The 227,782-nt window shown below is 69.3% G+C and carries 203 protein-coding genes, 1 tRNA gene and 2 pseudogenes (2 of these 206 running past the window's edge); 108 read left to right on the top strand and 98 right to left on the bottom strand.

Translation table 11 applies throughout. The features are described 5' to 3' along the window. The 3 genes in view from ACGFJ2_RS26990 to ACGFJ2_RS26980 are tightly spaced (at most 2 nt apart) and all read left to right on the top strand, a layout consistent with a single transcriptional unit that may run on beyond the window. Positions 1–104, top strand: partial view of a serine/threonine protein kinase gene (locus ACGFJ2_RS26990; protein ID WP_393472681.1) — the 3' portion only. It extends 1,465 nt beyond the left edge of the window; the window shows 104 of its 1,569 coding nt (coding positions 1,466–1,569); its start codon lies beyond the left edge, outside the window; the stop codon is at positions 102–104. A 2-nt stretch (positions 105–106) separates the two neighbouring features. Next, complete coding sequence (locus ACGFJ2_RS26985) at positions 107–1,714, top strand: serine/threonine protein kinase (RefSeq protein WP_393472678.1); 1,608 nt, start codon at positions 107–109, stop codon at positions 1,712–1,714. Continuing rightward, positions 1,714–1,854, top strand: coding sequence for a hypothetical protein (locus ACGFJ2_RS26980; protein ID WP_357946057.1), 141 nt, complete (start codon positions 1,714–1,716; stop codon positions 1,852–1,854). The genes ACGFJ2_RS26985 and ACGFJ2_RS26980 overlap by 1 nt, the downstream gene beginning before the upstream one ends. Positions 1,855–1,861: 7 nt before the next feature. Here ACGFJ2_RS26980 and scpA read toward each other — a convergent pair whose 3' ends face one another. The 5 genes from scpA to ACGFJ2_RS26955 all read right to left on the bottom strand — a co-directional run bounded on the left by scpA (position 1,862) and on the right by ACGFJ2_RS26955 (position 9,532). Then, positions 1,862–4,030: a methylmalonyl-CoA mutase gene (scpA, locus tag ACGFJ2_RS26975; RefSeq protein ID WP_393472675.1), complete on the bottom strand. Its 2,169-nt coding sequence runs from the start codon at positions 4,028–4,030 to the stop codon at positions 1,862–1,864. Beyond that, positions 4,027–5,754 carry a methylmalonyl-CoA mutase family protein gene (locus ACGFJ2_RS26970; RefSeq protein WP_393472672.1) on the bottom strand — a complete coding sequence of 576 codons (1,728 nt, stop codon included), beginning with the start codon at positions 5,752–5,754 and terminating at the stop codon, positions 4,027–4,029. The genes scpA and ACGFJ2_RS26970 overlap by 4 nt, the downstream gene beginning before the upstream one ends. Positions 5,755–5,820: 66 nt before the next feature. Then, positions 5,821–6,594, bottom strand: coding sequence for an N-acetylmuramoyl-L-alanine amidase (locus ACGFJ2_RS26965; RefSeq protein WP_393472669.1), 774 nt, complete (start codon positions 6,592–6,594; stop codon positions 5,821–5,823). An 88-nt stretch (positions 6,595–6,682) separates the two neighbouring features. Beyond that, complete coding sequence (gene mtnA / locus ACGFJ2_RS26960) at positions 6,683–7,621, bottom strand: S-methyl-5-thioribose-1-phosphate isomerase (protein WP_358180721.1); 939 nt, start codon at positions 7,619–7,621, stop codon at positions 6,683–6,685. A gap of 45 nt (positions 7,622–7,666) precedes the next feature. Then, positions 7,667–9,532, bottom strand: coding sequence for a potassium transporter TrkA (locus tag ACGFJ2_RS26955; protein WP_393472666.1), 1,866 nt, complete (start codon positions 9,530–9,532; stop codon positions 7,667–7,669). 108 nt (positions 9,533–9,640) lie between these two features. On the opposite strand from ACGFJ2_RS26955, the gene ACGFJ2_RS26950 reads away from it, so the two are divergent. Both ACGFJ2_RS26950 and ACGFJ2_RS26945 read left to right on the top strand, forming a co-directional pair. Continuing rightward, on the top strand, positions 9,641–11,101 hold the full coding sequence (locus ACGFJ2_RS26950; RefSeq protein WP_393472663.1) for a serine/threonine-protein kinase: 1,461 nt from the start codon (positions 9,641–9,643) through the stop codon (positions 11,099–11,101). A gap of 80 nt (positions 11,102–11,181) precedes the next feature. Further along, positions 11,182–12,291: a DUF5925 domain-containing protein gene (locus ACGFJ2_RS26945; protein WP_357946036.1), complete on the top strand. Its 1,110-nt coding sequence runs from the start codon at positions 11,182–11,184 to the stop codon at positions 12,289–12,291. A 114-nt stretch (positions 12,292–12,405) separates the two neighbouring features. Here the strand turns inward: ACGFJ2_RS26945 and ACGFJ2_RS26940 are convergent, their stop codons facing one another. Then, on the bottom strand, positions 12,406–14,538 hold the full coding sequence (locus tag ACGFJ2_RS26940) for a DUF6493 family protein (protein ID WP_393472660.1): 2,133 nt from the start codon (positions 14,536–14,538) through the stop codon (positions 12,406–12,408). Between the two features lie 235 nt (positions 14,539–14,773). Here ACGFJ2_RS26940 and ACGFJ2_RS26935 point away from each other — a divergent pair, with 235 nt between their 5' ends. The 3 genes from ACGFJ2_RS26935 to ACGFJ2_RS26925 are packed head-to-tail and all read left to right on the top strand — an operon-like array spanning position 14,774 to position 18,987. Continuing rightward, complete coding sequence (locus ACGFJ2_RS26935) at positions 14,774–15,826, top strand: C39 family peptidase (protein WP_393472747.1); 1,053 nt, start codon at positions 14,774–14,776, stop codon at positions 15,824–15,826. 3 nt (positions 15,827–15,829) lie between these two features. Beyond that, entirely contained in the window at positions 15,830–17,728 is a 1,899-nt protein-coding gene (locus tag ACGFJ2_RS26930; protein ID WP_393472657.1) for a prolyl oligopeptidase family serine peptidase, read from the top strand. Continuing rightward, entirely contained in the window at positions 17,725–18,987 is a 1,263-nt protein-coding gene (locus ACGFJ2_RS26925; RefSeq protein WP_357946028.1) for a M20/M25/M40 family metallo-hydrolase, read from the top strand. Before ACGFJ2_RS26930 ends, ACGFJ2_RS26925 begins: the two co-directional genes overlap by 4 nt. Here the strand turns inward: ACGFJ2_RS26925 and ACGFJ2_RS26920 are convergent. Further along, positions 18,984–20,486: an FAD-dependent monooxygenase gene (locus ACGFJ2_RS26920; protein WP_357946025.1), complete on the bottom strand. Its 1,503-nt coding sequence runs from the start codon at positions 20,484–20,486 to the stop codon at positions 18,984–18,986. The genes ACGFJ2_RS26925 and ACGFJ2_RS26920 overlap by 4 nt on opposite strands. Positions 20,487–20,581: 95 nt before the next feature. On the opposite strand from ACGFJ2_RS26920, the gene ACGFJ2_RS26915 reads away from it, so the two are divergent. Then, a complete protein-coding gene (locus ACGFJ2_RS26915; protein ID WP_357946022.1) occupies positions 20,582–21,232 on the top strand; it encodes a TetR/AcrR family transcriptional regulator C-terminal domain-containing protein in 651 nt (216 codons plus the stop codon). Between the two features lie 40 nt (positions 21,233–21,272). Further along, entirely contained in the window at positions 21,273–21,869 is a 597-nt protein-coding gene (locus ACGFJ2_RS26910) for a TIGR03086 family metal-binding protein (protein WP_358180745.1), read from the top strand. Between the two features lie 27 nt (positions 21,870–21,896). Here the strand turns inward: ACGFJ2_RS26910 and ACGFJ2_RS26905 are convergent, their stop codons facing one another. The 5 genes from ACGFJ2_RS26905 to ACGFJ2_RS26885 form a co-directional block, all read right to left on the bottom strand. Beyond that, complete coding sequence (locus ACGFJ2_RS26905) at positions 21,897–23,498, bottom strand: polyketide antibiotic transporter (RefSeq protein ID WP_357946018.1); 1,602 nt, start codon at positions 23,496–23,498, stop codon at positions 21,897–21,899. Beyond that, positions 23,495–24,400 carry an ABC transporter ATP-binding protein gene (locus ACGFJ2_RS26900; protein WP_358181209.1) on the bottom strand — a complete coding sequence of 302 codons (906 nt, stop codon included), beginning with the start codon at positions 24,398–24,400 and terminating at the stop codon, positions 23,495–23,497. Before ACGFJ2_RS26900 ends, ACGFJ2_RS26905 begins: the two co-directional genes overlap by 4 nt. A gap of 206 nt (positions 24,401–24,606) precedes the next feature. Then, entirely contained in the window at positions 24,607–25,350 is a 744-nt protein-coding gene (locus ACGFJ2_RS26895; RefSeq protein WP_358180748.1) for a DUF427 domain-containing protein, read from the bottom strand. 49 nt (positions 25,351–25,399) lie between these two features. Next, on the bottom strand, positions 25,400–25,987 hold the full coding sequence (locus ACGFJ2_RS26890) for a hypothetical protein (protein WP_358180751.1): 588 nt from the start codon (positions 25,985–25,987) through the stop codon (positions 25,400–25,402). An 82-nt stretch (positions 25,988–26,069) separates the two neighbouring features. Next, a complete protein-coding gene (locus tag ACGFJ2_RS26885; RefSeq protein WP_357946010.1) occupies positions 26,070–26,537 on the bottom strand; it encodes an adenylyltransferase/cytidyltransferase family protein in 468 nt (155 codons plus the stop codon). Positions 26,538–26,696: 159 nt separating this feature from the next. Between ACGFJ2_RS26885 and ACGFJ2_RS26880 the strand changes: the two genes are divergently transcribed. Together ACGFJ2_RS26880 and bla are read left to right on the top strand one after the other, a co-directional pair. Then, the gene (locus ACGFJ2_RS26880; RefSeq protein WP_357946008.1) at positions 26,697–27,161 is read left to right on the top strand and encodes an ATP-binding protein; all 465 of its coding nucleotides are present in this window, start codon (positions 26,697–26,699) and stop codon (positions 27,159–27,161) included. Between the two features lie 142 nt (positions 27,162–27,303). Then, the gene (gene bla / locus ACGFJ2_RS26875; RefSeq protein ID WP_393472744.1) at positions 27,304–28,215 is read left to right on the top strand and encodes a class A beta-lactamase; all 912 of its coding nucleotides are present in this window, start codon (positions 27,304–27,306) and stop codon (positions 28,213–28,215) included. 4 nt (positions 28,216–28,219) lie between these two features. Here bla and ACGFJ2_RS26870 read toward each other — a convergent pair whose 3' ends face one another. Further along, positions 28,220–29,197: a LuxR C-terminal-related transcriptional regulator gene (locus ACGFJ2_RS26870; RefSeq protein WP_357946004.1), complete on the bottom strand. Its 978-nt coding sequence runs from the start codon at positions 29,195–29,197 to the stop codon at positions 28,220–28,222. Positions 29,198–29,425: 228 nt separating this feature from the next. Between ACGFJ2_RS26870 and ACGFJ2_RS26865 the strand changes: the two genes are divergently transcribed. Genes ACGFJ2_RS26865 through ACGFJ2_RS26855 form a run of 3 tightly spaced genes read left to right on the top strand, consistent with a single transcriptional unit; the run spans position 29,426 to position 32,879 of the window. Then, positions 29,426–31,402: a TRAP transporter permease gene (locus ACGFJ2_RS26865; protein ID WP_393472647.1), complete on the top strand. Its 1,977-nt coding sequence runs from the start codon at positions 29,426–29,428 to the stop codon at positions 31,400–31,402. Next, positions 31,399–32,346, top strand: coding sequence for a TAXI family TRAP transporter solute-binding subunit (locus ACGFJ2_RS26860; RefSeq protein ID WP_393472644.1), 948 nt, complete (start codon positions 31,399–31,401; stop codon positions 32,344–32,346). Before ACGFJ2_RS26865 ends, ACGFJ2_RS26860 begins: the two co-directional genes overlap by 4 nt. A 20-nt stretch (positions 32,347–32,366) precedes the next feature. Further along, positions 32,367–32,879: a DUF1850 domain-containing protein gene (locus ACGFJ2_RS26855; RefSeq protein ID WP_393472641.1), complete on the top strand. Its 513-nt coding sequence runs from the start codon at positions 32,367–32,369 to the stop codon at positions 32,877–32,879. Here the strand turns inward: ACGFJ2_RS26855 and ACGFJ2_RS26850 are convergent. The 4 genes from ACGFJ2_RS26850 to ACGFJ2_RS26835 all read right to left on the bottom strand — a co-directional run bounded on the left by ACGFJ2_RS26850 (position 32,789) and on the right by ACGFJ2_RS26835 (position 36,636). Beyond that, complete coding sequence (locus tag ACGFJ2_RS26850) at positions 32,789–33,757, bottom strand: magnesium transporter CorA family protein (protein WP_393472638.1); 969 nt, start codon at positions 33,755–33,757, stop codon at positions 32,789–32,791. The two genes, ACGFJ2_RS26855 and ACGFJ2_RS26850, sit on opposite strands and share 91 nt — an antisense overlap. Next, positions 33,757–34,470 carry a DUF72 domain-containing protein gene (locus ACGFJ2_RS26845; RefSeq protein ID WP_393472635.1) on the bottom strand — a complete coding sequence of 238 codons (714 nt, stop codon included), beginning with the start codon at positions 34,468–34,470 and terminating at the stop codon, positions 33,757–33,759. Before ACGFJ2_RS26845 ends, ACGFJ2_RS26850 begins: the two co-directional genes overlap by 1 nt. Positions 34,471–34,544: 74 nt before the next feature. Continuing rightward, positions 34,545–35,405, bottom strand: a complete 861-nt coding sequence (locus ACGFJ2_RS26840; RefSeq protein ID WP_357945988.1) for an NAD(+)/NADH kinase — start codon at positions 35,403–35,405, stop codon at positions 34,545–34,547. A gap of 67 nt (positions 35,406–35,472) precedes the next feature. Further along, positions 35,473–36,636: an NAD(P)/FAD-dependent oxidoreductase gene (locus ACGFJ2_RS26835; RefSeq protein WP_393472632.1), complete on the bottom strand. Its 1,164-nt coding sequence runs from the start codon at positions 36,634–36,636 to the stop codon at positions 35,473–35,475. Positions 36,637–37,015: 379 nt separating this feature from the next. On the opposite strand from ACGFJ2_RS26835, the gene ACGFJ2_RS26830 reads away from it, so the two are divergent. Next, positions 37,016–37,879: an SDR family oxidoreductase gene (locus tag ACGFJ2_RS26830; RefSeq protein ID WP_393472629.1), complete on the top strand. Its 864-nt coding sequence runs from the start codon at positions 37,016–37,018 to the stop codon at positions 37,877–37,879. 68 nt (positions 37,880–37,947) lie between these two features. Here ACGFJ2_RS26830 and ACGFJ2_RS26825 read toward each other — a convergent pair whose 3' ends face one another. Together ACGFJ2_RS26825 and ACGFJ2_RS26820 are read right to left on the bottom strand one after the other, a co-directional pair. Next, the gene (locus tag ACGFJ2_RS26825) at positions 37,948–38,487 is read right to left on the bottom strand and encodes a hypothetical protein (protein ID WP_357945980.1); all 540 of its coding nucleotides are present in this window, start codon (positions 38,485–38,487) and stop codon (positions 37,948–37,950) included. Between the two features lie 39 nt (positions 38,488–38,526). Further along, positions 38,527–38,952 (bottom strand): nucleoside deaminase, encoded by a 426-nt coding sequence (locus tag ACGFJ2_RS26820; RefSeq protein ID WP_357945977.1) that lies wholly within the window; start codon positions 38,950–38,952, stop codon positions 38,527–38,529. 105 nt (positions 38,953–39,057) lie between these two features. Between ACGFJ2_RS26820 and ACGFJ2_RS26815 the strand changes: the two genes are divergently transcribed. After that, the gene (locus tag ACGFJ2_RS26815; protein WP_393472626.1) at positions 39,058–40,221 is read left to right on the top strand and encodes a hypothetical protein; all 1,164 of its coding nucleotides are present in this window, start codon (positions 39,058–39,060) and stop codon (positions 40,219–40,221) included. A 70-nt stretch (positions 40,222–40,291) separates the two neighbouring features. Further along, a complete protein-coding gene (locus ACGFJ2_RS26810) occupies positions 40,292–41,518 on the top strand; it encodes an MFS transporter (RefSeq protein WP_393472623.1) in 1,227 nt (408 codons plus the stop codon). A 4-nt stretch (positions 41,519–41,522) separates the two neighbouring features. Here ACGFJ2_RS26810 and ACGFJ2_RS26805 read toward each other — a convergent pair whose 3' ends face one another. Beyond that, a complete protein-coding gene (locus ACGFJ2_RS26805; protein WP_393472621.1) occupies positions 41,523–42,320 on the bottom strand; it encodes an MFS transporter in 798 nt (265 codons plus the stop codon). Positions 42,321–42,605: 285 nt separating this feature from the next. Continuing rightward, positions 42,606–43,430, bottom strand: coding sequence for an SAM-dependent methyltransferase (locus ACGFJ2_RS26800; RefSeq protein ID WP_393472618.1), 825 nt, complete (start codon positions 43,428–43,430; stop codon positions 42,606–42,608). A gap of 286 nt (positions 43,431–43,716) precedes the next feature. On the opposite strand from ACGFJ2_RS26800, the gene ACGFJ2_RS26795 reads away from it, so the two are divergent. Then, positions 43,717–44,622 carry a helix-turn-helix domain-containing protein gene (locus ACGFJ2_RS26795; RefSeq protein ID WP_393472615.1) on the top strand — a complete coding sequence of 302 codons (906 nt, stop codon included), beginning with the start codon at positions 43,717–43,719 and terminating at the stop codon, positions 44,620–44,622. Between the two features lie 250 nt (positions 44,623–44,872). Beyond that, positions 44,873–45,892 carry a LacI family DNA-binding transcriptional regulator gene (locus ACGFJ2_RS26790; protein WP_393472612.1) on the top strand — a complete coding sequence of 340 codons (1,020 nt, stop codon included), beginning with the start codon at positions 44,873–44,875 and terminating at the stop codon, positions 45,890–45,892. Here the strand turns inward: ACGFJ2_RS26790 and ACGFJ2_RS26785 are convergent, their stop codons facing one another. Beyond that, positions 45,893–47,512, bottom strand: a complete 1,620-nt coding sequence (locus ACGFJ2_RS26785) for a glycoside hydrolase family 43 protein (protein ID WP_393472609.1) — start codon at positions 47,510–47,512, stop codon at positions 45,893–45,895. Between the two features lie 137 nt (positions 47,513–47,649). Here ACGFJ2_RS26785 and ACGFJ2_RS26780 point away from each other — a divergent pair, with 137 nt between their 5' ends. From ACGFJ2_RS26780 to ACGFJ2_RS26760, 5 genes are read left to right on the top strand one after another with little or no spacing between them, the layout of a single operon-like run. Continuing rightward, positions 47,650–49,008, top strand: a complete 1,359-nt coding sequence (locus tag ACGFJ2_RS26780; RefSeq protein ID WP_393472606.1) for an ABC transporter substrate-binding protein — start codon at positions 47,650–47,652, stop codon at positions 49,006–49,008. Between the two features lie 51 nt (positions 49,009–49,059). After that, positions 49,060–49,992 (top strand): carbohydrate ABC transporter permease, encoded by a 933-nt coding sequence (locus ACGFJ2_RS26775; protein WP_393472603.1) that lies wholly within the window; start codon positions 49,060–49,062, stop codon positions 49,990–49,992. Beyond that, a complete protein-coding gene (locus ACGFJ2_RS26770; RefSeq protein WP_393472600.1) occupies positions 49,989–50,879 on the top strand; it encodes a carbohydrate ABC transporter permease in 891 nt (296 codons plus the stop codon). The genes ACGFJ2_RS26775 and ACGFJ2_RS26770 overlap by 4 nt, the downstream gene beginning before the upstream one ends. A gap of 7 nt (positions 50,880–50,886) precedes the next feature. After that, on the top strand, positions 50,887–53,118 hold the full coding sequence (yicI, locus tag ACGFJ2_RS26765) for an alpha-xylosidase (protein WP_393472597.1): 2,232 nt from the start codon (positions 50,887–50,889) through the stop codon (positions 53,116–53,118). Positions 53,119–53,143: 25 nt separating this feature from the next. Beyond that, entirely contained in the window at positions 53,144–54,586 is a 1,443-nt protein-coding gene (locus ACGFJ2_RS26760) for a GH1 family beta-glucosidase (protein ID WP_393472595.1), read from the top strand. Between the two features lie 42 nt (positions 54,587–54,628). Here the strand turns inward: ACGFJ2_RS26760 and ACGFJ2_RS26755 are convergent, their stop codons facing one another. Beyond that, a complete protein-coding gene (locus ACGFJ2_RS26755) occupies positions 54,629–55,519 on the bottom strand; it encodes a helix-turn-helix transcriptional regulator (RefSeq protein WP_393472592.1) in 891 nt (296 codons plus the stop codon). 138 nt (positions 55,520–55,657) lie between these two features. Here ACGFJ2_RS26755 and ACGFJ2_RS26750 point away from each other — a divergent pair, with 138 nt between their 5' ends. Continuing rightward, positions 55,658–56,680, top strand: a complete 1,023-nt coding sequence (locus ACGFJ2_RS26750) for a zinc-dependent alcohol dehydrogenase family protein (RefSeq protein WP_393472589.1) — start codon at positions 55,658–55,660, stop codon at positions 56,678–56,680. Positions 56,681–56,742: 62 nt separating this feature from the next. Here ACGFJ2_RS26750 and ACGFJ2_RS26745 read toward each other — a convergent pair whose 3' ends face one another. Then, positions 56,743–56,976 (bottom strand): cation transporter, encoded by a 234-nt coding sequence (locus ACGFJ2_RS26745; protein ID WP_357945936.1) that lies wholly within the window; start codon positions 56,974–56,976, stop codon positions 56,743–56,745. Between the two features lie 183 nt (positions 56,977–57,159). Here ACGFJ2_RS26745 and ACGFJ2_RS26740 point away from each other — a divergent pair, with 183 nt between their 5' ends. Further along, a complete protein-coding gene (locus tag ACGFJ2_RS26740; RefSeq protein WP_393472586.1) occupies positions 57,160–58,143 on the top strand; it encodes a LuxR C-terminal-related transcriptional regulator in 984 nt (327 codons plus the stop codon). A 68-nt stretch (positions 58,144–58,211) separates the two neighbouring features. On the opposite strand, the gene ACGFJ2_RS26735 is transcribed toward ACGFJ2_RS26740, so the two are convergent. Next, on the bottom strand, positions 58,212–58,988 hold the full coding sequence (locus ACGFJ2_RS26735) for a hypothetical protein (RefSeq protein WP_393472583.1): 777 nt from the start codon (positions 58,986–58,988) through the stop codon (positions 58,212–58,214). A gap of 112 nt (positions 58,989–59,100) precedes the next feature. Between ACGFJ2_RS26735 and ACGFJ2_RS26730 the strand changes: the two genes are divergently transcribed. Next, positions 59,101–59,316: a hypothetical protein gene (locus tag ACGFJ2_RS26730; protein WP_393472580.1), complete on the top strand. Its 216-nt coding sequence runs from the start codon at positions 59,101–59,103 to the stop codon at positions 59,314–59,316. 39 nt (positions 59,317–59,355) lie between these two features. Here the strand turns inward: ACGFJ2_RS26730 and ACGFJ2_RS26725 are convergent, their stop codons facing one another. After that, entirely contained in the window at positions 59,356–60,201 is an 846-nt protein-coding gene (locus ACGFJ2_RS26725) for an alpha/beta fold hydrolase (RefSeq protein WP_393472578.1), read from the bottom strand. A gap of 163 nt (positions 60,202–60,364) precedes the next feature. Continuing rightward, a complete protein-coding gene (locus ACGFJ2_RS26720; protein WP_357945921.1) occupies positions 60,365–60,967 on the bottom strand; it encodes a CGNR zinc finger domain-containing protein in 603 nt (200 codons plus the stop codon). Between the two features lie 109 nt (positions 60,968–61,076). On the opposite strand from ACGFJ2_RS26720, the gene ACGFJ2_RS26715 reads away from it, so the two are divergent. The 4 genes from ACGFJ2_RS26715 (at position 61,077) to ACGFJ2_RS26700 (ending at position 63,186) form a co-directional block, all read left to right on the top strand. Then, the gene (locus ACGFJ2_RS26715; protein WP_357945918.1) at positions 61,077–61,529 is read left to right on the top strand and encodes a VOC family protein; all 453 of its coding nucleotides are present in this window, start codon (positions 61,077–61,079) and stop codon (positions 61,527–61,529) included. Positions 61,530–61,632: 103 nt separating this feature from the next. Next, positions 61,633–62,445: a pyridoxamine 5'-phosphate oxidase family protein gene (locus ACGFJ2_RS26710; RefSeq protein ID WP_393472573.1), complete on the top strand. Its 813-nt coding sequence runs from the start codon at positions 61,633–61,635 to the stop codon at positions 62,443–62,445. A gap of 24 nt (positions 62,446–62,469) precedes the next feature. Next, the gene (locus ACGFJ2_RS26705) at positions 62,470–62,661 is read left to right on the top strand and encodes a ferredoxin (RefSeq protein ID WP_393472570.1); all 192 of its coding nucleotides are present in this window, start codon (positions 62,470–62,472) and stop codon (positions 62,659–62,661) included. A gap of 69 nt (positions 62,662–62,730) precedes the next feature. Beyond that, complete coding sequence (locus ACGFJ2_RS26700; RefSeq protein WP_393472567.1) at positions 62,731–63,186, top strand: nuclear transport factor 2 family protein; 456 nt, start codon at positions 62,731–62,733, stop codon at positions 63,184–63,186. A gap of 20 nt (positions 63,187–63,206) precedes the next feature. Here the strand turns inward: ACGFJ2_RS26700 and ACGFJ2_RS26695 are convergent, their stop codons facing one another. Together ACGFJ2_RS26695 and ACGFJ2_RS26690 are read right to left on the bottom strand one after the other, a co-directional pair. Next, positions 63,207–65,891, bottom strand: a complete 2,685-nt coding sequence (locus tag ACGFJ2_RS26695; RefSeq protein WP_393472564.1) for a LuxR C-terminal-related transcriptional regulator — start codon at positions 65,889–65,891, stop codon at positions 63,207–63,209. Between the two features lie 78 nt (positions 65,892–65,969). After that, entirely contained in the window at positions 65,970–66,497 is a 528-nt protein-coding gene (locus ACGFJ2_RS26690; RefSeq protein WP_393472561.1) for a carboxymuconolactone decarboxylase family protein, read from the bottom strand. A gap of 57 nt (positions 66,498–66,554) precedes the next feature. Here ACGFJ2_RS26690 and ACGFJ2_RS26685 point away from each other — a divergent pair, with 57 nt between their 5' ends. The 4 genes from ACGFJ2_RS26685 (at position 66,555) to ACGFJ2_RS26670 (ending at position 69,177) form a co-directional block, all read left to right on the top strand. Next, positions 66,555–67,229: a GNAT family N-acetyltransferase gene (locus tag ACGFJ2_RS26685; RefSeq protein ID WP_393472558.1), complete on the top strand. Its 675-nt coding sequence runs from the start codon at positions 66,555–66,557 to the stop codon at positions 67,227–67,229. 43 nt (positions 67,230–67,272) lie between these two features. Next, positions 67,273–67,647 carry a BlaI/MecI/CopY family transcriptional regulator gene (locus ACGFJ2_RS26680; RefSeq protein WP_357945898.1) on the top strand — a complete coding sequence of 125 codons (375 nt, stop codon included), beginning with the start codon at positions 67,273–67,275 and terminating at the stop codon, positions 67,645–67,647. Continuing rightward, on the top strand, positions 67,644–68,594 hold the full coding sequence (locus tag ACGFJ2_RS26675) for a M56 family metallopeptidase (RefSeq protein ID WP_357945895.1): 951 nt from the start codon (positions 67,644–67,646) through the stop codon (positions 68,592–68,594). Before ACGFJ2_RS26680 ends, ACGFJ2_RS26675 begins: the two co-directional genes overlap by 4 nt. A 67-nt stretch (positions 68,595–68,661) precedes the next feature. Then, positions 68,662–69,177: a DUF4396 domain-containing protein gene (locus ACGFJ2_RS26670; RefSeq protein ID WP_393472555.1), complete on the top strand. Its 516-nt coding sequence runs from the start codon at positions 68,662–68,664 to the stop codon at positions 69,175–69,177. A 14-nt stretch (positions 69,178–69,191) separates the two neighbouring features. Here the strand turns inward: ACGFJ2_RS26670 and ACGFJ2_RS26665 are convergent, their stop codons facing one another. Then, on the bottom strand, positions 69,192–70,589 hold the full coding sequence (locus ACGFJ2_RS26665; RefSeq protein WP_393472552.1) for an MFS transporter: 1,398 nt from the start codon (positions 70,587–70,589) through the stop codon (positions 69,192–69,194). A gap of 78 nt (positions 70,590–70,667) precedes the next feature. Between ACGFJ2_RS26665 and ACGFJ2_RS26660 the strand changes: the two genes are divergently transcribed. Then, positions 70,668–71,249 (top strand): TetR family transcriptional regulator, encoded by a 582-nt coding sequence (locus ACGFJ2_RS26660; RefSeq protein WP_357945886.1) that lies wholly within the window; start codon positions 70,668–70,670, stop codon positions 71,247–71,249. 135 nt (positions 71,250–71,384) lie between these two features. On the opposite strand, the gene ACGFJ2_RS26655 is transcribed toward ACGFJ2_RS26660, so the two are convergent. The 3 genes from ACGFJ2_RS26655 to ACGFJ2_RS26645 form a co-directional block, all read right to left on the bottom strand. Further along, positions 71,385–72,002, bottom strand: coding sequence for a DUF305 domain-containing protein (locus tag ACGFJ2_RS26655; protein WP_393472550.1), 618 nt, complete (start codon positions 72,000–72,002; stop codon positions 71,385–71,387). 139 nt (positions 72,003–72,141) lie between these two features. Continuing rightward, on the bottom strand, positions 72,142–72,792 hold the full coding sequence (locus ACGFJ2_RS26650) for a DUF305 domain-containing protein (RefSeq protein ID WP_393472548.1): 651 nt from the start codon (positions 72,790–72,792) through the stop codon (positions 72,142–72,144). A gap of 83 nt (positions 72,793–72,875) precedes the next feature. Then, positions 72,876–73,316, bottom strand: coding sequence for a hypothetical protein (locus ACGFJ2_RS26645; RefSeq protein WP_393472546.1), 441 nt, complete (start codon positions 73,314–73,316; stop codon positions 72,876–72,878). Positions 73,317–73,585: 269 nt separating this feature from the next. Here ACGFJ2_RS26645 and ACGFJ2_RS26640 point away from each other — a divergent pair, with 269 nt between their 5' ends. Then, the gene (locus ACGFJ2_RS26640; protein ID WP_393472544.1) at positions 73,586–75,004 is read left to right on the top strand and encodes an MFS transporter; all 1,419 of its coding nucleotides are present in this window, start codon (positions 73,586–73,588) and stop codon (positions 75,002–75,004) included. A gap of 235 nt (positions 75,005–75,239) precedes the next feature. After that, positions 75,240–76,214 carry a C40 family peptidase gene (locus ACGFJ2_RS26635; protein WP_393472542.1) on the top strand — a complete coding sequence of 325 codons (975 nt, stop codon included), beginning with the start codon at positions 75,240–75,242 and terminating at the stop codon, positions 76,212–76,214. Between the two features lie 105 nt (positions 76,215–76,319). Here ACGFJ2_RS26635 and ACGFJ2_RS26630 read toward each other — a convergent pair whose 3' ends face one another. Further along, a complete protein-coding gene (locus ACGFJ2_RS26630; protein WP_393472540.1) occupies positions 76,320–76,946 on the bottom strand; it encodes a TetR/AcrR family transcriptional regulator in 627 nt (208 codons plus the stop codon). A gap of 101 nt (positions 76,947–77,047) precedes the next feature. On the opposite strand from ACGFJ2_RS26630, the gene ACGFJ2_RS26625 reads away from it, so the two are divergent. Together ACGFJ2_RS26625 and mca are read left to right on the top strand one after the other, a co-directional pair. Beyond that, positions 77,048–77,917, top strand: coding sequence for an alpha/beta fold hydrolase (locus ACGFJ2_RS26625; RefSeq protein WP_393472538.1), 870 nt, complete (start codon positions 77,048–77,050; stop codon positions 77,915–77,917). Next, complete coding sequence (mca, locus tag ACGFJ2_RS26620; RefSeq protein ID WP_393472535.1) at positions 77,914–78,870, top strand: mycothiol conjugate amidase Mca; 957 nt, start codon at positions 77,914–77,916, stop codon at positions 78,868–78,870. The genes ACGFJ2_RS26625 and mca overlap by 4 nt, the downstream gene beginning before the upstream one ends. 382 nt (positions 78,871–79,252) lie before the next feature. Here mca and ACGFJ2_RS26615 read toward each other — a convergent pair whose 3' ends face one another. Beyond that, on the bottom strand, positions 79,253–80,323 hold the full coding sequence (locus tag ACGFJ2_RS26615; RefSeq protein ID WP_393472532.1) for a LacI family DNA-binding transcriptional regulator: 1,071 nt from the start codon (positions 80,321–80,323) through the stop codon (positions 79,253–79,255). Between the two features lie 499 nt (positions 80,324–80,822). Here ACGFJ2_RS26615 and ACGFJ2_RS26610 point away from each other — a divergent pair, with 499 nt between their 5' ends. From ACGFJ2_RS26610 to ACGFJ2_RS26585, 6 genes are all read left to right on the top strand, one after another. Then, positions 80,823–82,091: a sugar ABC transporter substrate-binding protein gene (locus ACGFJ2_RS26610; RefSeq protein WP_393472529.1), complete on the top strand. Its 1,269-nt coding sequence runs from the start codon at positions 80,823–80,825 to the stop codon at positions 82,089–82,091. 8 nt (positions 82,092–82,099) lie between these two features. Next, a complete protein-coding gene (locus ACGFJ2_RS26605; protein ID WP_393472526.1) occupies positions 82,100–83,041 on the top strand; it encodes a carbohydrate ABC transporter permease in 942 nt (313 codons plus the stop codon). Next, positions 83,038–83,865: a carbohydrate ABC transporter permease gene (locus ACGFJ2_RS26600; RefSeq protein WP_357945856.1), complete on the top strand. Its 828-nt coding sequence runs from the start codon at positions 83,038–83,040 to the stop codon at positions 83,863–83,865. Before ACGFJ2_RS26605 ends, ACGFJ2_RS26600 begins: the two co-directional genes overlap by 4 nt. A 41-nt stretch (positions 83,866–83,906) precedes the next feature. Continuing rightward, complete coding sequence (locus ACGFJ2_RS26595) at positions 83,907–85,370, top strand: family 43 glycosylhydrolase (protein ID WP_393472522.1); 1,464 nt, start codon at positions 83,907–83,909, stop codon at positions 85,368–85,370. Between the two features lie 33 nt (positions 85,371–85,403). Next, positions 85,404–86,786: a GH1 family beta-glucosidase gene (locus ACGFJ2_RS26590; RefSeq protein WP_393472519.1), complete on the top strand. Its 1,383-nt coding sequence runs from the start codon at positions 85,404–85,406 to the stop codon at positions 86,784–86,786. 72 nt (positions 86,787–86,858) lie between these two features. Next, on the top strand, positions 86,859–87,281 hold the full coding sequence (locus ACGFJ2_RS26585; RefSeq protein WP_357945849.1) for a tyrosine-type recombinase/integrase: 423 nt from the start codon (positions 86,859–86,861) through the stop codon (positions 87,279–87,281). A 55-nt stretch (positions 87,282–87,336) separates the two neighbouring features. Here ACGFJ2_RS26585 and ACGFJ2_RS26580 read toward each other — a convergent pair whose 3' ends face one another. Continuing rightward, on the bottom strand, positions 87,337–88,143 hold the full coding sequence (locus tag ACGFJ2_RS26580; protein WP_393472515.1) for a UTRA domain-containing protein: 807 nt from the start codon (positions 88,141–88,143) through the stop codon (positions 87,337–87,339). Between the two features lie 197 nt (positions 88,144–88,340). On the opposite strand from ACGFJ2_RS26580, the gene ACGFJ2_RS26575 reads away from it, so the two are divergent. Both ACGFJ2_RS26575 and ACGFJ2_RS26570 read left to right on the top strand, forming a co-directional pair. Beyond that, positions 88,341–88,718, top strand: a complete 378-nt coding sequence (locus tag ACGFJ2_RS26575) for a hypothetical protein (RefSeq protein WP_393472512.1) — start codon at positions 88,341–88,343, stop codon at positions 88,716–88,718. Between the two features lie 963 nt (positions 88,719–89,681). Further along, positions 89,682–90,641: an ankyrin repeat domain-containing protein gene (locus tag ACGFJ2_RS26570; protein WP_393472509.1), complete on the top strand. Its 960-nt coding sequence runs from the start codon at positions 89,682–89,684 to the stop codon at positions 90,639–90,641. Between the two features lie 368 nt (positions 90,642–91,009). On the opposite strand, the gene ACGFJ2_RS26565 is transcribed toward ACGFJ2_RS26570, so the two are convergent. Next, positions 91,010–91,681 (bottom strand): hypothetical protein, encoded by a 672-nt coding sequence (locus ACGFJ2_RS26565; RefSeq protein WP_393472506.1) that lies wholly within the window; start codon positions 91,679–91,681, stop codon positions 91,010–91,012. 528 nt (positions 91,682–92,209) lie between these two features. Here ACGFJ2_RS26565 and ACGFJ2_RS26560 point away from each other — a divergent pair. Both ACGFJ2_RS26560 and ACGFJ2_RS26555 read left to right on the top strand, forming a co-directional pair. Then, positions 92,210–92,785 (top strand): hypothetical protein, encoded by a 576-nt coding sequence (locus tag ACGFJ2_RS26560; protein ID WP_393472503.1) that lies wholly within the window; start codon positions 92,210–92,212, stop codon positions 92,783–92,785. 255 nt (positions 92,786–93,040) lie between these two features. Then, positions 93,041–93,658, top strand: coding sequence for a hypothetical protein (locus ACGFJ2_RS26555; protein ID WP_393472500.1), 618 nt, complete (start codon positions 93,041–93,043; stop codon positions 93,656–93,658). 799 nt (positions 93,659–94,457) lie between these two features. On the opposite strand, the gene ACGFJ2_RS26550 is transcribed toward ACGFJ2_RS26555, so the two are convergent. The 3 genes and pseudogenes from ACGFJ2_RS26550 to ACGFJ2_RS26540 form a co-directional block, all read right to left on the bottom strand. After that, positions 94,458–97,139, bottom strand: a complete 2,682-nt coding sequence (locus ACGFJ2_RS26550; RefSeq protein ID WP_393472753.1) for a hypothetical protein — start codon at positions 97,137–97,139, stop codon at positions 94,458–94,460. A gap of 3 nt (positions 97,140–97,142) precedes the next feature. After that, positions 97,143–97,343: pseudogene (locus ACGFJ2_RS26545) on the bottom strand (HNH endonuclease); the annotation flags it as partial. A gap of 276 nt (positions 97,344–97,619) precedes the next feature. After that, entirely contained in the window at positions 97,620–97,958 is a 339-nt protein-coding gene (locus ACGFJ2_RS26540) for a hypothetical protein (RefSeq protein WP_393472497.1), read from the bottom strand. 365 nt (positions 97,959–98,323) lie between these two features. On the opposite strand from ACGFJ2_RS26540, the gene ACGFJ2_RS26535 reads away from it, so the two are divergent. The 3 genes from ACGFJ2_RS26535 (at position 98,324) to ACGFJ2_RS26525 (ending at position 101,233) form a co-directional block, all read left to right on the top strand. Then, the gene (locus ACGFJ2_RS26535) at positions 98,324–99,490 is read left to right on the top strand and encodes an ISAs1 family transposase (protein ID WP_393472494.1); all 1,167 of its coding nucleotides are present in this window, start codon (positions 98,324–98,326) and stop codon (positions 99,488–99,490) included. A gap of 111 nt (positions 99,491–99,601) precedes the next feature. After that, positions 99,602–100,609, top strand: coding sequence for an IS630 family transposase (locus tag ACGFJ2_RS26530; RefSeq protein ID WP_393472491.1), 1,008 nt, complete (start codon positions 99,602–99,604; stop codon positions 100,607–100,609). A 111-nt stretch (positions 100,610–100,720) separates the two neighbouring features. Beyond that, the gene (locus ACGFJ2_RS26525) at positions 100,721–101,233 is read left to right on the top strand and encodes a signal peptidase II (RefSeq protein ID WP_393472489.1); all 513 of its coding nucleotides are present in this window, start codon (positions 100,721–100,723) and stop codon (positions 101,231–101,233) included. A 155-nt stretch (positions 101,234–101,388) separates the two neighbouring features. Here ACGFJ2_RS26525 and ACGFJ2_RS26520 read toward each other — a convergent pair. Then, positions 101,389–101,550, bottom strand: a pseudogene (locus tag ACGFJ2_RS26520) (IS1380 family transposase); the annotation flags it as partial. Positions 101,551–101,613: 63 nt separating this feature from the next. Then, positions 101,614–102,483, bottom strand: a complete 870-nt coding sequence (locus ACGFJ2_RS26515) for a GntR family transcriptional regulator (protein WP_393472486.1) — start codon at positions 102,481–102,483, stop codon at positions 101,614–101,616. 111 nt (positions 102,484–102,594) lie between these two features. On the opposite strand from ACGFJ2_RS26515, the gene ACGFJ2_RS26510 reads away from it, so the two are divergent. From ACGFJ2_RS26510 to ACGFJ2_RS26500, 3 genes are read left to right on the top strand one after another with little or no spacing between them, the layout of a single operon-like run. After that, a complete protein-coding gene (locus ACGFJ2_RS26510) occupies positions 102,595–104,076 on the top strand; it encodes a replication initiator (RefSeq protein ID WP_393472483.1) in 1,482 nt (493 codons plus the stop codon). After that, entirely contained in the window at positions 104,073–104,273 is a 201-nt protein-coding gene (locus ACGFJ2_RS26505) for a helix-turn-helix domain-containing protein (RefSeq protein ID WP_393472479.1), read from the top strand. The genes ACGFJ2_RS26510 and ACGFJ2_RS26505 overlap by 4 nt, the downstream gene beginning before the upstream one ends. After that, complete coding sequence (locus tag ACGFJ2_RS26500) at positions 104,270–105,499, top strand: tyrosine-type recombinase/integrase (protein WP_393472476.1); 1,230 nt, start codon at positions 104,270–104,272, stop codon at positions 105,497–105,499. Before ACGFJ2_RS26505 ends, ACGFJ2_RS26500 begins: the two co-directional genes overlap by 4 nt. Here the strand turns inward: ACGFJ2_RS26500 and ACGFJ2_RS26495 are convergent. Next, positions 105,478–105,554: transfer RNA gene (locus ACGFJ2_RS26495), tRNA-Pro, on the bottom strand. The two genes, ACGFJ2_RS26500 and ACGFJ2_RS26495, sit on opposite strands and share 22 nt — an antisense overlap. A gap of 84 nt (positions 105,555–105,638) precedes the next feature. On the opposite strand from ACGFJ2_RS26495, the gene ACGFJ2_RS26490 reads away from it, so the two are divergent. From ACGFJ2_RS26490 to ACGFJ2_RS26475, 4 genes are all read left to right on the top strand, one after another. Further along, positions 105,639–106,064 (top strand): hypothetical protein, encoded by a 426-nt coding sequence (locus ACGFJ2_RS26490; protein ID WP_357945841.1) that lies wholly within the window; start codon positions 105,639–105,641, stop codon positions 106,062–106,064. A 69-nt stretch (positions 106,065–106,133) separates the two neighbouring features. Next, positions 106,134–106,679, top strand: a complete 546-nt coding sequence (locus ACGFJ2_RS26485) for a hypothetical protein (protein ID WP_357945838.1) — start codon at positions 106,134–106,136, stop codon at positions 106,677–106,679. 5 nt (positions 106,680–106,684) lie between these two features. Then, a complete protein-coding gene (locus tag ACGFJ2_RS26480) occupies positions 106,685–107,392 on the top strand; it encodes a hypothetical protein (protein ID WP_393472472.1) in 708 nt (235 codons plus the stop codon). A gap of 6 nt (positions 107,393–107,398) precedes the next feature. Continuing rightward, positions 107,399–107,593, top strand: coding sequence for a hypothetical protein (locus ACGFJ2_RS26475; protein ID WP_219538302.1), 195 nt, complete (start codon positions 107,399–107,401; stop codon positions 107,591–107,593). 105 nt (positions 107,594–107,698) lie between these two features. Here the strand turns inward: ACGFJ2_RS26475 and ACGFJ2_RS26470 are convergent, their stop codons facing one another. Continuing rightward, a complete protein-coding gene (locus tag ACGFJ2_RS26470; RefSeq protein ID WP_357945833.1) occupies positions 107,699–108,112 on the bottom strand; it encodes an ATP-binding protein in 414 nt (137 codons plus the stop codon). 16 nt (positions 108,113–108,128) lie between these two features. Then, a complete protein-coding gene (locus tag ACGFJ2_RS26465) occupies positions 108,129–108,899 on the bottom strand; it encodes a SigB/SigF/SigG family RNA polymerase sigma factor (RefSeq protein ID WP_358180840.1) in 771 nt (256 codons plus the stop codon). 176 nt (positions 108,900–109,075) lie between these two features. Between ACGFJ2_RS26465 and ACGFJ2_RS26460 the strand changes: the two genes are divergently transcribed. After that, complete coding sequence (locus tag ACGFJ2_RS26460; protein ID WP_357946367.1) at positions 109,076–109,432, top strand: STAS domain-containing protein; 357 nt, start codon at positions 109,076–109,078, stop codon at positions 109,430–109,432. A 19-nt stretch (positions 109,433–109,451) separates the two neighbouring features. Here the strand turns inward: ACGFJ2_RS26460 and ACGFJ2_RS26455 are convergent, their stop codons facing one another. Further along, positions 109,452–110,153 carry an ANTAR domain-containing protein gene (locus ACGFJ2_RS26455; protein WP_393472467.1) on the bottom strand — a complete coding sequence of 234 codons (702 nt, stop codon included), beginning with the start codon at positions 110,151–110,153 and terminating at the stop codon, positions 109,452–109,454. Positions 110,154–110,226: 73 nt separating this feature from the next. Between ACGFJ2_RS26455 and ACGFJ2_RS26450 the strand changes: the two genes are divergently transcribed. The 3 genes from ACGFJ2_RS26450 to ACGFJ2_RS26440 all read left to right on the top strand — a co-directional run bounded on the left by ACGFJ2_RS26450 (position 110,227) and on the right by ACGFJ2_RS26440 (position 113,881). Beyond that, positions 110,227–112,059, top strand: a complete 1,833-nt coding sequence (locus tag ACGFJ2_RS26450; protein ID WP_357945825.1) for a SpoIIE family protein phosphatase — start codon at positions 110,227–110,229, stop codon at positions 112,057–112,059. A gap of 117 nt (positions 112,060–112,176) precedes the next feature. Then, positions 112,177–113,280, top strand: coding sequence for a glycosyltransferase (locus tag ACGFJ2_RS26445; RefSeq protein WP_357945823.1), 1,104 nt, complete (start codon positions 112,177–112,179; stop codon positions 113,278–113,280). 10 nt (positions 113,281–113,290) lie between these two features. Further along, positions 113,291–113,881: an FMN-binding negative transcriptional regulator gene (locus tag ACGFJ2_RS26440; RefSeq protein WP_393472463.1), complete on the top strand. Its 591-nt coding sequence runs from the start codon at positions 113,291–113,293 to the stop codon at positions 113,879–113,881. Positions 113,882–113,891: 10 nt separating this feature from the next. On the opposite strand, the gene ACGFJ2_RS26435 is transcribed toward ACGFJ2_RS26440, so the two are convergent. Beyond that, positions 113,892–114,950, bottom strand: coding sequence for a helix-turn-helix domain-containing protein (locus ACGFJ2_RS26435; protein WP_357945817.1), 1,059 nt, complete (start codon positions 114,948–114,950; stop codon positions 113,892–113,894). A gap of 76 nt (positions 114,951–115,026) precedes the next feature. On the opposite strand from ACGFJ2_RS26435, the gene ACGFJ2_RS26430 reads away from it, so the two are divergent. Both ACGFJ2_RS26430 and pruA read left to right on the top strand, forming a co-directional pair. Then, positions 115,027–115,944 (top strand): proline dehydrogenase family protein, encoded by a 918-nt coding sequence (locus tag ACGFJ2_RS26430; RefSeq protein WP_393472460.1) that lies wholly within the window; start codon positions 115,027–115,029, stop codon positions 115,942–115,944. Next, the gene (gene pruA / locus ACGFJ2_RS26425; RefSeq protein WP_357945813.1) at positions 115,945–117,618 is read left to right on the top strand and encodes an L-glutamate gamma-semialdehyde dehydrogenase; all 1,674 of its coding nucleotides are present in this window, start codon (positions 115,945–115,947) and stop codon (positions 117,616–117,618) included. A gap of 120 nt (positions 117,619–117,738) precedes the next feature. Here the strand turns inward: pruA and ACGFJ2_RS26420 are convergent, their stop codons facing one another. Further along, positions 117,739–118,143: a hypothetical protein gene (locus ACGFJ2_RS26420; protein ID WP_393472457.1), complete on the bottom strand. Its 405-nt coding sequence runs from the start codon at positions 118,141–118,143 to the stop codon at positions 117,739–117,741. A 29-nt stretch (positions 118,144–118,172) separates the two neighbouring features. Then, the gene (locus tag ACGFJ2_RS26415) at positions 118,173–118,415 is read right to left on the bottom strand and encodes a hypothetical protein (protein ID WP_393472455.1); all 243 of its coding nucleotides are present in this window, start codon (positions 118,413–118,415) and stop codon (positions 118,173–118,175) included. Between the two features lie 285 nt (positions 118,416–118,700). On the opposite strand from ACGFJ2_RS26415, the gene ACGFJ2_RS26410 reads away from it, so the two are divergent. After that, positions 118,701–120,542 (top strand): BTAD domain-containing putative transcriptional regulator, encoded by a 1,842-nt coding sequence (locus ACGFJ2_RS26410; protein ID WP_393472452.1) that lies wholly within the window; start codon positions 118,701–118,703, stop codon positions 120,540–120,542. Positions 120,543–120,756: 214 nt separating this feature from the next. Here the strand turns inward: ACGFJ2_RS26410 and ACGFJ2_RS26405 are convergent, their stop codons facing one another. From ACGFJ2_RS26405 to ACGFJ2_RS26375, 7 genes are all read right to left on the bottom strand, one after another. Beyond that, positions 120,757–121,272, bottom strand: a complete 516-nt coding sequence (locus ACGFJ2_RS26405; RefSeq protein ID WP_357945807.1) for an RICIN domain-containing protein — start codon at positions 121,270–121,272, stop codon at positions 120,757–120,759. A gap of 217 nt (positions 121,273–121,489) precedes the next feature. Beyond that, positions 121,490–121,783, bottom strand: coding sequence for a hypothetical protein (locus ACGFJ2_RS26400; RefSeq protein WP_357945804.1), 294 nt, complete (start codon positions 121,781–121,783; stop codon positions 121,490–121,492). Between the two features lie 33 nt (positions 121,784–121,816). Beyond that, a complete protein-coding gene (locus ACGFJ2_RS26395; RefSeq protein ID WP_393472448.1) occupies positions 121,817–128,809 on the bottom strand; it encodes a polymorphic toxin-type HINT domain-containing protein in 6,993 nt (2,330 codons plus the stop codon). A 14-nt stretch (positions 128,810–128,823) separates the two neighbouring features. Next, on the bottom strand, positions 128,824–132,897 hold the full coding sequence (locus ACGFJ2_RS26390) for a LamG-like jellyroll fold domain-containing protein (RefSeq protein WP_393472445.1): 4,074 nt from the start codon (positions 132,895–132,897) through the stop codon (positions 128,824–128,826). 295 nt (positions 132,898–133,192) lie between these two features. Then, a complete protein-coding gene (locus tag ACGFJ2_RS26385; protein ID WP_393472442.1) occupies positions 133,193–133,714 on the bottom strand; it encodes a snapalysin family zinc-dependent metalloprotease in 522 nt (173 codons plus the stop codon). Between the two features lie 141 nt (positions 133,715–133,855). Further along, positions 133,856–134,743 carry an alpha/beta fold hydrolase gene (locus tag ACGFJ2_RS26380; RefSeq protein ID WP_393472439.1) on the bottom strand — a complete coding sequence of 296 codons (888 nt, stop codon included), beginning with the start codon at positions 134,741–134,743 and terminating at the stop codon, positions 133,856–133,858. A gap of 354 nt (positions 134,744–135,097) precedes the next feature. After that, a complete protein-coding gene (locus tag ACGFJ2_RS26375) occupies positions 135,098–135,835 on the bottom strand; it encodes a tyrosine-protein phosphatase (RefSeq protein ID WP_393472436.1) in 738 nt (245 codons plus the stop codon). Positions 135,836–135,928: 93 nt separating this feature from the next. On the opposite strand from ACGFJ2_RS26375, the gene ACGFJ2_RS26370 reads away from it, so the two are divergent. Then, positions 135,929–137,641, top strand: coding sequence for a S8 family serine peptidase (locus ACGFJ2_RS26370; RefSeq protein ID WP_393472433.1), 1,713 nt, complete (start codon positions 135,929–135,931; stop codon positions 137,639–137,641). A 76-nt stretch (positions 137,642–137,717) separates the two neighbouring features. Here the strand turns inward: ACGFJ2_RS26370 and ACGFJ2_RS26365 are convergent, their stop codons facing one another. The 5 genes from ACGFJ2_RS26365 to ACGFJ2_RS26345 form a co-directional block, all read right to left on the bottom strand. Next, positions 137,718–138,746, bottom strand: coding sequence for a FecCD family ABC transporter permease (locus ACGFJ2_RS26365; RefSeq protein WP_393472430.1), 1,029 nt, complete (start codon positions 138,744–138,746; stop codon positions 137,718–137,720). Next, positions 138,746–139,756 (bottom strand): FecCD family ABC transporter permease, encoded by a 1,011-nt coding sequence (locus tag ACGFJ2_RS26360; protein ID WP_393472427.1) that lies wholly within the window; start codon positions 139,754–139,756, stop codon positions 138,746–138,748. The genes ACGFJ2_RS26365 and ACGFJ2_RS26360 overlap by 1 nt, the downstream gene beginning before the upstream one ends. Then, a complete protein-coding gene (locus ACGFJ2_RS26355; protein WP_393472424.1) occupies positions 139,753–140,769 on the bottom strand; it encodes an iron-siderophore ABC transporter substrate-binding protein in 1,017 nt (338 codons plus the stop codon). Before ACGFJ2_RS26355 ends, ACGFJ2_RS26360 begins: the two co-directional genes overlap by 4 nt. Before the next feature lie 14 nt (positions 140,770–140,783). Next, entirely contained in the window at positions 140,784–141,677 is an 894-nt protein-coding gene (locus ACGFJ2_RS26350; RefSeq protein WP_393472422.1) for a siderophore-interacting protein, read from the bottom strand. 300 nt (positions 141,678–141,977) lie between these two features. Further along, positions 141,978–142,601 carry an ArsR/SmtB family transcription factor gene (locus tag ACGFJ2_RS26345; protein ID WP_393472419.1) on the bottom strand — a complete coding sequence of 208 codons (624 nt, stop codon included), beginning with the start codon at positions 142,599–142,601 and terminating at the stop codon, positions 141,978–141,980. A gap of 68 nt (positions 142,602–142,669) precedes the next feature. Here ACGFJ2_RS26345 and ACGFJ2_RS26340 point away from each other — a divergent pair, with 68 nt between their 5' ends. Both ACGFJ2_RS26340 and ACGFJ2_RS26335 read left to right on the top strand, forming a co-directional pair. Further along, positions 142,670–143,920 carry an MFS transporter gene (locus tag ACGFJ2_RS26340; protein ID WP_393472416.1) on the top strand — a complete coding sequence of 417 codons (1,251 nt, stop codon included), beginning with the start codon at positions 142,670–142,672 and terminating at the stop codon, positions 143,918–143,920. A gap of 56 nt (positions 143,921–143,976) precedes the next feature. Next, complete coding sequence (locus ACGFJ2_RS26335) at positions 143,977–144,783, top strand: serine/threonine-protein kinase (protein WP_357945775.1); 807 nt, start codon at positions 143,977–143,979, stop codon at positions 144,781–144,783. A 7-nt stretch (positions 144,784–144,790) separates the two neighbouring features. On the opposite strand, the gene ACGFJ2_RS26330 is transcribed toward ACGFJ2_RS26335, so the two are convergent. After that, positions 144,791–145,546: a lysophospholipid acyltransferase family protein gene (locus ACGFJ2_RS26330; RefSeq protein ID WP_357945772.1), complete on the bottom strand. Its 756-nt coding sequence runs from the start codon at positions 145,544–145,546 to the stop codon at positions 144,791–144,793. Between the two features lie 117 nt (positions 145,547–145,663). On the opposite strand from ACGFJ2_RS26330, the gene dhaK reads away from it, so the two are divergent. The 3 genes from dhaK to ACGFJ2_RS26315 are packed head-to-tail and all read left to right on the top strand — an operon-like array spanning position 145,664 to position 147,698. Continuing rightward, positions 145,664–146,644, top strand: a complete 981-nt coding sequence (dhaK, locus tag ACGFJ2_RS26325) for a dihydroxyacetone kinase subunit DhaK (protein ID WP_358180868.1) — start codon at positions 145,664–145,666, stop codon at positions 146,642–146,644. Continuing rightward, positions 146,644–147,315: a dihydroxyacetone kinase subunit DhaL gene (dhaL, locus tag ACGFJ2_RS26320; RefSeq protein ID WP_393472412.1), complete on the top strand. Its 672-nt coding sequence runs from the start codon at positions 146,644–146,646 to the stop codon at positions 147,313–147,315. The genes dhaK and dhaL overlap by 1 nt, the downstream gene beginning before the upstream one ends. Further along, positions 147,315–147,698: a PTS-dependent dihydroxyacetone kinase phosphotransferase subunit DhaM gene (locus ACGFJ2_RS26315; protein WP_393472741.1), complete on the top strand. Its 384-nt coding sequence runs from the start codon at positions 147,315–147,317 to the stop codon at positions 147,696–147,698. The genes dhaL and ACGFJ2_RS26315 overlap by 1 nt, the downstream gene beginning before the upstream one ends. 142 nt (positions 147,699–147,840) lie before the next feature. On the opposite strand, the gene ACGFJ2_RS26310 is transcribed toward ACGFJ2_RS26315, so the two are convergent. From ACGFJ2_RS26310 to ACGFJ2_RS26295, 4 genes are all read right to left on the bottom strand, one after another. Then, a complete protein-coding gene (locus tag ACGFJ2_RS26310) occupies positions 147,841–149,577 on the bottom strand; it encodes a thiamine pyrophosphate-binding protein (RefSeq protein ID WP_393472409.1) in 1,737 nt (578 codons plus the stop codon). Continuing rightward, a complete protein-coding gene (locus tag ACGFJ2_RS26305; protein ID WP_393472406.1) occupies positions 149,574–150,419 on the bottom strand; it encodes a cyclase family protein in 846 nt (281 codons plus the stop codon). The genes ACGFJ2_RS26310 and ACGFJ2_RS26305 overlap by 4 nt, the downstream gene beginning before the upstream one ends. A gap of 61 nt (positions 150,420–150,480) precedes the next feature. Continuing rightward, entirely contained in the window at positions 150,481–151,014 is a 534-nt protein-coding gene (locus ACGFJ2_RS26300; protein WP_393472403.1) for a hypothetical protein, read from the bottom strand. Positions 151,015–151,111: 97 nt separating this feature from the next. Further along, positions 151,112–151,540: a CBS domain-containing protein gene (locus ACGFJ2_RS26295; protein WP_357639239.1), complete on the bottom strand. Its 429-nt coding sequence runs from the start codon at positions 151,538–151,540 to the stop codon at positions 151,112–151,114. A 149-nt stretch (positions 151,541–151,689) separates the two neighbouring features. Here ACGFJ2_RS26295 and ACGFJ2_RS26290 point away from each other — a divergent pair, with 149 nt between their 5' ends. The 10 genes from ACGFJ2_RS26290 (at position 151,690) to ACGFJ2_RS26245 (ending at position 162,127) form a co-directional block, all read left to right on the top strand. After that, positions 151,690–153,078, top strand: coding sequence for an aminopeptidase P family protein (locus ACGFJ2_RS26290; RefSeq protein WP_357945752.1), 1,389 nt, complete (start codon positions 151,690–151,692; stop codon positions 153,076–153,078). Between the two features lie 156 nt (positions 153,079–153,234). After that, a complete protein-coding gene (locus ACGFJ2_RS26285; RefSeq protein ID WP_393472399.1) occupies positions 153,235–154,020 on the top strand; it encodes an MlaE family ABC transporter permease in 786 nt (261 codons plus the stop codon). Next, entirely contained in the window at positions 154,020–154,874 is an 855-nt protein-coding gene (locus tag ACGFJ2_RS26280; RefSeq protein ID WP_357945750.1) for an ABC transporter permease, read from the top strand. Before ACGFJ2_RS26285 ends, ACGFJ2_RS26280 begins: the two co-directional genes overlap by 1 nt. Before the next feature lie 3 nt (positions 154,875–154,877). Beyond that, on the top strand, positions 154,878–155,897 hold the full coding sequence (locus ACGFJ2_RS26275) for an MlaD family protein (RefSeq protein WP_393472395.1): 1,020 nt from the start codon (positions 154,878–154,880) through the stop codon (positions 155,895–155,897). Position 155,898: 1 nt separating this feature from the next. Next, positions 155,899–156,957 (top strand): MCE family protein, encoded by a 1,059-nt coding sequence (locus ACGFJ2_RS26270; protein WP_393472392.1) that lies wholly within the window; start codon positions 155,899–155,901, stop codon positions 156,955–156,957. Beyond that, on the top strand, positions 156,957–157,982 hold the full coding sequence (locus ACGFJ2_RS26265; protein ID WP_358555666.1) for an MlaD family protein: 1,026 nt from the start codon (positions 156,957–156,959) through the stop codon (positions 157,980–157,982). Before ACGFJ2_RS26270 ends, ACGFJ2_RS26265 begins: the two co-directional genes overlap by 1 nt. Then, entirely contained in the window at positions 157,979–159,010 is a 1,032-nt protein-coding gene (locus tag ACGFJ2_RS26260; protein WP_357945742.1) for an MCE family protein, read from the top strand. Before ACGFJ2_RS26265 ends, ACGFJ2_RS26260 begins: the two co-directional genes overlap by 4 nt. After that, a complete protein-coding gene (locus tag ACGFJ2_RS26255) occupies positions 159,007–160,053 on the top strand; it encodes an MlaD family protein (RefSeq protein WP_357945739.1) in 1,047 nt (348 codons plus the stop codon). The genes ACGFJ2_RS26260 and ACGFJ2_RS26255 overlap by 4 nt, the downstream gene beginning before the upstream one ends. Next, positions 160,050–161,387 (top strand): MlaD family protein, encoded by a 1,338-nt coding sequence (locus ACGFJ2_RS26250; protein WP_393472388.1) that lies wholly within the window; start codon positions 160,050–160,052, stop codon positions 161,385–161,387. Before ACGFJ2_RS26255 ends, ACGFJ2_RS26250 begins: the two co-directional genes overlap by 4 nt. Continuing rightward, entirely contained in the window at positions 161,387–162,127 is a 741-nt protein-coding gene (locus tag ACGFJ2_RS26245; protein ID WP_393472385.1) for a hypothetical protein, read from the top strand. Before ACGFJ2_RS26250 ends, ACGFJ2_RS26245 begins: the two co-directional genes overlap by 1 nt. A gap of 21 nt (positions 162,128–162,148) precedes the next feature. Here the strand turns inward: ACGFJ2_RS26245 and ACGFJ2_RS26240 are convergent, their stop codons facing one another. Beyond that, complete coding sequence (locus ACGFJ2_RS26240) at positions 162,149–163,201, bottom strand: transposase (RefSeq protein ID WP_357945731.1); 1,053 nt, start codon at positions 163,199–163,201, stop codon at positions 162,149–162,151. A gap of 247 nt (positions 163,202–163,448) precedes the next feature. Between ACGFJ2_RS26240 and ACGFJ2_RS26235 the strand changes: the two genes are divergently transcribed. Together ACGFJ2_RS26235 and ACGFJ2_RS26230 are read left to right on the top strand one after the other, a co-directional pair. Continuing rightward, the gene (locus ACGFJ2_RS26235) at positions 163,449–164,036 is read left to right on the top strand and encodes a 4'-phosphopantetheinyl transferase family protein (protein ID WP_393472738.1); all 588 of its coding nucleotides are present in this window, start codon (positions 163,449–163,451) and stop codon (positions 164,034–164,036) included. A 9-nt stretch (positions 164,037–164,045) separates the two neighbouring features. Next, positions 164,046–164,222, top strand: coding sequence for a hypothetical protein (locus tag ACGFJ2_RS26230; RefSeq protein ID WP_225291654.1), 177 nt, complete (start codon positions 164,046–164,048; stop codon positions 164,220–164,222). Here the strand turns inward: ACGFJ2_RS26230 and ACGFJ2_RS26225 are convergent. After that, complete coding sequence (locus ACGFJ2_RS26225; RefSeq protein WP_393472382.1) at positions 164,219–165,145, bottom strand: cation diffusion facilitator family transporter; 927 nt, start codon at positions 165,143–165,145, stop codon at positions 164,219–164,221. The two genes, ACGFJ2_RS26230 and ACGFJ2_RS26225, sit on opposite strands and share 4 nt — an antisense overlap. 217 nt (positions 165,146–165,362) lie before the next feature. Between ACGFJ2_RS26225 and ACGFJ2_RS26220 the strand changes: the two genes are divergently transcribed. The 3 genes from ACGFJ2_RS26220 (at position 165,363) to ACGFJ2_RS26210 (ending at position 168,073) form a co-directional block, all read left to right on the top strand. Next, positions 165,363–165,821 (top strand): MarR family transcriptional regulator, encoded by a 459-nt coding sequence (locus ACGFJ2_RS26220; RefSeq protein WP_357945726.1) that lies wholly within the window; start codon positions 165,363–165,365, stop codon positions 165,819–165,821. Between the two features lie 72 nt (positions 165,822–165,893). Beyond that, positions 165,894–166,544 (top strand): LppX_LprAFG lipoprotein, encoded by a 651-nt coding sequence (locus ACGFJ2_RS26215; RefSeq protein ID WP_393472378.1) that lies wholly within the window; start codon positions 165,894–165,896, stop codon positions 166,542–166,544. Next, positions 166,541–168,073 carry an MFS transporter gene (locus ACGFJ2_RS26210; RefSeq protein WP_393472375.1) on the top strand — a complete coding sequence of 511 codons (1,533 nt, stop codon included), beginning with the start codon at positions 166,541–166,543 and terminating at the stop codon, positions 168,071–168,073. The genes ACGFJ2_RS26215 and ACGFJ2_RS26210 overlap by 4 nt, the downstream gene beginning before the upstream one ends. Positions 168,074–168,379: 306 nt before the next feature. On the opposite strand, the gene aspS is transcribed toward ACGFJ2_RS26210, so the two are convergent. Next, on the bottom strand, positions 168,380–169,660 hold the full coding sequence (gene aspS, locus ACGFJ2_RS26205; RefSeq protein WP_393472372.1) for an aspartate--tRNA(Asn) ligase: 1,281 nt from the start codon (positions 169,658–169,660) through the stop codon (positions 168,380–168,382). 529 nt (positions 169,661–170,189) lie between these two features. After that, entirely contained in the window at positions 170,190–170,579 is a 390-nt protein-coding gene (locus tag ACGFJ2_RS26200; protein WP_393472369.1) for a pentapeptide repeat-containing protein, read from the bottom strand. Positions 170,580–170,861: 282 nt separating this feature from the next. Here ACGFJ2_RS26200 and ACGFJ2_RS26195 point away from each other — a divergent pair, with 282 nt between their 5' ends. After that, entirely contained in the window at positions 170,862–171,311 is a 450-nt protein-coding gene (locus tag ACGFJ2_RS26195; protein ID WP_393472366.1) for a DUF6220 domain-containing protein, read from the top strand. A gap of 9 nt (positions 171,312–171,320) precedes the next feature. Here the strand turns inward: ACGFJ2_RS26195 and der are convergent, their stop codons facing one another. From der to ACGFJ2_RS26175, 4 genes are all read right to left on the bottom strand, one after another. Further along, the gene (gene der / locus ACGFJ2_RS26190; protein WP_358555631.1) at positions 171,321–172,727 is read right to left on the bottom strand and encodes a ribosome biogenesis GTPase Der; all 1,407 of its coding nucleotides are present in this window, start codon (positions 172,725–172,727) and stop codon (positions 171,321–171,323) included. Between the two features lie 33 nt (positions 172,728–172,760). Continuing rightward, the gene (cmk, locus tag ACGFJ2_RS26185) at positions 172,761–173,417 is read right to left on the bottom strand and encodes a (d)CMP kinase (RefSeq protein WP_357945698.1); all 657 of its coding nucleotides are present in this window, start codon (positions 173,415–173,417) and stop codon (positions 172,761–172,763) included. Between the two features lie 248 nt (positions 173,418–173,665). Continuing rightward, positions 173,666–174,829, bottom strand: coding sequence for an NAD(P)/FAD-dependent oxidoreductase (locus ACGFJ2_RS26180; RefSeq protein WP_393472361.1), 1,164 nt, complete (start codon positions 174,827–174,829; stop codon positions 173,666–173,668). A gap of 273 nt (positions 174,830–175,102) precedes the next feature. Next, the gene (locus ACGFJ2_RS26175) at positions 175,103–175,678 is read right to left on the bottom strand and encodes a WHG domain-containing protein (protein ID WP_393472358.1); all 576 of its coding nucleotides are present in this window, start codon (positions 175,676–175,678) and stop codon (positions 175,103–175,105) included. A 68-nt stretch (positions 175,679–175,746) separates the two neighbouring features. Here ACGFJ2_RS26175 and ACGFJ2_RS26170 point away from each other — a divergent pair, with 68 nt between their 5' ends. Next, positions 175,747–177,075 carry an alpha/beta fold hydrolase gene (locus tag ACGFJ2_RS26170; RefSeq protein ID WP_393472356.1) on the top strand — a complete coding sequence of 443 codons (1,329 nt, stop codon included), beginning with the start codon at positions 175,747–175,749 and terminating at the stop codon, positions 177,073–177,075. Positions 177,076–177,663: 588 nt separating this feature from the next. Here ACGFJ2_RS26170 and ACGFJ2_RS26165 read toward each other — a convergent pair. From ACGFJ2_RS26165 to ACGFJ2_RS26125, 9 genes are all read right to left on the bottom strand, one after another. Beyond that, entirely contained in the window at positions 177,664–178,818 is a 1,155-nt protein-coding gene (locus ACGFJ2_RS26165) for a prephenate dehydrogenase (protein WP_393472353.1), read from the bottom strand. A 68-nt stretch (positions 178,819–178,886) separates the two neighbouring features. Then, entirely contained in the window at positions 178,887–179,246 is a 360-nt protein-coding gene (gene aroH, locus ACGFJ2_RS26160) for a chorismate mutase (protein WP_357639298.1), read from the bottom strand. 83 nt (positions 179,247–179,329) lie between these two features. Then, entirely contained in the window at positions 179,330–181,372 is a 2,043-nt protein-coding gene (locus tag ACGFJ2_RS26155) for a pseudouridine synthase (RefSeq protein WP_393472349.1), read from the bottom strand. Next, positions 181,369–181,959 (bottom strand): SMC-Scp complex subunit ScpB, encoded by a 591-nt coding sequence (scpB, locus tag ACGFJ2_RS26150; RefSeq protein ID WP_263655092.1) that lies wholly within the window; start codon positions 181,957–181,959, stop codon positions 181,369–181,371. Before scpB ends, ACGFJ2_RS26155 begins: the two co-directional genes overlap by 4 nt. A gap of 367 nt (positions 181,960–182,326) precedes the next feature. Then, positions 182,327–183,139, bottom strand: a complete 813-nt coding sequence (locus ACGFJ2_RS26145) for a segregation/condensation protein A (RefSeq protein WP_357945681.1) — start codon at positions 183,137–183,139, stop codon at positions 182,327–182,329. Then, entirely contained in the window at positions 183,136–184,077 is a 942-nt protein-coding gene (locus ACGFJ2_RS26140) for a ParA family protein (protein WP_357945679.1), read from the bottom strand. Before ACGFJ2_RS26140 ends, ACGFJ2_RS26145 begins: the two co-directional genes overlap by 4 nt. Before the next feature lie 116 nt (positions 184,078–184,193). Continuing rightward, entirely contained in the window at positions 184,194–185,099 is a 906-nt protein-coding gene (locus tag ACGFJ2_RS26135; RefSeq protein ID WP_357945676.1) for a site-specific tyrosine recombinase XerD, read from the bottom strand. Positions 185,100–185,114: 15 nt separating this feature from the next. Then, positions 185,115–185,726 carry an NUDIX hydrolase gene (locus ACGFJ2_RS26130; RefSeq protein WP_357945674.1) on the bottom strand — a complete coding sequence of 204 codons (612 nt, stop codon included), beginning with the start codon at positions 185,724–185,726 and terminating at the stop codon, positions 185,115–185,117. Further along, the gene (locus ACGFJ2_RS26125; RefSeq protein WP_357945671.1) at positions 185,723–187,387 is read right to left on the bottom strand and encodes a CTP synthase; all 1,665 of its coding nucleotides are present in this window, start codon (positions 187,385–187,387) and stop codon (positions 185,723–185,725) included. The genes ACGFJ2_RS26130 and ACGFJ2_RS26125 overlap by 4 nt, the downstream gene beginning before the upstream one ends. Positions 187,388–187,497: 110 nt before the next feature. Between ACGFJ2_RS26125 and ACGFJ2_RS26120 the strand changes: the two genes are divergently transcribed. The 3 genes from ACGFJ2_RS26120 to ACGFJ2_RS26110 all read left to right on the top strand — a co-directional run bounded on the left by ACGFJ2_RS26120 (position 187,498) and on the right by ACGFJ2_RS26110 (position 190,216). Then, positions 187,498–188,160 carry an acyltransferase gene (locus ACGFJ2_RS26120; RefSeq protein ID WP_357945669.1) on the top strand — a complete coding sequence of 221 codons (663 nt, stop codon included), beginning with the start codon at positions 187,498–187,500 and terminating at the stop codon, positions 188,158–188,160. Positions 188,161–188,244: 84 nt separating this feature from the next. Continuing rightward, the gene (locus tag ACGFJ2_RS26115) at positions 188,245–189,378 is read left to right on the top strand and encodes a nitronate monooxygenase family protein (RefSeq protein WP_358180922.1); all 1,134 of its coding nucleotides are present in this window, start codon (positions 188,245–188,247) and stop codon (positions 189,376–189,378) included. 34 nt (positions 189,379–189,412) lie between these two features. Further along, positions 189,413–190,216 (top strand): GntR family transcriptional regulator, encoded by an 804-nt coding sequence (locus tag ACGFJ2_RS26110; RefSeq protein WP_357945664.1) that lies wholly within the window; start codon positions 189,413–189,415, stop codon positions 190,214–190,216. Here the strand turns inward: ACGFJ2_RS26110 and ACGFJ2_RS26105 are convergent. Beyond that, positions 190,173–192,554 (bottom strand): FAD-dependent oxidoreductase, encoded by a 2,382-nt coding sequence (locus ACGFJ2_RS26105; RefSeq protein ID WP_393472341.1) that lies wholly within the window; start codon positions 192,552–192,554, stop codon positions 190,173–190,175. The two genes, ACGFJ2_RS26110 and ACGFJ2_RS26105, sit on opposite strands and share 44 nt — an antisense overlap. Before the next feature lie 61 nt (positions 192,555–192,615). On the opposite strand from ACGFJ2_RS26105, the gene ACGFJ2_RS26100 reads away from it, so the two are divergent. Then, entirely contained in the window at positions 192,616–193,515 is a 900-nt protein-coding gene (locus ACGFJ2_RS26100; protein WP_393472337.1) for a phosphotransferase, read from the top strand. 4 nt (positions 193,516–193,519) lie between these two features. Continuing rightward, a complete protein-coding gene (locus tag ACGFJ2_RS26095) occupies positions 193,520–194,125 on the top strand; it encodes a DUF4126 domain-containing protein (protein ID WP_393472333.1) in 606 nt (201 codons plus the stop codon). A 68-nt stretch (positions 194,126–194,193) separates the two neighbouring features. Here ACGFJ2_RS26095 and ACGFJ2_RS26090 read toward each other — a convergent pair whose 3' ends face one another. The 4 genes from ACGFJ2_RS26090 to ACGFJ2_RS26075 are packed head-to-tail and all read right to left on the bottom strand — an operon-like array spanning position 194,194 to position 197,166. Continuing rightward, on the bottom strand, positions 194,194–194,991 hold the full coding sequence (locus ACGFJ2_RS26090; RefSeq protein WP_358180932.1) for an alpha/beta hydrolase: 798 nt from the start codon (positions 194,989–194,991) through the stop codon (positions 194,194–194,196). A gap of 3 nt (positions 194,992–194,994) precedes the next feature. Continuing rightward, on the bottom strand, positions 194,995–195,915 hold the full coding sequence (locus ACGFJ2_RS26085; RefSeq protein ID WP_357945651.1) for an alpha/beta hydrolase: 921 nt from the start codon (positions 195,913–195,915) through the stop codon (positions 194,995–194,997). Positions 195,916–195,922: 7 nt separating this feature from the next. Further along, entirely contained in the window at positions 195,923–196,708 is a 786-nt protein-coding gene (locus ACGFJ2_RS26080; RefSeq protein ID WP_393472329.1) for a glucose 1-dehydrogenase, read from the bottom strand. A 50-nt stretch (positions 196,709–196,758) separates the two neighbouring features. Next, positions 196,759–197,166 carry a hypothetical protein gene (locus ACGFJ2_RS26075; RefSeq protein WP_393472326.1) on the bottom strand — a complete coding sequence of 136 codons (408 nt, stop codon included), beginning with the start codon at positions 197,164–197,166 and terminating at the stop codon, positions 196,759–196,761. Positions 197,167–197,320: 154 nt separating this feature from the next. On the opposite strand from ACGFJ2_RS26075, the gene ACGFJ2_RS26070 reads away from it, so the two are divergent. The 4 genes from ACGFJ2_RS26070 to ACGFJ2_RS26055 all read left to right on the top strand — a co-directional run bounded on the left by ACGFJ2_RS26070 (position 197,321) and on the right by ACGFJ2_RS26055 (position 201,755). Further along, entirely contained in the window at positions 197,321–198,913 is a 1,593-nt protein-coding gene (locus tag ACGFJ2_RS26070) for a serine/threonine-protein kinase (RefSeq protein WP_393472323.1), read from the top strand. A gap of 418 nt (positions 198,914–199,331) precedes the next feature. Further along, a complete protein-coding gene (locus ACGFJ2_RS26065; RefSeq protein ID WP_393472320.1) occupies positions 199,332–199,937 on the top strand; it encodes a hypothetical protein in 606 nt (201 codons plus the stop codon). Positions 199,938–200,057: 120 nt separating this feature from the next. Continuing rightward, the gene (locus tag ACGFJ2_RS26060; RefSeq protein ID WP_393472317.1) at positions 200,058–200,588 is read left to right on the top strand and encodes a Uma2 family endonuclease; all 531 of its coding nucleotides are present in this window, start codon (positions 200,058–200,060) and stop codon (positions 200,586–200,588) included. A gap of 297 nt (positions 200,589–200,885) precedes the next feature. Continuing rightward, entirely contained in the window at positions 200,886–201,755 is an 870-nt protein-coding gene (locus ACGFJ2_RS26055) for a serine protein kinase RIO (protein WP_393472314.1), read from the top strand. Between the two features lie 401 nt (positions 201,756–202,156). Here the strand turns inward: ACGFJ2_RS26055 and uvrB are convergent, their stop codons facing one another. After that, complete coding sequence (gene uvrB / locus ACGFJ2_RS26050) at positions 202,157–204,265, bottom strand: excinuclease ABC subunit UvrB (RefSeq protein ID WP_357946355.1); 2,109 nt, start codon at positions 204,263–204,265, stop codon at positions 202,157–202,159. Positions 204,266–204,458: 193 nt separating this feature from the next. Between uvrB and ACGFJ2_RS26045 the strand changes: the two genes are divergently transcribed. The 4 genes from ACGFJ2_RS26045 to ACGFJ2_RS26030 all read left to right on the top strand — a co-directional run bounded on the left by ACGFJ2_RS26045 (position 204,459) and on the right by ACGFJ2_RS26030 (position 208,716). Further along, positions 204,459–205,001 carry a hypothetical protein gene (locus ACGFJ2_RS26045; protein ID WP_393472311.1) on the top strand — a complete coding sequence of 181 codons (543 nt, stop codon included), beginning with the start codon at positions 204,459–204,461 and terminating at the stop codon, positions 204,999–205,001. Between the two features lie 131 nt (positions 205,002–205,132). Continuing rightward, positions 205,133–206,710, top strand: coding sequence for an SPFH domain-containing protein (locus ACGFJ2_RS26040; RefSeq protein ID WP_393472308.1), 1,578 nt, complete (start codon positions 205,133–205,135; stop codon positions 206,708–206,710). Beyond that, the gene (locus tag ACGFJ2_RS26035; protein ID WP_357945627.1) at positions 206,707–207,936 is read left to right on the top strand and encodes an SPFH domain-containing protein; all 1,230 of its coding nucleotides are present in this window, start codon (positions 206,707–206,709) and stop codon (positions 207,934–207,936) included. The genes ACGFJ2_RS26040 and ACGFJ2_RS26035 overlap by 4 nt, the downstream gene beginning before the upstream one ends. Positions 207,937–207,945: 9 nt before the next feature. Then, positions 207,946–208,716 (top strand): sporulation protein, encoded by a 771-nt coding sequence (locus tag ACGFJ2_RS26030; RefSeq protein ID WP_357945624.1) that lies wholly within the window; start codon positions 207,946–207,948, stop codon positions 208,714–208,716. Positions 208,717–208,760: 44 nt separating this feature from the next. Here ACGFJ2_RS26030 and ACGFJ2_RS26025 read toward each other — a convergent pair whose 3' ends face one another. Beyond that, a complete protein-coding gene (locus tag ACGFJ2_RS26025; protein ID WP_393472303.1) occupies positions 208,761–209,636 on the bottom strand; it encodes a PIG-L family deacetylase in 876 nt (291 codons plus the stop codon). 188 nt (positions 209,637–209,824) lie between these two features. Between ACGFJ2_RS26025 and ACGFJ2_RS26020 the strand changes: the two genes are divergently transcribed. From ACGFJ2_RS26020 to ACGFJ2_RS26010, 3 genes are read left to right on the top strand one after another with little or no spacing between them, the layout of a single operon-like run. Beyond that, positions 209,825–210,865, top strand: coding sequence for a hypothetical protein (locus ACGFJ2_RS26020; RefSeq protein ID WP_357945619.1), 1,041 nt, complete (start codon positions 209,825–209,827; stop codon positions 210,863–210,865). After that, positions 210,862–211,479, top strand: a complete 618-nt coding sequence (locus tag ACGFJ2_RS26015; RefSeq protein ID WP_357945617.1) for a hypothetical protein — start codon at positions 210,862–210,864, stop codon at positions 211,477–211,479. The genes ACGFJ2_RS26020 and ACGFJ2_RS26015 overlap by 4 nt, the downstream gene beginning before the upstream one ends. A 10-nt stretch (positions 211,480–211,489) precedes the next feature. After that, positions 211,490–212,305, top strand: coding sequence for an inositol monophosphatase family protein (locus ACGFJ2_RS26010; RefSeq protein ID WP_393472299.1), 816 nt, complete (start codon positions 211,490–211,492; stop codon positions 212,303–212,305). On the opposite strand, the gene ACGFJ2_RS26005 is transcribed toward ACGFJ2_RS26010, so the two are convergent. Beyond that, the gene (locus ACGFJ2_RS26005; RefSeq protein ID WP_393472297.1) at positions 212,298–212,738 is read right to left on the bottom strand and encodes a hypothetical protein; all 441 of its coding nucleotides are present in this window, start codon (positions 212,736–212,738) and stop codon (positions 212,298–212,300) included. The genes ACGFJ2_RS26010 and ACGFJ2_RS26005 overlap by 8 nt on opposite strands. Before the next feature lie 31 nt (positions 212,739–212,769). Beyond that, complete coding sequence (locus ACGFJ2_RS26000; RefSeq protein WP_393472294.1) at positions 212,770–213,942, bottom strand: SLC13 family permease; 1,173 nt, start codon at positions 213,940–213,942, stop codon at positions 212,770–212,772. Positions 213,943–213,996: 54 nt separating this feature from the next. Between ACGFJ2_RS26000 and ACGFJ2_RS25995 the strand changes: the two genes are divergently transcribed. Further along, positions 213,997–219,564 (top strand): TIR domain-containing protein, encoded by a 5,568-nt coding sequence (locus ACGFJ2_RS25995; protein ID WP_393472291.1) that lies wholly within the window; start codon positions 213,997–213,999, stop codon positions 219,562–219,564. A gap of 91 nt (positions 219,565–219,655) precedes the next feature. Here ACGFJ2_RS25995 and coaE read toward each other — a convergent pair whose 3' ends face one another. From coaE to polA, 6 genes are all read right to left on the bottom strand, one after another. After that, positions 219,656–220,258: a dephospho-CoA kinase gene (gene coaE / locus ACGFJ2_RS25990; protein WP_358180966.1), complete on the bottom strand. Its 603-nt coding sequence runs from the start codon at positions 220,256–220,258 to the stop codon at positions 219,656–219,658. A 26-nt stretch (positions 220,259–220,284) separates the two neighbouring features. Further along, positions 220,285–220,731 (bottom strand): GNAT family N-acetyltransferase, encoded by a 447-nt coding sequence (locus ACGFJ2_RS25985; RefSeq protein ID WP_357945601.1) that lies wholly within the window; start codon positions 220,729–220,731, stop codon positions 220,285–220,287. A gap of 95 nt (positions 220,732–220,826) precedes the next feature. Next, complete coding sequence (locus ACGFJ2_RS25980; RefSeq protein WP_358180969.1) at positions 220,827–222,020, bottom strand: epoxide hydrolase family protein; 1,194 nt, start codon at positions 222,018–222,020, stop codon at positions 220,827–220,829. A gap of 107 nt (positions 222,021–222,127) precedes the next feature. Beyond that, positions 222,128–223,615: a 30S ribosomal protein S1 gene (gene rpsA, locus ACGFJ2_RS25975; RefSeq protein WP_225291707.1), complete on the bottom strand. Its 1,488-nt coding sequence runs from the start codon at positions 223,613–223,615 to the stop codon at positions 222,128–222,130. A 201-nt stretch (positions 223,616–223,816) separates the two neighbouring features. Next, positions 223,817–224,872 carry a polysaccharide deacetylase family protein gene (locus tag ACGFJ2_RS25970; protein WP_393472735.1) on the bottom strand — a complete coding sequence of 352 codons (1,056 nt, stop codon included), beginning with the start codon at positions 224,870–224,872 and terminating at the stop codon, positions 223,817–223,819. 285 nt (positions 224,873–225,157) lie between these two features. Beyond that, a protein-coding gene (gene polA / locus ACGFJ2_RS25965) for a DNA polymerase I (RefSeq protein WP_357945592.1) crosses the window boundary here: on the bottom strand, positions 225,158–227,782 show its 3' portion. Its footprint extends 66 nt past the window's final position; only the last 2,625 of its 2,691 coding nucleotides appear in the window; its start codon lies beyond the right edge, outside the window; the stop codon is at positions 225,158–225,160.

Raw genomic sequence — 227,782 nt, 5'->3', positions numbered from 1 at the left:
TCAAGGGCGCCGGAAGCACCCACCTCGCGACCCTGCGGATCACCTCGCCCGTGGCCAGGCAGCGGAGCGTCTCCGTCACGCTGTGCCCGGGTGAGACGAACTGACGATGGCCGCGGAACCGCTCCTGCCGGAGGACCCCGGCGCTGTCGGCCCGTACCGGCTGGTCGGGCGGCTGGGCGAGGGCGGCCAGGGCGTGGTCTACCTGGCGCAGGCGCCGAACGGTGGGCCGGTCGCGGTCAAGGTGCTGCTGGACGGGCTGGTCGGGGACGACCGCTTCGCCAAGGAGGTCGCGGCGGCGCGGCGGGTGGAGCCGTTCTGCATCGCGCAGGTGCTGGACGCCTCGCTGGGCGCCCGGCCGTACATCGTGACCGAGTACGTCGAAGGCCCCTCGCTCCAGCAGGCGGGCCGGCACAGCGGCGGCGACCTGCAGCGACTGGCCGTGGCGACCGCCACGGCGCTGGCGGCCATCCACGCGGCCGGCATCGTGCACCGCGACTTCAAACCGGCGAACGTGCTGCTCGGACGGGACGGCCCGCGCGTCATCGACTTCGGCATCGCCCGCGCGACGGACTCCGCGCTCACGGTCACCAGCGGCATCGTCGGCACGCCCGCCTACATGGCGCCGGAACAGCTGGCCGGGGCGCCCGCCGGGCCGGCGGCGGACGTGTTCGCGTGGGGGTCGGTGATCGTGTACGCGGCCGGCGGGGAGCCGCCGTTCGGGCAGGACTCGCTGCCCGCCGTCATCAGCCGCATCCTCAACAACGAACCCCAGCTGGGGGACCTGCCGCGGTCGCTGCAGGCGATCGTGTACGCGTGCCTGTCCAAGGACCCGGCCCGCCGCCCGACCATGCAGGACGTCCTGCTGCGGCTCCTCGGCGGCCAGTCGTCCGGTACGCCGGTCGCCGGGCCCGGCTTCCCAGCGACCGGGGCCCACGGGGCCGTGCCCGGCGCGCACGGCTCGATGGGCGCCGGGCACGGCCCGCAGCCCACGGGACCGATCGGGCCCGGCCAAGGCATGGAGCAGGGACAGGCGGCGGGGCGTGGGCGGGTGCTCATCCCGCTGTTAGCCGGGGGCGGGAGTGTGGCGATCATGGCGTCCATCGCCACCACCGTGACGCTCGCGTTCCCGCCGGGCACGGGGACCCAGCCGCCCGCGGCCGCCTCCTCGCCCAAGACAGGCGTCCAAACCGCGGACACCACCCCGTCGAAGAGTCCCCGGCCGCGCAAGACCACCACCCGCAAGCCCACGCGAAAACCCAGCGTGAGCCCCACCGTGAAACCCACGACAAAGCTCACCGCGGAGCCCACGACCAAGCCCACGTCCTCCCCCGAACGCTCGACGCCCGCCCCCACCCGCACCACGAAGAAGCCCGCCGTCACCAAGGGCAACCTCTCGATCCTCGCCATCCGCGCCATGGGCGCCCACCCCACGAACGGCTGCCTCATGCCGCCGGTCAACTTCGACACCAACGTGGAGACGGACAAGACCCCGCCGGGCGAGTACGACGTGCTGAAGTACAACTTCGCCTGGCTCATCGACGGCAAGACCGTCATGCGGCGCGGGGGCCTGATCGGCCATGGGGAGTACACCGGCTGGGAAGGGTCGCAGGGCTACATGGTGAAGGAAGGCACGCACACGGTCACGTTCAAGTTGACGTCGCCGGTCGTCAAGAGCAGATCCACGACGTTCTCCGTCTGCTCCATCGAAGACTGATGACGGAGCGGGACCCTACCGAGATCGGCCCGTACCGGCTGACCAGGCGGCTGGGCGCGGGCGGTCAGGGCGTGGTCTACCTGGGGTACGCCCCGGACGGCACGCAGGTCGCCGTCAAGGTGCTGGACCGGCTGGACTGAGCCCGGGTCAGTGCCCCAGGCGGGACGCGAGCTCCTCCAGCAGGTCCAGGGCGGCGTCGGCGATCACCGTACCGGGCGGGAAGATCGCCGAGGCGCCGGCCGCGCGCAGTTCGTCGAAGTCGCCCGGCGGGACGACGCCGCCGACCACGATCATCACGTCGTCCGCGCCCAGCGCCGCCAGTGCCTGCCTGAGCGCGGGCACCAGGGTCAGGTGCCCGGCCGCCAGCGAGGACACGCCGACGATGTGCACGTCCGCCTCGACGGCCTGCCGCGCCACCTCCTCCGGCGTCTGGAACAGCGGGCCGACGTCCACGTCGAACCCCAGGTCGGCGAACGCGGTGGCGATCACCTTCTGGCCGCGGTCGTGGCCGTCCTGGCCCATCTTGGCCACCAGGATGCGCGGGCGACGGCCTTCGGCGCGCTCGAAGTCGGCGCTCGCCCGGCGTACCCGCTCGATGTTGGCGGCCGGGCCCGCCTCGTCGCGATACACGCCGGAGATGGTACGGACCTGCTCCGCGTGGCGCCCGAAGACCCGCTCCAGCGCGTCGGAGATCTCGCCCACGGTCGCCTTGGCGCGGGCGGCGTCGACCGCCAGTTTGAGCAGGTTGTGCTCGAGACCGGGAGTGGGCTCGCCGGCGGCCTTCGTCAAGGCGTCGAGCGCGCGGGCCACGGCGCCGCCGTCGCGTTCGGCCCGCAACCTGCGCAGCTTGTCGAGCTGCTGCGCCCGCACGGCGCTGTTGTCGACCTTGAGCACCTCGATCGGTTCGTCGGCGTCGGTGCGGTACTTGTTCACGCCGATCACGGGCTGGCGGCCCGAGTCGATGCGGGCCTGGGCGCGGGCCGCGGCCTCCTCGATGCGGAGCTTGGGCAGCCCGGCCTCGATGGCGCGGGCCATGCCACCGGCGGCCTCGACCTCCTGGATGTGGGCCCAGGCGCGTTCGGCGAGATCGTGGGTGAGGCGTTCGACGTAGTAGGAGCCGCCCCACGGGTCGATCACCTTGGTGGTGCCCGACTCCTGCTGGAGGAGGAGCTGGGTGTTGCGGGCGATGCGGGCGGAGAAGTCGGTGGGCAGCGCGAGCGCCTCGTCGAGGGCGTTGGTGTGCAGGGACTGGGTGTGGCCCTGGGTGGCGGCCATGGCCTCGACGCACGTACGGGCGACGTTGTTGAACGGGTCCTGCGCGGTGAGGGACCAGCCGGAGGTCTGGGAGTGGGTACGGAGGCTCAGCGATTTCGGATTTTTCGCATTAAATCCGGAAACGAGGTTCGCCCACAGGAGGCGGGCGGCCCGGAGTTTGGCGACCTCCATGAAAAAGTTCATGCCGATGCACCAGAAGAACGACAGCCTGGGCGCGAACCTGTCGACGTCCATCCCGGCGGCGACGCCTGCCCGCAGGTATTCGACCCCGTCGGCCAGCGTGTAGGCGAGTTCGAGGTCACAGGTGGCCCCGGCCTCCTGGATGTGATAGCCGGAGATACTGATGGAATTAAACTTCGGCATCTTTTCACTGGTAAACGCGAAAATATCCGAAATTATGCGCATCGATGGGCCTGGGGGATAAATGTAGGTGTTGCGGACCATGAACTCTTTGAGGATGTCGTTCTGGATGGTCCCGGCCAGCTGCTCGGGCGCCACCCCCTGCTCCTCGGCCGCCACGATGTAGAGCGCCAGTACGGGCAGGACCGCGCCGTTCATGGTCATCGACACCGACATCCGGTCGAGCGGGATCCCGTCGAACAACTGCCGCATGTCATAGATCGAGTCGATCGCCACCCCGGCCATGCCCACGTCACCGGCCACCCGCGGATGGTCGGAGTCGTAGCCCCGGTGCGTGGCCAGGTCGAACGCCACCGACAGACCTTTCTGCCCGGCGGCCAGGTTGCGGCGGTAGAAGGCGTTGGAGTCCTCGGCCGTGGAGAAGCCCGCGTACTGGCGGATCGTCCAGGGCTGGTTGACGTACATGGTCGGATAGGGGCCGCGCAGGTACGGCGCGGCACCCGGATAGGTCCGCAGGAAGTCGAGCCCGTCGAGGTCGTCGGCCGTGTAGACCGGCTTGACCCCGATCCCCTCGGGCGTATCCCAGACCTCGGCGGCCTCTACGGCGGCATCTACGGCGGGCTGAGCGGGCTCGGTGGGGGTCGGGTCGGTCAGTGGGATGGCCGAGAAGTCCGGGATCATCGCGTCACCTCCAGGTCGTCGAAGGTCGTGCGGAGCACGGCGAGCGCGTCGCACCCGGCGTAGAGGCGGCCGTCGACGCCTTCGTAGCTCCCCTTCCCCGCCAGCCAGATCTTTTTCGCGCCCGCCCGTCTCAGCGCGGCGGCGACCGCCTCGGCGTGCAGGCCGTACATCTTGTCGCTGGAGCACAGGCAGGCCACGTCGCTGCCGCTGACGGCGAAGGCGGTGGCGATCTGGTCGGGGTCGGTCCCCGGCCCGGCGGTCTGGGTGGCCAGGCCGCCCGCCTGGAACAGGTTCGCGGCGAACGCGGCGCGGGCCGTGTGGGCGGCGACGGGTCCGAAGGTGGCCAGGAACACCACGGGCCGCTCCGGCTGCGCGTCAGCGAGATCCCGCAGCTCCTCGAACTCCCGCGCGTACCGGATCCGCGGCAACCCCTCCCCCGCGAGTGCGCCCCCGTCACCGGGGCTCCGGCGGACCGGTTTCTCGTCGAGGTGGGGGAATTCGCTCACGCCGGTGATCGGGAAGCGCCGGTGGGCGATGTCGTCGGCACGGCGTTCCCTGGTCTCCGCGATCCGCTCGGCGACCAGGCCGGAGGCCGCCGTGATCCCCCCTGCGGCCTCGATCTCCTGGAACCAGGCCCAGGCGCGGTCGGCCAGGTCGGCGGTGCGGCGCTCGACGTACCAGGAGCCGGCCGCCGGGTCGGCCACCCGGCCGGCCCCGGCCTCCTCCAGCAGCAGCGCCTGCGTGTTGCGCGCCATCCGCCGGGCGAACGCGTCCGGCACCCCCAGGCACGCGTCGAACGGCTGCACGGTCACCGCGTCCGCGCCCCCCACTCCGGCGGCGAAGCAGGCGATGGTGGTGCGGAGCAGGTTCACCCAGGGGTCGCGGGCGGTCATCATGGCGGAACTCGTCACCGCGTGCTGCAGCTGCCCGCCGTCCGGCGCCCCGCACACCTCGGCCACCCGCGCCCAGAGCGTACGGGCGGCCCGCAGCTTGGCGATGGCGGCGAACTGGTCGTCGGTGACGGCGTAACGGAACTCCAGCTGCCCGAACGCCTGCTCGACCGGGAGCCCCGCACCGGTGAGCGCACGCAGGTGCTCGACGCCCAGCGCGATCGAGCAGCCGAGCTCGTCGGCGTCGCTCCCGCCCGCGTCGTGGTACGGTGTGGCGTCCAGCAGGACGGCCCGCATCCCCGGGAAGCCTTCCGCGCACCGCGCCGCCAGCTCGGCCGTCATGTCCCGGCCGGCCGTACCGATCGAGGCGCCCAGGTTGCCCGTCGGCGAGACGCCGCGCTCCGCCGCCAGCCCGAACAGGGTCTCGGCGGCCTCCCGTACCTCGGGCCCGGCCTCCAGGACGATCGGCGCGAGGTCCAGAAGGACCTCCCGCAGCAGGTCGGCGAGCCGCTCGACCGGGATCGCGCCGGCACCCAGGACCAGCCAGAGCGAGGTGACACCGTGCTCCAGATCGGCCAGTACGGCCTCCGCGTCGGCCACGGCGTGCCGCTGCCGCACATCCCACCCGGCGCGCGCCCCAGGGGCGCCCTTCCTCAGGGTCTTGGGGAGATCGGCGGCGTCGTAGAGCGGCGCGAGCGTCACCCCGTCGTACGTGATGCTGGACAGCGCCTCTTCGGGCGACTCCGCTTCGACACCCGTCTTACGCAGGACCTCAAGCGCCAGCGCCCGCCAGTCATCCCGATTGGTGGGGGGAAAACCCGCTACCAGATGCATGTTCGGATAGTAGGCGTTGCCCTGTTAGGCGAGGAACCCCGGGTTCGCCCCTGACCGACCCCACTGTCAGGGCAGCGGTGCCTCCCAGCTCAGCCGCCAGGTGGTCGGACCGACGATGCCGTCATCCTCGATGCTCACGCTGCGCTGGAAACGACGGCACACGTCGCGCGAGCCACTGCCGTAGGCGCCGTCGACCTCGATCTCCCAGCCGCGTACCTTCATCTGCTGCTGCCACGTACGCACGTCCTCGCCCTGCATCACGGGCGGGTACTTGAGCAGCCGCCCGGGGAACGGCGGCGCCGTCGGCACCTCGGGCCCACCGCCGCCGCCACCCGGCCGGGGCGCGCCGCGCTTGACCCACGCGTAGAGGGGCTCGCCCGGGCAGTCGGTCGAGTAGCCGTCCCGGTGCCCCTTGATCTCCTTGCCCGCCTTGCCGCGTTCCCGGACGTACTCGACCGCGTCCAGGATGCCGTTGAGCAGGCCGTCGGGCGGCTCCACCAGCCCGGCGTTGCCGACCAGGCCGAGCACGGCGTAATGGCCCGAGTTGAGCCCGGCCCCGTTGGCCGCCGGTAAGTGGTGCAGCCCTCGCCCCTCGAACACCTTCCGATGCGGACAGGCGACGAACGAATAACCGATGTCGATCCAGCCGTTGCCGTCCATGTGGTAGCCCTGAACGGACTGCACCAGCGACACACAGCCCGCGTGGTCGGCGAGGATGCCCGGTTCGACCCGGCCGCCCGTGTAGTGGACCTTTACTCCTTTGGTGGAGTCGAGCTGTGTGTAGTCACCGTGCGGGGCACGGGCGTGCCAGTCACGCCGTAACACGAGGTCGATGGCCACCTTGTGTCTCCGGGGGTAGGGGAATGTGACCACTGAGCGTAGCCCGGAGTGCGCGGAAAGGTCGGTAGATCTGGATTTTTTATGGTTCTTACGGTCTGATCACCCTTTTGTCGGTGACGATCGCGGTGATGAGGTCGTGCGGGGTCACGTCGAACGCCGGGTTCAGCGCCCGCGTGCCCTCGGGCGCCACCCGCATGCCCCTGATGGAGACGATCTCGTCGGCGCCTCTGTCCTCGATCTCGATCTGCCGGCCCGAGGGGGTGGCCTGGTCGATGGTGGTCTCGGGCGCGACGACGATGAACGGCACCCCGGCCCGTTCCGCGCCGAGCGCCAGCGCGTACGAGCCGATCTTGTTGGCGGTGTCGCCGTTGGCGGCGATGCGGTCGGCGCCGATGAGCACCGCGTCGATGTCCCCCTTGGCCAGCAGGTACGGCCCGGCGGAGTCGGCGACGAGCCGGTGCGGCGCGCCCATCCTGCCGAGCTCCCACGTGGTGAGCCGGGCCCCCTGCAGCAGCGGACGGGTCTCCAGGGCGAGCACTTCGGCCAGCCGGCCGCGCTCGTGCAGCGTCTGGACGACGCCGAGCGCGGTGCCCCGTTCGACGGCCGCCAGACCGCCGGTGTTGCACACGGTCATGATGCGCAGCCGGTCGCCTTCGAGCAGGTCGGCACCGCGCCGGCCCATCGCCTCGCACGCGGCGATGTCGTCGTCGCGGATCCGCAGCGCGGCCTTGAGCACGGCCTGCGGCCCCTTGGGCAGGTGCGTGGCGGCCTGGTCGACGCCCCAGGCGAGGTTCACGGCGGTGGGCCGGGCCGCGCGCAGCCTGGCTATGGCGTCCTGGTCGCCGGCCGCCAGCACGACGCCGAGCGCCCCGGCCACGCCGAGCGCGGGCGCCCCGCGTACGGCCAGCCGCCGGATGGCGTCGATCAGGTCCGCGACGGTCTCGATCCGCACCATGACGCACTCGTCCGGCAGGCGCGTCTGATCCACCAGCTCGACCGCGCCGTCTACCCAGTCAATCGTCCTCACGCCCAAACCGTAGCCTTCCGGGCAAGTCCGCGCCGTCGCCCGGGTTCAGCGCTCGGCCAGGACGATCACCGCGTCCTGCCGGTTCAGCACGATGGGCTGGGACTTCGGTGGGTTGAGGACGATGCCGTAGTGCGGCGGGACGTTGAGCGCCGAGCTGTCGCGGTAGCCGATGGCCGTCTCGCCTCTGCGGCGCGCCGCCTCTATGACCGTCGAGAAGGTGAACTGCGTACCTGAGGCCACGTACGAGCCGGCGGGGCGCGGGTAGATCTCCGAACCGCGCGAGTCGAACAGGTAGCCGAACACGTCCGCCAGGTGGCGGTTCTCCGCCAGCTGGGCCAGCAGGAGGCCGATCACCGTGTCGCTGATCACGATGTCGTCGGCCTCGGTCACCTCCGCGAGCGCGCGGTTGTGCTCGTCGTGCATCTCGCTGACGATCGAGTAGTGCTCGCCCATCGCGCTCTGCATGTCGCGCAGCTGCAGCAGCGTCATGAGCGTGCGGGTGTCGGCGTGGTGCGGCTTGAAGCGGTCGTCCGACAGGACGATGACGTGCTGGAAGAGGCCGACGCCGAGGGATTCGAGCGCGTACCGGTCCGTGGTGTCGCATTCCTTGACGTTCACGGTGAGGTTGACCAGGTCCGCCAGGCCGGTCCCGGCCTTGGGGTGGTCGGCGGCGATCTCCAGGACGGAGCCGGGGGCGACGTAGGCGTCGAGGTAGTGGACGATCTGGTCGGCCCGGCCGTTCCAGTTGAGCAGGAGCGTGCGTTCGGGTTCGAGCGGGGAGCCGCCGGCGACGGCGATCGCGCTCTGCTCGAGGGCGGGCGCGCCGGTGGCGAGCCGGATGGCGGAGTCGTCGTGGGCGATGACGATGATCTGGTCGGCGGCCTCGATGACGGTGTCCATGGGCGGGTTCAGGATGACTCCGGTGGGCCGGCGCAGGCCGATGACCGTGGCCGTCTCGTAGGCGTGCAGCGCGTCGCCGTACGTGCTGCCCGCCAGCTCCGTCCCGGCGCGCAGGTAGATCTCGCCGCCGTCGAAGTTCAGCAGGTCCATGCAGACGACGGACATGCCCGACTGCCGCGAGGACTGGACGATGAGCCGGGCGGCGGTGTCGTCGGAGTCGACCAGGTGCACGTCCTTGCCGCCGGCCAGGCGGGCCGCGGCGATGTTGCGGCTGGCGGCGATGGCGGCGACCACCGGCGGGCGGGTGCCCTGGCGCTTGGCCAGGGCGAGCAGGATCTTGATGACATGCGCGTCGGGGTCCTCGCCGTCGGGTGAGAGCACGACGACGGACCGGGCGGCGGCCAGGTTCATCAGGTTGAGGTCACGCGACTCGGTGGGCCGTCCCGTACGGCAGACCAGGCGGGTCCTGCCCAGGTCGCCGATGTTCTCGCGGATGTCCTCCTCCATGGCCAGCTTGTCGCGTTCGGCCAGTACGGCGATGACCGAGCCCGGCTGGCTGGCATGCGCCTTGGCCAGCTCGGCGACGATCGTGAACACCTGGTCCGACCAGCCGAGCACCACCGTGTGCCCGGACTCGACGATGCGGGAGCGGCCCCTGCGCAGCCGGTCGACCTTCTGCTTGAGGCCGTTGGACAGCAGGCCGACGAGCATGCTGACGACGAAGATGCCGCCGAGCGACCCGGCGAACATCACCGCCATATAGGCGACCGACCCCTTGTCGCTGGCGACCTTGCTCGGGGTGAGCGCGTGCATGAGCGCGATCCACATCACGTGGCCGGCGCCGCCGACGCCCTCGGGCTCCTCTGGAGCCAGCCAGAGAGTGAGCCCGGCGACCACCACGATGAGCCCGACCGACACCACGGCCAGCCAGCCGATCAGTGAGGCCGTGCCCTTCGACATGGTGTTGTCGAACCAGTACCGCGCCCGCTCGCGGAACGTCACCCTCGCCACCCCAGAAACCCCCACGTACGCAGTGATTCGATCAAGGACACTTTCGATCGAGGACACAAGGTACCGGGCTATCTCTACGGATGCATGGCGAGCGGTAACGTATCCGCCATGGCGACCCCCCTGACCCCGGACGACCCGGCGTCGCTGGGCGCGTACCGGCTGGCCGGGCGGCTCGGCAAGGGCGGGCAGGGCGTCGTCTACCTGGCGCACTCCCGCGACGGCGAGGCGGTCGCGATCAAGCTGCTCAGCACCGGTGACGAGGAGACCCGCGCGCGGCTGGCGCGGGAGCTCGACGCGCTGGAGAGCATCGCCTCCTTCTGTACGGCGCGCGTGCTGGACGCCTCGATCGACGGGCCGCGGCCCTACGTCGTGAGCGAATTCGTGGAGGGGTTGTCGCTGGCGGAGCGCGCCCGCGAACGCGGCCCGCTGCGCGGCGGCGAGCTGGAACGCCTGGTGGTCGGCACGGCCACGGCCCTGGCCGCCATCCACGCGGCGGGCATCGTGCACCGCGACTTCAAGCCGGCCAACGTCCTGCTCGGCCCGGACGGGCCCCGCGTGGTGGACTTCGGCATCGCCAGGGCGGAGGGCGCGGCGACGCTGACCTCGGGACTGATCGGGACGCCCGCCTACCTGTCGCCCGAGCAGATCGCCGGCTCGCCCGCCTCCCCGGCGTCGGACGTGTTCGCGTGGGCGGCGACGATGGTGTTCGCGGCGACCGGTCGCAGCCCGTTCGGCGCGGACACGGTGCCCGCGGTGCTGCACCGGGTCCTGCACGCCGACCCGGACCTGTCGGAGTTGCCGCCCCGGCTGCGCGGGCTGATGGCGTCGTGCCTGGCGAAGGACCCCGCGCACCGACCCACGGCCCGCGACCTGATGGTCTCCCTGGTCAATCCGATGTCGACCCCACCCGCCCCCGCGCCGGGCATCCCTGCCGGCCAGGCCACCGAGAGGCCGGGCGTTCCCAATACAAGCGCGGGAGAACGTACGGGACCGCGAGCCGCGGCGCTCACCACGGACGTCTCCAAGCGGAACCGCCCGCACGGCCTGCTGATCGGCGCGGCGGTGGCTGTGCTCGCCCTGGTGGCGGCGGGAGAGACCATCCGGTGGGCCAGCCCCGCCCCGGGCGACACCACGGCCCAGACGTCCTCGAGCACCACCCAGGAACCCACGAGCACCCCTCAGGCGACCGCCAACGAGAAGAACGTCACCAAGCAGAAGCCGCAAAGCGGTTCGCTGAAGATCCCCGGCACGTTCGCCGGCAAGTGGTCCGGCCGCACCACCTCCACGAACCCGATCGACTCCGACGGCGCCACCGTCACGATCGACCTGAAGACCGGGCAGTCCACCGCCGGGTGGGCCGAGAAGGACAGCGCCACCAGCTGCACCGGCAAGATCACCCTGACGCGGGTGGCCGGGACGAAGCTCACCTTCTCCCTCCAGCCCGACACCATCGACTGCATCGCCGGCACGGTCTGGCTCACGCTCGACGGCGGCAAGCTCACCTACATGTGGCGCGACGTACCGGGGCCCGGCATCGTCGAGGAGACCGGGGACCTGAGCAAGGGCTGACACCCGGAACGCCAGCAATACCTCTGGAATTGCGCAAATGCCGTCGACAGACCGGGCCGCGAACCTGGATCATTACTGTTATGTCTGTGATTAAGGAGGTGCCGTTCCCCAGCCCGGACTCCCCTGAGCTCCCGATGAACATCTGGATCGACGACGCCGACTCCGCCATCGACGTCATCGACGCTCTGGCCCTGTCGCCGTTCGCGACCGGCGTCCAGCCCTGGTCCCGCCTGGCCAACCTGGAGCGCGTACGCCCCGACGCCGCGCTCCGCCCCGAGCAGGGCCGGACCGTACGCACCGCGCAGGTACAGGACGGCTCCGTGTCGAGCCTGATCTGCGGCGACGGCTGGACCCTGCGGGTCATCCGGCACCGCAACCGCACCGCGACCGTCAGCGTCACGGCGGTCAGCGACGAGCTGGCCCGCTCCGTGCTGAAGGAGTGCACCGAGGGCGCCGAGGAGCCGGAGCCCGACACCGACCACGTCGAGATGGGCTTCTGGTGGCGTGGCGCGCACGGCGGCACCCGCTCCGAGAAGCCGATCACCGCTTCGCCCTGGGACGAGATCAGCGGCAACTACTCCGCCCGCGTACGCGGCTCGCTCGACGGCCTGATGGCGGTCACCCCGGCCGACATCGGCGGCCGCCTCGTCCTGCTGCACGGGCCGCCGGGCACGGGCAAGACCACGCTGCTGCGCTCGCTGGCCAAGCAGTGGCAGGACTGGTGCCAGGTGGACTGCGTACTCGATCCGGAGCGCCTGTTCAACGAGCCGGGCTACCTGATGGAGGTGGCGGTCGGCTACGACACCGACGAGGAGGCGCAGCGGTGGCGGCTGCTCGTGCTGGAGGACTGCGACGAGCTGATCAGCTCCTCCGCCAAGGCCCAGACGGGCCAGGGGCTGTCGCGGCTGCTGAACCTCACCGACGGCCTGCTGGGACAGGGCCGTGACGTGCTGGTGGCGATCACCACGAACGAGGACCTGACCCGGCTGCACCCCGCCGTCGTACGTCCGGGCCGGTGCCTGGCCCAGATCGAGATCGGCCCGCTGACCAGGAACGAGGCGGTCGGCTGGCTCGGCTCGTCCGAGGGCGTCGGCCCGTCGGGCGCGACGCTGGCGGAGCTGTACGCGCTCCGCTCGGGCCGCGCGATCTCCCCACCCACCGAGGGCGAATCCACCGGTCTGTACCTCTGACCTCCCACCCGCGCCACCGGCCGAGGCGACATGCCCCGGCCGGGCAGGCGGGCGGCCGGATCAGGCGAGCCCGACGTCGAGCCGATTCTGGCGAGCCGGTTCTGGCGAGCCGGTTCAGGTGAGCCGGGCGTGGAGGCGGCGTGCTTCGCGGACGATGCCGCTGCTCCCCTTGCGTCGCGCGATCTCCGCGACACACGGCAGCTCACCCCGCGCCCCCGCCCACGACGCGGCCCGTACGGCGAAGCCGAGCGCCTGCGTGTGGGCGGTGCGCGCCCGCTCCCCGGGCCCGGGCAGATAGACCGTCAGAAACGCGGCCACCACCTCCCAAACCTCCCGATGCGCCCCATACCGAGCCGCGCTCTCCAGCGACTCGACCACCGCGCTCAGCTTGTACCAGGCCCTGCGCAACAGCAGCGCGAGCTGCCGCCCCACCTCGGCGGCGGGAAGATCGCCCCGCCCGGCCATCTCGACCAGCACCCGGACCCCCTCATTGGGCTGCTTCCCGCCCGCCCAGGAGTCCCGTTCGACCAGGAAGTACGCCAGGAGCAGCGCGACCCCCTCACCCGCCGGCCCACCAGCTCGGGCCAGCGCCCACAGCATGTCGGGCTCCACCCCGGGCGCGTTCCAGTGGTAGAGCAGGAACGGCAGGCAGTGCACCGCCACCGCCTCCCGGTCCGACGGCAGAACGGCGGGCCACCACGACAGGTAGACGCCGTGACCGTCCCGGCGCGACGCGTCCGGATCGTCGAACAGATCACGGAGCGGCCCGAACCCGCCGTACAAGGAAGGGAGCGGACCGGACTCGCCGTGCGCGAGACCGGGCAGACCCGACTCACCACGTGAGAGACCAAGCGGCCCCGACTCGCCGCACGGGAGGGCGATCCTGGGCACGAGGTCGGGATGCTTCCCGCCGGCGGGCTCGTGGTCGCCCGTGTAGGTGGTGGAGCCGCGGGTCCACTCGACGGCGGTCACCGGCACGGGCCGGCCGCCGCTCATCCAGCGTGCGGCCGTGACGCCCGCCGCGGACGTCAGCCCGCCCGCCCGCGCCGCCACCTCGGGCGCGACCGAGCGGGGCAGCCGCAGGAGCGCCTGCCACAGGTCGGCGTCCATGACCTTGGCACCAGTACGTTCGTAGCCTTCCAGCCGGTCGACCAGCACGCCGGGATCCAGGTGCCCGGTGCCGCTCGTGGGGGTCGCCAGCAGGTACGGCGGCAGCGCACCCGCCCGCAGCGCCGCGTGGACCTCGGCCCAGCGCCGCAGCAGGAACAGGTGCGGCGGCGACACCCGCACGGGCGACGGCAGCAGCGACGACGACCGGCCGAGCCAGGTCTCGGGCGTGACGATCTGCCTGGCCATCGCCTCGGACCACTGGTCCAGGTAGCGCCACTCCGGCTGCACGTCCAGGCGCGTCGGCCAGCTCGTCCAGCGGGCCAGGACCGAGCGGAGCAGGTCACGGTCGTCAGTGCAGAACCGGACGAACCCCTCCAGCCACCGCTCGGCGCCCTGCCAGTCCTCGCGCTCGGGGAAGGCGCCCAGTTCCCGGATGTCACCGATCAGCGGGAAACGGGCGTCCTCCTGGGGAGACGCGGGCAGCGGCATGGGCATGAAGCAGGCGTCGTCCTCGTCGGCCGCCACCTCACCGCCGAACACCGTCACGAGTTGTTCGCCGAGGTCCGGCGGCAGCAACCCGAGCGCGTCACGGATCACCTCGGCGCCCGTGGGAGTGAAGCGGGCGGCGTGCTTGAGCGCCAGCCGTACGGCCCGCTCCTGGAGGTCGGGGGCGTCGCACGCGAAGGCGTACGCCAGGGCCGGCGCGTAGTCGTCGGCATCGTCAGCGGCGTCGCGGGCGGCCTGGTCGAGCCAGCTCAGCCCGATCGACACCAGCTTGCGCTCGGGCCTGAACAGCAGCGCCTGCAGGGCCTCGGCCACGTCGGCGGGGTCGAGCGTGTCGAGGCGGCGCAGGTGCCGCAGCGCCAGCTCGGCGACCACAGGTGGCGCGGCGGGCAGCAACCGCAGGTAGTCGTGGGCCCGCGCCGCGACCTCGGCGGGGGCGGGCTCGACGAGCTCGTGCAGCCGGGCGAAGAAGCGCAGGTCAGCGGCCTGGCCGCCACGCAGGAAGCGGCGGACGCAGCCGTCGAGCAGCAGCTCCCGGTCGATCACGCCCGCGCGCACGGTCTCCGCGATCTCCGCGATCTTGACCGCGTCACGGGTGGCGATGGCCTCCTCGACGACCTCCCAACCGCTCACGCCCTGTCCTCGAACCTGAGCCGGCCGCTGAAGATTCCGGGATCGGTCCGGGAGCCGGATAACGCCGTCCCACCGGAGGTCGAGAGAGCGGGTCTGCCATCGGTGAGCAGGGAGGGTCCGGCGTAGGAATACGCCTGCACTGCTTGAGTCATGGCCGGAACATTAGAGATCACCACCGACAAGATCACCGCAGTACGTAAACCTTCCGATGCGCGACAACCGGTGCGAAACCACAATGGGTCCGGTGCTCACCGTGGACCCGGCCCGCGTCGCCTTCGCCCGCTTCGCCGTGCCCGCCACCCCGTTGACCTCGTGGACCAGCCCGGAACACCCGATCGGCTTCACCGCGACCCAGCTCGTCCCCTCGTGGACCGCGCGGACCCCGCCGGGCACGTGGATCGAGGTGGAGCTGCAGGTCAGGCTCGCGACGGGCGAGCAGTCGAAGTGGTACGTCATGGGCCACTGGGCCGAGCACGACGAGATCCGCACCTCCTTTCCCGGTCAGGGTGACGAGGACGGCGACGTGGCCGTCGACACGTTCGTGGCGCGCCGGCCGGTCACGGCCTACCGGGTGCGGGTCACGCCGCACGGCGCGGGCGCGCGTGTGGACTGCCTGGGCGTGATGGCCTCCGCGCTCCCCCAGGGTCCCCCTGTCCCGAGCCTTCCGGGTACGGCCGGAGCCGTCGAGCTGGTGGTGCCCCGGCACTCTCAGTACACGCACACCGGTCACCATCCGGAGCTGGACGGCGGCGGCGCCAACTGGTGCAGCCCCGCCTCGGTGGCGATGGTCCTCGGGTTCTGGGGTCGCGGTCCCGGTCCCGAGGAGCTGGCCTGGGTGGTGGCCGGCGACCCGAGTCCCGTGGTCGATCACGCGGCGCGCGGCACGTTCGACCACAGTTACCAGGGGACCGGCAACTGGCCGTTCAACGTGGCCTACGCGGGCCGTTTCGGGCTGGCCGGGTTCGTGACCCGTCTGCGGTCGGCCGCCGAGCTGGACCTGTTCGTGCGGGCGGGGATCCCGGTGATCGTGTCGCTGTCGTTCAAGGCGCACGAGCTGCCGGGGTCCGGCTACTCCTCGGGCGGGCACATCATGGTCGTCACCGGTTTCACCGCCGAGGGCGACGTCGTCGTCAACGACCCGGCCGCGCCGAGCGACGCCGACGTGCGCCGGGTCTATCCGCGGGCCGCGTTCGAGAACGTCTGGCTCCGGAGCTCGGGTAGCGGCGGCATCGTGTACGTCCTCCACCCGCCCGAGCGTTCCTTGCCCCCTTCCGATGGCAATTGGTGAGATATGAGCAGCATTCGACCGATCGACGTGGCCCGTACCGACGGCGGCCCCCAGTGGGTGGAGGCCGTCGCCACGCCCGCCGGACTGGAGGTCTGGTGGGACGAGCCACGCCCGCACGAGGGCGGCCGGCGCTGCGTGGTGCGCCGCCTGCCGGACGGCTCCCTGGTCGACGCTCTGCCCGAGGGGTGGAACGCGCGCAACCGCGTGGTCGAGTACGGCGGGCGATCCTGGCGCCCGCTGCCCGGCGGCGGCCTGGTCTTCACCAACTGGTCCGACCAGTGCGTCTACCGCCTGGACGGCCCACCAACGACCGGCGAACCCGCGGCCGGGGAGCCCGTAGTCGGGGAGCCCGTGGCGCTCACGCCTGAGGGGACGGCGCGCTACGCCGACCTCTATCTGCCGCCCGGCCGGGACGAGGTGTGGGCCGTACGCGAGCAGGACAATGTGCGCGACCTGGTCGCGGTGCCACTCGGCGGCGGCCCGCTCAGAGTGATCACCAAAGCCCAACATTTCCTGATGAACCCCCGTATTTCCCCCGGCGGCGGATATGTCGCCTGGATCGGCTGGGACCACCCGAACATGCCCTGGGACGGCACCGAGCTCTGCGTAGCCCCCCTCGACGAGGACGGAACCGCCGGGCCGTACCAGGTGATCGCGGGCGGCCCGGCGGAGTCCGTGATCCAGGCGGAGTGGCGCGACGAGCGCACCCTGTACGCGGTCGCCGACCCGACCGGCTGGTGGAACATCCACCTCGTCGCCCGCGACGGCTCCGGCGCCCGCAACCTCACCCCGATGGCCTCCGAGGTCGGCACCGCGCCCTGGAAGCCGGGCAGCACCTACTTCGCGATCGCCGGCGACCGCCTGGTGCTCGTGCACGGCACCCCCGACCGCCGCCTGCTGAGCGTCCTGGATCTGGAGAGCGGCGACCTGCGCGAGATCGGCGGCGCGGCGACGTACTGGGCGCCGACGATCTCGGCGGCAGAGGGCAAGGCGGTGGCGGTGTCCGCCACTCCGTACACGCCCACCCGCGTGACCGTGGTCGACCTCGACGGCGGCGCGCACGAGGCGGTGTCGGCGCCGAAGCCGCTGCCCGACCGGGCGCTGCTGCCGACGCCCGAGACGGTGACGATCGAGGGCGTGCACGCGCACCTGTACCACCCGACCGGGGTTCAGGGTCCCGCGCCGTACGTCGTCTTCGCGCACGGCGGGCCCACCGGCAACTTCACGATGACCCTCGACCTGGAGGTCTCCTACTTCACCAGCCGGGGCCTCGGCGTCGCCGAGGTGAACTACGGCGGCTCCACCGGCTACGGCCGGGCCTACCGCGAGCGGCTGCGGCACCAGTGGGGCGTGGTCGACGTGGCCGACTGCGCGAAGGTGGCGCGCGGGCTGGTCGAGCTGGGCCGGGCCGACGCCGCCAAGATCGCGATTCGCGGCGGCAGCGCCGGTGGCTGGACCACGGTCGCTGCACTGGTGCACAGTGACGTGTTCGCGGGCGGCGTCGCGCACTACGCGATCACCGACCCGGAGAGCTGGGCGGCCGAGACGCACGACTTCGAGTCGCGCTACCTCGACGGCCTGATCGGGCCGCTGCCCGAGACCCGCCAGCGCTACACCGACCGCTCGCCGCTGCTGCATGCCGCGCGGGCGTCCGGACCGTGCCTGATGCTGCACGGCCTGGAGGACGCGATCGTGGACGTGGGCCAGGCCGAGCGGTTCGTCGCCGAGCTGGACCGGCACGGCAAACAGTGGGCCCTGCTCACCTTCGCCGGCGAGCAGCACGGCTGGCGCCGGGAGGAGACCATCGTCGCGGTGCTGGAGGCCGAATTGGCCTTCTATGGACTGATCTTCGGGTTCGAGACGCCCGAGGTGGCACCGCTCAAGCTGAAGGGACGGTCGTGAAGAGCGTCGGCGAGATCTGCTCGGACCTGATCAGGTTCGACACCTCCAACCCGGGGTCGGGCGAACGCCCGGCGGCCGAGTACGTGGCCACGCTGCTGGCCGACGCCGGGCTGGAGCCGGTGGTGTTCGAGTCGGCGCCGAAGCGGACGACCGTGGTCGCCAGGATCGACGGCGACTCTCGCGACGCGCTGCTCGTCCACGGCCACCTCGACGTGGTGCCCGCCGACCCGGCCGAGTGGCGGATGCACCCGTTCTCGGGCGAGATCGTCGACGGCTGCGTCTACGGCAGGGGCGCGGTCGACATGAAGGGGTCGTGCGCGATGACGCTCTCGGCCGTGCTCGGCATGGCGGCGCGCGGCCTGCGTCCCAAGCGCGACCTGGTGCTGGCGTTCCTGGCCGACGAGGAGGCGACGGGCGACTACGGCTCGCGGCACGCCGTCACCGAGCACCGGGAGCTGTTCGACGGCGTGACGGAGGCGATCAGCGAGTCCGGCGGCTTCAGCGTCGCCGCCGGCGACCACCGCGTCTACCCGATCGCCGTGGGCGAGCGCGGCACCGCCTGGATGAAGCTCACCGCCCACGGCGTGGCCGGCCACGGCTCCCGGCCCGCGGTGGACAACCCGGTCGCGACGCTGGTGCACGCCCTGTCGCGGGTGGCCGCCCACCAGTGGCCGGTACGCCTGACGCCGTCGGTCTCGGCGCTGCTCCAGAGCCTGTCGGAGATCACCGGCCAGCCGATCGACCTCGACCGCCTCGACGAGGAGGCGACCCGGCTGGGCGCGCTCGGCCACCTGTTCAGGGCACAGATCCGCAACTCGGCCAACCCGACGATGCTCGACGCGGGCTACAAGGTGAACGTCGTGCCGTCCACAGCCCACGCGCACGTGGACGGCCGCTACCTGCCCGGCCTCCAGGAGGAGTTCCTGGCGACCATGGACGACCTGCTCGGGCCGAAGATCACCAGGGAGTTCGTCAATCTGGAGGACGCGCCGGACGCGCCGTACCCCTCGTCGTTCTTCGACTCGCTCGCGGGCTCGCTCGTGGCCGAGGACCCGCTCGCCCGGCCGGTGCCGTACGTGATGAGCGGCGGCACCGACGCCAAGTCGTTCGCCACGATCGGCATCAAGGGGTACGGTTTCGCGCCGCTCATGCTGCGGCCCGATCTGGACTACTTCGGGATGTTCCACGGGAAGGACGAGCGGGTGCCGGTGGAGGGGCTGGAGTTCGGCACCCGTGTGCTGACCCGGCTGCTGACCTAACCGACCCCGAACCAGGCGTCGAGGGCCTCGGCGAGACCGGCTTCGCCGGAACCGGCCCAGGCGACATAACCGTCAGGGCGTACCAGCACGGCGGCCGCGTCGGCTTGATCCACGGTTCCGCCCACCACGCGGACGCGGTCGTCGCGGCCTTTCGCGGCCGCGCGGGTCTCCGGTGCGCCCGCCAGGTCCAGCAGCAGGCCGCGGCCGTCCCCCAGCGACTCCCTGACCCACCCCACGCCCTCGATCTCCCAATCCGGTACGAACCGCCCGACCAGCGACCGCGACGCGTCCGGCGCGTAGTCGATGTCCGTACCGTTGGCCATGGCGATGAAGTGCCCCCTGGTCTCGGGGAGCTCCAGCGCCTCGGAGATCACCTCACGCAGCGCGTCGACCTGCGGTCCCGGACGCATCAGCGCGACCTGGGCCCTGGTGTTGCGCAGGACGCGGGCCGCCACCGGGTGCCGCTCGGCGGTGTAGGTGTCCAGGAGCCGTTCGGGCGCCTGTCCGCGGACCACCAGGGCGAGCTTCCAGCCCAGGTTGGCCGCGTCCTGGAGGCCGAGGTTGAGCCCCTGGCCGCCGATCGGCGAGTGGACGTGCGCCGCGTCCCCGGCGAGCAGGATGCGCCCCTGGCGGTATGTCTCGGCGTGGCGGGTGTTGTCGCTGTAGCGGATGCCGGCCTCCAGGCTGAGGACGACCGCGTCGGTGCCGCTCGCCCGCCGGATGCTCGCCTGCATCTCCTCGGCGGTGACCGGCGCGTCCCGCTCGGTGGGACCGCCGTCGAACTCGATGGTGGCGACCTCCCCCGGCACCAGCGACAGGTTCACCAGGCCGCCGGGGGCGCGCAGGGACGAGGTGAGCGCGCCGGGGTCGGCCAGCTCGGCCACGGCGGTGCGCCCCGTCATGGTCGCGGACGTGCCGGTGAACGGGATGCCGGACTGCTTGCGCACGAGGCTCCGGCCGCCGTCACACCCCACCAGGTACCCGGCCCGTACGACCCGGCCGTCCGCGAGTGTGGCGACCACGCCGTCGCCCTCGTCGGCGATCTCGGTGACCCGGCACCCGGACCGGACCTCGACGCCGAGCCCGGCCGCGTGCTCGGCCAGAACCCGCTCCAACTGGTGCTGCTTGAGCATGAGCATCTCGGGAACCCGGTTACCGGCCTCGCCGATCAGCGGCAGGCCGCTGAAGTGGCCGCCGCTCATGCCCTCCCTGAGCATGTACACCAGCCCGTCGACGATGTCCCCCTCGGCGGGCTCGCGACCGGCTCTCAGTTCGTCGAACAGCGCCCACTGCGCCTCGGCCAGCGGCTCCACCAGCCCGCGCAGGCCCAGCGTGTGGAGGGTGCGCGCGTTGAGCGAGCGCATCCCGAGGCTGCGCGTGATCCGTTCCTGGCCGGTGGCCGCCTCCAGCACCAGCGGGTCCACCCCCGCCAGCTTCAGCTCGCAGGCCAGCAGCAGGCCGACCGGCCCGCCACCGACGATCAGTACGTCCGCGTTCACGGAATCTCCCTACTTACGGTGTATGCTTACGCCGTAAGTACATACATACACCGTAAGCTCTGTCAACCGGAGTTCTACGGCAGGAGGAGTGGCGAATGGCCCGGCGCGAGCCGCTGAACAGGGAGAAGGTTCTGGACGCGGCCCTGGAATTGGCCATGGAAGAGGGCCTCGAAGGGCTGTCCATGCGGCGGCTGGCGAAGTCGCTCGGCGTCGAGGCGATGTCGCTCTACAACCATGTCTCCAACAAGGCCGACATCCTGGACGGCCTGGCGGAGCGGGCCTTCGACCAGGTCGAGCTACCCGACCCGGCGCTGCCCTGGCCGCAACGGCTCCGGGCGGTGGCGCTGAGCATGTACGAGGTGTTCGCCCGCTCTCCGGTGGTGCCGATGGCATTGCTGACCGACCAGTCCAACCCGACCTCCGTGCGGGCGCTGGCTCCGATCGACAGCGTGGTCGGCGCCCTGTACGAGGCCGGCTTCGACGACGCGGCCGTGTGGCGCGCGCTCGGCGCGGTGAACAGCCTGATCTTCGGGTCACTGCTGCTGTCCACCGGAGGGTTCAACGTCGACACCGGCGAGCACGCGGGACGAAAGCAGGTCGGCGTCTACATCCAGGAGATGGACCCGGCCCAGCTCCCGCATTTCAGCAGGCTGCTACGGAACATCCCGCCGACCGACCCCGCCACCGACTTCGAGCGCGCGCTGGATATGCTCATCCTCGGACTGGAACAAAGCATTCCGTTCTGATAGTGTGGAGACACAGCGGAACGAACGGAAGGAACCCCCCATGAGCGACAACATGCCGACCGGCTGGGACGTACTCGACGACGCGCACCAGGCGCTCCGCCAGGCCGTGGCCGGCGTCCCCGCCGACGGCTGGAAACTCCCCACCCCCTGCGCGAAGTGGAACGTCACTCAGGTGCTCCAGCACGCCGCGGGCGACCAGGTGGGCTTCGCCGCCTTCCTGACCGGCGAGCCGGGTCCCGCCGAGAACCCGTTCGAGCCGACGGGCGAGCTGGCCGAGGACCCCCGGACGTACGCGGAGGCCGCGATGGAGCGCTCGGCCAGGGCCTGGGCCGGTGTCGACAAGAACGCCGAGCAGGTGCCCGTCCCGGTGCCGCCGAACACGATGGCACCGGCGCTCGGCGCGGGCGCCTGCGCGCTCGACGCGGCGGTGCACGCCTGGGACATCGCCGTGGCCACCGGACAGTCCTCGCCGCTGACCCCGGAGCTGGCCGGGGAGCTGCTGCCGGTGGCGAAGGCCATCGTCGAGCCGCTGCGCCAGTGGGGCGCCTACGCCGCGGTGGTGCCCGCCGAGCCGGGCGACGACCAGGTCGCGGATCTCCTCCGCTACCTGGGCCGCAACCCGGCCTGGACCGCCTGAGCGACCGGCCCGAAGTCCGGAGCGGGCTCAGCCGAAGTCGCGGTGGCGGAGGGCGAATAGGCCGCCACCGAGCAGCAGCGCCGACAGCGCGACCATGGTGAGGGCGGGCACCGGGTCGAAGGGGGCTCCGGCGACGGTGTTGGGGATGTAGTGGAACGGCTCGAAGGGGGTCCCGCCCCAGAGTCCGTACAGTGGGCCGGCGGCCCGTCCCATGACCGCCACCGCGACCCAGGTGATCCAGCCGATCGTCACGGAGGCTCTCGGGACCAGGCCGTAGGCGAGCATGCAGACCGCCCCGACCAGCCAGGCGCCGGGAATGGTGCCCAGGGTGCCGGTGAGGATGCGGACGATGTCCGAGGCGGGATCGCCGACGAGGAAGGCGTAGAACGTACCGAAGACGACTCCGGCGACGGCGAGCAGGGCCGCCGTGCCAAGACCGGCCACCACCAGTTGCCCGGCGGCCCAGCGCAGCCGGGTCATCGGGGTGGCCTGTACGGCTTCCGCGCGCCCGGTGGTCTCGTCGGCGCGCAGCCGCTGGACCATGAGGACCGGGTAGAGCGCGATGACGTGGGCGAAGATCAGGATGATGGCCCACAGCGCGAAGTCGACCGCCCCGCCCCCCGAACTGCCGCCGAAAGCCTTCAGCAGGTTGTCGACGGTGACGCCGGGCGCCTCGGTGAACTGGTACGCCAGGGTGCTGACGCCCCCGGCCGCCGCCGCGAAGGACGCGATTCCGGCGGCCCAGCTGATCAGCAGACCGCGGTGGAGCCGCCAGGACAGGCTGATCGGGCCACGCAGGCCGGGGGCGGTCACGGGCCCGCGACGCTCCTGGATCACTCCGGCGCCGAGGTCACGACGGCCGGCCAGACGGTAGGCGATGGCCGTCAGGGCCGCGGTCACCGCCGCCGGAATCGCCAGCAGCCACCACCGATTACTCCAGTACGGCTCGACCAGATGGCTCCAGCCGATCGGGGAGATGTACTTCATCCAGTACTGCCCGGAGGCGTCGCCGGCGTAGCGCAGGATGTAGGCGATGCCGAGCACCGACAGGGCGATGGCTCTGGCCATACGGGCGGTCTGCGCGAGCTGGGCGGCCACGGCGGCGATGGCGCCGAACACCCACCCGGCCATGGTGATGGCCGCGCCGTAGTCGATCGACCCGGCCGGATCCAGCCCGATCCCGATCAGCGCGATCGTGGTCACCGCGCCACCGGCGAAGCTGACCCCGCCCGCCACCAGCAGGGCCCCGGTCAGGGGAGCCTTGCGGCCGAGCACACCCGCGCGCAGCAGCTCGATCCGGCCGGCCTCCTCGTCGGCGCGGGTGTAGCGGACGACGGCCATCAGGGCGGCCAGCCCGTTCAGCACGTAGAGGAACCCGCCGCTGCGCCAGGCCTGCATATAGCCCAGGTCAGGCACGACGAAGCCGCCGCCGAGCGCCCGGAAGAAGCTGTTGCGGTTGATCATCGTGGTGTAGGTCGCCATCACCTCGGGGGTGGGCATGTTCCGGTTGATGTAGGAGACCAGTGCCAGGGCCAAGGCGACGAGCAGAATGATCCACCACGGCGCGATGCGTCTTTCGCGGCGCAGCGCCAGCCGTGCCGACCGAGCCGTCCCGGTGAGCGCGTTCATCGGCCCGCCTCCGCGCGCGTCCTGTCGTAGTACCGCAGGAACATCTGCTCGAGCGTGGGCGGTTGGCTGACGAGACCACGGACGCCGAGCGAGGCGAGGCACCGCAGCACCGGGCCGAGCGCGTCGGCTTCGACGTCGAAGCGCACCAGACCGTTCTCCGTCCGCAGGTCGTGCACTCCGGGCAGCTCGGCGAGCTCACCGGGAGAGGCGGAGAGCTCGGCCTGGATGGAGGTGCGGGTCAGGTGCCGCAGGTCGGGCAGGCTGCCGGTGTCGATCGTCCGGCCGTCGCGGATGATGGTGACCCGGTCACACAGCTCCTCGACCTCGGTGAGGATGTGGCTGGACAGCAGTACGGTACGGTCGCCGCGCTGCCGCGTCTCGCGAATGACGTCGCGGAACACCTCCTCCATCAACGGGTCCAGGCCCGCGGTGGGCTCATCGAGGATCAGCAGCTCGACGTCGGAGGCGAGCGCGGCGATCAGCGCCACCTTCTGCCGGTTGCCCTTGGAGTAGGCGCGGGCCTTCACCCCGGGGTCCAGGTCGAAGCGTTCGATCAGCTCTTGGCGCCGGGCACGGTCGGCGCCGCCACGCGACTGCATGAGCAGGTCGATGACCTCGCCGCCGGACAGGCCAGGCCAGAGCGTGACGTCTCCGGGCACGTAGGCCAGCCGGGAATGCAGTCCGGTCGCGTCGTCCCACGGGTCACCGCCGAGCAGCCGGGCGGTGCCCGCGTCGGCGCGCAGTAAGCCGAGCAGGATCCGGATCGTGGTGCTCTTGCCGGCACCGTTCGGTCCGAGAAAACCGTGCACCTCGCCGGTGTTCACGGTCAGGTCGAGCCCGTCCAGCGCCCTGGTGCGGCCGAACGTCTTGACCAGACCGCTCACTGAGATGGGGGCAGTCATCATGAGCCTTTCTCGTGGGCGCCGACCCTTTGTTCGCGGCGCCGCGTCCCGGATCCGAGCGTCTGCGGCCCGATCAAGAAGACCGAGCTCCGACGCCTATCCGCGCGTATATATGACTACGCGATGAGAAAGCCTACTACACGCACGTGTAGTCGCTCAGACAGCCCTCCTGGCAGGCTTGGTGACAAATGCCGATCCCCGGCGCGTCAGGCGAACTTGCTCTTCGGCCGCTCCTGGAGCTCGCCGTCGAGATAGATGTCGAGCTTCTCGTTGTAGAACGCGATCAGCCCCGCGACCCGCTGGCTCTCCGGCAGCGGCGTCCGGTACGACCAGGCGAGGTCCTTGACGCCGTTGACCGTCCAGTACTCCGCCGTCCCCTTGTACGGGCAGTTGGTAGCGGTGTCGGTGTGTTCGAGCAGGTCGAGCCGTACATCCGTCTTGGGCAGGTAGTAGCGGGCGGGCAGCCCCGTCTCGAACAGGATGCGGGGGCTGTGCGAGTCGGCCACCGTCACACCGTCGACCTCGACGCGTACGTGCCGCGAGCTCGGCAGGATGTCGACCCTGGTGTACGGGTCGCGCGGGTGGAAGAAGACCTCCTCGTCCTCCTCGAACCAGGCGTCCATGGCGTCCCACTCGAAGCGGATGTGCCCGCGGATGTCGGCCAGCGGAGACTCCGGGTAGGCCAGCCCCGCCTCCGGGGCCTCCGCGCTTCCCGAGGTGACGGTGTAGACGACGCCCTCTCCCCTGCTGGGCGAGTGCTTCGTCGCGCCCGTCTGCTTGAGCGCCGACTCGTCGACGTCCGCGAGCGGGAAGTAGTACGTCGGGTAGTAGGGCGCTTCCCACACCAGGAGGGCGTGGCTGGTGTCGGCCACCGCCCGGCCGCCGAGGTAGGTCCTGACGCGCTTGGCGGAGTGCTCGACACGCACCCGGCCGCGGTTCGTGGCTTCCATGCTCGCGGCAACCCCCGTGGAGTCACCACTATTCCCCACAAATCCGGCTCTACCGGATGCCGAAGGCCGCCAGGGTCGTCCACGTCGCCGCCACGCCCACCAGCGCCCCGGCCACCACCTGCGCCCACGTGTGGTGCGCCAGCCGTACCCGGGCCCAGCACACCAGCGCCACCACGGCCGCCCCCACCAGGCCGGTCGGCACGGCGGGCAGGACGTGGGCGAGCACCACCACGGTGCCCGCGCAGACGGCGGCGTGGAAGGAGATCTTCCAGCGCATCGTGACCGGCACGGTGACGGCCAGCGCGACGAGCATCGCGGTCACCGTGGCCACCAGCAGCGTCGGCGCGCCCAGCGCGACGAGGAGCACCAGGGCGACCAGTACGGCGGCGACGGCGGCCAGCAGGGGCCCGGTGCGGCGGGTCCGGTCGACGATGTGGTGGGAGTCCAGCCGCCCCGAGCGGACGCCCAGCGCGATCACCCCGGCGGGCACACCGCCGCACAGCGCCGAGGCCGCCAGGCCCCACGCGGCGCCGCTCCAGCCGTGGGCGATCAGCCCCACGGCCGGTGGCATGGTGATCACCAGCACCTGCGGGGCCAGCAGGTCCGTCACCCGCTTGGCTACCAGATCGACCGTCATGGCAGCAAAGCCTACGCGATCTTGAAAGGGCCGGCCTTCAATGACTGCGCGATCTTGAAAGGACCAGCCCGCCAGAAGGCGGTCAGCCCTTGCCCGCCGCGTTGACGATCCTGGTGGTCGAGCGATTGGGGATGGCCTCCAGCTCCCAGCATTCGGCGCCCAGCAGCGCGGCCGCCGCGCATCGGCCGCCCGCGTGCGGGTCGCCCGCGGTGTGCGCCAGCGCGCCGGGCCGCATGGGGGCGAGCAGGTCGATGTAGTCCTCCGGGCCGTGCGCCGCCGAGGGCCCGGTCACGATGAACACCCCACTCACGAAGCGGAGCGCGGCCAGCACCTCGGCGCGCTCCGCCGCCGGGTTGAACGGGCGCGTCGGCCCCTTCCACGCGCGCACGCGCGGGTCGTCCTCCACGCCGACGACCAGCGGCAGCCCGCGCCCGGCGACGGCACCCAGGTAACGCACGTGTCCGACGTGCAGGATGTCGAAGACTCCGGTCACGAACACTGCCCCCGGGTGATCGTACGGCTGCACCCAGACGGCCTCCAGGCTGCTCACGCAGGCACCCCTCCTAGTCGACTCGTCGATCGCAGCGTACTCGGTCCGCCCGGACGATCGCGCGGGCGGCCATGGGAAAGGGCATTCCTACCTTTTAGCGATAATCTCCCGCACCCCTCTGACGCGTCTCATGACGTCGCCGTAATCGGGGAGGTCGCCGTGGCACCGCCGGACTTTCACCAGTTGGAGCAAGGGGGCGAGGAGCCCGGCAACGATGCTCTCGTCGTACGGTTCCCGGGGACTCCGTCCCAGGTGGCCAGGGCCAGGGGGCTGGTGACGGCGGCGCTCGGGCGTGATCATCCGCTGTACGACGACTGCGTGCTGCTCACCAGCGAGCTGGCCACGAACGCGATCCTGCACTCCCGCTCGGGTGAGGGCGGGTCGTTCACGGTGTCGGTGCTCGCCGCGGGGTCCCTGGTGCGGGTGCTCGTCAGGGACGGGGGTTCGAGCGGGCCGCCGTGCGCGTGCCGTACCGAGACGCAGGCGACCAGCGGACGCGGCCTGCCGTTGATCGAGACGCTCAGCCACCGGTGGGGGTTCGTCCGCGAGAACGGCGCGACGTCCGTGTGGTTCGAGTTGCGGCAGGTGATGATCCCCGCGCAGCGGTCGGCGGAGGCCGTCTGACCTGCGATCATTTGTCAGCCGATATAGATCCCTTCTCCATATCGATATTGGACACCATCTGATCCGATCTGCTGTGCTCCTCTCCTCTGACGGACGAGAGCAAGGACATGGCATGCGACACCCTCGCCGCCTCACGGCCGCACTGCAAGCGACCGCGCTGACGGTATCCCTCCTGGCGGGCGGCGCCTATGGAGCGGGCACCGCCTCGGCCGCGACCGCACCGTCTCAGGTGGTGAGCGACGGTCAGGCAGCCGCGAAGAAGGAGTTGCGCGCGCTGGAGGCGTCCTACAAGGGCCGCATCGGCGCGTACGCCCTGGACACGGCCACGGGGAAGACGATCGCCTACCGGGCGGGCGAGCGTTTCCCGCTGCTGTCCACCTTCAAGGCGATGGTCTCCGCCGCCGCGCTGCACAAGGCCCGCACCTCCGACCCGGGACTGATGGAGCGGGTCGTCCACTGGACGGCCGACGACCTGAAGCCGAACTCGCCGGTCACCGAGAAGCATGTCAAGGACGGGCTGACCGTCGCCGAGCTGTGCAAGGCGGCGATCACCTACAGCGACAACACCGCCGGCAACATGGTGCTGAAGCAGATCGGCGGACCGGCGGGCCTGACCCGCTACTTCCGTACGCTGAAGGACCCGATCTCCCGCCTGGACCGCTGGGAGACCGAGCTCAACGACTGGACTCCCAAGGACAAGCGGGACACCACCACGCCCGCCTCAGTGGCCCGCGACCTCGGTAAGGTCACGACCGGCGACGCGCTCACCGCCAAGGACCGGGAGACGCTCAACGGCTGGCTGATCGCCAACACGACCGGTGACGCCCGCATCCGCGCCGGCCTGCCCAAGACCTGGACGGTCGGCGACAAGACCGGCACCGGCCCGTCGTACGGGACGGCCAATGACATCGCCATCGCCTGGCCCAAGAAGGGTGCCGCCCCCATCATCCTGGCGATCTACACCAACCGCCCGGCCGCCGATGCCGCCAACGACGAGAAGGTCATCGCCGATACCGCCACCGTCCTCGCCCGCGGTTTGGGCAAGATCTCCTAGCCGGCTAGACGTCGAGGCGGCATAGCCCCTCGGCGAGCGCCTTGGTGGTGAGGCGGGTGCGGCTGTCGCAGCCCAGCTTGGCGAAGATGTGCTCCAGGTGGGTCGTCACGGTGCGGACACTGAGCACCAGGGCGGCGGCGATCTGCGGGTTGGAGTCGCCGGCGGCCACCCGGGTGAGCACGTCCACCTCCCTGCCGGTCAGCTCGTACGGCAGGGAGCACGGGCGTTCGGCCACCACCGCGCCCTGGAGCGAGCCCTGGAACCCGACGCCGGCCCGCAGCACCCGCACCTCGTGCCAGCGGCCGTCGCGGTCGAGCCAGAGACCGCGGCGGCTCAGCTCGCGCGAGTCGATGAAGGCGCGGGCGAGCCCCGCGATGGCCGGTTCGTCCCACAAGGCCGCGGATCTGGCGACGCCGGGGACCTCACGGCGGACGCCCAGCCGGTCGAAGGCGGCCGCGAGAAACCCGGCCGGTAAGCCCACAGGGTCGATCACGCATCGGGTCAGGTCCGTGACATGCGCCAGCATGGGCGCCACGGCCGCGACCAGCGAGCCGGTGAGCTCGGGGAAAGCCTCTCTGGCCGCCAGGTGCAGCAGGCCCGTGTAGCGGCCCTCGGCCAGGAACAGCGGCGCGGTCAGCCCGGCGCGCCACCCGTAAGGGGCGAGATGGCGGCGGAAATAGCGCTCGGTGCCCGGCTCGGGCATCGGCACCGGCGCCCGCGTGGCCATCGCCGTGCGGTAGGCCTCCAGCCCGATGTATTCCTCTGCGGCGTCGCCGTCGATGCGCCGGTGGCCGTCGGAGACGACGCTGTGATGCCGCCCGCTGGCCGGGTCGAACGCGACGAACTCGTAGGCGTCGACCGGGACCACCCGGCGCAGCGCGGCCATCGCACCGCGCGCGCCACCACCCCCGCCGCCCGCCGCCTGGTAGCCGATTTCGGCGAACGCCTGCAGCTGGCGGACGTTCAGGGTGATCTCGGCCACGGTTCTTTATATCAGTGCGTGCGTGCACGCACCGAGGTCTCCGGCCGCAGTGTGTGCACGCACACACTGCGGTTTCCGGCTGCGGCCTGCCATTCCGGAACACCGGCCAAGCGTCGCGGCCGAATTGCCCGCCGATCGCCGCCGTCCAGATTCCTGTACCGAACTGGGCCTTCCTCATTGCGTAAAGGACTCGTAAAGTCCCTTCAAACGCCCTGTCAGGGAGGACACTTGACCGAGCTGAGCGACCGCGACGCGGAGCTGGTGTCGGCCCACGAGCAGGAGCGTCCGGCCCGGCGGTTGACCGGGACGCTGCGGCTCGGCGTGTGGATCGTCGGCGGGCTGCTGTCCGCGTACTCACTGGTGGTGGTGTTCAGGCCGGTCGAGGCGCTGGAGCATCGGCTGACGTTCCTGGCGGTGGCGCTGCCGCTGGTGTTCCTCTGCTATCGCTCGGGGATCTCGTCGGCGCTCCGGCGGGTACGCGGCGCGGCGCCCCCGTCGCAGGAGGAGGCGCGCCGTGACGTGGTCGATCGGCCCGGGGTGGGTGACTGGCTGCTGGCGGCGGCCGCGCTCGCGGTGCTCGTCTACCCGCTGCTCGACATCGACGCGTTCCGTGACCGGGGCTCGGGCGCGGCGCTGACCGGGCTCGACATCGCGGCCGGCCTGGTGCTGACCGTGCTGCTGCTGGAAGCGGTCCGCCGCACGGTTGGCTGGTCACTCACCATCATCTGCCTAATTTTCCTGGCTTATGCCTATTTCGGAGCATATTTGCCGATTGGGTGGACGATTGGCCATCGCGGCTTCGACCTCGCGCAGATCGTGTCGCAGCTCTACACGGGCACCGAGGGCTTCTTCGGCGTCCCCATGCAGGTCGCGGCCAGCTACATCATCCTTTTCACAATTTATGGCGCCGTGCTGGATTATTCGGGCGCGAGCAAGTTCTTCATCGACCTGAGCTTCGCCGCCTTCCGCAAATCCCGCGCCGCCCCCGGCCGTACGGTCACCACCGCCGGCTTCCTGCTCGGCACCGTCTCCGGCTCCGGCGTGGCCACCACGGTCAGCCTCGGCAGCGTGGCCTGGCCGGTGCTCCGGCGGGCCGGCTACCCCAAGGAGGCGGCGGGCGGCATCCTCGCCTCGGGCGGCATCGGGGCGATCCTCTCCCCGCCCACGCTTGGCGCGGCGGCGTTCATCATCGCCGAGTATCTCAAGGTCAGCTACCTCGAGGTGCTCGTCTACGCGACGATCCCCACGATCCTGTACTACCTGGGCATCTTCCTGTCCATCGAGATCGACTCGCGCCGCTTCGGCACCCACGCCGTCCCGGTGGACGCGCCGAAGGCGGGCCGGCTGCTGCTGCGCTTCGGCTACCACTTCAGCTCGCTGATCCTCATCATCGTGCTGATGGCGCTGGACCGGTCGGCGTTCCAGTCGGTCGTGATCGCCACCGCCATCGCGTTCGCGCTGTCCTTCCTCGATCCTGAGCACCGGATGGGCCCGAAGCGGACCGCGCAGGCGCTGGCCAAGGGCACGCTGGAGGTGCTGCCCGTGACGGCGGTGTGCGCGGCGGCGGGCATCATCGTCGGCGTCATCACCCAGACCGGGCTCGGGCTCAACCTCAGCGCGATCATCGTGGACGTCGCCGCGGGCAACCTCATCCTGACGACGTTCATGTCCGGGGTCGCGGTCATGCTGCTGGGCCTGGCCGTACCGGTGACCGCGAGCTTCATCATCGCGGCGGTGATCATCGCGCCGGCGCTCACCACGCTCGGCGTCACGTCCGCCGAGGCGTACATGTTTGTTTTTTACTACGCGGTGTTGTCCGAGGTGAGCCCGCCGACCGCGCTGTCGGCCGTCGCGGCCGCGGCGATCACCGGCGGCAACACCTACAAGACGATGATGATGACCTGGCGCTACACACTGCCCGCGTTCCTGGTGCCGTTCGCGTTCGTGCTCACGCCGAACGGCCAGGCACTGCTCGGGCAGGGACCGATCGGCACGGTGCTGCTGATGACCGCCGTCTCGGCCGTCGCTGTGGCGGCCCTGGCCATGGCGACCGGTGGGGTGACCGGGTGGCCCGAGCGGCTGCTGGCCACCGTGGCGGCCGTGTTGCTGCTGTTCCTCGAACCCGGCCCCATCGTCGCGGGCCTGGCCGTCCTGGCTGTCGCGGCGGCCGTGCACCTCATCAGGAGAAGGAGAGTCCCAGCGTGAAGCGGATCCTTGCGGTACTCGCCGCCACGGCACTGGCCGCCGGGGCGGCGGCCTGCGGCGACGTGAGCGGCTCGGGCCACCGGTTGTCGATCGCGACGGGCGGCACGACCGGCGTCTACTACGTGTACGGCGGGGGCCTGGCCAAGCAGCTGACCGACAACATCGCCAACACCCAGGCCACCGCGTCCGTCACCTCCGCCTCCGTCGAGAACATCAAGCTGCTGGCCACCGGCAAGGCCGACATCGCCTTCTCGCAGAGCGACACGGCCGCCGACGCCGTCAACGGGACCGGGTCCTTCACCGCCAAGCAGCCGATCAAGGCCATCGCCCGCATCTACGACAACTACGCCCACGTCGTCGTCGCCCCCGGCCTCGCCGCGAGCAAGGTCGCCGACCTGAAGGGCAAGCGGGTCTCGATCGGCCCGCCCAACTCCGGCACCCAGGTCCTAGCCAGGCGCCTGCTGGAGGCGGCCGGCCTGAACCCCGAGTCCGACATCTCCAAGCAGCAACTGTCCATCAACGAGTCGGTCCAGGCCGTCAAGGACGGCACGATCGACGCGTTCGTCTGGGTCGGCGGGCTGCCCACGGGCGGCATCGTGGACCTGGCCACCAGCAAGCCGGACATGAAGCTGCTCGACACCGCCGACCTGCTCGCGCCGATGCAGGCCAAGTACGGCAAGGAGTACATCGGGCTCGACATCGACATGTCCCTCTACAAGCTGCCGGGCACCGTCAAGACGGTCGGGGTGGCCAATGTCCTGCTCGTGCCCGACAAGATGGACGAACAGCTCGCGTACGACATCACCAAGACGCTGTTCGAGAAGAAGGCCCAGCTCGCGGCCGTTCACCCCGAGGCGGCCAAGCTCGATGTCAAGATCGGCCAGCAGGTGGAGCCGGTCGCGCTGCACCCGGGCGCGGCCCGCTACTACAAGGAGAAGGGCTGATCCGCCTCGCCCTCGCGCTGGTGACCTTGCTGGCGGCCGGTGCCTCCGGCGCGGGACGCCCGGCCGTGGACGGGCTGCTCCTGCCGCCGTCCGGCGTGTTCGCGATCGGCTACATCCATTCGATCTACCACGCCCCGTCGGCGGAGGTGTTCACCGTCCAAGGGCGCCGTTTCACCATGCGGGCCGTGGTCTCGACCAGCGGCGGCGTGCTCGACTACTACGCGCTGGAGGGCGAACGCGGCCACGCGGCGGGCCTCTGGACGCTCCGCCTGGCCGTCCCCGCGACCTACGACGAGCTGCCGCTGATCGCCACCCCGATCGGACGCAGGACGCTGATCGCGGGCGGCCGCTGCCTGCCCCTCTACCCCGCCTCGGGAGCCGCGCAGGTACGGCTGACGGTGCGGCTCGCGCTCGACGGCCGGGGCGGCCCCTGCCCCCGCGCCTACAGCCAGTCCTTCTTCTTGAAGATCGCGTACAGCGCCACCGAGGCCACGACCACCAGCGCCGACGCCACCCAAACGCCCCAAGGGTGACCCGCGCCCGGGTAGGGCACGTTCATGCCGTAGAAGCCGGTGATCGCGGTCGGCACCGCGATGATCGCCGCCCAGCTGGTGACCCGCTTCATGATCTCGTTCAGCCGGAAACCCTGCTGGGCCAGGCGCGTCTCCCGCATGTTGGCCAGCAGATCGCGCAGCGACTCGGTCCACTCCGCCACGCGCACCACGTGGTCGTAGACGTCCTCGTAGTAGGGGGCCATGACCGGGTCGGCGACCACTTCCTGGTCGCGGCGGAGCAGGGTGCCGACGACCTCGCGCATCGGCATGGTGATCTTGCGGAAGCCGGCCATGTTCTTCCGCAGGTCGTACATGGTCCGCTGCAGTTGCCTGCCGTCGATCGGCTCCTCCTCGAACAGCAGCTCCTCCAGGTTCTCCACCCTGGTGTCGAACTCCTGGACCAGGTCGAACTGCCCGTCGACCACGTAGTCCAGCAGGCCGTGCAGCAGGAACGCCACCCCGTGGCCGGCCAGCCGCTTGTCGGCGTCCCAGCGCTTGACCACCTCGCCGATGTCGAAGTGGTCACTCTCGCGGATGGTGACCAGCGCGTTCTTCGTCACGAAGGCGTTGACCTCGACCGGATCGAGCCGCCCGTCGTCGAAGTGCACCCCGTAGACGGTGATGAAGAGGTGATTCTGGTAGATGTCCACCTTGGGGCGTTGGTGGTCGGACAGCACGTCCTCGACAGCGAGCTCGTGCAGCCCGAGCTCCTCGCCGACCACGGCGAGGTCCTCCGCTGTCGGCGCGCACAGGTCGAACCAGACGGTGTTCCCCTCGTCGCCCACATAGTCCGAGACTTCCTCGACCGGGAAGCCCTCTTTCTCCAGGACACCGTTTCGATAAAGGCGGGTATGCACTAGACGAGTTTGGCAAAGCGAATCGCGTTCCGCACGGCCGCTCCCCCCGGATCGTTGTTGAAGTAGACGTAGACGTCGGGCCAACCGGCTTCCTTGACCCGCCCGGCCCAGGTCTTCAGCGCCGTGTCCCCGTACGACGGCCAAGGGGTGGCCCGCCCTTCGTGCAGCCGCACGTATCCCCAGCCGGCGGTGCGCCACAACGGGCTCACCGGCCTGCCGAGCCGGTCGGCCCAGCACAGGGCGGCGTCACGGGCCGCCAGTATCTCGCGGACCTCGTCCGTCCACCACGACGGGTGCCTGGGCTCGACCGCGAGGCGCACGTGCTTCGGGAAGCAGTCCAGGCAGCGGGCGAGCCGGTCAGGATCGGCCTTCAGGGTCGGCGGGAGCTGCAGGAGGATCGGGCCGAGCTTGTCCTTGAGCGCCGAGGCGGCGTTCATCAGCCGCTCCACCGGCTGCTCCGGATCGGCCAGCCGCTTGATGTGGGTGAGGAACCTGCTGGCCTTGACGGCCATCACGAACCCGTCGGGTGTGCGGTCCCGCCAGCCGGCGAAGGACTCGGGTGAGGGCAGGCGGTAGAAGGCGTTGTTGCTCTCGACGGTGGGGAACGTCTCGCCGTACGTCTCCAGCCAGAGGCGCTGCGGGACCTCCTGCGGATAGAGGATGCCGCGCCAGTCTTTGTACTGCCACCCGGACGTGCCCACCAGCGTCGCCATACCCCGGCGCCTACCCGGCGGAAGGCACCCTATCCACGGTCAGTCGACCTCGGCGTCAGGCGCCGTATCGATGCTCAGTCGACCTCGGCGCTGCCGTCCACCCGCAGCTTGCGCCGGGCCCGCTCGTAGAACGTGGTCCCCATGCGCACCACGTTGGCCGCGGCCGGCATGGCGGCCACCGTGACACGGTCACCGGGGCACAGATGCCCCAGCACCGCCCCGTCCACCTCCACCGCCAGCCGCCCGCTCGTGGGCAGCAGCTCCAGCGTCACCTCCTCGTCGGCGGGCAGGACCAGCGCCCGGTTGAACGATGAGTGGGCGGCGGCGGGCACGACCAGCAGCGCCGCCACCCGCGGCGACACGATCGGGCCGCCCGCGGCGAAGCTGTAGGCGGTGGACCCGGTGGTCGTGGCCACGATCACGGCGTCGGCCGCGTAGCGCACGAACGGATCGTCACCCGGCATGACCGAGACGGCGGCCATGCCGTCGCCCGGGATGCGCACCAGGGCGATGTCGTTGAACGCGATCAGCTCCTCGGCCCCGTCGAGCTTGGTCCGCACGGCCATGCGCGGCTCGATCGTGTAGCGGTGCCCGTCGATGGCGGACAGCGTGGCGGGCAACTCCGCGATGTCGATCTCGGCCAGGAACCCCAGCCGTCCCAGGTTCACCCCCAGCACCGGCGTCTTCCGCCCGGCGATGAGCCGCATGGTGCGCAGCATCGTCCCGTCACCGCCGAGGCTCACCAGCAGGTCGGCCCGCTCGGTCAGCAGGTCGACGTCGACCGGCACGGCGCTGCAGTCGATGCGGCCGACCTCCTCCGGGAGCCCCATGACGGTGACGCCTCTGGCGGCGGCCCAGCTCAAAATGGTGTCGATCGCCTCTTTGGAGTCGCGCCGTGGATGCAAGACCAGCCCGACCGTCCCGACCATACCCATGTGGCCAGCTTAGGGGCCCGGTCACAGGGCCCGACGTCCGCCGCCCGCCCGTACGGCGTGCCGGCGTTCAGACGATGTTGAGCTCCGGTCTGGCCCCGGCCAGGGCGAAGCGACTCGCGTCGAAGCCGCTGACGTCGACGAACGGCGTCCGGTCGAGGTAGAGGTCGCGGACCACCTCGCCGACGGCCGGGCTCATCAGGAAGCCGTGGCCGGAGAAACCGGTGGCGTAGATGAACCTGTCGACGTCCGGGGCGGTCCCGATGAGCGCGTTGTGGTCCGGCGTCACCTCGTACAGGCCGGCCCATCCGGTGGCGATGCCGGTCTCCAGCAGGGCCGGGGCGCGGCGGGCCATGGCCTCGCCCAGCCTCGGCAGCCAGGCGTCGGACCGGTCGAACTTGAACCCCGGCGTCTCGTCCGGATCGGACATGCCCAGCAGCAGGCCGGGACCTTCGCGGTGGAAGTAGAACGTGGTGCCGAAGTCGATGGTGAACGTCGTGGGCGGCAGAGCGGGGATCGGCTCGGTGATCAGGATCTGCCTGCGCAGCGGGCTCACCGGCAGGTCGACGCCCACCCAGTCGCCTATGGGACGTGACCAGGCGCCGGCCGCGCAGATCACGGTGTCGGTCTCGATGCGGCCGCCCTCGGTCTGGACGGCGACGATGCGGCCGTCCACCGTCTCGATGCCGGTCGCGGCGCAGTTGGGCAGCAGCCGCGCGCCGAGCCGGCGGGCCGCGCCCGCGTAGCCGAGCACCACGGACTCGGGCGTGCAGTGGCCGTCGGTGGGCGAGTAGGCGGCGGCGAGCAGGCCGTCGGTGTCGATCAGCGGCGACAGCTCCGCGGCCTCGCGCACCGAGATCATCCTGCTGGGCACGCCGAGGTCGTTCTGGATCGCGACGTTCTTCTCGAACTCCGCCACGGACTCGGGCGAGTCGAGCAGGAACAGGTAGCCCACCTTGTGCAGGTCGATCTCCTGCCCGAAGCGGGCGGCGAAGGTGTCGAAGGTCTCCAGGCTGCGTACGGCGAGCTGGACGTTGACCCGGTCGGAGAACTGCGCCCGCACTCCCCCGGCGGCCTTCGAGGTCGAACCCGAGCCCAGCGGCCCCTTGTCGATGAGGACCACGTCGCCGACTCCGGCCGCGGCCAGCGCGTAGGCCGAGCTGACGCCCATGGCGCCACCCCCGATGACGACCGCTGAGGCCCGCGCGGGCAGCCGGCGTCCGGTTTCGCTCATGGCCACCTCCTTCCCCGCTCACTCATGTTTGCGCAGACATCATCGCTCACGCCTCTCGACGGTCGCTGTCCGCACGGGTCCAGGATCGCCGAATGTCCGGATCCGGAGGAAGCGGTCGAGCACGGCCATCTGTGGGCGTAGCCGAAGAGGTTCTTACGCATGTTGATTCGTGAGCGAGGCGGATGTTGATTCGTGAGCGGGGCGGACAGGAAGTCCGCATGCTCGATTCGCGACTGCCGAAGATCGGATTCATTGGCGTGGGCCGGATGATCTGCCCATGTGCGCCAATCTGGCCCGCGCGGGACACCACAGACCCGCGAGGGCGGAAATATACGACCGGCAGACGTTATCCGTACCCGGGCGGGGGCATTCGGGGGCCATGCCCGAGCAACCAGACAGCACGCCACCTGCCCAGAACCAGCCCTATCCCGGACATACCGGGGAGATGGCCCCCGAGCCGCGCGATGAGATGCGCGACTACACCGGCACTGAGCTGCTGAAAGGCAAGCGCGCGCTGATCACCGGGGGCGACTCGGGTATCGGCCGCGCGGTGGCCGTCGCCTTCGCGAAGGAGGGGGCCGACGTCGCCATCGCCTACCTGAGTGAGCACGAGGACGCCGCCCACACCAGGAAGCTGGTGGAGGAGACGGGGCAGCGCTGCGTGCTGCTCCCCGGCAACCTGGCCGAGCGCGAACACTGCGCGTCCGTCGTCGCGCAGACGGTGACCGAGCTGGGCGGGCTGGACATCGTGGTCAACAACGTGGCCTACCAGGCGCCGGTCGACTCGCTGGAGGAGCTCACCGAGGAGCAGTGGGAGCACACCTTCGCGGTCAACATCCACAGCTACTACCACGTCACCAAGGCGGCGCTACCCCACCTCCGCAGCGGCTCCGCGATCATCAACACCTCGTCGATCAACGGTCTGCGCGGCAACAAGTCGCTCATCGACTACGCCACGACCAAGGGCGCGATCAACGCCTTCACCTACTCGATGGCGCAGAGCCTCGTCGATCGGGGCATCCGGATCAATGCCGTGGCGCCGGGCCCCGTCTGGACCCCGCTGATCCCCGCGACGATGCCGAAGGAGAAGGTCGAGCAGTTCGGCAAGCAGGTACCGATGAAGCGGGCCGCCGATCCGGACGAGATCGCGCCCTCGTACGTCTTCTTCGCGGCCGAACGGCTGTCGTCGTACTACACCGGCGAGATCCTGGCCCCGATCGGCGGCGAGACGCTCCCCGGTTGAGACACGTGGCCCCTGGTCAGATGGCCGCCGACGTAAGCCTCCCTGATGCCTCGGCCGCCGCGCCCCGGTCAGGCCCGGTCGAGCCGCTGGAACAGGCCGTACACGAACCGGGCCCGGTAGTCCGTGCCCTCATGGGCGAAGTCGACCACCCAATGCTGCGGCGCCGAGCCCTCGCCCTGGGCGGCCCCCGGAAAACTCGTCACGACGTCGCCGACGACGCACCCCCACGGGACCAGGTCCACGAAGGCCAGCGCCTTGTCGCCGTGGGGACGGACGAACCACTGGTTCCATATCGCGCCGTCAGGCCCGATCAGCGCCTCGAACTCCAGGTCCGGCCAGGACGGCAGCGCCCACCGAGCCACCCGGCAGGTCAGGCTCCCGACCGGGGTCGTGCCCTCGTACGACGGCGGACCGAGCATCGTCCGCAACGCGCCCAGGCCCTTCCTGCTACGGACGGAGTGGGCCATCCTCGTCCATTGCGTGTGCGCGGCGCGAAGCTCGGCCCGGGACGCGCCCATGTCCATGAGCGCGTCCTCCACCCGTTCGGCGTTGAGATCACGCATCCGATGCATCAAGGTCAGCTCGAACTGACGAACCCCGAATCCCATGGCCGCCAGCCTGCCAGGCTCGACGGCCGAGGGCGGGGCTCATTTCCCGATGTCCTCATTCCACAGCTCGGGGTTGGCGGCGATGAAGGCGGTCATGAGGTCGACGCATTCCTGGGAGTCGAGCACCACCACCTCCACGCCGTGCCGGGCGAGCCATTCGTGCTGGCCCATGAAGGTCCGGCACTCCCCCACGACGAGCCGCGGGATGCCGAACTGGCGGATCAGGCCACTGCAGTACCAGCAGGGCGACAGCGTGGTCACCATGGTCGTGCCCCGGTAGGTGGGCTGCCGCCCGGCGTCGCGGAACGCGGCGGTCTCGCCGTGCACCGACGGGTCGCCGTCCTGGACCCTGCGGTTGCGGCCCCGGCCGAGCAGCGTGCCGTCCGCCGCGAACAGCGCCGCCCCCACCGGTACGCCGCCCTCGGCGAATCCCTTCCTTGCCTCTTCGAGCGCTACTTCCAGCATGTTCTGCCTATCCCCACAGGCGGGTAATGGCCACCGTGATTTCCTGACGCAACCCTGACCCGGACGTCGACAGGCGCTGCCGAACGCCTTCCTAGGCTGTGGCGCATGCGACTGCCGAGGATGACGATCATGCTGGGAGCGGTCGCCGTCGCCGCCGCTTCCTGCGGTTCGCCCCCCGCCCCCATGGTTGCGGACCACGCCGCCGCGCCACTACCGAAGCAGCTGAAGCCGCTGAAGCCGCGACCGCACCGGCACGCGCCGGTAGCCGCACGCGTGACCGACGTCTACGCCCACGACCGGCCGGGGATGCTGAGCCCACGGGTGGAGAAGATGACCCCTCGCGTGTACGTCCCCAACAGCGAGTCGGACACGGTGGACGTCATCGATCCGCGGACCTACCGGGTCGTGCGCCGCTTCCGGGTCGGCGCCCTGCCGCAGCACGTCGTGCCCTCCTGGGACCTGAAGACGCTGTGGATCAACGAGAACCAGGGCAACCGGCTCGTCCCCATCAACCCGGTCACGGGCCGCCCCGGCAAGCCGGTGCCCGTGGACGATCCGTACAACCTGTACTTCACCCCCGACGGCTCGTACGCGCTGGTCATGGCCGAACGCAACAACCGCCTCGACTTCCGCGACCCGCACACGATGCGCCTGATCCGTTCCCTCGACATGCCCTGCAGGGGCATCAACCACGGCGACTTCACCGCCGACGGATCGGTCTTCCTGGCCAGCTGCGAGTTCTCCGGCCAGATCGTGGCCATCGACTGGGAGCGCCCCCACGTGAAGAAGGTGATCGGTGTGGGGTCGGCGAACATGCCGCAGGACGTCAAGCTGTCCTCCGACGGCCGGCTCTTCTACGTCGCCGACATGATGGCGGGCGGTGTGTGGATCATCAACGCCACCACGTTCCGGCGGGTGGGCTTCCTGCGCACCGGCGCGGGGGCGCACGGCCTGTACGTCAGCAGGGACTCGCGGCGGCTCTACGTCTCCAACAGGGGCGAGGGAACGGTCTCCGTCGTCTCGTTCGCCACCCGTGAGGTGGTCGAACGGTGGCGGATCCCAGGCGGCGGCTCGCCCGACATGGGCGGGGTGTCGGCGGACGGCAAGCAGCTCTGGCTGTCCGGAAGGTACGACGGCGTCGTCTACGTCCTGTCCACCAGAACCGGAAAGCTGCTCCACAAGATCAAGGTCGGCCGGGGCCCGCACGGCCTGTGCATCTACCCCCAGCCCGGACGCCACTCCCTCGGCCACACCGGCGTGTTCCGATGATCGGCCCCGGCGCAGGAAGATCTATAGGCGTTGCCGCGCGTCCGCACGGCCGCCCGCGCGATGATGCCGCATGACGAACAAGCAGGTCAGGACCCCTTTTCTGGTCGAAGTAGGGCGCAACGGGCGGCTCGTCATGGCCGCCCGAGCGCTGCGAACGTTCGGCTACGGATGCACCAGCGTGCTCCTGGCCGAACTGCTCGCCCAGGACGGCGCCGAACCCTGGCAGACCGGCCTGCTCCTGACCGTGGCCGCCGCCGGCTCGGTGCTGGCCAGCCTGGTGCTCGGCCTGTTCGCCGACCGCTGGGGACGCCGGCGCACGCTGATCGCCTGCGGCTGCCTGATGGCCGTCGCCGGCCTGGCGTTCGCGGTCAGTGAGTCCTATCCCGTCCTGCTCGCCGCCGCCTTCATCGGCACGATCTCGCCGTCCACCAACGACAACACCCCGTTCTCCGGGGTGGAGCAGTCCATCCTCGCCCAGACCTGCGCCCCGGTCCGGCACACCCTCGTCTTCACCTGCTACAACGTCACCGCCATGGCGGCCGGCGCCCTGGGCGGGCTGGCCGCCGCCGCGCTGTCGTTCCAGCCGTGGGTGTCGGCCGCCGACGCCGCCTTCGCGGTGTACGCGCTGCTCGCGGGCGGCACCGTACTGCTGTTCTGGCACCTCACACCGGACGCCGAGGCCGCGTCTATTGAGAAGTGCCAGACCGGGCCCCGGGTACGAGTGCCCGGACCGGTCCGCCGCCTGGCCGCGCTGTTCGCCCTCGACGCCTTCTCCGGCGGGATGGCCGTCCAGGCCGTCCTGGCCTGGTGGTTCGCCCACCGCTACGGGGCCACCACCGCGCAGCTCGGCCTGGTGTGCTTCGCCGCCAACCTGCTCCCGGCCCTCGCCCAGCTCACCGCGCCCCTGCTGGCCGCCCGGCGCGGGCTGCTGGCCGCCATGCTGCTCCCCCACCTGGCCGCCAACCTGCTGCTGGCCGGCATCCCGTTCGCCCCGACCCTGGGTGGCGCGGTCGCGCTGCTGCTGCTCCGCCAGACGGTCTCCAAGATCGACGTACCGGCCAGGCAGGCCTTCACCGCCGCCGTCGTACCCCCTGCCTACCGGACGACCGCGGCCAGCATGACCAGCCTGGCGCGGAGCATCGCCGTGTCCGTCAGCCCGCTCGCCGCCACGGCCCTGCTCACGGGCACCCTGGTGGCGCTGGGCGCGCCCCTCATCGTCGGCGCCGTGCTGGGCATCGGCTATGACATCACGCTTTGGCGCGCGTACCGGACCGATCCCGCGGCGGAGGCCCTCTGAGCGCTCATCCGTCCTTCGTCGGCGTACGGGTACCGCCCATCTCGGCCATCCCCCGGACGAGGAGCAGGCATGGCGGTATCACCAGCACCAACCCAGCGGCGCCCAAGAGGACGGCGTGGTCGCCCATGAGGTTCGTCAGCGGCCCGGTCAGCGCCTGGCCGAAGGGCATGAGGCCGAACGTGCTGAGCCACGCCAGCGAGGTGATCCGCCCGATCAGCTGGTCGGGCACCTCCCGGTACATCGCGACGTCCCAGGTGAGGGCGTACGTCTCGACACCGAAGCCGGCCACGAGGTAGCAACAGAAGAGCACCCAGGCGGAGGGGGCGAAGAGGAGCGCCAGCGGGACCAGCGCGTACAGGGACATCGACCACATGGCCACGACGCCCGGCCGCCGCGGTTCCCAGGCCATCATCGTGACGCTGCTGATCAGACCGCCGGCACCGTAGAAGGCGAGCGCCGTGCCGTACGCCGCGTACGACCCGAAGGTCTCCCGGCTCATCAGCGGCAGAAGCACCTGGCTCGGGGCGATCACGAACATCAGGCTGACGGGCGAGAACAGCAGCAGGGCCGACAACCACGGCCGGCGCCCCGCCTCGGCGAACCCCAGCAGCGCCTCACCCAGCAGCGAGCGGCGTGGCACCGGCGTCCACGGTGGTTCCGGCACCCGGCGGAACACGGCCGCGCCGCCCGCGAAGACGACCCCGGCCAGCACGAACGGGAGCGCCTCGCCGCCGCTCGCCAGTTGGGTGCCGACCACGGGCCCGGCGATGACGCCCAGGCGCCGCCCACCAGGAGCAGGCACAATGACGCGATGCCCTTGGCGGCGAGCACGGAGCCGACCGCGGACGCGTCACCCCCGGCATTGAGCACGGAGACGGTGACGGCGATCGCCAGAACCTGCTCGCCCAGCACGAAGCCGAGCTGCGCCGAGGCGAGCAGCCGGAAGGCGGGGCTCCGAAGGACCGCCAGGTTGATGTTCGGCCGACGAGGGACTTGTGCGGGTGTCATAGGCGGGCTTGACGAGGGTCTCGTGCGGGCGTCATCGGCGGGCTCAGGCGAAGGTCTCGTGCGGGCGTCATCGGCGGGCTTATCGCTTGCGCGCCACCCCGCACAACGCGTCCACCCGCTCCGTGGAGTCCTGGAACGGGTCGGGGTCGGGACGCCACTGCGGCAACGACACCACGCCGGGCGCCACGAGGTCCATGCCGTCGAAGAAGGCGGTGATCTGCCCTTCGTCGCGCAGGTTGTAGGGCACGCCGCCGCCCTCGTTGTAGTTCTCCTGGGCCTGGTCCAACGCCTGGCCGGTGACGAGGTTGACGCCGTCCCACAACGCCAGGTAGCTGCCGGGGGCCAGGCGCTCCATCAGCCTCGTCACGATCTCCGTCGGTCCCTCGTCGTCACGTACATAGCCCATGATGCCCATCAGCATGAGCGCGACCGGCCGGCTGAAGTCCAGGGTCTTGGAGGCACCAGCCAAGATCGCGTCCGGGTCGCGTAAGTCCGCTTCGATGTAGTCGGTGGCGCCTTCGCGAGTGCCCACGAGCAGGGCCTGGGCGTGCACCAGCACGAGCGGATCGTTGTCCACATAAACCACGCGGCTGGTCGGGTCGGCCTGCTGGGCGAGTTCGTGGGTGTTATCCACGGTGGGCAGCCCGGTGCCGATATCGAGAAACTGACGTATCCCCTGCTCCTGGACCAGATAGCGGACGATGCGGGCCAGCAGATGCCGAGACAGTTGAGCGATCCTCACGATTTCCGGGAACTCTTCGCTGAACGCATCACCGGCCTGGCGGTCGACCGGATAGTGGTCCTTGCCGCCGAGCCAATAGTTCCACATCCGCGCAGCGTGCGGGACAGACGTGTCGATATGCCGGTGAATCGGCGAGCCCCCTACAGGCGATTCGTCCGTCACGAAACCCTCCTCTAATGTCGCCTCCGTGGTTCTGAAACCTAGTGGCCGCGCTTTACCCGCGCTATACCGCGAAGGACGATAAAGTTGGATATTTCCGCATGAAGTGGCGGGGTAGTTCCCCAAGTCCGGGCGAGGTCGGCCACCCTCAGCGATGATGGAACCGAACAAGTGCACGGTGAAGAAGGAGCAGCCGGATGGGACCGACAGGAAATATGGTGTCTCAGCTGTCTCATGTGACAAGATGATGACGATCGCGGCGTGGCGATTTGCCGAATTGGGAGCATAAATGCCGACTCCTCGGGGCAGTGGCGACTCGACGGAAATCTCAGGCGACGCAGGGCAGCGTTCCGGGCCGACGGCCTTGCGGATGCTGGTCGGCGTACGTCTGCGTCGGCTGCGCGAGTCCCACGGAATCACCCGCAGTGAGGCCGGGTCCGCCATCGGCTGCTCCGCATCCAAGATCACCAACTTGGAAGGCGGACGGATCGGTCTCCCGCTCGGCGATGTGGCCGACCTGCTCAGCCTGTACGGCGTCGACGAGGACGAACGTCAGATCGTGCTGGCGCTGGCCGTACAGGCCAATGCTCCTGGCCGGTGGCAGGACTACCGGGACGTGATTCCCGACGAGTTCGAGGCGTTTCTCGGGCTGGAGCAGGACGCCACGATCATCCGCACCTACGAGGACCAGCACGTCCCGGCCCTGCTCCAGACCAAGGACTATGCCCGAGCCGTCATCGCGCAGAGCCACGAAGGCGGCGACGCCGAGCTGATCGAGCGCCGGGTCGCCCTGCGGATGCACCGCCAGCGACTTCTGCTGCCACCCACGCCCCGTACGTTATGGGTGGTCATGGATGAGTCGGTGCTGCGCCGTCAGGTCGGCGACAGCGCGACGATGCGCGCCCAGATGGAGCATCTCCACGAGATGGTCAAGCTGCCGCACGTCACCCTCCAGGTGCTGCCCTTCGTGCACGGCAAGGGGGTGGAACCCTTCACCGTCCTGCGCTTCGCCGAGGCGGACCTGCCTGACGTGGTCCATCTGGAACAGACCGCCGACACCCAGTACCTCACCAGGGACGCCGACGTCCGGCCGTACCGCCATCTGCTGAACCAGCTGAGCGTCTACGCGCAGCCGGCCGGGGCGACCCCGGAGATCCTCCAGCAGATCATCGGCACACTGTGGTCGGCGCCATAACTGCGCGGCGGTCAGGGCTGACGCGGTCTACGCGCCTTGATACGGCGGGCCGGGGACGCAGCGTCAAGCCCGGCTTCGCGTGGTCGCCATTCCTTCTCCGGCCGGAGTACGGGGCGGGTGTGACACCATCGACCTTCGCGTGCGCGTTCGCCCGGCCGGAGTGCGCGGCGGGTGTGACACGATCGACCTGACACCGGGCAGGCCAGGGCGTCGTGGTGGAAGCTGTCGCGGTGGAAGCTGAGTGAGGGACATGAACCGGGCACCAGGCATGGTGGATGTGGCACGCGAAGCCGGCGTGTCGCACGTCACCGTGTCCCGTGTCCTGAACGATCACCCGTCGGTCCGGCCGGAGACCCGGGCCCGGGTCGAGGCCGCCATCGAGAAGCTCGGCTATCGCCGTAACAGTGTGGCCCGCGCGCTCAAGAGCCGCCGGTCCTCGACGATCGGCGTGGTCCTCGCCGGGGCCGAGCTGTACGAGCTGCCCCGCGTCCTGCGTGGCGTACAGGCCGCGGCGCAGCGGGCCGGATACTGGCTCAACCTGGCCGCCTGGCAGGGCGGCACCACCAAGGACCTGACCGAGACGCTGCAGCGGCTCACCGACCAGGCGGTGGAGGCCATCGCGGTCATCGCCGACCGGCCCATGGTGATGGACGCCCTGGCCGACATCGTCACCGGCGTGCCCATGTCGGTGATCATGTCCGGCAACGTGCCCAACCCGGATGTCGGCTTCGTCGAGCTCGACCAGGAGCTCGGCGCGCGGCTCGCCGTACGCCACCTGCTGGAGCTCGGGCATCGCCGCATCGTTCATCTGACCGGCGCGCTGCGCACCTTCGACGCCCGCGAACGCGTCGAGGGCTGGCGGGCGGCGCTGGCCGAGACGCCGGACGCGCACGGCGAGCTGCTCGAGGGCGACTTCACCGGCAACAGCGGCTACCGGCTGGCCCACTACCTCGTCACCCGCCGTACGGGCGAGCTACCGACGGCGATCTTCGCCGGCAACGACCAGGTGGCCATGGGGGTGCTGGCCGCCTTCGCCGAACTCGGCGTCAAGGTGCCCGACGACATCTCGCTCGTCGGGTTCGACGACATCGCCGGCGCGGCCTACCTGGTGCCCGCGCTCACCACGGTCCGCCAGGACTTCGTCGGTCTTGGCGAGCGGTCCATCCAGCAGGTGCTGCGCATGATGAAGGGCGAGCCGGCCTCCTCCGAGCGGATCGCGCCGGAGCTGGTGGTCCGGCGCAGCACAGCGCCGCCCCGGCCGCCGCGCTGACTAACCCGTCGTCCGGGGCACGCTGGTCTGCTCGGCGTGGGGCTGGTAGTCGAACCAGCGGGCGTACGCCCGCCCGTCGGTGGAGCGGCCGTTGCTGGTCGCGTACAGGCCGAGGTACACCCCGACGAACCCGCCCGCCCGCTCGGTGCTCAAACAGGATCGCTCGACGTCGCCCAGGCTGATCCACTGCCCGGTGTCAGGTTCCCTGAGGCGAAAGGCGTAGCGGGCCTCGTCTCCCTCGACCGCCAGCACCACGTCGCCCGTCGCCACCGGTAGGGACGCCAGGCGGGCGCTCGTACCGGCCTGGCGTACGGTCAGCACCACCTGAGACCGCCCGCCGTCGTCCACGGTGAGGGCGAGTGTGGCGTGGTGGTCCTGGTTCTGGAAGACGACGAGTCCGGCCTCTTCCGCCGGATGCGCCGCGGAGAAGCTGATGTGCGTCCGCGCGTCGAAGCGGACATGCTGCTGGCGCCGCCCCAGGAAGGTGGGCACGCCGGTGGAGGCGAGCGACTCGGCGGCGAGGACGAGGCCGAGACCGCCCCCGTCGGTCGAGAGACTGACGCGGTCATCGACGGGTCCCCGGAGGCTGTTCCACTCCAAGGCCAGCACCGGCGCGTCGAAACGCACCCGGCCCGCCACCACAGCGGCACAATCGCCCAGCCCCGCAGAGGCACCATCGCCCAGCCCTGCGGTGGCGATCGACGGCAGCCGTTCCGACAGCCGCACGCCCCCCGCCTCCGGCGCGAAGACCGGCCCATGAGCACCCCAGGCGACGGGCACCAGGAACACCTCGCGGCCCAGCGTGTGCGTCCCCTCGATCGGCCGGACCCCGAGCGCCACGGCCCAGGTCTCGCCGTCGGGAGTGTCCACCAGGTCGACGTGGCCGACGTTCTGGACGGGCTCGGCCGAGCCGCGGTGCCGGTGGGTCAGCAACGGGCTGCGCGGATCGGTGACGTACGGGCCGGTGATGGCACTCGAGCGGGCCGCGGTGACGCTGTGGTTGCTCTCGGTCCCGCCTTCGGCGGCGATCAGGTAGTACACGCCGTCACGCTTGTACAGATGGGGTGCCTCCACCCACGCCCCGCGTACCGCGCCGTGCCACAGCACGTGGGTCGGGCCGACGAGCTTGAGCCGGTCGAGGTCGAGCTCGCGCATCCACAGCTCGCCGGGGCCGCCGCCGGTCGGCTGGCGGGCGTCCCGGCAGGCGGTGAACCAGCACCGGCCGTCGTCGTCGAAGAACAGCGACGGATCGATGCCCTCGGCCTCCAGCGGCACCGGGTCCGACCACGGCCCGGCCGGGTCGTCGGCGGTGACGACGAAGGTGACGCTGCCCTGCCGATTTCTGGCCAGGGTGGAGACCACGTAGAAGGTGCCGTCGTGGTGGCGGATGGTCGGCGCCCAGATCCCGTCGGAGACGTCCAGGCCCTCCAGCGACAGCGGGCTCGGCCGGTCGAGCACGTGCGTGAGCTGCCGCCAGCTCACCAGGTCCCGGCTGTGGAACAGGGGAATGCCCGGGAAGTAGGCGAATGATGAGGTGACCAGGTAGAAGTCCTCACCGGCCCGGCAGATCGACGGGTCCGGATAGCAGCCGGGCAGAACCGGGTTGCGGAAGGTGGGCACGGGGGTGGACTCCGAAGCTGTGTCGGCTCTGTTACGAGCAGGGGGCTTGACAGGATGACAACGTTAACATCAGGTTAGTTCCCAACGCACGACCCGGCATTCCGCCGTGGTGCACCACCCGTCCGAGGAGACCGTAGATGACCCCACCGACCCCCCGACCGCGCCGTCGCTGGACGATGGCCGCCGCGCTCGCGGTCGCCCTGACGGCGACCGTGGCCGCCTGCTCGTCCGGCGACACGCCCTCCTCGGGCACCTCGGGCACCTCGGGCACCGAGGCCGCCAAGGGGCCGGTCACGCTCCAGGTCTGGACCTGGAACCTCAAGGGCAACGATCCGCGGGCCAAGGCGATCATCGACAAGTACCACCAGGAGAACCCGAACGTCACCGTCAAGCTGTCGGAGGTAGGCGGAACCGCCGACACCGCCTCCAAGCTGCTGGCCGCCGACCAGGCCGGCGACACCCCCGACGTGGTGCAGGTGGAGTACCGCGGCCTGCCCGCCCTGGTGGTGGCCGGGGCCGTCAAGGACGTCACCGCCGACGTGGCCGGCGTCAAGTCCGGCATCGAGCCCAACATCTGGGCCCTGACCACCTTCAACAACCAGGTCTACGGCGTGCCCCAGGACATCGGGCCGATGATGTTCACCTACCGCAAGGACCTGTTCGACAAGTACGGCGCCAAGGTCCCCACCACCTGGGCCGAGTACGCCAAGGCGGCCGAGCAGATCCACAAGAAGAACCCCGAGGCCTACATCGCCAGCTTCTCCGCCGCCCAGCTGGAGTTCTTCGCCGCGCAGGCCGCCCAGGCCGGCGCCCAATGGTGGAGCAACGACGGCAAGGCCTGGAAGGTCGGCATCGACAGCGAGCCGTCGCTGAAGACCGCCGACTTCTGGGAGGACCTCGTGAAGCGGGACCTGGTCAAGGTCGAGCCGCTGCTCACGCCGGAATGGAACGCTCAGGTCAACGACGGCAAGCTGCTGAGCTGGGCCGCCGCCGCCTGGGCCCCCAACGTGATCCACTCGGTGGCGCCCGACACCGCCGGCAAGTGGGAGTCCGCGCCGCTGCCGCAGTGGACGGCCGGCGACCCCGCCGTCCCGTTCCTGGGCGGCTCCGCCTTCCTGGTGCCGGCCAAGTCCAAGCACGCCAAGGAGGCCGCGGCCTTCGCCGCCTGGCTCGGCGCCTCCGACGAGGGCTCCAAGCTGCAGCTCTCCCTCGACATCTACCCCGGCGGCAACGCCGGCCGCCAGGCGACCCTGAGCCACGAGCCGCCCAAGCTGATGCCGCAGCAGAAGGACTTCTACCAGGTCGCCGACCAGGTGATCAAGAACACCACCATCCCGGTGACCTGGGGACCCAACGTGAACGTGTCGCAGACCGCGTTCGGAGACGCGCTCAACAAGGCCGCGCTCAACAAGAGCTCCTTCCGCGAGGTATACAAGGCCACGCAGCAGGCAGTCGTCGCCGACCTGGAGAAGTCCGGCTACACCGTCACCAAGTAAGACGCCGAGGGCCCGTCGGGGCCCTCGGTCCGACCCCATCCTGGATGTCTCATGCCCGCCAACCCCGCTGGCCGGCGCCCGCGCCTCCGCTTCCGCGGCGCCGCCACCCCGTGGCTGTTCGCCACGCCCGCGATCGTGTTGTTCACCCTGTTTCTGATCATCCCGATCGGTTACGCGATCTACCTGAGCTTCCGCGGCTTCCGCATCGACGGCGGCGGCGCGTTCGGGCGGCGGGTGCAGACTTTCGTCGGCTTCGACAACTATCTCGCCGCGCTCACCGATCCCGAATACGTCGCCGGGCTCGGCCGGGTGCTGCTCTACGGCCTCATCTCCATTCCCAGCGTGCTGGGCCTGGCGCTGCTGTTCGCGCTGCTGCTGGACACCCCCAGGGTGCGGGCGCGCGGCTTCACGCGTACCGCGATCTTCCTTCCGTACGCGGTGCCCGGCGTCATCGCCAGCCTCCTGTGGGGCTTCCTCTACCTGCCCAGCACCAGCCCGCTCAACTACCTCGCCAAGCAGCTGCACGCCGGGCCGCTGGACTTCTTCAGCTTTCCCACCTTGTACTTCTCCCTGGCCAACATCGCGCTGTGGTCCGGCGTCGGCTTCAACATGATCATCATCTTCACGTCGCTGCGCGCCATCCCCACCTCCATCTACGAGGCGGCCCGCATCGACGGGGCCGGCGAACTGCAGATCGCCTGGCGCATCAAGATCCCCCTGGTGGCGCCCGCGCTTGTGCTCACTGGCCTGTTCTCCGTGATCGGCACCCTGCAGTTGTACAGCGAGCCGGCCACGCTGCGGCCGATGTCGACCACCATCAGCTCCACCTGGGTGCCGCTGATGAAGATCTATCAAGAGGCGTTCATGAACGACAATCTCGGCGGGGCCGCCGCCGCCTCCGTCGTCCTGGCCGTGGGCATCCTGGTCCTGTCCATGTTGCTGCTGCGCTTCTTCCAGCGCCGTACCTTCGGGGACAACGCATGAGCGCCGCCCTCCAGAGCCGCACCGGTGATCGCCAGTTCCGCAGGCGCCGCGCGGGTGCGGCGCGGCGGCCACGGCTGGCGCTGATCGTGCTGCTGCTCGGCGCGCTCTACTGTCTGGCCCCCGTGGTCTGGGTGGTCGCCGCCGCCTCGAAGACCTCGCGCGAGTTGTTCACCACCTTCTCCTTCGCCCCCGGCAGCGGGTTCTTCGACAACCTCGCCAACCTGAGCGCCTACGGCGACGGCCAGTTCTGGCAGTGGGGGCTCAACTCCCTGCTGTACGCCGGGCTCGGCGCGGTCCTGTCCACGCTGGTGTCGGCCATGGCCGGTTATGCCCTGGCCAAGTTCCGCTTCCGGGGCAGCCAGGTCCTGTTCTCGGTGATCCTCGCCGGCGTGCTGGTGCCCGGCATCGTGCTGGCCGTTCCGCAGTATCTGCTCATGGCGGCCGTCGGCCTGGCCGGGACCTACTGGTCCGTACTCCTGCCGGTGATCATCAACCCGTTCGGCATCTTCCTGTGCCGGGTCTTCGCCAACGCCGCGGTCCCCCAGAGCACGCTGGAAGCGGCCCGTCTGGACGGCGCCGGCGAGTTCCGTATCTTCGGCGGCATCGTGCTGCCCATGATGACGCAGGGGCTGGTGACGGTGTTCCTGCTGCAGTTCGTCGGCATCTGGAACAACTTCCTGCTGCCCTTCATCATGCTCTCCGACCAGGACAAATACCCCATCACCCTCGGCCTGTACACGTTCATGGGCAAGGGCGCGGGCGACGGCGACCTGTACTCGCTGGTCATCATGGGCTCGGCCGTGTCCGTCATCCCGCTGATCGTTCTGGTCCTGGTCCTGCAGCGCTTCTGGCGCGCCGACCTGCTGGCCGGCGGATTGAAGGGATGATCCACTAATGAAGTTCACCGACGGTCTCTGGCAGTTGCGTCCCGGCGTCACCGGGCTCTACGCCGCCGAGGCCCACGACATCTGGGCGGAGGACGGGACGGTCACGGTGACCGCGCCCACCACCGTCATCCACCGCCGGGGCGACACGCTCAACCGGCCGGTGCTCTCGCTGACCCTGTCGTCACCGCTGCCGGACGTGATCCGCGTACGCGTCGACCACCACGTGGGAGGCGGCGAGGAACGCGGCTTCGAGCTGCCCGGCGCCGAGGACGGCCACGGCGTCGTCAAAGCGGACGACACGAACGGGGCGACGCTCACCAGTGGGGCACTGAGCGCGACCATCGCGCCCGGAGCCCCGTGGAACCTGTCCTTCCACGGTGACGGACGCCCGCTGACCGCCAGCGGCCACAAGTCCATCGGCTACTTCCGGCTCGCCGAGGACGCGCACGTCGATTCGGCGCCGGTCGGCGCCGCCCGCTCCTCCGTCCACCTCGCCCAGCAGCTCTCGCTGGGCGTGGGCGAGGTGGTGTACGGGCTGGGCGAACGCTTCGGGCCGCTGGTCAAGAACGGCCAGACCGTGGAGATCTGGAACGCCGACGGCGGGACCTCCTCCGAGCAGGCGTACAAGAACGTGCCGTTCTACCTGACCAACCGCGGATACGGCGTCTTCGTCAACCATCCCGGGCATGTCTCGTACGAGATCGGGTCGGAGGCGGTGCAGCGCGCGCAGTTCTCGGTCGCGGGAGAGAGCCTCGAGTATTTCGTGATCTACGGGCCGACGCCCAAGCGGATCCTCGAACGCTACACCGCGCTCACCGGCCGTCCGGCCCACCTGCCCGCGTGGTCCTACGGCCTGTGGCTGTCGACCTCGTTCACCACCGACTACGACGAGCGGACGGTGACGTCCTTCATCGACGGCATGGCCGAGCGCGACCTGCCGCTGTCGGTCTTCCACTTCGACTGCTTCTGGATGCGCGAGTTCAACTGGTGCGACTTCGCGTGGGATCCGCGCGTCTTCCCCGACCCCGAGGGCATGCTCGCCCGCCTGCGCGCGAAGGACCTGCGCGTCTGCGTGTGGATCAACCCCTACATCGCCCAGCGCTCGCCGCTGTTCGCCGAGGCCGCCGAGCGGGGCTTCCTGCTGAAGCGTCCCGACGGGTCGGTCTGGCAGTGGGACCTGTGGCAGCCCGGCATGGGGCTGGTCGACTTCACCAATCCCGACGCGACCCGGTGGTTCCAGTCCAAGCTGCGCGCACTTCAAAAGCAGGGAGTCGACGCTTTCAAAACCGACTTCGGAGAGCGCATCCCGCTCGACGTCGCCTATTTCGACGGGTCCACGCCCGAACGGATGCACAACCTCTACACCCACCTCTACAACACGGCCGTGTTCGAGGTGCTGGAGGAACAGCGCGGCCGGGGCGAGGCGGTGCTGTTCGCGCGATCGGCGACCACCGGCGGCCAGCGGCTGCCGGTCCACTGGGGCGGCGACACGGGGTCGAGGTATGAGTCCATGGCGGAGACCCTGCGCGGCGGCCTGTCGCTCGCCTTCTCCGGCTTCTCCTTCTGGAGCCACGACATCGGCGGCTTCGAGGGCACCCCGGATCCCGGCGTCTTCAAGCGCTGGGTAGCCTTCGGGCTGATGTCCTCCCACTCGCGGCTCCACGGCTCCTCCTCCTACCGCGTGCCCTGGGCCTTCGACGAGGAGGCGGTCGAGGTGACCCGGCTGTTCACGAAACTCAAGCTCCGCCTGATGCCGTACCTGTTCCAGGTGGGCCTCCAAGCCCACGAGAGCGGGACGCCCGTCATGCGGCCGATGGCGATGGAGTTCCCCGAGGACCGCAACGTCACCCACCTCGACACCCAGTACATGCTGGGCCCCGACCTGCTCGTCGCGCCGGTCTTCAGCCCAGACGGTACGGTCGAGGTCTACCTACCGGACGGCACGTGGACGAACCATCTGACGGGCGAGCGCGTCGAGGGCGGACGCTGGCGCACCGAGACGCACGGCTTCACCTCGATGCCGATCTACGTACGCGAAGGCGCCGTCCTGCCCATCGGGGCCAGGGACGACCGGCCGGACTACGACTACCTCGACGGCCTGACCCTCCGCGTGTACCCGGGACCGGACGGCGAGACCACCCTCACGGTCACCGACCAGGTGTTCACCATCACCCGCTCCGGTGGCCAGGTTTCCATCTCTTCTTCCCTCGCCTCCGGCTGGACCTACGAACTCGCCTGACGGCGCCACGAAACGAGGATTCTTCATGACGCCCAACCGCGACGACTACCGCGAATCCGGCCTGACCTTCCCCGCCGGCTTCCTCTTCGGCTCCGCCACCGCCGCGTACCAGATCGAAGGCGCGGCCGACGAGGACGGGCGCGGGCCGTCCATCTGGGACACCTTCTCCCGCATGCCCGGCAAGGTGTGGAACGGCGACACGGGAGACGTGGCCGACGACCACTACCACCGCCTCGAAGAGGATCTCGACCTCATGAGCGAGCTCGGGCTGGAGGCCTACCGCTTCTCGATCGCCTGGCCGCGCATTCAGCCCACCGGCCGCGGCCCGGCCAACCCGAAGGGGCTGGACTTCTACAGCCGCCTCGTCGACGGCCTCCTCGCCCGCGGGATCACCCCCGTCGCCACCCTCTACCACTGGGACCTGCCCCAGGCGCTCGAGGACGAGGGCGGCTGGACCGACCGCCGGACGGCGTACGCCTTCGCTGACTACGCCCGTATCGTCGGCGAGGCGCTGGGCGACCGCGTAGCCGTGTGGACGACCCTCAACGAGCCCTGGTGCTCGGCCTACCTCGGCTACGGCTCGGGCGCGCACGCACCCGGCCGTACCGACGGCGCCGCGGCCCTCGCGGCCGTGCACCACCTCAACCTGGCGCACGGCCTGGCCGTCCAGGAGCTGCGGCAGGTGGTCACCAACGCGCCCCAATACGCGATCACCCTCAATTTCCACGTCCTGCGGGGCGAGGGCGACGGCGGCGAGGAGGCCGTGCGCCGCATCGACGCCCTGGCCAACCGCGCCTTCACCGGGCCGCTGCTACGCGGTGAATACCCGGCCGACCTGCTCAAGGACACCGCCGGCGTCACCGACTGGTCGTTCGTCCACGAGGGTGACCTCGCGGTCATCCACCAGCCGCTCGACCTGCTCGGCGTCAACTACTACTCGACCACGACCGTACGGCTCTGGGACGGCGTGAGCCCGCGGCAGAGCAACGACGGCCACAAGGACATGGGCGGCTCGCCCTGGCCGGGGGCCGACCAGGTGGAGTTCGTCGCGCAGGCCGGACCGTACACCGACATGGGCTGGAACATCGATCCGGGCGGCCTGGAGGAACTCCTTCTCCACCTGCACGCCGAATTCCCCGGCCAGGCCCTCATCATCACCGAGAACGGCGCGGCCTTCCCGGACGAGCTCACCGTCGAGGCCGACGGGACGCGGGCCGTGCACGACGCTCTGCGCACCGATTATCTCCGGCGCCACTTCGTGGCCGCCCACCGCGCCCTCCAGGGCGGCGTCGATCTGCGCGGGTATTTCGTGTGGTCCCTCATGGACAACTTCGAGTGGGGGTACGGCTACTCCAAGCGGTTCGGCATCGTGCACGTCGACTACGACACGCTGCGGCGTACCCCGAAGGACAGCGCGCACTGGTACCGCGACCTCATCACCGACCGCACCATCCCGGCGCTGCCGTGACTTCGCGGCCGTCCCCCACGAGAGGGCATCGGCTCGACCGGTTCAATCGGTCGAGAGGGCTCGTGGGCGGGAATCCGTCTCCTGCGCGGCCGCCCAGGACGCGAGCAGGCGCAGCGCCTCCTCCGAGGGCGAGCCGGGTTCGGCGGCGTAGATGGTGAGAGTGAGGCCGGGTTCCGCCGCCATCTCCAGCCCTTCGTAGGCGAGGGTGAGCCGGCCGACGACGGGGTGGTGGAAGGTCTTCATACCGGTGCCGTGGTGGCGGACGTTGTGGGCGCTCCACCGCCTGCGGAACTCGTCGCTGCGCGTCGACAGCTCGCCGACCAGATCGTGGAGCTCTTTGTCGTGCGGGTTTCGACCGGCTTCGGTACGGAGGATGGCAACACAGGTATCGGCGAAAAGCCCCCAGTCCGGATAGAACCGGTGGGCGTTGTCATCGAGGAAGGTGAACCGGGCGAGGTTCGGCGGCCGGTGCGGCCCGGCGTAGACGTCGGCGTAGAAGGCGCGCGCGAGCCGGTTGGCGGCCAGGAGATCCATCCGGCCGTTGCGGACGAACGCGCACCCTTCGCTGACGGTGTCGAGGGTCCACTGCAGGCTCGGGCGGGCGGTCCACTGCTTGGCCACGCGTCGCCGGGGTCGCACGATCTCGCTCGTTCCGTCCGCGGCCCGCGCCAGGTCGAACAGATGCGCCCGCTCGGCCTCGTCGAGCTGGAGCGCCCGGCAGACGGCCTCCAGCACGCCGGCTGACACTCCGGCGAGGGCGCCTCGCTCGAGTTTCGAGTAGTACTCGATGCTCACATCGGCCAGCGCGGCGACCTCGCCGCGCCGGAGCCCCGGGACCCGGCGGTTGGTGCCGGCGGGCAGTCCGGCCTGCTTCGGCGTGATCTTGGCGCGCCGCGAGACCAGAAACTCGCGGACCTCCTGACGATTGTCCACTCTTCGACCGTACGCTGTCGCCCCGCAACGACATCGCCATCTTCTATGCCGATGACGGTCAAACGGCCCCGTGACCCCGCCTGATCCGCCTGGAGCGCATCGACACTGGTCTACGCATCATCAGCAAGGAGATCCCTGATGCGTGGCGTCGTACTGCACGCTCCCCGTGACGTCCGGGTGGAGGAGCGCGAGGACCCGAAGATCCTCGCCCCCACCGACGCGATCATCCGCCTGCCCGCGACCTGTGTCTGCGGGTCGGACCTGTGGCCGTATCGCGGGATCGACGCCGTCCAGGAACCGTCCCCGATGGGTCACGAGTACGTCGGCATCGTCGAGGAGGTCGGCAGCCGGGTCACGACGATCCGGCCGGGCCAGTTCGTGATCGGGTCCTTCTTCGCCTCCGACAACACCTGCGAGATCTGCCGGGCCGGCTACCAGAGCTCCTGCGTTCACCGGGAGCTGATAGGCCCGCTCGGCGCCCAGGCGGAGCGGCTGCGCGTACCGCTCGCCGACGGCACACTCGTCGCCACCCCGGAGGTCCCCTCACCGGATCTCATTCCCAGCCTCCTGGCCGCGTCCGATGTGCTGGGCACCGGCTGGTTCGGCGCGATCGCCGCGCAGGCCGCCCCTGGCAAGACGGTCGTGGTCGTCGGCGACGGCGCGGTCGGACTGCTCGCGGTGCTGGCCGCCAAGCAGCTCGGCGCGGAGCGGATCATCGCGATGAGCCGCCACGAGTCCCGCCAGCGGCTCGCCCACGACTTCGGCGCGACGGACATCGTCACCGAACGCGGCGACGAGGGCGTAGCGATGATCAAGGAACTCACCGGCGGCCTCGGCGCCCACTCGGTCATCGAGGCCGTCGGCACTCAGGAGTCGATGATGCAGGCCATCCGCTCCACCCGCCCCGGCGGCCACGTCGGCTTCGTGGGCGTCGCCCACGACGTCGCGCTGCCCGGAGAGGAGCTGTTCTTCTCCCATGTGCACCTGCACGGCGGGCCGGCCCCGGTCCGTCAGTATCTGCCCGAGTTCGTCGACCTGATCTTGGACCGCCAGATCGACCCCGGCAAGGTCTTCGACCTCGAACTACCGCTCGAACAGGCCGCCGAGGCTTACCAGGCCATGGACGAACGCCGCGCCATCAAGGTCCTCCTGCGCCCATAGACTCCCGCCGCTCGGCTCACTGCGCGACGTGGGCGAGGGTACGTGACAATCCACGCAGCACATCACGTTGCCACGACGTCGCAACCGGCCGCTTCCATGGCGGCCCGCACCTCCAGCTCGTTCACGGGACCGTCGGTCAGGATGCTCACCCGAGATTGCGCCGGATCGACGTCCACCCCCACAACTCCCGGCACCTGGATGAGCTCCGCCTTGACGGCGCCAAGGCAGTGCGCGCACGTCTCCGGCGTCAGGCCGGCGACACGATAGGCGACAAGGCTGTACGCAACGGTGATCAATGGGATTCCTCCTCGTTCGCGGCGATGATGTTTCGCCTCACTCCCCGATCGTGCTGCAGGCCAGGGTGCTTGTGGAGGGTGCGAGAGATTCCGAAGTAGGACATGGCGGAAATAAGAAACTCTTTGCCGACAAAGGGGCTGATATGCCAATGTGCAGGATTGATCCAACACGGAGGGAGCCGGGTGGGCAGCGGGGCATTTTCCGGGGACGACGACGTTGCGCGCTCTCTGTACGCCCGCATGCGCCAGGGAGGCGAGTCGCTTTCCGAGGCCGCGGCGAAGCTGGGCCTGACAGTGGCGGACATCGATCGGGCCCGCGACGAGCTCACCCGGCTCCACCTGCTGAACCCGGAGACACAGGCCGCCGCCGACCTGACCGCCGCGCTCAATCGCAGCCTGCAAGGCAGCCATCGCATGCTCGACGACCTCGTCGAGCAGCACGTCAAGATCGCCAAACTGGCCAAGCACTACCTCGGCCTGCCCGAGCGGACGGACAACCACGCCAACATTGAGTATTTCCCATGGCCCGACCACCGCCGGCAACTGCACGACCGGCTCAGCGAGCTGTCCGAACTGGCCGAACACGAGGTGCTCGGCATGCATCCGATCGCTGTCTGGACGCGTGAATCTCTCGACGCGGGCCTGGCGCGCAGCGAGGCGAACATCCGCAACGGCGTACGGGTGCGGAGTCTGCACGCCCAGATCGCCATGTCGAACCCGCTGATCCGCGAGTACACGGTGCGGTGGCGGGAGCTGGGCATTGAGATACGGGTCACCCCGGTGATCCCCACACGCATGGTCATCTACGACCGTACGACCGCCGTCGTCCAGACCGACCCTGCAGACCTCAACGCCGGCACTGTCCTGATCCGAGGCGCCGGCGTGGTGAAATCCCTCGCGGCGATCTACGACTACTGCTGGACGACCGCCTCCGAGCCCGAGGACGTGCCCCGCTCCGCCGACGGCTCCTCACTCACCGAACAGCAGCAGGCGGTGCTGCGCATGCTGGCCGCCGGCGTGAAGGACTCCGCCATCGCCCGCAGCATGGGCGTCTCCACCCGTACCGTCACCCGCGTGGTGGGCGAGCTGACGGTGCTGCTGGGCGCGGGCAGCCGCTTCCAAGCAGGCGTCCGAGCGGCCCGGCTCGGCTGGCTCGACACCCACTGACCGCACGCCGACGACCTGCGGCCCCGTACGGGAGCGGCGAGGCACCGTCCGGGCCGATCGTCACTCCGTCAGTCGCCCAGAATCTGGGCCGTGGGCTGGGGCTGCTGCCACATGTCACGGCCGTTGCTCCACAGCTCGGCGGCATGGTAGGCGAACCGGTCGAACAGGCCGTCGTCCTGGCACCGCCTCAGGTGCAGCATGGGCGAGTCATGCCCGACCAGCTTGGCCAGATGAGGCGTGACGAGCATGTCCGAGTCGAACCGGAACACGCTCATGGCGATGTGCGCGTCCCCGTACCGCGCCTCGATCCCGGGAACGTCGCGCAGCTGCTTGATCTCCGACAGCGTGATCCGGATACGCGTGGAGACGGTCAACGGGACGTTCTCCACTTCCTCACGGCTGCGCGTGACGTCGCTCTCCGGGTCGCCGACGAGAAACTGGATCTTGCAGCCCTGCTGAGCCTTCCGTTTGAGGACCTTTGCCAGGTTCGGGTGTTCCAGCCAGAGGAAGTAGTTCGTGTAACCGGCGAACACGATCTCATTTCGCGCAGAGTTGATGAGGTCGCGCCAAATTGATGTCGGGCATGCCGAACGATACGGATAAGTGGTCAAGACTTCCTTGTCCGGCCCCATTTTCACCGCATTGCGAATTGCGTCTGGCCATAGCACGGCTGTCTCAACTCCTAGTGCCTCTGCGGCGGCCCACTGGTGCCGCAGGTGCGGGACACGAGTCTCGTCCTGCAGCCAGCGTTCCACCGTCTTGACGTCCACGCCACACCGGTCGGCCAAATTCTGGTTCGTGACCTGGGCGTTCAGCATGGCGCTGTGTAGGGCGACGTTAGCCACGGGACACCTTGGGGTGGAGGACGCCAGGGACGTTTTGAGCGTAACGCCATAACGTCCTGGACGTCTAAATAACGCGGTTGGTTCGTCGCTCTTCAGTAAGCACGCTGACCACATGTTCACGCCGGTAATTCTCGAAGACCTCCAGGAGACTTTTCCTGGTTGGCGCATTTGGCGCAGTTCCGCAGGACGCCTCTGGGCAACTCGAAACGGCCGACACCTATCGCTGTACGAGGTGGATCACGGCCTCTACCAGACGGTCGATGCCGACGACATCGCCCAACTCGCCGAGCAGTTGAGGGGGCAGGACGCCGTAGAACAAGCACTGTGAGCACTCTCTACGTCGAACACTCCCTACGTCACGAGCACCTCAACGGCCCGGCCCAGCGGCGTCTGCGGTCGTACCCGCCAGGAATCGGACGAGCAGTCCGCGGGTCTCCTCGGGGCAGTCGTCGTGGAGTGAGTGTCCGCCGCCCGGCACGGTGCGGACTTCGGCCTGGGGCAGGCGTGTGACGAACCGCCTGGCAAGGCTCGCCGGGAAGTAGCGGTCCCGGTCGCCCCACAGCAGCAGGACGGGGGCTCGTACCAGATGGAGGTCCCTTTCGGTGGCCGCCCAGCTCACCGAGCGTTCCACCCGCAGGACGTCGTCGAGCCGGGACGATCGCATCGTGCGTACGAGGTCGTCGATCCGGTCTTCGGGAACACGGTCTCGATGGGCGAAGGATTTGATCAGCATGTGCCGGATCGAGGGCCGCAGCAACCGGCGAAGGACCAGTTCGCCGACGACCGGAAGCCGGGCGAGGCGGAATTCCCACGCGTCCTTGACATCCAGGCCGCCGGGAGCGATCAGGGCCAGGCGGGTCACGGTGTCCGGGTGGAGTTCGGCGAAGCGCAGGGCGAAGCCGCCGCCCCAGGAATGACCGACGATCGCCGTTCGCCCGAGGCCGACAGCATCGAGAAAGTCCCCGATGAGACGCACCACTCCATCCACCCCCAGGGAGAGACCGCGGTCGAGGATCTCTGTGGCGCCCTGCCCGGGCGGGTCCAGGGCATAGACGGTGTGGCGCTGGGAGAGGACCGGGATCAGGTCCTGGAAGGTGAACCGCCAGCCGCCGGCTCCCGGCAGCAGGAGGACAGGCGGACCGTTTCCGGCTCGCGCGTAGTGAAAGCGGGCCAAGGCCGTCTCCACGACCACTCCGGCCGCATCGTCCGGCATGGATCGACCACTGCTTTCGGCAACGGACACGGCCCCTCCAGTAAACCATTAACTCGAACATCGGTGTTCAAGTTAATCGCAGAACGGGCGGGACGTCGAGGCAGGTGGCGGGTTGGGCTTCTCGATCGACGCCAGGCCGACTATGCGCCCAGGGTCATGACCCTCAGCCCTCGGCCCCCTGCCGCACCTTGGCGTAGTGACGGGCGGCTCGCGCCCGGTTGCCACAACCGGGCGAGCACCACTCACGCCGTGCGGTGTCGCGGACGAAGTACAGCACGCAGCCCGGACCATGACAGGCGGACAACTGCTCACGCAGTGGCCCGGCGAACAGGTCGATGGCGTCTTCGGCCAGTGCGGCGAGGGCAGCCGCTACGGGACGGCCCGCGGCGCGCACCGTCGTGTGCGGCTCAGGGGTGGTGCGCAACTCGCGCCAGCGCGGGGTCAGCCCCGCGTGACGATTGAGGGTCGCGACGACGTCCGGCTCGGGCTCACGGTCGTTCACGGCCGCGGCGGCGAGGGCTCGGACAGCGTCTCGGAGCTCTCTGGCGAGGCGCAGATCACCGTCGGTCACACCCTGAATGTCGGCATCGGCGAGTGCGACCGCGAGGCGTGGGCGCATGTCGCGCAGCCAGGCCGCCAGATGCTCGACGCTCCGCAAGCCATCCTTGCGGCGGCCTCTCACCGCGTACGTGGTGTTGCCGAGTTCGATGGACGGCGGTCCACCGAGGAACGGAGCGCCGCCATCCGCGAGGTGTGCCACTTCCACTCTTCTAACGCTATCTCCAGCTTGACACCGTTACAAACTACGCGCCATATTCTAATGGTTCACCGAGCGGTGAACCGTGAGAACGATACCTTCACACTGGAGATCCCGTATGAGCACACTGGCCCTGCAGACCGGGCACGTCGGCCTGAACGTGACCGACTTGCCGCGTTCCATCGCCTTCTACCGCCAGGTCTTCGACTTCGAGGTCATGAGCGAGCGGACCGACGGCGACCGCAGATTCGCCCTCCTCGGCCGCGACGGCACCCTGCTGGTCACGTTGTGGCAGCAGAGCGGCGGTACGTTCGCCACCGACCGGCCCGGCCTGCACCACCTGTCGTTCCAGGCGCCCGACATCGAGGCGGTTCGTCGCGCCGAGGCCACCTTGCGGGAGCTCGGCGTACAGCCGGCCTATGACGGGATCGTTCCGCACGGCGAGGGCTCGTCGTCCGGAGGTGTCTTCTTCGCCGACCCGGACGGCATCCGCCTGGAGATCTATGCGCTGAGCGGCGCCGACACCGCGCCCGCGCCCACGCCGGGCGCACCGACCTGCGGCTTCTTCTAAAAGAGGCGCCCGCGCCGGAAAGGGATCCCTCATGCTTCACCAAGGGGAACACGCAGTACAGCGCCGCGCCGGTCTGAGCACCGACGGCTTGGGATCAGCCGGCGTGCGGGCGACCATCCCGTCAGTGGCGGCGGAGTTCCTCAGCCGGCAGCGCCTGATGGTGCTCGCGACCGCCGACGACACCGGCGCGGCCTGGGCCGGCGTGCTCACCGGCCCGCCCGGCTTCGCCACCGCCCCCGACGACCGTACCGTCATCGCCGACCGGCTTCCCGGCACCGGCGATCCGCTGGCGGACCTCTTCGACACCGAGCGGCCGGTGGGCATGCTCATGATCGAGCCGGCCACCCGGAGACGGATGCGGGTCAACGGCCGCGCCCGCCGGCACGGAGATCAGCTCCTGGTACGCACCGAACAGGTGTACTCCAACTGCCCGAAATACCTTCAAACCCGCGCCTACATCGACGACTCACCCTCCGCACGCAGGACAGCATTCGTCACCGGCGAGCTCACCACCGGTCAACAGCAGTGGATCGCCGCGGCCGACACGTTCTTCATCGGCACTTATGCGGCGGGGCTCGGGGCCGACGCCTCACACCGCGGCGGCAACCCCGGCTTCGTCGCAGTGACCGGAAGCCGCCGGCTGACCTGGCCCGACTACGTCGGCAACTCGATGTACATGACGTTGGGCAACCTTGAGCTCGAGCCGCGCTGCGGGCTGCTGTTCCTGGACTGGGAGAACGGTCACACCCTGCACCTGACCGGCCGCGCCCGCGTCGACTGGGACCAGGAGCGGGCGGCCGCGGTGCCCGGCGCGCAACGGCTGATCGACTTCGACGTCGAAAGAGTCATCCAGATCGCCGGGGGCCTCCCCCAGCGATGGTCCTTCGACAAGTACTCCAGGTTCAATCCCGCCTGAACGTCCCGCATCTGAAAGAGACCCATGCGCGTCCGTGTCGACATGGCCCTGTGCCAGACCCACGCCCAGTGCGTGTTCGCCGCCCCGGACGTCTTCGCCCTCAGCAACGATGACGAGCTGGTGTACGACGCCATGCCCGCCGACGCCCATGGGCCCGCCATCGAGGAGGCGGCCCGCGCCTGCCCCGTACAGGCGATCTACCTGGACGGGAACTGACTCGGGTAGCTGATCGGGGTAGGGCACTGGAACACCCACCTACCGTGACCTGCTGACCAAGGAGCACAAATGACCCGTCCACCCTTCCCGCCCTTCACCGCCGAGACCGCGCACGCCAAGGTGCAGGCCGCTGAGGACGCCTGGAACACCCGCGATCCGGAGCGCGTGGCACTCGCCTACACGCCGGACTCGACCTGGCGCAATCGCGACGAGTTCGTCACCGGCCGAGCGGAGATCATCGCGTTCCTGACCCGCAAGTGGGCCAAGGAACTCGACTACGCGCTCCGCAAGGACCTCTGGGCGTTCACCGGCGACCGGATCGCCGTCCGTTTCCAGTACGAGTGCCACGACGCCGACGGGCGATGGTGGCGCAGCTATGGCAACGAGCTCTGGGAGTTCGACGCCGATGGGCTGATGCGACGGCGCGAGGCGAGCATCAACGACCTCCGGATCACCGCCGAGGAGCGCCGCATCTTCGGCCCACGCCAGGCCGGTGATCAGGGGAGGTCCATTCCGCTGGCATAGGCCCAGGACTGCCGCCTGCCTCACTGCACGCCGCCGCCAACGGGCGCCTTCTGCAGAACTACCAGCCGCGCCAGATCCGTACGGGAGCCGATGCCCAGCTTCGGATAGATCTTGTACAGGTGATACTCGACCGTGCGCGGGCTCAGGAAGAGCTGGGCGGCGATCTGCTTGCTCGACAACCCATCGGCGACCAGTCCCGCGATACGCAGCTCCTGCGGGGTCAGCGCGTCGAACACGGCCGCGGGCGGGGCCTGCCCGCTCTCCCCCGCCGCCCGCAACTCCTCCTGCGCGCGCCGCGCCCACGGCCGGGCGCCCGCCCGTTCGAAGGTCTCCCACGCCGTCCGCAGATGCGCCCGCGCCTCGCCCGGCCGCTGCGTCCGGCGCAGGCGCTCACCCAGCAGCAGAGCAGTCCTGGCCGCCTCGAACGAGTTGGTGTGCAGCCGCAGCGCCTCGCCGAAGGCGTCCTCGGACGACTCGACCAGGCCCCGGCAACGGGCCAGCAGGGCGTGCGACTCGGCCGTAGCGGCGTGCGTCGACCACTGCTCGTACGCGGTCAGCACCGCCCGGGCGCCCGCCTCGTCGCCCGCGCCCACGGCGGCCTCGACGCGGTCCGGGGCCGTCCGCCACACCACGGTCGGATGCCCGGCGCCCGGCCCTGCCGCGGTGATGGCCGCGAACCGGTCGTGCGCCGCCGCGAACCGGCCCAGGCACAGGTCGAGCAGCGCCAGCGCGTACGACGCGACGCCCGCGCGCAACCCGACCCGGTGCGGAACAGCGATGGCCAGCGCCTCGCGGGCCTGCCGCTCGCAGGGCTCCTCCTCGCCCCGCAGCGCCGCCACCACCGCCAGGTTGGCCAGGTGCGCGGCCACCGTGTTCTCGTACCCGGCCTCACGAGCCAGCTCCAGGCCCTCCTCGGAGACGGCCTGGCTGCGCGCCAGCCGCCCCGCGATCCGCTCGGCCGTCGCCACGAACTCCAGCACGACCGGCAGCTGGCCGCTCATCCCCGACACTCTGGCCACCCGCCCGGCCCGACCGGCCATCTCGGCGGCCAGGTCTCCCTCGCCCAGGTAGCTGGCCGCGGCCGCCGCCCACAGGTACTCCGCCGCGTCCTCCAGCTCACCGACCCGGGCCAGCGCCCGCCGCAGCAGGCCCGGCCCGGCGGCGTCGCCGTCCAGCGTCAGGCCGATCCCGGCCACCGTGTCCCGCAGGAAGCCCTCAGGATGCGCCGCGGCCCGCCGGCCGAGCTCGGCGATGGCCGCCGTGTCGCCGACGTACGAGGCCGCCTCCACGGCATCGGCCAGCATGTCCAGGCTCTCACCCGCCGCCAGGATCCGTACGGCTTCGGCGGCGTTGCCCGAGTTCAGCTCGAACCGGCCCCGGAGCTGGGCGATCTCCATGGCGAGCATGGCGTCCCCGTCGGCCCGTTCGCGCGCCTCGGCCAGCAGCGACTCCGCCTGTCCCGGGCGGCCGCCGAGCCAGGCCGCGACGGCGGCGTCCTTCAGGCGGACGGCACGGGCGCGCGGCTCGGGGGTCAACTCGGCGGCCCTGGCCAGGGCGGTGGCGGCGGCGCCGTACCCGCCACGGTCACGCGCCCGCTCCGCGGCGGCCACCAGCGCGGCGGCGACCTGCTCGTCCTGGCCCAGGGCCGCTTCGGCCAGGTGCCAGGCGCGGCGGTCATCCGAGGCCAGCTCCGCGAGAACGGCGTGCACGCGGCGGACGTCGGCGGGGGCGGCCGCCTCGTACACGGCGGATCGGATGAGCGGATGACGGAAACGCACGCTCGTGCCCGACACCCCGGCCAGTCCGGACTCCTCCAGCTCGGCCAACGCCACCCGCGTGCTCGTACCGGGCCGTATCGCCTGCTCGGCGAACAGCCGGTCGGTGGCGCGCAGGACCAGGTCGAGGCCGGCCTCGACGGCGGCGGCCAGGGCGACCAGCCGGGCGGGGGCGGACAGCGCGGCCACCTGATCACCGAAAAGGCGGGCACCACCGGGCAGCGGGTCGGGCAGCGGTTCGCGCCCGGCGAGCTGCGCGCGCGTCAGGCGAGCGGCGACCTCGCCCAGGGCGAGCGGGTTCGCGCGGGTCAACGTGACAAGCTCGCGTGCCACCTGGGCGGGCAGCACACCACAGCGGGACTCCAGCAACTCGGCCGCGGCGGACTCGGACAGGCCGCGCACGTCCATCGTCAGCGGCACACCCTTGACAGCGGCGTCCCCGCGCACGGCGAACAACATCGCGATCCGTTCCGTCCCCAACCGCCTGGCGGCGAACAGCAGCGCGTCGGCCGACGCCCGGTCCACCCACTGGAAGTCGTCGACCACGCAGATCAGCCCGTCCGGCGCGGCGGCCTCGGCCAGCAGCGAGAGCACGCCGGCCCCCACCAGGAACCGATCGCCGACACTGCCCGCGGCAAGCCCCAGAGCCGCGCTCACAGCCACGCGCTGCGGCTCGGGCAGCGCGTCCAGCGAGCCGGTCACCGGCCACAGCACCTGGTGCAGCGCCGCGAACGCGAGGTCGGACTCCGACTCAACGCCAGTGGTCCGCAACACCCGCATCCCGCCATCGCGCGCGGCCGCCGCGTCAAGCAGGGCGGTCTTGCCCGCCCCCGCCTTGCCGCGCAACACCACCGCACTCCCGACGCCAACACGGGCCCGCGCGATCACCTCGTCGAGTGCGCTGATCTCCACAGATCTTCCATAAAGCACAAATATCCACTGTAGGAGGCCGCCATGCCGCCCCGGTCCGCCAAGCGGCTGCGAGCCCGGCCTCACCCGTCAGGCGAGCTACGCGGTCTCTTCTGCCGGCTCCAAGCCCACCAGGAGGTTGAAAGCGCCGGTCAGGAGATTGAGGGCGACGACGCCCACGATCTCCGCCACGATCCGGTCGCTCCAGCCATGCGCCCGCACCTCCGCGACGTCCTCATCCGTGATGGCCGACGGCTCGGCCAGCACGCGTACGGCCAGGGCGATGAGCGCCGCCTCCCTGGCGTCGGTGGACGTGCCCTGCCGGGCCAGCGCGATGTCGCTCTCGCTGAGCCCCGCCGCGCGCCCGCCCTCGGCATGGGCCTGAAGGCAGTGGCCGCAGCCGATCCATTCCTGTACGGCGAGCGAGATCTTCTCGCTGAGCGCGCGCGGCAGCTTGACGCGCTTCATGGCTCGCGAGAGGTCCAGGTATCCCTGCAGCAGCGCGGGTGAGTGGGCCATGGTGGCGACCATGTCGCCCACGCCGCCCCTCCTGGCGATGATGTCGTTCAGCAGCTCTCTAGATTTTTCCGGCGCCTCAGCGGGATCGAGGGGGGCCAACCGTCGCATATGTCCTCCTAAAGATTCTCGGATACCCTACCCCCCTAATGTATGAAGGGGAAGGCGATGGAACGACGGCTCATGGAGCACCTGTCCTGCTGGCTTGGCGGCTGGCCTGCCACGAGCGGGCTGGACATCATCGGCACGCCCAAGCGCACCAGCCCAGGATGGGACGGCAAGATCCACCCGGTCATGGGAGTCGCAAGCCCGGAGGGCGGCGTGTTGTCGGTCCCGGCCGAGCACGCCGCGACCGTGGCCGAGCAGTACGCCAAGGACGACAAGGACCTCACCGCATTGGGACCACGGATCCCCGGCCTGGTCGGCTTTCCCGAGCGCGGCTGGTTCACCGCCGTCTATCGGTGGACCACACACCCACCGCCTTTCCCTGACGCAGGCGTCTGGGTGCCCGCAGATTCCCCGGAGACCCCCGACTGGCTGCGGCCTTTTGGCGGGGACGTCCTGATCGCCACCGATCCGGCAACCGGAGAACACCTGGCGGGGGTGGGGATCAAACGACACGACGCCCACGGGCACGAACTCGCCGTCGTGACCGCCCCCCAAGCACGCGACCGTGGCCTGGCGCGCAGGCTCGTCGCCCAGGCAGCCCGGCGGGTGCTGGACGAAGGCGCGGTCCCCACCTACATGCATGATCCCGCGAACCACGCCTCCGCCGCGGTCGCCGAGGCGGCGGGCTTCGGCGACCTGGGGTGGCTCGCCTTCGGCGCGACCGAGACTCGCTAGCGCCGGCGAGCGGTATGACTACGATCGCCGGTAGGATCAGTGCATGATACGAGGCCTGGGTGAGCTCGAATCCACGATCATGGATTGGTTGTGGGCGCGGCGCCGACCGGCTTCCGTACGCGACGTGCTGGAGGGTCTGCGTCAGGAGCGGGTGATCGCGTACACCACGGTGATGACCGTGATGGACAACCTGCACACCAAGGGCCTGCTCAAGCGCCGGCCCGTCGGCCGGGCCTACGTCTACGAGACGGTGGCGTCGAAGGAGGCCTATACCGCCGGCCTGATGCGCAGCGCGCTGGCGGGCAGCGGCAACCAGGCCGCCACGCTCGTGCACTTCCTGGAGCAGCTCACGCCAGAGGAGGCCGCGGCGCTGGAGGCGGCGTTGCAGGTGTTCCCGCCCCGCGGAAGGCCGGCATGATCGCCGCCATCGTCCTGGTGCTCTACACGATCGTCGCCGCCATCTGGCTGCCCGAGCTGGGGCGGCGGGCGGCGCGCTGGGCCGAGCGGGCGCCGCGGCTGGCGATCGTGTTGTGGCAGGCGGCCGGCGTGTCGGTGGTCGCCTCGGCGGTGCTGGCCGCGCTGGCCTTCGCCGTGCCCGCGGACGTCGTCGGGCACGGCTTGGCGGAGCTGTTCGCGATCTGCGCCGACATGCTGAGCGACGGTTCCGGCCTGACGTGGACGAGCGCCGTGGGGCTGTCGGCGGCTGCCCTGCTCCTGGCCAGGGCCGCCTACTGTGGCGCGGCGGTGCTACTCAGAGCCCATGTCGAACGCCGTGAGCACGCGGCCATGCTCGACCTCCTGGGCCGGCATGACAATGACCTGGGCGCGGTGGTGATCGACTACGACGAGCGACTGGCGTACTGCGTGCCCGGCAGGCGCGCCAAGATGGTCATCACCACGGGTGCGCTGCACACCCTGGCGCCCGAGCAGGTCACCGCGGTCCTGGAGCACGAGCGTGCGCATCTCCGCGGCCGCCATCACCTCGTGCTGGCCGCCGCCGAAGCCCTGGCCAGGGCGTTTCCCGGCGTCCCGCTGTTCGAGCGGGCCAGGACGGAGATCACCCGGCTGATCGAGCTACTGGCCGACGACGTCGCCGCCCGCCGCCACCCCCGCGCGCAGATCGCCGCCGCGCTGGTCCGCCTGGCCACCGGCCGAGCGCCCGCCTTCACGCTGGGCGCGGGCGGCGAGACGGCACTCACCCGGGTACGCCGCATGCTCAACCCCGAGGCGCCGCTCCGCCGCCGAGAACGCCTGGCCGGGCTGGCGGCGGTCGCCGTACTGCTGGGCGGGCCCGCGATGGTGGCACTGGTGCCCGGCGTCAGCTCCTTCCTCGCCCATCACTGCCATTCGCTCTTCATTCTTTGATCTACGATCTCCCCTAGTAGACTCCGTGCCGTGCGAGGAATGCGCGTTGCCACTACGGAGGATCATCATGAGCCACAGCAGTCACCACCACGAGAGCCCCGGACAGACCCACACTGAGCACCAGCCGTCCACCCCGCCCGCCGCCACTTGGGGCATGGCCGCGCAGGCGACCCTGCACTGCCTGACGGGCTGCGCGATCGGCGAGGTGCTGGGCATGGTCATCGGCACCGCCGCCGGCCTGTCCAACCTCACCACAGTGGTGCTGTCCGTGGCGCTGGCGTTCGTGTTCGGCTACGCGCTGACCATGCGCGGCGTGCTGCGTGCCGGAGTCGACTTCCGTACGGCGCTGAAGGTCGCGCTGGCCGCCGACACCGTCTCCATCGCGGTGATGGAGGTCCTGGACAACGCGGTGATGCTGATCGTGCCCGGCGCCATGGACGCGGGCCTGGCCAATTGGCTGTTCTGGGTGGCGCTGGCCGGATCATTGCTGGTGGCCTTCCTGCTGACGACGCCGGTGAACAAGTGGCTGATCGGCCGGGGCAAGGGCCATGCGGTGATGCACCAGTACCACCACGGCCACTGAACGCTCGGCCCCTTTCATACCGCTGGATCCTTTCCGCCGTGGAAGAACGTGATCGCGAGGGCGGCACACAGCGCCATCAGGACAGCGGACATGACGAAGGCGAGGCCGTACCCGTCGGTGAGCGCCGTGCTCAGCGGCGTACCCGCCTCGAGCCGATCATCGGTACGGGCGGCGGCCGCGGTCGCCAGGACCGCCAGCCCGAGCGCGCCGTCGAGCTGAGCACTGACGTTGAGCACCGCGGCGGCCACACCACTCTCGGACGACGGCACGCCGGACAGCGCGGCATCGGTGAGCGGCACGACCATGATCCCGTGTCCGGCGCCCACGACCACCATGGGCACGATCAGGCTCACGAGCAGCCCGGCCTCCGGCGAGATCCAGGCCAGCGGCAGCAGGCCGGCGGCGGCGACCAGCGCGCCGAACGCCAGGACCGGCCGCGCGCCCAGACGGCGGACCAGCAACGGGCCGAGCCACGAGGCGCCGACCATGACGACGGTCATCGGCACGTACGCCAGACCCGTCACCAGCGCCGAAAACCCGAGCACCTCCTGCATGAACAAGGTGGCCAGGTAGAACAGGCCGAACAACGCGCTGGCCCGTACCACTTGGATCAGGTTGGCCCCTGCCACGGAGCGGATACGGAACAACCCGAAATCTATGAGCGGCCGCCGCGCGACGGCGTTCTCGTGGACGGCGAAGTAGCCCAGCAGCGCCGCCCCGACGAGCAGGAGCCCCCATTCCGCGCGTAGCACCGCGTAGATCAGCAGCCCGACCCCCACGGTGACGGTCACCGCCCCCACGACATCGAACCCCCGCCCCGGCTGCGGCTCGCGACGCGCGGGCAGAACACGGCCCGCCACCACCACCAGCAGCACGCCGATCGGCACGTTGATGAAGAAGATCCACCGCCAGCCCGGCCCGTCGGCGAGCAGCCCGCCCGCGACCAGCCCCAGCGCGCTGCTCACCGCCGTGGCCGTCCCCCACACCGCCAGGGCGCGGCTGCGCGGCCGCCCCTCGGGGAAGATCAAGGTGATCATGGCCAGGGTCATCGGCGCGACCAGCGCGGCCGCCAGCCCCTGAACGGCCCGGCCCCCGACCAGCACGCCGGCGCTCGGCGCCAGTCCGGCCACCAGCGACGCCCCGGTGAACAGCGTGATGCCGCCCACCAGGACCCGCCGGTGGCCGAGCAGATCGCCCAGCCTCCCGCCGAGCAACAGAAAACCTCCAAAAGGCACCATGTACGCGTTCACCACCCAGGACAGATCAGCCGCCGAGAAGGCCAGCTCATCCTTGATGGCGGGTAACGCCACGTTCACCACCGTGCTGTCGACGGCGTCCAGCACTTGTGCCAAGCACAACGCGACCAAGGCCACCACATGCCCCCGCGTCCACACGAACTCCCGCGTCTCCATATCCCTCCCCAGAATGAACACTCGCTCATACAGTATGAGCGAGTGTTCATTCTGGCAAGGCCGGTAAACTCCGGAGCCATGTCACCGCGCGGCGTCACCATCCCCGAAGTACGGCAGCAGCTCTTCGACGCCGCCGAGCAGGTCCTGCTGCGCGAGGGACCCTCCGGGATGACCAGCCGGGCGATCACCCTGGAGGCCGGGGTCGCCGCCGGGCTGCTCCACAACCACTTCGGCGACCTGGACAGCTTCCTGGCCGCGCTCTTCGTCGACCGGGCGCAGGCGGCGAACGTACGCCTCCGAGAACTGGCCGCCCACGCCGGATCGGGGACCGTGGTGGACAACGTGATGGCGACCATCGAGCCGCTGCTCGCCGGCAACCTGCTCGCGCTGGGCGGGCTCGCCTTGGCCAGGCCGTCCATAGTGAGCAAGCTGGGCACGCACGGCGAGGGCGCGCTGGAGCTGGATGCGAACGAGCGCGTGATCGCCGACTACCTGGAGGCCGAGCAACGACTCGGCCGCATCCCCGCCGGCGCCGACACCGCCTCGATCGCGCTCGCCCTGGTCGGGGCGGCGCATCAACTCCTGCTGACGCGCGGCCCGGACGCGCCGGACCTGCGCGAGCGCATACGCCGCGTGGCGGACGCCCTCCTCACCCGCTGACGCCCACGCGTGACGGACGCGCCCCTCCCCGACAAAACCCACGCCTGACGGACGCGCTCCTCCCCCGACGAAGCCCCCGTCGCACTATCGGAGTCTCACGCTCCTCACCCTGCTGCAACCCAGTGGCCCGTCGCGCTACTGGAGCCGAGCGAGGATCTTCTGCATCTGTTCCACTTCGGCCTGCTGCCCGGTCTCGATCGTGTCGGCGAGTTGCTTCGCCTCCTGATTCTTCCCGCGCTCCCGCTCGGTGCGGGCCATGGTGATCGCACCCTTGTGGTGAGCGATCATCATCTGGAGGAATGCCTTGTCGAAGGCCGAGCCCTTGGCGTCTTCCAGCTTCTTCATGTCCGCCGCGGACATCATCCCGGGCATGTCATGCCCCATCCCCTGGTCCATGCCGCCGGACGGCAGCGGCTTGCCCCAGCCGGTGAGCCAGCCCTTCATGGTCTGGATCTCCGGATCCTGAGCCGCCTTGATCTTCGCCGCCAGCTCCTTGACCTCCTTGTCGGAGGCCCGCGTCTCGGCCAACTCGGCCATCTCCACCGCCTGCTGGTGGTGCGGGATCATCATCTGCGCGAACATCACGTCCGCGTCGTTGAATGCGGCTCCCGGCTGTGCGCTCGTCGTCGGCGTCGCGACCGCCGGCACGATGTTGGGAAGGGCGGACGTACTCCGGCCCGCCGTCATGCTGCCGCAGGCAGCGAGCAGTAGCGCTCCCGTCACCAAGGAAACGCCGGCTGGTTTGGTGATCATCACTGCTGAACCCCCCGATCGCAGGACATCAACCTGTGAGGAGGGCTCCTACCCTGCCCAGAAGGGCTCTCACCAGGGCGTTTCACCCCGGCGACAAGCCTGGCCGACTGCCCGGCGACCGGGCAGCCGGCACTCGCCGCTAGAGCCGGTCGAGGATCTTCTTCATCTGTTCGACTTCGGTCTGCTGGGCGTTCTCGATGGCCTTGGCCAGCTCCTTCGCCTCAGGGTTGGAACCCTGGGACTGCTCGGTGCGTGCCATGTCGATCGCGCCGTTGTGGTGGGCGATCATCAGCTCGGCGAACCCCTTGTCGAACGCGGTCCCCTTGGCGTCTTCCAGCTTCTTCATGTCCGCCGCGGACATCATCCCGGGCATGTCATGCCCCATCCCCTGGTCCATGCCGCCGGACGGCAGCGGCTTGCCCCAGCCGGTGAGCCAGCCCTTCATGGTCTGGATCTCCGGATCCTGAGCCGCCTTGATCTTCGCCGCCAGCTCCTTGACCTCCTTGTCGGAGGCCCGCGTCTCGGCCAACTCGGCCATCTCCACCGCCTGCTGGTGGTGCGGGATCATCATCTGCGCGAACATCACGTCCGCGTCGTTGAACGTCGCCGCCGCCTGAGAAGTCGCCTGAGCACTCGCCTGAGCGCTCGCCGACGTGGCGGCCGGAGCGCTGGACATGGTGGACATGTCCTTCCCGTCCATCGAGGCACTGTCCGTACCGCCGCACGCGGTCAGCAGGATCAGCGCGGCACCCGAGGTGGCGACGACGGCGGAGAATTTCCCGATATTCATGAACATGGTGGCCTCTCTGAAGATTGACGTGCATGGCTGACACCTCCCGGACGACCCTGAGGATCGTCCGCAGATGGATCGGCCTATGTACGCATCACTGAGAGCCCGGCCAGGGTAGGGGCCAAGCGGCGTGGCGGCGACCTGGCCACTCCGCCCACCCATGGCCTCCCGGCGGCCATCGCTCCTGGCCACGGCCGCATGCTGGCCCAGATCGCGGCGATCAGCAGCGCGGCGATCAAGGGCAGCACGGCCAGGCACACATCGGTCGGATCCAGCCAGACCGAGCTCCCGGAGCCCAGCAAGGGCCCGCTGAGCATACCGACGAGCTCGGTCCCGCCCTCCGGCATCGCCTTCTCGGAAGTCTCCGTGTGCGCCGGAGCGTACGAGCTGAGGGGCGAGGAGGCCGCACCGTGATGCGCGGCCAGATGCCCGAGCGTGTGCATGCCCCAGACGCCCAGGACAAGCATCACCGGCAACAGCCATCGCAGGCAGGGAAGGGACGACCAGCGGGCCGATTCGCCCATGCGCCGCTCCTCCCCCGCACGCTGCTCAGCACTTGAGACCCGAGCGTGCGCTCACGCGTCGGCTCGCTGCAACTATCACTCATAGTACTGCGCTTCCGGACAGCGGAAGGCCCATGCCTTGTACTCCCGTTCGAGCCGACAGCGCACCGCTCTTCACGCCGCCACCACGGCGATGCGGCTACGGCACCACACTTGACACATACCCCCAGGGGGTATAAATCTGCTGGCGACATACCCCACCCCGGTAGAGAATGTCTGGAGAGTGCACCATGTCCGCACCATCCCCCAGGCGCTGGACCGCCTTGGCCCTGATCGCCATGGCCCAGTTCATCGTCATCATGGACACGTCGATCATCGGCGTGGCCCTTCCCCGCATCCAGGAAAGCCTCGGCTTCTCCCAGGAGAGCCTGTCCTGGGTCTTCAACGCCTACGTCGTCGCCTTCGGCGGGCTGCTCCTGCTCGGCGGCCGACTGTCCGACCTGTTCGGCGCCCGCCGGCTCTTCGCCGCCGGCTGGCTGATCCTGCTCGCCGGCTCCCTGGTCGCCGGCATCGCCCCCGAGGTGTGGGTCGAGCTGACCGGCCGCGCCGTCCAGGGAATCGGCGCGGCATTGATCGCCCCCTCCGCGCTCACCCTGCTCATGATGCTCTTCGGCCGAGACCCCAAGGAGCTCACCAAGGCCCTGGCCCTGTACGGCGCCGCGGCCCCGGCGGGCGGCACCGCGGGAGTGTTCCTCGGCGGCCTCATCACCGAATACCTGAGCTGGCCCTGGGTCTTCTACATCAACATCCCCATCGCGATCGTCGCACTGCTGGCCACCGGCCCACTGATGCCCGCCGCCCAGGCCCAGCGCGGCTCCATCGACGTGACCGGCGCGCTCACTGTCACCGCCGGTCTCGGCGCCGCGGTCTACGCCATCGTCCGGGCGCCCGAGATCGGCTGGGGTTCCGCGCAGACCTGGCTCGTGCTGGCCGGTGCGGTGGCTCTGCTGGCCGCGTTCGTCGTCATCCAGGCCCGCCGTCGCGAACCGCTCATGCGGCTGTCGATCTTCCGCACCCCGAACCTCGCCGCCGCCAACCTCACCCAACTGCTGCTCGGCGGAGCGTGGATCCCGATGTGGTTCTTCCTCAACCTCTATCTGCAGCAGGTCCTCGGCTACAGTGCCTTCCCCAGCGGCGCCGCCCTGCTCCCGATGACCGTACTCATCATGATCGGCATGATCGTGCTCGCACCGCGGATCATCAACCGGTTCGGCCCCAAGGCCACGACCATCACCGGCCTGGCCATGCTCACCGCCGGCATGGGCTGGCTGTCCCTGATCAGCCCGAACGGTACCTTCGCCGGAGACGTCCTGCCCGCCAGCCTCGTCGCCGCCCTCGGCATGTCCCTGGCCTTCATCCCCTCACTCGGCACCGCCATCTCCTCCGCCCGCCCAGAGGAAGGCGGCCTCGCCTCCGGCATCGTCAACACCAGCTACCAGGTCGGCTCCGCGCTCGGCCTGGCCGCCATGACCGCCGTCGCCGCCGCCAACGGCGCCGGACAACTCGGCAACCTGCCCGCCCTGACCAACGGCTTCTCCTCCGCCTTCATCGGCGCCGCCGGCATCGCCGCCGCGGGCACCCTGCTCGCCGCACTGACACTGCGCACCCGTACGGCCGTACACGCCGAGCCCGCCACCACCCGCCGGTGACCTACCGCGAACAAAGGAGAGTGACACCCAACACCGCGCCCGGCTCCCATGCTCTGGGAGCCGGGCGTCTTCTTGTCCCTGAACAGCACGCTTATCTCTTATGAGATGACATCCGCTAGGCCAGATAGTATGTTCCGCCAGCGAGAGCAATCACTGCGAACAGGCCAACCGACCCTCCACCTTCTGTACGATTGCGCCCCAGGTTTGGAGTTTACGAGGAGGCATCGTAGTGGCCGTGCCGACAAGGCTTGGGCAGACAGCTATGGCGGCGGCACTGGCCTCGGCCGTATTGCTCTCCAACCCCGGCGGTGCCGCCGCCGCGCCTCCGTCGCCCGCCAAGGCCAGGGCCAAGCTGGTGAAGCTGAACGAGCAGGCGGACGACCTGGTCGAGCGGCACAACCAGGCCACGGAGGCGTACAAGTCGGCCAAGAAGAAGTACGACGCCCTCAACACCGAAATCGGCCGCAAGGATGATCGAGTCGCCACACTGCGCAGAGACCTCGTCACGGCGGCCGTCGGCGACTACCAGACCGGCCCGTTGACCTGGCAACGATTCGCCTTCCAGAACAGCCCGGAAACGACTCTGAGCAGCATGGCCTCTCTGGACCAGATCGCGCAGGACAGGGCCGCGAAGGTCCTCGCCTTCGAGGCGACCACCAAGGACCTGCGCGACAGCCGCGCCGCGGCAAAACGCGTCCTGGCTGATGCCGACGCGGCGCGCGACAAGGTACGCGGCGAGAAGGAGAAGGTGGAAAAGCTCGTCAAGGAGCAGACCAAGCTGCTGCGCCGACTGGGCGCCTTCAAGACCGGCGACCCCAACAGCACAGGCATCCCGTACACCGGACCGGCCTCCGGCAACGCCCGCCTGGCGCTCCAGTTCGCCTTCGCCCAGATCGGCAAGCCCTACCAGTACGGCGCGGTAGGGCCGGGCTCCTACGACTGCTCCAGCCTCACCCAGGCCGCCTGGCGTAGCGCGGGAGTCGAGATCCCGCGCACCACGTACACCCAATGGAGCTGGGGCGCCAACCGCCACGTCCCCCTCGACGCGTTGCAGCCCGGCGACTTGCTCTTCAGCAAAGGGCTGGGGCACATGGGCATGTACGCGGGCGACGGGAAGATGGTCCACGCACCTCAGACGGGCGACGTCGTCAAGGTGGTCGATCTCGACGACTACTGGCGCAACCGCCTGCTCGGAGCAGTCCGTCCCTGACAGAGCCCAGCTCACGGGCATCGACTCCCACAAGACCCAGCACCTCCGTACGAGAAGGTCGGCAGGTAGACGTGGTGCTCCCACAGATCGCCTCTGATCGTGCTGTCACCGCGTCGCATAGTCGGCCAGGGAGACTTCCAGCAGGCCGAAGACCTGGTGGGCCGAGCGGGTCACGGTGGCGGCGATCTGGCGGTTGCTCTGCCCCTGTCTCGTGAGATCCATGATGTGCTCGAACAGGGTGCGGTGGGCGGCACCGAGCAGGGCGGCCGCCGCGCGGGCCGTGAGGTCGCCGGGGGCGGACGCGGTATCGGTGGCAAGGACTTGGGCGAGAGCCTCTTCGCGCTGGTCGTGCAGGTCGCGCAGCCGGGCGGTAAGGGTGGGGCTGTCGCTGATCATGCGGGCGAAGCCCTGACTGGAGAAGCCGATGACGGCGTCGTGCCGCTCCACCCCGGCCAGGAACTCGCGACGCAGGGCGGCCAGCGCGGATTCGCCCGCCGACCGGTCGGCGACGGTGCGGGCCAGACTGGCGGCGAACGTCTCGTGATAGTCGAGGGCGAGGTCTTCCTTGCGGGGGAAGTAGTTGGTGACGGTCATCTTGGCCACCTGGGCGGCGGCCGCGATCTCGGTGATGGTCACCGCCTCGAAGCCGCGCTCGATGAACAGTCTCGTCGCGGCGTTGGAGATCGCCTGCCTCGTCTGCTGCTTCTTGAGCTCGCGAAGTCCCGTGGCCATGACACCACATCCTCTCATAGGCCGATCATAAATCGATGCTTGACACATTTTTATGTCCATCCTAAATTTATGTCTCACCCAAGTGATACGGGAGAGAACCCTTGAACATCCCCGCCGGTCCCGACGAGACCGCAGCGGTCATGGCGCAGATGCGTGCGCCGGCAGCAGGGACGCCGGAGCCGCCCGCGGACGCCGATTTCACGGTGGCGCTTCCGCGCATGGAGGGGGCCGCCGGGCAGTGGGTCAACACCTCTGGGCGTTCGGCGGCGGAGGCCGGTATCACGCTGTACATCCACGGCGGCGGCTTCGCGCACACCGAACCCCGGATGGAACGACTCATGGCCTGCCACCTGTCCAAGGCGACAGCTCGGCCGGTCTTCGCGGTGGACTACCGGCTCGCCCCTGCCCACCCCTACCCGGCGGCGCTCGACGACGTGACAGCCGTCTACTGCAGGCTGCTCGATCAGGGCGTACCGGAGTCCCGGATCGTCCTGTTCGGTGAGTCGGCAGGTGGCACCCTCGCCCTGTCGGCGCTGCTGGCACTCAAGGAGATCGCGGCCCCAATGCCGGCCGGGGTGATCGCGGTGTCCCCCTTGACCGATCTGACCCTGTCCAGCCCGTCGCTGGACATCAACGACGAACGAGACATGATCAATCGGGCGGTACTGAAGGGCGTCACCACCCAATACCTGGCAGGAGCGCGACCGGATCTGGCGCCTCAGTCCCCCCTGTACGGCGATCTTCGTGGTCTGCCGGCCCTTCTGCTGATAGCCGGTTCCGCGGAGGTGCTGCTCGACGATGCCCGGCGCTTCGCGGCAGCGGCCTCGGCAGCGGGAACGGAGGTCACCCTCGATGTCTACGAGGGCATGCCCCATGTCTTCCACCTGGCGATGTTGCCGGGCGTACCCCTCCCCACCACGACCACGTTCCTCCGCCGCCTGGCGGAGTGGACCGAAGAAAGGCAGCGATGAGTCCGCGGATCACCCCAGGAGAGCCCCTCCGCCTGATGAGCGTGCACGCCCACCCTGACGACGAGTCGAGCAAGGGCGCGGCGACACTCGCCAAGTACGCCGCGGAGGGGGTGGACGTCCTGGTGGTCACCTGTACGGGCGGGGAGCGCGGCGACGTGCTGAACCCCGCGATGGACCGGCCCGGCGTACGGGAGAACCTCACCGAGATCCGGCGGGCCGAGATGGCGGCGGCCAGGGAGATCCTGGGCGTCCGGCAGCACTTCCTGGGCTTCATCGATTCGGGCCTGCCCACGGCCGGCGAGCCGCTGCCGGACGACTGCTTCGCGGTCCAGCCGCTGGAGGAGGCGGCCGGGCGCCTGGTGGCGTTGATCCGCGAATTCCGCCCGCACGTGATCGTGACCTACGACGAGACCGGCGGATACCCACACCCCGACCACATCAAGACGCACCAGGTGACCGTGGCGGCCTTCGACGCCACTCGTCATCCGGGAAACGGCGAACACTGGCAGCCCCTCAAGCTCTACTATCTGGGCACCCTGTCGCGAGCCTGGTTCCAAGCCATGCACGATGCCCTGACAGCGCGCGGGATCGACTCGGGAATGGAGGCCGTGCTGGCAGAGCTCCCGGACGACGCCCCCGCCCTGGAGATCACTACCCGCATTGCCTGCGCGGAGTACTTCGAGGTCCGGGACCGGGCATTGCTCGCCCACGCCACGCAGATCGACCCCACTACCGGGTTCATGCTCCACGATCGTGATGTGGAGCGGGAGGTATGGCCCGTCGAGGACTATTACCTCGCTCGGTCCCACGTCGACGGCACCGTTCCCGAAGACGACCTGTTCGCCGGCCTGCGCCCGGCCGCGAGTGACACCCCGCTCACCATCGCCGCGGCGAACGGCGCGCTGAAGGACCTCGAAGACCAAAGATTCTGGCCCGCGCCGACGAGGACGTGACCCGGCTGTCCCCGCCCACCGAGGAGCACCCGCCCTATGAACCCGCTTGAGCTGCAACGCGCAGGAACCGGACGCGCTCGCCACCGCGCGATTGGGGACCACCTCGTCTGATCGTCGTTCGACGCCCTCGCCTCGGTGTCATCGGACATCGACCCCGAGACGCTGACCTCAGCGATGTCGGATGCAGGGTTCGTAGCCCTGGGTAGCTGCGAGTATCCCTTGCCGAACGGTAAACCCTGGCGCGACAGGACTTCCAGACCATCCCATTCCCATAAACAACCGGACCCTTATGCGGCTTGAACTGGTCTCTACGTCGGGGGTGAATCGCCATTGGCTCGAGGTCGTGTCGCTCGATCTCGCAACAGCCGGCAGCAGGTTTCTGTCAGTCGTTGGAGCAACCGCAGGTTTCGCCACGCCACACCACACACGCGAGAGTTTCATGACGGCTCGCGTCTTCGTTACCCTCGAGGGCTTCGAGGAGGATCCGCACCGCGACCCGCCCGACGTCCTCCATTGGCTGTCGCACCGTCGTCAAGTGTGGGGTGATCAGCCGTCCCGCCAGTATTCCGTCGAAGCCGGTCACCGCCACCTGGGCCGGCACGTCCATGCCCTGTCCCCGAAGCGCGTCGATCGCGACGATGGCCTCCTGATCGGTCGCGCACACGAGAGCCTGCGGAAAGGAAGGCCGATCGAGAAGGCCGCGGACGGCGTCGATCGTCGACTGATCGTCGCCGGGATGGCTTCTCACCGGGGGCGGAGGGGCGATGCGCGCCTGCCGCAGGACTTCGGAGAAGCCTTCATAGCGCGCCACGAACTCCGGGGTGCCCAACTCGCCGAGGTACGCGAAGTCGCGATAACCGTGATCGATCAGCAAGTGCTCGGTAAGACGGGCCATGGCGGCGCGGTTGTCGACGAAGACGGTGTGCATCCCCTCTCGCCGGATTTCCCCGCCGAGTTCGACGACGGGTATACGGGCTGAGATCTGTTCCAAAAGAGCGCCCGATGCGGCACCGGCGAACGCTATGAGGCCGTCCACGCGCCCCGCGACATCGATCACGCTCGGCAAATGTCCAGGATTATGGCCGGAACCGAGCATCAGCGCGTAACCGTGCCGCCGGCACTCCAACTGGACACCCCGCTGGACCTCGTCCGAATACAACGGGAAAAGCCGTCCGTCAGGAACGCGAGTCGAATCAAGCGGAGCGGAATCCGGGAAATCCGCGGCCGGCTCGAGTAGATAGTCGAACGCATACAGGCCCAGCGCTCCGGTCTTTCCTTTGGCAAGTCCACGGGCATTCGCACTGGGCACATAGCCGATGGAGTCGGCAGCGCGCAGAACCGCTTGCAAAGTGTCCGCCTTCACCCGCTCCGGCTTGGTGAACGCAAAGGAAACCGTTGCGATCGACACTCCGGCAAGTTGCGCGACATCGTATACCGTCGGTCGCCTCGTCACGTCCGCCCCAATTCACGTCAGGAACCCATCAAGAGCACTCGTACAGTACCGGTTCGACGGCGCTCCAAGGCGCTCCCTTCGATTGTCGCCCGGTGACCGGAAAGGCTCAGCCTTGGCACGCGACCGCGCGGTGGACACGGTCAGCCGGGACGCTCATCACGATCATGTCCCGCACGAGGAGAGCCGCCCCTGGGAAACGCGGCCGCCGTACGGAAGCCGCGCGCCCGGGATGGCGAGCAGACCGCGTCGATCTTGAGATCCATCCCTTCTACCAGGACTTATCGCCGCATGGATCAAGAACGGCGATCCGCGTCGGGCGTGCGGCGCGCGCATCACCGTGCGAAGAGTTCAGCAGTGAGCATGGTTGCGCCACCCCATGTTATGCGCTTAGATGCCGGAACGGAGTCGATCCGGCACGACCTGTGCTCGCAGTGGAGCACCGTTCGCGCACCCCGCAACCCCCCATGCACGAAGGGGAACGATGATGATCCGACGGAATATGGCGACGGCCACGGCCGTCACCGCGACGCTTGCACTCATGCTCAGCGGTTGTGGGCGTTCGAACGACCGCCCACAGAACGACGTGCCGGCAAGTCGCCTGACGAATGGCCCGGCCACTGGCACCGTCACTATCTGGGCGCAGGGCACAGAGGGTGAAGCGCTCGCCGATTTCCTCAAGCCCTTCAAAGAGAAGAACCCCGGCATCGAGGTCAAGGTGACCCCGATCCCGTGGGACTCGGCGCAGAACAAATATCAGACGGCGATCGCCGGCGGAACGACTCCAGACATCGGCATGCTGGGGACCGACTGGATGCCGACATTCGCCTCGGCGCTCCGTCCGACGCCCGCCGAGATCGACACGAGCGACATTTTCCCGGTTTCGCGGCAGACGACGAACATCGGCGGCGCGCAGCTGGGTGTGCCGTGGTACGTCGAAACTCGAGTGATCTACTACCGTACCGACCTGATGAAGAAGGCGGGGTTCGACAGCTTCCCCAAAGACTGGGCGGGATTCAAGGCGCTCGCCACGGCGTACCAGGACAAGGCCGGCGCGAAATACGGCGTCGTGCTTCCGTCCGGCGGATGGAACGGTTTCTTGAACAGTCTGCCGTTCGCCTGGTCGAACGGAGCCGACGTCATGAACTCCGACCAGACGAAGTGGACGTTCGACACCCCGAAGATGGTCGAGTCCCTCGAATACGTCAACAGCTTCTTCAAAGAAGGCATCGCCAACAAGAATCCCGATTCCGAGTCGGCGTCCACGGCCTCGGCCTTCGTTGACGGTACCGTCCCGATGTTCATCAGCGGCCCGTGGGACATCCCGGGGCTGAAGACCGCGGGCGGCGCCGGTTTCGAGGAAAAGTTCGCGGTGGCGCCGATCCCGGCCCCGCCGGGCGGGACGTCCACCTCGTTCGCGGCCGGCGCCAACCTCGCCGTGTTCAAGAACTCCAAGAACCCGGACGCGGCATGGAAGCTGATCCAGTGGCTCACGCAGCCCGAGGTCCAGGTCGCGTGGTTCAAGGCGGTCAACGACCTTCCCTCGCGGCAGACAGCGTGGAAGGACACCGCGCTGACGAGCGACCCGAAGGTGTCGGTGTTCGGTGAGCAGCTCAAGAGCGTCAAGACGGCGCCCGCCCTCACCTCGTGGACGCAGGTGTCGGCGGCCGCCGACACGGAGATCGAGCGGATCGCCCGTGGCGGCAAGAGCCCGCAGGACGCGGTCAAGCAGCTGCAGTCGACCGCCGATTCGCTGGGAACCGGCGAATAGGCATGGCCGTGACCCGAGTCGCCGGCGCCGGAGCGTTGTCGCGCTCCGGCGGCGACGGCACCACCAGGGCGCGTCGTCGCCGGATGACGGTGGTGGCCTACCTCTTCGCTCTGCCGTTCATCCTGAGCTTCGCCGTCTTCATGGTGTTCCCGCTCGTCTCGTCGTTCCTGATGTCCTTCACCGACTTCAGGAACAGCGACATCGAGAGCCCGCTGGCCGTCAAGTTCGTGGCGCTGGACCAGTACCTCCGGCTGTTCGAGAACCAGCAGTTCGTGCGGTCGCTGCTGAACACCGTGTACTTCGTCGCGGTGGGCATCCCGCTCACGATGGTCGCGGCTCTCGCCCTCGCCGTGGCGCTCAACAACGGGATCACGCGATTTCGCACGGCATTTCGCGTCGGTTTCTATGCCCCCGTGATCACGAGCATCGTGGCGGTCGCGGTGGTGTGGCGGTTCATCCTCCAACCGGACGGCCTGCTGAACACCGCGCTCGACGCCGTCGGCATCCAGGGCCCGGACTGGCTCAATGACCCGCTCTGGTCGATGCCTGCCATGATCCTCATGGCCATCTGGCGCAACATGGGCACCCTCATGATCATCTTCCTTGCCGGGCTGCAGAACATCCCCGCGAGCGTGCTGGAAGCGGCCGCCGTCGACGGCGCCACCGCCTGGCAGCGATTCGTCCGGGTGACCCTTCCGATGCTCCGCCCCACGCTGCTCCTCGGCGCCGTGCTCCTCTCGGTCGGCTATCTGCAGTTCTTCGAGGAACCGTTCGTCATGACGAAGGGCGGCCCGCTGGACTCCACGCTCTCGATCAGCTATTTCACCTACAACCAGTTCGGTTTCGGCAACTACGGCACCGCGTCGGCGGCGAGCTACGTGCTCTTCATCGCCATCGCGCTGCTCAGCGTCGTGCAGTTCCGAGCCTTCCGCCCCAAGGAAGCGCCATGAGGAAGCCCACCATCCCGGGCCGGGCCCTGGTGTACATCGTGCTCGTCATCGCCGTTGCGGCCACGCTCATCCCGTTCGTCTGGATGTACCTCGGTTCGGCGAAGACCCAGTCGGAACTGCTGAGGCGGCCGCCCACATGGTGGCCCGAGACCTTCACGTCCGAGAACTTCGCCACGTGGTTCGGCCGGCTGAATTTCCAGACGTTCTTTCTCAACAGCGTCATCGTGGCCGTCTTCACGGTCCTCGGAACGCTGTTGTTCTGCTCCATGGTCGGCTACGCGCTCGCGAAACTCGACTTCGCCGGCAAGCGGGCCCTCTTCCTGCTCGTGCTGGTCACGCTCATGGTTCCCGGCGTCGTCACGTTCATCCCGCTGTTCGTCGTGGTGAGCAAACTCGGGATGGTCAGCACCTACCCTGCGCTGATCATTCCGTTCCTCGCAGGGCCGATGGGCGTCTTCCTCATGCGCCAGTTCATCAGTGAGATCCCCGACGCGCTCATCGAAGCCGCCCGCATCGACGGCGCGGGCGAGGTGCGCATCTTCACGCGCATCATCCTGCCGCTCTGCGGGCCGGCATTGGCGACACTCGCCATCCTCACCTTCCTCGGATCGTGGAACAACTTCCTGTGGCCGCTCGTGGTCGCGCAGACCGAGGACATGTACACCCTCCCCGTCGCGCTCTCCCTGTACTCGGTGGGGCAGAACGCGACCAACTACGGAGTCCTGCTGGCCGGCTCCGTGCTGGTCATCACCCCCGTGCTGCTGCTCTTCGTGGCCCTGCAGCGCTACTTCATTCAAGGAATCACGGCGACCGGAATCAAATGACCTTCGAAACACGAAAAGGCAGGCACCGCGAGGCGGCCGGCGTGCATCCCATCATCGGCGGCTTCTACCCCGACCCGAGCGTCTGCCGCGCCGGCGCCGACTACTACCTGGTCAACTCCTCCTTCGAATACTCCCCAGGCGTCCCGGTCTGGCACAGCACCGACCTCACCCATTGGACCCAGATCGGCAACGCCCTGACCGGCACCGATGGGTTCCAGGCGGGAGAAGCCGGCGCCAGCAAGGGAATCTACGCTCCGACACTCCGCCATCACGCGGGCCGCTTCTGGCTGATCACGACGAACGTCTCCACCAGCGGCGGCCAACTGCTGACGTCGACGACGGACCCGGCCGGCCCGTGGGCTCCGGCCGTGGTGATCGACGGCCTGGCGGGCATCGATCCCGACCTGGCCTGGGATGACGATGGCACCTGCTACGTCACGTACTGCTCGACACGCCCCGGCCTGGAGGGCATCGCCCAAGCCCGAGTCGATCTCGAAAAGGGGGTGGCGCTGGAGGAGCCAAGGCCCGTCTGGCAGGGGACCGGACTGGCCTTCCCCGAGGCTCCACATCTCTACCGCCGCGACGGGTGGTGGTACCTGATGATCGCCGAAGGCGGCACGGAACGCGGCCACGCCATCACCATCGCCCGATCCCGAAACCCCGACGGCCCCTTTGAGCCCGCCCCCGGCAATCCCGTCTTCTCGCATCGCAGCACCACGCATCCGGTGCAGAACACGGGGCACGCGGACCTCGTCGAAGCCCCCGACGGACGGTGGGCGGCCGTGTATCTCGGCGTCCGCCCGCGCGGGATGACCCCGATGTTCCACGTCAACGGCCGCGAGACATTCCTCGCCGGCATCGACTGGATCGACGGGTGGCCGCAGTTCGACGAGGGTCGCTTCGTGTACGAGATCCCCGACCGCTCCTTCCTGGATCGATTCGCCGACCCCTCACTCCATCCTCGCTGGGTCTCCCCCGGCGCTCCTCTCGGCGAATTCGTCTCACCCGCCGAACCCGGCATTGCGTTGATCCCGGCCGCCTCCGCCAGCGGGAACGTCAGCGCCCTCATGACCCGGGTGACCGACGAGCGCTGGCGCTTCGACGTCGCGCTACGGACGGCCGACGGCGCGGCGGGCGTCCTGCTCCGACTCGATGACCGCCACTGGTGCGAGTTGCGGGTGAACGACGGCTCCGCGCACGCGGTCCTGCGCGTCGGTCCGCTCGAATCCCCCATCGGCGAGGTCACGGCCGGCCTCGGGCCGACGCCAACGGTGCGGATCGAGTCACTGCCCGCCACCCACGACGGCCCGGATGACATCGTATTGTCGGTGATCCGTGACGGCCACAGCGTGATGCTCGCGCGCTTCGACGGCCGATACCTCTCCACCGAGGTCGCCGGCGGATTCACCGGCCGGGTCGCCGGCGTCCGCGCCATCAGCGGCACGGTGGAAGTCGCCTCTGTGCGGTACGAGGCGGATGACGCCTACCTCGATCCCCGGCCATGACTCCATGACTCAAACCTTTCGCGAGGAGCTCCAGTGAGGTTTCCCCACGAGTTCGTCTTCGGGTCCGCGACAGCCGCGTACCAGATCGAAGGCGCCGCCACCGAGGACGGGCGCGGCCCGTCGATCTGGGACACATTCAGCCACACGCCCGGCCGGACGCTCAACGGCGACACCGGAGACGTCGCCGACGATCACTACCACCGTCTCGAGTCCGACCTCGACCTGATGGCCGAGCTCGGACTCGAGGCCTACCGGTTCTCCATCGCCTGGCCGCGGGTCATTCCCACCGGCGTGGGCCCGACCAACCACAAGGGCGTCGATTTCTATTCGCGCCTGGTCGACGGACTTCTCGAACGCGGCATCCGCCCGGTGGCGACGTTGTATCACTGGGACCTCCCCCAGCCCCTGGAGGATGAGGGAGGGTGGACCAGCAGAGCCACCGCCGACGCGTTCGCCGAGTATGCGCGGGTCATCAGCGCCGCGCTCGGGGACCGTGTCGACACCTGGACCACGCTCAACGAACCCTGGTGCTCGGCGTACCTCGGCTACGGCAGCGGCGTGCACGCGCCCGGACACACGAGCAGGCTGGAGCCGCTGCTGGCCGTGCACCATCTCAATCGCGCGCATGGCCTGGCCATCCAGGCGATGCGTTCGGAGGTCAAATCCGACGCGAAGTTCTCCGTCACGCTCAACCTGCACGTGTTCCGCCCGGACGGCCCGAGTGGCGAGACCGCGCGCTCAAAAGTGGAGGCGCTGTCGAACGACGCGTTCCTGGGGCCGATGCTGGAGGGTCGTTACACCGACCGTCTCCTGGAAACGACGGCCGGCATCACCGACTGGTCCTTCGTCCAGGATGGGGACCTGGAAACCATTCACCAGCCCATCGACGTCCTGGGCGTCAACTACTACAACACCAACCGGGTGCGGATGTCGGACGGGTCGGACGACCGGGAGCGGTCTGACGGACATGGCCGCTCGACCGCTTCTCCTTGGCCCGGCGCCGAAGACGTCGAGTTCCTCAACCAGCGGGGTCCGCTGACCGAGATGGGCTGGAACATCGATCCAGACGGCCTCCGTGACCTCCTCACCGACCTTCATGAGCGATATCCGAACCAACCCCTCATGATCACCGAGAACGGCGCCGCCTTCCCGGACACCGTCGACAACGGGATGATTCACGACGAGGATCGGATCGACTACGTCCGGCGGCACCTTCAGGCAGTATTCGACGTCATCGAGAAAGGCGTCGATGTGCGCGGCTACTTCTTGTGGTCGCTCATGGACAACTTCGAGTGGGCGTACGGATACTCGAAACGCTTCGGGATCATCCGCGTGGACTACGACACCCAGGCCCGCACGCTGAAGGACAGCGCCCGCTGGTACGCCAACGTCATCCGCTCACGCGAGCTCTCATGACCATGCTCAGCCGCATGGCCCTCCACTCCGGATAGACCGTTGAAGCTGCCGCCGGGCCAATCCCGCCGGACCATGCCGGGCCGAGATCGTGGACACGCTGCACAGTCCTGCTCGTACTCGGCCAGGAGGTCGATCGCGTCGGCGATCCGGACCGGGACATTCCGCCGTGGATCGCCGTGTGGCACTCCGCATGGGAAGGAGGCGACACCAAGACCGCAGGATCACGGGCTTGTCTTCGCCTCGCTCGTTGGCACACCGCTCGATGCCCACAACGTCAGACGAGCGTTCCGGAAGATCGTCAAGGACGCCGGGATGCCCGCCTACTACTGGACGCCCCGCGAGATGCGCCACAGCTTCGTCTCGCTGCTCACCGACTCCGGTGTCCCCTTGGAGGACCTCGCCTGGTCGGGACGACAGGATTTGAACCTGCGACCCCTTGACCCCCAGGCACATCACGAGGGGGCGAGATCACGGCCGATACCCGCCCCCACCTGAGGTTATAGTCCTTGCCGGTCCTTCAGCGTCCAAGGTCGTCCGGCGCGATTGTCACTCAGAATTCGTCGTACCCGGAGACCTGGCCGATGGAGAAGATGTGCCGGTTGGCGGCGCAGATCGTCTCCAAGACGTGGATGGGCGTGTCCTCAGTGGAGTAGCTCGCGCGGAGCACCTGGACGATCCACTCTCCGGGCTCGAGTTCCAGCGTCTCACGCTCGAAGGTGGTCGGCGGCCGAGCGGTCAGGTTCTCCTCCGCGTGACCGAACGAGTAGCCGAGCGCGGTCAACGCGGACTGAAGCGACGGCTTGACGAACTCCGGCTCGGCGATCCTGGTGTCGCCGAACAGGTCAGCGCGGAAGTAGCTCGTCGCGATGCGTACCGGCACGTCGTTCGCCGTCATCATCTTGCGCCGGGCCACGATGTCCGTACCGGGCTCGACACGCAGGCAGGCCGCAACGTGATCACTGGCGGGTTCCAGCCCGACATAGAGCATCCGGCGATCAGCTTTGAGCCCTTGCCGTTCCGCTTCCGCCAGGAACAGGGACTTGGACCCCCTGACGGCGGGCTCGGTCGGCAACGCCCGCTGCACCAGCACCCGAGGGGCCGGCGAGGCAGAGCCTTCCGGCGCACGAGCGGTCGGCCCCTTTCTCATCTGCGAGATGCGTCCAGGGGAGACCCCCAGCCGCCCGGCGATCTCCTCCAGGCTCATCCCGGACTCCCGTGCCTCCGCGATGGCCTGCCGCCGCATCTTGGCCGCCTCGGTGACCAACCCCTGCTCCTCGGTCATGAGTCGGCTGAGCATGCGGGCTCGTTCCACGGGATCGTTGACCTGCGCGACTTCTCTCAGCGTCTTCAAGTCCATCCGGGCGTTGCCTCCTCAGCGACCGACATTCGGCGCACTTTAGCCCCCCTATTGCGAGGGCATGGCCAGGGCTCTACTCTCAACTTTAGTCCCCCTAAAGCGGGGCCCTTGAATAGACCCCCGCCTGCGGGACGAACGGTGCTGCAACACCACCCGCAGACGGGGGTCCAAAGCATCGAGAGCTTGGGGTGTCAACGATGCAGGACCAGATTATCGCCGGGCCTGGGAACGGCAAGAAAACGCAAGCCATGCTGTCCGCAGATCTCCTGCGCCAGACCCTCCAGACCGAGCACGGCATACAAGCAGACATCCACGTGGGATACGACCTCGCCCTGGTGTCGGTCTGGGTGGGGCTGGTGGTGTGGTGCGACGGTCACCGGTTCTGGTGGCGCACCGGCTGGGATCCCGAACGCAAGCGCCCCGTCTACGCCTGGCACCCGGCCATCGAACCTGGACGAGCCGCCCGCCGCATCGCCTTCCGGTACGCCGATCTACGCGCCGACCACCCGCTCTCCCAGGCGATCGGCGACCTGGGACACGCCGCCAGCGCCACCCTGGAAGAGAACGCGCCATGACGACGGCTGGGAGCACCATCGGCAGCCGAGTCAAGATCGTGGACATGCTCCACAGCCCAGCCAGGACACGAGCGTTCACATCATGGCTCCTTGGACATCGTGCCACGGTGGTGGGCATCCTACGTAATGGCACGCTGGCACTCGTGGAGCTCGACGGCGAGCCCGGCGGAGCACGACGCTGGCCCATCCACTGGGATGACCTGCTGGTTTACACCGTGGTCCGAGCCGGTGAACATCGAAGAGGGCTACCGGCTCGGGCTATCCGGCCTTGAACGAGGCGCCATTCAGCATGCCGTACAAGGTGACAGCGGAAGGAGCCTCTGCGGTGAGCCAGCACATCCGCTGCCGATCTGCGGATGGTCGTTGCCATTCTCGCCAGGGGCAGCTCGGGCCTGCCCCGCCTGTGTCCGCTTGGCAGTGGAGGCATCATAGGACCGTCCGCTTTTCAGGGGGAGCAATCACCCTGCTCGGGTGATCAGGGCCGCGGTCAGGAGCATGTAGACGGTGCCGCGCATGCGTCGGCGTGGGGGACTTTGCTGTCGACGCTGCTGTCACCTCAGCCATGGTCACCCGCCGACAAGGCCCTCCTCCGTCGGGCCTTGCCGGCGATCGCCCCAGCCCGTACGACGGGCACCGAAGTCCGCGATCGTCACGGCCTAAGCCACCGTGCCGCCTTCTGATCCGTAGCCAGTTCGAGGTCATCCACAGCCGTGCACGACTCTCCGATCACCCAGCTCGCGCATCACCGTGAGGGTTGGCCCGCCCACGAGCGTTCACGATTGTCCAAGGCCGTTGCTAGCATCAGCGTTAGCAAGATCATGACGTCTGGGTCACGGAACCCTTCCGAGGCAGGGCCCATTTGGACTGCTCATTCTCCGATGCCTCGCAAGGTGCCGACCAAAATGTCGGCCCTGTAGGTCATGATCAGTGACGCACGTGTCCCTGTGTCATCCAAGGAGTGTCATGGCTGCTACCGACGACGTCGGATGGTGGGTTGTCGGCTATGGCGGGTGGTCAGACCTCGACCTGATCCGTGACCGGCTCGCCGCGGGTGCTGATCCCAACTCCGGCGTGCGCATCTTTGACAAGCCGCTACACGTCGCGGCCGAGCAGGGATCGCCTGAAGTGGTCGCCGAGCTGGCTATGCGGGTCGACGACGTCGACACGGAACATCGAGGCCGTACCGCGCTCTGGATGGCCGTCTTCGAAGGCCGCGTAGACAACGCCCGAGCCCTTCTCGCCGCTGGAGCGGACCCGTGGCGCCTCATGATGGACGGCTGGTCCCCCGGCCGTCTCAGTCTGGCCGGCCCCACCCCCAACCTCTTCCCCGCCCCCTCTCCGGAGATCGGTCTATCCGAGGCGGAGGCCGCCGCAGCGGCGGAGGCCGCACGTCTGATCCCCGCGCTAGGAGACTTCTATCACGGCGGCCTGAGCCTGGCCTGCGTGGCCGGCGTCAGCGCGGCCGAGGCAACAGCGCGCCTGGAAGCCGCACCCGCCGACGACGTGGACATCGACGTTCTTTACGAGGCCTGGTGGAACATCCCGGACGCTGATCTGATCGTCGGCATCACGGACGTGCCCGGCGGTTGCGTCATCACCCAGCCCTGGGGTTACATCCCGTCCACGCCCGGCGTCGTTAAGCGCGTCTCACGGGGCACGGTCTGCTACAGCGTGTACTCCAATCCCAAAGGCGGCATCTTCGGGTACATCGCCCGAGACGGCGCGGTCGTAGCCTGGGAGCCGGACAGTGCCTACATGGTCGCCCCTGACGCCGTGGCCGACAAGATCCTCGCTGCCTACCTCTACCGCAACCACCCTGTAGCGTTTTGCTGCGCTGGCGCAGGGCTGCGTCTGATGGATGCCCGGCCGATCATCGCACCCGATACCTGGCTGCGCCTGCCCAAACAGGACTGCAACGCCTGACGTACGGACGTGATCTTCCCGTCACCGCGAAATCAGCCTCACTAAAGATCTATGTGACTGAAGCCTTGGAGACTTCGGACTCCTGACTTCCTGCTTGCAAACGGGAGCCAATCACCACCTGAACCCGGCGGTGCCCAGCTTAGAGGGCTGTTGGCGAGTGGCAGCGTGTGATCGTGTGAGACCTCGTTGCTGTACTTCTCTGCTGTACAGCATGCGGCAGGACCTCAGCCGTTCCATCCATAGCCAGCTCGTGATCGTCCTGATCCTTCCACGGCCGCGCCATGGCCTTCCCCCGCGATCTCTTCCTTGATCGCCTTCTTTGAGTGTTCGCCCATGCTCACTGAGTGCATGAGTACTGGTTAGCAAGATCATCCAAGGTGGGATGGATACCGGACTGTCTCGAGGTCCTCGGCAAGGTCCGCCAAGGTGAGCTCGGCGTTCAACGCGGTGACGACCGCCTGCGTCAGAGGGCGAAGAGCATAGACATGCCGTACCGCATCGAGATTCACACGGACTTCGTAGTAGTCCTCAGCGAACCGTTGGAACGCCTCTGGCTTCGGATCCGTGAGCAGCGCGAACAGGTGAGCTGATCCGTCAGGGTCGCTTTCACCGTCCGGATAGTCGATGTCGCCCACCCGCCATCCGTCGTCGCCGGCCTCGCGCCACAGACAGGCGGTCACGACCGGCATACCGTCCTCGTCGCAGAACGCGGGCTCCTCCACGAAGTGGCGGAAGACATCAGGAACTGAGTCGAGCACCCCCGGCCACGGCCCGTCGTTCCCGTATGGGCTCATTACCGCCTCATGATCGAAGCCGCGAATGTAAGCGCCACCTGCTGAGAAGACGATGGAGTATTCATCTCCAGAGCCGTTCTGCATCGAACCCATCTCCTCCGCCGGGCCCCAACTCGCGCTAAAGGAGTGGTAGCGGCTCTCCCAGTCATCCGGGCTCAGGATGGCCTCCAGCACCGCCATAGATTGGCAGAGATCGCGGAGGGCCAGGACGTCGGGCAACAGAGAGGCCACATCGCGAGCAGTCATGCACCCCATCCAACCGGACGCCAATGACATCTCACGGCACTCCGCTGTGGGGATAAGGACAACAAGTACTTCTCGAAGAGCGCTGTCTGAGACTTGGCCGGTGTCATCCGGCCCCGACCGCGGTTCGTCGACCAATACAGGCACGTCCCAGCTCCGTTCGCGTTGTCCCCCGTCGTAGATCTGGGTAATCTCCGACACGGGTTACGCCCATCTGCGGAAACAGCCCGATCACGCCGCTGAGCAGGGACTACGCCCATGACCGTCTCGCATCGCTTCTCACTGCTTTCGGCGATCCCACGGAACAACGGCGAACACCGCGCCTCATGGACGGGGGCCACGCCTGGCTGGCTCTTATGTTCATCAGGCGCAGGCGGCCCAGCTCCCCATAGAACCCCTCTCTGTCTCCGTCCCTCGTTCTCCCGTTCGGCACCCACGGCCCCTCCCGCCGCGAAAGCAGTTGATCAATCGCTCTTCCCTCGGGGCCCACGACGGCGCGGGACGACGGCTTCCGCCCGTAGCATTCCCCTTGTGACGGCAGCCGAGGACTTCTACACCTTCTGCAGGACGGTCAAGGCCCGTTCGCAGGAACATCACCAAGCCATGGAAATCGCGCTGGAGCGGGGCTGGTGGGCGATTGCTGGCAGCGTGCTGCGCATGGAGCTCGACTCCATGATCCGCGTCATCTACCTGCTGCACAGTCCGGATACGCGGGACCGTATTTTGGCATCCTGCGTTACCGGCAACGGATTTAAGGACGGCCGAAACCGTATCCCTGATCGACAAATGATCAGCGTCGCTACCGGTGACAACCACTGGGTAAATGCCGTGTATAGGTTCGGAAACAAGTTCGTGCATCTAACCGACGCGCACGACTACGCAGACGTAGATCCGTGCCAGGCCTACGACCAAAAAGATGAGGTTGTCAATTACCTCAACCGATACCACGGCGGCAAGCTGCCTGGTCAGCCGCTGGGCGCCAGCTCCACATTGCCGGACATCGCCGCGTACGCCCCGCTTGTGCTGGACAAGATCACCTCGAACTTACTCGGGTACCTCGAGCGTCTCCGCGAAGAGGTGGCTCCTCTCAATGAAGGGCTGGCGTGAGGGCCGAGAGGACTCAAGCCCCTAATCTTAATCCGTAGGGCAGGGCAGACGTCTCCTCGGCACTCTTTCGTCCTGACGAAGCGGCGACCATGACCCTCATCACCCTGCGGCAAGCCTCCGTCCGCTTCACCTTCCCCTACGCCGCTCTGGAGCGGCCGGTAAGCTGAACGACACCTTGGCTAGCGCGTGGAACGACGACAGCGTCTCGGCCGAAATGGGTTGATGCGCTGATCGTTTGTGGTCCACACTCGTGCTATGGAATGGGAAAGACCCTCCACCGCTCGATCCTCGCCCGATCCCAAAAGCGATCTTTTCTCTCGCGCCGGGGACGACACTATAACTACAGCCTTTCCGGGCTGGTATCGATCTTCCGAAGATCCATGGTACGGATACGTAGAGGGCTACCGTCTCGCCGCCGATGCCATCCTTCAACGTGTCGAGGAGACTGGTCTTGATCAGGACAGCTTGGTGTTTCCGTTCCTGATGTGCTGGCGTCACCACGTCGAGCTCCAACTCAAGTCCTTGATCACCTTGATGCAGAGAGGGCTACGCGCACCGGTGAATGTCCCCTCACATCACAAGATTGACCGACTCTGGCGCGATACCGTCGTCCTGCTCGACCAGGTAACGGCGTTCGACGAAGACAAGGCGATAAGCCACGCGGAACGTCTCATTCTCCAACTCCATGAGACAGACCCAACGGCCCAAGAGTCCCGTTACCCAATGACCACTAAGGGCGCACCCACGCTTGAGAGCATCGTATACTTCGACATGCGCATCTTTCACAGTGGGATGCAGGAGGTGGCCAACTTCCTTTCTGGGACACACGTGGGGCTCAGCGAACACTTCAAGGTGCGCAGGGATTACGGCTAAGAGCGTTTAAGAGCGTTGCTGCTGGAGATAGAGGCCGGAATAATGATCGATCGGGTGTCTTTGCTACTCATCCGCTGTGGGCAGGGGTAGCGCAGGGGTGAACTATCGACCGTCCGCTTTTCAGGCGGAGCAATCACCCTGCTCGCCTGAACGAGGCCGCGGTCAGGCGGGTACAGACGGTGGCGCAGACGCGTCTGGATGTGGGGACGTTGCTGTCAGCGCTGCTGTCACCTCAGCCATGGTCACCCGGTGGCAAGGCCCGACGAAGGAGGGCCTTGCCGGCGATCGCCCCAGCCCCTATGGCGGGCACCGAAGTGTGCGATCGTCACGGCCTCAGCCACCACGCCGCCTTCTGATCCGTAGTCTGATCACGGCCATCCACCGGTGTCCTCATCATCCCGCCGCCCTGGTCGACGGCCACTCGCACAGCCCGCCAGTCCACACATATCCACGTCCGTGCGGGCCCGTTGTTAGGAACCGTGTTAGCACGACGTCGTGATCAGTCATCCTGCCCGATGACAAGCGGACCCGCACCGCAGGACCCCCAGGCCCGAGGAGCGGAAGCCACGCGGCAGCAAAACAGCTCCGCATTAGGAGAGTGAGAGCAGAATGATTCGGCTATCTGGCCCGCCCGCTGAAATGCGCCTCTGAGCTCGTATGACAAGTGCGATCATCCCGCACATGTCCCGCGGCCAGCCCGCTGATCAAAGTGTCCTCGTCAGATAGATGCGAAGCAGACCTAAACCGTAGGACCACCAACGCCACACCAACGCCTGAGCACCGGAAGCGATCTACAGGCCTACTCTGGTGGGCACACATCGGCCCATCCCCATCGGGGAGAAGGCGCTTCGTCCGGCTCGCGACCATATGGAAAGGTTTTAACGAGCGCCGGTTGCTCCTGTAGCGCCAACTCATACCATCCTTCGTTAGCACACCTTCTAAGAAATCTGTCCACGGACTTTGTTGCTCCAGAGGCGCGGAATTCCTCGAGAAGGAAGACTTGGTGCGCCTTCTCCCAGGCGTCGATCTTGATAGACGCCTCATGAGCCTGATCAAGGAGTCGTTGAATAGCATCGGCGGCCTCCAAAGACCTCAAGGTCTCCAGCATCATTGCCACATCCAACGGAGTCCTATATATTGCAGATACTTCGGGAAGGAGTCCGAGGATGTATTCGATTTCCGCATAGAAGTTCAAATTTTGTAGAACGTTCATGAGATTCGCTACATCCGCGCCGTCGCCCAGCTCGATATTCTGGAGCGGGCGTCGTGATTGGATTCGAGAAAGCAGTGCGTGATCTCCCCTCTGGGAGAGGGTACTCAGAAAATATGTTGCGGCATGAGTAGCTCCGAGAGGCACGTTGACAAGTACTTCTTCATCAATCAAGTGCTCCTTCAAGCCGTAAGTACGCACGCTGTCCATGAAAACAATTGCATCCGCAACGCTGATCGGATCGCTAACATCCACTGCCTCATGTACGCGATCCGTCAAACGCTGAGCATCGTCCTCTCTCTCAAGCCTAAGAAGGATCTTGCATATCTCCAGCAGTGCTCTCGGATCGGCTATGGGAAGAAGCTCGACAACCCCCCTTTCGAGGAATTTCGTTGCCGAATCACGATCGTCTACGTATTCGCACCAGTCAAGGAATCCATAGACGCTTTCGACGTCTAGAATATTCGACTCGGCAATCAGCCTTTTGACGAATGCCTCCAAGGGTGCGGAAAGGGCGAGGCTTTTCATTCCGACTAGAACTGCACCAACGCCTACAGGGGAATCCACGATTGCTTCTTTGGCGATACGTGAAGCTATTAGGTCAGCCAGATCAAGCCGATCGGGCTCCCTGAGATAGCTGAGGAGAACGCCCGCGTGCAGCAGGCTATCGATCTGTACATGTTGCAGTGAATCAACGGCGAACTGTCGGCCATGCGTTGAGAACATTTCCGGCCTGGACAATTCGCGGATAATGGCCCCGATGTCGGATAGCTTGGCCTGAGTCAAACCGGTTCTAGGCAAACGAGCCAACAATTTCTGAATAACGTCGTCTTGATTGTATTCTCTCGCTTCCTCCAAGAAATTTCCGACCGAACGCAAATCGGACATGTCGATATGTGCCACTACCCAGTCTGCGGCGCGCGAGATGTCGGTGGGGTCGCAGAACTTCATCGCGCCGAGAAGACCGGGGTTATTGTACGAGCCCTGAGCGGCCGATCTCGCGTGAAGCATCGCGCTGTATCGGTAAAGCCCTCTGATCCAGGCGAACTCTGCCACCTGTCCCAGGTCTGAGGGATCGCGCGAGTGCTCGCAAAGAGCCTCCCATAGCTCTGCAGGCCCGAGCTGGGAACTGCGCACTCCTAGATAGTGTTGCACGATGAAATCGCTCGGCACATAGAGCTCTCTCGAGGATCCCGATCTCATTCTATGGGAGTTGATGGCACTCAATGTGTTGCGAACGTCAGTGCGCGAGCTGTCCTCTCGATAACCGCGAGAAAGATCCCTTAGTGAGCTAACAGCCCAATCGTCCTCACCCGGGCGCTCTCGAGGGCTCATGTAGCCATCAGCAGCCTTGGCAAGAAATTCCCTGGAGAGTGATTTTCCGTATCCAATTCGTTTTGCATCTATTGCTGCGTATATGAGCGCCTTCTCGTGGGGGCGAAAAGATGAGCCATCGTTGATTCTACTGATCAGCTCTGGTCCGCCTGTGAGGTGCTGTATTATCTGGCCATAGCTTCTTCCGGCCTTAAGGGCCATAGAGATCCTAGTATCCGATTTAGCGAGCGCCTCAATAGAGTCCATCTCATTACTGGTAAATGATGATGGCACGCCAATGATGGTCGTATAGCGGGATTCGAGTAGTCTGCGAATCTGGGCGTTAATGTCAGGTAGTCGACCTCGGGCCATGAGTTCATTTAGATAGGGCACTCGCCATATGGTTCCTAGGACCATCAAGTTTCGCGAGTTAGATAGCACTCTGATCAACGCAGTCGCGATCTCGCTACGCCTCTCGTCCGAGAAAAAGACCTGAGCCTCATCCAGCCAGATGATCACATTTTCTTGCAATGGAGACTGTAGCGTTTCGAGAAGAGTGCATGAGTCATCCGGTCTGTGAACATTCCACTCCTGGAGTAGTGAATGTGTTGCCTCGAAGAGAGCACGGGTCTTACCTGTGGTCGAGGATCCCGCGACTAGTATCAGCTTTGATGCACCCTCGGCCTTATTTCTCTCCATCTCTATCCATAGCGCCGTGTCGTGATCTCTGTGGAAATATGGCGTGAGAGCGTCCCGCTCACCTCGGCTTCCCCTATCGAGAACCAAGCTTTGCTGCACACCAAGATCTCGTGGGTTAAGATCACCGAATATTGACGGGGTAGCGGTTTGCGTTGCCCTATCTCCCCGAATCCGTGTGGCGATCGTTTCTTCGTGAGACCGCTTCATCGTGATTAGCTCTTCAACAGTGAAGCCAATTCCGTGATCTTCGTCAATCACAGCGTGGTGGGTTGGACAAAGTAGGATCAGATTCTCATATGAATCCCGTTCACTGGCAGGCATCGAGGGATTCCCTCGTGGGCCGTTATCTTCACGAGCGACGATATGAGCTTCCTCGCCAAGCACTATATGATGACTTAGGTCACTGGACGACTTATTAAGCGTATAAGTCAACTCTTGTACGCAATTCTTGAAGGCGCACATGTTTGCGCTGCGTGCCCAGAGGAGCTTTCTTGTGCGCTGTGTGATTGCCATATTTCGCTGTTCGGTAGGAGGGTACAGGCATTAGCCTGGCACGAGGACGCTGGTGCAATTGTGACCCAGAGCGCCCGGCCAGGGAAGAGGCTCGAACGCCGGTGTCGGCGCGTGAGCGGTGCTGGGCGCGACCGGCCGAAGAGCCGCAGCGCGCCCAGCACCGCCTGACGCACGCCGACCGCCGCAGGCGGGCGGCCTTGAACCAGTAAAGAAACTATGAGCCACTCAGACCTGTGCTGTCAGACCTGTGCTGTCGGGTCTCATGCCCCACACAGACACCTCAACAGTGACCTTGAGATTGCCGAGCGCGTCAGCCCTGATTAGCTCCTCCATGAGTGCCTCCTGAGAGAGGCCGGGTGGCCCATAGTGGGCGTACCACTTCTGACCATCGATCGTGGAGACGGAGATGCGTTGCTCATCGTCGATAAGAGTCGCTTCGCGTACCTTGCCTTCACGCGTTTTCTGAAGAATGAACGAGATATCACGCTTGACTCTTGGCCTAGAAGGGCTGCGCCCCAATAAGGGATTGACCACGGCACCTCTTTCGTTCGGCTGGTCACCCATGCGATGCACCTTCGTCGCAAAACGACGAGGATTGCACTGAGACCGTCTAGGAAGGCCAAAAGTATCCCACGGCTGGCAGTGACAACTAGTGGCTCGTCTCGCATCGTTGACCGAGTAATCGACGTACCGCCCGGCGGCCAGCAGACTATCTCCAGTGATCGATCTTGGAGGTGGTCGTGGGGCAAGGCCGTTGCGTTCTCGGCTGGTGAGACTGCTGCACCCCTGGGTCGAGTGGCCGAGTAAGGGCGCCCCGGTGCGGAGATGACAAACGCGACCCCTGATGATCGGCGGTGTCTAGCCAGTCGATCAAGAACAGGGGCCGCGTTCGCGTGCCATCATCCCCGATCGACGTGCTCTGTCGCCACTTGGAGCACGTCACCCTCACCGACCCGGCCATCGACCTGCCCACTCTGGCCGCGGTACTGGACACCGTGCCCGACCCCCGCAGCCGCAGAGGACGCCGCTACCGGCTCGGACCACTCCTCGCCTTAACCCTCCTCGCCGTCCTCAGCGGAGCGACATCACTGGCGCAGCTCGCCAGGTTCATCGCCGGGTACGACCCCGGACTGCGCATCCAACTCGGCCTTCCGGCCACCACGCGACCGGCCGCCTCCATCCTGGGACGGCTGCTGGCCCGCCTGGACGGCGACGCCTTCGACGCCGTGACCTGCGGCTACCTCGCCGCGCTGGCCGCCTGCCGGCCACCCGAACAGGCAACATCCACCGAACAGGCGACATCCACCCGAACGCCCCTGCTCGGCCTAGCCGTGGACGGCAAGACCCTGCGCGGCAGCCGCACCCGCGACGGCGTAGTCCACCTGCTGGCCGCCATCCGCCACGACACTCAAACCGTCCTGGCCCAACGCCAGATCGAGGCCAAGAGCAACGAGATCCCCGCCTTCACACCCCTGCTGCGCAGCCTGGACCTGACCGGCGTGGTGATCACCGCCGACGCCCTGCACACCCAGCACGACCACGCCCAGCAGATCATCGCGGCCGGCGGCCACTACCTCTTCGTCGTCAAGGGCAACCAGCCCACGCTCCTGCGCAGGCTCAAGGCCCTACCCTGGCGCGAGGCCATCCTCAACGACCGCACCGACGAGACCGGCCACGGCCGCCGCGAGATCCGCCGCATGAAGATCTGCACCGTCCGGCCCGGCCTGCCCTTTCCCCACGCCGCCCAGGCCATCCAGGTCAAACGCCGCCGTACCGACCGCAGGACCGGCAAGACCACCATCGTCACGATCTACGCGATCACGAGCCTGCCACCAGGCCGGATCACCCACACTCAGCTCGCCGCATTGATCCGCGGCCACTGGAGCATCGAAGCCCTGCACCACATCCGCGACGTCACCTACCGCGAAGACGCCTCCCGCGTCCGCACCGGCACCGCACCCCGCATCATGGCCAGCCTGCGCAACCTGGCCATCGGCCTGGCCCGCCTGCTCGGCTGGACCAACATCGCCTCCGCCGCCGACTACTACCGCAGCCACCCAGCCGATGGCATGCACCTACTCGGTCTCACGACCTGAGAACGCTTCGGCCCTGGGTCGTGGGGCGTCGACCGAGTGTGTTCGTCCGGCCGGTCAGCATGGAGGAGGGCCGCAGGCTGCAGCGGGTCAGCCCGGACGTCGAAGGATCCGGTGCGGCTGCGGCGGGCGATCGTGGTGCTAATGTCCGCCCAGGGCCAGACGGCAAAGGACATCACCTCGCTGATGCAGGTCAGCGAGGACTACGTCCGCGACGTGATCCACGCGTTCAACGAGCGGGGGTTCGACGCCCTGGACCCAAAATGGAGCGGGGGACGCCCGAAGGGGATCAGTGAGCGGGTGCGTGAGCACATCCGTCTGATCGCCCTGACGTCCCCCGCCGACTGGGGCATCACCGGCTTCGCCACCTGGAGCCTGGCCAAGCTCGCCGACCACCTGACCGAACGGCTCGTGGTCCCCCGCATCAGCCGTGAAACGCTCCGGCGGATCCTGCGCGAGGGCAAGGTCTCCTGGCAGACCACGACCACCTGGAAAGCCTCCACCGACCCGGACTTCATCGCCAAGATGAACCGGATCCTGGCCTTATACGACACCCCGCCCACCGACTGCCGGGTGATATCCGTCGATGAGTTCGGCCCGCTGAACCTCCAGCCGCGCAAAGGCAAGGCCTGGCGCCCGGCCGGCAGGCCCCGCCGCCTGCGGGCGATCTACAACCGTTACGGCGGGGTGATGCACATGCTCGCCGCCCTCGACCTGGCCACCGGCAAGATCTACTACCGGATCCGCAAGCGCAAACGGTGGCGCGAGTTCCTCGGCCTGCTCAAGGCCCTGCGAGAGCGCTGGCCTGGGGAGAAGCTCTACATCGTGCTCGACAACTTCTCCCCGCACCGGCACGCCGAGGTACGCGCCTGGGCCGCCGACAACGACGTCGAACTGGTCTTCCTGCCGACCTACGGATCCTGGCTGAACTGGATCGAATCCGAGTTCGCAGCCCTGCGCTACTTCGCGCTGAACGGCACCGATCATCGCACCCACGACGAGCAGAACGCCGCCATCGCCGCCTACATCCGCTGGCGGAACAGCCGAGCCGAGCCGAAGACCCGCTTCGCGCCCGAGTCATCGATCCGTCAGTGGACCGAATACCCGGCCAAGGCTGCCTGACAATCCACGAGCTCAGCCGATTGCCCCACGGCGGCAACGTGCACCTTGCCACGGCGAAGGGGCCGATAGTCTCAGGGAATCTTGGTTCGGATATCGCTACGCACGGAGGCCATGATGATGCGGTTGGCGCGGGGTTCAAGCCGACTGTACGGCGTGATGCTCATACTGGCGGCGGTAGTCCTGCTCGCGGACCAGCTCACCAAACTGTGGGCGGTCTCCGCGCTGTCCGACAGCGAGCGCGTCGCCGTGATCCCGCCTCTGATCTACTTCCGGCTGCTGTACAACCCTGGCGCCGCGTTCTCCATAGGCATCGAGGCGACATGGGTGTTCACCCTGGCAACGGCAGCGGCAATGGTCGGCATTCTCTACACCGCACGCCGACTGGCCTCGGCGGGCTGGGCGCTCGTGCTGGGCGTGCTGCTCGGCGGTGCGGTATCCCACCTGGGCGACCGACTCTTCCGCGAGCCCGGCCTGGGCCGCGGGCATGTTGTGGACTTCATCGACTACGGCCCGTTCGTGGGTAACGTCGCCGACATCGCGCTCGTCTGCGGGTGCGCTGGGTTGGTGCTGCTCAGCCTGCGTGGTGTGCAACTCGCTAAGGTGCCGGGCGAAGAATCCGCCTAGCCTCCCTGTTTCGCTTCGAGTGGCTGAGCCGGTCTGAGCTGGTGTGCAGTGGTGGTTCGGTTGCTTTTCGTCGGCAGGCATGGCCGTGGCCCGACGCGCGGGTCGGGTTCTCCAGGGTTCCTCGGGTGGTGGGCGGGCAGGGGCGCTGTCATGCTTCAGGTGGCTGGCCGGGGCATGGCTGTGAGGCCTACGAATGCGCTGGTCAGCTCGTTTCGCCAGGGCCAGGTTGCGGAGATGCGCAGATGGAAGCGGCGACCGCCCCGGGTGATGCGAGCGGCTGCAGGCAGCAGCCGGTAGCGGAGCTTCTTCGGTTCGGCGAGATAGTCTGCTGGCCGCCGGGCGGCACGTCGATTACTTGGTCAACGAAGCGAGACGAGCCACTAGATCACGAGGTCTATGCCGTTGTCGCTGAGTTCCTGCGGGGTGAAGTCGGCTTCGGCGTTGTCGGCGAGTTCGCGGTGGTAGCCGATCTCGTAGCGGTTGGCGGGTGCTTTGACCTCGGTGACTTCGATGGGGTGGCCGTTGGGGTGGGCCATGGTGCGGCGGATGATGAGGACGGCTTCGGCGTAGTCCATGCCGAGTGCGGTGCGTTCGTCTTCGTAGGCGATGCGTGCGGTGGTGAGGGTCATCCATCGGACGGGGCCGTGTTCGCGGATGAGTGACTGGTAGAAGGAGCCGGGGCGCTTGCGGTATTGGGCGTGGCGCTTGGGGTCGTCCCAGTCGGGGAGCAGGTCGGCGTTGGTGTAGGAGTTGATCTCCAGGCGGGCCGATGCGCCGTGGATGGCGGCGGTGTGGCCTCGGTGCCACATGCTGCGGCGGTGGATGACTGGGTGGCCGGGGCGGACGCTGAGCATGATCGCGACGTCGCGGTTGGCGGTGGTCTTCTCGCCGGTGAACAGCGGGGCGTCCTGGTCGCGTGGGGCGAGGTCCCAGCCGAAGGCTTGGACGTCCGGGTGGTTGCCGGGGGTGGCGAGGTCGGGCCGGTCTCGGTCGGTGATGAGGATGGTGCGACGTTCGGGCATAGGGCGGACGAAGGAGCCACGTCCGCGCATGACGTAGGCCAGCCCTTCGGAGACGAGGGTGTCGATGGCCTTACGGACGGTGGGGCGGGAGACGTCGTACTTCCTGACGAGTTCGGGTTCGCTGGGCAGTGCGCCGCCGGGGGGATAGCGCCCGTCCAGAATGGCGGCTCGTAGGTCGGTGGCGATGACGCGCCAGCGGGCGTCTTTGTCGTAGGTGCTGGTCTCCATGGTGCGCCTTCCTCGGTAAATCCTCAGGACTACTTGTACTACAGGTTGACCAGCAAGCACCATGTCTGTCAACCTGTAGTACAAGTGGTCCAGCGAAGGAGGTGGTGCCCTATGAGCAAGGAGGAACGGCACGACGATCAGCCATCCGGCGCCGAGTGGATGGCCGATCTGGCCCGCCTGATCAACGCGCCGGGCTATGGGCGGTGGCGCTCCATGGTCGCGGCGATCAGCGGGTGCGCCCATCCGGTGCACCTGGCCGGACAGTCGATGATCGTGGACGCCGGCACGGGCGAGATCCTGCACGCGTACACAACCGATGGTGAGCCCTCGGGACATCTCCTGGTGGCCTGCGGCAACCGCCGCGCGTCGGTGTGTCCGGCGTGCTCGCAGACCTACCAGGCCGACACCTTCCACCTCATCCGGGCAGGCCTGTCCGGCGGCAAGGGCGTACCCGAGACGGTCAGCGCGCACCCGCGGGCGTTCGTCACTCTGACCGCCCCCTCCTTCGGCCCCGTCCACTCTCACCGCGACGGCCGTCCCTGCCGTCCCCGCAACCGCGACAGGCGGTGCGAGCACGGGCGGCCGGTCGGCTGCCACCTCCGACACGAGCCCCAGGACGAACGGCTCGGCCAGCCGATCTGTCCCGACTGCTACGACTACACGGGCGCGGTGCTGTGGCAGGCACACGCGGGCGCGCTGTGGCACCGCTTCACCCTGGCCATCCGCCAGGAGCTGGCCAACCAGACCGGGATGACTCGCCGCTCCTTCGCCCAGCATGCCAAGGTGTCCTTCGCCAAGGTCGCCGAGTACCAGCGGCGCGGCCTGATCCACTTCCACGCCATCATTCGCCTCGACGGCCCCGCCGGACCGAACCAGCCGCCACCCGACTGGGCCGACCACCACCTGCTCACCCAGGCCATCCCACCCGCCGCCCATCAAGTCACCGTCACCACCCCGCCGAGCAATCTCGGCCGGTGGACCCTCACCTGGGGCGATCAGCTCGACATCCGCCCCATCCTGTTCGACCCCAGCGCCGACGGGCTCAGCGAGCGAGCCGTCGCCTCCTATATCGCCAAGTACGCCACCAAGGGTGCCGAAGCCTCCGGCACCGTCGATCATCGCCTGTCCTGCCGGGCCTGCGCCGGACGCGGACGGCTGAGCCTGATGGCCGCCTGCGGGCATTGCCACGGCACGGGCCTCAAGCCCGGCCTGAGCTTTGATGCCTTGCCCGTCACCGACCACGCGCGCCGCATGATCCGCACCTGCTGGGACCTCGGCGGACGTCCTGAGTTCAGGGCGCTGCGGCTCCGCCCTTGGGCGCACATGCTCGGCTTTCGCGGCCACTTCTCCAGCAAGAGCCGTGCCTACTCGCTCAACCTCACCGACCTGCGCAATGCTCGTGCCGCCCATCGTGCGGCCGAAGCCTGCGAGCGTCACGGCCTGCCCGCCCTCGGTGACGCCACCACGCTCGTTCTGGGTCACTGGCGCTTCGCCGGAATCGGCTACACCCCGGGCGAAGCGATCATGGCCGAACACATTCGCCAGCGTGTCCAGATCGCCCGCAAGATCGCGGCAGAGCAGGGGGATGGATGACCCCACCCCTACCCGCCCACGACCGGCGGCTCTACCGCGTCTGCGAGGCCATGTACCTGCTCAGCCTCAGTCGAAGTGTGATCTACGAACTTATCCGCTCAGGGCGCCTCCGCTCCGTGACCCAGGGGCGCGCCCGGCTCATCCCCGCCTCAGCCATAGAGGACTACATCTCCCTACTCGAACAGGAGGCTTCATGACCGAACGACGCAGTCGAGGAGACGGCGGCCTGCACTGGGACGAGACGCGGCAACGCTGGATCGCCTCCGTGACGGTCGGCTACTCCCCGGCCGGCAAGCGCATCGTCAAGAAGGCCAGCGGCAAGGCCAAGACCGAAGCCAAGGCCAAGCTCAAAGGGATCATCCGCGACCACGAGGACGGGCTTGCCAGCGGCCCGGCGAACTACACCGTGGCGGACGCCGTGACGAGCTGGCTTGCCTATGGTCTACATGGCCGCAACCAGAACACGGTCACCAACTACCGCACCCTGTGCGACAAGCACATCATCCCCGACCTGGGCGCGCGCAAGCTGCGGGAGCTGAGCGCCGAAGACGTGGACCGGTGGCTCGTCGGCAAGGCCAAGGTGCTCGCCGCCCGAACGGTGCGGCTGCTCCACTCGTGCCTGAACCGCGCGGTGAAGTTCGCTCAGGCCCGCGACAAGGTGAAGCGCAACGTCGTGGGTCTCTGCGAGATCCCCGAGGGCAAGGAGGGTCGTCCGTCGAAGTCCCTCACGCTCGACCAGGCGACGGCTCTCCTCGACGCGGCTGAAGGCTCGCGCCTGTACGCCTACGTGGTCCTCTCGCTGCTGATCGGTGCCCGCACGGAAGAGCTGCGGGCGCTCACCTGGAAGGAGGTCGATCTGGTCGGCGATCCGGACAAGGACATCCCGCCGTGGATCGCCGTGTGGCGCTCTGTGCGCGAAGGAGGCGACACCAAGACCAAGCGCTCACGGAGATCACTAGCGCTGCCCAAGCGCTGCGTGGAAGCGCTCAAGGCGCACCGGGAGCAGCAGCGCAGGGACAAGAAGGAGGCAGGCGAGAAGTGGAAAAATCATGGTCTCGTCTTCGCTTCCCTCGTCGGCACATCCCTCGACGCGCACAACGTACGCAGAGCGTTCCGGAAGATCGTCAAGGACGCCGGGATGCCCGCCTACTACTGGACGCCCCGCGAGATGCGCCACAGCTTCGTCTCGCTGCTCTCCGACTCGGGCGTCCCCCTGGAAGACATCGCCCGCCTTGTCGGCCACAGCGGCACGGCGGTCACCGAAGCCGTCTACCGCAAGCAGATCCGCCCCGTACTCCTGCAAGGAGCTGCGGCGATGGACACCCACTTTGCCGGTAGTCACCCACAAATGCGAAAGGGTGCCACCCTAACGAGTGACACCCTGCTCGACCAGAGAAAACCTGGTCGGGACGACAGGATTTGAACCTGCGACCCCTTGACCCCCAGTCAAGTGCGCTACCAAGCTGCGCTACGTCCCGGTTGTGTCGATCACCCCCTGCGGGGCGAGACGTCATAACCTTAGCGCACATCAGAACCGCACGTGTACTCAGCAGGAGGGGCTCGTGGGGCGCAGGCCGACCGTCGATCGGAGTGAGCTGGCCAGGCTCGTCGCCGAGGGAATGAACGTGCAGGAGTTGGCCGCGCACTTCGGGGTCAGTGAGTCCGGGGTGCTGCAGGCCAAGCGGGCCGCGGGCCTGGCCAAGCCGATGCTCGATCACAGCCGGGCCGTACCGTGGAAGCTGGAGCGGAAGCACGCGCAGTCCGGGCCCGCCACGAACCTGCGGAACCTGTCCGCCGCCGCGCAGGGGAAGCCGCCGGCGGCCGAGCGGTTGAACACCGCCTTGCGGTGGGCGCAGCGGCTTGTCGATGCCGGGCTCGACGTCGGCTACGACAGCGTGAGCGGGTTCAGGGAGGTCCCCGCCGCCCCTGGTGACTCACACGTCGCGACAGTGCTGGAAGCGGCCAGGAAAGCTCTGGAAGGCCGCTGACACCGGCGTTTCGGGCGCTCCTACGGGGGCAGTCGCTGGTCTCGACGTTAGAGACCGGAGGCGAACATTATGTCCACCTTGATCTGGGTGGTCGTCGTCGTGGTCGCGGTGGTGGCCCTCGCCGCAGTCGGCTACGTGGTGTTGCAGCAGCAGCGCCGCAGCCGCCTCCGCGCACGTTTCGGCCCCGAGTACGAACGCCTGATGGCGGAGCACGACAGCAGACGCGACGCGGAGCAGGAGTTGCTCGCCCGTGAGCAGCGCCACTCCGAGCTGGACATCCGGCCCCTGCCGGAGGAGTCACGTGACAGCTACGCCACCCGGTGGAACGAGGTGCAGGAGCGCTTCGTCGACGCCCCCGGGTTCGCGGTATCCGAGGCCGACCAGCTGGTGGCGGCGGTCATGGCGGAGCGAGGCTACCCCACGGATGACTTCGAGCAGCGGGTGTCCGATCTGTCCGTCGGGCACGGTGCCACCCTGGACCACTACCGGGCGGCCCACGAGATCAGCGGGCGCGCCGCCAGGAAGGAGGCCTCTACCGAGGATCTCCGTCAGGCGATGGTGCACTACCGCGCGCTCTTCGAAGAGCTCCTACAAGAGACCACGCGAGGACGGTGACCGATATGACGAGCGACGAGCTGAAAGTGCCGTCGCAACGGGCGGACCAGACCGATGACGATGACGCCCCCAGGGACGACTTCCGCGCGAACGACACCCCCACTACCGACCTCAGCAAGGAAGACGGCGTCCGTGACGAGCGGTCGCGGGCGATCGTCAACGAAGAGAACGAAGAGAACGACGAGGGGAATGGGGCTCGCCATCACGAGCCGTACGCCCCGATGGGCGGCGACATGCTGGCCGAGCCCGAGCCGGGTCTGAGCCCGGACCCGGTGCGCGACGAGCCCGAGTACACCGACGACGTGCCCGGCGAGCCCATGGTGGTGGAGAGCGCGCCGGCCCACGCCGCCCCTCAGTCCGTCGTCCTGTTCGACCAGGACCCGGCCGAAGTGCAGGGTCGCTGGCGCGAGCTGCAGACCTCGTTCGTGGACGACCCCAGTGACGCCGTCCAGCGGGCCGAAGGACTGGTCGAAGAGGTCGTCGAGGCGATCACCAGCGGTCTTACGGCTCGTACGGGCGAGCTGCGCGACCGCTGGAAGGGCGCTGACGACACCGAGCAGCTGCGGCTGGCCCTGCGCGACTACCGGGTCGTGCTGGAGCGGCTGCTCACCCTTTCAGGCCACGAAGCAAGCCACGAAGCAGGCCACGCGACCGGTCCCGCAACCGGCCATGAGACGAGCCACGCAACCGATACGGCCTACGGAACGAGGTAACGGGACATGCTGGCGATAGTCGCGGCGATCATTTTCGGCCTGGGCTTCCTGCTCGACCTGCTGAACGTGAGCATCGGGTCAGGGATCTCCGGCACGACGTTCATGCTGCTCGGCCTCACCCTGCTGGCGCTGCACCAGGCGGGCATCGGCACGGCCAGCGTCAAGAGCTACGGCGGCTGGCGAGGCCGTACCCGCCGATAACAAACGCCGACAGCGGACACACAGCACGACAGCGCGCGGCGCACTCGATGATCACGAGATGATCACGAGGCGTCGCGCGCGCATGTCGATTCATGTCTGGTGAAATCAGGTCTTGCTGGGGAAGCGCATGGTGACCGTGCTGCCCTCGCCGCCCACCCGCAGGGACAGGTCCGAGGAGAGCAGGCGGGCCACCCAGAGACCCATCCCGCCGACCGAGCCGGGCATCGGGCCGGGCTTCCAGGTGCCCTCGTCGTGTACCTCGACCACCAGTTCGCCGTCGTGGACCCAGGTGCGGAGCTGGGCGTCGACCGTGCCGTGGGTGACGGCGTTGGTGGCGACCTCGTTGACGGCGATGACGAAATCGCCCACCGCCTCCTCCGCCATGCCCACCTCGCGGGCCTCGGACGCGGCGAACTGGCGCACCCGCGGGAGGTCCGGCAACCGGAAGCTCAGCTTTTTCACCGGCGCGCCCGGTGGCGGGCTGATGGAGCCCGCCTGAGGATCGACATCCTCGTTCACCCGGTAACCGCCTTAATCAGCTGACTAGCTCACTACGTAGCTGGTCCAGCACTTTACGGAGGATTCGCGATACATGCATCTGCGAGATGCCGAACTCTGCCGCTATTTCGGCTTGAGTCATGTTCCCAAAGAAGCGAAGCAGCAGGATGTGCTTCTCACGCGACGGCAGTGCGTCGATCAGCGGCTTGACGGCCTGCCGGTCGACCATCTTGCCCAACGTATCGTCGTCCTCCGGGATGATGTCGCCGAGAGAGGCGGCGTCGTCCTCGGTTCCGAGCGGCGCGTCGAGCGACAGCGTGCTGTAGGCGGCCGAGGCGTCGAGCGTGAGCAGGACGTCCTCCTCGCTGATGTTCATCTTCGCGGCCAGTTCGGCCACGGTCGGGGAGCGTCCCAGGTCCTGGCTGAGGTCGGCGACGAGCCGGTTCAGCTCGGAGCGGCGTTCCTGGTAGAGCCGCGGCACCCGGATGGCCCAGGTACGGTCGCGGAAGTGGCGCTTGACCTCGCCGGTCATCGTGACGACGGCGTAGCCCCTGAAGGCATGGCCGAGAGTGGGGTCGAAGCCGTTGACGGCCTTCATGAGGCCGACGTACGCGGCCTGCAGAAGATCCTCCAGAGGCTCGCCGCGGTAGCGGTAGCGTCTGGCGATCTCCATGGCGAGCGAGCGGTGCATCTCGACGATGCGCTCTCTCAGGCGTTCGCGGTGACTGTCGGTAGTGGCTTCGCCGGCCATTTCGGCCAGCAACTCTTCGGCGGTCAACTCCTCGAGGACGAATTCCCGCACAGCCATGGCTGCTCCTCATATGGATCGCAGGGCCGCCTCCACCTGCAGAAAAAGCCCATGCAGAGGCCTGCCTCGCTCTACATCCGAGACGGAAGCCCTCTGCTGGACTTCGGATCCAGTGTCCCCCCTCACCGCAGAAGTATTCCTCCTTCGTGCGGTGACAGTAGGGTTGCCCCGTGACAATGCCGGAGAACGGCGAAGGGGCGGTGACGGCCCTGAGCCTTACGTCGTCGACCGTGGACGAGATCACGGTGATCAAGGTCGATGGCGTGCTCGACGCCACGACGCGCGAGCAGTTCGCCGACTACCTCTCTCTGGCGGGTTCCGAGCTGATCCTGGACCTGGCCGGAGTGACGTTCATGGACTCGCGCGCGCTCGGCCTGATCGTCCACCATTGGCAGACCAGCCTGGCGTCGGGTGCCAGGTTTGCCCTGGTCGGCGTGGAATATTCAAAGTCAAAGGTCATGTGGATCACCGGGCTCGCGCAGCGGCTGCCGCTGTACGACACGCTCGACGACGCCTTGGCCGCCATTGGCTGAGCACATTCCCCTAGGGCCACTAGCGGCGGGACTTTTTCTGATGCTCGTCGACCAGGAGCCTGGCCAGGTCCGCCACCTTGACCTGGTGGTGCTGTGAGATCCGGCGCAGTTCCTCGAAGGCCGCCTCGGACGAGCACCCGCTGGTCTTCATGATGATGCCCTTGGCCTGGTCGATCACCGAGCGGCCGGCCAGGGCCTCCTGGAGCTGGGCGGCGTCCGTACGTGCTTCCTCGAAGTCCCACAGGTTGGCCATGGCCACGCCCACCTGCTCGGTCAGCATGTCGGCCAGCGCCTGGGCGGCCTGCGGGGAGAAGGCGGCCGGCCGTACCGAATAGAGGCCGATGACCAGCAGGACCGGGTCGAGCCGGATCGGCACGGTGAGCACCGAGCGCACCCCCCAGCGGGCGGCGAGCGGGGCGTAGCGTGGCCAGCGCGAGTCGCTGAGCACGTCCGTCACGACCACCCGGCCGCCGGTCAGCCTGGCGTCGGTCGACGGGCCCTCGCCGATGTCGCGTTCGCCTTCGACCAGCATGATGAGCTCGCTGTGCGAGCCCGACACCAGCACCCGCTGGTCCCGCCAGTGCTCGGCGGAACCGCCCGAGCAACCGGGGACTCCGTCGGCCAGCGCGGTGGTCAGACCGCGCAGCACACTTTCCGTTGAGTTGTCTTCGCCCAGCCGCCCGAGAGTCGCCAGGTCACGGGCAAGTCCGGGGGTGATCATCGCCGTTGATTTCATAGCAAGCAAGCCCTACCCCTTATAGCTAGCATTATCCAGCGTGGCGTAGCGTCAGAGAATGACCATGCCCGGCCTCGAACACGCCCTGGACGCTCTGTCCGGACGCGTTTCCTCCCTGCGCGAGGCGCGGGCGGCCTACCCCTCCGACCTTGCGCCGACTCTAGACGCGGCACTCGCCGAGCTCGACACCGCCGCCGAGTTGCTGGCCGAGGCGCGTGAAGCGCTGCGCAACGCGCCCAAGCGGCAGGGCGGCAAGAAGGACGGGGGCCAGCGGGAGCTGAAGCTGCTGCGCCAGGTCTACCGGGCCTTCCCCGTGCCGGTGATCGTGCTGGACGGCGGCGGGGTGGTCCGGCGGATCAACCCCGAGACCTCGCGGATGCTGGGCAGCCCCGACGGCTATCTGGTCGGCCGGTCGTTCCCGCTGCTGGTGGACGTGTCGCGGCGGGCGGCGTTCCGTTCGCACCTGATGTCGGTGCTGCAGACCGGGCAGCCGGCCGCGTTCGAGTCGCGGCTGGCGCACCAGGGCCGGACCCATACCGTCCAGGTGGCTCTGACCAGGCTGACGATGCCCGGCGAGCCGCAGCAGATGGTGGCGGCCGTGGCGCTGCCGACCGAGGTACAGCTGCCCGAGCCGGGCGCGCGGCGGCCCGAGCAGTCCGACGGCGCGCTGCTGCTGGCGGCGGCCAAGCGCCAGGACCTGCTGGCCACGATGACCACGCTGCTGCTGGACGAGGAGGCGCTGCGGCAGCCTGTGGCGCTGCCCAGGGCGACGCGGCTGCTGGCGGCCGGCTGGGCCGACTGGGTGATCGCGGACGTGGTACGCGACGGTCTGGCCCGCCGCGCGGCCGTCGTGGCGCCCAAGGACCACCCGCTGGGCGACCTGGTACGCCAGATCGAGTCCGCCCCGCCGGCCGCGAGCCACGTGGTGACCCAGGTGCTGGAGCGCGGTTCCGGTGTGGTGCACGAGATGGTCGACGACGAGACCCTGCTGGGCTTCTGCTCCGACGGGCCGCTGCTGACGGCGATGGGCGCCGGCTCGATGCTGTGCGTGCCCATCGGCCCGGGCGACGGCGTGCTCACGCTGGTCAGGTCGCACGACCGGCCGCCGTTCACGCTGGCCGACCTGGGGGTCATGCAGGAGGTCGGGCTCCAGCTCGGGCTGGCGGTGCGCGCGCAGAGCAGCTTCCAGCGCCGTTCGCGGGCCGCCGACGCGCTGTCGGCCACCGTCGCGCCGCGCAACCTGCCGGACGTGCCCGGGTACGAGGCCGCCGCGATCTACAATCCCGGCGCGTCGGTCGGCGCCGAGTTCTACGACGTCTTCCCCGTCGCGGACGGCTGGGCGTTCGCCCTCGGCGGCGCCGCGGGCAAGGGCGAGGAGGCGGCGTCGGTCAGCGCGATGGTCAGGGGCGGGGTCCGGGTGCTCAGCGTCTGGGAGTCCGATCCCGACGTGGTGCTGCGCAAGGTGAACGAGGCCCTGGTGACGCAGGGGACCGGCATGTTCGTGATGGTCGTGGCCGGGTTCGTACGGGGCCGCAGGATCCGCCTGTCGTCCGCGGGGCATCATCCGGCCGCGCTGCTGCTGCCCGACGGGAGCGTCCGGTTCGCCTCGGGTGGCGGCGTGCCGCTGGGCATCTCGCCGGAGGCCGAGACCGAGTCCGAGGAGCTGACCGTCGCGGTGGGTGAGACGCTGCTGCTCTACTCCGAGGGGCTGATCTCCTCCAGGAACGAGGTCGGCGAGCCGTACGGCGAGGAGCGGCTGGCCGACGTGCTGGGCAGATGCGCCGGTCAGGCGCCTACGACCATCGTGAAGGCGGTCGAGGCGGACCGGCACGCGTTCTCCGGCGGACAGGTTTGGGACGAGATCGTGGTGCTGGCTCTGCGCGGCGTCTAAGCGGTGTCGGCTCTGCGGGGGTTTGCGGTTGAGCCATCTTTGGGTAAGGTCGGGGGAAGAACGACGTGCCTAAGACGCAGGCACACCTTGAAAGCTGTTTTCACGCTGAGGTGTGCCATGAATATCGCGATCGTCGCTTCCGCTACCGGTAACAAGCGTCACCACATTCTCTCCGTAGCGCGTGAACTGGGACGCGAGCACCACGTCACCATCTACTCCCGTCGTGACAGTGCCGAGGGCAAGGCCAGGACGCGGGTGGCCCCGGGTGTGATGATGGAGCACATCGAGGTGGGCCCGGCCCGCGATCTCGCCCCCGCCGACGTCATGCCGTACCTCAAGGACGTCGGCCAATATCTGAGCCGGCGCTGGAGCCAGGAACGCCCGGACGTGATCCACGCCCACTCCTGGACCGGCGGCCTCGCCGCCGTCACGGGCGCCAACGGCCTGGGGGTGCCGGTCACCCAGACCTTCCACACCGTCGACGCGGCCCACCTGAAGCTGGAGCGCGCGCTCGGCCGCAGCGCCAGAGCGGTCATCGCCGGCTCCGGTGACGAGGAGTCTGCGCTGATCCGGCTCGGCGTGCCGCGCCACAACATCGCCATCGTGCCGTACGGCGTCGACACCGAGCGCTTCCACCGCCAGGGCCCGGTCGCCACGCGCGGCAGCCGCAAGCGCCTGCTGCACCTCGGCCCGCTCACCCCCGAACGCGGCGCCCCCACGATCATCCGCGCGCTGCAGGGCCTCCAGGACGTCGAGCTGGTGCTCGCGGGCGGCCCCGAGCCGGACCTGCTCGACGGCGACCGGGAGGTACGCCGCCTGCGCGCCCTGGCCCAGCAGCTCGGCGTGGCCGACCGGGTGACCCTGCTCGGGCAGGTCAAGCGGACCGCGGTACCCAAGCTCATGCGCAGTGCCGACGCCGTGGTGTCGGTGCCACGTGAGGCCACGACGGGGATCGTCGCGCTGGAGGCCATGGCCTGCGGCGTACCCGTGATCGCCTCGGCCGTGGGCGCGCACCTCGACTCGATCATCGACGGCGTCACCGGCCTGCTGGTGCCGCCGGACCGCCCCGCGCGGACCGCGCGCCTGGCCCGCGAACTGCTGACGGACCCGACGCTGCGCACCGCGCTCGGCTACGCGGGCGCCGACCGCGCCCGTTCGCGTTACTCGTGGGAGCGGGTCAGCCAGGAGCTGGTGCGGGTGTACGAACTCGCCTGCGCTTAAAGTTCCTTTTATGCTGATTCACCCTTGGGACGCGGGCACCGACGAGCAGTCCCTGGCGTACGTGAAGGACAACCAGTTCGGGCACCTGATAGCCGCGGGCCGCGGCCGTGAGGTGCCCGTCGTGGTGCCGACGCAGTTCCTGCTCGTGGACGAGCGGACGATCGTCCTCCACCTGGCCCGGCCGAATCCGATCTGGGCGGCGATCGACGAGAACCCCAAGGTGGTCATGTCGGTGGCGGGCCCCTGGGCCTACATCCCGGGCCGGTGGCGGGCCGAGCCCGGTGTCGAGCCGGAGCTGGGCGTGCCGACCACGTTCTACTCCTCCGTCCAGCTGATCTGCCGGGCCGAGATCGTCAAGGAGACCGAGGGCAAGCTGGAGATCCTGCGCGAGCAGCTCGCCGACCTCGAACCCGGGCAGGGCGATCCGGCCCGGATGCCGCGGCTGCTGTCGGGCATCCAGGGGATCCGGCTGGCGATCGAGGAGATCCGCGGCAAGTTCAAGTACGACGGGCACAAGGACGACGCTCACCGGCAGCGGGTCGCCAAGGGGCTGACCGAACGCGGCGGGCCCGGCGACACCTCCGCCCTCAGCCACCTGTAAGACCCGCCGACTAAGGCGCCAGGAGGCGGGCCGCCTTGAGGCCCAGGTGGATGGTCAGCCGGTCGTCTCCCTCCGACAGGTCCCGGTGCAGCGTCCGCTCGGCCTTGCCCAGCCGGTAGTAGAGCGTCTGGCGGTGGATGCCCAGCTCGGCGGCCGTCTTCTGGGCGTGGCCGCCGTGGTCCAGGTAGACCTCCACGGTGTGCGCCAGCTCGGCGTCCAGCGCCGCCGTCTCGGCCGCCAGCTCGCGCAGGTCGCTCTGGCCGAGCCGGGCCAGCAGCCGGTGCACGCCCAGGTCCTCCCACCGGGCGACGGGCGCGAAGCGGGGGAAGTGCTCGGCGACGCGCAACGCCTGCCGCGCCTCACGCCAGCTCTGCCAGGCGTCCGCCGGGTCCGCCCGGGGGGCGCCGGTGCCGGCCGCCGTGCCGTACGCGTTCTGCAGGGTCTGGGCGACCTCGGCGGCCAGGTGCGCGGGGGCGAGCAGCGCGACGGGCGAGCCGGCGCGGGCCAGCACCCCGCGCGGCAGCGTCCAGAGGGCGGCGACGCGCTCCTCCGACTCGCGCACGGCGATCGCGGTGACGGGCCCGAGTACCTCGATGGAGGCGCCGGCCCGCTCCTCAGGGTCGGCCGAGAGCAGCGCGCGCAGGCCGCGGCCGAGGTCGTGACGGCTCCTGGCCTCCTGGGCGAGCGCGGCGGCGGCCCTGGCCACGAGCGGGGCCGCCCGGCTCAGCGCCGCCTCGGTGAGGCTGCCGGAGTCGAGCAGCCACAGGTAGCCGTAGGTGACCTCGCCGTGGCGCAGCGGCCAGCAGACCCTGGCCAGGACCTTGAGGTCGGCGTCCGCGGGGATCCTGACCGGGCCGTGGGCGCGGGCGATGCCGTAGCGTTCGAAGTAGTCGCGGACCTCGCCGGTGGCGCGCCTGCGCAGGATCGATTCCTGGCGGACGGTGTCGATGTCGCCGTGCTGCGCACCATATGCCAGCAGGCGGAACGAGCGGTCCTCCAGCGTCGCGGACGCCCCCAGCAGGCGGGCGAGCTCGTCGACGGTCTCCTGTAGATCTGCCGAGTTGTGCATTTGTATGACAGCCTGCCACAAGTGGCGTTACGCGCGTCGATGGCCCGGTTGTGAGCTGCGGTTTTAGGCTGAGAACATGCTGGGTCAACTGCTACTCGCCACCTCCCGGAGCGCGCTGGTACGCCGCTCGGTATCCGGCTTCCCCCTCACCCGCAAGGTCGTCGACAGGTTCGTCGCCGGTGAGAGCGTTCAGGAGGCCCGGACCGCCATCGAACGGCTGCGCGACGCCAAACTCGCCGTCACCGTCGACCATCTCGGCGAGGAGACCCGCGACGCGAGCGCGGCGGCGGCCACCGCGAAGGCGTACATCACGCTGCTCGACGCGCTGCGCCCGCTCGATCTCGGCCCCCGGGGCGAGGTGTCGGTGAAGCTGTCGGCCGTCGGGCAGCGGCTCGACGACGCGATGGCGCTGGAGCACGCCCGCGAGATCTGCGCCGCGGCCGACGCCAACGGCTCGACCGTGACGCTCGACATGGAGGATCACACCACCGTCGACTCGACGCTCGCGATCCTGCGCAAGCTGCGCGCGGACTTCCCGTCGACCGGCGTGGCGATCCAGGCCTACCTGTTCCGCAGCGCGGACGACTGCCGCGCGCTGGCGGTCGAGGGTTCGCGGGTACGCCTGGTCAAGGGCGCCTACCGGGAGCCCGCCTCGGTCGCGTACCAGGGCAAAAGCGAGGTCGACAAGGCGTACGTGCGATGCCTGCGAACCCTCATGGCGGGGCAGGGGTACCCCATGGTGGCGACGCACGACGACCGGATCATTTCGATCACCGAGCTGCTCGCCGACCGCTTCGGCCGCCGGCTCGGGTCCTACGAGTATCAGATGCTGTACGGAATCCGCACCGACCGGCAGGAGGACCTCGCCGGGGCCGGTCACACCGTCCGCGTCTACGTTCCCTACGGCGACGACTGGTACGGCTACTTCATGCGCCGCCTGGCCGAGCGGCCCGCCAACGTCGCCTTCTTCCTTCGTGCCCTTGGGGGTAAGTAAATGGACGCCATCAGCAACGTGCCCGTTCCCGCCAACGAGCGGGTGTACGGCTACGCGCCGGGCAGCCCGGAGCGTACGACGCTGGAGAACCGGATCAAGGAGCTGTCCGGGTCCTCGATCGACCTGACCATGACGATCGACGGCGAGCGGCGGCTGGGCGGCGGCGCGCCGATCGACGTGGTGCAGCCGCACAACAAGGCCTCCGTCCTCGGCCGCATTCAGGACGCCACGGCTCAGGACGTACAGGACGCCGTCGACAGCGCGCTGCGCGCGGCTCCGGCCTGGCGGGCGCTGTCGTTCGACGAGCGGGCGGCGGTCTTCCTCAAGGCGGCCGACCTGCTGGCCGGGCCGTGGCGGGCGACGCTGAACGCCGCGACCATGCTCGGGCAGTCGAAGTCGGCGCAGCAGGCGGAGATCGACTCGGCCTGTGAGCTGATCGACTTCCTCCGGTTCAACGTGGCCTACGCGCGGCAGCTGTACGCCGACCAGCCGGCGTCGTCGCCCGGGGTGTGGAACCGGATGGAATACCGGGCGCTCGAGGGCTTCGTGCTGGCGATCACTCCCTTCAACTTCACCGCCATCGCCGGAAATTTGCCGACGTCGGCGGCTTTGATGGGAAATGTCGTCGTCTGGAAGCCTTCGCCCACGCAGCAGTTCGCGGCGCACTTCACGATGCGCCTGCTGGAGGAGGCGGGCCTGCCGCCGGGCGTGATCAACATGGTCACCGGCAACGGCCAGGCGGTCTCCGAGGTGGCGCTCACGCACCCGCAGCTGGCGGGCATCCACTTCACCGGCTCGACGGCGACCTTCCAGCACCTGTGGGGCACCGTCGGCGCGAACATCGCCTCCTACCGCGGCTACCCGCGTCTCGTCGGCGAGACCGGCGGCAAGGACTTCGTCCTGGCCCACCCGTCGGCCGACCCGGCCGTGCTCGCCACCGCGCTGGTCAGGGGCGCCTTCGAGTACCAGGGCCAGAAGTGCTCGGCGGCGTCGCGGGCGTACGTGCCGCGCTCGGTCTGGTCGCGCATGCGTGACGACTTCGTCTCCGCGGCCGAGTCGCTGACCGTGGGCGACGTGGCGGGCGACCTGTCGACGTTCATGGGCGCGGTCATCGACGACCGGGCCTTCGCCAAGCACAAGGCGGCCATCGACCGAGCGCGCGGCGCCTCGAACATCGACCTGCTCACCGGCTCGTATGACGACTCCACCGGCTATTTCGTGAAGCCGACGATCCTCGAGTGCGCCGACCCCACGGACGAGATCTTCGTCAAGGAGTACTTCGGGCCGATCCTGGGCGTACACGTGTATGAGGACGGCGACTTCGACGCGGTGCTCGACCAGATGGAGAGCGTCTCGCCGTACGCGCTGACCGGGTCGATCATCGCCCAGGACCGCTACGCGATCGCCTCGGCCTCGGAGCGGCTGCGCTTCGCGGCGGGCAACTTCTACATCAACGACAAGCCGACGGGCGCGGTCGTGGGCCAGCAGCCGTTCGGCGGCGCCCGCGCCTCGGGCACCAACGACAAGGCGGGCTCGATCTTCAACCTGATCCGCTGGGTGAACGCCCGTACGATCAAGGAGACCTTCGTCCCGCCGGTCATCACGGGTCCTTACCGGGGTGACATTCCGCAGATGGCGTTCGAGCAGCCGGACCTGAAGCGGCTGGGTTACTGAGGTCCAGCGGCTGAACAGGTGAGGCACCCCGGACTCGGGGTGCCTCACCTCTGGCCAGCGGCCTGGTCGCCCGCTCCGGAGAAGCACCGGCGGCCCCGAGGCTGGTCGGCGTCGATCAAGTCAGACGGGCACCCACCCGATCGGCGAATCACGTCTGAGCCTGGCCGCGGCAACCAGTTTGGGAATATGCGAGCCGTCGCTCGAGGCCACTTTGGCTGGTCCGCTGCCCGCCGCGGCGGAAGCCACGACCAAGGCGTCCACGACGCACTCATGCCCGTCCAGGCCCGCGTCCTCCAGCAACAGCCCGGCAAGGTCTGCTATGCCTTCGGTCACAGGTATGACGGTAAGGTGCGCCCGCTGCCATATGAGCCGCCTGCCGACCGCGCCCGTGCGGCGAACCTCAGCGAGCGTCACAGCGCTGATCGCCGGGATGAACCCTTCCTCCCGGGCGACAGCGATCCGCGCCACGACCTTCGGATCGTCCTCACCGAGCAGAGAGAAAGGCTGGGCGTCCAGTACGAGCAACGGCGTAGGGAACGAGGCCCCCGCGTGCTTTACTCGCCGGACCATGCCCGCCTGGCCTCTTCCATGACTTCATCGGACAACGGACCGGCTCTACGTTCGTGGTCGACGACGATCTCTTCGGCTTTCAACAAGGCCAGCCCGTATTCGGCGGCCTGGTCGACGAAGCGGGAGAACCCGCGAGGACCGGTCCGGCTCTCGATCTCCTCGGCGAGCGAGCGGCGTAGCGTCACTGACTTCTTGATCGTCGGGTCTGTGGGCTGCGGCAGGGACATGGGTTCAGTATGCCACTAGGTATCGCATAACGCGGAGAACATGCCGTTGTCGTGTCCGCGGCCGAATGGGAGTCACTGCAGTCGCTTGGCCCCTTGAACTGGAGTTTTGCACTCAGGCGGAAACCTCTGGATGGTGCCGACGTGTTGCGGCAGCCTGGCCAGGAACCGGGGAAAGCGTTGTCCTTCACAAACTCGACGAAGGTGTGGAGGCACGTTCCGCTCCGCAGGGGCAGATCGTCCTGGTGTCGGCGGGGGCGCCGCATCGGGGAGGCGACGGGGGTCCATATGCGATTACAGGTGCTCGGGCCGATGCGGTTCTGGACCGGTTGCGACTGGGCTCCGATCCCCAGCCCGCGCCCCCGAACCCTGCTGGCCCTGCTGACGATCGGCGCGGGGCGGCCGATCACCACAGAACGCATGATCGCCGAGCTGTGGCCGGCCAAACCACCGCCGACGGCGGCCACTCTGCTCCGGGGCTACATCCTGCAGCTGCGGCGCGCCCTCGGCGACGACGGCGGCGAGACGATCGTCACCCGGGCGTCCGGCTACGAGATTCGCCGCGCCGCCGACGAGACCGACGTCGCCCGCTTCGACGCGCTGACCGCGCAGGGGCGCACCGCGCTGGTCAAAGGTGCCGCCGAGGAGGCCCACCGACTGCTCTCCCAGGCGCTCGCCCTGTGGCGCGGCGAGCCGTACTCCGACACCCTGCCCACTGCGGTGGTGAGCGCCGAGGTGAGCAGGCTGGGCGAACGCCGGCTCACCGCCACCGAGGCCCGCATCGAGGCGGGCCTGCTGCAGGGGCGGGGGCCCGAGCTCATCCACGGGCTCCAGGGCTTGACCAGGGAGCATCCCTTGCGGGAGGGCCTGTGGGCGCAGCTCATACGGGCGCTGTATGCGGCCGACCGGCGCGCCGACGCCCTGGAGTCCTACCGGCGGGCGCGGCAGACGCTCAGGGCGGAACTCGGCTTGGAGCCCGGCCCTGACCTGCGAGAACTCCACCAAGCCATTCTCGAGGGGAGATCCTTACCCGGCACGGGCGCCTCCCCCCGCCCCGCAGCCATCTCCGGCGCCACTCAGGACGGCCCCGCCTCGGCATCACCGTCCCTGGAACTACCCTGGGAACTGCCCCGGGATGTCCCGACGTTCGCCGGGCGGCAGCGGGATCTGGCGTCCTTGCAACGACTCATGACCGACCCCGGCGGGTCGAGTGCCGTCGTGATCACCGGGGGCGGCGGCATGGGCAAGTCGGCACTGGCGATTCATCTGGCACATCGCTTACGCGACCACTTCCCCGGCGGACAACTCTACGTCGACCTGCAAGGATCCCGCGAAGAAGCGACGCCCCTCCAGCCCACCGAAGCCCTGGCCCGGATGTTGCGGGCCCTCGGCGTCGCGCCGGCGGATGTGCCGGCGGAACCGGCGGAGGCGGCGACCCGGTTCCGTTCGCTCACGTCGGGCCGCGACCTGCTGGTGCTTCTCGACAACGCGGTGGACACGGCCCAGGTCGAACCCCTGCTCCCCGGCGAGCGCTGCGGCGTCCTCATGACCGGCCGCCGCTCCCTGACGACCCTGGGCTGCGCCGTCCACCACCTGAACGCCCTGTCTGAGCAGGAGTCACTGGCCATGCTCGGCAGCCTCGCGGGCGAGGAACGCGTCAGAGCCGACACCGACGGGGCCCGGCGAATCGTCGGCTCCTGCCAAGGCCTCCCCCTCGCCGTGCGCATCGCCGCCGCCCGCCTGACGTCCCGCCCGCACTGGCCTCTGGGCTGGCTGGCGGACAAGCTGGAGAACGAACAGCACCGCCTGGACGAACTGCAAATAGACGACCTGTCCCTTCGCTCCGCCTTCGCCGTCAGCCTGCGCGACCTGGAGGGCGATCCCGGCGGGCAGGAACTGACCCGTCTGCTCCGCCGCCTCGCCCTTTGCCGTCCGCCCCAGGTGACGATCCCCCTCGCCGCCACGATCTCGGGCACAGCGCCCGACCAGGCCGAGAAGCTACTCGACAGGCTCCTCGACGCCCGCCTCCTGGAGTCCCCCGAACCGGGTCGCTACCAGATGCCCGATCTCCTGCGCCTGTTCGCCGAGGAGCAGGCTCTCCGCCACATCTCCCGGGTGAGCGGAATCTGACTCGCGACGCGTGGTCAGTTCGCCGCCGGTCGGCGGCATCGAACCCGCCCCCTGAACGGGTTTCCGCCCCTTCTCCGATCTGCCTGCTATCAGCCTGGTCAGGGCCGGTTTTTGCCTGCTAGCGGGGATGCTGTCGCTAGCAGGCAATGCTGCTAGAGGCGTTTGCCGGAGCAGAGGTTGATCATGGCGCCGTCTTTGTACCCACCACTTCCCATCAACGGCGCCATTTTTCGTCGCGGGCGTCCCGGTAGCAGGGCCACTGAATGAGCTGCTGGCCGGCGTTGCGGCTCGAGGCCACACCGAGGCATTTACCGGAGTAGACGTTGACTATGGCGCCGTCTTTGTACCACCACTTCTCATCGACGGCGCCGTTGCAGGTGTACTGGATGGCGCCGGCACCGTCTTTGAGGCTGGACGCCACGCCTATGCATTTCTTCGAGTAGTTGTTCCGCAGGAAGAACGCCCGGCGTCCGTGGCTATCCGTGGTCGATACCCAGTCCCAGAGCTCATCCGACGCTTTGTTACAGCGCCACTGGATCACCGGAGTTGAATTCTTGGTCTTGCTGCCGACGCCGACGCACAGGGCGCTGAAGCGGTTTTTGATGGAGCTGCCGGAAGCACTGGCTGTTCCGGAGGACGACGCGCTGGCGGTTGCCGAGAACGACGTAAGGACCGCCACTAATATAGCGGCGACGCCGGTCAGCGCGACTCTTGCGGCGACGGCGCCCATCACCGAAGGTCGCACTCGCCGGACGTGTGTGCGATTCCTGCTCTTTTCTTGCTTCCTGGTAGTCATATCATGTTCGACCCTTGATCGAGGTGAAAGGTTCGCCGTACCTCGGGACATTTTCCGGCGTCGCCCCGGGAAGGAACAGGCCTTTATCCACATTGCCTCATACGAACGAGATCTTGCCCTTGAAAGCTCGAGCTAGCGCTCATCGCACCACCTACCACAGCCAGGAGATCAAGAGCGTGATCGCCTCTTCTACGCTGCTCGTGCCGGCTCGCCCGGAATCGGATTCCAGCAGGAACGGGGGATCGCCATTAGGCATTGAATCGAGCTGCAGTTCGATGGCCCCGGATCGTCGCCTGATGAACCACACGTTGTCGTCGTCGGCCGCATGGGTTTTCGATATCCGCTCAACCTCGATATCCGCGAACGCTTTCCTGAGAGCGGCGAAAATCTTGTCGACGGGACCGCCGACAAGATCATCCGCCCCCCAGGAAAGTCCTTCAGTCATGAGGGATACCGTTGCCGATCGCACCCGCGCCCTTCAGCAACGAGGCTTCCCAAGGGCCTCAGGAGCCAAGCGGCCCTTCTTGGGAACCGGATTTTGCTGCACATCGCCGAACGGATTTCCCTCACCGACCGTGACATTCACGTGATTGTAGTTCGTCGCACCGCTGGCGGTCGGCTCGGGAGCGTAGGTGACCGTACCTCCAGCGGCGCGGATGTCGCCGGCGGTGGTTGCCCTAAGGCTTCCATGAGGAACGCCGGCACCTGCTTCTTCGACCGACTGTCCCATCGAACCTGAGAACACTTCTCCCGTTCCTGGCATCGGGCTTTGTCCGCCACGAACGATGACGTAATCGTCTGGTACTTCCCAGCCGTTCGCATTGTGTACCAGTACCGGGGTGTTCCGAGCTACCACATGGTACGTGTGGGCGTCGTTGACGGTGAGGTTGTGAACGCGTTCGGTGGCGGTCCACTTCTGGACGGCGGTGATCTGGACGTGGGTGCCGGCACTGGTGCGGAGCCACATGCCCGGCCGCAGCTGGTCCGCGTCACGCCACTCGCGCAGGTCGTCCAGCCAGAACGGATGGCCTTCGGTCGCGGTGACGCTACCGGTGCGATCGCCTCGGTCGCCGTCGATGTCCACGGTGATCTTGACGAGGTGCTTGACGCCCTCACCGACGATCAAAGCGGTGACCTGTTTCGCTTGTGTACCGCCGGTGCCCGGGTCAGTGGCGAGGACCCAATCGCCGACCTCGACACGCTCGATCGGCTTGGCGGATCCGTCCGCCATCAATACCTTCGTGCCGGGGACGAAGCTGTTGCCTTTACAGCCTCGGCCGATCGCCCTGGCGGCGGCTTTTATGCCCGATCGGATCCTGCCCGCGCCGCGAGCGGCGGAGGTCGCCCCTTTCCGGAGGACCTCCCCGGCGATCTCGCGGCCCGCCATGCCCGCTGCCCTCGCCGCGGCGTATCTGGTCAGCCCGGCAAGCCCGAGCTTTATCGCGGATTTGGCCAGGCTTGCGACGCTGATCACGGCAAGGGCGATGTCTGGCGCAAGTTTGCCGGCCTTGTACCAGTTGGAGTGAGTGTCCGCTCCTACCCAGCCCGCGATTTTGTCTTCGGCTCCGGGCAGATTGAAGAGACCGGAAAGGGGGTTCATCACAGGGTTCTGCAAGCCCCACATCTCAGCGCCTACATAGCCGTTCCAGGCCGGCTTGAGGACGTACTTGACGAACCAGTTGCCACCACCGCCACCACCACCACCGCTATGGCCACCACCGCCACCACCGCTGCTGCCGCCAGAGGTGTTGTTGCCTCCTCCGGGGTTCGAGTGCGGGCATCCCTTGTTGGCGTAGTAGCAGTTCGGATTGCCGCGGAGCGGGCCGTCGAGGCCGTCGGGGTCGCTCTGCGTGACGGGGGTCTGGTTCGCGTAGGAGTAGCCGTCCCAGCTCTGCGGGTAGCCGAGGTTGAACAGCGGGTCGACGGAGATGAAGCGGCCGATGTCCGCGTCGTACTCACGAGCACCGAGGTGGGTGAGGGATGTGCTGGAGTCGACGGTGCCGCCGACGAAGCCCCTCTCCCCCGGCCAGACGCCGGCGGCGATGCCGCGTGGCTGGCCGAACGGGGTGTAGCGCCGCTTGCTCAACCCGCCGGTCGTCGCGTCGATCGCCACCTCCCCGGTGCCCTGGTGGTCGGGCGACAGGAAGGTGACCCCCGCGGTGGTGCGCATGGCGATGGTCACGTCGTCGTGGCTGTAGTAGCGGGTGGCCTGGGTGGTCGTGGCTCCCTTGTTGAGGCGCACCTCGAGCCCTGGGAGGTAGACCGTGGTCCCGGTCGGGTCGCGGCGGATCAGCCGGTCGCCGTCCGAGTCGTAGCCGAAGTTGGTCTCCCCGGTGCCCGCGTCGGCGACCTTGGTGAGATGGCCTTCGACGTCCCAGGAGAGCGTCTGGTCGCCGGCGGCTGTCGTCCGCCGGGTGGTGTTGCCGGTGGCGTCGTAGGCGTAGCTGTCGGTGCGCCCACCTGTCCCGGTCTGGGTGGTGACGGTGGCGAGTTGGTGCCCCTTGTACGAGGTACCGACGCCGGTGCCACCCGCGTAGGCATAGGTGCGCGTGGTGCCGAGCTTGTTGGAGGTGTCGTACTGCGTCTCGGTGGCGCGGTTGCCGGAGGCGTCGAAGGTGTACGCGGTCCGGTACGGCGCGGGGCCGCCCAGGCTCGCCGAGCCGGGATCGGTCGTGCAGCCGTCGGTCGCCTGGGTCCAGGCGTCGGTGAGCCGCCTCAGGTGGTCGTAGCGGAAGCACTGGTTGTCGGTGCCGTCGCGGGAGACGTCGGTGATCCGCGTGATGTCGCCCGCGTCGTCGTAGTCGTAGGTGGCGTCGCGGTCGACGCCCGGCATGCCGGCGTGGACCGTGGTGCTGGTCTTCAGCCGCTGGGTGCCGAACTCGTACCCGTAGGTCTGGTCGACCTGCTTGCCTCCGGTGGACAGCCGCCTGCCCAGCAGCTTGCTGGTCTTGCTGTAGTCGCTCCCGATGACGTACGTCGCCAGGTTGCTCGTCAGCTTCACCGCACGGCTGAGCTCGTCATACGTGGTGGCGACCACCTCGGCCGGCAGCCCGCCGACCGCCGGGCTGCTGACCGACTGCACGCTGCCGTCGAGGTTGTAGACGGTGTTGAACTGGTAGCCGGCCGACGGCGCGAGCGCTGACTCGGCCGCGGGGAGGCCGGACAGGGTCACGGTCGTGCGGGTGGGCCGGTTCTGGTTGTCGTAGAAGTTGACCGCCTCGGTGTAGACGGCGCCGTTCTCGTATCGGATGGAGGCGGTCGGCTGTCCCTTGCGTACCGTGTCGTAGGTCCACTCGGCGAGCTTGGTGCCGGGGCTGCCGCTCGTCGTGTCGTACCGGGCGGTCTGGCGGCCGATCGGGTCGTAGGTGGTGCCGATCTTCTTGCCGCGCGCGTCCTCGGCCTGGACGGCCTGGTCGAGGTCGTCGTAGGCGTACTTCGTGACACCCTTGTCGGGGTCGGACACCTGGATCTGGCGACCGCGCAGGTCGTAGTCGTAGGTCCAGGTGTGGCCGCCGTACCCCTTGATCGACGCCAACTGCCCCCTGGGGGTGTAGCTGTAGGAGGTCGAGTCGTAGCCGCCCGGCTTGTGCTGGCGGACCTCGACCTTTCTGCCGAGAGCGTCGACCACCGTGGTCGTGGGGATACCGCCGGCGGGCGGGGTGACGGTCGTCCAGTCGCCGCCGTAGGCGTAGGTGGTGCGCCACTTCTCCCCGGCGTCGCTGTTGCCCGCGAGCAGCCGTTCGGCGACGACGCGGCCGAGCCCGTCGTAGGTGTAGGCGGTCTGGCTCTCCACCTGGCCCGGGGTGTCCACGCCGAACAGGGACGCGCCGGGGGCGTCGTCGGCGTAGTACGTGGCGTAGGTCCGGTCCACGCTGCCCTGGGCGTTGTAGAAGGTGTCGCTGATCAGGCGGCCGCCGTCCGGGCCGGGCTGCTGGGTCTGGCGGGACCGCAGCCAGCCGTCCATCAGCTCGTACGCGGTGTCCTGGCCGCCGTCGTTGTTGAGCTCCTTGGTGTAGATCGCCGTGATCTGGCCGGCCACCGTCTGGTAGCCGAACTGCCGGTTCGGGAGCTGGTCGGTGTCGCGGCCCGGCGCCCACACCCTGCTCACCCGGCCGAGGGCGTCGTAGGAGAAGACCGTCGTCTTGTCGCCCTCGTCGGTGGACTTGAGTGCACTCCCCCAGGCGGGATCGAGCTCGGTGATCGTGGTCATCGCCGAGCCGGTGTCCCCGCTCTTGACCGGCGGGCCCGTGACCGTCGCCCTGGTGGTCAGGCCGCCGCTCTCGGTGTAGACGGTGGTCGTCGTGCGCTCGACGGGGGTGGCCGTGGTGTTGTCGACCACTGTCACGGCCTTCGGCCTGCCGTAGGCGTCGTAGGCGGTCTTGGCGGCCGGCACATAGCGCACGACGGTGCTGGTGGTGCCGGTGGCCGCGACCTTGTCGGTCGCCGTGACCTGCCCCTTGGTCGGTGCCGCTCCGAAGGCCCCGCCGTCGTAGTAGGTGCGCCCGTCGGAGATGAGCTGCTTGCTGAGGTCCACGGACTGACCGCAGGACGCCGCCACCGTCCGTACCTGCGCCGGGAAGCCGACCAGCCAATCGGTGGTGTTCTGCGCCGCAAGCGTCGTGGTGGTGCATCGGTTGTCGGCGTCGGTGGTGACGTCGCCGAAGTCGTCGACCTGCGTCGGCGCGCCCGTCGTGGTGTCGAAGGTGTTGGTGGTGGCCTTGGTCTCCCGCCAGCTCCCGTCGTCGAGCGCGGTCAGCTTCCGGGTGGTCTTGGTGCCGATCAGGTTGGCGGTGACGGTTCCCCACGAGCGGGTGCGGGAGGCGGTCTGGGCGTGCCACGGCGAAGAGACGCTCTTGGACACGACACTGCCGCCGGCCTTGTCGTAGGTCACGGTGCGGACCTCGAATCCCTGCAGGGACTCGTGGTCGGGATAGCTGCCTCCCTCGTCGTCGGAGACCTTGACGTCCTTCTCGCCGCCGGAGGTGTTCAGGCGGTCGCCGTCCATGCCCTGGAAGTACCAGTGGTCGACCTGGCCGGGCGCGCCGCTGGTGGCCGCGCTGATCACCCGTACCTTGTCGTAGCCATGCCACTGTGACCACGTCTTGTACTTCTCGGGCGTGAGGCCGTCGTCGTCGTCGAAGTGCCAGGCGGGGTGCCCGACGCCGTAGTCGTACCTGGTGACCATGTCCGGCGACCCGCCGGTCAGATCGGTCTGGACGGCCTCGGTCACCACGTACTTGTGGAACCAGTCGAGAGTCGGGTTCTCGCTCTCGCCGTCGGTCTTCGTCCAGTACGTGGGGAAGCAGCGACGGCGGTTGGTCTGCGGGGTCGGCAGGTCGCTCGTGGTGCAGTCCGCGTCGGAGTACTTGATGTCGAGGACCCCGCCGAACTCGTTGTACACCGTGCCGAGCCGGTCCTTCACGAACGGGCCGAGGTCGTCGCCGAGCTTGTCCACCCGGTTCGGCTTCTGCGTGTAGACGAACGACACGGGGGGCAGCTCGACCGGGTCCGGTCCGGCGAGACCGGTGTGGACGATGGACGTCAGCAGCAACTGCCGGTCGACGTCGGCCATCCCCCACGCGTGCTTCAGCTCCCAGTAGTCCACCGGGCGGTAGTCGCTGCCGTCCGCCTTGAGGACCTGGGTCTTGACCATGGTCAGTCGTTTACGGGTCCAGAACGTGGGCGAGAGGTTGCCGTGGTCCTCCTTGCACTCCTGTCCGGAGTCGCAGTGCAGGTCCCAGGGCACGTCCTCCCAGTACTCCGGGTGGTCCTTGATCTTGTCCACCGCGCAGTCGGCGTCCGCGGAGCGCAGGCACCGCTCGGAGGACTCGAAGCTGACCCGTGCCGGAGCCTTGCCCGGGAACAGGTTGTCGGAGCGCAGGCCGTAGTCGATGTGGTCGAGGTAGCCGCCGCGTACGTACGACGTCTCGTCCTCGGCCTTGAGGTCGCGGCCGTAGTGGTTCGTCTCCTGCTTGTAGAAGTAGGTGATGGCGTTGCCGTCTCGGTCGACGACCTTGTCGAGGTTCCACCGCCACGCCTGCCGGCACCAGGAGTCCTTGAACTCGGACTTGTGGCACGGCTCGCCGTCGTCGTCGCCGAACACCGGCACGGTCCAGGCCGACTGGGTCTGCGGGTTCTCCAGGGCCAGCGTGTTCAGGCCGAAGAAGTATTGGGTGCCGTCGGGGGTGGTGACCTTCCAGTACTCCCCGTCGTTGTCGCCGTTGTCGAGGGAGGCGCTGGTCAGCTTCTCGATGCGGGTGCCGTCGTCGTTCTTCATCCGCCACTTGTCGCCGCCCGCGGGGATGAGCTCGCCGCCCTTGCCGTTCAGCGTCATCGTGGCGTTGTCGTAACCCCAGCACAGATCGCCGGGGTAGAGGTCGAGCGTGGTGTTCTTCGGCACGCCGTCGTCCTTGCAGGACTTGTAGCGCCGCTCGATGTAACCGGGCCACAGGTCGAACCCGTCGCCTGCCCAGGACGGCTGGGTGTTGGTGTTGGAGGTCCGGCCGTCGATGGACGAGGAGGAGTACGACAGGCCGACCTCCGGGGCCAGCCCGCCCGGCACCGGCGGCACCCGCATCGGGTACGACCAGGTGAAGTCGCCGGACTGAGGGCCGACACCCCACGTCGCCGACGCCGACAGCGACGTCGCCTTGTAGTCGCCCTTGCCGCTGGAGGGCGCCGCCGCGGCGGCCAGCACCGTCGCCGCGCCGTCCGCCGACGCGGTGGTCACCTCCGCGCTCACGGTCTGGTGCTCGGTGTCGTTGGCCGAGGCCACCGGGGTCGCCGTCCGGCAGCCGGCGGCGTCCGGGGTGGTGAGCGCGCAGGCGGGCAGCCGTACCAGCCGCAGGCGGGAGCCGTAGGAGGCGCCGTACGCGCGGGCGAACCCGGAGTAGTCCAGGCGCACGGCCATCTTCCCGGGGATCGGCGCGGCACCGGCCTGCTCGACGGAGAACACCACCCCGTCGACGCCGGCCCGCCGCCCTGTCGCGCGGTCCAGCATCCGCACCCGCACCTTGCCCGGGGTGGCGGACAAGGCGGTGGCGGACGGGGCGGTGGCGGACGGGGCGGTGGCGGACGGGGCGGTGGCGGCACCGGCGGGTGAGACGGCACCGACCCAGACCGGGAGTGTGCCCGCCTTCGTGGCAGCCGTGGAGGCCGACTTATGGAGGCCGGGCGCGGCGGCGGGCAGGGAGACCTCGGCGACCCCCGCCTTCGGCCACGTCACGGTGGCGGAGGGCGCCGGGTGGGCCACGGACGCGTCCAATTTGCGCGGTTTGACCTTCACCTCGTGCCCGGCCACCGTCTTGTCGGGGTCCGCCGGCTTGGGCAGCAGCCGTGCGGCGTCCGCCGCCACCGGCGGAGCCTCGACGGGCACCGCCGCCAGCAGCCCCGCACAAACGAGGAGCGCCGTCACGGTCGCGACCAGGCGCGGAGAACGCCGCCGGCGCTTCATGCCATTGCCGCTACGCACAACTTCCTCCACGGCTAGAGCTCGTCGATCTCGGTCGGGTTGGCCAGGTAGGCGACCTCTTCCTCGGTGGCCGCGCCGCGCAGCACCCAGACGTCGTCCAGCTGGCCGCGCCAGTTCTGGCCCGTTGGATAGGCGCCGCCGGTTCTGGCCCGCCCGAGTTGAACTGAGGTGATGGGCGCGAAGACCCGGGTGTTCTCGCGGTACGACACCGTCGGGGCCTCGGCGGCGTCCTCCCGCACGCCGTTGACGTACAGCGTGATCCGGCTGTTGAAGCCGTCGTAGACGACCGCCAGGTGGTCCCAGTCGCCGAAGCCGCCCTGGTGGAAGCTGGAGTGCTCCACCGTCGCGGTGGTCGCGCCCGCCCCGTCCACGCTGGGTACGTCCAGGACGTAGCAGCCCTTGGCCGCGTCGTAGCGCACCGCCACGGCGCTGTTGGTGGCGCCGGCGAGGCCGAGCACGGTCATGGACCTGGTGGGAGTGCCCGCCGTCTGCACCCACGCCGACACCGTGAAGCTCTCGGCGCTGTCCACCACCGCCCCGTCGGCCGCGGCGTAGTCCCCGTCGCCGCCGGGAAGGTCGAGCGCTCCGGCCACCTGGCCGTCGGGCGGGGTCACGACGGCCAGGGCGGGATCGGTGGTGATCTTCGCGGCGCCGGCCAGCGTGACCGGGTGCTTGACGGCCACCGGCGCGGAGTCGGGGCTGGTCGCCGGGGTGCCGGTCGCGGTGTTGAGCCGCCAGCGGCCGAAGATGTCGGACTTGACGGCGAACAGGTCCTGCGCCTCCTCGACCGAGACGATCCGGTCGTAGACCCGCACGTCGTCGATCGCGCCCGTCACATAGTCGACCGCTGCCCCGTTCCACTTGGACCGGCCGATCTGCAGCCCGCCTCCGGCCTGCCACACCGGTGGAAGGTCGTTGGAGCCGCTCTCGACGCCGTTGACGTAGATCCGGAGTTTCCCGGCCACGACGTCCTGGATCCCGACCAGGTGAGTCCACTGGCCGAGTGTCGCCGTGGCGGCCGAATACGCGGTGAGCGTCGTCGGCGCCGTGACGTCGGCCGCCGTCCGCATGAACGCCCACTTCTTGTTGGCGGCCCGGTACTTGAGATAGAAGCCGCTCTGGTTGGCGCCGTCCTGGCTGACGATCGTCATGTCCGTGGCGGCGGTGGTCGGCAGCTTCACCCAGGCCGCGATGGCGAAGTTGCCGGTCGTGTTCAGCACCGGGCCCGCGGTGGAGGCGTACGCTCCGGGCCCGGTGAGCTGCATGGCCGTGCCGATCTGGCCGGGGACCGCGAGAGTGGCGCTGCCCCGCACGGTGGCGGAGAGGGGGCCGCCGCCCTCGCCGTAGACCCGCTCGTTGCCCGCCGGCTCCTCCAGCCGCCAGTGCGCCGCGAGCTTCCGGCCGTCCGGTGTGGAACCGGCGGCCAGGCTCGCCGCGTCGGCGTCGGACAGGGCCTCGGCGAACACCTCGACCTCGTCGACGTCGCCCGGCCAGTTGTTCGCGTACCCGCCGTCGTACAGGCTGCGCCCGATCTGGAACGCGCCCCTGGCATCGAGTACGGAGGTGACCGGGGTCTCGGCCGCCTTGGTGCCGTTGACGTACAGCCGGAGCATCTTGGCGGGCGCGTCGTACACGCCGGTCAGGTGGGTCCAGACGTTCAGCTCCGGCGGCGTGGGCGCGATCGCCCCCGTCCACGGACCGCTTGCGCCCTTCACGTCGTTCGCCGGGGTCTTGAACACCCATGAACTGGGGGCGGGATTCACGCCGAGCTGGAAACCGCTCTGAACGGACGCGTCCTGCGCCAGAACGTTGTAGAAGGCGTCGTTCTTGCGCAGCCGGACCCATGCCGAGACGGTGAAGCTCTGCGCGGTGTCGGCGACGGCGAGGTCGGTGGCGGCGTAGCCACCGGCGTAGCCGTCGAGGCTGAGTCCGTTGCCGGCCTTGCCCTCCGCGCCGAGGGTGGCCCCGGCGCCGGACCGGGCCGCGATCCCCGGGGTCTCACCTGTGAGCGTGGTGGAGCCGGCGGGTTCGTCCAGTTTCCATCGTGTCTTCTCCGGGGCGCCCTCGCTCACCCAGAACCGGTAGTCGCCGACCGAGAAGTTCCCCGCCGCGTCCCACACGGTGATGTACAGGGTGTTGACGCCGGGATGCGTCGGGACCACCCTGACCGTCTGCGGGTTGGCGGCGCGGCTGACCGCCGAGGCGGGGGCGGGGGTGGTGTTGAGCGCGTAGGCGTACTTGGTCACCTCGGGGTCGAAGGTGATCGTGAACGACCCGTAGCGGCCGACGCCGTCGCGCGCGCTCACGTCCGGGTCGTCGGGGTTCAGCTCCGGGTACTCGGGCGAGCCGACCACGGGGGTGCGGGGCGCCGTGGGGTCGTAGCGCAGGTAGCAGTTGGTGGCGGCGCCGCCCGAGCTCCACGGGCTCCACGCCACGCCGTCGTAGGCGCGCACCTGGTAGTTGAAGTCCGTGTTCACCGGGATCAGGCCCGAAGGCACCTGCGCCGAGAACGACGAACGGTGCGAGCCGTTGGCCGACTGCTTCTTGGGGGTGGTGGTGCGCCACTGGTGCTCGGTGCCGGCGGCGTCCTTCCACGACACCAGGAACTCGGCGTTGAGCTTCTCCCCCTCGGCGCCGCTGTTGTCGGGGTCGGTGAGGTTGTCGGCGTACAGCATCGGCAGCCGGTTCACCGGCGTGGTGTGGCCGTAGGCCGGGCAGGGTCCGCCGGGGCTGGAGTGCAGCTGCTTCATCTGCGGCTGCGGCGGGGTGCTGTTGTAGTACACGCGTAGAGTCGCGTCCCCGTCGAACCGCTTCCAGCCGTACTCGTCGTCCTCGTGCCCGGCCCGCAGGCCGAACGTTGTGCTCGACCAGCCCTTCTTGGCGGCCTCCTTGACGGCCGGCTCCACGTTGAAGACCACATCGCCCGCCGGGCAGCTGCTCGAATGGCCCTTGGCGACGTCCCGGTAGGTGAGGTAGTCCGCCCAGTTGTCGGAGGTCGAATTCCAGGTCGAGTTCTTGCCGAACGCGGTGGTCCGGTAGATGTGCACCGATCGCCCGTCGCAGGACGGCGCCCAGGTCTCCTTGACCGAGAACTCCGCCGACAGGATCTGCTTGCCCGCCAAACGGCTGGTCGGCATCCGGTAGAACAGCCGCTTGACATGGGAACTGCCGCAGTAGGCGCCGGCCGGGGGCAGGCTGATGGGGCAGCGCCCCATGCCCTCTTCGGTGAAGGTGTAGTCCTCCCAGCCTCCGCTGGAGACCATCAGGTTGGCGGACTGGTCGGGCGCGTACCACATGGGGTCGATGTAGATCGGGAACTTCGCGTCCGGAGAGGTGAGCAGCCCCTGGTCCGGCTCGAGCGTCATGCGCCCGGCGTCGGCGCTCGTCTTCATCACCGCGACGCGTGAGGTGTCCCCCGGCGCCGCCGCCGACGGCCTGCGCAGCCCTCCGTTCCCGGGCGTCGCCGAGGCGGCCAATGCCCCGGCGGGCTCGCTCGAGTCCCACATCTTCGGCGGCGGCGCCCTGAACACCTCGGCGCCCGTCACCGGGTCGAGTGCCGATTGGTCGCCTCGCGTGTCCGCCGCCAGCCGCAGGTCCGGCGCCGACAACCCGAACTGGAGCTTGGCCAGCCGGGGATCGCGCGCCGCTTCCGGCGTCTTCACCACCAGCACATGGGACGCGCCGTCCGCGGTGGCCCGGACCCGCAGGTCGACGTCGGGCCCGAACACGCCCCGGTACACCGCGGTGTCACCGTCGAGTTCGGGTGCGGGCAGGCGGCCGGGCCACGACAGCGACATCCGGCGGCCCGCTCGGGTCATCGACAGCATGGGCGCGTCGCCGCCGCCCGATAGCCGCAGATCGACAGTGGTGGCCGCGGGCCGGATGGACCCGTCGGGATCCCTCCGCAGGGTGGTGTCGATGCCGACCCACGTGCCGTCCTTCAAGGTACGGACCGGTTTCAGGTGCTCGACCGCGACGAACCCGCCCTGTGGTTGCGCCCGCACCTCACGTCTCTCGCCGCGCAGGCCGAGGACCTCCACCGGCTGCCCCGACTTCCTGGCAGTCCGCGCCGCTTCGGCCTCGGTCACCTGGGGCTCAGGACCGGCGGCCCGCGCTCCCCTTCCGGGAGCCGCACCCCAGGAAGGGACGGCGAGGCATGACAAGGTCATGGCCGCCATCGCTGACACCGCCGCAAGGGCCCAACGAGTTCTCAACACCGCGCTCCCACCGGCTCCCCGTTGACGTCGGCCGCCAGACTCTTCTGGCGGCCGAGATCAAGAGTGGCGGTGACCGGTAGTAAGCCCGTTCAGATCGTGTAGATACCGTGTAGATCCGGTGTTGTCGCTCTACCCGGTCAGGTCGGGTCGGTGACCATTGACCGGTTCAGCGGTCCACGAGCACTCGGCCGAACTCGACCTGCGGGGTAGCGCCGGCGAAGTTACGATCCACCTGGGCCCGTTCGGCCGCGCTCGGATTCGCGTTCGTGCAGCTCACCGGAGCGCTGGAGCCGGACATCAGGTCGGAGCAGAGGCCGGTGCGCCGGTCGGGCAGGCCTAAGATGTGGCCGATCTCGTGAGCCGCGATGCGCACGGGGTTGTAGCCCTGTGAGGTGGCCTCCCTGCCCATCCAGATGGTGCCCCGGCCCAGGCTCGTGGGCAGGGTCCGGGGCCAGCCGTTGTCGGCGACGACGACGAAGTCGGCGGGGGTTCCTGCGACGAGGCGGACGTTCGTGACACTGGAGTTCCAGATCTGCGCGGCCTGGTCGACCGCGCCGCGGAACTCGGCCGCGCGGCCGGCGTCGTACCGGAGGGTCCTGAGCAGGGGCGCGGCCTGTGCGGGCGAGGCGGCCAGTAAGAACGCGACGGTGAGGATGAGAGAGAGCGCGAGACGCAGGGGTTTGTGCATCGGGTCTCCTCGGACAGTGGGGGTGCTGTCACGGTAGGCGCGCCGACGCCGTCCGGGGATAAGCCAGTTTGCCCCTATTGCCGTGGTATGGGGCTTGGGCCGCCCGCCAGTCGGCGACCAGCCCAAGCCTCCGCCCAGTCGCTAGACAGAGAGTTCGTCGAGGATGGCGGCCACCTCCGCCGCTCTGAACAGGAACCCGACATGCGTCGTGTCCAGGGTGTGAACGTCGTAGGGATTGTCGGGAGTAAGCGCGTCCGCCTCGGCGATCAGCCTGTCCTGCATCGCGATCGGAAGCGACAGATCGCCCGTGAGACGGATGTAGCTGCGGGCGATCGTGCCCCAGGTGTCGGCGTGGACGCGGGCATCGGACATCATCACCGCGATGGACTCGTCCGGCTGCAGGATGTTGAGGAAGGCCCGGAACTGCTGGTCGGTGGCGTCCGCCATGATCGCCGCCTTCAGGCCGGCGAGCAGGGCCGGGTCGGCGGTGCGGTAGTTGGCCCGGCCGACACCGAGTTGAGCCGGGTCCCCGACGTTCAACGCGGCCAGGGGGGCCAGCAGGTTGGCGCCGAACTCGGGCCGCTGCATGTACTCGATGGGGTTGGCCATGTCCACGCAGGACCACGCGGAGATGTACACGAGCCGATCGACCAGATCGGGCACCGTGTTGCCCACCCCGCTGATGGTCGTCCCGCCGAGGCTGGCACCCACCAGCACCACCGGCCCGTGTGCGGCCACGCGGCGGACGACGTCGACGACCATGTCGACGTTGTCCCGCAGGGTGACCCCGGCCAGGGTCGACGGCTCGTCCGCCCAGGCGGAGAGGTCTTGCGGGGCCTGGTAGGCGACCGGATATTGCGCGTCGAGGCCGTGCCCCGGCAGGTCGACGGCGAAGCTACGGTGGCCGAGCAGCGCGAGTTCACGCTGGACGGGGGCCCACATGAAGGAGCTGGAGCCGGAACCGTGGACCAGCACGAACGTGGGGGCGGCGGGTCGAGGGCTTGACGGGCTGGTTGAGATGGATGGCACGTGGATCAGTCCGATCGCATTGAGGCGCGGCGAACACGCGTGCTGTCGGCACGGCGCGTTGAGCCGCTGATGAAAGGGTGGTGGACATGCCCGCCGGTGAGGTGATCGCCCACGGGATCACAAAGGCGATCGCGGACGCGGTGGCAGAGCGCCGAAGCCGGAACGCGGCTCTGGGCGTCAACCAGCGGGTGTGATGGTGACGGGTCTGGTCGGGCGAAACGTGGCGCGCGGAATCCGCGCCGCAACGGCTAGTAGCGGGATCGCCTCAACCGCCGATCACAGAGGGATCGGCGCGACACACCGTCTCAGACAGTCCGAAGACGGACGTACATGTAGACCATGAACGAGACCGTATCAGGTCGTGGGCGGCATCAGGTACTGCTCGCGCAACGCCGTGATCAGCTCGTCGTCGGCGCCGAGCCGGTCGGCCGCGTAGTCCCGTACGGAGCCATGGCCGGCCGCCAGGTCCGCCAGGCAGAGCCGCATGATCTCGCCCGGCGCGCGGCCGTAGCCCGGCCACTTCAGCGTCCGGTCCGGATGGGCCGCCCGCCAGTCGGCGACCAGCCGTTCGGTGGCCAGTTCGGTGAGGGCGAAGTCCTCGACGATGGTCTCCTCGTCCACCCCCAGCAGGGACAGCACCAGCGCGGCCAGCAACCCGGTACGGTCCTTGCCCGAGGCGCAGTGCATGACGAGCGGAGCGCTCTCCTCGGCGGCGATCACCTTCAGTGCCTGCCCCAACTCCTCGACGCCGTCCAGCGCGACCTCGGCGTACCGGTCGGCGAGGAAGCGGGCGGTGTCGATGTCCGCGCCCAGCTCGGCCTGGTCGTAGGGCTGATGCTCGATGCTGAGGTTGTGGTAGGTCAGGCCGTCGCTGTCCGGTACGCGGCCCCTGGCGGCTATCTCCCACGGGTAGCGCAGGTCGATCACCGTAAGCACGCCCAGGTCGAGAAAGCGCCGCCAGTCCTCGCCCTCGAGCTTGGCCAGGGAATCGGAACGGTACAGGCGCCTCCAGCGCACCGTACGACCGTCGCGGGTGCGGTAACCGCCCAGGTCCCGGAAGTTGTGCAGGCGCTCGAACGCGATATGCCTCATCGAGCACACCTTATGAGGTAGGCGGGACCTATGGACGTAGCCGGGAAACATGCCCAGATTGGTGGACATATCCAACTACGCCCGGAGGTACGCGTGAAGCGTGTCATCGTCCTGGCTGCCTGCACCCTCGTGGCGACCGCTATGGTCAGCCCCGCCCAGGCAGTCCGGACCGCAACCGCCTCAGCAACCGAATACATCGTCTTATACAAGGAAGGGGTACGGCCGGACGTCGCCCGCAAGGCCGTCCAGGCGGCCGGCGGCACGGTGGTCAAGGAGAACACCGCGGTCGGCGTGGCCACCGTCTCCACCACCGACACGGGCTTCGCCGGCGCCGTCGCCGCGAACGCCTCGATCGAGGGCGTGGCGCACAACCGCTCCATCGGAACGGTCCCGTCCGCCGCCCGCTCCGCCGCCAAGGCGCGCAAGGCCGGCGACGCCGTGGAGAAAGCCGCTGACGGCGCCCCGGCCGCCACCACATTCGGCAAGCCGGGACCGACGGCCGAGCCGCTGTCGGAGCTGCAGTGGGACATGAAGCAGATCCACGCCACCGCCGACGGCTCCTACCGCTACGAGCAGGGCGACCCGGGAGTGCTGGTCGGCATCCTGGACACTGGCGTGGACGCCTCGCACCCGGATATAGCACCCAATTTCAATCGGGCTCTGAGCCGTAACTTCACGGTCGACATCCCGGTCGACGCCAACGGCGAGCCGGTCGACGGGCCCTGCGAGGACGAGCCGGACCACTCCTGCACCGACCCCGCGGACGTGGACGAGAACGAGCACGGCACGCACGTGGCCTCCTCCATCGCCTCGCCCATCAACCGGCTCGGCGTGTCCGGTGTGGCGCCCAAGGTGTCCATCGTCAACCTCCGGGTCGGCCAGGACTCCGGCTTCTTCTTCCTGCAGCCGAGTGTGGACGGGCTGACGTACGCGGGCGACCACGGCATTGACGTGGTCAACATGAGCTACTACATCGACCCGTGGCTGTTCAACTGCGTGGACAACCCGGCCGACTCCCCCGCCGACCGCGTGGAGCAGGCCACCATCATCAAGGCGACCCAGCGGGCGCTGAACTACGCCCACGACAGGGGCGTGACGCTGGTGTCCGCGGCGGGCAACGGCGGCACCGACTACACCAAGGAGCTCGTCGACGGCTCCAGCCCCGACTTCGCCAGCGTGCCCGGCGAGGCGCCGTACGACCGGACGATCCCGCCGAGCTGCGTGTCCATGCCCAGCGAGGGCAACCACGTGATCGCGGTCTCGTCCACCGGCATCAGCAAGCGCAAGGCGTACTACTCCGACTACGGCAACGGCTACGTGGACGTGGCCTCGCCCGGCGGCGACGCCTACGACAACCCGGCCAACACGCGTGACGTGACCAGGGCGACGCTGGCGGCCTATCCGAAGTCGCTGGCCGTGGAGAACGGGCAGCTCAACCCCGACGGCACGCCGAACACCCCGTCCGTGGTGCGCGACTGCCGCGGCTCGGTCTGCGGGTACTACACCTACCTGCAGGGCACCTCGATGGCCTCGCCGCGGGCCGCGGGCGTGGCGGCGCTGATCGTCAGCCGGTTCGGCCACCGCGACCGCGCTCACGGCGGCCTGACCATGAACCCGGACGCGGTGGAGGCGGCGCTGAAGGCGACCGCCACCAAGACCCCGTGCCCGGAGCCGCGGGCATTCACCTACACCCGGATCCTGCCGGACGGTACGACGACGACGGCCACGCACACCTGCGAGGGCGGCAGGTCGCGTAACGGCTTCTACGGCTCGGGCATCGTCGACGCGTTGAACGCGGCCCGATAGCCCCACGGCATGACCGGTGCGCGTCCGCGAAAGCGGACGCGCACCGCGTCCGCGGAGTCGAACGCGCACCTGCACCCTAGGCGCGGCGGCCCCGGGCGAGGAGCCAGAGCAGGAGCGGCGCCCCGAGCACGCCGGTCACCACGCCGACGGGCAGCTCCACGTCCGGGATGAGGCGGCGGGCGATGAGATCGGCCGCCAGGACCACGAACGCCCCGGCCAGCGCCGAGGCGATCGGCGGTGGCCAGGCGGTGCGGGCCAGCCGCTGGGCGATCTGCGGCGCGGCCAGCGCGACGAACGCGATCGGCCCCGCGGCGGCCGTGCCGAAGGCGACCAGCGCGACGCCCACCAGCAGCAGCGTCAGCCGCGCCCGCTGCACCGGCGCGCCGAGCACCACCGCCACCTCGTCGCCGAGTTGCAGCGCCCGGCTCCAGCGGCCGAGCAGCAGCGCGACGGGCGTGAGCACGGCCAGGGCGAGCGCCAGCGGCACGGCCTGGCTCCAGGTACGGCCGTTGAGGTTGCCGAAGAGCCAGCCGAGCGCGGCCTGGGCCTGGAAGGTGTTGCTCGTGACCATGAGGTATTCGGTGGCGCTGGTGAAGATCCACGACAGGCCGATGCCGACCAGCACGATCCGATACCCGGTGGTGCCGCGCCGCCACGCGAACAGGTACGTGAGCAACGCGGCGAGCACGGCCCCCGAGAATCCGAGCACCTGCACGCCGGGCCCCGATCCGATGCCGAGCACGATCCCGGCCACCACGGCGACGCCCGCCCCCTGGGTGACCCCGATCATGTCAGGGCTGGCCAGCGGGTTGCGGGTCATGGTCTGGAACAGGGCGCCGGACAGCCCGAACGCGGCACCGGTGAGCAGCCCGGTCAGCGCCCTGGGCAGGCGCAGCTCCCGTACGACGAACAAGATGCCCTGGTCGCCGGTGCCGAGCAGCGATTGGACGACCTCGCCGAGCCCGAGCGGGAACTCGCCCAGCCCGATGCCGAGGCAGAAGGCCAGGAACGTCACGGCGGCCAGCGCCAGGCACACCACGACCACCCGAGGGCGCAGCACGCCCGACACGGGCGGCGTCGAGAGGCGGAAGGTGAGCTGGCTCATCACAGCTCCGCCAGCCGCTGGCGCCGAGCCAGCACGATGAAGAACGGCCCGCCGATGAACGCGACCAGCAGCCCGGCCTGCACCTCGATCGGCGGCACGACGAGGCGGCCCAGAATGTCGGCGGCCAGCAGCAGGCATGGCGCGAGCAGCGCCGACAGGGGCAGCAGCAGCCGGTGGTCGGTCTCGGCTCCAGCGCGTCTTGCGACGGCCCGCGCCAGATGCGGCACGACCAGGCCGACGAAGACGACGGGTCCGATGGCCGCGACCGCCGCGCCGGTGAGCAGCATCACGGCCGCCGCGCCCTGGAGACGCACGAGCCCCACCCGGCGGCCCAGCCCGCGCGCCACGTCGTCGCCGAGCGCGAGGCTGTTGAGCGCGGGCGCGCAGGTGATCGCCAGCACGGCCCCCGCCACGATGAACGGCAGCAGTTGCGGCAGCACGCCGGAGCCGTGCCCGGACAGCGACCCGGCGGACCAGAAGCGGTAGCGGTTCAGCGATTCGGGATCGACGAGCACGATGGCGCTGGTCACCGAGCTGAGCAGGAACGTGACGGCCACCCCGGCCAGGGCCAGCTTGACCGGTGCCATCCCGTCACGGCCCATGCCGGCCATCGCGTACACGACGAGGCTCGCCAGCAGCGCGCCCGCGAACGCGAACCACACGAACCCGGACAACGCACTGATCCCGAACAGGCCCACGGAGATCACCACGCCGAACGCCGCGCCCGCGCTGACGCCGAGCACCCCGGGGTCCGCCAGGGGATTGCGGGTGAGCGCCTGCATGAGCGTGCCGGACAGGCCGAGTGCCGCCGCGGCGAGCACGCCGAGCAGCGTCCGCGGCACGCGTACGGACCAGATCACCTCCCGCGTCTCCTGGTCCGCGCCCAGGCCGCCCAGCGCCCTGACCACCTCGCCCAGGGGGATCTGGCGGGCGCCCAGGGCCAGCGACAGCAGGCAGATCAGGGCGAGGGCGCCGGCCGACGCCACCACCAGGACGGCCCGCCGGGTCACGAGGTCAGCCCGACCTCGGTCGCCGGGTTCCCGTCGACGGCGGCGGCGAGCCGCGGCACCAGCGTGTCGAGCACGTACGGCAGGCTCAGCACGGTCAGGAAGGACACCGAGTTGCCGAAGTCGGTGCCGTCCTGCACGAACACCTCGCGTCCCTCCTTGACCACCTTGAGCCCCTTGTAGACGGTGTCGGCGCGCAGGGTGGCCTTGTCCTTGCCGGGGTCCGTCACGCTCCAGAGGAGCGCTCCGGTGTCGAGCAGGTCGAGGCGTTCGCGGCTGATGTTCGCGCCGAACTTGTCGCCGATGGCCTGGTCCAGGTCGGCGGGCAGCTTGAAGCCGAGCGAGGTGAGCAGGCGGGAGCGCGGATCCTGGCTGCCGAAGACGAAGTAGCCCTCGTAGATCGTGCCCATCAGCCCGGTCTGTCCGGCGAACTCCGGATGCTCCTTCCGTACGGCGGCGAACCGGTCCTCCACCTGCTTGACCAGCGCGTCCGCCTTGGCGGGCTCGCCCACGGCCACGCCGACCTGCTTGGTCACCTCCTGCCAGGAGATCCCGTAGTCGATGTGCTCCTTGGGCTGCGCCACCGTGGGCGCGATCTTGGACAGGGTGGTGTACTGCTCCTGGGTCAGCCCCGAGTACAGGGCCAGGATCAGGTCGGGGCGCAGGGCCGCGATCTTCTCCATCTGAAGGCCGCTGCCCGTGTCCTTCAGCACCTGCGGGACCGCGGCGGAGCCGAGCTTGGGCTTGGCCCAGGGCCCGATGGCGCCGGGATACCCGCCGAGCCACTCGGTGGTGGCGACCGGCACGATGCCGAGAGCCAGCAGGGCGTCCTGCTCGACGAGGCCGACGGTGACGATCCGCTTGGGCTTGGCGGTGATCGTGGTGCTGCCGTACTTGTGATCGAGGGTGGCGGAGAAGGCGGAGGCCGCCGCCACGGGGGCCTGAGGCGTGGCGGAGCCGCATCCGGTGACCAGGGCGAGGGTCATGGCGGCGAGCGCGTACAGGACGCGGGTCATTACCGGGGACTCCCTTACTCGTTGTGCTCGGCGCGGCCCAGCCGCCAGTACCCCATGAAGGCCACGGCGCGCTTGTCCATCCCGCGCTCGGCGACCAGGTGCCGTCTGAGCGACTTGATCACCGCCGCCTCGCCGGCCAGCCAGGCGTACAGGGGGCCGTACGGCGCCTCCTCGGGCACTTCCCACAACTCCTCCACATCTACATCGATGTCCTGGAAGGAGTCCGGAGTGGGGAGGGGCGGGAGTAGCCGGTCGGCGGCGGCTCTGACGGCGGGCACCAGCAGGGCGCCGCGCTCCTCGTCGGCGCGGGCCAGCCAGGTGACCTTGACGCCGCTCGCCGTCTCGACGGGCAGGAAGTCGTCCGCGCAGGGCACCTCCATGAGCGCCTCGCCCTCATAGCCGACCGGTAGCCGTTCGAGGATGGAGCAGATCGCGGGGACCGCGGTCTCGTCGCCGGCGATCAGCACCGCCCCGGTGTCGGAGGGCGGGTGGAACTCCAGGCCGCCGTGCGGCCCGTCGTGGCGGGCGTCGGGGCCGAGCAGCACCGCGACGGCCCCGGGCCGCACATCGGCCGCCCAGCGGGCCACCGGGCCGTCGCCGTGGTCGTGCATGACCACGTCCACGTCCACCTCGCGGGCCTCGGGGCGTACGAGGCGGGCGGTGTAGGTACGGAGCGGGTTGCGCAGCGCGTCGGGCAGGCCGCGCCAGCGCGGGAACCAGTCGGGACCGCTGGGCAGGTGCTCCAGCCCGTGCCCGTCGACCGGCAGGATGAGCTTGATCCGCTGGTCGAACCCGTTGTCCGCGAAGTGGTGCAGGTCCTCCCCCTCGAACGTCACGCGCAGGAACGTCGGGCTCAGGCGTGCTAACCGGTTCACGCGTACGTCGAACATGCGAAAGGGCTCGATCATCGTCAGCTCCACCTCGATCCTTTAAGGTGAGGCTAACCTAACTCATACTGATCGACCAGTCCCGTCCGGGCACGGCAAACGCCCCCGTCCCTCCAGCCCGGGACGGGGGCGCCTGCCATTCCGAGCCCTATGTCCGGCGGACTCGGAGGCCAGCGACATGACGAGGGCGGCGGCGCCGCCGAGCATCGCCCGCTCCGTCGGCGGCGCCGCGCCCGGCATACGGACGGGGGACGGAAGCTTGATGCAGGACATTAGGCGGCGAGGGGCGGCGTCGCGACAGGGCTCGGCCTAGGGATATCCCTAGGCGTCCTTGATCGCCTGTTTAACCCCCACCGGCAGCACGTCGAAGTGGACCACCACGCGGCCGGTCGCCGAATCCGGAGCACCCGGGGACTCGAGGTCCCTGCGGTCCGCCACGGCCCGGTACCTCTCCAGGACCTCGAACACCTCCTCGCGCATCCGCGTCGTCTCGGCCACGGTGAGCCGCATCGACCGCCGGCCGAACCCGCTCGCCCGCACCCACTCCTCGGGAGTCGTCGCCTCCTCCTCCCGCCAGCGTGCCAGCTCGGCACCGCGCTGCCGGATGAGGTCGTCGATCAGCCGGGCGAACGCGTCGACCGTCTCGGCGTCGGCCGACGGGTCGGTCGAGGGATCGCCGTAGGAGAAGCCGCCCGGCACGATCCGCCAGTACTTCTCCTTGCCCTTGCCCAGCTCGGGGACCGTCTCGATCATGCTGTGCCGGGCCAGCTCACGCAGGTGGTAGCTGGTCGCCCCGGTGTTCTGGCCGAGCAGCCCGGCCAGCCGGGTGGCCGTCGAGGGGCCGTGCTCGTCGAGCAGTTCGTAGATGCGCAGTCGCAGCGGGTGCGCGAACGACTTCAGCGCGTTCGCGTCGAGCGCCCTGGCCGAATAGTGCTTGCTCTCCATGGCCGTGCACACCTATCTTTGCAAAGAAATCTGTGCATAGTTTTCCTTACACACTATCGGAGTAGGCCATGCCACGTCTCGGCCGATCGTTCGGCTTCCTCCTGTCGTCGACCGCCCTCTCCAACCTGGCCGACGGCGTGCTCAAAGTGGGCGCGCCCCTCCTGGCCGTGTCGCTGACCCGCTCCCCCACGCTGGTGTCGCTGACGGGAGCGGCCGCCACGCTGCCGTGGTTACTGTTCGCCCTGCACGCGGGCGCGATCGCCGACCGGCTCGACCGCAGGCGGATCATGGTGCTGGCCAACCTCGCCCGCTCCGCCGTGCTCGCGGCGACGGCCGCGCTCGGGCTGCTCGGGCTGGTGAACCTGTGGGTCATGCTGGCCGCCGTACTGATCGCGGGCGTGGCCGAGGTCTTCGCCGACACCTCGGCCCAGTCGGTGCTGCCGATGGCGGTGCCGCCGGAGCGCATCACAGCGGCGAACGGGCGGGTGCAGAGCGTCCAGATGATCGGCAACGAGTTCGCCGGCGCGCCGATCGCGGGCCTCCTGGTCACGCTGCTGCCCGCCGCTGTCTTCGGCGCTCCAGCCCTCCTGTACGGCGCGGCGGGCCTGCTCCTGCTGGGCATGAGGGGCTCCTACGGAACGGCCGCCACAGCGGGCCCCAGGCGCTCGCTGCTGCGCGACATCGTGGCGGCGCAGCGCTATCTGTGGTCCCAGCGGTTCCTGCGGACGCTGGCCGTCTCGGCCGGCCTGCTGAACTTCGCCAGCGCCGCCTACTTCGGGGTGTTCGTGCTGTGGGCCGTCGGCGACGGGTCGCGGATCGGGCTGTCCCCCAGCGGGTACGGCCTGATGATGACCGCGATGGCCGTCGGCGCGGTGGCCGGATCGCTGGTCTCGGAGCGGGTCTCCGGGCTGCTCGGAGAGGGCCGGACGCTGGTCGGCGCCTGGCTGGTGAGCGCTCTGCTGTACCTCGTGCCGGTGCTGTGGCCCGTCGCCTGGCTGCTGTATCCGACCTCCGTGGTGTGGGGCGTCATCGGGGCCGCCGCGAACGTGCTGGTCATCTCCACGCGACAACGGCTGATCCCGCCCGAACTGCTCGGCCGGGTCAACTCCGCCTACCGACTGATCGGCATGGGCGGGATGCCGGTGGGGGCCGCCCTCGGCGGGGTGGTGGCCGAACTCGCCGGGCTGACCGCCGTGCTTCTCGGCGCCACGGGAGTCTGTTTGGTGGGCGTGGGGCTAGTGTGGCGCGCCTTACACGATCGAATTTCCCACCCTTTGACCAGCACACCTTCCGTTCCCGACACATTCAGATCACGTTAGTCACACTTTGGCCTACCTCGAGATGACATGATTACCCCGAGCAATGAGGGGATGGCATGCGGGAGATCGGCGGACGGTACCTCCTTAACGAGGAGGCCGGTCGTGGAGGTATGGGAGTCGTCTGGCGGGCTTTCGACCAGCTTCTCCACCGGGAGGTGGCGCTCAAGGAGCTGACCCTCAGCGGTGAGGCCGAGATGGTCCGCCGCCGGGTCCTCCGTGAAGCGCGGATGGCCGCTGGCCTCACCCACCCGAACATCGTCACGGTCCACGACCTCATCGAAGAGGGCGGCAAGCTCTGGATCGTGATGGAGTACCTCGACGGCCTCTCACTGCACCAGCTGCTCTCCCAGGTGGGGACGCTGCCCGCGCAGTCGGTGGCGGCGATCGGCCAGCACCTGCTGGCCGCGCTGCGTACCGCCCACCAGGCAGGGGTGCTGCACCGCGACGTGAAGCCGGCCAACGTGATGCTGACCGGCGACCGCGTGGTGCTGACGGACTTCGGCATCGCCACGGTCGAGGGCGACATCCGGATGACCACGTCCCGGCGGCTGCGCGGCACGCCCGCGTTCATGGCCCCCGAGCGGCTGCACGGCGGCCCGGCCAGCAAAGAGGCCGACATGTGGTCGTTCGGTGCCACGCTCTACAGCGCCATCGAGGGCCAGCCGCCCTACCCCGGGCAGGACGCGGCCACGGTGCTCGGCATGGCCAGGAGCGGCGGCTACCCGCCGCCGCGCCGGGCCGGGGTGATGCGGCCCCTCATCGAGGGCCTGCTCCACCACGACCCGGTACGCCGCTTCACGCCCGAGCAGACCGCCGGCTTATTGGCCGGCATGCGCGCCAGCAGCTACCCCGCGGCGATCTGACGGGGGTTCATTCCTCCTCGCCGCGCTTGGCGCGGGCCTCCGCCTCGGCGGCGTCCATGGCGGCGGCCTCCTCCGGCGTGGGAGCCGTGCCGCCGAGGTGCTGGGGCTGCCACCACACGCCCGGCGGGATCTCCGGGTAGGTGCGCTGGGCCCGGTCCACCAGCTCCGACATCCGCGCGTGCAGGTCGGCGACGTGCTGGTCGACGTTCTCGCCGCGCTTGGGGTGGATGGGCTCCCCGATCAGGATCGTGATGGGTACGTGCCGCAGAGTGAGCTGCTTGGACCGGCCCTTGGTCCAGATCCGCTGACTCCCCCACAGCGCCATCGGGATGACCGGGACCTTGGTCGCCTGAGCCATGCGGATGGCGCCGTTCTTGATCTCCTTGACCGTGAACGACCGGCTGATCGTCGCCTCGGCGAAGACGCCGACCACCTCTCCCGCCTTCAGCATGCGCAGCGCCGTCGCGTATGACCCCGCGCCCGCGCCCCGGTCGACCGGGATGTGGTGCATGCCGCGCATCAGCGGCCCCGAGATGCGGTGGTCGAACACGTCCTGCTTGGCCATGAACCGCACCAGCCGCTTGGCGGGCACCGCCCCGAACCCGGCGAAGATGAAGTCGAGATAGCTGATGTGGTTGCTGACCAGCACCGCTCCGCCGGTGCGCGGAATATGCTCAGTCCCCTCCATGTGGAAGCGGTAGTCGAGCACGCGAAAGAGGGTCCGCGCGGCGGCGATCACCGGCGGGTACACGATCTCAGCCATGACCAGAAGGTAGCCTATTCACCCCGGTCGGACGGTAGTCGGCAGGGTCGTAGAAGCTGTGGCCGAGTTCCACTAAGACGCTTGTCCTGCCGGGGAAACGGGCAGAAGTTTCTCATCATGAAGAAGCTCATCAACTCGGCCGAATCCGCGGTTGACGACGCCTTGGCCGGGATGGCGGCCGCCCACCCGTCACTGCGGATCCGCGACCGGGTGGTCTACCGCGCGTCGGGGCCTCGGACCGGCAAGGTCGGGCTGGTCTCCGGCGGTGGCTCGGGGCACGAGCCGCTGCACGCCGGCTTCGTCGGCTACGGCATGCTCGACGCGGCCTGCCCCGGAGAGGTCTTCACCTCGCCCGTGCCCGACCAGATCGTCGAGGCGACCACGGCCGTCGACGGCGGCGCGGGCGTGCTGCACATCGTCAAGAACTACACCGGCGACGTGCTCAACTTCGAGATGGCCGCCGAGCTGTGCGAGGACGTCCAGGTCGCCGGCGTGCTCGTCGACGACGACGTGGCCGTCCAGGACTCCCTCTACACGGCGGGCCGCCGGGGCACCGGCGCGACGCTGTTCGTGGAGAAGATCGCCGGAGCGCTGGCCGAGGAGGGCGCGCCGCTGGCGCAGGTGGCCAGCGTGGCGGGCGAGGTGAACGCGCGCAGCCGCTCCTTCGGCATCGCGCTCACCTCGTGTACGACGCCCGCGTCGGGCAAGCCGACGTTCGACCTGCCCGATACGCAGGTGGAGCTGGGCATCGGCATCCACGGCGAGCCCGGCAGGATCCGGGCGCCGATGGCCTCGGCCCGCGAGCTGACCGAGATCGCCATGGACGCCATACACCGCGATCTGCCGCTGGAGGGCGACCTGCTCGTCCTGCTGAACGGCATGGGCGGCACACCCCTTATGGAGCTGTACGTGGCGTTCGCTGAGGTGGCGACCATCATCCGCGGCAAAGGGGCGCGGGTGGCGCGGTCGCTGGTGGGCAACTACGTGACGAGTCTGGACATGCAGGGCTTCTCCGTGACGATCTGCCGGCTCGACGACACGTTGACGCGTCTTTGGGACGCGCCGGTCGAGACGCCGGGGCTGCGCTGGGGACGCTGATGGGCGCCCCCACGGACCCCGAGACGGGCGGGTCCTCCATGGACCCCGGCACATTCACCACGGCCTTCTTCGTCGCCTGGTTGGAGGAGGTGGCCGAGCAGGTCCGGGTGCATCGCGAGCGGCTGACGGCCCTGGACGCGGCGATCGGCGACGCCGACCACGGCGCGAACCTCGACCGCGGCTTCACCGAGGTACTCAAGGCGCTGGCCGACTCCCCGCCGACCGCGCCGGGCCAGGTGCTGGTGTCCGCGGGCACGACGCTGATCCGCCGCGTCGGGGGTGCTTCCGGGCCGCTGTACGGGTCGGCGTTCCGGGCCATGGGCAAGGCGATGGAGGCGCCGGTGACGCAGGCCGGGTTCGCGGCGGCGTTCGAGGCCGGGGTGGTCGCGGTCGAGCGGCTGGGCAAGGCGGCTCCGGGCGACAAGACCATGGTGGACGCGCTGGCCCCGGCGTCGCTGGCCCTGGCGCTGGCCGTACGGGATGGGGTGGCGGTTCGGGAGGCATTCGAGCTGGCGGCGCGCGCGGCCGAGGAGGGGGCGCGGGCCACGATCCCGATGCAAGCCCGTAAGGGCAGGGCCAGTTACCTGGGCGAGCGCAGCGTCGGGCACGAGGATCCGGGGGCGGCGTCGTCGGCGCTCATCGTCTCCTGCCTGGTCACCGTGAGCTCGTGATGGTGGGCATCGTGCTGGTGGCCCACAGCGCCGGGCTGGCGGAGGAGGCGGCCGCGCTCGTCCGCGGCATCGCCGGTACGGGCGCGCTGGTGGCGGCGGCGGGCGGCACCGAGGACGGCGGGGTGGGCACGAGCCTCGACCTGATCGAGCGGGCGCTCACGGCGGTCGACCAGGGCGACGGCGTGGTGCTCGTGCCCGACCTGGGCAGTTCGGTGCTGACGGCCCGGCTGCTGGCCGAACCCGGCCGGGTGGTGGTGGCCGACGTGCCGTTCGTGGAGGGGGCTATCGCGGCGGCCGTCACGGCAGGTGCGGGCGCGCCCCTGGCGGCCGTTCTCGCGGCCGCCGAGGAGGCCCGCACCATCCGCAAGCTCAGCGACTCCTGAGCCCGCCCAGCGGCTCCTGGGACTCGGCGTCTCCTGAGCCCGCTCAACGGCTCCTGGGACTCGGCGTCTCCTGAGCCCGCTCGGCGGCTCCTGAACCGGCCAGTGGACTCCTGAACCCGGCTCCAGGGATTCCTGAGTCGGCTCAGTGGCCCTTGAACGCCTCTTCCAGCCACCACGAGCCGCGCTTCCCAGCGACCTTGGCGTGGACCAGCAGCGGCCGGTCTCTGGGGCCTTTCAGCCACTCGGCCACCCCGGCCAGGTCGCCGGGCTCGGTGACCGTCACGGCCGCGAAGCCGTAGCCGGTGGCGATCGCGGCGAAGTCGACGGGCGGGAACCTGACGGTGCCGAGCGGGTGACCGTGCGGGCCGAAGTGATGTACCTCGGCGCCGTACGCCCCGTCGTCGTAGACCACGACCACCATCGGCAGCCCGAGCCGTACGACGGTGTCGAGTTCGGCGATGCCCATCAGCGCCCCGCCGTCGCCCAGCGCGGCCACCGGCAGCCGGTCGGGCCGGGCGAGCGCGGCGCCGATCGCGGTCGCCAGGCCGAGCCCGATCGACTGGAACGCCTGGGTGAAGCAGAACCCCCGCTCGTCTGGCACGTCGAGGAACATGGCCGGGTACCCCATGAAGTTGCCGGAGTCGACCGCCACGATCCGCTCCTTCGGCAGCAGGTCGTCGAGCCCGATCGTGAGCGTCCTGGGGTCGATCAGCCCGTCTCCGCCCTCGTCGTCGTAGGGGACTGCCTGCCACCGGCCCTCGGCCCGGATCCGCGCGGCGACCTCCGCCGACCGATACCCACGCCCGGCATCCCCCGCCGAACCGCGAGCGTTCCCCACCGGACCGCGAGCGTCTCCGGTCGTAGCGGGAGCGTCCCTCGCCGCATCGCGAGCGTCCTCGGTCGAAGCGAGGGCGTGGAGGACCGTGCGCGCCGTGGCGGCCGTGTCGCCGACCAGGCCGAGGGTGACCGGGCGGTGGACGCCTAGGGCGCTCTCGTCGAGGTCCACCTGGACCAGCCTGGCGTGCTCGCCGATCAGCCGTCCGTGGCGGGTGGTCCACATGTTGAGGGCGCACCCCCAGGCCACGATGAGGTCGGCGTCGTGGATCAGCTCGGCGGCGAGCGGCGTGGCGAAGCCGCCGCTCACGTCCAGGTCCCAGGGGTTGCCCCGGAACAGGCCCTTGGCGACGGCGGAGGTGGCGAGCAGCGCGCCCGTGGCGTCGGCCAGCTCCTCCAGCTCGGCCCTGGCGTGCCTGGCGCCGCGCCCGGCGACAAACACCGGCCGCCGCGACTCCGCCAGCAGCCGGACGAGCGTGCCGAGCTCCGCGGCCGACGGCGTCCCATGCGACTCCGCGGCCGACGGCGTCCCGTGCGGCTCGCCGAGGAGGCCGGGCCACTCGATGAGCTCCTGCTGCACGTCGAGCGGCAGGTTGAGCACCACCGTGCGCCGGTCGCGGGTCGCCGTACGGTAGGCCGACAGCGTGTCCTCGACCGCCCGGCCGGCCTCCGTGACGCGGAGCGACACCGCGCCGACCGACGCCGCCAGCGCGTCCTGGTCGATGTGGAAGTTGGACCGTACGTCCGTCGCTTCGCCGGTGAGCACGATCAGAGGGGTACGGCTCTTGGCCGCCTCGGCGATGCCCGTCACGGCGTTGGTCAGGCCGGGCCCCTGGTGGACGGAGACGATCCCGACCTTGCCGCTCATCCTGGCGTACGCGTCGGCCATCGTGGTGGCGCCGCCCTCGTGGCGGGCGGCGACGAAGCGTACGCCGTGCGCCACGAGGGCGTTGGTGACGTGGAAGTTGCCGCTGCCCACCACGCCGAACGCGGTGTCGACCCCGGCCTCGGCCAGCACCCGCCCGACGGCCTCGGCGACGATCATCTCTCGAGCTTATGGTCGCGGCCGCTTCGGAGCTCGTTGGCTCGTCCCTCGCTCTCTCCCTCCGAGCTCCTCCGCTCCACCAGGGCCAATACCCGCACAGGACTCCCCGACCCGCCCACGATGGGGAGCGGCGGGGCCAGGACGACGGCGCCGGTCACCGGCAGGCGGTCGAGGTTGCGCAGCTGGGTCAGGCCGTACTTGCCCGCCCCCAGCAGGAACGAGTGGCACGGGAAAGGCGGGTCGAAGGAGTGGGCGGTGCCCGCGTCGGTGCCGACGGTCTCGACGCCGAGCCCGAGGATGGGTGTCTCGGCGGCCAGCCAGTTCGCGCATTCGACGGAGATGCCGGGGGTGTGCGGGCCGGTCTCGTCGGCGTTCAGGAAGGTGGCCTGGTCGGCGGCCCTGGCGTCCCAGCCGGTGCGGTAGAGGAGCCAGCCGCCGTCGGGCAGCGGGCCGTTGGCGCGCTCCCACTCCTTGACGTGGTCGATCTGGAGCAGGAAGTCGGGGTCCTTCTCCGCCTCCGCCGCCAGGTCGAGCACGACGGCGGGCGCCAGCAGGCGGGACGGGGGCACCTGGGAGACGTCCTGGCCCTCGCGGCCGGTCACCCAGTGGATCGGCGCGTCGAAGTGGGTGCCGGTGTGCTCGCCGGTGTGGATGTCGTTCCAGTACCAGGCGGGGCCGCGGTCGTCGTAGCGGCTGATCTCCTCCAGCCGGAACGGGATCGTGTTGCCGAACGGCTCGGGCAACTGGAGGATCGGCGTCTCCGCCGACAGGGGCGAGGTGAGATCGACCACCTCGATGGCGCCACTGCGCAGGCTCTCCACCAGGCTCCGCAAGATCGACATGTCATCCTCCTTGATGGGCTGGCTGCATCCTCCTATATCGGCCTACCCGGCTCCAAGCACGTCAGGACTTGGTCCATGGGGCGCAGCCGCCCGTCTGGAGCGCCTTGTCGGTGGCCAGGATCGTCACGGTGGCGGGACCCGTGGGCATGTCCGCCGCGATCACGTCGCTCATCTGGGCGGACGTGCTCTTCATGCGGGCCCAGTAGCACTTGTCCGTGGCGGTCGCGGGACCCGTCGTACGGTAGGTGCCGGGCTGGATGTCCACGCCCACGATGAGCGTCCGCATGGCGCCGACCGCGCCCGGCGGCCCGGCCGAGCCCACGGGAGCAGGTGTCCCCACGGGAGCAGGCGTCCCCGCCGGAGCGGACGCGGCCGGGTCTGACGGGACCGTGCCCGCCGGGGCCGATGGATCCGACGTGGCGGCGCCCGCCGGGGCCGACGGGTCCGCCCCCTGGTCCGCGGGCGGCGTCGAGTCCCCGATCGTCATCGTCACCGGAGGCGTCTCCGCGGGCGCGGCCGTCGCCTCCCCCGAGTCGAGCCCGGTGAAGTACCCGAGCAGGAACCCGAGTAAGCAGGTCAGCCCGGAAACGAGCACGATGATGGTCGGACTGCTCGTCGCCCGGGGATATTCCGGAGACGAAGGGTATTCGGGAGGAGGCCCGTACATCACGGGGACAAGCGTCCCATCCGTGTCAACGGTGGAGGTAGTCGACCAGCGACGCCTTCTCCGTCTCCAGTTCCTCGATCGCGCTCTTGACCACGTCACCGATGCTCACGATGCCGACCAGCCGCCCGTCCTCGACGACGGGCATGTGCCGGAACCGGTGTGTGGTCATGGTCCTTCGCAGCTCGTCGACGTTGTCGTGCGGGCCGACCGTGCGTACTTCCGAAGTCATGATCGCGGAGACGGGCTGGTCGAGCACGGCCGCGCCGCGGTCGTGCAGGCGGCGGACCACGTCGCGCTCGGACACGATGCCCGTGATCGTCACGCCGTCGGCGGAGACCACGACGGCGCCGATGTTGTGCTCGGCGAGCTTGGTCAGGAGTTCGCGGACCGTGGCTTCCGGAGCCACGGTCATCACCGCGCTTCCCTTGCCGCGCAGGATTGTCCCGATGAGCATCTGAACCACCTCGGCTCTCAGTTACCCCGGGTGGCTCCGGCTAAGCGCTCCACCCGCGTAGCTTTCCAGGCAAGCAAGCAGGTAGGGGCACCGTCAAGCGTTCCCGTAGGCTGCATGCCGTACATGGAGCTTGTGAAACAGGATGCGTGATGACAGAGCCGCTCAATACCGGCAGCCATGATCTGCCCGTCACCGCGGCGCTGACCGCGTTCATGCGGACGGGCTGGGCCGACACCCGGCGCACCGACGTGGCGGCGCTGCCGATCGCGCCCTGGGCGGCCAGGCGCCGCGCCGCGCTCGCCGCCCGCTTCCCCGGTGAGCGGCTCGTCGTGCCGTCGGGGACGCTGAAGGTGCGCAGCAACGACAGTGACTACCGCTTCCGGCCGCACAGCGCGTTCTCCTATCTGACGGGCGCGGGCGAGCCGGGCGACGTGCTGGTCATCGAGCCGTCGGGCGAGGCCACGCTGTACCTCAGGCCGCGCTCGCCGCGCGAGGACGGCGAGGAGTTCTACCGCGACCGGCGTTATGGGGAGTTCTGGGTGGGGCGGCGGCCCGACCTGGAGGAGGCGGCCGAGCTCTACCAGATCGGCTGCGCCCACATCCGTGAGCTGTCGCTGTCCGGGCCCGCCAGGGTGCTGGGCGGCGTGGACGCGGCGGTCGACGCGCTGCTGCCGGGCGACGCGGAGTTCGAGAGCTTCCTGTCGGAGATGCGGCTGATCAAGGACGCGTGGGAGATCGGCGAGCTGCAGTCGGCGGTCGACGCCACCGCGCGCGGCTTCGAAGACGTCGTACGCGCGCTGCCCGCCGCGCTCGGGCACCCTCGGGGCGAGCGCTACCTGGAGGGCGTGTTCGGGCTCCGTTCGCGCCTGGAGGGCAACGCGGCCGGCTACGACAGCATCGTGGCCTCGGGCGCGCACGCGTGTGTGCTGCACTGGATCCGCAACGACGGCCGCCTCGACCCGAACGACCTCCTGCTGCTGGACGCGGGTGTCGAGTCCGACACCCTCTACACGGCCGACATCACCCGCACGCTGCCGCTGTCCGGCCGCTTCAGTCCCGTGCAGCGGCAGGCGTACGAGCTGGTGTACGAGGCGCAGACGGCCGGGATCGCCGCGCTCAAGCCCGGTGCCCGCTTCCGCGACTTCCACCTGGCGGCGATGCGGGTCATCAGCGAGGGCCTGCACGACTGGGGCCTGCTGCGCGACTCGCCGGACGCGCTGATGGAGTCGGGCCTGTACCGCCGCTACACGCTCTGCAGCAGCGGCCACATGCTCGGCCTGGACGTGCACGACTGCGCCCGCGCGCGCTCGGAGGTCTACCTGGACGGAGTCCTGGAGGAGGGCCAGGTGCTGACCGTCGAGCCGGGCCTGTACCTGCAGCCCGACGATCTCACCCTGCCGGCGGAGTTCCGGGGGCTGGGCATCCGGATCGAGGACGATCTGGTGATCACCGCCGACGGCGCCCGCCTGATGTCGGCCGCCCTGCCGCGCCATCCCGCCGAGGTCGAGTCCTGGATGGCCGGGCTACTGAACAACTGAAACGGCTACGAAGCGATCACGTTTCGTAGCGGGCTGACAACCTCTGAGCTGAGCCTCATACCTTTTCCTCAAATTCCAGCGAAAGCATCGACTTACTAGACGGACCGTCAGTAGGGTTACTGCTTCCGTAGTCGGCTGGTTCCACGAGGTGGTCAGTTGTCCGGATACGTTGGCCGCAAGGCTGTGTCCGTGCTCGGCCAGGTGGGTGACCTCTTCGTCATCGTCCTGGAGGGATTGCGCCGCAGCTGGGACGTCCGGAGCTGGTGGTGGGAGTTCGTCGACCAGTGCTGGTTCCTGGCCCGCGTGACCAGCGTGCCGGTGCTGCTCGTCTCCTTACCCCTCGGCGCCACCGTGGCGTTGCAGGTGGGCGACCTGGCCTGGCAGCTCGGCGCGGCGTCCGCCACCGGCAGCGCCGTGTTCGTCGGGCTCATCCGGGAGGTCGCGCCGCTGGCCAGCGCCCTGCTGATCGCCGGGGCCGGCGGCAGCGCGATGACCTCCGACATCGGCGCCCGGCACATCCGCGACGAGCTGAGCGCCATGGAGGTGATGTCGGTCAACCCGATCCACCGCCTGGTCACGCCGCGCATGTGGGCGGCCAGCACGGTCGCGGTCTGCCTGTGCCCGCTGGTCATCCTGGCCGGGGCCAGCGGCGGCTACTTCTTCAACGTGATCGTCCAGGGAGTGACCTCCGGCGCCTACTTCGACGGCGCGCTGTCGCTCGTGGTGGGCTCCGACCTGTACGTGACGCTGTTCAAGGCGTGGATCTTCGGCTTCATCGCCGCGGCCGTCGCCTGCTACAAGGGCATGACCTGCGCCACCAGCCCTGTCGGCGTGGGCCGGGCGGTCAACCAGTCGACGGTGGTCACGTTCATGCTGGTGTTCGCGTTCAACTACGTGATCTCCGCCGTCTACTTCCTCGCCTACCCGCCGAAGGCGCTGTGATGGTCTCGCGTACGGCCGGCCTCAGGTTCGCCGTCACGGGGCGCGAATGGGCCGAGCGGTTCGCGACCCTGGCCAACTGGCCGCTGTTCGTGTGGAAGGTGCTGTTCTACTCCGTCCGCGACGTGATCCTTCGGCTGAAGTACTTCAAGGTCGTCATCCGCCAGGTCAGCGACGTGGTCGTGGGCGTCGGCGCGACCGTCATCGGCGGCGGCATGATCTTCGTGGTGTTCACCATGGCCTTCGTCGTGGGCGCGACCGTGGGCCTGCAGGGCTACCAGGGGCTGCAGGCGATCGGCGCCGAGTCGTTCATGGGCCTGGTCGGCAGCTTCGCCAACGTACGCGAGATCACCCCGATCATCGCCGCGACCGCGCTGGCCGCGCAGGTCGGCTCGTCCTTCACCGCCGAGCTGGGCGCGATGCGGATCTCCGAGGAGATCGACGCGCTGGAGGTGATGGGCATCAACGCCTTCACCTACCTGATCTGCACCCGGGTGGTGGCGGCGCTGCTGGCGCTGGTGCCGATCTATCTGATCGCGCTGTTCGCCAGTTTCTTCGCCACCCGGCTGATGAGCACGGTCCTGTTCGGGCTGGCGCCGGGCGTCTACGACTACTACTTCTACCTGTATCTGCCGGTCAGCGACATCGTGTTCAGCGTGACCAAGGTGGCCGTGTTCGCCTTCACCGTCGTCGTCATCCACTGCTACTACGGCTTCTACGCCACCGGCGGCCCGGTCGGCGTGGGGGTGGCGGCGGGCCGCGCGATCCGTCAGTCGATCGTCACGATCGTCCTGCTCAACCTGCTGCTGTCGTACCTGTTCTGGGGTAACGGCAGCAACCTGAAGCTGACGGGGTGAGCGATGGGACGCGACGAGTTCTCACTGCCCATCCGCGCGGGCATCGCGCTCGCGCTCATCGTGGTGCTCGCGGCGACGACGATCTTCATCGTACGGACCGCGTCGGAGATCAGCGGCACCAGGATCGACGCCGTCTTCGCCCGCGCCGGTCAGGGCCTGGACACCCAGTCCGCCGTCAAGATCCGCGGCATCACGGTCGGCGACGTGACGAAGGTGTCCCTCGACGCCAAGGGCAAGGCCGTGGTGAGCATGGCCATCGAGCCCGGCGTCCGGCTGCCCCGCACCACCGTCGCGGCCATCGAGCCGTCGTCGGTGTTCGGGCCGAAGTTCGTCGACCTCAGGCTCGGCGCGGGCGAGACCACCGGCCCCTACCTGGCCGGCGGCGCGGTCATCACCCAGACGCAGCAGCCGCTCGACCTGTCCGACACGCTCGGCGCCGCCTACCGGGGCCTGAACGCCGTGGACCCGCGTGAGGTCACCGTGATCGTGCACACGCTGGCCCAGGGGCTCGACGGCGAGGGGAAGCGGCTGCGCGAGCTCATCGACGACGCGGGCACGGTCGTCGATGTCGCGCACCGGCAGCGCGCGCGGGCCAGGCAGTTCCTGCATGACACGGCCGGGCTGTCCACCGCGCTGTCGGACAAGGGCGACGAGCTGGTGTCGATCTCCTCCGATGTCAACGTCATCACCCCCGACCTGCTGGAACGGGCCGACAAGGTGCGGGTCCTGCTCCAGGAGGTCACCTCTGTCTCCGGCCTGGGCGCGCACGGCCTGCGCAAGCATCGGCAGGATCTGCGGGCGGCCGTCCACTCGGGCGAGCGGGTGGCCTCGCTCATCTACGCCCAGCTCGGCCTGGCAGGTGACGGCGTACGCGGCCTGAACCGGCTGGTGGACCTGCTCAACAAGCTGATCGAGGCGCCGGGCCCCGGCGGCGCCCGCCAGCTGCAGGTGGAGGCGTTCGTCTCGACCGACATCTGCGAGCTCGTCGTCGGCTCCTGCGGACCCACCGACGGGAGGGACTGACGTGGCGCTGTCCAGGGAACGCGTGACCCGCCGGTGGACGCTGCTGCGCGTGGTGCTGTTCGTCGGCTTGACGGTGGCGCTGATCGTGGTGATCACGGTGCAGATCGCCCGGGTCAGCACCGGCGGCGGATACCAACTAGTCGCGACATTTGATGATGTGTCGGGGCTGCGGGAGGGCGACCAGGTGAAGATCGCCGGGGCGCCCGTGGGACAGGTCGACACGATCAAGGTGGTGAACGGCCGCGCCGAGATCACCATGGAGGTCCAGGACGCCATCAGGGTGCCGTCGGACACCGAGGCCGCGATCAGGTGGCGCAACGCGGTCGGCCAGCGGGTCGTCTACCTGCTCCCCGGCACCGCGCCGGGCCGGCTGGCCCCCGGCTCGCGGGTCGTCCGTACGTCGTCCGTGGTCGACATCGGCCAGCTGGTGAGCGACCTCGGCCCGCTGACCCGCAGCCTGGACCCGGACCAGATCAACCAGCTGCTCACCGCCGCCGCCAAATCCCTGAAGGGCAACGACAAGAACATCCCGCGGCTGCTCGACAACGTCAACGCCATCACCGGCACGATCAACGAGCGCAAGCAGACGATCCAGCGATTGCTCAAGGACTACGCCACCGTCACCGGCGTGGTCGCCCAGCGCGACAAGCAGATCGAGCAGCTCGTCGACAACCTGGTCACCCTTTCCGAGGCGTTCGCCGGCAACCGCAAGCTGATCGACGACGCGATCGTGCAGCTCTCGACCACCGTCCACACCTCCGACCAGGTGCTCGGCAAGAACGCCGACGAGCTGGGCGCGCTGGTCGACCACCTCTCCGGGCTGACCGGCGGCATCAGGCGGCATGTGAACGCGATCGACAAGACGATCGGCACCTTCCAGCCGCTGCTGGCCCGCGCCTACTCCAGCGTCGATCGCGGCCACTACTTCATCACCGCGGTCCCGTGCCTGGCGCTGAGCGCCGCGCCCTGCCCGTACCCGATGAAGACGCCGCCCCCACTACGCGGCAGCACGCGGATCCAGAGCTCCAAGGACCTGCAGAAGCTCATGGTCGGTGAGTGATGGCGCTCAAGTCCTTCCGCGACCGCAACAAGATCGTCGTCGGCCTGATCTCGCTGGCGGTGATCGGCACGATCCTGGTGGCCACCTTCCTCGTCGGCAGCCTCGGGCTGCTCGAAGGCGGCTACTACATGTCCGGCACGTTCGTGGACTCCGGCGGCCTGCGCACCGGCAACGACGTGCGGGTCGCGGGCGTGCGGGTCGGCAAGGTGACCGAGGTACGGCCCGACTACGGCCAGGGCAACGTGGTCGTCACCTGGAAGGTCGACACCGACGTACGGCTCGGCCGCGCCACCCGGGCCGACATCACGCTGTCCAACCTGCTCGGCGGCCGCTACGTCAAGCTGTCGGGCCCGGTCACCGCCCCGTACGTCGACCAGCTCCCCGAGGCGCAGCGGCGGATCCCGGTGACGCGCACGGGCGTCCCCACACTGATCAACGACGCCATCAAGGACGCCACCCACCTGGTTCAGAAGCTCGACACCAAGGCCGTGGACGACCTGCTCACCCAGCTGGGCAAGGTCGACATCAGCAAGCGCGGCCGGATCACCAAGCTGCTGAAGAACATCGGCGACCTGTCGGACACCATCAGCCAGAGCGAACCGCAGCTGCAGAAGCTCCTCGACAACGGCACCAAGATCATGAACGTCCTGGAGCGGAAGGACAAGCAGCTCGGCCGGCTCATCGACGCCATCGAGGTCATGCTGAACGAGCTGCGCTCGCGCCGCAACGAGCTGCGCGCGCTGCTCGGCGACGGCAGCGACCTCGTCCAGAGCACCACCCGGCTGATCAACGAGCACGAGAAGACGCTGGTCCAGGTCCTCGACGACACCGGCGCGATCACCACCAAGCTCAACAGCGGCAACAAGGAGTTCAACGCGCTCCTGGCGTGGGCCGGCCCGACGTTCTCCGGGCTGTCCACGATGGGCGGCCAAGGCCCGTGGCTCGAGGCCATAGCCACGGGCCTGGGCCCCATCGACCCGGAGGTGCTCGGCGCCATCGCCAAGGACAGGAAGAACGACCGATGACCCGTTTACTGGCGGCCCTGCTGGCCGGCACGCTGCTGGCGGCCAGCGGCGGGTGCACGCTGCTCGGCCCCGAGCCGTACCGGCTGACCGCGATCTTCAGCAAGGCGCCCTCCCTGTACGAGCAGGCGCGGGTGAAGGTGATGGGGCTCGACGCCGGATACGTGACGAGCATCCGGATCGACGGCGACAAGGTACGTGTCGAGCTGTCGGTAGACCGGGAGGTGCCGCTGCCCGCGAACGTCAAGGCCGTGGTCGCGCCGCAGAACACCCTGGGCGAGCGCAACGTGGTGCTCTACCCGCCCTGGAAGCCCGGCGACCAGCGGATCGCCTCCGGCGCCACGATCCCGCTGGAGCGCACCGACCTGCCGGTGGAGATCGACGACGCGCTCGACGCGTTCACCAAGCTGACCGACGCGCTGGACTCCGACAAGCTGGGCGACGTCGCGGGCGACCTCGCCGACAGCGTCAGGGGCCGCGGCAAGACGGTCAACAACGCGCTCGCCGACACCGCGCGGCTCACCGACACGCTGGCCAAGCAGGACCAGCAGCTCATCGACCTGGCCAAGGGCCTGAACAAGCTGGCCACCAGCCTCAACAAGCGGCAGAGCCAGGTGACCGGCGCGATCGACTCCTTCGCCGAGGCCAGCGCCATCCTGGCCGAGGAGCGGCGGCGGCTGCGGACGTTCATCGCGGGCATGGCCGATTTCGTGCGCCGGGGCGACGTGATCATCGAAGCGTATTCCGAACGGCTCCCCCAGGCCGCCGGCACGCTGGCCGAGCTGGTGCTGACGGTCCGGGCGAACAGCGCGTCGATGGCCCAGGCGATCAAGGGCGCGGCCGACTTCTCCGACATCCTGATCGACTCCTGGGACAAGAAGCAGCACGTGCTGAAGATCCGCGTGGTGCTCAACGCGATGACCAGGGCCTGGCTGACCCCGCTGTTCGACGCCCTGAACCTCGGCAAGGTCCCGTGCCTGCCCGCCGGCCTCAGCAACTGCCCCTTCGAGCAGGGGAAGAAGAAGCGATGAAGGCACGTGTCCTGTCCGGGCTGCTCGCGCTGGGCATCACCGCGTCCTGCTCGCTCCAGACACTCGGCGCCACCGGCGGCGATTTGACCATCAACGCCACCTTCGACGACGTCCAGAGCCTGGTCGCCGGGCACAGCGTGCAGATCTCCGACGTACGGGTGGGCACCGTGACCGGCATCCGGCTGCAGGGCTACCAGGCCAGGGTGACCATGTCGATCACGCCGGAGCACCCGGTGCCCGAGGGCAGCACCGCGACGGTGGCCAAGACCTCGGTCCTGGGCGAGAACTACGTCCAGCTCACGCCGCCCGCCGGCAAGGACCTGTCGAAGGGCCCCTACCTCAAGAGCGGCGCCACGATCACCGACACCTCGGTCGAACCGGACATCGAGCAGGTCACCGCGAAGGCCGGGCCGCTCATCGAGGCGCTCGGCACGCAGGACGTCAACGCCATCCTCGACGCCGCCTCGACCGCGTTCGCCGGCAAGGGCGCCGACGTCAACAAGCTGATCAAGCAGACGGCCGAGGTGACCGACACCTACGCCGCCGCCCGCCAGGACATCGCCACCACCGTGGACGCCCTGGCCAAGCTGGGCGACCAGCTGGCCAAGGGCAGCAAGGAGCTGGACCGGCTGCCCGGCACGCTCGCGGCGGCCACGGCCCGCATCGCGCACGGCCGCAGGCACGTGAAGACGGCCATCATCGCGCTGACCGACCTGGCCAAGGAGGCCAACCTCACGGTCTACCCGCGGCACGCCGCCCGGCTGCGCACGCTGCTGCGCGAGCTCGACGCGATCACCTCCTCGATGCTGCGCGGCAAGGAGGACCTGAAGGCGCTGGTGGCCAAGCTGCAGGCGTTCATCGACACGCCGCCGATCACGGTCAACGGCCAGGTGCTGATCTACGTGTGGCTGAAGGGCCTGTTGACGCCGCAGCACAAGGGACTCCTGCCGAACGGCAAGACGGGCTTGCTGCCGAACGGCAAGACGGGTCTGCTGCCCAACCGGGTGGCGGACTTCCGCCTGCTCTGGGAGCCGCCGCGATGAGGAACCGCCGCATCTATCTGAACCTTGGCTTCTTCGTCGTCCTGGGCATCGTGATGACGATCTGGGCGTTCAGCACGATCATCAAGCTCGACGCGATCACCCAGCCCTACCGGGTGTCGGCGGAGTTCGTCTCCTCCCCCGGTCTGGTCCGCGGCTTCGACGTCGCCTACCTGGGTGTGCGGGTGGGGAAGGTCGGGGACGTACGGCTGGCGCCCGGCAAGATCGTCGTGGGCCTGGACATCGACAAGGAGGTCCGGCTGCCGAAGGCCGCCACGGCCGAGGTACGGCGCAAGTCCGCGGTCGGCGAGCCGTACGTGGAGCTGTCGCCGCCCGCGACCGGCGTGAACGGCCCGACGCTCGCAGCCGGCGACGTGATCCCGCTGTCCAAGACCACGGTGCCGCTGGACTACCGCAAGCTGTTCGAGGGCGTCGGCAAGCTACTGTCCGCCGTACCGCCCGAGGACGCCAAGACGATCACGCACGAGCTGGCGGTCGCGCTGGACGGCCGGTCGTCGTCGATCAGGGACATCATCGAGGACGCGCACGACCTGACCGGCACGCTGGCCGACAACTCCCAGGTGCTCGACGACCTGTCCGTGCAGCTCACCCAGCTCACCCACACGCTGGCGGGCAGGAAGGACAAGCTGGCTTCCGGCATCACGGACCTGAGCACGGTGACGGCCACGCTACGCGACTCGCGTACCGACCTCGACGCCTTCCTGGACCAGGGACCCGGCGTGTTCGGGCAGCTCGACCAGGCCATCAAGCGGGCCAGACCGGGCCTGTCGTGCCTGCTGACCGCGGCGGGCCTGCCGCACAAACCGGTGTTCTCCGCCGAGACCGAGCGGAACGTGCACCACCTGCTGAGCATCGTGCCGACGGCGCTGAGCCTGGCGGACGACATCAGCGTCAGGGAGGGGAACACGGTGTACGGCAAGGCGTCGTTCATCTTCAGCGTCCCGGGCGGGCCGCAACCGGCGGAGGAGTACGCGGGCCCGGTCGGCCCGCCCACCGTGCCCCGCCTGCGCGCCTGCCCCGACCGCGCCACGGACGAGCCGGTCCGTACGGAAGACGCCGCCGACCATCCCGGGAAAGACACCGAAGCAGAGCAGACCAGGCGGCCGGAAGCCCAGGCCAAGGCCACCGCACAGCCCGAGCGGACCCCGGAGGCGGCGGGCGCGAAGTCACCCGCCGCGGCTTCCGGGCCCGCGTCCCGTACCCCGGTGGACGCCGCTCCGCTGATTGCCGCGATCTTCCTCGCGGTGGCGGCGAGTGGTGGCATCTTGGGGTGGATCGCGGTGGGCCGGGCCGCCCGCCGCCGTGAGGAGAACTGATGACCACCAAGCAGGACCTCGCGGAGGACCAGCAGAGCGCCGCGGAGGAGGCCACAGCGGCAGAAATACCGACCACCCCGGACACCGGCCTTTCGGAGGGCGTCTCCTCTGACAGCGCCTCTGACAGCGGCCCCTTGGACGGCGGCCCCTCGGACGGCGGGGTGGTCGCCGCTGGGCGGTCGGGGCTGGGGCGTGGCCGGATTCTGGTGGCGGTGGTGGCCCTGCTGGTGGCCGCGCTGGCCGCCACGGCGGCGCTGCAGTGGATCTCCGCGAGCCAGGCCCGCGACTCGCTGGCCCGGCTGGAGAGCGAGCGGGCCCTGCGACTGGAGGTCTCGGGCGCGGCCAGTTCGTTCGGCAAGGCGCTGCTCAGCTACGACTACCAGAACCTCCAGGCCACCCGCGCCACGCTGACGGCCCAGGCCACCGGCGACTTCCTGGCCACCTACGACGAGGCGTTCGGCGGCGCGATGGCCCAGGTCATCGTCAAGCTGAAGGCCGTCTCGCAGGCGAACGTCCGCGAGGTCTACCTCTCGGACGTCGACGAGGCCACCGCGCACGCCATCGTCGTGGTCGACCAGCAGGTGAACACCTCGGAGGCGATACGCTCGGTCAAGGACTCCCATCTGAAGATCAGCCTGGTCAAGGAGAAGGGTGTCTGGAAGGTCCACGACGTGACCGTGCTCGGCGCGGCCAAAGAGGACCAGTACAACCTGGACACTGGCACGAAGAAAAAGGACTGACCGTTGAAGCGCTCCCCACGGCTAAGGTCGGGGGATTCCAGCCAGCTCGGGCTCCGTCTGTGCGGTGGCCTGGGCTGCTGTTGCTTGGCGGTTGGCCTTCCGGCCCACGCGGTTGCGTGGTTTGCGCGCCCCAACCCGCACACCCGATCTGGGTGGTACGTGCTCCGCCCTCCCGGCGGTGAGGATGTTCTTGGCGGCGTTCACGTCGGCATGCTCGGTGTGTCCGCACGAGGTGCACCCAAAGACCGCTTGGCTCTCGCGGGACTTGCGATCCACCACAGTGCACACGTTGCACGTCTGACTCGTGTACGCCGGGTTGACGGTGATCACACTGGTGCCCGTGTACCGGGCCTTGCTACGGGTGGCCAGCTCGATCCGGTACCAGCCCTTGTCCAGGATGGAGCGGTTCAGCCCGGTCTTGCGCGCGGCCCCGTTCGGCAGGAACACGCCCGGCCGTTCAAGGTCTGGCCTGGGTGCGACACCGGCAGTCAAGTTCTTGATCGCCAGGGCCTCGAACACCACCAGCTCGAAGCTCGTGGCCAGGGCGCAGGCGGTCTTGGCAGCGAAGTCCTCGCGCCGTCTGCGGACCTTTCGCACCATGTCAGCGACCCGCGCAGCAGCTTTCGTGCGCCGACCCGATCCCTTCATGGTCCGGGAAAAGTCCCGCTGCAGCTTCTTGGCGTGCTCCGCTTCCCGCCCGCCGGCGAACACCTGGTGGTGAAACAAGCCATCCGAGCGGGTCACGACCTTAACCACACCCCGGTCGATCCCCACCGCCCTGCCGGGGCGCGCGTGCGTGGCCGGGGTGGTGAACCCGTCCTCGACGAGGAAACTGACGTACCAGTGTTTGCCGTCGCGGGAGACGGTGGCGTTCTTGATCTTTCCGCCGAGCGGGCGGGTAATGCGGAAGCGGACCCAGCCGAGTTTCGGCAGTTTCGCCCGCGCCCAGCGCCGGTTCAGCCGTTCGACGGCGATTTTCCCGCCCTCAGGAAACCGGAAGCTCGGAGCGTTCCGTTCGGCGAACGCGGCCTGCTCCTCGGTCAGGTCCAGGCGGTACCTACGTCCAGCCAGCATCCGCGATCACCGATTCTTCTGGTTCTCGACGTACCGCGTGGCGACGTCCAGGGGCGCCCTACCCACGGTGGCCACGAAGCGGGAGTTAGTCCGTCCGCCCAGCCCCCAGAGGCTCTTTCGCAAGGTCACAGCCACATCGATCAGCATACGAAAGGCGCCCTACCTACCGCTCAAAGATTCGACAGAAGGGCTTACCCCCATGGCTGAAGCCAGGGGTCCGCGTAGATCTCTGATCGGCCCCGTGGCGATGGGTGGGCGCCCCGACGAGGTGCTCGCCCCAGAAGACTGGCTGACCGACGTCGAGCGGGCGCGCGCGGCCCGGTTCGCGTTCGAGCCCGACCGCCGCTCGTTCACGGCGGCCCACCTGCTCGTACGCCTCTGCGCCGCGGCGGTGCTCGACATCGACCCGGCCGGGCTGACCCTGTTACAGCACTGCGAGCTGCACGGCCCCGGCCACGGCCGCCCGTACATCGAGCAGGCCCCCTCCCTGGGTGTCAGCCTCAGCCACACGCGCGGCTACGTCTGCGCGGCGGCCGGTGCGGGCCGGGTGGGCATCGACGCCGAACGCGTGCCGCCGGGCCCGTTCGACCGGCTGCTCGCGGGCCGGGCGCTCACCGAGCGGGAGCTGGCGGCGGTCAGCACCAACGAAGAGCTGATCAGGCGCTGGACCCGCAAGGAGGCCCTGATCAAGCGCGGCGAGCTGACCATCGACGGGCTGCGGGCCACCGACGCCGACGTGACGGGCCGCCACCTGCTCGAATGGACCGCCGAGGGCGACATCGTAGTGGCCGTCATCACAGACTCACCAGCCCGGCAATTGCCCCTGACCAGCTAGAATGGAGGCATGTTCTACAGCAAATCAGTCGAGGAGCGAATCGCCGACCGGATGGCCAAGCGCAAGCCGCTCGAAGAGGGCAAGACCTTCGAGCACGGGCCGGCCAAGTTCGTGTTCGTCTCGCTGATCGTCGCCGTCGTGCTCATGCACGTCGTCGGCCTTGCCGTGGTCATGGCCCTGGACTAACGGCGCCGGGTCGGAGTCGGATCCAGGAACACCTGGGAGATGCCGGGATAGCGCTCCCGCAGCCGGCGATCCAGCTCATCGCAGGCGATCTCCACCCCCGCGGCCGTCGCGTCGTCCCGGAAATCGATCTTCGCGGCCACCAGGAAGCGGCCCGGGCCCAGCATCATGGTGAGCAGCTCGACCACGCTCTCCACCTCGGGCTGCCCCGCCAGCACCGCGCGGATCTCCTCCTCGATCGGCCCCGGAGCGGACTGGCCGATCAGCAGCGACACGTTCGACCGGATCAGCGTGAGCGCGGCCACCAGCAGGAGCACGCCGATCGCGATCGACGCCGCGCCGTCCCACACGGGCGAGCCGGTCACCTGGTAGCCGAGCAGACCCAGCGCCGCGATCACCAGCCCGATCAGCGCGGCCGCGTCCTCGTACACGACGGCCTTCAGCGCGGTGTCCGAGGTGATCGAGACCAGCCGGAACGGGCTGACGTCATGCCTGCGGGCCTCCCTGCGCAGCTGCGCGAGCGCGTTGAGGAAGGACACGCCCTCGATCGCGAAGGAGAGGGCCAGCACGATGTACGACGGGATGAGGTTGCCGAGCCGCTCGCCGTGGCTGATCTCGTGCACGCCGTGGGTGATGGAGAAGCCCGCGCCACCGACCAGGGTCGCGACCGCCGCCATCATCGCCCAGAAGAAGCCCGCCTTGCCGTGCCCGAAGGGATGGCGCGAGTCGGCGGGCCGCTGGCCCCGGCGTACGGAGACCAGGAGCAGGAGCTCCGTCACCGTGTCCGCGGCCGAGTGGGCCGCCTCCGACAGCATCGCCGCCGAACCGCCGATCAGGCCCGCGATCAGCTTGGCCATCGCGATGGCCAGGTTCGCACCGCCCGCGACCAGGACGGTGCCCAGACTCTCACCCGAGTTGTCCGCCACGACGGATCACTCTATGACGGGCGTTACTCCCGGCGACGTGGTGGGCCACGTCCGGCGGCATAGTGGGCCACGTCCGGCGGTCCGCCATAGAGCTTGCGGTGTCCCACGGACTGCGAGGTCACACGGACTGCGAGGCCGGCGCCTATGTGCGCTAGATTGGAGATCTTGACCTCCTCCCTCGCCTGAAGACGGGGGTATCCACGCTCGAGGAGTCTCGATGAGCGCGCCTCGCTGGCTCTCCCCCGCCGAGCAGCGTGCCTGGCGTACCCACCTGGCGCTGCACAAGCTGCTCATGCACCGGCTCGACCGCGAGCTGCAGGAGCACGCCCTCTCGGTGAACGACTACGAGATCCTGGTCAATCTCTCGGAGAGCCCCGACCACCGGATGCGGATGAGCGACCTGGCCGACGCGACCATCCAGTCACGCAGCCGGCTGTCGCACCAGATCTCCCGCATGGAGGCCAAGGGACTCGTCGTCAGGGAGGACTGCCACGACGACCGGCGCGGCACGTTCGCGGTGCTGACGAGCGAGGGCTGGGCCACGATCGAGCGGGTCGCGCCTGATCACGTGACCAGCGTCCGGGAGCACTTCGTCGACCGGCTCACCGACGAACAGCTGGACGCGCTGGTGGCCGCCTACGAGCCGATCGTCGAGCACCTGAAGAAGCTACGCTGAACGGCCACGCCGACACCTAACCGATATGCCCGACGGCGCACGATCGTTCCGGGCGCTCGCTACGATCCGCTCATGCTTCGAAAGCTGCTGTTCGTCGTCGTCTTCGCGCTGGTGTCCGCCTGCTCATCGGGCGGCGGCGGAAGCGAGCTGCCCGCCGGGCCCGACCTGCTGAAGAAGTCCACCGAGGCCATGAAGGCGGTCAAGTCGGCCACCTTCTCCATCGCCACGGACGGCAAGCCCAAGGTGCCGGTGAAGAAGGCCGACGGCAGGCTGACGGCCGCCGGTGACGCCGACGGCACGATCACCATCGAGGTGCTGGGCAGCCTGCAGGAGATCACCTTCGCCCTGGTCGGCGACACCGTCCACTTCAAGGGCCCGACCGGCGGCTTCCAGAAGATGACCAGGAAGGACCTGGCGCAGCTCTACGACCCGTCGAAGATCCTCGACCCGTCCAAGGGCCTCGCGCAGATGCTCGGCACGGCCACCGACCCGCGCGTGGAGGCCGAGGAGAGCGGTGCCTACCGGGTGGCCACCGGGTTCTCCGGTCAGGTCCTCGGCACCCTGATCCCCGGCGTCACGCAGGGCGTCAACGGCAAGCTCTGGGTGGACAAGGCCACCAGCCGGCTCACCAAGCTCGAACTGCCGCTGCAGGACGGCACGGTGACCGTGTCGCTGAGCGACTTCGACGCGCCGGTGACCATCACGCCGCCCGCCGCCGGATGAGGCGCGCCCGCCGGGTCGCGCTCGGCGTCGGCGGCGCGGTGGTGCTGCTGGCCGCCCTCGACGCGTACGTGGTCGTGACCGTCCTGCTCGACATCGCCACCGACGTGGGCATCCCCACCAACCGCCTGGAGCGGGCCACACCGGTGGTCACTGGGTTCCTGCTCGGCTACATCGCCGCGATGCCGCTGCTCGGCCAGCTCTCCGACCGGTACGGCCGGCGCCCCCTCATCCACGCCTGCCTGGCAGCGTTCGCGCTCGGCTCGGTGCTGACCGCGCTGGCGTCCGGAGAGGTGATGGTGGTGGCGGGCCGGACGATCCAGGGGATCGCGGGAGGCGCGCTGCTGCCGATCACGATGGCGCTCATCGGCGACCTGTGGCACGAGCACGAGCGGCCGGTGGCACTCGGCGCGGTCGGCGCGGCGCAGGAGCTGGGCAGCGCGCTCGGGCCGCTGTACGGCGGGGTGCTGGCCCTGCTCCCGAGCACCACGGTGTTCGGGATCGAGCTGGGCGGCTGGCACGCGATCTTCTGGATCAACCTGCCACTGGCGGCACTGGCCGCCGTAGCGGTCCACCTGACCGTCCCCCCGCCGCAGGCGTCCTCCGAGCTTCCGGGTCAGGCGTCTTCCGGGCCTTCGGGACAGGCATCGGCCCGGCGTGTGGACGGGATCGGCGGCGCGTTGCTGGCTCTGAGCCTCGCCCTTCTGGTCGTGGGCCTGTACAACCCGGATCCCGCCACGACCGTGCTGCCGCCCTGGGGGCTGCCGGTGATCGGGGCGGGGATCGTGGCCGGGGCGGCGTTCGTCTGGTGGGAGATCCGGTCGAAGGTCCGGCTGCTCGACCTGACGGGCACCCGCAAGGGACCGCTGCTGGCCACGCTGGGCGTGAGCTTCCTGACCGGGGCCGCGCTGCTGATCACCATGGTGTTCGTCCAGTTCACGGCGCAGACGCTGCTCGACATGGAGACGTTGGACGCGGCGCTCGTGCTGGCCAGGTTCCTGCTCGCGCTCCCGGTGGGCGCGCTGCTGGGTGGCCTGCTGGCCCGCCGGCTCGGCGACCGCGTGGTGGCGGTGGCGGGCCTGATCGTGGCCACGGCCGGGTACGGCGTGATGAGCCGCTGGCCGCTCGACCTGGCGAACGCCGGCCTGATGGTGGACCTCTCACTGGTCGTGGCCGGCCTGGGCCTGGGGCTGGTCATCGCCCCCGTGTCGGCGGCGGTGCTCCGGGTGACGCCCGCCACGCAGCACGGGGTGGCCTCGGCGGCGGTGGTGGTGGCCAGGATGATGGGCATGCTGATCGGCATCGCGGGGGTGTCGGCTTGGGGTTTCCACCGGTTCCAGTCGCTGACCGCGGGCCTGGACACGCCGCTGCCGGTGGGGGTGGAACCGGCCGTGTACGCGAAGCAGCTGAGCGAGTACCTCGCGAAGGTGGACGCGGCGCTACATCTGGAATACACGGAGATGTTCTTCGTCACGGCGCTGATCTGCCTATTGGGCGCGGTGGTCGCCGCCTTCCTGCCCCGCACCCGGTGAGGTCGTTCCTGTCCCCGCGCCCGGGAAGGTCGCTCCAGCCCGCGCCCGATGAAGCCCTCCCTGGCCTCACGTCAGCCCCCAAGACCCACTTGATCTTCGGGGCTGACCATGGAGTGGCTGTCCGACCACATGGACGCCGTGGCCGACCATACGGAAGCCATGGCCGACCATGCGCACGTCACGGCGCCCGGCCCCGCCCACCGGAGGAGCGTGCCCCTGGAGAGGGCCCGGCCACGTATGGCGGGTGGGGCTCACCGGGCTTGCCGTAAAACATGGCGCTTTTCTACGAAGAGAGATGAGTGTGCTCTACGGAGAGAGGCGATGCAGGTCGCGGGGGAACAACGTGGCTTGGCGGATGTTCGCGGCGCCGACCAGGCGCGCGGTCCAGCGCTCGAGCCCCAGCGCGAACCCCCCGTGCGGCGGCATGCCGTGCGCGAACGCCTGCACATACCCCTCATACGGCCCGACATCCTCACCACGCGCGGCGAGCGCGTCGAGGTAGTCCTGATGCCTGTGCAGCCGCTGCCCGCCCGTCACCAGCTCCAACCCCCGGAAAAGCAGGTCGAACCCGTTCGAGTACCCCTCACGCAGCGGGTCCGGATGGGTGTAGAACGGCCGCTTGGCCATCGGATACCCCGTGACGAACAGGAACTCCGACCCATGCTCCCGCACCGCCCACTCCGACAGCCACCGCTCCTGGTTCGGTGACAGGTCCGGCTCGAACTCCTCAGTGAGGCGCTGCGCCTCGGTGAAGTGGATCGCCGGGATCTCGGCGGGCACCTCCGGCAGCGTCACGTCGAGCAGGTCGACCGCCGGCTGCCCCCGTACCGCCTCCACCATGCCCGCCACCGCCTCGCGCAGCACCGCCATCACGTCGCGGTGGTCGCGGACGAAGCCCAGTTCGGCGTCCAGGCTGGTGTACTGGGCCAGGTGGCGGACCGTGTCGTGCGGCTCGGCCCGGAAGACCGGCCCCACCTCGTAGACCCGCTCGAACACACCGACCATCGCCTGCTTGTAGAACTGCGGCGACTGCGCCAGGTAGGCGGGGCGGCCGAAGTAGTCGATGCCGAAGACGTTCGCGCCCGATTCGGTGGCCGAGGCGACGATCTTGGGCGTGTGGATCTCGGTGAACCCCAGCCGGTCCAGCGTCCGGCGGAACCCGGCCACGCTCGCCGCCGAGATCTCCAGCGGCGCTCTGAGCCGCGGATGGCGCAGCGCGACCGGCGCGTGGTCGAGGATCGTGGGCAGCGCGGCGGGCACGACCGGCCGGTAGAGGTCGAACGGCGGCGCCTCGGTGGGCTCGGCCAGGACCTCGATCTCCGGCTCGGTGAGCTCGGCGCCACCCGGCGCCTGCGGGTTCACGGTCACGACGCCCGTCACCCGGACGACCGTCTCCTCCCCCGGCACCGCTCCGGGCTCCTCACCCGGGGCCACGCCGGGCGCCACCACCTGGGCGAGCCCGCTGCGGTCCCTGACGACCAGGAAGGACACGGATTTCAGCCGCCGGCGGCGATGTACCCAACCGGCGATCGTCACTCGTTGTCCGGCGTGCTCAGCGAGCTCCGCCGACAGGACACGAGAGATCATCACAGCTCCTCACGAGTTGCATGATCCCTTGGGAGCGCGGGGGAGAAGGGAACTCCCGGTGCCACCGCACTTTCGCCGCCCACGAAAGGGCGGCCTCCACGACCCGATGACGGGGGTCAGACCGGCGAGGCATTTCCTCCCCGCACTCGGGAGTGTCTTCACCGAAGGGGCGCGAGGCCGCCTTCACAGCTGCCGGCGGCTCTCTCAGCCCGCGCGGGCCTTCGGTTACTCGTCTCCGTCTACGTGTTGCCGGAGATCGTAGCCAGCGCCGGCGGACGTCGGCAACCTGATTAGGACCCATCCACGCAGGCGCGCCTACATCCAGAACGCCCAATAGTGCTTGGTCGCATCAAGCAGTACGACGGCTGCGGCTCCGAGAATGAAGCCGAACAGCATGTATCGACGTTGAGTGCCCGCGCCGCGATTTCCCGGCTCGAATCGGCTTCACGCCTGTTGGCTTCCGCTTCGGCCGCAAGACTTCGGGCAACGGCCGCACGGGCTTTCATCGCGGCTCGATCTGTCTCATTGATCATGAGGCATGTCGAAGGATACCTCCTCCCACCCGCCACACCCCTGGCTCGATCTCCCGCGAGCGAGCCCGCATCGTCTCCGCCAGCCCTTCAGGCCACTGCGTCCCTTCCGGGCCCATCGACCACGTGACCCCGTCCAGGCTCGTGCCATCCAAGTCCGCGCAGGCCAGATTCGTTCCGCGCAGGGACGCGCCCGCCAGGTTCGCATGAGTCAGATACGCGCGGCCCAGGTTCGCGTGATCCAGGTTCGCGTCGCGGAGGTCCGCCTCAGTCAGGTTCGCGTCGTTCAAGTTCGCGCCGACCAGGTTCATGCCGCGCATCTTCGCGCGGTACAAATCCTCGCCCCGGTCCAGGTCGTAAATGTCGTCTTCCCAGTCCACCTCTTCCATGAACCGACGGTAGACCGACCCGCCCATCTGTCACACCAATCCGCCCGATGAGGATCAATCACGCCTCAGGTCCGTAAACAAACAGCCGAAGAACCAGCATGAACGCTCTGCTCTACGTCCTCGCAGAGGCGTAGCTTCCAGCGCGAGAGCAGGCGCACTCCATATCCGCTGGAGGAGATCCAACGCCCCCGAGTCCGACGACCACAGGGGGCGGATAGGGGTTATCCGGAGGGCCGTCGCCGAGCAAACTCGGGGCAACCCGTCCCCCCGGAGGAGGCCGACATGCGCAGAGCCCTGGTCGGATGCGCCGTCGCGCAGATCGTCGTGGTGATCCTGCAGTTCTACCTGGCCACGTTCGGCGCGTTCCAGATGCCACGGCCCACGGGCACGGATCCCGCGGCGATCGGCCTGCACGCCGCGAACGGCCTGTTCGTCATCCCGGCCGTCTCCCTCGTGGCCACCGTCGTCGCGGCGCTGGCAAGGGTGCCCGGCAAGCTGATCGCGCTGAGCGCCGCTCCCCTGGTGCTCAGCGCGGTCCAGATGCTCGTCGTCTTTCCGCTGGCCGGCCTCGCGGGCGCGACGGCGGACGACACACCGCTGGCCAGCCTGTTCGTGTACGGTCTGCACGCCGTCGTGGGGCTGGGCCAGCTCTGGGCGGTGATCGCCGCCTACCGTGCCGTACGCAGGCACACCAAGGCACCCGTGGAGGAACCCCAGCCCCAGCCGGTCTGACCGAATCCGCTACTTCTTGGCGGGCTGGCCGCCGCTCTTCCGCTTCTCCCGGATCTTCATCGACACGTCGATCGGCGACCCGGCGAAGCCGAACTCCTCGCGGATCCGGCGCTCGATGAAGCGCCGGTAGGTGTCCTCCAGCCAGCCCGAGGTGAACAGCACGAACTTGGGTGGTTCCACCGACGCCTGCGTGGCGAAGAGGATCTTCGGCTGCTTGCCACCCCGCACCGGCGGCGGCGTCTGGTGCACCAGCTCGGTCAGGAACGCGTTGAGCCTGGCCGTCGGCACCCGCGTCGACCACGACCCGAGCGCCTTCTCCAGCGCCGGGACGAGCCGGTCCATGTGGCGTCCGGTCTTGGCGGAGATGTTGACCCGCAGCGCCCACGGTGTGCGGACGAGCTGCCGGTCGATCTCCCTCTCCAGGTAGTAGCGGCGGTCCTCGTCGACCAGGTCCCACTTGTTGAACGCGACGACCATCGCCCGGCCCGACTCGATCACCAGGCCGATGATCCGCAGGTCCTGCTCGGTGAGCACCTCACTGGCGTCGATGAGGACGATCGCCACCTCGGAGCGTTCGAGGGCGGCTCGGGTGCGCATGGCGGCGTAGAAGTCGGCGCCCTGCAGCTCGCGGTCGCGCCGCCTGATGCCGGCGGTGTCGACGAAGCGCCAGGTCTTGCCGCCCAGCTCGATCAGCTCGTCGACCGGGTCGCGGGTGGTGCCCGCCATCGGGTCGACCAGCACCCGCTCCTCCCCCGCCAGCTTGTTGAGCAGCGAGGACTTACCGACGTTGGGCTTGCCGAGCAGCGCCACCCGGTAGGGGCCGCGCTCGGCGTCGAACCGCAGCTCCGGCGTCTCCGGCAGCGCGTCGAGGATCACGTCGAGCAGGTCGCCGCTGGAGCGGCCGTGCAGGGCCGAGACCGGCTGCGGCTCGCCGAGGCCGAGCGCCCAGAGCGCGGCGGCCTCCAGCTCTACCTGCTGGTTGTCGACCTTGTTGGCGGCCAGGATGACCGGCTTGCCCGACTGGCGGAGCACCGAGCCGACCGTCTCGTCGGCGTCGGTCGCGCCCACGGTGGCGTCGACGACGAACACGATCACGTCGGCCAGCTCGACCGCGACCCGCGCCTGGTCGGCGATGCGCAGGTTCATCCCGGTGGCCTCGGGGTCCCAGCCGCCGGTGTCGACGACCGTGAAGCGGCGCCCGCGCCAGTTGGCGTCGTAGGTGACGCGGTCACGGGTGACGCCCGGCACGTCTTCGACGACCGCCTCGCGGCGGCCGATGATGCGGTTGACCAGCGTGGACTTGCCTACGTTCGGGCGACCGACGATGGCCACGACCGGCACCGGGCCGCTGTCGGCGACGTCGTCGGATACTGCGAGATCGTCGAGTTCAGCCTCGACCCAATCCCCCGTTGACACGATTTTTCATCCTTTGTGAGTACCGCACCCTTGTCAGGTGCGCTCCTTGATCAGACTCAGCACCTCGCCGATGACCTCTTCGAGGGTCAGCGGCGTGGTGTCGAGCTCGACGGCGCCATCCGCCATCGAGAGTGGATCCGTCTTGCGAGTGGAGTCGAGGGTGTCACGCTTGGCCATCGCGGCCTGCTGCGCCTCCACCGTGGTGCCGCTCAGCTCCGCCGTACGGCGCAGGGCACGGGCCTCGGCGCTGGCCGTCAGATAGACCTTGACGGTCGCGTCGGGGGCGACCACGCTGCCGATGTCACGGCCCTCGACCACGATGTCGCCGACGCCGATGATCTCCCGCTGCAGGTGCACGAGACGCGCGCGCACCTCGGGCACCGCCGCCACGACGGAGACCGCCCCGGTGACCTCGGCCTCCCGGATCGGCCCGGCCACGTCGACACCGCCGACGTGGATGGACGGACCGTCGGGGTCGGTGCCGCAGACGATCTCGGGCTCGCCCGCGCGGGCCGCGACAGCGGCGGGATCGGCCAGGTCGACGCCCTGCTGGAGCATCCACCAGGTCATCGCCCGGTACATCGCCCCGGTGTCCAGGTAGCGCAGCCCGAGTGCGCGAGCGACTCCACGCGACACGCTCGACTTGCCCGACCCCGCGGGACCGTCCATGGCGACGACCAGACCGGTCACGGCCTCTCCCTCTTCACGTTTCCACTGCACGTTTCTTTTCTCCAACCTGAAGAGGCTACCGCCTCGCACGCATGCCCTACGCCCAGCTGGACAATCCGGCGTCCGCCGCGACCCCGTGCCCGACCACAGTCCCCATTCCGCGCTCGATCATCCGCCGAGCCACGGTCCCCGTACCGGGTACTTGGCCGGATACCGTCCCAAAGCGGTCGTTCAGGCGGTCGCCAAGCCCTGACACACGCCACCCGCGATCACTTGAGGCCGGCCGTCAGCCGGAACAGGCCGACCGGCACCAGCCCGTGCTTGAGCAAGCGGTAGGTGGGCATCGGGCTGCCGCTCACCGTCTCCTTGTAGGCGATGGCCCACCGCCCCTTCAGGTACGCCCTGCGCGGCGTGTCGTCGGGGTGGGTGAACTGGATGACGGCGTCCCGGCGCCCCAAGCTGAGGGGCTGATGAACGTACCCGAACCGGAAAGCCTTCACCGCACGGCCGCGCAGCCCGTCGGCGAGCGCGTCGGCCGCGTGCAGGCCCGTCGGGATGCCGCCCTGGCAGGTCCCGTGCATGACGCCGTACGGCTGGCGCACCGCGGCGGCGTCGCCCACGGCGTAGACGTCCGGGTGCGACACCGAGCGGAGCGCGGCGTCGACCACGATCCTGCCCCGCCCGTCCACCGTCAGCCCCGCCTCGGCGGCCAGGGGCAGGCCCTTGGTGCCGGCGGTCCAGAGCGTCGCGTCGGAGTGGACCAGCTCGCCCCCGGCCAGCTCGACGGCGTCCGGCAGCACCTTGGTGGCCTCGGCACCGTCGCGTACCTCGATGCCGAGCCGGTCCATCGCCCGCTCGACGTAGGCGCGGGCCTTCTCACCCATCATCGAGCCAGGACGGCCCCGGCTGAGCAGGACGACGCGCAGGCTGGGGTGCGCTTCGGCGAGCTCGGTGGCCGACTCGACGCCGGTCAGACCGCCACCGGCCACGACGACCGTCCCCTGGTCGAGCTCACTGAGCCGTCGCGCGAGCCGTACGGCCTGGTCGTGGTCGTCGTAGACGTAGGCGTGCTCGGCCACACCAGGGGTCGAGGCGTCGGTGACGGTGCCGAGGGCGTAGATCAGCTTGTCGTACGCGATCACGCGCCGGGTGTCCGCCCCCGCGCCGTTGACGGTGACCTCGTGCCGTTCGGGGTCGAGGGCGCTCACGCGACCCAGGACGAGGTCGATGCCCGTGCCGGCGATGATGTCGGCGACCGCGTGGTCCGGCAGCCGTTCGCCCGCCGCGGTCTGGTGCAGCCGCAGCCGCTCCGTGAACCGTGGTGAGGCGCTGACCAGCGTCACCTTGCCGCCGTGGCGGCGCGTCCGGGTGGCGGCCCTGATCGCGGCCGCGATGCCTGTGTAGCCGGCGCCCAGAATCAGAATGTTCGTCATGTCCCTGGCTCCTTGCGAACTCCGGTGGGATTCCGCACTGAAGACGGAGCGAACCGCCAGGGATGTGACACCGGCGCCGTTCTTCCACACCCCCAAAGGCGGTGTACCTCCCAGGGATCTCCGCCCCGACGGACTGTCCGGTCCGCGCGAGTATCCCGGACGACTCGCTCAGGAGCGGGCCCGAGCGCTGTGGCCGATGCAACACGGGTGGCGCACGGGCCTACTGGTTCTCCTCGTCTTCGGTGGGTGACCCGCCTGCCGGATGCCGCGAAGTCAAGCCGTCCAGCCACGTAGCGCGGCGGGGACCGTCGAGCGGAACGTGGTCTCGGCCGTGGCGGTGTCGAGGGCCCCGGCCAATTCGAGAGTCACCAGCCCGTGCAGGGTCACCCAGAGTGAGAGCGCGATGGAGGTCGCGTCGCCCGAGAGCGCGGAGGCCGACAGGGCGCGGTCTATCGCCTCGATGAGCGGCCTGACGGGATCGCCGACCCCCACGTCACCGGATGGGTCGAAGCTCTGCACACCGCCGAACAACACCGTGTAGAGATGGCGGTGCTCGAGTCCCCACCGCCGGTAGGCGACCGCGAGCGCGTAGAGGTCGGCGAGGGGGTCATCGGAGACCGCCACCGCCGACAGGTCCTGGGACAGCCCGGCGACGGCTCTGCCGCGCACTTCGGCGATCAGCCCGTCCTTGCCGTCGAACAGCGAGTAGACGGCGGCGGTCGCGGTCCCGGCGGCAGCGGCCAGGGCGCGGATGGTGATCGATTCCCGTGGACGGGTCGCGAACATCTGGGTCGCGGACTCGATGAGGCGCTCCTTCACGGTGTCGTCGTTGGTTCTCGGTCTTCCCACGACGACCAGCCTAGCCGAGCTGGTAGCGTTTCCAAACGCCGTTCCGGAACAACGTTTGGAAACCGTCGATGCCTCTAACCGTCCCTCTCCGCCTCATCGGCCGCCTGATCCTCGCCGTGCTCGCCGTCGTCGGGCTGGCCGGGCTGTTCCTCGCCCTCATCGTTCTGACGGATGGCGCCCGCGCGGGGCTCGCCGCCTGGCTGACCGCCTTTGGCGCCGGAGTCATCGCCGCACTGTGGCGAGGCCGCGGCCGTACCTGGCCGGGTCGGCTGCGGCCCTTCGCACCAGTGATCGTCGCCGCCGCCCTCACGGCGTCGGTCTGCATCCCCACCGCCCCCACGACCCGGCAGTACCCGCCCGACCTGTCATTCGTCGCGACGAGACACTGGAGCCTGAGCACGGGCAGCCGGGTCGCCGTCTACCACTATCCCCCCGTCGCCGACGTCCCCCGGCACCCCACGCCGCTCGTGTACCTCCACGGAGGGCCCGTCCGCAACATCTCCGTGCTCGACCACCGATTCCTTCGAAGCCTGGCCGGACAGGGCTACGACGTGTACGCCTACGAGCAGCCCGGCGGCGGACGGAGCGACCTGCTGCCCATGGAGCAGTACACGATCTCCAGGTCCGTACGTGACCTCGCCGCCTTCATCGATCGCCTGGACAAGGGCCCGGTCGACGTCCTCGGATTCTCCGCCGGCGCGGTCGTGCTCACCCGGGCCCTGGCCACCGCGGACGTCGCCGTCCACGTGCACCGGGCGATCATCGCCGAGCCCGGCCCCATGGACGGCCCCACCACGCTGATCAGCGGACAACAGGGACGACCGTCCGCGCGCGGCCTCGCTCCGGCCCCGGCCGGACCCCGGGCGACGCGCGTCCCCCGGTACGCCGTCGCGCTCGGCCTCATCCAACTCGGGCTCCTCCCGCCCGACACCGGCCTGATCACGCAGGCCGAAGGCGTCAACGCCTTCACGGCCGCCGATCTCGGCAGCGACACCGCCTCCGCCTACTGCGCGCGGGACGCCGGCCGCATCCCTGCCGAAGACACCGCGGAGAACTTCTCCTTCAGCGCCGCCGCGAGCCTCCGCATCATGCAGACGATCAAGGGCTCACCCTCCATCGCCTCCGAGCTGAAACGCTCCCGCACCCCCGCGATGCTGATGATCGCCGAATGCTCGTCACAGGTACGCCAATGGGCTACCGCCATCCTTGCCGCCGACCCCGCCATCGAGCGAACCCAGTACATGCCCGGTGTCGGACACCACATGTGGAACGGCCTCGACGACAACAACGAACGCGCCGCCGCCGTCATCACGGCCTTCCTCCAGAGCCAGCCGCCGCCCCTGCGGAACCATCCGGCCCGCGCCGACATCTCCGCCTTCCTCCGCGACCACAAGTGAAGTCCGCACCCGCAGGGTGGCCCCACACTCGGTGATGCGGGTCCATGGCAGGCAGGCGGCCGGCCCGGCCCGCCTGTCGTCCGGTGGACGCAGGCTCAGACGCAGCCTCTCCGCTTCAAGGACCTCGACGTCGACGACATCCGGATGTCGGCCCGCAAGGGCCGCTGCGCCTGTACGGCAAGGGCGGACGGCTGACCACCCGCGCCGCAGGCGGCATCATCGCCGAGATCACCCAGACAGCCGGGCTGGACGATCCCACCACGGCACACGTCCTGCGCCACACGCTTGCCACCACGCTGGTCCGCGGCAAGACCGACCGGTCTTGGTCGCCGAGATCCTTGGCCACGCCCGCCTGGAGATCACCCGCCGATACAGCTTGCCCTCCGGCAAGGACAAGGAGGACGCCCTCAATCGGGTTCACCTCGTTGGGGCGGTCGAAGCTGCTGCCGGACCCACCGCCGCCACCGCGCTGACGACGTCGCTGACGCTGTGCTGGAACTGCACGGAGGTGTGGGACTCGATCAGCCGGCCACAGGGAACGAGACGGTCGTGTGACGACCCACCCGGGGAACCCTTGTGATCACCGCTTTAGGGGACTTGCCATCCCCGCTCATGCAGCGCCTTGGTGAGGACGGCCGCCGCGTCCGGCTGCACGGAGACCTCGGCGATGCCCAGAGGCAGGCCGGGAGCGTGCTCCAGGCGTACGTCCTCGACGTTGACCCCGACCTCGTCGCAGATCTGGAAGAGCCTGGCCAGCTGACCGGGGCGGTCGCCGACGACGACCTGGACCACCACGTACGCCGGCGCGGGGCCCCCGTGCTTGCCCGGGATGCGGCCGTGACCGGCCACGCCGCGCTTGAGCAGCTGGGTGAGCTCCTGCGTGACCGTGCCGTCGCCGTCGGCCAGCGCGCGGAGTGCCGTAGCGGCCTCGGCCAGGTCGCGGGAGATGGCCTCCAGCACCTCGGCCACCGGCGTCGCGTTGCCCGACAGGATGCCGAGCCAGAGGCCCGGGTCGCTGCCCGCGATCCTGGTGACGTCGCGTACGCCCTGCCCGGCCAGGCCGAGCGCGATGTCGGACGCGTCCGCCAGCCGGGCCGCGACCGCCGACGCGGTGACGTGGGGCGCGTGGGAGACGACGGCCACGGCCTGGTCGTGCTCGGCGGCGTCCACTTCGACGGGGTTGCCGCCGCAGAGCTCCACCAGCCGCAGCACGGCCGCCCTGGCCTCCGGCGTGGCGTCGGAGGTGGGGCACAGCGCCCACGGGCGGCCCAGGAACAGCTCGGCCCTGGCGGCTCCGGGGCCCGACTTCTCGCGTCCGGCCAGGGGGTGGGAGGCGACGTAGGTGGACATGTCGCAGCCCAGCTGGGCGGCCCGCTCGATGGGCTCCACCTTGACGCTGGCCACGTCGGTGTAGAACGTGGCCGTGCCATTGCGCTGCAGCGCCAGCAGCTCACCGGCGACGTGCGCGGGCGGCACCGCGAGCACCGCGAGATCGATCGTCTCGCCGGATCCACCCGAGCCGGATCCACCCGAGCCGGATCCACCCGAGCCGGACTCACCCGAGGCCGAAGCGGCTTCCGGCTGCCACTCCTCGCCCGCGCCGAGCTCCCGGGCCAGCCGTACCGCTCCCTGGTCGTGGTCGGCGAGCAGCACGCGTAGCCCGCGCTCGCGCAGCGCCAGCGCTATGGAGGTGCCGATGAGACCGGTGCCGACTACCAGCACGGTGCGGAGTTCGGAGGCCATGTAGATGTCCTGATTTATCTGGCGTCGGAGTTGCTCGGTCGGGTGACAGGAAGCGGATGAGCCGGTCGTTACTGGGCGATGTCCTGGCGGAGCGCGACGGCGCCGCGCAAATAGACGTGCTGGATGTCGGAGCGCGGCCGGTCCGTCTCCACGTGGGCCATCAGGCGTACGACCCTGGGCAGCGCGCCCGGCACGTCGATCTCGGTGCAGCAGATCAGCGGCACGTCGTGGAAGCCCAGCTTCCGCGCCGCCAGCGCCGGGAACTCCGCCGTCAGATCGGGAGACGCCGTGAACAGCACGCTGATCACATCGTCGGTGGTCAGCTTGTTGCGCCCCATCATCTCGCTGACCAGCTCGGTGGTCGCCTCGATGATCGCCCCACGGTCGTTGGCGTCCACCTGGATCGCCCCGCGGATCGCCCGCACCATGTGATTACACCCCTCTATAGCGGTGAAGCCCGTGCGGAGGTTCGCACGGGCTCCTGCGTTCCCGCCAGATTACAGCTTCGGCGTTACAGTTTCACAGCGGCGTAAAGCTCGCCGACCTCCTTCAGGGACAGCGCCCTGACGGTGCCCGCCTTGGTACGGCCCAGCTTGACCGGCCCGAACTCGATCCTGGCCAGGTCGATGACGCGATGACCCGCCTCTTCGAGCAGCCGCCGGACGATGTGATTGCGGCCTTCGTGCAGAACGACCTCGACCAGCGCCTGCTGGCCGTGCTCCTGCACGATCGAGAAGGAGTCGATCTTCGCGAGGCCGTCTTCGAGCTCGATGCCCTGCTTGAGCCGACGGCTCAGATCACGCGGGATCGGACCCGGGACCTTCGCCCAGTACTTCTTCTGCACCCCATAACTCGGGTGAGTCAGCCGGTTGGCCAGCTCGCCGTCGTTGGTGAGCAGCAGCAGCCCCTCGGTCTCGGTGTCGAGCCTGCCCACGTGGAACAGCCTCGGCGCGAGCTCCTCCACATAGTCGGCCAGGCACGGCCGGCCCTGCGGGTCGTCCATGGTGGACACGACGCCGATGGGCTTGTTCAGGGCGTAGTAGACCAGGTCGGGGGCGGTCGGGATGCGCTTGCCGTCTACGTGGATGACCTGCGCCGCCGGGTCCACCTTGGCCCCGAACCTCCGTACGACCTGCCCGTTCACGGTGACGCGGCCGTCGCCGATCATCTCCTCGCAGGCGCGACGGCTGGCCACGCCCGCCTGGGCGAGCACCTTCTGCAGCCGTACGCCGCCGGGCACCTCGGTGGTGTCGCGCTCGTCGGTGTAGCCGTCGGGGAAGAAGTTGCGGTCCCGCATGGGCTGGCGAGCGGTCTTGAACCGGTCGCGCGGCGCACCGGTGGCCGCCCCGTCCCGTCCGCCGGACGTACGCCCGCCGCCGATGGTTTGAACATCGTCGCGCCTGGGGGTACGGGCCGGGCGGCCGGCGTCGCGGCGCGAGCCGGCGTCGTCACGCCGCCCGAAGCGGGCACGAGTGGACTCTCCACGGCCGCTGCCGGTCCGCGGGGACTCTCCGCGGCTGTAGCCGCTCCTCGGGGACTCGGTACGGGAACCGCCGTCCCTGCGGCCACCACGGTCGGCCCGGAAGCCGCCACGGTCCTCCGTGCGCTCGGGACGCGATCCGCCCCGATCGTCACGACGGTCACCCTGGTAACCGCCCCGGTCGTCACGACGCTCGGAACGGAAACCGCCACGGTCGTCACGACGGTCGGAACGGTAACCACCCCGGTCGTCACTGCGGGCGCCCTGGAAACCGCCACGGTCATCGCGGCGCTGGGAACGGAAGCCGCCGCGATCGTCGCGGCCCGCGCCCTGGAAGCCGCCACGGTCGTCTCGGCGCTGGGGACGGTAGCCGCCACCCTCCCGAGGGCCGGAGCCGCCGCGGTCGGAGCGGTATCCACCGCGCTCGCCACCGGAGGACGAGCCGTAGCCACCGCGCTCGCCACGGGACGACCCGCCGTAGCCACGGTCGCCGCGCGACTGCGCGCCATATCCACCGCGGTCGCCGCCGCGAGATGACGAAGAGCCGCCGCGGGACTGCGAGTAGCCGCCCCGGTCGCCACGGGACTGCGAGTAGCCGCCGCGGTCGCTGCCGGGCGCCGGACGGTCGTCGTCGCGAGAGGGGGAGCGGTCGTCGCGGTACGTACGCTCGCGAGACGAACGGTCGTCACGGGACGAGCGGTCGTAGCCGCCACGGTCGCCCGTTGAACTGGAACGGTTGTAGCCGCCCCGGTCGCCCGCCGAGCCGGAGCGGTCGCGGGAGTCGCCGGAGGTGGGCCTGCCGTACCGGGCGCGGGAACCGCCACGGTCGGCGCGGAGCGAGTCGCGGCCGGAGCCCAGCTCGCTTCCGGAGTCGCGGCTGTAGCCGCGGTCACTGTCATCGCGGCGGGGTCCGCCGCGGGAATCGTCTCGGTGGGAACCGCCACGGAACCCCTCACGGCGGGAGCCGCCGCGCGAGTCGTCCGAGCGGAAGGCGGGACGGCCGCCACGGCTCGCGCCGCCGGTGCGTCCACGACCGCGTCCATCACCGGACGGGGTGCTGCGCCTGTTGATCACTTTGTATTCTCCTCGAGGTTTTCCACGTCGTCGGGGAGGAAGGGCGCGAGCTCGGGGAGCTCGCCGATGTCCTTCAGTCCCAGGCGTTCAAGGAAGTATGAACTTGTCCGGTAGAGCACTGCCTGGCTCTCCGGGTCGGTGCCGGCCTCTTCGACCAGGCCCCTGGCGACGAGCGTCCGCATGACGCCGTCGCTGTTGACGCCGCGGACCGCGGCGACTCGTGCGCGGCTCACCGGTTGCCGGTAGGCGACGACCGCGAGGGTTTCCAGCGCGGCCTGGGTGAGCCGGGTCTGCTGGCCGTCGCGGACGAACCGCTCGACCAGCGCGGCGCAGTCGGCTCGCGTGTAGAACCGCCAACCGCCTGCCACTTCTCTCAGATCGAAACCCCGTCCGGCTTGGGTGTATTCCGCGGCCAAGGTCCGGAGTGCGGTGCTCACCTCGTGGGTGGGCCGTTCGAGCACCTGCGCCAGGGTCACTTCGGGGACGGGCTCGTCCACGACCATCAGGATGGCTTCAAGCGCCGCCCCGAGCGTCGGGCCGCCGCCCTGCGGGTCGCTCTCGGCGGGTTCATCGGGTATGTCGTCCATGCCGACCGGCTCGGATACCTCCGCACCGGTCGGTACGAGGGACGCGTCCCAGAGCTCATCGTCCACATCCGGCTCGACCACATCCGGCTCGGCGGACGGCCCCGCGAGCCGGTCGTCCAGCTGAGGCGACAGGAGCCGGTCGTCCGCATCAAGCTCAGGAGTCGTGTCCTGCGGCGCATCATCGGCCTCGTGAGACGGCCCCTGGAGCCGGTCGTCCACCTCCGGCGCGGACGGCGCGACCTCCGCCTCGTCGACCGCAGGCGGAACACCCGGCCTGTCGTCCGTGCTCGCGGCGGCGAGCGACCCCGGGAGGGTCATCCAGGCGGGCAAAGGGGCGGGTTCGCGAGGCGGGGTGTCGTCCAAGCGGTCAGTCATCAGCCGTCTTCTCCGCGCTCTCCTCGTAGTCGTCCCCCACCGAGACGTCCCCCTCGTCCGTCCCGGTCCAGGTCACGTGCAGATCGCCCAGCGCTTCGACCTGTTCGAAAGTGACCGCGGACTCCCGGAAGAGCTCCAGCACCGCCAGGAAGCGGGCGATGACCTCGATGGTGCCGTCGCAGTCGGCCACCAGGGCCCGGAAGGTGGCCCGCCGCATGCGGCGCAGGTGAGCAACCAGAATAGCGGCTTGCTCCCGCACGCTGGCCAGCGGTTGATAGATGTGCCCGACACTCACGGTAGGCGGCAGCTTGGGGACGAAGGCGCGGGCGGCGATGCGGGCGAGGTCGTCCGGGCTGATGCCCAGGATGAGCTGCGGGAGGAGGTTGGCGAACTGCGGCTCCATGGGCGCGGTGCGGGGGAAGCGCAGCGCCTCTTCGGCCATGCGCCCGGAGAAGACCTTCGCCACCTCTTTGTACGCCTTGTACTGCAGGAGCCGGGCGAACAGCAGGTCGCGGGCCTCCAGCAGAGCCAGGTCCTCTTCGTCCTCGACCTCGCCCGAGGGCAGCAGCCGGGCCGCCTTGAGGTCGAGGAGCGTGGCCGCGACCAGCAGGAAGTGGCTGGTCACGTCGAGATCCCACTCGGGGCCACGAGCCCGGATGTAGGCGATGAACTCGTCGGTGACCTTGGAGAGCGAGATCTCGGTGATGTCGAGCTTGTGCTTGGAGATCAGGCCGAGGAGCAGGTCGAAGGGCCCCTCGAAGACGTCCAGGTGGACCCTGAACCCTTGTGGCTCTGTCTCCGTCACCTGGCCATTGTCGCAGGTGCCGGCCAGCGGGACAGCACCTCGCGGGCCAGCTCACGGTAAGCGTTGGCACCCAGGGACGACGGGTCGAAGGTGGTGATCGGCTCGCCGGCGACCGTGGCGTCGGGGAAGCGCACGGTGCGGTTGATCACGGTGTGGAAGACCTTGTCGCCGAACGCCTCGACGACGCGGGCGAGCACCTCGCGGCCGTGCAGGGTGCGCGCGTCGTACATGGTGGCGAGCAGGCCCTCGATCTCGAGGTCCTCGTTGAGCCGTTCCTGCACCTTGGTGATGGTGTCCATGAGCAGGGCCACGCCGCGCAGCGCGAAGAACTCGCACTCCAGCGGCACCATGACGCCCTGCGCGCAGGTCAGCGCGTTGATGGTGAGCAGGCCGAGCGACGGCTGGCAGTCGATGAGGCAGACGTCGTAGTGCGGCAGCAGCGGCTTGATCACGCGGCCGAGCACCTGTTCGCGGGCCACCTCGGTGACGAGCTGGACTTCGGCGGCCGACAGGTCGATGTTGCTGGGCAGCAGGTCGAGGCCCTCGACGCCGGTCTCCAGCAGCACGTCCTCGGCGGTGACGTTGCGCTCCATCAGCAGGTTGTAGACCGTGAGGTCGAGCTGGAGCGGGTTGATGCCGAGGCCGACGGACAGGGCGCCCTGCGGGTCGAAGTCGACGAGCAGCACCTTGAGGCCGTATTCGACGAGGGCTGCGCCCAGGTTGATGGTGGTGGTGGTCTTGCCGACCCCACCCTTCTGGTTGACCATCGCGACCACCCGCGCGGGCCCGTGGATCTCGGGCGCGACAGGTTCGGGGAACACCGGGCGGGGACGCCGGGTGGGGCCCAGATTCACGCCTATGGAAGGCGTGTTGGTCTTCGTGTCTCCCCAGGGGTTGTCGGGGGTCCCCGGGGCCGAACCGTTGGTCTTCACAGTCACCAGCTCGAACCTCCCTGACGATCCCGAACCGGACCGTCCGGACGGACACTATGGCGTCACCACTTAACGCGGCAAGGCGGCACGCCGAAGTGCCGCACGTCGCAAATGACTATAGATCACTGCCGGGCACGGGGGTGCGCGGCGGCGTACACCTCGCGGAGTTTGTCGACGGTGACCAGGGTGTAGACCTGCGTGGTCGTCACCGAGGCGTGGCCGAGCAACTCCTGGACCACCCTAACGTCGGCTCCGCCGTCAAGGAGGTGGGTTGCGAAGGAATGACGGAGAACGTGCGGAGATATCCCGGCGAGTCCGGCCCGTTCGGCGGCGGCCTGGAGCACCTCCCAGGCGCCCTGCCGGGTGAGCCGGCCGCCCCTGGCGTTGAGGAAGGCGGCGGGCGTGCCCCGGCCGTGGGCCACGAGGCCGGGGCGGGCCCTGACGAGATAGGCGTCGAGCGCGGAGCGGGCGTAGCGGCCCAGGGGGACGACGCGGGTACGGCTGCCCTTGCCGCGCAGCCGTACCTGCTCGGCCTCCAGGTCGTCCACGGCCAGGCCGACGGCTTCGGAGATGCGGGCGCCCGTGCCGTACAGGACCTCCAGCAGGGCCCGGTTGCGGAGGGTCAGCGGCGCGCCGTCGGGGCCGGAGGCGGCGATGAGCCGCTCGACCTCGTCGACGGTGATCGCCTTGGGCAGCCTGCGGAGCTGCCGCGGCGGACGCACCTGGTGCGCCGGGTCGTGGGCCGTGACGCCCTCGCGCAGCGCGAAGCGGTGCAGGCCGCGGACGGCCGACACCGCCCGCGCGGCCGAGCTGGCCACGAGGGCGGGGTGGTCGCAGTCGCCTTCCCGCAGCGCGGCGAGGAAGTCGAGCACGTCGGCCTCGCCCACCTCGCCGAGCGACACGCGGCCGCGCGAGCGCAGGTGCTCGAAGTAACGGTCGAGGTCACGGCGGTAGGACGCCAGCGTGTTGGCAGCCAGGCCCCGCTCCACCGTGAGGTGGGCGAGGTAGCTGGAGAGCACTGCCTCCACGAACTGGTCCTTCCGTCACGCCTCCTTGGCGTCGGCGGGGCGCAACAGGGCGAATCCCTCGACCGAAGCCGCATATGCGGCGAGGATACCGGCCACGGTCGGGGAATTGTGGATCATTCCCATGAGCGCCCTTTCGACCGCGTCGGGTAGAGGCACCCATTCGACCGGCATGTCGATCTCTTCGTGCTCGTGGACGAAGCCGTTCTCGTCCGCGGGGATCTTCGACAGGCCGCGGGCCAGGAACACCCGGATCCGCTCGTTGGACATACCGGGCGAGGTGTAGAGGTCGACCAGGGTGTGCCAGGTCTCGGCGCGGTATCCGGCCTCCTCGGCAAGCTCCCGCGCGGCACCGGTGACCAGCGATTCTCCTTCCACGTCGCGCAATCCGGCGGGCAGCTCCCAGAGCAGCCGGCGCGTCGGGTGGCGGTACTGCCGGATGAGCAGGACCCGGTCCTGCTCGTCGAGCGCGAGGACCGCGACGGACCCGGGGTGCACGGCGTAGTCGCGGTCGGCGACCGTGTCCCCCGGCATGCGGACCGTGTCGGTGACCACGTTGATCACCCGGCCCGCGAACCGGTCCTTGGATTCGACGACTTCCCACGCCTCGGGCGTGTCTTCCACCCTCACTTGGCCACCTTCGCGGTCACCCGGCTGTCGGCGTAGGCGAGCGCGGCGTTGATCAGCCCCTTGAACATCGGGTTGGCCCGCGTCGGCCGGGAGCGGAACTCGGGGTGGGCCTGGGTGCCGATGAAGAACGGGTGGGCCTCGACGGGCAGTTCGGTGTATTCGACCAGGCGGCCATCGGGCGACAGCCCGGAGAACACCAGGCCGACCTTCTCCAGGCGTTCGCGGTAGGCGTTGGCGACCTCGTAGCGGTGCCGGTGGCGTTCGGCGACCTTGGCCTTGCCGCCGTACAGCTGCCTGGCCAGGGTGCCCTCGCCGAGCTTGGCGGTGTAGCTGCCCAGGCGCATGGTGCCGCCCATGTCGCGCTCGCCGGCTACGACGTCCTCCTGGTCGGCCATCGTGGAGACGACCGAGTGCTTGGCGTCTGGGTCGAACTCGCTGGAATTGGCGTCTTCGAGTCCCGCCAGGTTGCGCGCGGCCTCGATGACCATGCCCTGCATGCCGAGGCAGATGCCGAGCAGCGGGATCTTGCCCTCCCGGGCGTGGCGGATCGCGCCGATCTTGCCCTCGATGCCGCGCACGCCGAACCCGCCGGGGATCAGCACGCCGTCGACGCCGTCGAGCTCGCGCTCGGCGCCCTCGGGCGTCTCGCAGTCGTCGCTCTTGACCCAGCGGATGTTGACGCGGGCGTCGTTGGCGAACCCGCCCGCCCGCAGCGCCTCGGTGACGGACAGGTAGGCGTCGGGCAAGTCGATGTACTTGCCGACCAGGGCGATGGTGACCTCCTTGGCCGGGCGGTGCACCCGGCGCAGTAGTTCCTCCCACTCCTTCCAGTCCACGTCGCGGAAGGGCAGGCCGAGCCGCCGCACCACATAGGCGTCGAGCCCTTCGGAGTGGAGCACCTTGGGGATGTCGTAGATCGAGGCCGCGTCCACGGCCGAGACCACGGCGTCCTCGTCCACGTCGCACATCAGGCTGATCTTCCGCTTGATCGCCGTCTGCACGGGCCGGTCGGAGCGCAGCACGATCGCGTCGGGCTGGATGCCGATGCTGCGCAGCGCGGCCACGCTGTGCTGCGTCGGCTTGGTCTTCAGCTCGCCGGAGGGGCCGATGTACGGCAGCAGCGAGACGTGCAGGAAGAACACGTTGTCGCGCCCGACCTCATGCCTGATCTGGCGTACGGCCTCCAGGAACGGCAGCGACTCGATGTCGCCGACGGTGCCGCCCACCTCGGTGATGACCACGTCGACCTCAGGACCCGCCATGCCCCGGATGCGGTCCTTGATCTCGTTGGTGATGTGCGGGATGACCTGGACCGTGTCGCCCAGGTATTCGCCGCGCCGCTCCTTGGCGATGACGTTGGAGTAGACCTGGCCGGTGGTGACGTTCGCCGAACCGTGCAGATCGGTGTCAAGGAACCGCTCGTAGTGGCCGACGTCGAGGTCGGTCTCGGATCCGTCGTCAGTGACGAAGACCTCGCCGTGCTGGAACGGGTTCATCGTCCCGGGGTCCACATTGAGGTAGGGGTCGAGCTTCTGCATGGTGACCCGGAGACCGCGTCCCTTGAGCAGACGGCCCAGGCTGGAGGCGGTGAGCCCCTTCCCTAGGCTGGAGGCGACACCGCCGGTGACGAATAGATGCTTGGTTTGCGATGCGCTGCGCAAAGGGGCTCCCGTGGGTCGATGTGTGGTCGAAGCGTCCACGGGCTCTCAGGATATCAAACAACGCCCCCGACATGCCCGAACGGCATGACCTAGCGGTAACTTTGGGCCCTATGTCATTAGTACGGCGGGCAACGGGCGCGCTGATTCACCGTGCCTACAAGGCGATCCGCGCGGCCGGGGCGATCACCCCGGCCAGTCCGGGCGGCACCAGATTCCGGCATCTGGGCGACGGTGTCAGCATCGCCTTCCCGCCGGGCGCGATCTTCGGCGAGCAGTGGATCGAGATCGGCGACCACACGCTGATCGGCGAGCGCGTGTCGCTGTCCTGCGGCATGGGCCCGGGTGTCGACCTGGGCCCGGACTCGATCCTGCGGATCGGCGGCGGCTGCTCGATCGGCCGGGGCTCGCACATCGTGGCCCACCAGTCGATCGACATCGGCGAGCACGTCTTCACCGGCCCGTACGTCTACATCACCGATCAGAACCACGTCTACGACGACCCGGAGACACCGATCGGCCGGCAGTGGCCACGCAACAGTCCGGTCTCGATCGGCGCGGGCTCCTGGCTCGGGGCGGGCGCGATCATCCTGCCCGGCACCAGGATCGGCCGCCAGTGCGTGGTGGCGGGCGGCGCGGTCGTCCGCGGTGAGTTCCCCGACCACAGCGTGGTCGCGGGCGTGCCCGCCAAGCTGGTACGCAGCTACGATCCCACGCTGGGCTGGCACACTCCGGGCATCTCACTGGCCATGGACCGGCAGGCCACCGCCTCCTGAGCTCGGCCGCACAGACGCTCCAGACGGTGGATCCGCCCGCGCGAACGGTGGACCGAACAACCTTCTGGCGGCTAGCGTCGGACCATGCGGACCGCCATTTGCGAACGTCTCGGCGTCGAGTTCCCGTTGTTCGCCTTCAGCCACTGCCGCGACGTGGTGGCCGCGGTCACCAACGCGGGCGGCTTCGGCGTCCTGGGCGCGGTCGCCTACACCCCCGACCAACTCGACACCGAGCTCACCTGGATCGACGAGCGGGTGGACGGCCGCCCGTACGGGGTCGACGTGCTCGTGCCCGGCAAGCTCGACGCCTCGGCGCTCGATCTCGACGCCCATTTGACCGACTTCATCCCCGAACGGCACCGCGACTTCGTCACGCACCTGCTGTCCAAGTACGGCGTGAACGCACCGCCGCAGCCGGTGGCCGCCTCGACGGACGAGTTCGGCAGGCGGGTGACCGCGGCGGGCGCGACCGGGCTGATCGACGTGGCGCTCAAGCACCCGATCGGCCTGATCGCCAGCGCGCTCGGACCGCCGCCGCCGGAGATGGTGGCCAAGGCCAGGGCGGCGGGCGTGCCGGTGGCCGCGCTGGTCGGCACCGTTGAGCACGCCCACAGGCAGGTGGCGGCCGGCGCGGACCTGATCGTGGCGCAGGGCACCGAGGCGGGCGGGCACACCGGCGAGATCGCCACGATGGTGCTGGTGCCGCAGGTCGTGGACGCGGTCGCCCCGGTGCCCGTGCTGGCGGCGGGCGGCATCGCCTCGGGGCGGCAGATGGCGGCGGCGATGGCGCTCGGCGCCGAAGGCGTGTGGTGCGGATCGGTCTGGCTGACCACCGAGGAGGCGGAGACGACGCCCTCGGTGAAGCGGAAGATGCTGGCCGCCTCCTCACTCGACACGGTCAGGTCCAGGTCGCGTACCGGCAAGCCGGCCAGGCAGCTCAAGTCGGCCTGGACCGAGGAGTGGGACTCCGGGCCGGAGAGCCCCGGACCGCTCGGGATGCCGCTGCAGATGCTCGTGGCCGAGGCCGCGATGGCCCGCATCGGCGCAGCAGCCGAGCGCGGCGAACCGGGGGCCGTGGAGCTGGCCAACTACTTCGTCGGGCAGGTCGTCGGCCAGCTCGACCAGGTCAAGCCCGCTCGCGAGGTGGTCTACGAGATGGTGAGCGAGTTCGCCGACGCGGTGGAGCGGCTGTCCGGATTGACCGCTCTGTCGACGTGACCGAGCTGTCGGCGTGACCGGCTACGATGCGCGTGTGGTCGGGACACCCGAGGTCGAGCGCGGCACCGGTGTCCCCGCGCACGTGCAGATCGAGCGGTGGCTGCTGGAGTCCATCGGCAGCGGCGAGATGGAGCCCGGCGACCGGCTCCCGGGCGAGCGGGAGCTGTCGGCGCGCCTGGGCGTGAGCCGGATGACGCTCAGGCAGGCGCTGGCGACGCTGGAGCACGACGGCGTCCTGGTCAGGACGCCGGGCAGGTCGGGCGGCGCGTTCGTCGCCGATCCGCGCGTCGAGTGCGATCTGACGGGGCTGGCGGGGTTCACCGAGCAGATGCGGCGCGCTCACCTCCAGGCCGAGGCCAGAGTGCTGGTCGCCACGACCGTCCCCGCGCCCCGCTCCGTCGCCGCCGCCCTGGAGCTCGCCGTGGGCGAGCCGGTGCACCACGTCGCCCGGGTACGCTCGGCCGGGCAGTCGCCGGTGGCCCTCGAACGCTCCTTCTTCCCCGCGCTGCCCGGCTTCCTGGAGCAGGATCTCGACGGGTCGCTCTACGCCCTGCTGGCCACCCGCTACGACCTGGAGCCGCGCACCGCCGTCGAGCACCTCGACCCGGTCATCGCCAGGTCCGACGAGGCCGCCGAGCTGGGCGTCGAGCCGGGCACGCCGCTCATGCTGATCGAGCGCACCGCCTACGCGGCGGCCGGGGAGCCGGTGGAGTTCGCCCGCGACCTGTTCCGCTCCGACCGGGTGCGCATCTCGGTCCGCAGCGGCCTCAGCGCACCCTCGGTCGGCAGCGGCGTCAGCGCACCCGCTCCCCCGCCGGGTCGAAGAGCGGGTCACTGACGACGGTCCCGGTCACCCAGGCGCCCTCCACCTCGACCTCGACCTTGACGCCCGGCCCCACCGGCAGATACGCGTAGGCGATCGGCGAGCCGACCGTGTAGCCGTGGCCGCCCGAGGTGATCCGGGCCACGACCTGGCCGTCCAGGCGCACCGGCTCGTTGCCGAGCGCGATCGCCCCCGGCTCCAGGGTCAGGCAGCGCAGCCGGCGCTCGGGGTGGGGGTCGAGCGCGTCCTTGCCGAGAAAGTCCTTGTCGAGCTTGACGCAGAAGCCCAGCCCCGCCTCGTACGGCGTGGTCTCGGGCCCGATGTCGGCGCCCCAGACGCGGTAGCCCTTCTCCAGGCGCAGGCTGTCGATGGCCCGGTAGCCGCCGGCCCGCAGCCCGTACGGCTGCCCGGCCGCCCACAGCGCCTGCCAGAGCGCCAGGCCGTACTCGCTGGAGGAGTACAGCTCCCAGCCCAGCTCCCCCACGAACGTCACCCGCAGCGCCAGCACCGGCACGTCGCCCACGGTCAGCTCCCGCGCCGACATGAACGGGAAGCCGAGCGGGTCGGGCGTGAGCGTCCCGAGGATGTCGCGGGCGCGCGGCCCCCACAGGGCGAAGCAGGCGTACTGGCCGGTCACGTCGGCGATCCGGACGTCGGCGCCCCTGAGCGCGGCCTGCTTGCGCAGCCAGCCCATGTCGTGCGAGCCGAACGCGGTGCCGGTCACGATGAGGAACTCGTCCTCGGCCCTCCTGGTGACGGTGAAGTCGCACTCGATGCCCCCGCGCCGGTTGAGCGCCTGCGTGTACGTCACCGCGCCCACCTGGCGGGCGACGCGGTTGTCGCAGACCCATTCGAGCAGGTCGGCGGCGTCCGGCCCGGCGACCTGGATCTTGGCGAAGGAGGTCTCGTCGAACAAGCCCGCCGTCTCCCGCACGGCCCGGTGTTCGACCCCGATCGCGGGCGACCACAGCCGCCCGGCCCACCCCTGGGGCCGCTCGTCACCAGTACTGTCCCGTTCGTTCGACCGGTAGTAGTTGACCCGCTCCCAGCCCGCCTTCTCGCCGAACTCGGCGCCGTGCGCGGCGTGCCAGCCGTACGCCGGGGAGACCTTGAGCGGGCGACCCGCCGAGCGCTCGTGGCCGGGGTAGCGGATGTCGTAGTAGGTCTCGTAGTTCTCGACCGCGCGGGCGAGGGTGTAGGACGGGGAGCGGTACTGGCGGCCGAAGCGGCGGATGTCCATGTGCCAGACGTCCATGGCGGGCTCGCCCTCGACGATCCACTCGGCCATCACCCTGCCGATGCCGCCGGCGCCCGCGATGCCGTGCGCGCAGAACCCGGCCGCCACGAAGAACCCGCCGACCTCTGTCTCGCCCAGGCAGAACTCGTTGTCGGGGGTGAACGCCTCCGGGCCGTTGATCATCTTGCGGATGCCCACGTCGGCCATGGCCGGGACCCGGATCCGCGAATTCTCCGAAATTTCGGTGAATCGGTCCCAATCTTCCGCCAGCAGGCGGCCGTTGAAGTCGGCCGGGATGGCGTCGTACGAGGTCTCGTCCGCCGTCCAGGGCGCGCAGGTGCGCTCGTAGCCGCCCATGACCAGGCCCTGCACCTCCTGCCGGTAGTAGACGAGCAGGTCGGGGTCGCGCAGCGTCGGCAGGCCGGTGTGCTCGTGGAAGGCGTCGGTGACCACGTATTGGTGCGACATCGGCACGATCGGGATCCGCACCCCGGCCATCCGGCCGATCTCGGCGGCGAACATGCCGCCGCAGTTGACGACCACCTCGCAGTCGATGTCGCCCTGGTCGGTGCGTACGCGCGTGACCCGGCCGCGTTCCGTGTCGATGCCGAGCACGCGGGTCCTGGTCCTGACGCGGGCGCCGCCCTCGCGGGCCTTCGTGGCCAGCGCGTAGCAGAGCGCGGAGGGGTCGATCTGCCCGTCGGTGGGCAGGTACGCCGCGCCGACGACGCCCGAGGGGTCCATCAGCGGGAACAGCTCGACCGCCTCGGCGACGGAGATCTCCTCCAGCGGCAGGCCGAACGTGCGGGCCCAGCCGATCTGGCGGCGGATCTCGGCCATCCGCTCCGGCGTACCGGCCAGCTTGATGCCGCCGCACTCCGTCCAGCCGGCGTCGAGCGTGCGGTAGAGCTCCACCGAGTACTGGTTCATCCTGGTCAGCGTGGGGTCGGCGCGCAGCTGGCCGACGAGCCCCGCGGAGTGGAAGGTCGAGCCGCTGGTCAGCTCGTCGCGGTCCAGCAGGAGGACGTCGCGTTCGCCGAGCTGGGTCAGGTGGTAGGCGACGGACGCGCCGCCCACGCCGCCGCCGATGATCACGATGCGGGCCGAGTCGCTCATGCGGGCGAGGCTACACTAAAAGGTCTAGACCGTTTAGGGGGTGACGGCGCTAGCATCGACCATGACCGAGATCCTCGACCGCATCCCCCTGCTGTCCGGCGTGCCGCGTTCCGTCGAGGAGTTGCCCGGCGGGCTGACCAACCACAACTACAAGGTGACCGTTCCCGGCGGGGCCTATGTGGCACGGGTGACGGCCAGCGAGGGATCGCTGCTGGCGATCGACCGGGACGTCGAGCACTCCTGCTCGCTGGCCGCCGCGCGGATCGGGGTGGGGGCGCCGGTGCACGACTATCTGCCGGAGCTCGGGGTGCTGATCGTGGGTTTCCTGCCGGGCCGGACGTTCACGGAGGCCGATCTGCGCGATCCGGCGAACCTGCGGCGGCTGGCCGAGGTGTGCGGGCGGCTGCACGCGGGGCCCCGGTTCGAGCGGGACTTCGACATGTTCGAGATTCAGCGGGGGTATCTGGAGATCGTCCAGAGCCGCGGATACCGCCTTCCGGCGAAATATCTCGACTTCATGCCCGAGGTTGAGCGGATCCGGAAATGTCTGGATATCCGGGATGTGGGGCGGGTGCCGTGTCACAACGACCTCCTGCCCGGCAACATCATCGACGACGGCGAGCGGCTCTGGCTGATCGACTACGAGTACGCCGGCAACAACGACCCCTGCTTCGAGCTGGGCAACATCTGGAGCGAGTCGGACCTGTCCCTGGACCTGCTGGACGAGCTCGTCACCGCCTACTACGGCCGCCGCCTGCGCCACAAGATCGCGCGGGCGCGGCTGCTCGGGCTCATGTCCAAGTACGGCTGGACGCTGTGGGCCTCGATCCAGGACGGTGCCAACCAGAGCATCGACTTCGACTTCTGGTCGTGGGGCATGGAGAAGTACGAGCGGGCGGTCGCCGAGTTCACCGGATCCGATCTGCCCCGCCTCATGGACGAGGCGGCCCGGGCAGACTAGAAACATGTTCGCCGCACTGACAGGGCTCGGACTGTCCACCGCCGCCGGCCTGAACGCCTACATCCCGCTCCTCGTGGTGGGCATCCTGGCCAACTTCACCGACCGGGTGAAGCTGCCCGACGGCTACTCGTGGCCGTCCAACTGGGGCGTGCTCGCCATCATCGCGGTGCTGCTGGTCGCGGAGATGGTGCTCGACAAGATCCCGGCCGTCGACAGCATCAACGACACCATCCAGACCGCGGTACGACCGGCGGCCGGCGGTGTGGTCTTCAGCGCCACGAACGCGGCGTCGGAGCTGGACCACTCGACCTGGATGACCGAGCACCCGTGGGCGGGCTGGCTGCTGGGCATCCTGCTGGCGCTGGCCGTACACGCGCTGAAGGCGACGGCCCGTCCGATGATCAACGTGGGGACGGGCGGCGTGGGCGCGCCCGTCGCCAGCACGGTGGAGGACGTCGGGTCGCTCGGTATGAGCCTGATCGCGGTGTTCCTGCCCCTGCTGGTCATCGTCGCGCTGCTGGCGCTGGCCCTGCTCGCCTGGTGGACGATCAGGAGGGTACGCCGCTACCGCGCCGCCCGCCGGGCCAGACGGACGTCAGGAAGCCCGTAGCGGTCAGAAGGCCGCAACCAGCGGCGCGGGACGGATCAGGAGGTCCGTAACAAGTGGCGCAGGACGGATCAAGAGGTCCGTAACCAGCGACGCAGGACGAGGAGGAACTCGCCGGGGCGCTCCTCGTGCAGCCGGTGGCTGGAGCCCTCCCAGCACACCACCTTCGAGGCCGGATGCTTGCAGAGCCCCGACTCCCAGGCCGCGCGTTCCGGGTCGGACCAGATCGACAGCACCGGGCACTCCCTGCGGGCCAGGTAGTCGTCGCTCGCCGGTCGCATCCCGAGCGCGTCGGGCTCCGTGAACATGGCCTCGAACGCCTGGAGCAGCACGTGCGGCGCCATGCCGTACAGCCGGCGCTTGTGCCAGCGCCTGATGACGGCCGGGGTGGCGGCGTTGGTGCACCACTCGTCGAGCCGCTCGGCGGCGGCGTGCGCGTGCGGGCCGCGCAGCGCGGCGACCGTCTCCGGGAAGGTCCGCGCGACGTCCGCCGTGATGCCGTAGCCGGGATCGAGGGCGACCAGTTTGCATACCTTGTCCGGATGCTCGACGGCCAGGATGGAGACGACCTGCCCGCCCATGGAGTGGCCGATCGCGATCACCTCGGGGATGGCGAGCCGGTCCAGCAGCGCGGCGAGGTCGGCGGCCATCTCGCGCGGCGTGTTGCCCTCGTCGGGCACGGAGGAGTAGCCGTGCCCGCGCAGGTCCACCGCGATCACCCGGTGTTTGCCGGCGAGCGCGTCGATGTGCCAGGACCACTGGTGGGAGTCCGTACCCCAGCCGTGGACGAGCAGCAGCGGCGGCCCGTCTCCCTTCCCGTCGTCGGTGTAAAAAAGCCGAATATTCTGCCCTAAATCGGCATAAGGCATCTTTTACCCCACCCGCTCCTTGATCGTGGCGCAGACCCGCTCCTCGGCCTCCTTGGCGACGGGCAGCATGGCGCCCAGCCCGAAGGACCCGTGGAACATCCCGGCATAACGCACGCTCAGCGTGTCCACCCCGGCCGCGCGCAGCCGCTCCGCGTACGCCTCCCCCTCGTCCCGGAGCGGATCGTGCTCCGCCGTGATCACCAGCGCGGGCGGCAGCCCGCTCACGTCCGCGTTGATCGGCGAGCTGTACGGCTCGGCGCGCCTCGCGTGGTCGGGCTGGTAGCAGTCCCAGTACCACCGCATGTGCGCCGCGGTCAGGAAATATCCCTCAGCGTTCTCCGCGTGCGAGGGCGCGTCCTGGGCGGCGTCGGTGACGGGATAGACCAGCACCTGCAGCGCGATCGGCGGCCCGCCCTCGTCCCTGGCCTTCAGGCACGTCACGGTCGCCAGGTTCCCGCCCGCGCTGTCACCGGCGACCACCAGCCTGCCGGGATCCGCGCCCAGCTCGCGGGCGTGCTCGTACACCCAGCGGGTCGCGGCGTAGGCGTCCTCGACGGCGGCCGGATACGGATGCTCCGGCGCCAGCCGGTAGTCGACGGACACCACGATCACGTCGGCGTCCGTGCAGATCAGTCGGCAGACGGGGTCGTGGGTGTCCAGGGTGCAGAGCGTGAACCCGCCACCGTGGAAGTACACGACCACCGGCCGCGTCTCTCGCTCCGTCGGTGGCCAGTAGACGCGCACGGGCAGGTCGCCCGCCATGCGGTTCTCCACCCGGCCCACCTTGTACGGCTCCGCCTCCGGCTGGGGCATCTCGGCCAGGATCCGCCGAGCCTCGGCGGCGTCCGTCACCTCGGTGCCCACCTTGGGGAAGACGGCCGTCATCACGTCGATGACCGCCCTGGTGACCTCGTCGATCGCCATCGTTCACTCAACCTCCGTCCGCGGGGGGCATGGTGGTCTCGCCCGCCGTCCGCGGGAGCATGGCGGTCTCGCCCGCCGTCCAGCCGCCGTCCACCGCCAACTCGGCGCCCGTGACGTACGAGGCGGCGTCGGACAGCAGGAACGCGATGGCCTCCGCCACCTCCTCGGGCTCACCGCACCGCCCGGCCGCGGCCAGCGGGAACGCGCCCTCGCCCGAAACCGCGCCGTGCCGGAGCGTCATGGGGGTGACGATCATTCCGGGATGTACGGAGTTGACCCTGATCCGGTGAGGGGCGTACTCGATCGCGGCGATCTTGGTGAGGCCGCGGACGCCCCATTTGGACGCACCGTAGCCGCCGGTGCCGGGAAGCGCCGTCAGCCCGGCCGCCGACGACAGGTTCACGATCGAGCCACCGCCTGACGCGCGCATCGGCGCGACCACGGACTTGAGCCCGAGGAAGACGCCGACGAGGTTCACCTTGAGCACGCGCTCGAAGTCGTCGAGCGTGTACTGCTCCAGGAGCGCCGAGCGGGCGATGCCCGCGTTGTTGACCAGCCCGTCGATCCGACCGTATTCGTCGAGGACCTCCTCGACCACATCAGCCCACTGATCCTCTTTGGTCACGTCGTGCGGGATAAATCGTGATTCGAGGTCTTTCGCGGTGGCGGTGCCGTCCTCCACCAGGACATCGGTGATCACGACGCTCGCCCCCGCCGCGACGCAGCGGCGGGCCGTCGCGGCCCCCATGCCCCTGGCGCCGCCGGTGATGAGCACTACCTTGCCGTCAAGCATGCGTGGCTCCTTCGCGGTAGGTGAACTGAATCACGCACCGGCGACAACAATCAAGAGCTTGCTTGGTAATGCAGAGGCCGCAGGGAGCGGTCGTTGGCGTGACCGAGGCGGCGTTCGAGTTCGGCGCGGTTGTGGCCGGAGGCTTCGGAGAGCCGGTAGCCGAAGGTGTGGCGCAGGTCGCGGGGGCGGAGGGCGCCGATCGAAGATGCCGCGAGGAACAGCGCCTGGCTGCGCTCGTCGATGTCGCCAGGCCGTTCGGCGTCGAGGCAGTCGGCGACAGCGTGGCGGGCGTCGCGGCCGAGGAACACCGTCCGGCTGGTGCGTCCTTTGCCGCGTACGCTGGTCAGCTTGGCTTTTGGCTTGCCGTAGTTCGGCAGGGTCGGCGGGGTGAAGCTGATCCAGATCGAGGCCGACGACTTCGGCGCGGCGCAGCGCGGTCCCGAGGATGAGGTGCACAATTGCCCGGTCCCGCAGCGGCCGGGCATGCCGGTGCACGGCGGGGGCGTGCAGGGTGATCCAGGAGAACAGCGCCGACAAATGGGCGAGGTGACTGTTTCCTGAAATGATCTGAGCTTGTCGTAGGTGCAGGGTTGTTCTTCTGAAAGGTGGCGTATGAAGCCGCTGCGGGCGGGTGATCCACGCCAGATGGGGCCATACCAGCTGCAGGGGCGGCTGGGCGGCGGCGGCATGGGGCAGGTGTTCTTAGGCCGTTCCCGGGGCGGCCGGTCGGTCGCGGTGAAGGTCGTGCGGCCAGAGCTGGCCGACGATGCGGGGTTTCGGCGTCGGTTCGCGATCGAGGTGGAGGCTGCTCGGCGAGTCGGTGGGTTCTACACCGCGCAGGTGGTGGATGCCAACACCGACGCCGATCCGCCGTGGATGGCCACCGCCTATATTCCCGGCCCGTCTCTGCATGATGCCGTCACCACGCGCGGGCCGCTGCCGCCCACGGCGGTCGGTGTGCTCGGGGCTGGCCTGGCCGAGGGCCTGGCCGCGATCCAGGACTGCAAACTCGTGCACCGTGACCTGAAACCCGGCAACGTGATCCTGGCCGCCGACGGTCCCCGGGTCATCGACTTCGGGATCGCCCGTGCGTTGGATTCCACCTCCTACACCGCCACAGGGGTCGTGATCGGCACGCCGGCGTTCATGTCCCCCGAACAGGTCCACGGCGACGAGGTCGGCCTTGCCAGCGATGTGTTCTCCTTGGGGGCGGTGCTGGTGTTCGCCGCCACCGGCCGGGGTCCGTTCGGCGATGGCCACCACCGTGCGATCATGAATCGCATCGTTCATGACGATGCGGATCTGACTGGGCTGCCGCCGGGCTTGGTCGACCTGGTGGGCGCCTGCCTGAGCAAGGCTCCCGAGAATCGGCCCGGTCTCACCGATCTGCTCGATCGGCTGGCCGCGTCGGCCCAGGACGCCACGCGATGGCTCCCGCCCCAAGTCACCGAGATGATCACTCAGCTCGAAACGACGGCGCTCCAACGGCGGCCGGAAACCAACGGTGCCTTCGAGATGTCCTGGACCGGCGAGGAGCCGCCGTCCACCTACGCCGAAGCGGGCAGCGAACCGGCGGAGTACTCAATGGTCTTGCCGGTGATCTTGTTGCTGGTGGGGGCAGCGGGCGCCTTGATTTCCTGGTGGCTGGACCCCAGCGTGTTCAGCGTTGACGCCCATCCGGGCGTCAACGGCATCCCCGCCTTCCTCGGAGCCATCAGCGGCGGTCTCGGGCTCATCGGTGCCCTCGTGGTCATCAAAGGGAACGGAGACAGGCGCCGGGAGATGAGTGCCACGCGACCGTACCCGCATCGAACGAGCTGGTCCTTGCACGTCGGCCCGAACTACATCGTCACCACCGGAGCTACCGGACGTCGCGAGTTCACCTGGGACCAGATCCGTCGCGTCACCATCGAGCAGATCAAGGGTGCAGGACCGGACCGGTACACCGGTATCCACCTGTACATCAAGGGGGGTGCCAGACAACTGCCACCCCCGCTGCCGGCGGGATGGCCCTACCCGGCCCCAACCAGCATCAAGCCGTACTCGACACACCTCGTCGACGCCGTGGTCGCGTTGTGTATGCCGATCTGCGTGCTCGGGCCGATGACGCACGAACAGCGGACCGAACTGACGCAGGCTCTCGCACAATTCGGCGGCCGACGCTGGCAACCACACGGAGGTGAGCGGTGGAGCGCGGAGAGCTGATCGCGGGCAGATACGAGTTGGTCAAGCGGCTCGGCCGTGGCGGCATGGGCGAGGTGTGGGCCGCGCGGGACCGTACCCTCCGCCGCGACCTCGGCGAACCAGGACCGGCTGGTCAGGATGCGCTGGTAGTACTCTCCACTGCTGCCTCGGCGACACCGACGATCACGCCACTACCGAAGCTCTCGCCGCCATCACCCGCATCACCAGCGGGAACTTCCGCCTCACCGTCCGCCTGGTCGGCCAGATCGAACGCGTCCTGAAAATCAACAGCATGTCCACCGTCACCAAAACAGCCTGCGTCGCTCCGTGGAGCCTGCTTGGGGAGCCTGCTTGGCCACGCACCCGCCCCGCGCTCGCACTATCCTCTAAGCAGCGACCGTTCAGCGGTCAGCAGCCAGCACTCGACAGTCAGCAGGAGGTGGGGACGATCGCCGAGGTCCTTCTCATCATCCTGGCGATCCTGTGCTTCCTCGGCCTGGTGGCCGGCGTCGGCATCTACTTCCTGGTCAAGCTGGGCCAGAAGGCGGCGATCAAGGCCAAGCAGGCGGCGACCCAGCTGACCACGCACGTCAACGCCATGGGCGCCGGCGACGCCGGGGAGGTCGAACGCCTCCGCCTCGACCTGCGCCGCGAGGTCTCGATCACCCGCCAGGCCGTCGAACACGCCCAACGCCAGGGCTGGGGCCTCGGCGACCTCCCTCAGCTCCTGGCCGACCTGTCCGCGCAGGCCGACGTACACGACGGGCAACTCGCCATGTACGCCCAGCAACGCCGCGCCTCGCCGTACGTCGACCACGTCACGCTCAATCGCCTACGCGAGCACCAGGCCAAGCTGACCGCCATGTGCGCCCGCATCCGCGCCGACCTCCTCGGCGACCAGCTCCAGCACGCCTCGGCCGGAATCGACGACCTCCACTCCCGCACGGAGCTGGAGATCGAGGCCCGCCGCCGCCCCCCGGACCCGCTCGACGAGATCGACGATCTTTATCGCAAGACCATGCGGGAGCGCAAAGACCTCTCCTGACGGTTACGTGGCGTGGCATGATGACGCCACCCAGTGAGCTGTCGCTAGGAGGCTGGCGCGATGACCACGGCGCTTCCCGAGTGGTTCTACCCCGGCCCCTCCGGCGGGTGGACCGCCGACATGCTCGATCACCTGCCCCCTGACACGCCCAAGCACGTCGAGCTGATCGATGGGTCGCTCATCTTCAGGCCCCCGCAAACGGGCTTCCACATGCTCGTCATAAGCCTGCTCACTGACCGCGCTCTGGGGATAAGCACCCCGCCCGATCTCATGGTCGCCCGTGAGATGACGGTGACGCTGGGCATGCGGCAGCGTCCCGAACCCGACATTCTCCTCGTCAAGCGGTCCGCGCTGACCACCCTCGCCGTTACGTCCTTCAGCCCGGAGGACGTCCATCTGGTCATCGAGGTCGTTTCTGACGAGTCGAGAGAACGCGACCGGACGACCAAGCCCCTCAAATACGCTGCTGCCGGCATCAGGCACTTCTGGCGCGTGGAAATGGAAGCAGACGGCAAGCCCATCGTCTACACCTTCGAGCTCGAGCCGGCGGTCCGGACCTATGTGGCCACCGGTATCCATCGCGGCCACCTGAAGGCCGACATCGGTTTCCCCGTGGACATCGACCTCGATCTGAGCAAGTTCATCAGCTGACCCAGCGCCATCAGCTGCGAGGTGAGCTCCCAACGGGGGTGGGCGCCCTGCCGGGGTAGGCGCCCCGCTGACGTTCAGCCGCATCTCTGCCAAGCGGGCGGCGATTATTCGATTGCGCCCCCAGAGCGGGCTCGGCATACTCGATCAGGCTGATCGCAAGGCGTACGTGGAAGGAGGTCGAGACCGTGATGACGATGACTGTTCGCGTGCCGTTTTCCGCGTCCTCTGACCTCCCCACCGGGATCTCGCCAAGCTGATCGCTGCGCCGGTGGGCCTCATTTCTGGAGAAATCCCACCGTGCCCAAGCACTCCTCGCCCCGCCGCCGGGGCAAGTACGCCCTCGACGCCGACGATCTCGAATGGCTCGACAGCGCCCCCGTCGACGACGGACCACCCACTGGCGACCGCTGGTCGACCTGGGACCAGAGCACGCCCACCGAGCGTGGCCCGAAGCCGCACCCGGACTGGCTCGTCACCGAGCTCGCCGCCGTGGACACCGAGCTGGGCATCCTCAAAACCGGCAAGGAAGCCGACGTCCACCTGCTCTCCCGCGGCGTGCCGGACACGGACCGGGTCTGCCTGTTGGCCGCCAAGCGCTACCGCTCAGCGGAACACCGCTTGTTCCACCGGGACGCCGGTTACCTGGAAGGCCGCAGCACCCGCGAAAGCCGCATGAACCGGGCCATGGCCAACCGCACCGCCTTCGGCAAACAGCTCATCGCCGGGCAGTGGGCCGCGGCCGAGTTCGGCGCCCTGTGTCGCTTGACCGAGCTCGGCCTACCGGTGCCTTATCCGGTCCAGATCGTCGGCACCGAGATCCTTCAAGAGTTCGTCGGCACCCCGGACGGCTACGCGGCACCCCGGCTCGCCAACGTCTCGGACGATCTGGACGACCTATGGGCCCAACTGGTCGAGGCGCTGGTCGTCCTGGCCAGAGAGGGCCTGGCCCACGGCGACCTGTCGGCGTACAACCTGCTGGTTCACGAGGGCAGGCTGGTCATCATCGACCTCCCCCAGATCGTCGACGTGATCTCCCACCCCACGGGGCCCCACTTCCTCGACCGGGACGCCCGCAACGTGGCCACCTGGTTCGCCGCGAAGGGCGTCGCGTCAGCAGACCCCGACGCCCTCTCCGCACTGCTCCAATCGGAGGCCGGAATGCTCTGACACCCGCCAGAGGGTAAGGGCCGGAGACGAAGGCGCAGCGATGCTAAAGCCCACTCTCCGGCCCTCTGTCACAGCGGCCGCAAAGCCCGCTCTCCGGCCGCTGTCACAGCGCTGCGGCAGTGGGCTTGGGCCGGGGCCTGGCGGCACGAGTCGGTGCCTGTCTCGATCATGTTGCCGCCAAGATCAGTCCGATCAGCCGACCCGGCGAAGCATGCTTGAGAAGGCGGTCCGAACGCAGCGAGGGCCTTCAGGGGGCGGGCGTCAGCCCGCCTGGGAGGACGTCCGGAGCGAAGCGGAGGCCCATTGTGGACGGGCGGGCATCAGACGGCCAACCACCGAATCGGGTGACGGGCGGGGAGAAAGTACGTCCGGAGCGAAGCGGACGCCCTTTCTCCGATCGGCTACTGGACCCCCGCCTCCCGCATGTCCCGCAGCTCCCGCTTGAGCTCCTTGATCTCGTCGCGTAGCCGAGCGGCCACCTCGAACTGCAGGTCGGCCGCCGACTGGTGCATCTGCTCGGTCAGCGACTCGATCAACGACTCCATCTGTGCCCGGGGCATCTCCCCCGCGATGGTCTTGGCGTGCTGCCCGGCCTGGCGGGCGGCGAACCCGGGCACGGGCGCCTTGCCGCGCGACTGCTGGCGACCGCCGCCGAGGAGGCGGTCGGTGTCGGCGTCCTCGCGCTGCAACGAGTCGAGGATGTCGGCGATCTTCTTGCGGAGTGGCTGCGGGTCGATGCCGTTGGCCTGGTTGTAGGCGATCTGCTTGGCCCGCCGCCGGTTGGTCTCGTCGATGGCCCGCTCCATCGACGGGGTGACCTTGTCGGCGTACATGTGGACCTGTCCAGAGACGTTACGGGCGGCCCGGCCGATGGTCTGGATCAGGGAGGTCTCCGAGCGGAGGAAGCCTTCCTTGTCGGCGTCGAGGATGGCCACCAGCGACACCTCGGGCAGGTCGAGGCCCTCGCGCAGGAGGTTGATGCCGACCAGCACGTCGTATTCGCCGGAGCGCAGCTCGCGCAGCAGCTCGATGCGGCGCAGCGTGTCGACCTCGCTGTGCAGGTAGCGGACCCGGATGCCCAGCTCGAGCAGGTAGTCGGTGAGGTCTTCCGACATCTTCTTGGTCAGCGTGGTGACCAGGACCCGCTCGTCGCGGTCGGCGCGCTCGCGGATCTCGTGGACCAGGTCGTCGATCTGCCCCTTGGTGGGCTTGACGATCACCTCGGGGTCGACCAGCCCGGTCGGCCGGATGACCTGCTCGACCACGTCGCCCTTGACCCGGCCCAGCTCGTAGGAGCCGGGCGTGGCCGACAGGTAGACGGTCTGGCCGATGCGCTCCAGGAACTCCTCCCACTTCAGCGGCCGGTTGTCGAGCGCCGACGGCAGGCGGAAGCCGTGGTCGACCAGGGTGCGCTTGCGGGAGGCGTCGCCCTCGTACATGGCGCCGATCTGCGGCACGGTCTGGTGGGACTCGTCGAGGACCAGCAGGAAGTCTTCCGGGAAGTAGTCGAGCAGCGTGTTGGGGGCGCTGCCCGCCTCGCGGCCGTCCATGTGGCGCGAGTAGTTTTCGATACCGGAGCAGGTGCCGATCTGGCGCATCATCTCGATGTCGTAGGTGGTGCGCATGCGCAGCCGCTGCGCCTCCAGCAGTTTGCCCTGCCGCTCCAGCTCCGACAGCCGCTCGGCCAGCTCCGCCTCGATGCCGTTGACGGCCATCGCCATCCGCGCCTCGCCGGCGACGTAGTGGGAGGCGGGGAAGATGTAGAGCTCCTCGTCCTCGGTGATGACCTCGCCGGTCAGCGGGTGCATGGTGGAGAGCTTCTCGATCTCGTCGCCGAACATCTCGATGCGTACGGCCAGCTCTTCGTACTTCGGGATGATCTCGATCGTGTCGCCGCGCACCCGGAAGGTGCCCCGCGTGAAGGCGAGGTCGTTGCGGGTGTACTGCATGTCGACCAGGCGGCGCAGCAGCTGGTCGCGGTCGACGTCCATGCCGACGCGGAGCCTGGCCATGCGGTCGACGTATTCCTGCGGCGTGCCCAGGCCGTAGATGCAGGACACGGAGGCCACCACGATCGTGTCGCGGCGGGTCAGCAGCGAGTTGGTCGCCGAGTGACGCAACCGCTCGACCTCGTCGTTGATCGAGGAGTCCTTCTCGATGTACGTGTCGCTCTGCGGGACGTACGCCTCAGGCTGGTAGTAATCGTAATAAGAGACGAAATATTCAACCGCGTTGTTGGGCAGCATCTCCCGCAGCTCGTTGGCGAACTGCGCGGCGAGCGTCTTGTTGGGCTGCATGACCAGCGCGGGCCGCTGCAGCCGCTCGATCAGCCAGGCGATCGAGGCCGTCTTGCCGGTGCCCGTGGCGCCCAGCAGGACGTTGTCCTTCTCCCCGGCCTTGACGCGGCGCTCCAGCTCGGCGATGGCCGTCGGCTGGTCGCCGGAGGGAGTCATCTCGGTGACGACCTCGAAGGGCGCCACCTTCCGCTGCAAATCAGTGACCGGTCGCATGCTGCCCACTTTAGGCGGCGCCACTGACAGAAACCGTCACCTGGTCACCATTCGCCGATCCGTGGAAACGGGGTGGTGGAGAAGACGACCTCGACCGGCAGCTGCCTATCTTCTCAGCCGATGCGTTGCCGTGCTCGGTCACGGCGCAGACGTGCTGTACGTGAAAACGCTTCCTCACTATGGTGATCCACTTATGAGGGGAATACTTGCGATATTTGCGGTCCTGCTGTTGACGGGGTGCTCGACGGAGGAGCCGAAGGACTGGCTGCTCAAGGATCCGAGCCGCTGGCCACTGGCGGCGTTGCCGGGTTCGGCGTCCAGGTCGGGGATGCCGGACGGGGCGGACAAGGTGCTGGCACGGATCCAGGTCGCGAAGTACGACATGGTCCCCTGGATCCACAGCAAGGGCGTGTGCGGGCTCGCCGACCAGGGGTCCTCCAGCGTCACCTTCAACATGAGCCAAGATCTGACGAAGTCCGAGGGGAACGTCACCACAGCGGAGGCGGGTTTCGCGGGGCCCAAGGAACTCATGGCCGGAACCAGCTCGGAGAGCACGGTGACGCTGTGGTGCACCCCCACCCGGATGTTCGTCACCGTCGACGCCAAGGACCTCGGAAAGGTGCGGATCTACGGGAACGCGGCGGCCAAGAAGACCAGCGGAAAGCTGACGGTCGTGGTCGGCACGCCGGAGGCGGTCAAGCAGTCACTCCCCGACGCGACCATGATCGGTCGCTAGCCCCGTTTCCGCATGTGAGCGCCGAGCACCTCACCCCCGCGCACGCCCTGGAGCGCACCTCCCCCTTGCAAGCGAATCGAAAGTGACACCCGATACGGTCGAATCCGCCCGTAGCGGAAGAGGAAGGTGCAATGTCACGACCCAGAGAGGCGTTGATCCAGGCAGGTCAGGGCATAGCCCAGGCGGTCGTTCAAGGCGGTGATGTCCGTCAAGCCGTCGGCCAGGCGGTGGACCAGGCGGGCCAGCTGGCCGGTCAGGTCCAGGTTCAGGGCTTCGCGCTCAACCCGTACGACTTCGCGGCGGCCCGTGACGGCGGCGTGTCGGTGGGCACGCTGATCGAGGCCCGGTCCGCGTCCCTGAACGAGGCCGGCGAGATCATCAACCGCAGCTTCGCCGAGAACGGCATGCACGTGATCTCGCCGGTGGTGATCCCCAAGGGGACCACCGCGAAGGTGGTCGTGCCGCTGGGCATCCTGGTGGTGCTCGGCCTGATCGGCGCGCTCGGCAACGTCATCCCCCGAACCGATGTGTTCTTCGGCCCGCACTATTGGATCGTCCTGGTCCTGGCGGCCGCCTTCCTGTGGTGGCGGCGCAGCGTGGTGATGGTGCCCGAGGGCTGCAAGGCGCTGATCACCAAGTTCGGCAAATTGGTGCAGATCGCCGACCCCGGCCGGGTGACGCTGTTCAACCCGTGGAAGCGGGTCAGCTACATCGTCAACACCACCCGTGAATACCCGTTCAACGCCCCCATCAGCGAGGCCCCCACGCAGCAGGGCGTCAAGGCGAGCGTCGACCTGTTCCTGCAGTTCAGGATCGAGAACCCGGCGGAGTTCATCTTCGTGCTCGGCTCGGTCAGCGGCTTCCAGTCCAAGCTGCAGAACGCCATCAGCGAAGTCACCCGCTCCCTCATCTACGCCCAGCGGGCCGAGGACATCTACGACCTGGTGGGCGAGAGCACGCTGGGCATGCTGGACAACCTCAACCAGCAGTTCCTGCCCGCCGTACGCCTCACCGACGTGAACATCACGCACGCCGAGCCGTCCAGCCAGGAGTACCGGATGGACCTGGCCGCCCCCGAGATGGTGCGGGTCGCCAAGGAGGCCTACACCTACGAGTACGAGCTGCAGCTGCGCAAGGAGCAGAACGAGGGCGACCTGATCAAGGAGCTGGCCGGACTGCAGGAGACGCTGAGCGCGATCCAGGCGGAGATCGCCGGCTACCAGGCGCGCATGGACACGGCGCTGGAGCGGGCTTCCCACCAGGCCAAGGCGCAGGCCAGGCAGCGCCTGGTCGAGGCGGAGTCCTCCGCCAACGCCAACTCGGCGCTGCTGGAGGCGCAGGCGCTCGACATCAGGGCGCTCAGCGCGGCCGAGGCGCCGGAGATCCTCGACTACCGCTTCCAGCAGGACCTGCTGGACAAGCTGGAGTCGGTCGCGACCCGGCTGCCGCAGGTGGTGCAGGTGGGCGAGCACACCGACATCGACTTCCTGGCGCTGGCCCAGCAACTGGTCGGCGGCAAGGGGGCGGCGCTGTTCTCGGCCGAGGACATGGCCGCCATCCGGGGCCGGCTGGCCGAGATCGGCGAGCGCGTGGCGGGCAGGGAGGCGGAGATCACCGCGCTGCTCAAGAAGGTCGCCGAAGAGGTGAGCGAGGCGCCCGAGCCCGCGCTCGCCGCCACGCTGCCGACCGTCGAGGGTGAGGTCCGATGAGCCGCGAGTTCTCGAAGATCAAGGAGTCGCTGGCCTCCTGGTCCGACATCCGCCAGCTGCTGCGCGGCGGCGAGCAGGGCCAGCTCGTACCCGTCGTGATCCCCAAGGACAGGCGCGGCTTCGCCTGGATGGCCCTGGTCTTCATCGCCGTCTACTTCGCCGGGATGGCGGTGATGGGCAACCTCGTCGTGACGGCCTCGCTGGGCGCGCTGTTCTTCCTCGCCGTCGCGCTGGTGTGGATGTGGCGCCGGGCGATCATCGAGATCGAGGAGGGCACCACCGGCGTACGCAGCCGCTGGGGCGCCATCACCGGCACGCTCCCGCCGGGCCGCCACTACCTGTGGCTGCCGTGGGACCGGGTGGACGCGGTCGTCGACACCTCCACCGAGATCCCGTACTCGGCGCCGATCGTGGCCTGCCCGACGGCGGAGAACGTACCGCTGAAGTCGATCGAGTTCTTCCTCAAGTTCCGCATCGTGGACCCGGTCGCGTTCGTCCGCACGATCGGCGCGGGCAACTTCGACCTGGTGCTGTCGAGCGCCGTACAGGACGCGATCAGGCAGCGCAGCCGCAAGGTCAACACCGAGCGCGCGTACGACCTGCGCGGCTCCGACGTCGGCGACATGCAGGAGGCGCTCAACCGCCAGCTCGGCCGCTACGGCGTGCGCATCACCGGCGCCAACATCCCCGACGTGCAGCTGCCCGACCAGTACCAGCAGCACCTGGCCACCCGCGAGAAGGTGGCCAAGGAGTTGTCGGCCTACGAGCGCGAGTGGGAGCTGACCCGCAAGCGCCGCATCGATACCCTGCTCATGGAGATCGAGCGCTCCAAGAAGACCCGTGACGCCCGCGTGGTCGAGGTCAAGGCCGCGCACAACACCGCGCGCAAGGACGTGGCGCGCATGCTGGAAGAGCAGGAGACGGAGGCGCAGCGGGTGCGCTGGGAGATCGAGGCCCGCGGCCGCGCCGAGCTGACCGCGGCCGAGAACGAGGCCAAGGCCCTGCGCAGGCTGGCCGACTCCTACCGCGACAACCGGGCCGTGCTGCAGTACGAGCTGGCTCGCAGGCGCCTGGACGTGGGCGCCAAACTGGCGGAGAACGCCCCGCAACCCCTGGTGGTCCGCACCCAGCAGGGATCCGGCGACTCCGCACTGTCGACCTTGCTCCTGGCCCAGTTGCTCCCCCGCTTCTCGGGCCATCACAACGGAGAGACCCCCGGGTCATAGGAGAACCCCATGGTGTTCCGCAAACTGATGGCCGCGTTCGGCGCGGGCGTCGAAGTAGACACGGTCCTGGCCGGCAGCGGTGTACGGCCCGGTGAGACGTTACGCGGAGTGGTGAACTTCCGCGGCGGCGGCGCCGACTACAAGGTCGAGGGCATCTACCTCGACCTGACCGCGGTGGTCGAGGTGGAGCGTGGCGACGAAGAGTACAAGACCACCTACGGCTTCCTGCGCCAGCAGGTAGCCGGGACCTTTCAGCTCACCGCCGGCGCGCAGCACAGCCAGCCGTTCGAGATCGTCATCCCCTGGGAGACGCCGATCAGCGCCATCGGCGGTCATCCGCTGCACGGCATGCGGCTGGGCGTGCAGACGGAGCTGGCGCTGGCCGGCGCGATGGACAAGGGCGACCTCGACCCGCTGTTCGTCAACCCGCTGCCCGCGCAGGAGCACGTCATCGCCGCGCTCGACCGCCTGGGCTTCGGCTTCAAGAAGGCCGACCTCGAACGCGGCACGCTGCGCGGCTCGACGATGCCGTTCTTCCAGGAGATCGAGTACTACGCGGGCGGGGAGTGGCGGCGGCACTTCAACGAGCTGGAGCTGACGTTCATCGCCGGGCCGCGGCAGATGGACGTCATCCTGGAGGCCGACAAGCGCGGCGGCTTCCTGACCTCCAGCCACGACGCCTACAACCGGTTCACGGTCCGCTACGACGACCCGGGCGGGGCCGACCAGGCGCTCCGGCACGCTCTGGAGCAGATGGCGCGCCGCCGCGGCTGGCTCTGAGCCCCAAGGGCGGCGTGGAGCGACAGCTCCACGCCGCCAAGGCGTCAGTGGCGATGGCCTGTGACCTTGTACATCCGGTCGTACCAGGCCCGGTAGTGCCAGCCGGACCTGGCCCGGTAGTCGTAGCGCCGGTAAACGTGGAAGATCTCTCGCTTGAGCTCCCGCATCCGCTGCGGCACGTTGGGCGCCCAGGTCGTCATCGGGTAGCCGCGGTAGGCCACCAGGCGTACCCGCCGATCCGCGGCAGCGGCGGCGGCGAAGCGGGCCGAGGCCACGTGGTCGGGGTGGTCGCAGAGGCGGCAGCGCGGCGGCGGGTCGGGGTCCAGGGTGCGGATCACGTTCGCCTGGTATCTGGCGTAGATGGCACGCAGCATCGCCACCACGTTCTCCCGGCTCACGCACCGCCGCTCGGCGGGGTCGAAGACGCGTACACAGCCCCGGCCGGCCCACAGCCGGGTCAGCGCGTCACGACCGCCGTCGGCGCGCGGGTCGCCGCCGTCCGGCAGCCCGGCATAGATCAGGACCACCTTTGGCCGCTCGACCAGGGAGTCCACCTTGACGGGCAGTCCCCCGGCGGTGATCACCGTGCTGTGCCAGGCATCGCGCACCCCGGCCAGATGGGCGTACGCGGCGCGCAGGCCCTCTACGCGGTCCCGTGCGTACACGTACGGATCGTGATGGTCGTCCAGCCCCGCGGTGCCCTCGCCCGCGGTGAGGTAGACGGTCACGCTCGGCCGCTCCCCCAGCACTCCGCCGTAGAGGTCGGGGCTCATGAACAGCAGATCGTCGTCCGGATGGGCGACGACCTGCACGAACCGCTCCCCCAGGACCAGCTCGTCGGACACCGTGGCGGCGATGGCCGGCGGCACGGGACACACCGTGTAGACGACCAGCGCCATCGCCAGAGAACCCGAGCGCAAGCTCGGTATTAACCCCTTCATCCCCACCCCCGTCCAGTAAGCGTAAAGATCTCGCGATCTCCACGCCCTACCTTTAAGGGGGATATGTCAGGTCATACTCAGGGAGGAGGTCTGCTCTTTCCGCGCACTTGGCGGGGTCGTTACCATGATTTCGGGAACTGACTGATCGTCGGATGCGGGGCAATGCGATGGCACGGTTCACGGCGGCGCTGAAGCGGATCGCCCCATGGGCGGCGCAGAACGCCGACGGCGCGATCGCACTCGGTCTGGCCATTGTAGTCGGCGTGCTCGGGATCATGCCGGACGGCATCTTCGGCAAGGAAGGCGACAAGGTCCAGGATCAGCTGGTCAGCGCGGCGACCCTGGTGATCCTGGCGCTGGTGGCCACCGCGCTGCTGCGCGACCGGGTGCGTCAGGCGCCGTTGGAGGAGACCGTCACCTCCGGCGCGCTCGCCCAGCTGCCCGTGCGGCTGGCCCGGCTCGAGGCGATCGAGGACCTGGTCACCGGCACGCGGCGGGCTCTCGACTCGCTCCAGCTGGTCAGGGTGCTCGGCAGCAGGCAGGAGATCGCGCAAGCGCACGCCGACGCCCGCAAGGACACCACGCGGTGGAGCTTCAAGGGCGGCACCGGCACCTACCTGCGCGCGATCACGCTGCCCGAGTGCGTGGCGGCGGCCAGGAAGGTCAAGCGCCACCTCACGGTCAGGGTCGAGATCATCGACCCGGCCAACGTCGAGGTGTGCGAGACCTACGCCCACTACCGCCGCTCCCTGTCCGACGCGCCCGACGGCACCGGAGAGACCTGGACGGCCGACCGGGTCAGGAAGGAGTCGTACGCGACCATCCTGGCCGCCTTCTGGCACCGCCAGCGCTACGGGCTGCTCGACATCGGCATCGGCCTGTCCTCCACGATGACGACCTTCCGCTGGGACCTGTCGGCCACCCGCCTGATCATGACGGTCGAGGACCCCAACCGGGCGATGACCGCGCTGGCCGACACCTTCTACTACGAGAACTGCGACACCGAGCTGCGGCTCAGCTTCGAGCAGGCCCGGCTGGTGCCGCTGGAGATGTACAAGAAGGTGCCGTTGAGCGACGAGCCCACGGTCGAGGAGGTGCAGGAGCTGTTCACCCGGATCTCGATCCCCTTGCCCAGGTCCTACGACGACCGCGACGTCGTCGACATCGCCCGCAAGGCGCTGCGCGCCAGGAATCCGTACGACGCATGAGCCGTAACGGTGTCTACCAGCAGCTCGCCCGGGGACAGGCGCGGCCGTGGGCGCTGGCGGCGCTGTCGAGCACCGGCATCAGGGCCGTACGCCACCCGCTCGGCTTCGTCTGCCTGCCGCTGGAGCGTGACGGCGGCGAGGGGGTATGTCTTCATCTGTGGTCGGCCAGGTTCACGCACGCGCAGAGCACCACGTCGGGCATCCACTGCCACAGCTGGGACCTGCTCAGCCATGTGCTCTACGGGCAGGTGCGCAACGTGCACGCGGTGGTCACCGACGCGGTACGCGACCCGACCCACCGGGTGTTCGAGGTGGTCAGCGGCGCCGACGGCGACCGCATCACGCCCACCCGCCGGACCGTACGACAGGAGACGGGGCTGGTGGAGGAGTTCGGCCCCGGCGACACCTACACGCTGGCGGCCGGCCGCTTCCACAGCAGCGTCGTGCCGGCGGGCGGCGAGGCGGCCACGATCGCGCTCGGCCGCGGCCGGCCGGGCAGCCGCGACCTGTCGCTGGGCCCGCTCGGCACCGGCGACCACCACGTGTCCAGGCAACCGCTCGACGACGAGGAGACGGCGCTCGCCGTCCGCCTGATAGCCGCCCACCTGAGCTGAGGGGCCCCGAATGGATCTGGATCACGCTCGCGCGGTCGCCGTCACCGCCGCCGAGGCCGCGGGCGAACTACTCGTGTCCGGCACCCGCGGCGTGCTCGGCACCCGGCCCAAGGGCGGTTCGGGCGACGTCGTCACCGAGCTCGACCTGGCCTCGGAGAAACTGCTGGTCGAACACATCCTCACCGCATTCCCGGCGCACTCCGTCATCGCCGAGGAGTCGGGCCTGCTCGGCGCCGCCGACGGCGAGTGGACGTGGCTGATCGACCCGCTCGACGGCACCAACAACGTGGTGATCGGCCTGCCCGCCTATGTCGTCGGCCTGGCCCTGTGCCGCTCGGGACGTCCCCTGCTGGGCGTGGTGCACGACCCCGTCTCGGCCCAGACCTGGTCGGCGATCCGCGGCCGCGGCGCGATCACGTCCTCCGGCGTACGGCTGGCGCCGCCGCACAACCCCTCGCCGCACGGCCCGCTGCTGGCGTGGACCCAGGGCTACTCGGTGTCCAGGGGCGACGCGACCGCACGGGCCATCAAGTACGCCCTGGAGCTGAGTGCCCGTCGGATGCTGCAGCTGTGGGCCCCGCTGCTGGCGTGGGCGATGCTGGCCAGGGGCGACATCGACGGTATCGTCGGCTACCGGGCCGAGGCGGTGGACCTGCCCGCGGGCGCGCTCCTCGCGCAGGAGGCGGGCATCGAGATCCGGGCACTCGACGGCGGGCCGTTCGAGGAGGGGATCGACGGCACGCCCGACGACCGCAGCTTCGTCGCCACCCACCCGAGCGCCATGCCCGGCCTCCTCGAGGTGCTCCGCACCCGCGCCGCTACTTGACCTTGTACTTGCACAGGCCCGTGCCGGAGGCGACCTTCTTCCCGTCCACAATGATGCGGCAGGGAGCCGGCTTGAGCTGACCGCTCGCGTCCTTGACCGAGCCCGACACGACGGACACCAGGCGGCCCACGCGCTGCTCGGCGCCGGTGAGCTCGATCGTGGCGGTCCGCGACCAGGGCAGGGTGGCGTTGTTCTCCGTGCCGTCCTCGTCGGCCATGTACATGATCGGCTGCATGGTCTTGCCCTTGCCCAGCACCTCCAGCTTGATCGTGCGCGTCGCGGCGGCGGGCGGCGCGGCACTGGGCGACTCGGCGGGCGGCGCGGCGGTGGCGGACGGGGGCGTCGAGGGCTGGGCCTGTGGGGACTCCTGGGCGCCGCAACCGGCGAGCACCGCAGCAAGACCGAAATATGCCAACAAACGGTAGATAGTCATGAACCGTATTGTCCCCGATCCTGACGAGCGGTCAGCCGAATGTGACAAGGGCCCACACACTGGCGATCAGGCCGACGATCGCCAGCCCCGTGCCGGTGGCCAGGAAGCGGCGCATCGGTACGGGCACGTCGTGACGGCGGCACGACTCGAACCAGAGCAGCGTCGCCAGTGACGCCCACGGCGTGACGACCGGCCCCACGTTGGTGCCGACCAGCAGGGCCAGCAACCGGTCCTGGTCGCTCGACGGGATGACCTCGGCGATGGCCTGGAAGGCGGGCAGGTTGTTGATCAGGTTGGACAGCCCGGCACCCACCGCCGCCGTCCGGTAGGGGTCGCCCTCGGCGCCGATCATCCAGCGCATCAGGTCGGCCAGGCCGTAGCGGCTGAGGGTGGGCACCACCAGGAACAGGCCCGTCACGAAGATGAGCAGCTGCCAGGGGATCAGGCTCCAGGTCAGCCGGGCGCGGTCGCGTACGACGAAGGCCACCACGACGACCAGCGCCGCCGCCGAGGCGGCCACGCCGACCTGGACCTTGACCAGCAGCGCGCCGATGAACAGTATGCAGCCCGCGGCCGCGGCGGCGAACAGCACGCGGTCGGCGACCGGCTCCAGCAAGGGCGGCGTGTACCGCAGGTCGCGACGCTGGCCCCGGCGCCAGAAGAAGACCCACAGGAAGGCCATCGTCACGGCGATCGAGACGATCTGCGGCACCCACATCCGCCCGGCGAACTGCTGCGTGTCGAGCGCGATCTTGTTGATGCCGAGCAGGTTCGTCAGGTTGGAGACGGGAAGCAGGAGGCTGGCGGTATTGGCCAGCCAGATCGTGGTCATAGCCAGGGGCAGGGCGGCGATGCGCGCCCTGGGAGCCAGCGCCAGCATGACCGGAGTGAGCAGCACCGCGGTCGTATCGAGATTAAGAAATATCGTAATAAATGAGGCGAAGGCTGTGCACAGGAAGAAGAGCGCGACGTAGTTGCCCCGCCCCAAGACCGCCATCCGCGCCGCGATGGCGTCGAAGACCTGGGCCTCCTTGGTCAGCTCCGCCAGCACGATGATGCCCACCAGGAAGACGAGCAACGGCCCGATCTCATCCAGGCTGTCCACGGCTTCGCGCCACGGCAGCAGCCCGGTCGCCACGAAGACGAGGCCGAGCCCGAGCAACCCGACCCTGATCCAGTCGAGCACACCAAGACGTAGCCACACCCGTCGATGATCGCACAGCTGAAAATCGCCGGTCCCACAGGGGATACTGAGGGAATGGCACGTGACGGCAGGCCGACAGAGATCTTCGTCAGCTATTCCCCAGCCGACACGGCTTGGGCGACCTGGATCGCCTGGGAACTGGAGGCGGCGGGCTACCGGACCATGATCCAGGCGTGGGACTTCGTGCCCGGCACGAACTTCATCGACTTCATGGACCGCGGCGTCAGCGAGGCGCAGGTGGTGGTGGCCGTGCTCTCGCGCAACTACCTGACCTCGCGCTACGGCCGCATGGAGTGGCAGGCCGCGCTCCGCGCCGACCCCGACAACCCGTCCAACAAGCTGATCACGATCCGGCTCGAGGACGTACGTCTCGATGGGCTGCTGTCCACGATCACCTGGGTGGACCTGCTCGGCGTCACCGATTCAGGCCAGGCCAGGGCGCTGCTGCTGGGCCGGGTCAGGGAGGCCATGGCGGGCCGGGCCAAGCCGGAGGCGGCGCCCGTCTTCCCGACGGGCGCGGGTCTGCCGCTGCCCGCGCCGACCCTGCCGCCGCCGGGTGAGCGCTCGCGGGCCCGGCGCACCCCGGTGTCGGCGCCGAAGTTCCCGCCGTCGGCCACCGCCGACCACGGCCGCGAGTCGCTGACCGTGCTGCACATCGGCGGCCCCCGGTTCGGCCGGGCGTTGCCGGATCCGGGCGAGCCGTTCACGCCCGAGGACATGCAGGCGCGGATCTGGGCGGATCTCACCGAGATGTACGACAGGGGCATGCCGCGCCCCGATCTCATGGTGGTCACCGGCGACCTGACCGAGTCGGGCAGCCTTGGGCAGTTCGGCCAGGCGACCCGCTTCATCACCGACCTGCGGCTGCTGGTCGGCCTGGAGCCGCACCGGCTGGTGATCGTGCCGGGCCCGCGCGACGTCACCAAGGCCGCGGCCAGCGCCTACTTCCTCACCTGCGAGGCCGACGACGTCTCCCCGCAGCCGCCCTACTGGCCGAAGTGGCGGCATTTCGCGGGCCTGTTCGGCGAGGTGTACCAAGGGCTGGACGATCGAGTGTTCGACGGCGGCCAGCCGTGGACGCTGTTCGAGGTGCCCGACCTGAAGGTGGTCGTCGCCGGGCTCAACTCGACGATGGCCATGAGCCACCTCGAACGCGACGCCTATCCCCTGCTCGGCGAGGGGCAGGCCGCCTGGTTCGCCGAGCGGCTGCGCCCTTACGAGGAGAGCGCCTGGCTGCGGCTCGGCGCGATCGGGCACCCGCCGTCGGCCCTGCGCGACGCGCCGACCTACGACCGGATCCTCGCCCGGCGGCTCAACCTGCTCTTCCAGGGCGCGGGAGAGGCCGGTGAGGCCGCCGTCGCCGCGCCGCGCTCCGGGCACCACCAGGTCGTCGAGATCACCGCCGGCGGCCTGCGTACCTGGCTGCCCGGCGCCGACCGTCCCGAGCGCGTCTCCCACAGCTGGCGGGCCGCCCAGGCCACCTTCACCGGGGAGGCGCCGGCGGCCCGCGCCCCCGAGCCCGCGCCGGTCGAGCGCGAGCCGGGCCCGGTGGATCTGCTGCTCGATCGGATCACCGAGGTCTGCGAGGCCCGGCATGAGCGGGCCAGGATCCGCCGGTTCACCGCCCACCTGGTCGTCACGCATCCCGAGGACGGGTTCGTCCGGCAGACGATGATCGGTGCGCACGTGGGCGAGCTGAGCGCCGCCGAAGCCGATGATTTCGTCCGGCAGGCACACGCCGCCGACCTCGCCGCCGAGCTCGTCTACCAGGGGCCGCCCCCGGCCAGGTCGCTGCGCGACGAACTCATGCGCAGAGGCGTGCGGCTGCGCAGCTTCACCGAGTTCCAGGGCCTGCTGGATCTGTCGGGTTATGTCGCCGAGCAGACGGCCCGGCTCACCAACGACCGCCGCTACCCGCCCAGCCTGTACGTCCCCCAGCGCTACCGCGAGCTCGACCGCCCCGGACACCAGGTCAGGGAGGGCCTGACCGACGAGCTGATGCGGCTGCTGGCCGCCGACCACGGCCGGTTCCTGCTGCTGTTGGGCGACTTCGGCCACGGCAAGACGTTCGCGCTGCGCGAGCTGGCCAGGCGCATCCCGGCCGAGCTGCCGCACCTGACGCCGATCCTGATCGAGCTGCGGGCGCTGGACAAGGCGCACTCCGTGGACGCGCTGGTCGCCGCCCATCTGGCCGGCCACGGCGAGGAGTTCATCGACCTCAAGGCGTTCCGTTACCTGCTGCGGCAGGGGCGGATCGTGCTGCTGTTCGACGGGTTCGACGAGCTCGTCACCCGGCTCACCTATGACCGGGCGGCCGATCACCTGTCGACGTTACTCGCCGCGGCCGAGGACAAGGCGAAGATCGTGGTCGCCAGCCGTACCCAGCACTTCAAGTCGCACTCCCAGGTGCTCACCTCGCTCGGCGAGATGGTCGGCGTGCTGCCGCAGCGGCGGGTCCTCAGCGTCGAGGATTTCACGCACGACCAGATCCGCGCCTACCTGGCCAACCGCTTCGACGACGGCGACGCGGCGGCGGCGCGCATGTCGCTGATGGAGAGCATCACGGACCTGCTCGACCTGGCCCAGAACCCGCGGATGCTGAGCTTCATCGCCGACCTCGACGCCGACCGGCTGCGTACGGTGGCCGGCGCCCGCCACACGATCAGCCCGGCGCTGCTGTATGAGGAGATCCTCGGCTCGTGGCTGGCCTTCGAGGAGCGGCGGGCCAGGGTGCCGGGGTCACCGACTCCCCTGACCACCGACGAGCTGTGGCAGGTCGTGACGGGGCTCGCGCTGCGGCTGTGGGACTCGGGCGAGTCGCTGCTGGGCGTCGACGAGCTGACCGAGTACGCCGAGACGCTGACCGGTCTGGCCGGCGGGCAGCTGTCCGCCGAGCACGCCGCCCACGCGGTGGGCTCGGGGAGCCTGCTGGTACGCACCGAGGAGGGCATGTTCGGGTTCATCCACTCCTCGGTCATGGAGTGGCTGATCGCCCGGCACATCGCCGCCACGATCGAGGCGCCGGTGTGGCTGTCGCGCCGGCCGTTGTCGGCGCTGACCGTCGAGTTCCTGTGCGACCTGGCCGACGTACGGGCGCTGCGGGCGTGGGTGGCCGACCCGCCCGCCGACGACGTGTCGCGGGCGAACGCGGTCAAGATCTCGGCACGGCTGCGCACCCCCGCCAAGGCCGACCTGCGGGGCGCGAACCTCAAGGGCGAGGACCTGTCGGCCAGGGACCTGCAGGAGGTCGACCTGACCGGGGCCGACCTGACCGACGCCACGCTCGTCGGCACGAACCTGTCCCGAGCCGTCCTGCGCGACGCCAAGCTGGCCGGGGCCCGGCTCGACGGCGCCAAGCTGGCGGGCGCCGACCTGACCGGGGCCGACCTGTCGGGCGCGCGACTGGCCCACACGGACCTGAGCGATATCTCCGCCGAGGGCGCCCGGTGGCACCGGGCCACGCTGATCAACGTGACGGGCACGCTGCCGGACCTGCCGGGCGCCTCCGTGGTGCCCGGCCAGCCGGTGGAGATCCAGCTCGCGCCCGCCGCGATCGGCGTGCCGTACGGCTATCACTTCCAGACCAGCCGGCTCCCGGAGCCCATCGCGTACTCCCCCGACGGGTCCACGCTCGCCGTCGGCCACGAGGACGGCGGCGTGCTGCTGTGCGTGGCCGGCGCGCCCGTGCGGACGCTGCAGGGGCACGCGGGCCGTGTGTACGCGGTCTCGTTCGCCGGGGGCCTGCTGGCCACCGGCGCGAGCGACGGCCTGGTCGTGCTCTGGGACGCCCTCACCGGCGCGCACCTGCGCGAGCTGCGCGGCCATGCCGACGGGGTCTGGCCCGTGCGCCTCAACCCGTCGGGCGAGCTCGTCGCGGCGGGCGGCGGCGACGGCGTCATCCGCGTCTGGGACACCGCCACCGGCCGCCTCGTCCACGAGCTCGCGGGCCACCAGGCACCCGTCTACACGGTGTCGTTCGGCGACTCGGTGCTGGTCAGCGGCGACTCGGCAGGCGTGGTACGCCTCTGGGACCTGGCGTCCGGACAGGTGACGGGCACGCTCGACGGCCACCGCGGCTCGGTCTACCGTGCGGTCCACAGCCCGGACGGGTCACTGCTGGCCACGGGCGACGAGGCGGGGACGGTACGCCTGTGGGACGCGACCTCATGGGCTCTGCGGCACGAGCTGAAGGGCCATTCCGGCAGCGTCTACTGCCTGACCTTCGCGTCCGACGGCTCCCTGCTGGCCAGCGGCGACACAGCCGGGGCCGTACGCCTGTGGGACCCGGCCGGTCAGGCCCACGGCGTCCACACCAGCCACACCGGGTCCGTCTACCAGGTGGTCTTCTCCCCCGACGGCCGCACGCTGGCCAGCGGCGACTCCAACGGCGTCGTCCGGCTGCAGGAGGTGGGCGGCGGCCGGCGGGTCGAGCTGACCGGGCATCGCAGCTCGGTCTGGCCGTTCGTGTTCCGGCCCGACGGCGAGCAGCTGGCCACCAGCAGCAACGACGGGACGGTACGCCTCTGGGATCCGGCCAGCAGCCAGTGCCAGCGGGTGCTGCGCGGCCACGGCAGGCGGATCTCCTCGGTCAGGTTCAGCGCCGACGGCTCGATGCTGGCCACCAGCGGCAACGACGGCGTCGTCCGCATCTGGGAGCCGCGCACGGGCCGCCGCCTGCGCGAGGTCGCCGGCACCGCCGACCGGCTCATCTCGGCCCTGTTCTCACCTGCCGGGCCGGTCCTGGCCACCTCCAGCAACGACGGCGGCGTACATTTCTGGAACGCCGTCACCGGCGACTACGAGCGCGAGCTCAACGCCGAGACCGACCATGTGTGGGCCGAGGCGTTCAGCCCCGACGGCACGCTGCTGGCCACGGCCAACGACGACGACAGCGTACGCATCTGGTATCGGCCGACCAGCCGCCTGGTGAGCAACCTGGCCGACCACCGGGGCCGCGTCCGCTCGATCGCCTTCAGCCCCGACGGCCGTTACGTGGCCACAGGCTGCGACGACCGGCTCGTACGCATCTGGCACGTCGAGTCCGGGGGCCGGATCGCTACCTTGGAAGGCCATACCGACCGGGTCTACTCGGTCGTGTTCTCGCCCTCGGGCAAGCACCTGGCCAGCGCCGGCAACGACGGCCTCGCCATGATCTGGGAGCTGCGGCCCGGCCAGCCCTGGCAGCCGCGCCTGCGGCACACGCTCGACCGGCACGCCGGGCGGCTGTGGAGCGTCGCGTTCGACGCCACGGGCGAGCGGCTGGCGACCGGCGGCGACGACCTCATGGTGCGGGTCTGGGATACGGCGACGGGGCGGCCGCTGCACACGCTGGCGGGACACGCGCGGCGGGTGTGGTCGGTGGCGTTCAGCCCTTCGGCGGACCTGCTGGCCAGTGCCGGGGACGACGGGGTGGTGATCCTCTGGGCGGGGACGGAGCGGCGGGCCACCCTGCTGGGCCTGCCGGAGGGGTGGGCGGCGCTGTCCCCCGACGGCCGGTACAAGATCCAGGGGGAGGTTTCCGGGCAGTTCTGGCACGTCATCGGGATGTCGCGGTTCGAGCTGGGTGAGCTGGACCCGTATCTGCCCGGGGTCCGCCAAGTGCCGCTCGACTCCCCGTTCTGAGCGCTCCTCCTGACTCGCTGGAAACCCGACCGGCCGGTGTCCGGCCGAAGGCGGTCAGCAGGTCCGGCCGAGGCCGACAGCAGGAAGCCGGTCAGCCGCGGCCGGCTCGGGCCAGCAGGTCGTCCCAGACCTGGGCGACCCTGGCCTCCAGGTCGTCCAGGTCGCCCTCGTTGTCGATCACGATGTCGGCGATCGCCAGCCGGTCCTGGCGGGTCGCCTGCGCCGCGATGCGGGCCTTGGCGTCGTGCTCCGGCATGCCGCGGTGCTCGGCCAGGCGGGCGATGCGCACCTCGTCGGCGGCGTCCACGACGATCACCACGTCGTACATCGGCGCCAGCCGGTTCTCCGCGAGCAGCGGCACGTCGTAGACCATGATCGCGTCGTCGGCCGTCTGCCTCTGCAGGTCGGCGACCCGCTCCCCCACCAGCGGATGCACGATGCCGTTGAGCGTCGCCAGCTTGTCGGGGTCGGCGAAGACGATGGCCCCCAGCTTCTCCCGGTTGAGTGAGCCGTCAGGGTGAAGCACCTCGTCGCCGAACACGGCCACCACGCGAGCCAGGCCCGGAGTGCCGGGCTCCACCACCTCGCGGGCGATCTTGTCGGCGTCGATCACGACGGCGCCCCGCGCCGCGAGGCGCTTGGAGACCTCGCTCTTGCCCGATCCGATGCCGCCGGTGAGGCCGATTTTCAGCACGCGGAAAGCCTAGCCGTGATCGGCAATCAGCGGCGCATGTGGACCAAGGTGAGATGGTCGTCCATGCGCTCCCTGTGGGTCTCGCGGTAGCCCAGGCTGCGGTAGAGGCGCAGGTTGCCGTCGGACAGGTGACCGGTGAACAGGTCGAAGGCCGTCGCCTCCGGCATCCGCTCGTGCAGCGTCCGTATCAGCGCCCGGCCCAGGCCCTGACGCTGCCGGTCGGGGGCCACCACCAGGCGGCCGACCAGGCAGGTGGTGCCGGCCAGCTGGCCGCGTACGGCTCCCACGATCCGGCCGGCGTCGGTGGCCTTGAGCACGAGGCCGGTCTCGATGGCCTTGCGGACCTGCTCCACGGACTCCAGGAGCGGCGGCAGGAAGGGGTCGCCGTACAGCTGCGCCTCGGTGACGTACGCGGCCCGCTGCAGGGTGAGGATCTCACCGGCGTCCTCCGGCAGCGCACGCTCGATTTCCACGCGAGCACCTTACTGCAGCCTCACCCCAGCGGGACCTACCGCGCCCCACTCAGAGCTCCCTCCAGAAGCTCCTACCGAGCCCCTTCCAGAAGCCGCTACCGCGCCCCTTCCAGAGCTCCTTCCGGTGTCCCTCCCAGCCGCCCGTCCACTCGCCCTTCCAGGGTTTCGAAGAAGGTGCGGATGCTCCGTACCAGCGGCTCAGGCGAGTTCATCGCCACCATGTGGCTGTCGCCGTGCTCGCCCGCCCAGTGGACCACCCGATTCCCGCGCTCGGCGATGCGCCGCAGCAGCGGAGAGCCGCCGTGCGACACCCCGCTCGGCACCACGGTCTGGTTGATCGGCATGCCCGCCGCCGCCTCGTAGTACGTCCACGAGGACGAGCCGCCGGTCGCGGTCAGCCAGTAGAGGCTCGCGTTCGTGAGCACCAGGTCACGGTCGATGGGCTCGGCGGCCTCCTCATCGGGCCAGCCGTCGAACTCCTTGAACCGCTCCACCAGGTAGGCCAGCTGCGCCACCGGCGAGTCGGTGAAGCCGAAGCTCAGCGTCTGCGGCCGGTTGGCGAGGTACGGGCCGTAGCCGCTGCCTCCGGCGAACCGCTGGGTCAGGTCCGCGAGCTCGGCCAGCTCCGCCTCGGTGGCGTCGGCGAGCTCGGCCGGGTCGCCGGTCGGGATGCCGAGCCCGGCGGTGATGTGCGAGCCGATCACGTGATCGCTGTCGATGGCCGCCAGTTGTGGGGTGACCAGAGCACCGGCGTCGTTGCCGTGGGCGCCGTACCGCTCGTATCCGAGCCGTTCCATCAGCTCGGCCCAGGTCCGCGCCACCCGTACGATGCTCCAGGGCCGCTCGTCGGCGGGCTCGGGGAACGGCGAGAAGCCGAAGCCGGGCAGCGAGGGGGCCACCACGTGGAAGGCCGTGGCCGGGTCGAGGCCGTGGGCGCGCGGGTCGGTGAGCGGGCCGATGACGTTCAGGAATTCGGCGACGGTGTTCGGCCAGCTGTGCGTGAGGATCAGCGGCAGCGCGCCGGGCTCCGGCGAGCGGACGTGCAGGAAGTGCACGCGCTGCCCGTCGATGTCCGTGGTGAACTGCGGGAAGGCGTTGAGCTTGGCCTCCTGCGCCCGCCAGTCGAACCCGTCGGCCCAGTACGCGGCCAGCTCACGCAGGTAGCCGACCGGGACGCCCCGGCTCCAGCCGCCGCCGGGCAGGGTCCGCGGCCAGCGGGTACGGATGAGCCGGTCCTTCAGGTCGTCAAGGTCGGCTTGCGGAATGGTGATGCGGAAGGGTTCGATCATGCGGCAACCCTAGGAAGCATCGCGGAAAGCGACGTTCCGCATTAACCCAAAAGAAAAACCCCGCACCGGATGGTGCGGGGTCTTTCTCTGTCAGCTAGTCAACCAGGTCAGCTCTGGCCGCCCGCGAGCTTCTCGCGCAGAGCCGCGAGAGCCTCGTCGGAGGCGAGGGCGCCGGCCGCCGGAGCGGACGAGCCCGAGCTGCTGGCCGGAGCCGCGGTCTCACCGGTGTAGGACGAGGGAGCGGCTTCGCCCGCCTCGGCCTCCGCCTTGCGAGCCTCTTCGATCTGCTTCTTGTGCGCCTCGAAGCGGGTCTGGGCCTCGGCGTACTGCCGCTCCCACTCCTCGCGCTGCTTGTCGAAGCCCTCGAGCCACTCACCGGTCTCCGAGTCGAAGCCCTCGGGGTAGATGTAGTTGCCCTGGTCGTCGTAGGTCGCCGCCATGCCGTAGAGCGTCGGGTCGAACTCGACCTCGGCGCCACTGACACCCTCGTTGGCCTGCTTCAGCGACAGGCTGATGCGACGCCGGTCGAGGTCGATGTCGATGATCTTGACGAAGATCTCGTCGCCGACCTGGACGACCTGCTCCGGGATCTCCACGTGGCGCTCGGCCAGCTCGGAGATGTGGACCAGGCCCTCGATGCCCTCCTCGACCCGGACGAACGCGCCGAACGGCACCAGCTTGGTGACGCGACCCGGCACGACCTGGCCGATCTGGTGGGTGCGGGCGAACTGCTGCCACGGGTCTTCCTGAGTGGCCTTGAGCGACAGGGAGACGCGCTCGCGCTCCATGTCGACATCGAGGACCTCGACCGTGACCTCCTGGCCGACCTCGACAACCTCGGAGGGGTGGTCGATGTGCTTCCAGGACAGCTCGGACACGTGGACCAGGCCGTCGACGCCGCCGAGATCCACGAACGCACCGAAGTTGACGATCGAGGAGACGACGCCCTTGCGGACCTGCCCCTTCTGGAGGGTGTTGAGGAACGTCTGGCGAACCTCGGACTGCGTCTGCTCGAGCCAGGCGCGGCGGGACAGGACCACGTTGTTGCGGTTCTTGTCCAGCTCGATGATCTTCGCCTCGAGCTCGCGGCCGACGTACGGCTGCAGGTCGCGGACACGGCGCATCTCGACCAGGGACGCCGGCAGGAAGCCACGGAGGCCGATGTCGAGGATGAGTCCACCCTTGACGACCTCGATGACGGTGCCGGTGACGATGCCGTCCTCGTCCTTGATCTTTTCGATCGTGCCCCAGGCGCGCTCGTACTGAGCGCGCTTCTTGGACAGGATCAGGCGGCCCTCTTTGTCCTCCTTCTGGAGAACCAGGGCTTCGACGTGTTCGCCGACCTCCACGACGTCCGCTGGGTCGACATCGTGCTTGATCGAAAGCTCACGCGAGGGGATGACACCCTCGGTCTTGTAGCCGATATCGAGAAGGACCTCGTCTCGATCGACCTTGACGACGGTGCCCTCGACGATGTCGCCGTCGTTGAAGTACTTGATGGTCTCGTCGATCGCTGCGAGGAAGGCTTCCTCGGACCCGATGTCGTTGACCGCTACCTGCGGGGTGCTCGAGGTGGCCTCAGTGCTGGACGTCATGTGTGGAATTGCTCCGAACGCGGACAGGATGTCGATGTGGCGGACGCGCGGCAGGCCCTCTTCCGCATCAAGCCGAGGAAATAACGACATCGACGTGACCGAGCGCGAGCCCGCTCCGTCTGAGGCGCGCGCGAGCCCACAGCGCAGCGATCAGCATATGAGACGTTGAGCGTGGGGTCAATCCAACCGGCCCCGCACTGGTCAGTAAACGATCAGCTGATCTTTCCGCTTCGGGGTGATATTACCCTGAAGACGCTGCGGGATGGAGATCTTCGTGGGATCCCCGTCGGAGACGTAGCGGTCCCCAGGGTGCTTGTTCAGCCACTCCAGCCAGTACTGCGAGCACCATTTGCGGCATTCGCCCTTTTTGCCGTTGCTTTGGATGCGCTGGATGGCCACGGGGTCGAATTTTTTCGCAAAGGGCGAAAGCGACGGCTCGGCCCCGGCCAGGAAGACCCCGGCGAAGTCGTAGGACGTGCCGTCCCACTCACCGTGCCGGGCGATCTTCTTCGGGTGCGGCATCGCCCCGAACGGCAGGGCCATGGTGACGGCCGGCCCGGCGCCGAGCTTCTTCAGCAGCCGTTCGAGCCGGACGATCTGCTCCTTGACCTTCTTCTTCCGCATGGCGGCCAGATTGGGGTGGGACCAGGTGTGGTTGGCCACCTCGAACCCGTGCTCGACCAGCCACCGCACGGCCGCCGCCTGCTGGTCGGGCTGCCGCAGCCCGAACGGGTCGTGGTTGATCCACAGCGTGGCGACCGGCCGGAACTCGGGATAGCGCCGGGCCACGTCGAGGAGCACCCCGACCGCGGTGTCCGGCGCGGGGTTGCCGCTCGCGTCGAGCCTGAAGTGACTCTCGTGCCCGTCGTCGAAGGTCAGCACCACGGGGAACCGGCCGGCGGGCACCCGGATGTCACCGGTGGCGAACTCCTTGGCGGTGATCGGCGCGTAGCCCTGCTTGGCCAGCTTCTCCAGCTCTTTGCGCAACTGGTCGGGCGTGCGGTCGATGGAGGCGATCCGCTTCTTGAGTATCCGGTGGTACATCAGCACCGGCACCAGCCCGAGCTCGTTGGCCTTGACCTGCTTGGCGAACTCCGGCGTGGACACCACCCCGGGCGGCTCGGCGAACGTCGGCACGGGCTCGGCGGGGGTGGGCTGCGCGGACTGCTCGATCTTGGCCACCGCCGGCGGCCCGGGCACGGACCGGCCGGAGGAGGACTGCAGCATCAGCCCGATGACCGCCACTGACACGACCATGACGTTCGCGAGGGCGATTAACCGGGGGAAGGACGCTGACGATCGCACAAGGCTCCCGTGCCACTCGGGGGAAATTACCCTCAGGGTAGTCCAGAACCCCGTACTGGCCGCTGTTCGCGACCCGCCGGACCACCCTGCTTCACGGCGTGGGACCGCCGCCGCTCAGCGCCGGACGGTCCCACCGGACAAAGATCGACTTGCCCCACCGTACGGGGATAAACGTCCGGTACGACGAGACCGTCCACGCGGCCCCTCACGCTCACCGTCACGAGCGTCGGCGGCCGGTCAGTGGCCCGCGTCCTCCCAGGTGCGGCCGACGCCCACGGAGACCTCCAGCGGGACCCGCAGGTGGTAGGCGGCGTTCATCTGGTCGCACACGAGGGCGCGGAGCCGGTCGAGCTCGCCGGGGGCCACCTCGAACACCAGCTCGTCGTGGACCTGCAGCAGCATCCGCGAGCCCAGCCCTTCCTCCCTCATCGCCTGGGAGACGTTGAGCATGGCCACCTTGATGATGTCGGCCGCCGAGCCCTGGATGGGCGCGTTGAGCGCCATGCGCTCGGCCATCTCGCGGCGCTGCCGGTTGTCGCTGGTCAGGTCGGGCAGGTAGCGGCGGCGGCCCATGATGGTCTCGGTGTAGCCGTCGGTGCGCGCCTGCTGGACGATGGCCTGCAGGAAGTCGCGGACGCCGCCGAACTCCTGGAAGTATTCCTCCTTGAGCGCCCGCGCCTCGGCCACCGGGATGTTGAGCTGCCCGGACAGCCCGAAGTCGGACAGGCCGTAGGCGAGGCCGTAGTTCATCGCCTTGATGCGTGCCCGCAGCTCGCCGTCGATCTGCTCGGGCGGCAGGTCGAACACCCGGGCCGCGGTCGCCTGGTGGAAGTCGTGGCCGGACTCGAAGGAGGCGATCAGCGCCTCGTCACCCGACAGATGGGCCATGATGCGCAGCTCGATCTGGCTGTAGTCGGCCGTGAGCAGCGTCTCGTAGCCCGCGCCGACCACGAAGCCCTGCCGGATGCGGCGGCCCTCGGAGGTGCGGATCGGGATGTTCTGGAGATTGGGCTTTTCGGATGACAGGCGGCCCGTGGCCGCGATGATCTGGTTGAACGTGGTGTGGATCCGCCCGTCGTCGGAGACCTCCTTGATCAGGCCCTCGACGGTGGTGCGCAGCTTGGTCTGGTCGCGGTGGCGCAACATGATGACCGGCAGCTCGTGCTCGGTCTGCGTGGCGAGCCAGGCCAACTGGTCGGCGTCGGTGCTGTAGCCGGTCTTGATCTTCTTCGTCTTGGGCAGGTTGAGCTTGGTGAACAGGATCTCCTGCAGCTGCTTGGGCGAGCCCAGGTTGAACTGCTCGCCGACGGCCGCGTGCGCCTCCTCGACCGCGTGCTTGACCGCGGCGCCGAACTCGGCCTCCAGAGCGGCGAAGTATTCGCTGTCGACGGCGATGCCCGCGCGCTCGATCTCCGCCAGCACGGTCAGCAGCGGGAGCTCCACGTCGGTCAGCAGCTGGGTGCCGCCGCGGCCGGTCAGGAAGGTCTCCAGCGCCTCGGCCAGCTCGCGCACGGCATGGGCGCGCAGCGCCAGGTCCTTGGCCGGGGCGTCCTCGTCGTCGCCGAACAGCGCGGCCTGCCCGCTGGACTCCTCCTCGGCGCGCAGGTCGCGGTTGAGGTAGCGCCGGGCCAGGTCTTCGAGGGCGAAGGTGCGCTGGCCGGGCATCGCCAGATAGGCCGCCAGGGCCGTGTCGCAGGTCAGGCCCTTGAGGCTCATGCCCTGCGACCAGAGCGCGAGGATCGGGCCCTTGGCGTCGTGGACGGCCTTGGGCCGGTCGGTGTCGGCCAGCCAGGCCCGCAGCGCGACCTCGTCGGACTCGGTGAGCTTGACCGGGTCGATGAAGGCGGCCGTGCCGTCGGGCGAGGCGATCGCGAGGGCGTCGATGCGCCCGGTGCCGCTGCCGTAGGCGCCCTTGAAGGCCAGGCCCGCCCGGCCGGCGGGCAGCGCGGACAGCCAGCCCGCGACCCGGTCGGGGCCGAGGATGATGGTCTCCACCTCGAAGCCCTGGTCGGGCTCCTGCTCGCCGGTGCCGAGCACCTTGAAGACGCGCTCGCGCAGCTCGCCGCGGATCTGCAGCGTGTCGAAGAGCTTGTTGACCTCTTCGCGCTCCCAGACGCCCTGCTTGAGCTCGCCCAGCTCGACCTCCATCGGGACGTCGCGGAGCAGCTCGGTGAGCCGGCGGTTCATCAGCACCTGGGCGACGTGCTCGCGCAGCTTGTCGCCGACCTTGCCCTTGACCTCGTCGACCCGGTCGACCAGCGCGGTCAGCGAGCCGAACTCGCGCACCCACTTGGCGGCGGTCTTCTCGCCGACGCTGGGGATGCTGAGCAGGTTGTCGCTGGGGTCGCCGCGCAGCGCCGCGAAGTCGGGGTATTGGACCGGGGTCAGGCCGTATTTCTCCTCGACGGCCTCGGGGGTGAACCTGGTCATGTCGCTGATGCCACGGCGGGTCATCAGGACCGTGACGTGCTCGTCGACCAGCTGGAGCGCGTCGCGGTCGCCGGTGACGATCAGCACGTTCATGCCCTCGGCGCTGGCCCGGGTGGCGAGCGTGGCGATGAGGTCGTCGGCCTCGAACCCGGCCTTGGACATGCGCGGGACGCGCAGCGTGTCGAGGAGCTCGTAGATGAGCTGCATCTGACCCCGGAAGTCTTCGGGGGTCTCGCTCCTGTTGGCCTTGTAGTCGGCGTACTCCTCGTGCCGGAACGTCGGCTCCGACCGGTCGAACGCGACGGCCACGTGCGACGGCTGCTCGTCGCGCAGGATGTTGGTCAGCATCGAGGTGAACCCGTAGACCGCCTCGGTGTGCTGACCGTCGGTGGTCATGAGGTTGGCGTCCTTGAGCGCGTAGAACGCGCGATA

This window comes from Nonomuraea sp. NPDC049028 (assembly GCF_043197735.1).
GTDB lineage: Bacteria > Actinomycetota > Actinomycetes > Streptosporangiales > Streptosporangiaceae > Nonomuraea.
Note: the sequence above shows the minus strand (reverse complement) of the source record. Positions and strands in the feature narration are given on the sequence as shown.

Excerpts from the sequence above, each read along its gene's own strand:
- ACGFJ2_RS26415 (WP_393472455.1), bottom strand. The coding sequence starts at position 118,415 with ATGTCCCTGCCGCAGCCCACAGACCCGACGATCAAGAAGTCAGTGACG.
- ACGFJ2_RS26555 (WP_393472500.1), top strand. The coding sequence starts at position 93,041 with ATGGAATGGGAAAGACCCTCCACCGCTCGATCCTCGCCCGATCCCAAA.
- ACGFJ2_RS26215 (WP_393472378.1), top strand. The coding sequence starts at position 165,894 with ATGCTTCGAAAGCTGCTGTTCGTCGTCGTCTTCGCGCTGGTGTCCGCC.
- ACGFJ2_RS26030 (WP_357945624.1), top strand. The coding sequence starts at position 207,946 with ATGGTGTTCCGCAAACTGATGGCCGCGTTCGGCGCGGGCGTCGAAGTA.
- ACGFJ2_RS26930 (WP_393472657.1), top strand. The coding sequence starts at position 15,830 with ATGAGCAGCATTCGACCGATCGACGTGGCCCGTACCGACGGCGGCCCC.
- ACGFJ2_RS26015 (WP_357945617.1), top strand. The coding sequence starts at position 210,862 with ATGAGCCGTAACGGTGTCTACCAGCAGCTCGCCCGGGGACAGGCGCGG.
- ACGFJ2_RS26845 (WP_393472635.1), bottom strand. The coding sequence starts at position 34,470 with ATGGCGACGCTGGTGGGCACGTCCGGGTGGCAGTACAAAGACTGGCGC.
- ACGFJ2_RS26825 (WP_357945980.1), bottom strand. The coding sequence starts at position 38,487 with ATGGGATTCGGGGTTCGTCAGTTCGAGCTGACCTTGATGCATCGGATG.
- ACGFJ2_RS26585 (WP_357945849.1), top strand. The coding sequence starts at position 86,859 with ATGCCGGGCCGAGATCGTGGACACGCTGCACAGTCCTGCTCGTACTCG.
- uvrB (WP_357946355.1), bottom strand. The coding sequence starts at position 204,265 with ATGCGACCGGTCACTGATTTGCAGCGGAAGGTGGCGCCCTTCGAGGTC.
- yicI (WP_393472597.1), top strand. The coding sequence starts at position 50,887 with ATGAAGTTCACCGACGGTCTCTGGCAGTTGCGTCCCGGCGTCACCGGG.
- scpA (WP_393472675.1), bottom strand. The coding sequence starts at position 4,030 with ATGATCCCGGACTTCTCGGCCATCCCACTGACCGACCCGACCCCCACC.
- ACGFJ2_RS26575 (WP_393472512.1), top strand. The coding sequence starts at position 88,341 with ATGCAGGACCAGATTATCGCCGGGCCTGGGAACGGCAAGAAAACGCAA.
- ACGFJ2_RS26045 (WP_393472311.1), top strand. The coding sequence starts at position 204,459 with ATGAGGGGAATACTTGCGATATTTGCGGTCCTGCTGTTGACGGGGTGC.
- ACGFJ2_RS26510 (WP_393472483.1), top strand. The coding sequence starts at position 102,595 with ATGAGCAAGGAGGAACGGCACGACGATCAGCCATCCGGCGCCGAGTGG.
- ACGFJ2_RS26935 (WP_393472747.1), top strand. The coding sequence starts at position 14,774 with ATGGGTCCGGTGCTCACCGTGGACCCGGCCCGCGTCGCCTTCGCCCGC.
- ACGFJ2_RS26385 (WP_393472442.1), bottom strand. The coding sequence starts at position 133,714 with ATGCACAAACCCCTGCGTCTCGCGCTCTCTCTCATCCTCACCGTCGCG.
- ACGFJ2_RS26835 (WP_393472632.1), bottom strand. The coding sequence starts at position 36,636 with ATGAGCGAAACCGGACGCCGGCTGCCCGCGCGGGCCTCAGCGGTCGTC.
- ACGFJ2_RS26375 (WP_393472436.1), bottom strand. The coding sequence starts at position 135,835 with ATGAGGCATATCGCGTTCGAGCGCCTGCACAACTTCCGGGACCTGGGC.
- ACGFJ2_RS26290 (WP_357945752.1), top strand. The coding sequence starts at position 151,690 with ATGACAGAGCCGCTCAATACCGGCAGCCATGATCTGCCCGTCACCGCG.
- ACGFJ2_RS26220 (WP_357945726.1), top strand. The coding sequence starts at position 165,363 with ATGAGCGCGCCTCGCTGGCTCTCCCCCGCCGAGCAGCGTGCCTGGCGT.
- ACGFJ2_RS26405 (WP_357945807.1), bottom strand. The coding sequence starts at position 121,272 with ATGGGCGCCGTCGCCGCAAGAGTCGCGCTGACCGGCGTCGCCGCTATA.
- ACGFJ2_RS26100 (WP_393472337.1), top strand. The coding sequence starts at position 192,616 with ATGACCGAGATCCTCGACCGCATCCCCCTGCTGTCCGGCGTGCCGCGT.
- dhaK (WP_358180868.1), top strand. The coding sequence starts at position 145,664 with ATGAAGAAGCTCATCAACTCGGCCGAATCCGCGGTTGACGACGCCTTG.
- ACGFJ2_RS26440 (WP_393472463.1), top strand. The coding sequence starts at position 113,291 with ATGCTGATTCACCCTTGGGACGCGGGCACCGACGAGCAGTCCCTGGCG.
- ACGFJ2_RS26685 (WP_393472558.1), top strand. The coding sequence starts at position 66,555 with ATGGAACGACGGCTCATGGAGCACCTGTCCTGCTGGCTTGGCGGCTGG.
- ACGFJ2_RS26330 (WP_357945772.1), bottom strand. The coding sequence starts at position 145,546 with ATGGCTGAGATCGTGTACCCGCCGGTGATCGCCGCCGCGCGGACCCTC.
- ACGFJ2_RS26980 (WP_357946057.1), top strand. The coding sequence starts at position 1,714 with ATGACGGAGCGGGACCCTACCGAGATCGGCCCGTACCGGCTGACCAGG.
- ACGFJ2_RS26265 (WP_358555666.1), top strand. The coding sequence starts at position 156,957 with ATGGCGCTCAAGTCCTTCCGCGACCGCAACAAGATCGTCGTCGGCCTG.
- ACGFJ2_RS26790 (WP_393472612.1), top strand. The coding sequence starts at position 44,873 with ATGAACCGGGCACCAGGCATGGTGGATGTGGCACGCGAAGCCGGCGTG.
- ACGFJ2_RS26435 (WP_357945817.1), bottom strand. The coding sequence starts at position 114,950 with ATGCACAACTCGGCAGATCTACAGGAGACCGTCGACGAGCTCGCCCGC.
- ACGFJ2_RS26260 (WP_357945742.1), top strand. The coding sequence starts at position 157,979 with ATGACCCGTTTACTGGCGGCCCTGCTGGCCGGCACGCTGCTGGCGGCC.
- ACGFJ2_RS26705 (WP_393472570.1), top strand. The coding sequence starts at position 62,470 with ATGCGCGTCCGTGTCGACATGGCCCTGTGCCAGACCCACGCCCAGTGC.
- ACGFJ2_RS26115 (WP_358180922.1), top strand. The coding sequence starts at position 188,245 with ATGCGGACCGCCATTTGCGAACGTCTCGGCGTCGAGTTCCCGTTGTTC.
- ACGFJ2_RS26565 (WP_393472506.1), bottom strand. The coding sequence starts at position 91,681 with ATGACTGCTCGCGATGTGGCCTCTCTGTTGCCCGACGTCCTGGCCCTC.
- ACGFJ2_RS25995 (WP_393472291.1), top strand. The coding sequence starts at position 213,997 with ATGGCACGTGACGGCAGGCCGACAGAGATCTTCGTCAGCTATTCCCCA.
- ACGFJ2_RS26345 (WP_393472419.1), bottom strand. The coding sequence starts at position 142,601 with ATGGAGAGCAAGCACTATTCGGCCAGGGCGCTCGACGCGAACGCGCTG.
- ACGFJ2_RS26020 (WP_357945619.1), top strand. The coding sequence starts at position 209,825 with ATGGCACGGTTCACGGCGGCGCTGAAGCGGATCGCCCCATGGGCGGCG.
- ACGFJ2_RS26090 (WP_358180932.1), bottom strand. The coding sequence starts at position 194,991 with ATGCCTTATGCCGATTTAGGGCAGAATATTCGGCTTTTTTACACCGAC.
- ACGFJ2_RS26170 (WP_393472356.1), top strand. The coding sequence starts at position 175,747 with ATGCCTCTAACCGTCCCTCTCCGCCTCATCGGCCGCCTGATCCTCGCC.
- ACGFJ2_RS26445 (WP_357945823.1), top strand. The coding sequence starts at position 112,177 with ATGAATATCGCGATCGTCGCTTCCGCTACCGGTAACAAGCGTCACCAC.
- ACGFJ2_RS26365 (WP_393472430.1), bottom strand. The coding sequence starts at position 138,746 with ATGAGCCAGCTCACCTTCCGCCTCTCGACGCCGCCCGTGTCGGGCGTG.
- ACGFJ2_RS26355 (WP_393472424.1), bottom strand. The coding sequence starts at position 140,769 with ATGACCCGCGTCCTGTACGCGCTCGCCGCCATGACCCTCGCCCTGGTC.
- ACGFJ2_RS26690 (WP_393472561.1), bottom strand. The coding sequence starts at position 66,497 with ATGCGACGGTTGGCCCCCCTCGATCCCGCTGAGGCGCCGGAAAAATCT.
- aroH (WP_357639298.1), bottom strand. The coding sequence starts at position 179,246 with ATGGTGCGGGCGATCCGCGGGGCGATCCAGGTGGACGCCAACGACCGT.
- ACGFJ2_RS26070 (WP_393472323.1), top strand. The coding sequence starts at position 197,321 with ATGAAGCCGCTGCGGGCGGGTGATCCACGCCAGATGGGGCCATACCAG.
- dhaL (WP_393472412.1), top strand. The coding sequence starts at position 146,644 with ATGGGCGCCCCCACGGACCCCGAGACGGGCGGGTCCTCCATGGACCCC.
- ACGFJ2_RS26430 (WP_393472460.1), top strand. The coding sequence starts at position 115,027 with ATGCTGGGTCAACTGCTACTCGCCACCTCCCGGAGCGCGCTGGTACGC.
- ACGFJ2_RS26840 (WP_357945988.1), bottom strand. The coding sequence starts at position 35,405 with ATGGGTATGGTCGGGACGGTCGGGCTGGTCTTGCATCCACGGCGCGAC.
- ACGFJ2_RS26900 (WP_358181209.1), bottom strand. The coding sequence starts at position 24,400 with ATGACTGCCCCCATCTCAGTGAGCGGTCTGGTCAAGACGTTCGGCCGC.
- ACGFJ2_RS26240 (WP_357945731.1), bottom strand. The coding sequence starts at position 163,201 with ATGCTGGCTGGACGTAGGTACCGCCTGGACCTGACCGAGGAGCAGGCC.
- ACGFJ2_RS26715 (WP_357945918.1), top strand. The coding sequence starts at position 61,077 with ATGAGCACACTGGCCCTGCAGACCGGGCACGTCGGCCTGAACGTGACC.
- ACGFJ2_RS26245 (WP_393472385.1), top strand. The coding sequence starts at position 161,387 with ATGACCACCAAGCAGGACCTCGCGGAGGACCAGCAGAGCGCCGCGGAG.
- ACGFJ2_RS26455 (WP_393472467.1), bottom strand. The coding sequence starts at position 110,153 with ATGATCACCCCCGGACTTGCCCGTGACCTGGCGACTCTCGGGCGGCTG.
- mca (WP_393472535.1), top strand. The coding sequence starts at position 77,914 with ATGAGTCCGCGGATCACCCCAGGAGAGCCCCTCCGCCTGATGAGCGTG.
- ACGFJ2_RS26335 (WP_357945775.1), top strand. The coding sequence starts at position 143,977 with ATGCGGGAGATCGGCGGACGGTACCTCCTTAACGAGGAGGCCGGTCGT.
- ACGFJ2_RS26525 (WP_393472489.1), top strand. The coding sequence starts at position 100,721 with ATGATGATGCGGTTGGCGCGGGGTTCAAGCCGACTGTACGGCGTGATG.
- ACGFJ2_RS26035 (WP_357945627.1), top strand. The coding sequence starts at position 206,707 with ATGAGCCGCGAGTTCTCGAAGATCAAGGAGTCGCTGGCCTCCTGGTCC.
- ACGFJ2_RS26200 (WP_393472369.1), bottom strand. The coding sequence starts at position 170,579 with ATGGAAGAGGTGGACTGGGAAGACGACATTTACGACCTGGACCGGGGC.
- ACGFJ2_RS26085 (WP_357945651.1), bottom strand. The coding sequence starts at position 195,915 with ATGGCGATCGACGAGGTCACCAGGGCGGTCATCGACGTGATGACGGCC.
- ACGFJ2_RS26500 (WP_393472476.1), top strand. The coding sequence starts at position 104,270 with ATGACCGAACGACGCAGTCGAGGAGACGGCGGCCTGCACTGGGACGAG.
- ACGFJ2_RS26890 (WP_358180751.1), bottom strand. The coding sequence starts at position 25,987 with ATGACGGTCGATCTGGTAGCCAAGCGGGTGACGGACCTGCTGGCCCCG.
- ACGFJ2_RS26670 (WP_393472555.1), top strand. The coding sequence starts at position 68,662 with ATGAGCCACAGCAGTCACCACCACGAGAGCCCCGGACAGACCCACACT.
- ACGFJ2_RS26195 (WP_393472366.1), top strand. The coding sequence starts at position 170,862 with ATGCGCAGAGCCCTGGTCGGATGCGCCGTCGCGCAGATCGTCGTGGTG.
- ACGFJ2_RS26235 (WP_393472738.1), top strand. The coding sequence starts at position 163,449 with ATGGGTGGGCGCCCCGACGAGGTGCTCGCCCCAGAAGACTGGCTGACC.
- ACGFJ2_RS26210 (WP_393472375.1), top strand. The coding sequence starts at position 166,541 with ATGAGGCGCGCCCGCCGGGTCGCGCTCGGCGTCGGCGGCGCGGTGGTG.
- ACGFJ2_RS26040 (WP_393472308.1), top strand. The coding sequence starts at position 205,133 with ATGTCACGACCCAGAGAGGCGTTGATCCAGGCAGGTCAGGGCATAGCC.
- ACGFJ2_RS26005 (WP_393472297.1), bottom strand. The coding sequence starts at position 212,738 with ATGACTATCTACCGTTTGTTGGCATATTTCGGTCTTGCTGCGGTGCTC.
- ACGFJ2_RS26950 (WP_393472663.1), top strand. The coding sequence starts at position 9,641 with ATGGCGACCCCCCTGACCCCGGACGACCCGGCGTCGCTGGGCGCGTAC.
- ACGFJ2_RS26515 (WP_393472486.1), bottom strand. The coding sequence starts at position 102,483 with ATGGAGACCAGCACCTACGACAAAGACGCCCGCTGGCGCGTCATCGCC.
- ACGFJ2_RS26650 (WP_393472548.1), bottom strand. The coding sequence starts at position 72,792 with ATGAATATCGGGAAATTCTCCGCCGTCGTCGCCACCTCGGGTGCCGCG.
- ACGFJ2_RS26080 (WP_393472329.1), bottom strand. The coding sequence starts at position 196,708 with ATGCTTGACGGCAAGGTAGTGCTCATCACCGGCGGCGCCAGGGGCATG.
- ACGFJ2_RS26795 (WP_393472615.1), top strand. The coding sequence starts at position 43,717 with ATGCCGACTCCTCGGGGCAGTGGCGACTCGACGGAAATCTCAGGCGAC.
- ACGFJ2_RS26060 (WP_393472317.1), top strand. The coding sequence starts at position 200,058 with ATGCTCGATCACCTGCCCCCTGACACGCCCAAGCACGTCGAGCTGATC.
- ACGFJ2_RS25970 (WP_393472735.1), bottom strand. The coding sequence starts at position 224,872 with ATGGTCGTGTCAGTGGCGGTCATCGGGCTGATGCTGCAGTCCTCCTCC.
- ACGFJ2_RS26610 (WP_393472529.1), top strand. The coding sequence starts at position 80,823 with ATGGCGACGGCCACGGCCGTCACCGCGACGCTTGCACTCATGCTCAGC.
- ACGFJ2_RS26540 (WP_393472497.1), bottom strand. The coding sequence starts at position 97,958 with ATGGGTGACCAGCCGAACGAAAGAGGTGCCGTGGTCAATCCCTTATTG.
- ACGFJ2_RS26725 (WP_393472578.1), bottom strand. The coding sequence starts at position 60,201 with ATGCCGGACGATGCGGCCGGAGTGGTCGTGGAGACGGCCTTGGCCCGC.
- ACGFJ2_RS26010 (WP_393472299.1), top strand. The coding sequence starts at position 211,490 with ATGGATCTGGATCACGCTCGCGCGGTCGCCGTCACCGCCGCCGAGGCC.
- ACGFJ2_RS26815 (WP_393472626.1), top strand. The coding sequence starts at position 39,058 with ATGCGACTGCCGAGGATGACGATCATGCTGGGAGCGGTCGCCGTCGCC.
- ACGFJ2_RS26970 (WP_393472672.1), bottom strand. The coding sequence starts at position 5,754 with ATGCATCTGGTAGCGGGTTTTCCCCCCACCAATCGGGATGACTGGCGG.
- ACGFJ2_RS26945 (WP_357946036.1), top strand. The coding sequence starts at position 11,182 with ATGTCTGTGATTAAGGAGGTGCCGTTCCCCAGCCCGGACTCCCCTGAG.
- ACGFJ2_RS26275 (WP_393472395.1), top strand. The coding sequence starts at position 154,878 with ATGGGACGCGACGAGTTCTCACTGCCCATCCGCGCGGGCATCGCGCTC.
- ACGFJ2_RS26820 (WP_357945977.1), bottom strand. The coding sequence starts at position 38,952 with ATGCTGGAAGTAGCGCTCGAAGAGGCAAGGAAGGGATTCGCCGAGGGC.
- ACGFJ2_RS26310 (WP_393472409.1), bottom strand. The coding sequence starts at position 149,577 with ATGATCGTCGCCGAGGCCGTCGGGCGGGTGCTGGCCGAGGCCGGGGTC.
- ACGFJ2_RS26630 (WP_393472540.1), bottom strand. The coding sequence starts at position 76,946 with ATGGCCACGGGACTTCGCGAGCTCAAGAAGCAGCAGACGAGGCAGGCG.
- ACGFJ2_RS26315 (WP_393472741.1), top strand. The coding sequence starts at position 147,315 with ATGGTGGGCATCGTGCTGGTGGCCCACAGCGCCGGGCTGGCGGAGGAG.
- ACGFJ2_RS26505 (WP_393472479.1), top strand. The coding sequence starts at position 104,073 with ATGACCCCACCCCTACCCGCCCACGACCGGCGGCTCTACCGCGTCTGC.
- ACGFJ2_RS26915 (WP_357946022.1), top strand. The coding sequence starts at position 20,582 with ATGGCCCGGCGCGAGCCGCTGAACAGGGAGAAGGTTCTGGACGCGGCC.
- pruA (WP_357945813.1), top strand. The coding sequence starts at position 115,945 with ATGGACGCCATCAGCAACGTGCCCGTTCCCGCCAACGAGCGGGTGTAC.
- ACGFJ2_RS26480 (WP_393472472.1), top strand. The coding sequence starts at position 106,685 with ATGACGAGCGACGAGCTGAAAGTGCCGTCGCAACGGGCGGACCAGACC.
- ACGFJ2_RS26810 (WP_393472623.1), top strand. The coding sequence starts at position 40,292 with ATGACGAACAAGCAGGTCAGGACCCCTTTTCTGGTCGAAGTAGGGCGC.
- ACGFJ2_RS26655 (WP_393472550.1), bottom strand. The coding sequence starts at position 72,002 with ATGATCACCAAACCAGCCGGCGTTTCCTTGGTGACGGGAGCGCTACTG.
- ACGFJ2_RS26295 (WP_357639239.1), bottom strand. The coding sequence starts at position 151,540 with ATGCTCATCGGGACAATCCTGCGCGGCAAGGGAAGCGCGGTGATGACC.
- ACGFJ2_RS26645 (WP_393472546.1), bottom strand. The coding sequence starts at position 73,316 with ATGGGCGAATCGGCCCGCTGGTCGTCCCTTCCCTGCCTGCGATGGCTG.
- ACGFJ2_RS26730 (WP_393472580.1), top strand. The coding sequence starts at position 59,101 with ATGTTCACGCCGGTAATTCTCGAAGACCTCCAGGAGACTTTTCCTGGT.
- ACGFJ2_RS26230 (WP_225291654.1), top strand. The coding sequence starts at position 164,046 with ATGTTCTACAGCAAATCAGTCGAGGAGCGAATCGCCGACCGGATGGCC.
- ACGFJ2_RS26475 (WP_219538302.1), top strand. The coding sequence starts at position 107,399 with ATGCTGGCGATAGTCGCGGCGATCATTTTCGGCCTGGGCTTCCTGCTC.
- ACGFJ2_RS26985 (WP_393472678.1), top strand. The coding sequence starts at position 107 with ATGGCCGCGGAACCGCTCCTGCCGGAGGACCCCGGCGCTGTCGGCCCG.
- ACGFJ2_RS26910 (WP_358180745.1), top strand. The coding sequence starts at position 21,273 with ATGAGCGACAACATGCCGACCGGCTGGGACGTACTCGACGACGCGCAC.
- ACGFJ2_RS26180 (WP_393472361.1), bottom strand. The coding sequence starts at position 174,829 with ATGACGAACATTCTGATTCTGGGCGCCGGCTACACAGGCATCGCGGCC.
- ACGFJ2_RS26400 (WP_357945804.1), bottom strand. The coding sequence starts at position 121,783 with ATGACTGAAGGACTTTCCTGGGGGGCGGATGATCTTGTCGGCGGTCCC.
- ACGFJ2_RS26600 (WP_357945856.1), top strand. The coding sequence starts at position 83,038 with ATGAGGAAGCCCACCATCCCGGGCCGGGCCCTGGTGTACATCGTGCTC.
- ACGFJ2_RS26680 (WP_357945898.1), top strand. The coding sequence starts at position 67,273 with ATGATACGAGGCCTGGGTGAGCTCGAATCCACGATCATGGATTGGTTG.
- ACGFJ2_RS26105 (WP_393472341.1), bottom strand. The coding sequence starts at position 192,554 with ATGAGCGACTCGGCCCGCATCGTGATCATCGGCGGCGGCGTGGGCGGC.
- ACGFJ2_RS26410 (WP_393472452.1), top strand. The coding sequence starts at position 118,701 with ATGCGATTACAGGTGCTCGGGCCGATGCGGTTCTGGACCGGTTGCGAC.
- ACGFJ2_RS26350 (WP_393472422.1), bottom strand. The coding sequence starts at position 141,677 with ATGATCGAGCCCTTTCGCATGTTCGACGTACGCGTGAACCGGTTAGCA.
- ACGFJ2_RS26120 (WP_357945669.1), top strand. The coding sequence starts at position 187,498 with ATGTCATTAGTACGGCGGGCAACGGGCGCGCTGATTCACCGTGCCTAC.
- scpB (WP_263655092.1), bottom strand. The coding sequence starts at position 181,959 with ATGGACGACATACCCGATGAACCCGCCGAGAGCGACCCGCAGGGCGGC.
- aspS (WP_393472372.1), bottom strand. The coding sequence starts at position 169,660 with ATGATCTCTCGTGTCCTGTCGGCGGAGCTCGCTGAGCACGCCGGACAA.
- ACGFJ2_RS26770 (WP_393472600.1), top strand. The coding sequence starts at position 49,989 with ATGAGCGCCGCCCTCCAGAGCCGCACCGGTGATCGCCAGTTCCGCAGG.
- ACGFJ2_RS26660 (WP_357945886.1), top strand. The coding sequence starts at position 70,668 with ATGTCACCGCGCGGCGTCACCATCCCCGAAGTACGGCAGCAGCTCTTC.
- ACGFJ2_RS26780 (WP_393472606.1), top strand. The coding sequence starts at position 47,650 with ATGACCCCACCGACCCCCCGACCGCGCCGTCGCTGGACGATGGCCGCC.
- ACGFJ2_RS26665 (WP_393472552.1), bottom strand. The coding sequence starts at position 70,589 with ATGGAGACGCGGGAGTTCGTGTGGACGCGGGGGCATGTGGTGGCCTTG.
- ACGFJ2_RS26675 (WP_357945895.1), top strand. The coding sequence starts at position 67,644 with ATGATCGCCGCCATCGTCCTGGTGCTCTACACGATCGTCGCCGCCATC.
- ACGFJ2_RS26830 (WP_393472629.1), top strand. The coding sequence starts at position 37,016 with ATGCCCGAGCAACCAGACAGCACGCCACCTGCCCAGAACCAGCCCTAT.
- ACGFJ2_RS26570 (WP_393472509.1), top strand. The coding sequence starts at position 89,682 with ATGGCTGCTACCGACGACGTCGGATGGTGGGTTGTCGGCTATGGCGGG.
- ACGFJ2_RS26775 (WP_393472603.1), top strand. The coding sequence starts at position 49,060 with ATGCCCGCCAACCCCGCTGGCCGGCGCCCGCGCCTCCGCTTCCGCGGC.
- ACGFJ2_RS26340 (WP_393472416.1), top strand. The coding sequence starts at position 142,670 with ATGCCACGTCTCGGCCGATCGTTCGGCTTCCTCCTGTCGTCGACCGCC.
- ACGFJ2_RS25980 (WP_358180969.1), bottom strand. The coding sequence starts at position 222,020 with ATGATCGAACCCTTCCGCATCACCATTCCGCAAGCCGACCTTGACGAC.
- ACGFJ2_RS26250 (WP_393472388.1), top strand. The coding sequence starts at position 160,050 with ATGAGGAACCGCCGCATCTATCTGAACCTTGGCTTCTTCGTCGTCCTG.
- ACGFJ2_RS26305 (WP_393472406.1), bottom strand. The coding sequence starts at position 150,419 with ATGTCGATCTTGCGGAGCCTGGTGGAGAGCCTGCGCAGTGGCGCCATC.
- ACGFJ2_RS26905 (WP_357946018.1), bottom strand. The coding sequence starts at position 23,498 with ATGAACGCGCTCACCGGGACGGCTCGGTCGGCACGGCTGGCGCTGCGC.
- ACGFJ2_RS26460 (WP_357946367.1), top strand. The coding sequence starts at position 109,076 with ATGCCGGAGAACGGCGAAGGGGCGGTGACGGCCCTGAGCCTTACGTCG.
- ACGFJ2_RS26700 (WP_393472567.1), top strand. The coding sequence starts at position 62,731 with ATGACCCGTCCACCCTTCCCGCCCTTCACCGCCGAGACCGCGCACGCC.
- ACGFJ2_RS26450 (WP_357945825.1), top strand. The coding sequence starts at position 110,227 with ATGACCATGCCCGGCCTCGAACACGCCCTGGACGCTCTGTCCGGACGC.
- ACGFJ2_RS26095 (WP_393472333.1), top strand. The coding sequence starts at position 193,520 with ATGTTCGCCGCACTGACAGGGCTCGGACTGTCCACCGCCGCCGGCCTG.
- ACGFJ2_RS26255 (WP_357945739.1), top strand. The coding sequence starts at position 159,007 with ATGAAGGCACGTGTCCTGTCCGGGCTGCTCGCGCTGGGCATCACCGCG.
- ACGFJ2_RS26165 (WP_393472353.1), bottom strand. The coding sequence starts at position 178,818 with ATGGCCTCCGAACTCCGCACCGTGCTGGTAGTCGGCACCGGTCTCATC.
- ACGFJ2_RS26580 (WP_393472515.1), bottom strand. The coding sequence starts at position 88,143 with ATGGACTTGAAGACGCTGAGAGAAGTCGCGCAGGTCAACGATCCCGTG.
- ACGFJ2_RS26280 (WP_357945750.1), top strand. The coding sequence starts at position 154,020 with ATGGTCTCGCGTACGGCCGGCCTCAGGTTCGCCGTCACGGGGCGCGAA.
- ACGFJ2_RS26465 (WP_358180840.1), bottom strand. The coding sequence starts at position 108,899 with ATGGCTGTGCGGGAATTCGTCCTCGAGGAGTTGACCGCCGAAGAGTTG.
- ACGFJ2_RS26640 (WP_393472544.1), top strand. The coding sequence starts at position 73,586 with ATGTCCGCACCATCCCCCAGGCGCTGGACCGCCTTGGCCCTGATCGCC.
- rpsA (WP_225291707.1), bottom strand. The coding sequence starts at position 223,615 with ATGACGTCCAGCACTGAGGCCACCTCGAGCACCCCGCAGGTAGCGGTC.
- ACGFJ2_RS26485 (WP_357945838.1), top strand. The coding sequence starts at position 106,134 with ATGTCCACCTTGATCTGGGTGGTCGTCGTCGTGGTCGCGGTGGTGGCC.
- ACGFJ2_RS26750 (WP_393472589.1), top strand. The coding sequence starts at position 55,658 with ATGCGTGGCGTCGTACTGCACGCTCCCCGTGACGTCCGGGTGGAGGAG.
- ACGFJ2_RS26895 (WP_358180748.1), bottom strand. The coding sequence starts at position 25,350 with ATGGAAGCCACGAACCGCGGCCGGGTGCGTGTCGAGCACTCCGCCAAG.
- ACGFJ2_RS26760 (WP_393472595.1), top strand. The coding sequence starts at position 53,144 with ATGACGCCCAACCGCGACGACTACCGCGAATCCGGCCTGACCTTCCCC.